This window comes from Pseudomonas sp. SCB32 (genome assembly GCF_009189165.1).
Taxonomy (GTDB): domain Bacteria; phylum Pseudomonadota; class Gammaproteobacteria; order Pseudomonadales; family Pseudomonadaceae; genus Pseudomonas.
Window position 1 is genome coordinate 1786305 of sequence record NZ_CP045118.1, and the last position, 226793, is coordinate 2013097.

The 226793-nt window shown below is 65.0% G+C and carries 215 protein-coding genes and 4 tRNA genes (2 of these 219 cut by a window edge); 150 read left to right on the plus strand and 69 right to left on the minus strand.

The window, feature by feature from the left end:
* Positions 1-902, plus strand: partial view of a polyphosphate:AMP phosphotransferase gene (gene pap / locus GA645_RS08495; protein WP_152221766.1) — the 3' portion only. The gene continues 592 nt to the left of window position 1, outside the view; only the last 902 of its 1494 coding nucleotides appear in the window; the start codon falls outside the window, past its left edge; its stop codon occupies positions 900-902.
* A 902-nt stretch (positions 903-1804) separates the two neighbouring features.
* On the opposite strand, the gene lapD is transcribed toward pap, so the two are convergent.
* The 4 genes from lapD to GA645_RS08515 form a co-directional block, all read right to left on the minus strand.
* Positions 1805-3760 (minus strand): cyclic di-GMP receptor LapD, encoded by a 1956-nt coding sequence (lapD, locus tag GA645_RS08500; protein ID WP_152221768.1) that lies wholly within the window; start codon positions 3758-3760, stop codon positions 1805-1807.
* 11 nt (positions 3761-3771) lie between these two features.
* A complete protein-coding gene (gene lapG, locus GA645_RS08505; protein ID WP_152221769.1) occupies positions 3772-4473 on the minus strand; it encodes a cysteine protease LapG in 702 nt (233 codons plus the stop codon).
* A gap of 99 nt (positions 4474-4572) precedes the next feature.
* Positions 4573-4974, minus strand: coding sequence for a YbaN family protein (locus GA645_RS08510; protein ID WP_152221771.1), 402 nt, complete (start codon positions 4972-4974; stop codon positions 4573-4575).
* A 7-nt stretch (positions 4975-4981) separates the two neighbouring features.
* On the minus strand, positions 4982-5569 hold the full coding sequence (locus GA645_RS08515) for a YecA family protein (protein ID WP_152221773.1): 588 nt from the start codon (positions 5567-5569) through the stop codon (positions 4982-4984).
* Positions 5570-5765: 196 nt separating this feature from the next.
* Between GA645_RS08515 and recQ the strand changes: the two genes are divergently transcribed.
* The 6 genes from recQ (at position 5766) to GA645_RS08545 (ending at position 14068) form a co-directional block, all read left to right on the plus strand.
* A complete protein-coding gene (gene recQ / locus GA645_RS08520; protein ID WP_152221775.1) occupies positions 5766-7910 on the plus strand; it encodes a DNA helicase RecQ in 2145 nt (714 codons plus the stop codon).
* A gap of 368 nt (positions 7911-8278) precedes the next feature.
* Positions 8279-8563: a hypothetical protein gene (locus GA645_RS08525; protein ID WP_152221777.1), complete on the plus strand. Its 285-nt coding sequence runs from the start codon at positions 8279-8281 to the stop codon at positions 8561-8563.
* Between the two features lie 77 nt (positions 8564-8640).
* Entirely contained in the window at positions 8641-9834 is a 1194-nt protein-coding gene (locus GA645_RS08530) for a diguanylate cyclase domain-containing protein (RefSeq protein WP_372239785.1), read from the plus strand.
* Between the two features lie 179 nt (positions 9835-10013).
* On the plus strand, positions 10014-11030 hold the full coding sequence (locus GA645_RS08535; RefSeq protein ID WP_152221781.1) for a DUF2804 domain-containing protein: 1017 nt from the start codon (positions 10014-10016) through the stop codon (positions 11028-11030).
* Positions 11031-11148: 118 nt separating this feature from the next.
* A complete protein-coding gene (gene slyA, locus GA645_RS08540; RefSeq protein ID WP_152221783.1) occupies positions 11149-11583 on the plus strand; it encodes a transcriptional regulator SlyA in 435 nt (144 codons plus the stop codon).
* A gap of 391 nt (positions 11584-11974) precedes the next feature.
* Positions 11975-14068, plus strand: coding sequence for a FimV/HubP family polar landmark protein (locus tag GA645_RS08545; protein WP_256676103.1), 2094 nt, complete (start codon positions 11975-11977; stop codon positions 14066-14068).
* 373 nt (positions 14069-14441) lie between these two features.
* Here GA645_RS08545 and GA645_RS08550 read toward each other — a convergent pair whose 3' ends face one another.
* Positions 14442-16628, minus strand: a complete 2187-nt coding sequence (locus GA645_RS08550; RefSeq protein ID WP_152221785.1) for a patatin-like phospholipase family protein — start codon at positions 16626-16628, stop codon at positions 14442-14444.
* A 68-nt stretch (positions 16629-16696) separates the two neighbouring features.
* Between GA645_RS08550 and GA645_RS08555 the strand changes: the two genes are divergently transcribed.
* The 3 genes from GA645_RS08555 to GA645_RS28770 all read left to right on the plus strand — a co-directional run bounded on the left by GA645_RS08555 (position 16697) and on the right by GA645_RS28770 (position 18717).
* Positions 16697-16981, plus strand: a complete 285-nt coding sequence (locus GA645_RS08555; protein WP_152221787.1) for a SelT/SelW/SelH family protein — start codon at positions 16697-16699, stop codon at positions 16979-16981.
* A gap of 123 nt (positions 16982-17104) precedes the next feature.
* A complete protein-coding gene (gene rfaD / locus GA645_RS08560; RefSeq protein WP_152221789.1) occupies positions 17105-18097 on the plus strand; it encodes an ADP-glyceromanno-heptose 6-epimerase in 993 nt (330 codons plus the stop codon).
* Positions 18098-18258: 161 nt separating this feature from the next.
* On the plus strand, positions 18259-18717 hold the full coding sequence (locus GA645_RS28770; protein WP_256676175.1) for a hypothetical protein: 459 nt from the start codon (positions 18259-18261) through the stop codon (positions 18715-18717).
* A 246-nt stretch (positions 18718-18963) separates the two neighbouring features.
* Here GA645_RS28770 and GA645_RS08570 read toward each other — a convergent pair whose 3' ends face one another.
* From GA645_RS08570 to GA645_RS08580, 3 genes are all read right to left on the minus strand, one after another.
* On the minus strand, positions 18964-19830 hold the full coding sequence (locus GA645_RS08570; RefSeq protein ID WP_152221793.1) for a DMT family transporter: 867 nt from the start codon (positions 19828-19830) through the stop codon (positions 18964-18966).
* 87 nt (positions 19831-19917) lie between these two features.
* Positions 19918-20259, minus strand: coding sequence for a tRNA-binding protein (locus GA645_RS08575; protein ID WP_152221795.1), 342 nt, complete (start codon positions 20257-20259; stop codon positions 19918-19920).
* A gap of 68 nt (positions 20260-20327) precedes the next feature.
* Positions 20328-21092, minus strand: a complete 765-nt coding sequence (locus GA645_RS08580; protein ID WP_152221797.1) for an AraC family transcriptional regulator — start codon at positions 21090-21092, stop codon at positions 20328-20330.
* A 140-nt stretch (positions 21093-21232) separates the two neighbouring features.
* Here GA645_RS08580 and GA645_RS08585 point away from each other — a divergent pair, with 140 nt between their 5' ends.
* Both GA645_RS08585 and GA645_RS08590 read left to right on the plus strand, forming a co-directional pair.
* Positions 21233-22042, plus strand: coding sequence for a UDP-2,3-diacylglucosamine diphosphatase (locus GA645_RS08585; protein ID WP_152221799.1), 810 nt, complete (start codon positions 21233-21235; stop codon positions 22040-22042).
* Positions 22039-23061 (plus strand): glycosyltransferase family 1 protein, encoded by a 1023-nt coding sequence (locus GA645_RS08590; RefSeq protein ID WP_152221801.1) that lies wholly within the window; start codon positions 22039-22041, stop codon positions 23059-23061. Before GA645_RS08585 ends, GA645_RS08590 begins: the two co-directional genes overlap by 4 nt.
* Here GA645_RS08590 and GA645_RS08595 read toward each other — a convergent pair whose 3' ends face one another.
* Entirely contained in the window at positions 23062-23310 is a 249-nt protein-coding gene (locus GA645_RS08595) for a hypothetical protein (RefSeq protein ID WP_152221803.1), read from the minus strand.
* Positions 23311-23524: 214 nt separating this feature from the next.
* Here GA645_RS08595 and GA645_RS08600 point away from each other — a divergent pair, with 214 nt between their 5' ends.
* Positions 23525-24655, plus strand: a complete 1131-nt coding sequence (locus GA645_RS08600) for a GNAT family N-acetyltransferase (RefSeq protein WP_152221806.1) — start codon at positions 23525-23527, stop codon at positions 24653-24655.
* A gap of 163 nt (positions 24656-24818) precedes the next feature.
* On the opposite strand, the gene GA645_RS08605 is transcribed toward GA645_RS08600, so the two are convergent.
* From GA645_RS08605 to GA645_RS08620, 4 genes are all read right to left on the minus strand, one after another.
* Positions 24819-25085: a DUF2790 domain-containing protein gene (locus tag GA645_RS08605; protein ID WP_152221808.1), complete on the minus strand. Its 267-nt coding sequence runs from the start codon at positions 25083-25085 to the stop codon at positions 24819-24821.
* A 255-nt stretch (positions 25086-25340) separates the two neighbouring features.
* A complete protein-coding gene (locus GA645_RS08610; protein ID WP_152221810.1) occupies positions 25341-25571 on the minus strand; it encodes a cbb3-type cytochrome c oxidase subunit 3 in 231 nt (76 codons plus the stop codon).
* 1 nt (position 25572) lies between these two features.
* Positions 25573-27000: a cytochrome-c oxidase, cbb3-type subunit I gene (gene ccoN, locus GA645_RS08615; RefSeq protein WP_152221813.1), complete on the minus strand. Its 1428-nt coding sequence runs from the start codon at positions 26998-27000 to the stop codon at positions 25573-25575.
* 149 nt (positions 27001-27149) lie between these two features.
* On the minus strand, positions 27150-27581 hold the full coding sequence (locus tag GA645_RS08620; RefSeq protein WP_152221816.1) for an NUDIX hydrolase: 432 nt from the start codon (positions 27579-27581) through the stop codon (positions 27150-27152).
* A 118-nt stretch (positions 27582-27699) separates the two neighbouring features.
* Here GA645_RS08620 and rluB point away from each other — a divergent pair, with 118 nt between their 5' ends.
* Positions 27700-29175 (plus strand): 23S rRNA pseudouridine(2605) synthase RluB, encoded by a 1476-nt coding sequence (gene rluB, locus GA645_RS08625; RefSeq protein ID WP_152221817.1) that lies wholly within the window; start codon positions 27700-27702, stop codon positions 29173-29175.
* 187 nt (positions 29176-29362) lie between these two features.
* Here the strand turns inward: rluB and GA645_RS08630 are convergent, their stop codons facing one another.
* The 5 genes from GA645_RS08630 to GA645_RS08650 all read right to left on the minus strand — a co-directional run bounded on the left by GA645_RS08630 (position 29363) and on the right by GA645_RS08650 (position 34172).
* A complete protein-coding gene (locus GA645_RS08630; RefSeq protein WP_152221819.1) occupies positions 29363-30280 on the minus strand; it encodes a GGDEF domain-containing protein in 918 nt (305 codons plus the stop codon).
* Positions 30281-30534: 254 nt separating this feature from the next.
* Entirely contained in the window at positions 30535-31278 is a 744-nt protein-coding gene (locus GA645_RS08635) for a YciK family oxidoreductase (protein ID WP_152221821.1), read from the minus strand.
* Between the two features lie 51 nt (positions 31279-31329).
* The gene (gene mupP / locus GA645_RS08640) at positions 31330-32007 is read right to left on the minus strand and encodes an N-acetylmuramic acid 6-phosphate phosphatase MupP (protein WP_152221823.1); all 678 of its coding nucleotides are present in this window, start codon (positions 32005-32007) and stop codon (positions 31330-31332) included.
* The gene (gene ubiG / locus GA645_RS08645) at positions 32004-32702 is read right to left on the minus strand and encodes a bifunctional 2-polyprenyl-6-hydroxyphenol methylase/3-demethylubiquinol 3-O-methyltransferase UbiG (protein WP_152221825.1); all 699 of its coding nucleotides are present in this window, start codon (positions 32700-32702) and stop codon (positions 32004-32006) included. Before ubiG ends, mupP begins: the two co-directional genes overlap by 4 nt.
* 144 nt (positions 32703-32846) lie before the next feature.
* Complete coding sequence (locus tag GA645_RS08650) at positions 32847-34172, minus strand: TRZ/ATZ family hydrolase (RefSeq protein WP_152221827.1); 1326 nt, start codon at positions 34170-34172, stop codon at positions 32847-32849.
* 154 nt (positions 34173-34326) lie between these two features.
* On the opposite strand from GA645_RS08650, the gene mtnA reads away from it, so the two are divergent.
* The 11 genes from mtnA (at position 34327) to rarD (ending at position 49268) form a co-directional block, all read left to right on the plus strand.
* The gene (gene mtnA / locus GA645_RS08655; protein WP_152221829.1) at positions 34327-35403 is read left to right on the plus strand and encodes an S-methyl-5-thioribose-1-phosphate isomerase; all 1077 of its coding nucleotides are present in this window, start codon (positions 34327-34329) and stop codon (positions 35401-35403) included.
* Positions 35404-35636: 233 nt separating this feature from the next.
* Positions 35637-38417 (plus strand): DNA gyrase subunit A, encoded by a 2781-nt coding sequence (gene gyrA, locus GA645_RS08660; protein ID WP_152221831.1) that lies wholly within the window; start codon positions 35637-35639, stop codon positions 38415-38417.
* Positions 38418-38431: 14 nt separating this feature from the next.
* Positions 38432-39517 (plus strand): 3-phosphoserine/phosphohydroxythreonine transaminase, encoded by a 1086-nt coding sequence (gene serC / locus GA645_RS08665; RefSeq protein ID WP_152221832.1) that lies wholly within the window; start codon positions 38432-38434, stop codon positions 39515-39517.
* Positions 39517-40614, plus strand: a complete 1098-nt coding sequence (gene pheA / locus GA645_RS08670; protein ID WP_152221834.1) for a prephenate dehydratase — start codon at positions 39517-39519, stop codon at positions 40612-40614. Before serC ends, pheA begins: the two co-directional genes overlap by 1 nt.
* Positions 40614-41219, plus strand: a complete 606-nt coding sequence (gene cysC / locus GA645_RS08675; RefSeq protein ID WP_152221836.1) for an adenylyl-sulfate kinase — start codon at positions 40614-40616, stop codon at positions 41217-41219. The genes pheA and cysC overlap by 1 nt, the downstream gene beginning before the upstream one ends.
* A 25-nt stretch (positions 41220-41244) precedes the next feature.
* Entirely contained in the window at positions 41245-42357 is a 1113-nt protein-coding gene (gene hisC, locus GA645_RS08680) for a histidinol-phosphate transaminase (protein ID WP_152221838.1), read from the plus strand.
* Positions 42350-44575 (plus strand): bifunctional prephenate dehydrogenase/3-phosphoshikimate 1-carboxyvinyltransferase, encoded by a 2226-nt coding sequence (locus tag GA645_RS08685; protein WP_152221840.1) that lies wholly within the window; start codon positions 42350-42352, stop codon positions 44573-44575. Before hisC ends, GA645_RS08685 begins: the two co-directional genes overlap by 8 nt.
* Complete coding sequence (gene cmk, locus GA645_RS08690) at positions 44575-45264, plus strand: (d)CMP kinase (protein WP_152221841.1); 690 nt, start codon at positions 44575-44577, stop codon at positions 45262-45264. The genes GA645_RS08685 and cmk overlap by 1 nt, the downstream gene beginning before the upstream one ends.
* A gap of 417 nt (positions 45265-45681) precedes the next feature.
* Positions 45682-47364: a 30S ribosomal protein S1 gene (gene rpsA, locus GA645_RS08695; protein ID WP_152221843.1), complete on the plus strand. Its 1683-nt coding sequence runs from the start codon at positions 45682-45684 to the stop codon at positions 47362-47364.
* 141 nt (positions 47365-47505) lie between these two features.
* Positions 47506-48375 carry a carboxylate/amino acid/amine transporter gene (locus GA645_RS08700; RefSeq protein WP_152221845.1) on the plus strand — a complete coding sequence of 290 codons (870 nt, stop codon included), beginning with the start codon at positions 47506-47508 and terminating at the stop codon, positions 48373-48375.
* Entirely contained in the window at positions 48372-49268 is an 897-nt protein-coding gene (gene rarD, locus GA645_RS08705) for an EamA family transporter RarD (protein WP_152221847.1), read from the plus strand. The genes GA645_RS08700 and rarD overlap by 4 nt, the downstream gene beginning before the upstream one ends.
* Positions 49269-49324: 56 nt before the next feature.
* Here the strand turns inward: rarD and GA645_RS08710 are convergent, their stop codons facing one another.
* From GA645_RS08710 to GA645_RS08725, 4 genes are all read right to left on the minus strand, one after another.
* Positions 49325-49930 carry a C40 family peptidase gene (locus GA645_RS08710; protein ID WP_152221849.1) on the minus strand — a complete coding sequence of 202 codons (606 nt, stop codon included), beginning with the start codon at positions 49928-49930 and terminating at the stop codon, positions 49325-49327.
* Positions 49931-50278: 348 nt separating this feature from the next.
* A complete protein-coding gene (locus GA645_RS08715; protein ID WP_152221851.1) occupies positions 50279-50686 on the minus strand; it encodes an NUDIX domain-containing protein in 408 nt (135 codons plus the stop codon).
* On the minus strand, positions 50683-51228 hold the full coding sequence (locus GA645_RS08720; protein WP_152221853.1) for a dihydrofolate reductase family protein: 546 nt from the start codon (positions 51226-51228) through the stop codon (positions 50683-50685). Before GA645_RS08720 ends, GA645_RS08715 begins: the two co-directional genes overlap by 4 nt.
* Before the next feature lie 97 nt (positions 51229-51325).
* Positions 51326-52708: an MFS transporter gene (locus GA645_RS08725; protein WP_152221855.1), complete on the minus strand. Its 1383-nt coding sequence runs from the start codon at positions 52706-52708 to the stop codon at positions 51326-51328.
* 157 nt (positions 52709-52865) lie between these two features.
* On the opposite strand from GA645_RS08725, the gene GA645_RS08730 reads away from it, so the two are divergent.
* Positions 52866-54203, plus strand: a complete 1338-nt coding sequence (locus GA645_RS08730; protein WP_152227988.1) for a DEAD/DEAH box helicase — start codon at positions 52866-52868, stop codon at positions 54201-54203.
* Positions 54204-54262: 59 nt separating this feature from the next.
* Here the strand turns inward: GA645_RS08730 and GA645_RS08735 are convergent, their stop codons facing one another.
* Positions 54263-55927 carry an MFS transporter gene (locus tag GA645_RS08735; RefSeq protein WP_152221857.1) on the minus strand — a complete coding sequence of 555 codons (1665 nt, stop codon included), beginning with the start codon at positions 55925-55927 and terminating at the stop codon, positions 54263-54265.
* A gap of 221 nt (positions 55928-56148) precedes the next feature.
* Here GA645_RS08735 and GA645_RS08740 point away from each other — a divergent pair, with 221 nt between their 5' ends.
* A complete protein-coding gene (locus GA645_RS08740; protein ID WP_152221859.1) occupies positions 56149-57444 on the plus strand; it encodes a phospholipase in 1296 nt (431 codons plus the stop codon).
* A 102-nt stretch (positions 57445-57546) separates the two neighbouring features.
* Here the strand turns inward: GA645_RS08740 and GA645_RS08745 are convergent, their stop codons facing one another.
* Positions 57547-57810, minus strand: coding sequence for a DUF2790 domain-containing protein (locus GA645_RS08745; RefSeq protein ID WP_152221861.1), 264 nt, complete (start codon positions 57808-57810; stop codon positions 57547-57549).
* Between the two features lie 385 nt (positions 57811-58195).
* Entirely contained in the window at positions 58196-60343 is a 2148-nt protein-coding gene (locus GA645_RS08750) for an FUSC family protein (RefSeq protein WP_152221863.1), read from the minus strand.
* Between the two features lie 346 nt (positions 60344-60689).
* On the opposite strand from GA645_RS08750, the gene GA645_RS08755 reads away from it, so the two are divergent.
* The 22 genes from GA645_RS08755 (at position 60690) to GA645_RS08860 (ending at position 84441) form a co-directional block, all read left to right on the plus strand.
* On the plus strand, positions 60690-61637 hold the full coding sequence (locus GA645_RS08755; protein ID WP_152221865.1) for a LysR family transcriptional regulator: 948 nt from the start codon (positions 60690-60692) through the stop codon (positions 61635-61637).
* Positions 61638-61786: 149 nt separating this feature from the next.
* Positions 61787-63742, plus strand: coding sequence for an acetate--CoA ligase (gene acs / locus GA645_RS08760; RefSeq protein ID WP_152221867.1), 1956 nt, complete (start codon positions 61787-61789; stop codon positions 63740-63742).
* A gap of 1111 nt (positions 63743-64853) precedes the next feature.
* Complete coding sequence (locus GA645_RS08765; protein ID WP_152221869.1) at positions 64854-65633, plus strand: ABC transporter substrate-binding protein; 780 nt, start codon at positions 64854-64856, stop codon at positions 65631-65633.
* Positions 65634-65775: 142 nt separating this feature from the next.
* Positions 65776-66465, plus strand: coding sequence for an ABC transporter permease (locus GA645_RS08770; RefSeq protein WP_152221871.1), 690 nt, complete (start codon positions 65776-65778; stop codon positions 66463-66465).
* 16 nt (positions 66466-66481) lie between these two features.
* Positions 66482-67180 (plus strand): ABC transporter permease, encoded by a 699-nt coding sequence (locus GA645_RS08775; protein ID WP_152221873.1) that lies wholly within the window; start codon positions 66482-66484, stop codon positions 67178-67180.
* A 10-nt stretch (positions 67181-67190) separates the two neighbouring features.
* Positions 67191-68303 (plus strand): succinylglutamate desuccinylase/aspartoacylase family protein, encoded by a 1113-nt coding sequence (locus tag GA645_RS08780; protein ID WP_152221875.1) that lies wholly within the window; start codon positions 67191-67193, stop codon positions 68301-68303.
* A gap of 17 nt (positions 68304-68320) precedes the next feature.
* A complete protein-coding gene (aotP, locus tag GA645_RS08785) occupies positions 68321-69085 on the plus strand; it encodes an arginine/ornithine transport ATP-binding protein AotP (RefSeq protein ID WP_152221877.1) in 765 nt (254 codons plus the stop codon).
* A gap of 35 nt (positions 69086-69120) precedes the next feature.
* Positions 69121-70104 (plus strand): transcriptional regulator ArgR, encoded by a 984-nt coding sequence (gene argR, locus GA645_RS08790; protein ID WP_152221879.1) that lies wholly within the window; start codon positions 69121-69123, stop codon positions 70102-70104.
* Positions 70105-70535: 431 nt separating this feature from the next.
* Entirely contained in the window at positions 70536-71756 is a 1221-nt protein-coding gene (locus GA645_RS08795; RefSeq protein WP_152221881.1) for an aspartate aminotransferase family protein, read from the plus strand.
* Positions 71757-71909: 153 nt separating this feature from the next.
* Positions 71910-72926 (plus strand): arginine/ornithine succinyltransferase subunit alpha, encoded by a 1017-nt coding sequence (gene aruF / locus GA645_RS08800; RefSeq protein ID WP_152221883.1) that lies wholly within the window; start codon positions 71910-71912, stop codon positions 72924-72926.
* Positions 72927-72937: 11 nt separating this feature from the next.
* The gene (astA, locus tag GA645_RS08805) at positions 72938-73957 is read left to right on the plus strand and encodes an arginine N-succinyltransferase (protein ID WP_152221886.1); all 1020 of its coding nucleotides are present in this window, start codon (positions 72938-72940) and stop codon (positions 73955-73957) included.
* 25 nt (positions 73958-73982) lie between these two features.
* The gene (gene astD / locus GA645_RS08810; protein WP_152221887.1) at positions 73983-75449 is read left to right on the plus strand and encodes a succinylglutamate-semialdehyde dehydrogenase; all 1467 of its coding nucleotides are present in this window, start codon (positions 73983-73985) and stop codon (positions 75447-75449) included.
* The gene (gene astB, locus GA645_RS08815) at positions 75449-76795 is read left to right on the plus strand and encodes an N-succinylarginine dihydrolase (protein WP_152221889.1); all 1347 of its coding nucleotides are present in this window, start codon (positions 75449-75451) and stop codon (positions 76793-76795) included. The genes astD and astB overlap by 1 nt, the downstream gene beginning before the upstream one ends.
* Before the next feature lie 9 nt (positions 76796-76804).
* A complete protein-coding gene (locus GA645_RS08820) occupies positions 76805-77086 on the plus strand; it encodes a GTPase (protein WP_152221891.1) in 282 nt (93 codons plus the stop codon).
* Positions 77087-77136: 50 nt separating this feature from the next.
* Positions 77137-78135, plus strand: coding sequence for a succinylglutamate desuccinylase (astE, locus tag GA645_RS08825; RefSeq protein ID WP_152221893.1), 999 nt, complete (start codon positions 77137-77139; stop codon positions 78133-78135).
* A gap of 335 nt (positions 78136-78470) precedes the next feature.
* Positions 78471-79475, plus strand: coding sequence for a low-specificity L-threonine aldolase (ltaE, locus tag GA645_RS08830; protein WP_152221895.1), 1005 nt, complete (start codon positions 78471-78473; stop codon positions 79473-79475).
* Between the two features lie 122 nt (positions 79476-79597).
* Complete coding sequence (gene alaS / locus GA645_RS08835) at positions 79598-82222, plus strand: alanine--tRNA ligase (protein WP_152221897.1); 2625 nt, start codon at positions 79598-79600, stop codon at positions 82220-82222.
* Positions 82223-82323: 101 nt separating this feature from the next.
* Complete coding sequence (locus tag GA645_RS08840) at positions 82324-83559, plus strand: aspartate kinase (RefSeq protein ID WP_152221899.1); 1236 nt, start codon at positions 82324-82326, stop codon at positions 83557-83559.
* A gap of 184 nt (positions 83560-83743) precedes the next feature.
* Complete coding sequence (csrA, locus tag GA645_RS08845; protein ID WP_003085981.1) at positions 83744-83929, plus strand: carbon storage regulator CsrA; 186 nt, start codon at positions 83744-83746, stop codon at positions 83927-83929.
* A gap of 60 nt (positions 83930-83989) precedes the next feature.
* Positions 83990-84080 (plus strand) — tRNA-Ser (locus tag GA645_RS08850).
* A gap of 109 nt (positions 84081-84189) precedes the next feature.
* A tRNA-Arg gene (locus GA645_RS08855) sits at positions 84190-84266 on the plus strand.
* A 98-nt stretch (positions 84267-84364) separates the two neighbouring features.
* A tRNA-Arg gene (locus GA645_RS08860) sits at positions 84365-84441 on the plus strand.
* A 68-nt stretch (positions 84442-84509) separates the two neighbouring features.
* On the opposite strand, the gene bamE is transcribed toward GA645_RS08860, so the two are convergent.
* Positions 84510-85034 (minus strand): outer membrane protein assembly factor BamE, encoded by a 525-nt coding sequence (gene bamE / locus GA645_RS08865; RefSeq protein WP_152221901.1) that lies wholly within the window; start codon positions 85032-85034, stop codon positions 84510-84512.
* A 322-nt stretch (positions 85035-85356) separates the two neighbouring features.
* On the opposite strand from bamE, the gene mgtE reads away from it, so the two are divergent.
* A complete protein-coding gene (mgtE, locus tag GA645_RS08870; protein ID WP_152221903.1) occupies positions 85357-86799 on the plus strand; it encodes a magnesium transporter in 1443 nt (480 codons plus the stop codon).
* Between the two features lie 122 nt (positions 86800-86921).
* Here mgtE and amrZ read toward each other — a convergent pair whose 3' ends face one another.
* Positions 86922-87254: a transcriptional regulator AmrZ gene (amrZ, locus tag GA645_RS08875; RefSeq protein WP_015476477.1), complete on the minus strand. Its 333-nt coding sequence runs from the start codon at positions 87252-87254 to the stop codon at positions 86922-86924.
* Between the two features lie 467 nt (positions 87255-87721).
* Between amrZ and phnN the strand changes: the two genes are divergently transcribed.
* A complete protein-coding gene (gene phnN / locus GA645_RS08880) occupies positions 87722-88285 on the plus strand; it encodes a phosphonate metabolism protein/1,5-bisphosphokinase (PRPP-forming) PhnN (RefSeq protein ID WP_152221905.1) in 564 nt (187 codons plus the stop codon).
* Between the two features lie 3 nt (positions 88286-88288).
* On the opposite strand, the gene GA645_RS08885 is transcribed toward phnN, so the two are convergent.
* Positions 88289-88774 (minus strand): GNAT family N-acetyltransferase, encoded by a 486-nt coding sequence (locus tag GA645_RS08885; RefSeq protein ID WP_152221907.1) that lies wholly within the window; start codon positions 88772-88774, stop codon positions 88289-88291.
* A 93-nt stretch (positions 88775-88867) separates the two neighbouring features.
* Here GA645_RS08885 and GA645_RS08890 point away from each other — a divergent pair.
* From GA645_RS08890 to GA645_RS08940, 11 genes are all read left to right on the plus strand, one after another.
* Positions 88868-88944, plus strand: a tRNA-Arg gene (locus GA645_RS08890).
* Positions 88945-89034: 90 nt separating this feature from the next.
* Complete coding sequence (locus tag GA645_RS08895) at positions 89035-89334, plus strand: YceK/YidQ family lipoprotein (RefSeq protein WP_152221909.1); 300 nt, start codon at positions 89035-89037, stop codon at positions 89332-89334.
* A gap of 116 nt (positions 89335-89450) precedes the next feature.
* Entirely contained in the window at positions 89451-90302 is an 852-nt protein-coding gene (locus GA645_RS08900; protein WP_152221911.1) for a LysR family transcriptional regulator, read from the plus strand.
* Between the two features lie 743 nt (positions 90303-91045).
* On the plus strand, positions 91046-92101 hold the full coding sequence (locus tag GA645_RS08905) for a putative 2-aminoethylphosphonate ABC transporter ATP-binding protein (protein WP_152221913.1): 1056 nt from the start codon (positions 91046-91048) through the stop codon (positions 92099-92101).
* 1 nt (position 92102) lies between these two features.
* The gene (locus GA645_RS08910) at positions 92103-93806 is read left to right on the plus strand and encodes a putative 2-aminoethylphosphonate ABC transporter permease subunit (protein ID WP_152221914.1); all 1704 of its coding nucleotides are present in this window, start codon (positions 92103-92105) and stop codon (positions 93804-93806) included.
* A gap of 120 nt (positions 93807-93926) precedes the next feature.
* The gene (locus tag GA645_RS08915; RefSeq protein ID WP_152221917.1) at positions 93927-94952 is read left to right on the plus strand and encodes a putative 2-aminoethylphosphonate ABC transporter substrate-binding protein; all 1026 of its coding nucleotides are present in this window, start codon (positions 93927-93929) and stop codon (positions 94950-94952) included.
* A 130-nt stretch (positions 94953-95082) separates the two neighbouring features.
* Positions 95083-96213: a TIGR03364 family FAD-dependent oxidoreductase gene (locus GA645_RS08920; protein ID WP_152221919.1), complete on the plus strand. Its 1131-nt coding sequence runs from the start codon at positions 95083-95085 to the stop codon at positions 96211-96213.
* Between the two features lie 159 nt (positions 96214-96372).
* Positions 96373-97395, plus strand: coding sequence for a transporter (locus tag GA645_RS08925; protein WP_152221922.1), 1023 nt, complete (start codon positions 96373-96375; stop codon positions 97393-97395).
* 150 nt (positions 97396-97545) lie between these two features.
* Positions 97546-98463: a polyphosphate kinase 2 gene (gene ppk2 / locus GA645_RS08930; RefSeq protein ID WP_152221924.1), complete on the plus strand. Its 918-nt coding sequence runs from the start codon at positions 97546-97548 to the stop codon at positions 98461-98463.
* Positions 98464-98897: 434 nt separating this feature from the next.
* The gene (locus GA645_RS08935) at positions 98898-100136 is read left to right on the plus strand and encodes a glutamine synthetase family protein (protein ID WP_152227990.1); all 1239 of its coding nucleotides are present in this window, start codon (positions 98898-98900) and stop codon (positions 100134-100136) included.
* Between the two features lie 253 nt (positions 100137-100389).
* Entirely contained in the window at positions 100390-101724 is a 1335-nt protein-coding gene (locus GA645_RS08940; protein ID WP_152221926.1) for an MFS transporter, read from the plus strand.
* Positions 101725-101781: 57 nt separating this feature from the next.
* On the opposite strand, the gene GA645_RS08945 is transcribed toward GA645_RS08940, so the two are convergent.
* From GA645_RS08945 to flgA, 4 genes are all read right to left on the minus strand, one after another.
* On the minus strand, positions 101782-102531 hold the full coding sequence (locus GA645_RS08945) for a flagellar brake protein (protein ID WP_152221928.1): 750 nt from the start codon (positions 102529-102531) through the stop codon (positions 101782-101784).
* Positions 102532-102630: 99 nt separating this feature from the next.
* On the minus strand, positions 102631-103092 hold the full coding sequence (locus tag GA645_RS08950) for a flagella synthesis protein FlgN (RefSeq protein WP_152221930.1): 462 nt from the start codon (positions 103090-103092) through the stop codon (positions 102631-102633).
* A gap of 59 nt (positions 103093-103151) precedes the next feature.
* On the minus strand, positions 103152-103466 hold the full coding sequence (flgM, locus tag GA645_RS08955; RefSeq protein ID WP_152221932.1) for a flagellar biosynthesis anti-sigma factor FlgM: 315 nt from the start codon (positions 103464-103466) through the stop codon (positions 103152-103154).
* Between the two features lie 132 nt (positions 103467-103598).
* The gene (gene flgA / locus GA645_RS08960) at positions 103599-104306 is read right to left on the minus strand and encodes a flagellar basal body P-ring formation chaperone FlgA (RefSeq protein ID WP_152221934.1); all 708 of its coding nucleotides are present in this window, start codon (positions 104304-104306) and stop codon (positions 103599-103601) included.
* 117 nt (positions 104307-104423) lie between these two features.
* Here flgA and GA645_RS08965 point away from each other — a divergent pair, with 117 nt between their 5' ends.
* The 30 genes from GA645_RS08965 to GA645_RS09115 all read left to right on the plus strand — a co-directional run bounded on the left by GA645_RS08965 (position 104424) and on the right by GA645_RS09115 (position 135136).
* Entirely contained in the window at positions 104424-105362 is a 939-nt protein-coding gene (locus tag GA645_RS08965; RefSeq protein ID WP_152221936.1) for a chemotaxis protein CheV, read from the plus strand.
* Between the two features lie 128 nt (positions 105363-105490).
* Positions 105491-106312 (plus strand): protein-glutamate O-methyltransferase CheR, encoded by an 822-nt coding sequence (cheR, locus tag GA645_RS08970; protein WP_152221938.1) that lies wholly within the window; start codon positions 105491-105493, stop codon positions 106310-106312.
* 1018 nt (positions 106313-107330) lie between these two features.
* Complete coding sequence (gene flgB, locus GA645_RS08980; protein ID WP_152221940.1) at positions 107331-107738, plus strand: flagellar basal body rod protein FlgB; 408 nt, start codon at positions 107331-107333, stop codon at positions 107736-107738.
* A gap of 5 nt (positions 107739-107743) precedes the next feature.
* The gene (gene flgC / locus GA645_RS08985; RefSeq protein WP_152221942.1) at positions 107744-108187 is read left to right on the plus strand and encodes a flagellar basal body rod protein FlgC; all 444 of its coding nucleotides are present in this window, start codon (positions 107744-107746) and stop codon (positions 108185-108187) included.
* Between the two features lie 16 nt (positions 108188-108203).
* Complete coding sequence (flgD, locus tag GA645_RS08990; RefSeq protein ID WP_152221944.1) at positions 108204-108917, plus strand: flagellar hook assembly protein FlgD; 714 nt, start codon at positions 108204-108206, stop codon at positions 108915-108917.
* Positions 108918-108984: 67 nt separating this feature from the next.
* Positions 108985-110490 carry a flagellar hook protein FlgE gene (locus GA645_RS08995; RefSeq protein ID WP_152221946.1) on the plus strand — a complete coding sequence of 502 codons (1506 nt, stop codon included), beginning with the start codon at positions 108985-108987 and terminating at the stop codon, positions 110488-110490.
* 278 nt (positions 110491-110768) lie between these two features.
* The gene (locus GA645_RS09000; RefSeq protein WP_152221947.1) at positions 110769-111518 is read left to right on the plus strand and encodes a flagellar basal body rod protein FlgF; all 750 of its coding nucleotides are present in this window, start codon (positions 110769-110771) and stop codon (positions 111516-111518) included.
* Positions 111519-111564: 46 nt separating this feature from the next.
* On the plus strand, positions 111565-112350 hold the full coding sequence (gene flgG / locus GA645_RS09005) for a flagellar basal-body rod protein FlgG (RefSeq protein ID WP_152221950.1): 786 nt from the start codon (positions 111565-111567) through the stop codon (positions 112348-112350).
* Between the two features lie 67 nt (positions 112351-112417).
* Positions 112418-113110, plus strand: a complete 693-nt coding sequence (gene flgH / locus GA645_RS09010) for a flagellar basal body L-ring protein FlgH (protein ID WP_152221952.1) — start codon at positions 112418-112420, stop codon at positions 113108-113110.
* A 10-nt stretch (positions 113111-113120) separates the two neighbouring features.
* Positions 113121-114266, plus strand: coding sequence for a flagellar basal body P-ring protein FlgI (locus tag GA645_RS09015; RefSeq protein ID WP_256676111.1), 1146 nt, complete (start codon positions 113121-113123; stop codon positions 114264-114266).
* Between the two features lie 10 nt (positions 114267-114276).
* Entirely contained in the window at positions 114277-115491 is a 1215-nt protein-coding gene (gene flgJ, locus GA645_RS09020) for a flagellar assembly peptidoglycan hydrolase FlgJ (RefSeq protein WP_152221954.1), read from the plus strand.
* A 12-nt stretch (positions 115492-115503) separates the two neighbouring features.
* A complete protein-coding gene (gene flgK, locus GA645_RS09025; protein ID WP_152221956.1) occupies positions 115504-117531 on the plus strand; it encodes a flagellar hook-associated protein FlgK in 2028 nt (675 codons plus the stop codon).
* A gap of 15 nt (positions 117532-117546) precedes the next feature.
* Positions 117547-118818, plus strand: a complete 1272-nt coding sequence (gene flgL / locus GA645_RS09030; RefSeq protein WP_152221958.1) for a flagellar hook-associated protein FlgL — start codon at positions 117547-117549, stop codon at positions 118816-118818.
* Between the two features lie 9 nt (positions 118819-118827).
* Positions 118828-119079 carry a hypothetical protein gene (locus tag GA645_RS09035; protein ID WP_152221960.1) on the plus strand — a complete coding sequence of 84 codons (252 nt, stop codon included), beginning with the start codon at positions 118828-118830 and terminating at the stop codon, positions 119077-119079.
* An 87-nt stretch (positions 119080-119166) separates the two neighbouring features.
* Positions 119167-120609 carry a flagellin gene (locus GA645_RS09040; protein WP_152221962.1) on the plus strand — a complete coding sequence of 481 codons (1443 nt, stop codon included), beginning with the start codon at positions 119167-119169 and terminating at the stop codon, positions 120607-120609.
* 78 nt (positions 120610-120687) lie between these two features.
* Positions 120688-121050, plus strand: coding sequence for a flagellar protein FlaG (locus GA645_RS09045; protein ID WP_306092911.1), 363 nt, complete (start codon positions 120688-120690; stop codon positions 121048-121050).
* An 83-nt stretch (positions 121051-121133) separates the two neighbouring features.
* Positions 121134-122579, plus strand: a complete 1446-nt coding sequence (gene fliD, locus GA645_RS09050) for a flagellar filament capping protein FliD (protein WP_152221965.1) — start codon at positions 121134-121136, stop codon at positions 122577-122579.
* Between the two features lie 130 nt (positions 122580-122709).
* Positions 122710-123090 carry a flagellar export chaperone FliS gene (gene fliS, locus GA645_RS09055; protein ID WP_152221967.1) on the plus strand — a complete coding sequence of 127 codons (381 nt, stop codon included), beginning with the start codon at positions 122710-122712 and terminating at the stop codon, positions 123088-123090.
* 14 nt (positions 123091-123104) lie between these two features.
* The gene (locus GA645_RS09060; RefSeq protein WP_152221969.1) at positions 123105-123401 is read left to right on the plus strand and encodes a flagellar protein FliT; all 297 of its coding nucleotides are present in this window, start codon (positions 123105-123107) and stop codon (positions 123399-123401) included.
* 259 nt (positions 123402-123660) lie between these two features.
* Positions 123661-125136 (plus strand): sigma-54 dependent transcriptional regulator, encoded by a 1476-nt coding sequence (locus GA645_RS09065; RefSeq protein WP_152221970.1) that lies wholly within the window; start codon positions 123661-123663, stop codon positions 125134-125136.
* Positions 125137-125256: 120 nt separating this feature from the next.
* On the plus strand, positions 125257-126501 hold the full coding sequence (locus tag GA645_RS09070; protein WP_256676112.1) for a PAS domain-containing sensor histidine kinase: 1245 nt from the start codon (positions 125257-125259) through the stop codon (positions 126499-126501).
* A 5-nt stretch (positions 126502-126506) separates the two neighbouring features.
* Positions 126507-127910: a sigma-54-dependent response regulator transcription factor FleR gene (gene fleR, locus GA645_RS09075; protein WP_152221973.1), complete on the plus strand. Its 1404-nt coding sequence runs from the start codon at positions 126507-126509 to the stop codon at positions 127908-127910.
* Positions 127911-128415: 505 nt separating this feature from the next.
* Positions 128416-128748 (plus strand): flagellar hook-basal body complex protein FliE, encoded by a 333-nt coding sequence (gene fliE, locus GA645_RS09080; protein ID WP_152221974.1) that lies wholly within the window; start codon positions 128416-128418, stop codon positions 128746-128748.
* Between the two features lie 17 nt (positions 128749-128765).
* Positions 128766-130556, plus strand: a complete 1791-nt coding sequence (gene fliF / locus GA645_RS09085) for a flagellar basal-body MS-ring/collar protein FliF (RefSeq protein WP_152221976.1) — start codon at positions 128766-128768, stop codon at positions 130554-130556.
* 6 nt (positions 130557-130562) lie between these two features.
* Positions 130563-131579: a flagellar motor switch protein FliG gene (fliG, locus tag GA645_RS09090; RefSeq protein WP_152221978.1), complete on the plus strand. Its 1017-nt coding sequence runs from the start codon at positions 130563-130565 to the stop codon at positions 131577-131579.
* Complete coding sequence (gene fliH / locus GA645_RS09095; protein ID WP_152221980.1) at positions 131580-132356, plus strand: flagellar assembly protein FliH; 777 nt, start codon at positions 131580-131582, stop codon at positions 132354-132356.
* Positions 132346-133701 carry a flagellar protein export ATPase FliI gene (gene fliI / locus GA645_RS09100; protein ID WP_152221982.1) on the plus strand — a complete coding sequence of 452 codons (1356 nt, stop codon included), beginning with the start codon at positions 132346-132348 and terminating at the stop codon, positions 133699-133701. The genes fliH and fliI overlap by 11 nt, the downstream gene beginning before the upstream one ends.
* Before the next feature lie 28 nt (positions 133702-133729).
* Entirely contained in the window at positions 133730-134173 is a 444-nt protein-coding gene (gene fliJ / locus GA645_RS09105; protein WP_152221984.1) for a flagellar export protein FliJ, read from the plus strand.
* 52 nt (positions 134174-134225) lie between these two features.
* On the plus strand, positions 134226-134495 hold the full coding sequence (locus GA645_RS09110; protein WP_152221986.1) for an aminoglycoside phosphotransferase family protein: 270 nt from the start codon (positions 134226-134228) through the stop codon (positions 134493-134495).
* Positions 134483-135136 carry a DUF1345 domain-containing protein gene (locus GA645_RS09115; RefSeq protein WP_152221989.1) on the plus strand — a complete coding sequence of 218 codons (654 nt, stop codon included), beginning with the start codon at positions 134483-134485 and terminating at the stop codon, positions 135134-135136. Before GA645_RS09110 ends, GA645_RS09115 begins: the two co-directional genes overlap by 13 nt.
* A gap of 6 nt (positions 135137-135142) precedes the next feature.
* Here the strand turns inward: GA645_RS09115 and GA645_RS09120 are convergent, their stop codons facing one another.
* Positions 135143-135859 carry a TorF family putative porin gene (locus GA645_RS09120; protein ID WP_152221990.1) on the minus strand — a complete coding sequence of 239 codons (717 nt, stop codon included), beginning with the start codon at positions 135857-135859 and terminating at the stop codon, positions 135143-135145.
* Positions 135860-136094: 235 nt separating this feature from the next.
* Here GA645_RS09120 and GA645_RS09125 point away from each other — a divergent pair, with 235 nt between their 5' ends.
* From GA645_RS09125 to GA645_RS09265, 28 genes are all read left to right on the plus strand, one after another.
* On the plus strand, positions 136095-136400 hold the full coding sequence (locus GA645_RS09125) for an STAS domain-containing protein (RefSeq protein ID WP_152221992.1): 306 nt from the start codon (positions 136095-136097) through the stop codon (positions 136398-136400).
* 26 nt (positions 136401-136426) lie between these two features.
* On the plus strand, positions 136427-138124 hold the full coding sequence (locus tag GA645_RS09130) for a fused response regulator/phosphatase (RefSeq protein WP_152221994.1): 1698 nt from the start codon (positions 136427-136429) through the stop codon (positions 138122-138124).
* A 56-nt stretch (positions 138125-138180) separates the two neighbouring features.
* A complete protein-coding gene (locus tag GA645_RS09135) occupies positions 138181-138522 on the plus strand; it encodes an Hpt domain-containing protein (protein WP_152221996.1) in 342 nt (113 codons plus the stop codon).
* An 86-nt stretch (positions 138523-138608) separates the two neighbouring features.
* Entirely contained in the window at positions 138609-139907 is a 1299-nt protein-coding gene (locus tag GA645_RS09140) for a flagellar hook-length control protein FliK (RefSeq protein ID WP_152221998.1), read from the plus strand.
* Between the two features lie 328 nt (positions 139908-140235).
* Positions 140236-140760, plus strand: a complete 525-nt coding sequence (gene fliL, locus GA645_RS09150; RefSeq protein ID WP_152222000.1) for a flagellar basal body-associated protein FliL — start codon at positions 140236-140238, stop codon at positions 140758-140760.
* 9 nt (positions 140761-140769) lie between these two features.
* Positions 140770-141741, plus strand: coding sequence for a flagellar motor switch protein FliM (fliM, locus tag GA645_RS09155; RefSeq protein ID WP_152222002.1), 972 nt, complete (start codon positions 140770-140772; stop codon positions 141739-141741).
* 15 nt (positions 141742-141756) lie between these two features.
* Complete coding sequence (gene fliN / locus GA645_RS09160) at positions 141757-142227, plus strand: flagellar motor switch protein FliN (RefSeq protein WP_152222004.1); 471 nt, start codon at positions 141757-141759, stop codon at positions 142225-142227.
* Position 142228: 1 nt separating this feature from the next.
* The gene (gene fliO / locus GA645_RS09165) at positions 142229-142705 is read left to right on the plus strand and encodes a flagellar biosynthetic protein FliO (RefSeq protein ID WP_152222006.1); all 477 of its coding nucleotides are present in this window, start codon (positions 142229-142231) and stop codon (positions 142703-142705) included.
* Positions 142706-142782: 77 nt separating this feature from the next.
* Positions 142783-143493 (plus strand): flagellar type III secretion system pore protein FliP, encoded by a 711-nt coding sequence (fliP, locus tag GA645_RS09170; RefSeq protein WP_256676178.1) that lies wholly within the window; start codon positions 142783-142785, stop codon positions 143491-143493.
* 235 nt (positions 143494-143728) lie between these two features.
* A complete protein-coding gene (fliQ, locus tag GA645_RS09175) occupies positions 143729-143998 on the plus strand; it encodes a flagellar biosynthesis protein FliQ (RefSeq protein ID WP_152222009.1) in 270 nt (89 codons plus the stop codon).
* Positions 143998-144774: a flagellar biosynthetic protein FliR gene (gene fliR / locus GA645_RS09180; protein ID WP_152222011.1), complete on the plus strand. Its 777-nt coding sequence runs from the start codon at positions 143998-144000 to the stop codon at positions 144772-144774. The genes fliQ and fliR overlap by 1 nt, the downstream gene beginning before the upstream one ends.
* Before the next feature lie 6 nt (positions 144775-144780).
* Positions 144781-145917, plus strand: a complete 1137-nt coding sequence (gene flhB / locus GA645_RS09185) for a flagellar biosynthesis protein FlhB (RefSeq protein WP_152222013.1) — start codon at positions 144781-144783, stop codon at positions 145915-145917.
* 78 nt (positions 145918-145995) lie between these two features.
* Positions 145996-146505, plus strand: a complete 510-nt coding sequence (locus GA645_RS29005) for a hypothetical protein (RefSeq protein WP_152222015.1) — start codon at positions 145996-145998, stop codon at positions 146503-146505.
* Positions 146400-147245: a YgcG family protein gene (locus GA645_RS28775; protein ID WP_256676179.1), complete on the plus strand. Its 846-nt coding sequence runs from the start codon at positions 146400-146402 to the stop codon at positions 147243-147245. The genes GA645_RS29005 and GA645_RS28775 overlap by 106 nt, the downstream gene beginning before the upstream one ends.
* Before the next feature lie 258 nt (positions 147246-147503).
* Entirely contained in the window at positions 147504-149627 is a 2124-nt protein-coding gene (gene flhA / locus GA645_RS09200) for a flagellar biosynthesis protein FlhA (RefSeq protein ID WP_152222018.1), read from the plus strand.
* 15 nt (positions 149628-149642) lie between these two features.
* On the plus strand, positions 149643-150953 hold the full coding sequence (gene flhF / locus GA645_RS09205) for a flagellar biosynthesis protein FlhF (RefSeq protein ID WP_152222020.1): 1311 nt from the start codon (positions 149643-149645) through the stop codon (positions 150951-150953).
* A gap of 168 nt (positions 150954-151121) precedes the next feature.
* On the plus strand, positions 151122-151952 hold the full coding sequence (fleN, locus tag GA645_RS09210) for a flagellar synthesis regulator FleN (RefSeq protein ID WP_178119508.1): 831 nt from the start codon (positions 151122-151124) through the stop codon (positions 151950-151952).
* Positions 151949-152698, plus strand: a complete 750-nt coding sequence (gene fliA / locus GA645_RS09215; protein ID WP_152222024.1) for an RNA polymerase sigma factor FliA — start codon at positions 151949-151951, stop codon at positions 152696-152698. The genes fleN and fliA overlap by 4 nt, the downstream gene beginning before the upstream one ends.
* 176 nt (positions 152699-152874) lie before the next feature.
* Positions 152875-153249, plus strand: a complete 375-nt coding sequence (locus GA645_RS09220; RefSeq protein WP_085988857.1) for a chemotaxis response regulator CheY — start codon at positions 152875-152877, stop codon at positions 153247-153249.
* A 19-nt stretch (positions 153250-153268) separates the two neighbouring features.
* Entirely contained in the window at positions 153269-154054 is a 786-nt protein-coding gene (locus GA645_RS09225) for a protein phosphatase CheZ (RefSeq protein ID WP_152222026.1), read from the plus strand.
* A 31-nt stretch (positions 154055-154085) separates the two neighbouring features.
* Complete coding sequence (locus tag GA645_RS09230) at positions 154086-156323, plus strand: chemotaxis protein CheA (protein WP_152222028.1); 2238 nt, start codon at positions 154086-154088, stop codon at positions 156321-156323.
* Positions 156324-156379: 56 nt separating this feature from the next.
* Positions 156380-157489 carry a chemotaxis response regulator protein-glutamate methylesterase gene (locus GA645_RS09235; RefSeq protein WP_152222030.1) on the plus strand — a complete coding sequence of 370 codons (1110 nt, stop codon included), beginning with the start codon at positions 156380-156382 and terminating at the stop codon, positions 157487-157489.
* Complete coding sequence (locus GA645_RS09240; protein ID WP_152222032.1) at positions 157489-158229, plus strand: flagellar motor protein; 741 nt, start codon at positions 157489-157491, stop codon at positions 158227-158229. Before GA645_RS09235 ends, GA645_RS09240 begins: the two co-directional genes overlap by 1 nt.
* 11 nt (positions 158230-158240) lie before the next feature.
* Positions 158241-159125: a flagellar motor protein MotD gene (motD, locus tag GA645_RS09245; RefSeq protein WP_152222034.1), complete on the plus strand. Its 885-nt coding sequence runs from the start codon at positions 158241-158243 to the stop codon at positions 159123-159125.
* A gap of 49 nt (positions 159126-159174) precedes the next feature.
* The gene (locus tag GA645_RS09250) at positions 159175-159966 is read left to right on the plus strand and encodes a ParA family protein (RefSeq protein ID WP_152222036.1); all 792 of its coding nucleotides are present in this window, start codon (positions 159175-159177) and stop codon (positions 159964-159966) included.
* 91 nt (positions 159967-160057) lie between these two features.
* Complete coding sequence (locus tag GA645_RS09255) at positions 160058-160978, plus strand: CheW domain-containing protein (protein ID WP_178119509.1); 921 nt, start codon at positions 160058-160060, stop codon at positions 160976-160978.
* A gap of 76 nt (positions 160979-161054) precedes the next feature.
* On the plus strand, positions 161055-161534 hold the full coding sequence (locus GA645_RS09260) for a chemotaxis protein CheW (protein ID WP_015476565.1): 480 nt from the start codon (positions 161055-161057) through the stop codon (positions 161532-161534).
* A 1-nt stretch (position 161535) separates the two neighbouring features.
* On the plus strand, positions 161536-161946 hold the full coding sequence (locus tag GA645_RS09265; RefSeq protein ID WP_152222038.1) for a DUF2802 domain-containing protein: 411 nt from the start codon (positions 161536-161538) through the stop codon (positions 161944-161946).
* Positions 161947-162065: 119 nt separating this feature from the next.
* Here the strand turns inward: GA645_RS09265 and GA645_RS09270 are convergent, their stop codons facing one another.
* The gene (locus GA645_RS09270) at positions 162066-163103 is read right to left on the minus strand and encodes a ribonuclease T(2) (RefSeq protein ID WP_152222040.1); all 1038 of its coding nucleotides are present in this window, start codon (positions 163101-163103) and stop codon (positions 162066-162068) included.
* A 437-nt stretch (positions 163104-163540) separates the two neighbouring features.
* Between GA645_RS09270 and GA645_RS09275 the strand changes: the two genes are divergently transcribed.
* Together GA645_RS09275 and GA645_RS09280 are read left to right on the plus strand one after the other, a co-directional pair.
* Entirely contained in the window at positions 163541-164425 is an 885-nt protein-coding gene (locus tag GA645_RS09275; protein WP_152222041.1) for a DMT family transporter, read from the plus strand.
* Between the two features lie 119 nt (positions 164426-164544).
* Positions 164545-165030, plus strand: a complete 486-nt coding sequence (locus GA645_RS09280; protein ID WP_256676114.1) for a hypothetical protein — start codon at positions 164545-164547, stop codon at positions 165028-165030.
* A 6-nt stretch (positions 165031-165036) separates the two neighbouring features.
* On the opposite strand, the gene GA645_RS09285 is transcribed toward GA645_RS09280, so the two are convergent.
* Both GA645_RS09285 and GA645_RS09290 read right to left on the minus strand, forming a co-directional pair.
* Entirely contained in the window at positions 165037-165372 is a 336-nt protein-coding gene (locus GA645_RS09285; RefSeq protein ID WP_152222042.1) for an EscU/YscU/HrcU family type III secretion system export apparatus switch protein, read from the minus strand.
* On the minus strand, positions 165369-166964 hold the full coding sequence (locus GA645_RS09290) for a flagellar hook-length control protein FliK (protein ID WP_152222043.1): 1596 nt from the start codon (positions 166962-166964) through the stop codon (positions 165369-165371). The genes GA645_RS09285 and GA645_RS09290 overlap by 4 nt, the downstream gene beginning before the upstream one ends.
* 258 nt (positions 166965-167222) lie before the next feature.
* Here GA645_RS09290 and ccmA point away from each other — a divergent pair, with 258 nt between their 5' ends.
* The 10 genes from ccmA to GA645_RS09340 all read left to right on the plus strand — a co-directional run bounded on the left by ccmA (position 167223) and on the right by GA645_RS09340 (position 174643).
* Positions 167223-167879, plus strand: a complete 657-nt coding sequence (gene ccmA / locus GA645_RS09295) for a cytochrome c biogenesis heme-transporting ATPase CcmA (protein ID WP_152222044.1) — start codon at positions 167223-167225, stop codon at positions 167877-167879.
* The gene (gene ccmB / locus GA645_RS09300) at positions 167876-168547 is read left to right on the plus strand and encodes a heme exporter protein CcmB (protein WP_152222045.1); all 672 of its coding nucleotides are present in this window, start codon (positions 167876-167878) and stop codon (positions 168545-168547) included. The genes ccmA and ccmB overlap by 4 nt, the downstream gene beginning before the upstream one ends.
* A gap of 65 nt (positions 168548-168612) precedes the next feature.
* The gene (locus tag GA645_RS09305; RefSeq protein ID WP_152222046.1) at positions 168613-169359 is read left to right on the plus strand and encodes a heme ABC transporter permease; all 747 of its coding nucleotides are present in this window, start codon (positions 168613-168615) and stop codon (positions 169357-169359) included.
* Positions 169356-169532: a heme exporter protein CcmD gene (gene ccmD / locus GA645_RS09310; protein WP_152222047.1), complete on the plus strand. Its 177-nt coding sequence runs from the start codon at positions 169356-169358 to the stop codon at positions 169530-169532. The genes GA645_RS09305 and ccmD overlap by 4 nt, the downstream gene beginning before the upstream one ends.
* Positions 169529-170014: a cytochrome c maturation protein CcmE gene (ccmE, locus tag GA645_RS09315; RefSeq protein WP_152222048.1), complete on the plus strand. Its 486-nt coding sequence runs from the start codon at positions 169529-169531 to the stop codon at positions 170012-170014. The genes ccmD and ccmE overlap by 4 nt, the downstream gene beginning before the upstream one ends.
* 1 nt (position 170015) lies before the next feature.
* Positions 170016-171989, plus strand: a complete 1974-nt coding sequence (locus GA645_RS09320) for a heme lyase CcmF/NrfE family subunit (RefSeq protein WP_152222049.1) — start codon at positions 170016-170018, stop codon at positions 171987-171989.
* 2 nt (positions 171990-171991) lie between these two features.
* A complete protein-coding gene (dsbE, locus tag GA645_RS09325; protein WP_152222051.1) occupies positions 171992-172534 on the plus strand; it encodes a thiol:disulfide interchange protein DsbE in 543 nt (180 codons plus the stop codon).
* The gene (gene ccmH / locus GA645_RS09330; protein WP_152222053.1) at positions 172531-173001 is read left to right on the plus strand and encodes a cytochrome c maturation protein CcmH; all 471 of its coding nucleotides are present in this window, start codon (positions 172531-172533) and stop codon (positions 172999-173001) included. The genes dsbE and ccmH overlap by 4 nt, the downstream gene beginning before the upstream one ends.
* The gene (gene ccmI / locus GA645_RS09335) at positions 172998-174209 is read left to right on the plus strand and encodes a c-type cytochrome biogenesis protein CcmI (RefSeq protein WP_152222055.1); all 1212 of its coding nucleotides are present in this window, start codon (positions 172998-173000) and stop codon (positions 174207-174209) included. Before ccmH ends, ccmI begins: the two co-directional genes overlap by 4 nt.
* Before the next feature lie 23 nt (positions 174210-174232).
* Positions 174233-174643, plus strand: a complete 411-nt coding sequence (locus GA645_RS09340) for a hypothetical protein (RefSeq protein ID WP_152222057.1) — start codon at positions 174233-174235, stop codon at positions 174641-174643.
* Between the two features lie 169 nt (positions 174644-174812).
* Here the strand turns inward: GA645_RS09340 and GA645_RS09345 are convergent, their stop codons facing one another.
* Positions 174813-176015, minus strand: a complete 1203-nt coding sequence (locus GA645_RS09345; protein ID WP_152222059.1) for a GGDEF domain-containing protein — start codon at positions 176013-176015, stop codon at positions 174813-174815.
* Between the two features lie 219 nt (positions 176016-176234).
* Here GA645_RS09345 and GA645_RS09350 point away from each other — a divergent pair, with 219 nt between their 5' ends.
* Both GA645_RS09350 and GA645_RS09355 read left to right on the plus strand, forming a co-directional pair.
* Complete coding sequence (locus GA645_RS09350) at positions 176235-176942, plus strand: lipoate--protein ligase family protein (protein ID WP_152222061.1); 708 nt, start codon at positions 176235-176237, stop codon at positions 176940-176942.
* Positions 176943-177038: 96 nt separating this feature from the next.
* Complete coding sequence (locus GA645_RS09355) at positions 177039-178853, plus strand: monovalent cation:proton antiporter-2 (CPA2) family protein (RefSeq protein WP_152222063.1); 1815 nt, start codon at positions 177039-177041, stop codon at positions 178851-178853.
* 224 nt (positions 178854-179077) lie between these two features.
* Here the strand turns inward: GA645_RS09355 and GA645_RS09360 are convergent, their stop codons facing one another.
* The 4 genes from GA645_RS09360 to GA645_RS09375 all read right to left on the minus strand — a co-directional run bounded on the left by GA645_RS09360 (position 179078) and on the right by GA645_RS09375 (position 181901).
* A complete protein-coding gene (locus GA645_RS09360) occupies positions 179078-179311 on the minus strand; it encodes a hypothetical protein (protein WP_152222065.1) in 234 nt (77 codons plus the stop codon).
* A 244-nt stretch (positions 179312-179555) separates the two neighbouring features.
* A complete protein-coding gene (locus GA645_RS09365) occupies positions 179556-180242 on the minus strand; it encodes an RNA pseudouridine synthase (protein ID WP_152222067.1) in 687 nt (228 codons plus the stop codon).
* 188 nt (positions 180243-180430) lie between these two features.
* Positions 180431-181531 carry an AI-2E family transporter gene (locus GA645_RS09370; protein WP_152222069.1) on the minus strand — a complete coding sequence of 367 codons (1101 nt, stop codon included), beginning with the start codon at positions 181529-181531 and terminating at the stop codon, positions 180431-180433.
* A gap of 169 nt (positions 181532-181700) precedes the next feature.
* Positions 181701-181901 (minus strand): hypothetical protein, encoded by a 201-nt coding sequence (locus GA645_RS09375; protein ID WP_024765957.1) that lies wholly within the window; start codon positions 181899-181901, stop codon positions 181701-181703.
* 152 nt (positions 181902-182053) lie between these two features.
* On the opposite strand from GA645_RS09375, the gene GA645_RS09380 reads away from it, so the two are divergent.
* Both GA645_RS09380 and GA645_RS09385 read left to right on the plus strand, forming a co-directional pair.
* Entirely contained in the window at positions 182054-183823 is a 1770-nt protein-coding gene (locus GA645_RS09380; protein ID WP_152222071.1) for an ABC transporter transmembrane domain-containing protein, read from the plus strand.
* A 214-nt stretch (positions 183824-184037) separates the two neighbouring features.
* Entirely contained in the window at positions 184038-184874 is an 837-nt protein-coding gene (locus tag GA645_RS09385) for a S1 RNA-binding domain-containing protein (RefSeq protein WP_152222073.1), read from the plus strand.
* Between the two features lie 5 nt (positions 184875-184879).
* Here GA645_RS09385 and GA645_RS09390 read toward each other — a convergent pair whose 3' ends face one another.
* Both GA645_RS09390 and GA645_RS09395 read right to left on the minus strand, forming a co-directional pair.
* Positions 184880-185293, minus strand: a complete 414-nt coding sequence (locus GA645_RS09390) for a DUF5064 family protein (protein ID WP_152222075.1) — start codon at positions 185291-185293, stop codon at positions 184880-184882.
* A gap of 200 nt (positions 185294-185493) precedes the next feature.
* A complete protein-coding gene (locus tag GA645_RS09395; protein WP_152222078.1) occupies positions 185494-186048 on the minus strand; it encodes a magnesium transporter in 555 nt (184 codons plus the stop codon).
* A 218-nt stretch (positions 186049-186266) separates the two neighbouring features.
* Between GA645_RS09395 and def the strand changes: the two genes are divergently transcribed.
* Positions 186267-186806, plus strand: coding sequence for a peptide deformylase (gene def / locus GA645_RS09400; protein WP_152222080.1), 540 nt, complete (start codon positions 186267-186269; stop codon positions 186804-186806).
* Between the two features lie 265 nt (positions 186807-187071).
* Here def and GA645_RS29010 read toward each other — a convergent pair whose 3' ends face one another.
* The 3 genes from GA645_RS29010 to GA645_RS09410 form a co-directional block, all read right to left on the minus strand.
* On the minus strand, positions 187072-187200 hold the full coding sequence (locus GA645_RS29010; protein WP_256676115.1) for a hypothetical protein: 129 nt from the start codon (positions 187198-187200) through the stop codon (positions 187072-187074).
* An 81-nt stretch (positions 187201-187281) separates the two neighbouring features.
* On the minus strand, positions 187282-187470 hold the full coding sequence (locus GA645_RS09405; RefSeq protein WP_152222082.1) for a hypothetical protein: 189 nt from the start codon (positions 187468-187470) through the stop codon (positions 187282-187284).
* A gap of 10 nt (positions 187471-187480) precedes the next feature.
* Positions 187481-187927, minus strand: coding sequence for a hypothetical protein (locus GA645_RS09410; RefSeq protein WP_152222084.1), 447 nt, complete (start codon positions 187925-187927; stop codon positions 187481-187483).
* A gap of 245 nt (positions 187928-188172) precedes the next feature.
* Here GA645_RS09410 and GA645_RS09415 point away from each other — a divergent pair, with 245 nt between their 5' ends.
* The gene (locus tag GA645_RS09415) at positions 188173-188607 is read left to right on the plus strand and encodes a PGDYG domain-containing protein (protein ID WP_152222086.1); all 435 of its coding nucleotides are present in this window, start codon (positions 188173-188175) and stop codon (positions 188605-188607) included.
* 173 nt (positions 188608-188780) lie between these two features.
* Positions 188781-189686 carry a YihY/virulence factor BrkB family protein gene (locus tag GA645_RS09420; RefSeq protein ID WP_152222088.1) on the plus strand — a complete coding sequence of 302 codons (906 nt, stop codon included), beginning with the start codon at positions 188781-188783 and terminating at the stop codon, positions 189684-189686.
* Here the strand turns inward: GA645_RS09420 and GA645_RS09425 are convergent.
* From GA645_RS09425 to GA645_RS09445, 4 genes are all read right to left on the minus strand, one after another.
* Entirely contained in the window at positions 189683-190234 is a 552-nt protein-coding gene (locus GA645_RS09425; RefSeq protein WP_152222090.1) for a hypothetical protein, read from the minus strand. The two genes, GA645_RS09420 and GA645_RS09425, sit on opposite strands and share 4 nt — an antisense overlap.
* A 598-nt stretch (positions 190235-190832) precedes the next feature.
* Entirely contained in the window at positions 190833-191957 is a 1125-nt protein-coding gene (locus GA645_RS09435) for a PilT/PilU family type 4a pilus ATPase (RefSeq protein WP_152222094.1), read from the minus strand.
* A gap of 365 nt (positions 191958-192322) precedes the next feature.
* Complete coding sequence (locus GA645_RS09440) at positions 192323-192604, minus strand: peptidylprolyl isomerase (RefSeq protein ID WP_152222096.1); 282 nt, start codon at positions 192602-192604, stop codon at positions 192323-192325.
* 308 nt (positions 192605-192912) lie between these two features.
* Complete coding sequence (locus tag GA645_RS09445; RefSeq protein WP_152222099.1) at positions 192913-193503, minus strand: NAD(P)H-dependent oxidoreductase; 591 nt, start codon at positions 193501-193503, stop codon at positions 192913-192915.
* 168 nt (positions 193504-193671) lie between these two features.
* On the opposite strand from GA645_RS09445, the gene GA645_RS09450 reads away from it, so the two are divergent.
* On the plus strand, positions 193672-193971 hold the full coding sequence (locus GA645_RS09450) for a putative quinol monooxygenase (protein WP_152222101.1): 300 nt from the start codon (positions 193672-193674) through the stop codon (positions 193969-193971).
* A gap of 7 nt (positions 193972-193978) precedes the next feature.
* Here GA645_RS09450 and GA645_RS09455 read toward each other — a convergent pair whose 3' ends face one another.
* On the minus strand, positions 193979-195421 hold the full coding sequence (locus GA645_RS09455) for a diguanylate cyclase (RefSeq protein ID WP_152222103.1): 1443 nt from the start codon (positions 195419-195421) through the stop codon (positions 193979-193981).
* 256 nt (positions 195422-195677) lie between these two features.
* On the opposite strand from GA645_RS09455, the gene GA645_RS09460 reads away from it, so the two are divergent.
* Positions 195678-196526, plus strand: a complete 849-nt coding sequence (locus GA645_RS09460; protein ID WP_152222105.1) for a CAP domain-containing protein — start codon at positions 195678-195680, stop codon at positions 196524-196526.
* Positions 196527-196766: 240 nt separating this feature from the next.
* On the opposite strand, the gene GA645_RS09465 is transcribed toward GA645_RS09460, so the two are convergent.
* The 4 genes from GA645_RS09465 to GA645_RS09480 all read right to left on the minus strand — a co-directional run bounded on the left by GA645_RS09465 (position 196767) and on the right by GA645_RS09480 (position 199691).
* Entirely contained in the window at positions 196767-197270 is a 504-nt protein-coding gene (locus GA645_RS09465) for a hypothetical protein (RefSeq protein ID WP_152222107.1), read from the minus strand.
* A gap of 189 nt (positions 197271-197459) precedes the next feature.
* Positions 197460-198296 (minus strand): bifunctional allantoicase/(S)-ureidoglycine aminohydrolase, encoded by an 837-nt coding sequence (locus GA645_RS09470; protein ID WP_152222109.1) that lies wholly within the window; start codon positions 198294-198296, stop codon positions 197460-197462.
* Between the two features lie 184 nt (positions 198297-198480).
* Positions 198481-199365: a LysR family transcriptional regulator gene (locus GA645_RS09475; protein WP_152222111.1), complete on the minus strand. Its 885-nt coding sequence runs from the start codon at positions 199363-199365 to the stop codon at positions 198481-198483.
* An 80-nt stretch (positions 199366-199445) separates the two neighbouring features.
* A complete protein-coding gene (locus tag GA645_RS09480; RefSeq protein WP_152222113.1) occupies positions 199446-199691 on the minus strand; it encodes a hypothetical protein in 246 nt (81 codons plus the stop codon).
* A 165-nt stretch (positions 199692-199856) separates the two neighbouring features.
* Between GA645_RS09480 and GA645_RS09485 the strand changes: the two genes are divergently transcribed.
* Positions 199857-200180 carry a hypothetical protein gene (locus tag GA645_RS09485; RefSeq protein WP_152222115.1) on the plus strand — a complete coding sequence of 108 codons (324 nt, stop codon included), beginning with the start codon at positions 199857-199859 and terminating at the stop codon, positions 200178-200180.
* A gap of 382 nt (positions 200181-200562) precedes the next feature.
* Here the strand turns inward: GA645_RS09485 and GA645_RS09490 are convergent, their stop codons facing one another.
* The 6 genes from GA645_RS09490 to GA645_RS09515 all read right to left on the minus strand — a co-directional run bounded on the left by GA645_RS09490 (position 200563) and on the right by GA645_RS09515 (position 209953).
* Positions 200563-200760 carry a hypothetical protein gene (locus GA645_RS09490; RefSeq protein ID WP_152222116.1) on the minus strand — a complete coding sequence of 66 codons (198 nt, stop codon included), beginning with the start codon at positions 200758-200760 and terminating at the stop codon, positions 200563-200565.
* A 285-nt stretch (positions 200761-201045) separates the two neighbouring features.
* A complete protein-coding gene (locus tag GA645_RS09495) occupies positions 201046-201300 on the minus strand; it encodes a hypothetical protein (protein WP_152222118.1) in 255 nt (84 codons plus the stop codon).
* 1207 nt (positions 201301-202507) lie between these two features.
* Positions 202508-202975, minus strand: coding sequence for a Bro-N domain-containing protein (locus tag GA645_RS09500; protein WP_152222120.1), 468 nt, complete (start codon positions 202973-202975; stop codon positions 202508-202510).
* 242 nt (positions 202976-203217) lie between these two features.
* Positions 203218-205218, minus strand: a complete 2001-nt coding sequence (locus GA645_RS09505) for an NACHT domain-containing NTPase (RefSeq protein WP_152222122.1) — start codon at positions 205216-205218, stop codon at positions 203218-203220.
* A gap of 249 nt (positions 205219-205467) precedes the next feature.
* Entirely contained in the window at positions 205468-206715 is a 1248-nt protein-coding gene (locus GA645_RS09510) for a ribonucleotide-diphosphate reductase subunit beta (protein WP_152222124.1), read from the minus strand.
* 346 nt (positions 206716-207061) lie between these two features.
* Entirely contained in the window at positions 207062-209953 is a 2892-nt protein-coding gene (locus GA645_RS09515; RefSeq protein WP_152222126.1) for a ribonucleoside-diphosphate reductase subunit alpha, read from the minus strand.
* 766 nt (positions 209954-210719) lie between these two features.
* On the opposite strand from GA645_RS09515, the gene GA645_RS09520 reads away from it, so the two are divergent.
* The 6 genes from GA645_RS09520 to modC all read left to right on the plus strand — a co-directional run bounded on the left by GA645_RS09520 (position 210720) and on the right by modC (position 216416).
* Positions 210720-211424 carry a response regulator gene (locus tag GA645_RS09520; RefSeq protein WP_152222128.1) on the plus strand — a complete coding sequence of 235 codons (705 nt, stop codon included), beginning with the start codon at positions 210720-210722 and terminating at the stop codon, positions 211422-211424.
* Between the two features lie 3 nt (positions 211425-211427).
* Positions 211428-211985: a GNAT family N-acetyltransferase gene (locus tag GA645_RS09525; protein ID WP_152222130.1), complete on the plus strand. Its 558-nt coding sequence runs from the start codon at positions 211428-211430 to the stop codon at positions 211983-211985.
* A complete protein-coding gene (locus tag GA645_RS09530; RefSeq protein ID WP_152222132.1) occupies positions 211982-213598 on the plus strand; it encodes an ATP-binding protein in 1617 nt (538 codons plus the stop codon). Before GA645_RS09525 ends, GA645_RS09530 begins: the two co-directional genes overlap by 4 nt.
* A gap of 256 nt (positions 213599-213854) precedes the next feature.
* Positions 213855-214610 (plus strand): molybdate ABC transporter substrate-binding protein, encoded by a 756-nt coding sequence (modA, locus tag GA645_RS09535; protein WP_152222134.1) that lies wholly within the window; start codon positions 213855-213857, stop codon positions 214608-214610.
* A gap of 14 nt (positions 214611-214624) precedes the next feature.
* On the plus strand, positions 214625-215305 hold the full coding sequence (gene modB, locus GA645_RS09540; RefSeq protein ID WP_152222136.1) for a molybdate ABC transporter permease subunit: 681 nt from the start codon (positions 214625-214627) through the stop codon (positions 215303-215305).
* Positions 215306-215330: 25 nt separating this feature from the next.
* Positions 215331-216416, plus strand: coding sequence for a molybdenum ABC transporter ATP-binding protein (gene modC, locus GA645_RS09545; RefSeq protein ID WP_152227999.1), 1086 nt, complete (start codon positions 215331-215333; stop codon positions 216414-216416).
* Between the two features lie 182 nt (positions 216417-216598).
* Here the strand turns inward: modC and GA645_RS09550 are convergent, their stop codons facing one another.
* From GA645_RS09550 to GA645_RS09560, 3 genes are all read right to left on the minus strand, one after another.
* Positions 216599-217969, minus strand: a complete 1371-nt coding sequence (locus GA645_RS09550; RefSeq protein ID WP_152222138.1) for an OprD family porin — start codon at positions 217967-217969, stop codon at positions 216599-216601.
* Between the two features lie 204 nt (positions 217970-218173).
* The gene (locus GA645_RS09555) at positions 218174-218887 is read right to left on the minus strand and encodes a 4'-phosphopantetheinyl transferase (protein WP_152222141.1); all 714 of its coding nucleotides are present in this window, start codon (positions 218885-218887) and stop codon (positions 218174-218176) included.
* Between the two features lie 258 nt (positions 218888-219145).
* The gene (locus GA645_RS09560; protein ID WP_152222143.1) at positions 219146-219937 is read right to left on the minus strand and encodes a dienelactone hydrolase family protein; all 792 of its coding nucleotides are present in this window, start codon (positions 219935-219937) and stop codon (positions 219146-219148) included.
* Between the two features lie 169 nt (positions 219938-220106).
* On the opposite strand from GA645_RS09560, the gene GA645_RS09565 reads away from it, so the two are divergent.
* Positions 220107-220781, plus strand: coding sequence for a polysaccharide lyase family 7 protein (locus GA645_RS09565; RefSeq protein ID WP_152228001.1), 675 nt, complete (start codon positions 220107-220109; stop codon positions 220779-220781).
* 11 nt (positions 220782-220792) lie between these two features.
* Positions 220793-221986: a lytic murein transglycosylase gene (locus GA645_RS09570; RefSeq protein ID WP_372239787.1), complete on the plus strand. Its 1194-nt coding sequence runs from the start codon at positions 220793-220795 to the stop codon at positions 221984-221986.
* 580 nt (positions 221987-222566) lie between these two features.
* Here the strand turns inward: GA645_RS09570 and GA645_RS09575 are convergent.
* The 5 genes in view from GA645_RS09575 to napF are tightly spaced (at most 10 nt apart) and all read right to left on the minus strand, a layout consistent with a single transcriptional unit that may run on beyond the window.
* Positions 222567-223166 (minus strand): cytochrome c3 family protein, encoded by a 600-nt coding sequence (locus GA645_RS09575; RefSeq protein WP_152222144.1) that lies wholly within the window; start codon positions 223164-223166, stop codon positions 222567-222569.
* Between the two features lie 9 nt (positions 223167-223175).
* A complete protein-coding gene (locus tag GA645_RS09580; protein WP_152222146.1) occupies positions 223176-223661 on the minus strand; it encodes a nitrate reductase cytochrome c-type subunit in 486 nt (161 codons plus the stop codon).
* A 10-nt stretch (positions 223662-223671) separates the two neighbouring features.
* Complete coding sequence (napA, locus tag GA645_RS09585) at positions 223672-226176, minus strand: nitrate reductase catalytic subunit NapA (protein ID WP_152222149.1); 2505 nt, start codon at positions 226174-226176, stop codon at positions 223672-223674.
* Positions 226173-226475 carry a chaperone NapD gene (locus GA645_RS09590; RefSeq protein WP_152228004.1) on the minus strand — a complete coding sequence of 101 codons (303 nt, stop codon included), beginning with the start codon at positions 226473-226475 and terminating at the stop codon, positions 226173-226175. The genes napA and GA645_RS09590 overlap by 4 nt, the downstream gene beginning before the upstream one ends.
* A gap of 7 nt (positions 226476-226482) precedes the next feature.
* A protein-coding gene (napF, locus tag GA645_RS09595; protein ID WP_152222150.1) for a ferredoxin-type protein NapF crosses the window boundary here: on the minus strand, positions 226483-226793 show its 3' portion. 166 nt of this gene lie beyond the right edge of the window; 311 of the gene's 477 nt are visible here — the last part of the coding sequence; the start codon falls outside the window, past its right edge; it ends in the stop codon at positions 226483-226485.

Here is a 226793-nt window from a genome sequence, read left to right on the forward strand (position 1 = left end):
TGCGTCGCACCAGCCGCGACTACGCGCCCTGGTACGTGGTCGAGGGCGCCGATGAGCGCTACCGCAGCCTGACGGTGGGGCGCACTATCCTCGAAGGCCTGCAGGCAGCGCTCAAGCTCACGGACGGCCCCGCACGGCAGCCCCATGCCGCGCCGCTGGTGTCCAGCCTGGATAACAAGGGACTGCTCGACGCACTCGACCTGACCCTGGCGCTGGACAAGGACCAGTACAAGGAACAGATGGCGAAAGAGCAGGCGCGCCTGGCCACGTTGATGCGTGACAAGCGCTTCCGCAGCCATTCGCTGGTCGCCGTGTTCGAAGGCAACGACGCTGCCGGCAAGGGCGGCGCCATCCGCCGCGTGACCGACGCGCTGGACCCGCGCCAGTACCACATCGTGCCGATCGCCGCGCCCACCGAGGAAGAGCGCGCCCAGCCGTACCTGTGGCGCTTCTGGCGGCATATGCCGGCGCGCCGGCAGTTCACCATCTTCGACCGTTCCTGGTATGGCCGGGTGCTGGTGGAGCGGGTCGAGGGATTCGCCTCGGATGCCGATTGGCTGCGGGCGTACGCAGAGATCAACGACTTCGAGGAACAGTTGGTCAACTACGGCATCGTGGTGGTGAAGTTCTGGCTGTCCATCGACCAGGACACCCAGCTGGAGCGCTTCAAGGAGCGCGAGTCGATTCCGTTCAAACGCTTCAAGATCACTGAGGAAGACTGGCGCAACCGCGACAAGTGGGACCTCTACGCGGACGCGGTGGGCGACATGGTCGATCGCACCAGCACCGAGATCGCGCCCTGGACGCTGGTGGAGGCCAATGACAAGCGCTATGCGCGGGTGAAGGTGCTCAAGACCATCAACGATGCGCTGGAGGCGGCGTACGCGAAGAAGAAGGGGTGAGGGTGCTCTGCTTTTCGTAGGGCGAATAACGGCTAAGGCGTTTTCCGCCGTTTTGGAGTTAGGTGTTTCTGCGCCGCTTCGGCGTGCCTGGGGACTTTTTGTTTCGCCCCCTCGTGCGAGTCCCTTTTGTCAAACGTCGGATAGCCGCCCTCACAAAAGGAACCAAAAGGTCTCGTCCCGACATCCGGGTCTTCGCTTCGCTCAGATTTCCCTCCTTCCGGTATCGCTCCGAGGGTCGGCGTAGAAGGGCCATCCCTGGCCCTCTACGCCTCTCGCGGCATCCATGCCGCTCGCCCCTCTACGCAATACCTCCACTCGGCCTCCTGACGGGACTCTGCGCGCGCATGAAACTCTGGCTGCTTCATGCTGAATTGCTCTTCGTAGGATGGCGTAGAGCGAAGCGAAACCCATCACGGCGGATAACGCTGCGCGTTATTCGCCCTACAGGTGTTCATCCTGCGACGCGGGTGCTGTGGCGGGCCTTCGCGGACAAAGGCTAGGCGCCCCCGTCTCTCCTACGAAAAGCGGTTTCCAGAGATACCTCCGCACACGCCGGAGCGCCCCTTCAGTAGGCCGAGTGGAATCGGAGTTTCAGGGGTTGAGCGACATGGATGTCGCGAGAGCGTCGTTGGGCCAGGGATGGCCCGTCGACGCGTGCCCCTGAAACTTCGATGGAGCGAGGGAAACGGAGCGCAGCGTAGTAACAGCCGAAGGCTGGCCCGCAGGGTGAGCGAAGCGAATCAGTCCCGCGAAGTGGGACCCGGATGCAGGGGCAAGACCTTTTGGTTCCTTTTGGGGCCCCAAAAGGGACTCGCCCGAGGGGGCGAAACAAAAAGTCCCCGCGCACACCGATGCGGCGCAGAAACACCCAAACCCCAAAGCATCGCGGACAAGGTCCGCCCCTACGCCCCATTCTTCTGCGACGGCCGCGGCGCCCCGATAAGCCGCCCCATCGCCCCGGCAATCCCCATCTCCCGCAATACCTTCAACTCGCCCTCGCTCTCCACCATCTCCGCGATCAGTGGCAGGTCGATGCTGTTGGCCGCCCGGAACACCGCCTCGATGAACAGGCGCTTGTCGTTGTCCTGGTCGATGGCGCGGATGTAGCTGCCGTCGATCTTCAGGTAGGCCAGGCCCAGGCGGGTGAGGTTGCCGATCAGGCTGAAGCGACCACCAAAGTGCTGCAGGCCGAGGCGGGCGCCGACTTCCTGCACGGACTGGCTGAGCTTCTCCAGCTCCGCCGGTGGCGGCAGGTAGCGCTCGTCCACTTCCAGGGTTATCAGGCGGGCCTCCTGCGGATGGGCGCGCAGTACGTCGAACAGTTGGCGCAGCGGCTCGGTGCCGCGTACGGTTTCCGCCGACAACGACAGGGCCAGCGGCGCCGGCTGCTGGGCCAGGTGGGCGAGGGCGTGTTCGAGCATCGCCAGGTCGAAGCGGGCGGACCAGCCGAAGCGTTCGATCCAGGGCAGGAACTGGCCGGCGGCCACCGCCTCGCCCTGCGGATCGAGCAGGCGCGCGAGGACTTTCTGGTGCAGCAGTTCGCCGTTCTCGGCGCAAGTGCGTACCGGCTGGAACCAGAGTTGCAGCTTGCCTTTCTGCAGGGCGTCGTCGAGCCAGTCGCGCCAGGCGCGGGAGTCCTGCGCGGGCTGGCTGCCGGAGCTGTCCAGGCGTTGCCAGGGACGGTCCGGCGAGGCTTGCGACTGGGCGAGCGCCTGGTCGGCACGGGACAGGACGCTGGCCGAGGATTCGCCGGGGCGGAAGGCCGACAGGCCCAGGTGAGCCACCGGGGTGCAGTCGCTGGCGCCGGTGCCGCGCAGGTTTTCCAGGGCGGCGCTGAGCGCGTCCGCCAACTGCTCGGCGCTGGCGCTGTCCAGGCCGGGGGCGAGCAGGGTGAACTCACCACCGCGGCTGCGCGCGGCCAGCCAGTCCGGCGTGCCGTGCTGCTGACGTACGCGCTCCAGCAGTTCGGCCACGTCGCGGATCAGCGCGTCAGTGCGTTGCCCACCCAGGCGCTGGTTGAGCCCGCCGAGGTCGTTCAGGCGCAGCAGCAGCAGGTAGCCGGCGGCATTCTGTTCGCTGGGGGAGAGTTGCGCGTCCAGGCGTGCATCGAACAGGCGGCGGTTGGCCAGGCCCGAGAGGCTGTCCTGGTAGGCTTCTTCGCGCAGCTTCTCGCTGCGCGTGGCTTCCTCGGCGAACAGGGCCTTGAGCTTGTCGACCATCTGGTTCATGGCCTGCACCACGCGCTTGAGTTCGGGGGTGCGCGGCTCCTTGGGCAGGGTGAGAAATTCACGGCGGGTGATGGCCTGGGCCTGCTGCACCATCTGGTCCAGCGGTTTCAGTTGGGTGCGCAGCAGCCAGCCGCCGAGGATGGCGCTGATCAGCCCGCAGAGCAGCAGCCAGGCCAGGCTGCCCAGGGCGCTGTCCCACAGCTTGGCCAGGGCGAACTGCGGGTGGCTGACCACTTCGACGCGTGCGGCCTGCTCCCAGCCGCGCATGATCAGCGCGTCGCCGCCCTGGGCCTTGAGGTTCACCAGACGGGCGAACCAGAGCGGGACCTGGTCGGACTGGGTGTTGGTGTCCCGTTGGACGATGACCTTGCCGTCGGCGATGCTGACCACGCGGATGGTGGCGAAGTAGCCGGAGTCGAAGATCGAGCTGACCATCAGCTCGATCATCGCCGGGTCGTCCACGTGCGGCGTCAGCGACAGGCCCAGCGCGGTGGCTGCGTCCTGGGCGTGGGAGCGCAACTGGCTGATCATCTGCTCGCGTGAGCTCTCCAGGCTGGTGACGAAGCTGCCAGCGAAAGCCACCACAAGGAACAGGCAGATCGCCAGGAACAGTTGCTTGAGCAATGACATGCCGGGTTCTCCTATCGCATCTCGTCGAGGTCCACGCCCTCGGCGCGCATCTTGGTCATTACGTCCTGCCAACGCGACAGCTTCTTGCTGTCGCCGGTGCGCTTGCCACCGCCGGGACCGGGCAGCCACAGCCCCTCGGCGTTGAAGGCGTAGACGGGCAGGAGGTCCTTGCGCTGGGAGGCGGGCTTGATCTGCGGGATCAGGTTGTCCAGCACCAGCGGGTCGGCAGTGGGGGTGGAGTAATAGGTGAGCACCATGTGCGCCTGGTTCTGGATCAGGGCCTTGACGTAAGTGATGCGCAGCTTGTCGCTGGCGACCCCGAGGCGACGCAGGGTGACGTACTTGGCGATGGCGTAGTCCTCGCAGTCGCCGGCACCCTTGTAGAGCGCTTCGACGGGGGTCGCCCAGTAGTCCTCCTGGTGCCAGACGGTCATGTCGTCGGTGAACACCAGGGCGCCGTTGAAGAAGGAATTCACCGCCTTGAGCTTGGCGGCTTCGTCGAGGTTTTCGCTGTCGTCGATCAGTCGGCCCCAGGACTGGATGCGTCCCTTCGCGGGGCCCAGGTCGCCGTAGCGCTGCTGGGCATTCTTGAGGATGGTGTCGAAGTTCCACGCGGCGCTGGCCGTCAGCGCGAGGAGCACGAGCAGCAGCACGCCGACCCGCAGACACAGCGGGTTGGCGAACAGCCTAAGGGCTCCTCCGGTTGGCTGCATCGCCAGCGCTCCATGTGGGATGAGAGGAGTCTAGGCGGTCCTTGGAAAGTTGCGCTGGCGTATCGCCAGCGCTCGTTGCGCGGCGGGGAAGAGGGGCGCTCAGTCCAGCTGGCGTGTCTTGGTCCGGATCAGATAGAGCGTTACCAGCGTCGCGCTGGTCAGCATGAAGCCCCAGGCCCAGGGGCGCTGCACCAGGTAGCAGGAGAGGGCGATGCTGCTCCACATCAGACCGATGGCGTACACCTTGCCCTTTAGCGGGATGCCTTCGCCGTCGAGATAGTCGCGAATCCACGGGCCGAGTTTCGGGTGGTACACCAGCCAGTCGTAGAAACGCTGGGAGCTGCGCATGAAGCAGGCGGCGGCGAGCAGGAGGAACGGCGTGGTGGGCAGCACCGGAAGGAAGATGCCGATCACGCCCAGCGCCACGCTGAGCCAGCCCACGCCGAGCAGGCAGTAACGAACCCAGGCGTGGCGGCTCTGGCGGATTTCCCGCGAAGACATCGAACGATCAGTGAGTGCGCGGCTTCAGCAGCGCGGGTTTCTCTTCCGGGGCCTGGCACAGCAGGAACAGGTTGGTCAGCAGCTCGGGGATCTGCGCAACCATGTCGTCCACCAGTTGGCGGTCGCGGGCGATTTCGTCGAACTCGGGCTGTTCGTCGAACAGGCCGGAACCGACCATGATCGGCAGCAGCAGCTCGCTGACTTCTTCCTCGGCCTGCTCGAACCACACCGCTTCACGCAGGAACACGCCTTCCATGAAGCCGATGCACCAGCCACGGATGTCGGAGTCGTCCGGCTCGTCGCCCAGGTAGGGCTCGCAGGGCAGTTCCAGTTCCTCGTCACCGGCCATCTGGCGGGTGATGTGGGCCTTGAGCTGGACCAGGGTGCCCTCGATCTCGGTGCGTTCCTCGTCACTGCGGTAGTGCGGCGGCTCGGCGAACAGGGCGTCGATCCACTCGCGGTCCGGTACTTCGTCCGGGCAGATCGCCAGGGCGGTCAGGTAGCCGTGTGCCGCCACGTAATCCAAGGCTTCCTCGTGCAGGTCATCGGCATCGAGAAAGGCTTGCAGGCGGGACAATTGGTCGGCGAAGGACATCGGGTACTACCTCGGAGGTGATCGGTCCCGAATTGTAGTCTTTCCGTGGCCTCGCGGCAAAAGCGAAATGCCCTTGCGGCCTGAGCCGACGCGGGGTTCGGACGCATGTGACGGATTTTTCCGCAGTTTCCCGGACAAGGTGCCGGTCGCGGGCGGATGGCTTGCGTATAATGCGCGGCTTCATTCGGAGTCCCCCATGCTCGACCAGGCCCTGCGCATCCTCAAAGACGTTTTCGGTTACGACGCCTTCCGTGGCAATCAGGCGCGGATCATCGAGCGCGTGGCCAGCGGCGGCGATGCCCTGGTGCTGATGCCCACCGGCGGCGGCAAGTCGCTGTGCTTCCAGGTCCCGGCGTTGCTGCGCGAGGGCCTGACGGTGGTGGTCTCGCCGCTGATCGCGCTGATGGAAGACCAGGTCGCCACGCTGGACGAACTGGGCGTGCCAGTCGCGGCGCTGAACTCCTCGCTGAGCCCTGACGCCCAGCGCGAGATCGCCGACCGCCTGCAGCGCGGCGAGATCAAGCTGCTCTACCTCGCCCCGGAACGCCTGGTGCAACCGCGCATGCTGGCCTTCCTGCAACGCCTTCAGATCGGCCTGTTCGCCATCGACGAGGCGCACTGCGTGTCGCAGTGGGGCCACGACTTCCGTCCCGAATACCTGCAGCTGGGCCAGCTCGCCGAGCTGTTCCCGGACGTGCCGCGCATCGCCCTGACCGCCACGGCGGACATGCGCACCCGCGAGGAAATAATCCAGCGCCTGCACCTGCAGGACGCCGAGCAATTCCTCTCCAGCTTCGACCGGCCGAACATCTTCTACCGCATCGTGCCCAAGGAGCAGCCGCGCAAGCAGCTGCTGGGCTTCCTCAGCGAGCGGCGCGGCGATGCCGGCATCGTCTACTGCATGTCGCGCAAGAAGGTCGAGGAGGTCGCCGAGTTCCTCTCCGCCCAGGGCTTCCCGGCGCTGCCGTACCACGCCGGGCTGTCCAACGACCTGCGCGCCTATCACCAGAAGCGCTTCCTCAACGAGGAAGGGCTGATCATGGTCGCCACCATCGCCTTCGGCATGGGCATCGACAAACCCAACGTGCGCTTCGTCGCGCACCTGGACCTGCCCAAGAGCCTGGAGGCGTACTACCAGGAAACCGGCCGCGCCGGCCGTGACAGCCTGCCCGCCGACGCCTGGATGGCCTACGGCCTGCAGGACGTGTTGCTGCTGCGACAGATGATGCAGAACTCCGAGGGCGACGAGCGCCACAAGCGCGTCGAGCGGCACAAGCTCGAAACCATGCTGGCGCTGTGCGAGGAAACCCGCTGCCGCCGCCAGGCGCTGCTGGCCTACTTTGACGAAGTGATGCCCAATCCCTGCGGCCACTGCGATATCTGCGTCGACGGCGTGGAAACCTGGGACGCCACCGAGCCGGCGCGCCAGGCCCTGTCGGCCATCTACCGCAGCGGCCAGCGCTACGGCGTCGGCCACCTGGTGGACGTGCTGCTGGGCAAGGACACCGAGAAGGTGCGCAGCGTCGGGCACCAGCACCTGGCGGTGTTCGGCATCGGCAAATCCCGTGGCGAAGACGAGTGGCGCACGCTGTTCCGCCAGCTGGTCGCCCGTGGCTTCGCTGATGTGGACGTCGACGGCTTCAATGGCCTGCGCCTGACCGAAGCCTGTCGTCCACTGCTGCGCGGCGAAGAGACGCTGGCCCTGCGCCGCGATCCGAAGCCGCAGCGCAGCAAATCCTCCTCTTCCGGCGGCGCCAGCCCGGCCAGCCAGCTGGTGCGTCAGGAGGAGCGCGAGATGTGGGAAGCCCTGCGCACCTTGCGGCGCAAGCTGGCCGAGGAGCACTCGGTGCCGCCCTACGTTATCTTCCCCGACGCCACCTTGCTGGAAATGCTGCGCAGCCAGCCGACCACGCTCACCGCCATGGCCCAGGTCAGCGGCGTCGGTGCGCGCAAGCTGGAGCGCTACGGCCAGGCCTTCCTCGATGTGCTCACCGAGTCGGACAAGGCGCCGGACACCCCGGCCCCGGTCACCGACCTGCGCCATGAACTGGTGACCCTGGCCCGCGCCGGAATGACCCCCGCGCAGATCGCTCGCCAGCTTGATTGCAGCGAGAAGAACGTCTACAGCCTGCTGGCCGAAGCCATCGGCCGCCAGCAGCTGACCCTGGAGCAGGCCCTGGACCTGCCCGAGGAACTGCTCGGCGAGGTGCAGGACGCCTTCCTCGACGAGGACGGCGAACTGCCGCCGGTGAGCGCCATCGCCGAGCTGTTCGAAGGCCGCGTGCCGCTGGGTGTTCTGCACTGCGTGCGCGCCGCATTGCAGGCCGAGCTAGAGGTCTGATCGGCTGACACCCTTGTAGGAGAGGACTTTGTCCGCGATTGACTCACAGTCCGCTCCTACGTGGACGCATGACGCCTGCGCTCACCTGGAGACACCGAGTCATTCGCGGTGGATTTCGCGGACAAGGTCCTACGTTGTTTGCTGGGTCCCCGCGTTCGCGGGGATGACGCAACGGAGCGCGAGTCTCACCCCCGTCACTCCCGCGAACGCGGGAGCCTGAAAGACAGTTGCTCCTACGGTGAGAACAAGGACGGTCGCACGCTGATCGCGCCGAAATACGGCGTTACAGATGAAATATCAATGTGCCAGCAATGGCGCCCATTTCCGCCAGTCATATCCGGCAGTACGGATCACTTGCGGAGTAGCGGATGGCGGGCTGGGTGCGGGTAGTGGCGGGGCTGCTGGTCGTGGGGCAACTCAGTGGATGTGCCTGTGGTGGCGGTCTTTCCGAAGGTGGCAAGACGGCGCTGATCGGTCTGGCGGTCGTGGCGGGGCTGGTGCTGCTGTCGAGGAACCGCGGTGACGACGATGACGAGGACCAGCAGAACTACCGCGAGTGCATCAAGCATCACAGCCGTTCCACACGCAGCTACTGCGACGACTCTTACAACGGCTATGACCGCCACCGGGATACGCGCGACCCTCGATGGTGATCGTGCCGAGCCGTGGCAGGCCGTCATATTCGTGACGGGTCAAAACGACAAACTTGTGACGCGCATCTCGAACAGCTATGGTGGCACTTAGACCTCCACGAGAAGAGGTGAACGTGCCACAACAAAACTGGCTGGACGACGTCCACTCCAACGCCTACGCGGAACAGCTCTCCCAGGGCTTTCGCCGGCTGCGCTTCGAACCCGACCTCGAAACCCAATACCGCCACTACCTGCTGGAAGACAGCTTCGATCTCAAGCGCACCGCGCTGACCATCGGCGTGCTGATCTGGCTGGCGCTGGCGGTCATCGACTTCCATCTCATCGGCGGCCCGGTGCACTGGCAGATGCTTGCCGTGCGCGTCGGCGTGCTGGTGTTGCTGGTGGCCTGTGGCGCGCTGATCCTGCAGCGCCGCCATATCCAGTTGCTGGTGCCGCTGAGCCTGGCCTGCATCCTCTGCATCGGCGTCGGTGCCGCGGCGGTAGTGGCCATCGCCCACTCGGTCGACCAGGCCTATCCCTACGAGGGATTGCTGCTGGTCAGCATGGCCGCCTACTTCCTGATCGGTCTGCGCTTTTCCGAAGCGGTGGCCTGCGCCTTCGTCATCCTGCTGGCCTACGTGGGGGGCGAGTTGTATGTCGGGCTGCCGCTGCCCAAGCTGATCAACAACGTGGTGTTCCTGCTGTTCGGCAATCTGGTCGGCGCGGTGGGCTGTTATCTGCTGGAGTACAAGTCCCGCCAGCATTTCCTGATCAGCCGCCTGCTGCGGGTGATGGCCGAGCACGACAGCCTCACTGGGCTGCACAATCGGCGCAGTTTCAATCGCCAACTCGAACGCCTGTGGCGCCAGGCACAGCGCGAGAGCGTAGGGCTGGCGCTGCTGCTCTGCGACGTCGACCACTTCAAGGCCTACAACGACCGCTACGGCCATCAGGCCGGCGATACGGTGCTGCAGCGCATCGGCGAGGTGCTCGCGGCCTGCGCCCGACGACCGCTGGACATGGCCGTGCGCCTGGGCGGCGAGGAGTTTGCCGTGTTGCTCTACGGCGCCAGCGAGCGTGAGGCCAGGGAGCGCGCCGAGGTGCTGCGCGAGTCGGTACAGCGCCTGGGCATCGCCCACGAGGGCTCGCTGACAGCGGACGAGGTGACGCTGTCCATTGGCGTCTCCTGCCTGTGGCCGGAGACAGGGCATCCGCTGCGCAGTATCTACGAGCACGCCGACCGGGCCTTGTACGAGGCCAAGGCGTTCGGGCGCAATCAGGTGGTGGCGTGAGCGAGCCGCCCTGTAGGAGCGCGCCATGCCCGCGAATCGCGCGCATGGCGCGCTCCTACAGAGATTTCGTCATCGGCCCGAGTGGCCCATTCCGTCCCCCGCACTGGCGCCGTGCGTGACTGCGGCGCGAGCAGGCCCGGTGCTAGCATGCGCCGGACCCCGCCATCGAGCCCGCGCCCATGCAGCAGCTGATCCAGCCCAACGGCCAACCGCACTACGGCATCTTTCCCACCACCCCGGCGACGATCAACCACCGCGACTTCGATTACCGCTCACCCATGGGCCGTCGTCTGGGCGCGCTGAGCAAGTGGCGCAACTTCCACCAGTTCCAGTACTTCGGCCTGATCAGCCCGACCCTGATCGGCGGCTGCGCGCTGGCCGACGTCAGCCTGCTCACCGTCGGCTTCGTCTACCTTTACCACCCGGAAAGCGGGCGGATGATCGAGCGCCAGTTCAAGTGCCCGCTGGGCATGGGCACGAACTTCTCGCAGAGCCCCAATGACGGTGTCTGCGAGCTGCGCCAGGGGCGCAACCTGCTGCGCCTGGAGAACGGTTCTGCGCCGCTGGAGAAGCGTCTTCTGGTGGAACTGGACGACGGTACCCGCATCGACGCGCGCTTCAGCGAGGAGCAACCGGCCTTCGAGCCCATGAGCCTCTGTACGCCGACAGCGGTGAATGGCTGGGTCTACGCGCGCAAGGTGGCTGGCGTGCGCTGCCACGGCGAGGTGCACAGCGCCCTGGGCAACTACGACCTGCGCGAGCTGGATGCCTATGCGCATCACGACTGGTCCGCCGGCTACATGCGTCGCGAGACCTTCTGGAACTGGGCCTGCCTGTCCGGCGAGGCGCACGGCCAGCGGGTCGGGCTCAACCTGTCGTGCGGGGTCAACGAGACCAGCTTCACCGAGAACTGCTACTGGCTGGATGGCAGGCTGGTGAAGGTGGATAGCGTGCGCTTCGAGTTCGACCGCGACCATCCGCTCAAGCCCTGGACCATCCGCTCCTACGACGGCCAGGTCGAGCTGCGCTTCGAGGCCCATGGCCTGCACCAGGAACGCCTCAACCTCGGCGTGCTGGCGAGCAACTTCAAACAGATCTTCGGTCGCTTCAGCGGCGTGCTGCGGCCGGTGGGGCAGGCCGAGGTGCGCATCGACAACCTGTGGGGCTTCGTCGAGGACCAGTACGCCAAGTGGTGAGGCGTCGTGTCACGCCCTGCGACAATCTGTCATTGTACGGGCTTGATTAGCTGGCTAATAATTAGTCAAATCAACTTCGCTGAATCATCCCGGTTCGTTACCTGAAAAACGCGACACAATGGCAGACAACGATAAGCACTACTTCGGAACCCAACTGGCCCAGGCTTCGCGTGCATGGCGGGCTGAACTCGACCGCCGGCTCAGCCACCTTGGGCTGTCCCAGGCGCGCTGGCTGGTGCTGCTGCACCTGGCACGCCACTCCGCCGCACCGACCCAGCGCGAGCTTGCGCAATCCGTCGGTGTCGAGGGGCCAACCCTGGCCCGGCTGCTCGATGGCCTCGAGTCCCAGGGACTGGTTCGCCGCCAGGCCGTGGCTGAGGACCGGCGCGCCAAGCGCATCGCCCTGACGCCCAAGGCAGACATCCTGATCGCCGACATCGAGAGCATTGCCGCTTCGGTACGCAATGAGGTGCTCAACGGCATCAGTGAGGATGAGATAGCCCTCTGCCAGCAGGTTCTTAGCCGGATTCTTGGCAACCTGGAGAAAAACTGAGCAACTCGTCACGGAAAGTTCGGTAAGATAGCCATTTTTCTGGCGGTTTCTCGCGAGGTCGCCAGTCCAACGCTCGGTTGCCTAGACCATTCGCCGGTTTTTCGACGATTTGTCTTGACCAAACCCGTTGTACCACCTAATCCCTGATATCAATCGGCCTGTACCTTTCCGGTGCAGTGGTGATACGCGTGCGGTCTGTTGTCCGGCATGGCGGTTCGAGTGTGTGGACAGGTTAAGCCTGCCGCTTTCGGGTGGTCAGGGAACGGCTAGCAGACCCGAACAATGGGATGAAGTTATGGCTCAGATAACAAATAGAATTCCGCTGACGCTCGCTGCGCTTTCGGTGTTTGTCTCCGCTCATGCGAATGCTCTTGGCCTGGGCGAAATCACATTGCACTCGTCGCTGAATCAGCCGCTGGACGCGGAGATCGCCTTGCTGCAAACGGGCGATATGACCTCCGACGAACTGATCGCTCGCCTGGCGAGTCCGGCAGCCTTCGAGCAGGCTGGCGTCGATCGCTTCATGTTCCTGCAGAACCTGCGTTTCACTCCGGTGATTCGCGGCGGGCGCAGCTACATCAAGGTGGTCTCCACCCAGCCGGTGCACGAGCCCTACCTCAACTTCCTGGTGGAAGTAGAGCGGCCCAACGGGCGCATGCTCCGCGAGTACACCGTGCTCCTCGACCCACCGAGCTACAACAGCGCGCGTACGTCGGTCGCGGCCAGTGTCCCGCTGCCCGATCGCACGGCGCCAGAGCCTTCCGGTCGACGCACTTCACCGGTTCGCAGCGCCCCCGCGGCACCGCCCATCCCGGCGGGCGAGGGACGTTACACCACCGTGCGCAGTGACACGCTGTGGGGGATCGCCTCGCGCCTGGGTGGCACCGGCGCCTCGCACCGCCAGCTGATGGACAGCCTGTTGGCGCTCAATCCACAGGCCTTCGTCAACGGTGATCCGCATCGCCTGAAGGTCGGCCAGACGCTGGTCCTGCCGCAGGGCCAGCAGTACGCCGGGCACACCAACGCTCCCGTTCCGCAGCCTGCCGCCGCGGCCCCCGCGACCAATACCGCCGCGCCGACCGCACAGGATGCCGCGCCTGCCAACGCAGCGCCCTCCGTGGCACCGGCCGCTGATGCGGCAGCAGTCGCGGCGCCCGTTGCACCTGCCACACCGACGGTCGATGGCAACCTGGCCAAGGCGGAAGCCGACCTTGCCCTGAGCAATGCCCAGCGCGACCAGTTGAATCAGCGCATGGACGCCATGCAGAAGCAGCTGGAGTCGCTGCAGAAAGCCCTGGAAAGCCGCGACCAGCAGGTGCAGAGCCTGCAGGCCGAACTGGCCCACCGCGATGCTCCTGCCACTCCTGCCACTCCTGCCGCTCCGGCAGCACCCAAGGCCGAACAGTCGGCACCTGCTCCCGCGCCGGTCGCTGCGGTTCCGGCGACGCCGGCTGTCGATGCTGCGGGCTCGTCCTTCAACGTCTGGCCGTGGCTGGGCGTGGGTGGGCTCGGTACCTTGCTGGCCGGGCTGCTGCTGATGCGCCGCAAGCGCGAGGAGCCGCCGGTCAAGGACACCCGTATCCAGCCGGCCCAATCCAAGCCCATCCCGCAGGCCAGGCCCGTTGCCGCCGCGGTAGTGCCTCCGGCGCCCGCGTCGGTCCCGCGCCCGCAGCCTGTGCTCGCTCCCGATGCCGGTGTGGCACGCTTGCCGGCGGCCAGTGCGGACAGCCTGGAGGGGGCGGATATCTACATCGCCTACGGTCGTTTCAACCAGGCGCGCGACTTGCTGCGCAAGGCCGTCGCCCAGGAGCCTGAGCGTCGCGAACTGCGCATGAAGCTGCTGCTGGTGTTCGCCGAACTGGGCGATGTGGCGGGCTTCCATGAGCAGGAACGCGAGCTGATGGCGCAAGGCGGGGATCAGAAGCAGATCGACCAGATCAAGTCGCGCTATCCGGCAATGCTCGAACGCGCGCAGGACGTCCCTTCCGCCCCAACGGGCGAGACCCTGACCGACTGGGATGACCTGTCGCTGGATGACACTCCCGCACCCGCTGCGCATGCCCACGCTGCCGAAGCGGAGCCGGATTTCGCGCTGAACCTGAACGACATGTCGCTGGATCTGGACTGGGATTCCCTCGATCCCTTCGAGACGCCGCAACGCAGCAAGAACGCGCCGGTGGCCGAACAACCGGTTCCCGCCGATTTCCGCAGCAATCTGCGCGAGCTGCCGGAAATCACCGAGCTGGACCTGGACGGTGAGCACGCCAGCATGTTCGCACAGGCCACGGAGAGCGACCTGGTGTTCGAGCTGCCGGAGACCGACGTGCACGAGCATGACGAGCTGCTGGCCAGCCTCGACGAAGCCCGCGCCTGCATCGACAAGGGTAACCTGGAGGAGGCCTACCGCATCCTCAAGCAGGTGATCGAGAACGGCGACTCCAAGGCCAAGGCCGAGGCTCGCGAACTGCTGGCACTGATTGCCTGATCCACGCGGTGAATGAAAAAAGCCCGGCCTTGTGCCGGGCTTCTTCTTGGGCGTTGCTCTGCTTATCGTAGGCGCGGACGGAGTCCGCTCCTGCTAGAGCCTGATTCAGACGCCGATGAGCCCGTCCTTGCAAGAGCGAGCTTGCTCGCGAACCCGGGCATAGCCTCCAGGGCAGATACCCCAGGAAAGTCGCTGATCCGCTTTTCGTAGGAGCGGACTTTGTCCGCGAAGGGCCAGCCTTGCAGAAGCGCATCGCGGAGAAGCTCCGCTCCTACGAGAGCAGTCCAGGCTCGGCCCCGGCACTGAAGATGGCGCGAGGTGTTACGGCATACAACCGCGAGCGGTTGTATGCCCTGCGTCAGGTGACGAGCCGTTAGAAACTCCGCCCCAGGTTGATGTACATCGCGTGCTCGCTGGCACTGTTCAGACCGTAGCTGAAGGACAGCGGACCCAGCGGCGTCTCGAAGCCCATCAGGATGCTGGCGGCGTTGATGTAGCCGGTGTCGTAGCTGTTGTCGTTGTTCCACACCCGTCCGCGCTCCAGGCTGCCGCCCAGGTAGAAGGGGAAGTCCAGCGGCAGGAAGGAACGCTCGGTCATGCGCCGGTAGTAGATGGCCCGGCCCAGGCTGTAGTTCTGACCGGCCAGGGCGTCCTGGCGGTAGCCGGAGAGCTGCCGCGCGCCGCCCAGCAGGAAGCTCGACACCACCACGTTGGCGTCGTCGATGGTTCGGCCGTAGCCGCCGCCCAGCACAAAGGTGTTCGGGCCAGTGCTCAGCGCCTTGTCCAGGTGGAGGTCCCACTGCCGATAGCGGTCGTCGTCGCCCAGCGAGGGAGTGTGCTCGCGGAAGTACGTCTGGATACTCGCGCCTTCGCGGGGGAAATCGACGCTGTCCATGGTGTCGAAGGAGTACGTGAGCTGGGCGTAGCCTTCGTTGAAGTGGTAGTTGGGCAGGTCCTGCTCGCCCACGCGCACATCGGCCTTGCCGTAGGCCTGGGCCACGCCGAGGCGGAACTCGCCGTTGTTGGCGATCTGCCGGCCGAGGTTGATGCCGTAGCCGTAGCGCTCCAGGCGGTATTCGGCGATGGGGTCGTCGTCGTTGGTGGCTTCCACGTTCTGCGCTTCGTTGAACAGGAAGGGCGCGACGAAGTAGCGCGAGCCGACGTCCAGCGGCTGGTAGAACTCGCTGTAGAGCTCCTGGTGGTCGCCGATCTGCAGGCGCGTCAGCCATTCCGCGCCGAGGCGGTTGATGCCGTTGACGCGGTAACTGGCACCGACGTTGAAGGTGCTGTCGCCGTTCAGGTCGTCGGAGAGGTTCAGGCCCAGGCGCAGGTAGTCGGTGCCGCTGCGCTTGCCGGAGGCGTGGATCACCAGTGCGTTGCCGTCCTTGCGGTGCACCACGCGGTACTGTACCTGGTCGAAGTATTCGAGGCCGTAGAGGGTGCTCATGTCCCGCTGCAGACGTTCGAGGTCGAGGTGTTCGCCCAGCGGCTGGCGGATGTAGTGGAGGATGACGTCGTCGCTGACCTTGGAGTCGTTCTCCACCTCGATGCTGTTGATCACCGGCTTGCGCTCGCCGGGCGTGCGCGCCTGGTTCAGCGCCAGGGCGTGTTCGTCTTCGCCCTCGCGCAGGCTGGCCAGGCGTGGCGCGAGGATGGTGGTGGCGCGGTAGCCGGCGTCGATCAGTTGCGGCACCTTGCCGAAATCGGCGGAGCTGTAGCCGCTGAGCGGCGGCTGGATCAGCACGTCGCTGGCGGTCAGGGTGGCCAGCTGCGCTTCGGAGTTCTTGCGGGTCATCAGGGTGACGGACTGGTTGAGCATGTCCACCACCGTGGTCAGTTGCTTGCGGTCGAGCAGCGGGTTGCCGATGTCGACCACGATGACCACGTCGACGCCCATCTGCCGCGCCACGTCCACCGGGATGTTGTCCACCATGCCGCCGTCCACCAGCAGCTTGCCGTCCACCTCCACCGGGGCGAACACCGCCGGGATGGACATGCTTGCGCGGATCGCCTGGGGCAGGTGGCCCTTGCTGAACACGACTTTCTCGCCGGTGGCGATGTCGGTGGCCACCGCGCGGAAGGGGATGGCCAGCTTGTCGAAGTCGCGGGTGTCGCTGGTGTGCACCAGCAGGCTCTCCAGCAGCATCGACAGGTTCTGGCCCTGGATCGCGCCCAGCGGCAGGCCGAGGGTGCCGTCGTCACGGAAGCTGAGTTTCTGTTTCACCAGGAAGTCGCGGTCGTCCTGCTTGCGCCGGAAGGGCATGTCGACCCGGGGCGGGGAGTCGGACAGCGCCTGCTGCCAGTCCAGGCTCAAGGCCAGCTTTTCCAGTTCCTTGGGCGTGTAGCCCGCCGCGTAGAGGCCGCCGATCACCGCGCCCATGCTGGTGCCGGCGATGGCGTCGACGTGGATGCCCTGTTCGTCCAGCGCCTTGAGCACGCCGATGTGTGCCAGACCCCGAGCCGCTCCGCCGGAGAGTACCAGTCCGATCTTCGGTGGCGTGCTGGCCGCCAGGGCACCGAGGGGCAGGAGCAGAAGCAGGGCACACAACAGGCGGCGCATAACAGAAGCATCCGGGTAGGCTTGTCGGCCGGTATTATAGGTGCGCGTCCTACAGCAGAGTCTGACTCATGTCCGAAGCCAAAGCCGAAATCGTCATCACCTATTGCACCCAGTGCCAGTGGCTGCTGCGCGCCGCCTGGCTGGCCCAGGAGCTGCTGAGCACCTTCGGCGATGACCTGGGCAAGGTCAGTCTGGTGCCCGGCACCGGCGGCGTCTTCCATATCAGCTGCGACGGCGAGCAGATCTGGGAGCGCAAGGCCGACGGCGGATTCCCCGAGGCCAAGGTGCTCAAGCAACGGGTGCGTGACCGCATCGATCCGCAGCGTGACCTGGGGCACAACGACCGCCCCTGAATCGACGGCCAGTGCTGGAAAGATCATTTCGTTAGCTGGCTATCTTCTTTGCTTCATGTCAACGGGGTACGCCCGTACCACTCGTAGTCTGAAGGCATCCATTCTCCGCAAGGGATGCCTGACATGAGCATCATCGTCACGGGCGCCGCCGGCTTCATCGGCAGCAACCTCGTCAAGGCGCTGAACGCGCGCGGCGAGACCGACATCATCGCGGTCGACGATCTGACCGATGGCGACAAGTTCGCCAACCTCGCCGACTGCGACATCAGCGATTACCTGGACAAGCGCGACTTCATCGAGCGCTATGCCCGGGGCGACTTCGGCGTGGTGCGCGCGCTGCTCCACCAGGGCGCCTGCTCCAGCACCCTGGAGCGCGACGGGCGCTACATGATGGACAACAACTACCGCTACAGCGGCCAGTTGCTGGACGCCAGCCTGTCGCTGGGCGTGCCGTTCCTCTATGCCTCGTCGGCAGCGGTGTACGGCGGCGGTCACGAGTTCCGCGAAATGCGCTCGTGCGAGCGGCCGCTGAACGTCTACGGCTATTCGAAATTCCTCTTCGACCAGCGCGTGCGCAGGGTGCTGCCGACCGCCCGCAGCCAGATTGCCGGCTTCCGCTACTTCAACGTCTACGGCCCGCGTGAGCAGCACAAGGGGCGCATGGCCTCGGTGGCCTTCCATTGCTTCAACCAATTCCGCGAGACGGGCAAGGTGAGGCTGTTCGGCGAATACGGCGACTACCCGGCCGGCGGTCACCTGCGCGATTTCGTCTCGGTGGAGGACGTGGCCAGGGTCAATCTGCATTTCCTCGACCACCCCGAACGCAGCGGCATCTTCAACCTCGGCAGTGGCCGTGCACAGCCGTTCAACGACGTGGCGCTGGCGGTGGTCAACACCCTGCGCGCGCAACAGGACCTGCAACCACTGACCCTGGACGCGGCCATCCGTGCCGGGCTGCTGGAATACACCGCGTTCCCGGACGAGCTGCGGGGCAAATACCAGTGCTACACCTGCGCCGACATCGCCTTCCTCCGCGAAGCGGGTTATCGCGAGCCGATGCTGGGTGTGGAGGAGGGCGTGGAGCGCTATTGCCGCTGGCTGCTGCAGCAAGCGTGAGGCGGCATGTATTGCCGGTTTTACCCAGTCTTTACCCAGTGCTGACACTCAGGGGAGGGTGAACACGCGATCATTGCACCCGGAGCGGCGGACATCGGTCTGCCTGAGTCGGAGGTGCAATGAACGGGTCGTCTCGCGTGGCGCTCAGGGGTATCGCCGCGATGCTGGTACTGAGCCTGAGCGCAACCGTCCTGGCGGGGCCGCCGGGCCATGGGCCGGGTCCAGGCCCGGGACCGTACCACGGCTGGGGCCCGGGACCGGGTCATGGCCACGGCCTGCCGGATTATGCGCGGGAAGTGTGGATCGGCAGCATGCTGTACTTCGTCGCCGCCGGCACCTACTACCTGTGGAACGTCGACCGCCGCCAGTACGTGGTGGTGGAGACGCCGCCAGCAGTACAGGCAGTGCCGAGCACCAGTTATGAAGTGATCGCCTATCCCGCTCGTGGCCAGGCGCCCGAGCAGCAAAGCCGCGATCGCTACGAATGCCACACCTGGGCCGTCGGCCAGAGCGGTTTCGATCCCGCCGCCGCCACCCAGGCACCGCCGCCGGGCGTCGCTGATACCTACCGGCGTGCCCTGGGGGCCTGCCTTAACGGGCGGGGCTACAGCGTCAACTGAGGCTCCTGATTAGCAGGAGCCCACACCGGACAGGCCGCTTCGCAGGCTGTCATGCGAGGAATCCTTGGCAATCCCTCCCCGGGGCAAGGGTTCGCAATCCGCATGCTGCGAAGCGGCCTTCTTTTTTCCCGTCGCAGATGGGGTCTGTCCCTTGTAGGAGCGGGCTTGCTCGCGAATCTCTTCGTAGTGGAGCGTGGGCTGTTCGCGAGCAAGCTCGCTCCTACGAACAGCGTTTCCTCGTTCGCGTCAGTGCGAGCCGCGTGCACTGAGAAATGTGGCGAAGATGATCAGCGCGCCTCCCGCCAGCATGCGCAGGCTCGGCGCCTCGCCGAACAGCACAGTGGCGAAGGCGATGCCGTAGACCGGCTCCAGGGCGAAGATCACCGCCGCCGTGCGCGCCTTGATCAGCCGCAGGCTGGCGACGAACAGGCTGTGAGCGACGCCGGTGCAGAGTACGCCCAGGGCGACCAGCCAGAGCCAGTCCATGCCACGCACCGAGGGCAGCTCGACGAACACCAGCGGCAACAGGCAGGCGATGATGGTCAGGTTCTGGCACAGCGCCGCCTGGATCGGGTCGATGCCGCGCACGCTTACCCGATTGGCCAGCGACAGCAGCGCGAACAGCAGGCCGGACACCGTGCCCCAGAGCAGTCCGGCGGTAGCGCCATCGCGCAGATCCAGTGTCGGGGTCACCATCACCAGGCCGATGCACACCAGCGCCACCACCAGGTATTCGCCCTTGTGGATGCGCTCGCGGAACAGCAGCCCCTCCAGCAGCACGGTAAAGGCCGGGAAGCTGGCGAAGCCGAGGGTAGCGACCGCGACGTTGCCGACCTTCACCGCGAGGAAGAAGGTCAGCCAGTGCGTGCACAGCAGCAGGCCGCCGCCAACCAGCATGGCGGCCTGTTTCAACGTGGGGCGCTTTTGCTCGCGCAAGTGCCCGGCGAACACAGCTGCCAGCGACAGCGAGCCGAACAGCGCGCGGCCGAAGACGATGATCAACGGGCCCGCGAGGATGAGTTTGCCGAAGATGCCGGACAGCCCGAACATCAGGGCGCCGATGTGCAGGCCGAGCAGGGCGCCGCGGGGAGTGAGTCGGGAAATGGAAATCATGCCTGCGAACCCGCCGACTGCCGTGGCGGGACCTTGCTGGAGAAGTGGGATGCGCGCCGGATCGGCCGGCTCAGGGTGAAGCGCAAATCAGGCCAGCCGCGCGCCATTGGGCAGCGGCTTGTCGAATCCGGCCAGCACCACCTTGTCGTCGCTGTCGTAGACGCCGGTGACCAGCACTTCCGAGCGCACACCGGCGATGGACTTGGGCGCGAAGTTGCACACGCAGAGCACCTGGCGACCCACCAGGTCGTCAATGGCGTAATGCGCAGTGATCTGCGCGCTGGAGGTCTTCAGCCCCAGCGAGCCGAGGTCCACCTGGAGGATGTAGGCGGGCTTGCGCGCTTTCACGTTGGGCTCGGCCTGGACGATGGTGCCCACGCGCAATTCGACGCGTTCGAAGTCCTGCCATTCGATGGTGTCTGCCGACATCGCTGTTCTCTTGTTCGGTTCGATGGTCGGCAGTCTAGGCGCTGGGTGCGCGGCTGTCTGTCGCGCGGCTAGCGGGAATTGTCGCGCGCCTCCTGGCGCAACTGGCGCGGTGTGGTGCCGAACTGGCGCACCAGAGCGGCGGTGAAGGCGCTTTGCGAGGCGTAGCCGACCTGCGCGGCAATGTCGCCCACCGGCAGGTGCGTCCCGCGCAGCAGGTCGCGGCCCTGTTGCAGCCGGCGCTGGCGCACGTAGTCCATGGGTGTCTGTCCGGTCTCGGCGAGGAAGCGGGCGTGGAAGCGCGCGGCGGACAGCCCGGCGAGACGCGCCAGGTCGGCCACCTGCAGCGGGTGCGCGGCGTGGCGGTCGATGTAACTGTCGAGGCTGGCCAGCGGCAGGTGCGCCGGCTCGTCCAGGCGCTGCTGGCCGGCGGCGAGGCTGGCGAGCAGGAGGATGGCGCCCTGGCGGGCAAGCACTGGGTCGTGCAGCGAGCTGCTGGCCAGCCAGTTCACCAGTTGTGCCTGATCGCCATTGAGCAGGCGCTGGCCGGGGGTTTCCAGCAGGCGGCGGCCGGCGTCGGCGTGCAGGCCGAGGCCGCCGAGCAGGTCGTCCTCGTCGTCCAGGTCGAGCACCAGGCAGCGGCTGCCGTCGGGGCTGGCGCAGGCGTGGTGGGTATCGCGCGGGACCACCGCGAAACACTGCCGGGTCACCAGGCTGCCGTGCCCGCCCACCTCGAAGTCCAGGCTGCCGGAAAGGCCCAGCACCAGTTGCGCATGGCTGTGGCTGTGGGCGAGGTGGTCGTGGCTGTAGGTGCGCAGGGAGAGGATCTGGCTCATCGGGGGCTGCTTCATCGGGCTTTGGCGGCTGGCCATCAGTCTAGCGCGGCGGGGGCTGTAACGGGACTGTCGCCAGTCGGTCATGTGCACTTCACTGCCGGCGCCGAAAATTGGACAAACCCCACTGGAGGTCGCCGCCGATGAGCAGCGCGCAACGCATGACGCCGACGAAGAAACAACGCGTACGGACCCTGTGGATATCCGATGTCCACCTCGGCACCCGCGATTGCCAGGCCGAGCACCTGGCCGCCTTCCTCAAGCGCTACCACGCCGACCGCGTCTACCTGGTCGGCGACATCATCGATGGCTGGAAACTGCGCAGCGGCATGTACTGGCCGCAGGCACATACCAACGTGATCCGCCGTCTGCTGACCATGAGCAAGCGCGGCACCGAGGTGATCTACGTCACCGGTAACCACGACGAATTCCTGCGTCGCTATTCCTCGCTGCTGCTGGGCAACATCCGTCTGGTGGACGAGATCGAGCACACCACCGCCGACGGCCGCCGCCTGCTGGTGATCCACGGCGACCAGTTCGACGTGATCACCCGCTACCACAAGTGGCTGGCCTTCCTCGGCGACTCCGCCTACGAGTTCACCCTGACCCTGAACCGCTGGCTGAACCACTGGCGCAGCCGCTACGGCTATGGCTACTGGTCGCTGTCGGCGTACCTCAAGCACAAGGTGAAGACCGCGGTGAACTTCATCAGCGACTTCGAGGAAGCGATCGCCCATGAGGTGCACAAGCGCGGCCTCAATGGCGTGGTCTGCGGGCACATCCACCACGCGGAGATCCGCCAGATCGGCGAGGTGGAATACCTCAACTGCGGCGACTGGGTGGAATCCTGCTCGGCGCTGATCGAACACTGGGATGGCAGTATCCAGCTCTACCGGCTGGCCGAGGAGCAGGCGCAAGTCACGGAGCTGACGGCGGTCGAGACGGCGGCATGAGGCTGCTGATCGTCACCGATGCCTGGCTGCCGCAGATCAACGGCGTGGTCACCAGCCTCAAGGCGCTGGTGGCGGAGCTGGAAGGGTTGGGCCACACGGTCGGGCTGATCACCCCGCAGGATTTCCGGCATCGCCCATGCCCCAGCTATCCGGAAATTCCCCTGGCCTGGGACCTGTGGAAGGTCGGCCGGAAGATCAGCGAGTTCGCCCCTGACTGCGTGCATCTTGCCACCGAAGGCCCACTGGGATGGGCCGCCCGGCGCTGGCTGATGCGCCGGGGCGTGAAGTTCAGCAGCGCCATTCACACGCGCTTTCCCGAATACGTGAGCACCCGCTGGCCCTGGCTGCCACTGACCTGGGGCTACGCCTTCCTGCGCCGCTTCCATGCGCCCAGCCAGGCCGTGCTAGTCAGTAGCGAGCGGATGCGTGAGGCCTTTGTCGAGCAGGGGCTCAAGCGTTTGGCGCTGTGGCGCAAGGGTGTCGACCTGTCGCGTTTCCAGCCGGGCGATGGGGCGCCTGTGGCGCAGCCGGTGTTTCTCTATGTCGGGCGCCTGGCGCGGGAGAAGAATCTCGAAGCCTTCCTGAATCTGGATCTGCCGGGGCTCATGCGCGTGGTGGGTGACGGCCCGCAGCGATCCGAGCTGCAAGCGCGTTATCCACAGGCGGAATTCCTCGGCTATCAACAGGGCGAGGCGCTGGCGACGGCCTATCGCAGCGCCAGTGTTCTGGTGTTCCCCTCGCGGACCGATACCCTCGGGCTTGTGATGTACGAGGCGCTGGCCTGCGGCACGCCCGTGGCGGCCTTCCCGGTGGCGGGGCCGCTGGATGTACTGGAGGAGGGCGTGACCGGTGCGCTGGACGACGACCTGCACAGCGCCTGTATGCGAGCGCTGGAACTGGACCGTCAGGCCTGCGCGCTCTGGGCGCGTGGCCAGTCCTGGCAGTTGTCCGCGCAGGAATTCCTTTCCCTGCAGGTACCCTTGGCGGAGCTGCCGGTCAGCGAAGCACCGGCCTGCTGATCAGAACAGCTGGCGGTCGTGATCCAGGCTCTGGTCCACCAGCCATTTGCCGTGGGCGATGGAGGCGTGCTGGGCCTTTTCCAGGTCGGCCATATAGGCGAACTCCAGCGGCAGCGTCTTGCGCTTGGTGGTCTGGCCGTCCGGGCTGGTGATGTGGCAGCCGCCTGCCCAGGGGGTGGGCAGGCCGGGGTGTTCGACGACATCGGCGGTGATGGTGTACTTGCGGTACTCGCATTGCATCAGGCTCATGGGGCGTCCTCCGGGCGAATCGCCGACGGCCCGTGTCGGGCGCGTGGCGGGGCGGAACGGGGCCGGCTGGGTGTGCCGGCAAGCCTTGCTAATCCCCACCATAGACCAGCCCCAAGGCCCGGCCGCCGGATACCGACGAACGCGAATGTCATCGTTGCCGGCTTTTACCGCGCAAATCTTCCCTTCCCCGGCGCTGCGCGCCAGACTGTCCGCCATGCCTATCCAGACCCTTGCCCGCCTCGCCGATGTGGATACCCGCCAGTGGAATGCCCTGCTGCCGGACGACCAGCCGTTCCTGCGTCACGCCTTTCTCTGCGCGCTGGAGGAAAGCGGCAGCGTAGGTGGCCGCACCGGCTGGGTGCCGGCCCATCGCGTCCTGTTCGGCGACGATGGACGCCTGCTTGCCGCCGCGCCGGCCTACCTGAAGAGCCATTCCTACGGCGAATACGTGTTCGACTGGAGCTGGGCCGATGCCTGCCAGCGGGCCGGCATCCGCTATTACCCCAAGCTACTGGTGGGCATTCCCTTCACCCCGGTGGGTGGCGCACGTCTGCTCGGCGCGCCCGAGGCGGCGCTCAGCCTGGTCGGTGCGTTGGCGGGGGAGGTGGATGAGGCGCGCTGTTCCGGGGTGCACGTGAACTTCACCGATGTCGCCGCCGATGCCCTGCTCGGCGGTGCCGACGGCTGGATGGAGCGCCTGGGCTGCCAGTACCACTGGCGCAACCGGGGCTACCGGGATTTTTCGGACTTCCTCGATGCGCTCAGTTCGCGCAAGCGCAAGCAGCTGCGCAAGGAGCGCGAGCAGGTTGCGGGGCTGGGTATCGATTTCGTCTGGATGGAGGGCCGGGAGCTTTCCGAGGCGCACTGGGATTTCGTCTATGCCTGCTACAGCAGCACCTATGAGGTGCGCGGACAGGCGCCGTACCTGACACGGGCCTTCTTCAGCCTGCTCGGCGAGCGGATGCCGGAGGCGGTTCGCGTGGTCTTCGCCCACCGTGGCGGGCGTCCTGTGGCCATGGCGTTCAGCCTGGTTGGCGGCGATACCCTGTATGGCCGCTACTGGGGCTGCCTGGCGGAGTTCGACCGCCTGCATTTCGAGACCTGCTTCTACCAGGGCATCGATTTCGCCATTGGCCACGGCCTGCAACGCTTCGATGCCGGGGCGCAGGGCGAGCACAAGCTGATTCGCGGCTTCGAGCCGGTGATCACGCGATCCTGGCATCGCCTGGGTCATCCTGGATTGCGGGAGGCGGTGGCGGAGTTTCTGGAGCAGGAGCGTGCTGGGATTCTTGCCTATGCCGAAGAAGCGTGGGCAGCGTTGCCTTATCGGCAGGATGGCGCCTGACGGCTTGAGCTGATGATTCTGTAGGAGCGCCCCATGGGCGCGATCGCGGGCATGGCCCGCTCCTACGGGTAAATCTGCGCTGCGAATCAGGATCGCCCCCCGACCGCCACCACAGGCTCGCGGGGTCTGGCCTGGACGGCCGGAGGGCGATGTTCGCTGAGGTTCAGCTGTGGCTGGTGCGACCGCCCCATTCGAGGAAGCGGACCTTGTGGGTTTCGCCCTGGTGGTCCTGGTAGACCATGTACGCCGGCACGATACCGACCTTGCTGGAGTTGTCGGTGCGGTGCAGCACCTTGTCCACGTCCAGGGCCATGCCGTAGTGGTACTCGGTGGCCGGCAGGTCGGCGCCGGGGTTCTTGATGGCGTCCTGGGCAAAAGCCATCGGGGCGAGGCTGGAGATCACGGCCGACACGACAGAGGCAAGCTTCATTCGGTATTCCTCGATAAGGGGCTCGATGAATGGGTTGAAGCCCCACCGGGGAGCGCTGGCATCAGATGTCTGCCCTGGGGTCCAGACAGGGCAGTGGACGATGCTTCAGGCGTCCATCGGTGGCGGGGCACGGGACAGATAGTTCCATCCTGGCCGCCCGCCGGGAAATTGATGTGCTTGCTAATGAAGATTGATGACGGTGATGCGACGCTCTGTCGCAGGAGTGCCCTTAAGGAGACGCGCCGAGGTGACGGGTCATGGCGTCCAGTCGCGCCAGTGCTCGCAGTCGCCCCGGCACCGGCCGGGGCAGGCGCAGCCGGTGTGGCTGCGTCCGGTGGCCTTTTCCATGCGTCGGGCCACCTCCTCGTCATCGGCGAAGGGCAGCATGCTGGCCTCCTCGATGCCACGCTCGCGGTGCGCCCTCAGGGTCCAGCCGACGCCGAAATACAGCGCCAGCAGGCCGGTCAGACCCAGCCATAGCGTCATCTCAGGCCATCCGCTCGGCAGCGAGCATGGCCTGCGGCTGCGCGCGGCGCACGGTCATCCAGGTGTTCCAGGCCATCAGCAGCATGCCGCTGAGGAACATCATCCCGCCGGTCATGCGCACCACGAAGCCGGGGTGGCTGGCCTGCAGCGCTTCGACGAAGGAGTAGGTGAGCGTGCCGTCGGCGTTGACCGCCCGCCACATCAGGCCCTGGGTGATGCCGTTGACCCACATGGAGGCGATGTACAGCACCGTGCCGATGGTGGCCAGCCAGAAGTGTGCGTTGATCAGTCCGATGCTGTGCATCTGTTCGCGACCGAAGACCTTGGGGATCAGGTGATAGAGCGAGCCGATGGAAATCATCGCTACCCAGCCCAGCGCGCCGGCATGGACGTGGCCGATGGTCCAGTCAGTGTAGTGAGACAGGGCGTTGACGGTCTTGATCGCCATCATGGGGCCCTCAAAGGTCGACATGCCGTAGAACGCCAGCGAGACCACCAGGAAGCGCAGGATCGGGTCGGTGCGCAACTTATTCCAGGCGCCGGAGAGGGTCATCATGCCGTTGATCATCCCGCCCCAGCTCGGCGCCAGCAGGATCAGCGACATCACCATGCCCAGTGACTGCGCCCAGTCGGGCAATGCGGTGTAGTGCAGGTGGTGCGGACCTGCCCAGATGTACAGGGTGATCAGCGCCCAGAAGTGCACGATAGAGAGCCGGTAGGAATACACCGGGCGCCCGGCCTGCTTGGGCACGAAGTAATACATCATCCCGAGGAAACCGGTGGTGAGGAAGAAGCCCACCGCGTTATGGCCGTACCACCACTGCACCATGGCGTCGGTGGCGCCGGAGTACACCGGGTAGGACTTGAACCAGCTCACCGGAATCGACAGGTGGTTGACGATGTGCAGCATCGCGGTGACCACGATGAAGGCGGCGAAGAACCAGTTGCCCACATAGATGTGCGCGGTCTTGCGCTTCATCAGGGTGCCGAAGAACACCACCGCGTAGGCGACCCAGACGATGGCCATCCACACCGCGCCGCTGAACTCGATTTCGGCGTATTCCTTGGTGGTGGTGTAGCCCAGGGGCAGGCTGACCAGCATCACCACGATCAGCGCCTGCCAGCCCCAGAAGGTGAAGGCAGCGAGGCTGTCGGAAAACAGTCGCGTCTGGCAGGTGCGCTGCACGGTGTAATAGCTGGTGGCGAACAGCGCGCAACCGCCGAAGGCGAAGATCACCAGGCTGGTGTGCAGCGGGCGCAGGCGCCCGAAACTGGTCCACGGCAGGTCAAGGTTCAGTTGCGGCCAGACCAGTTGGGAGGCGATCAGTACCCCCATGGCCATGCCGACGACGCCCCAGACCACCGTCATGATGGCGAACTGGCGAACCACCTTGTAGTTGTACGCCTGCTCCGTGCTTCTCGTGTTCATGCTCGATTCCCGCTTGTGTCAGAACGTCCGGGCGCGCGCAGGTGGGCTGGCGGCGTCTTCCGGTGAGCGGGCAATCTAAGGAGATGCGTCAGCGGGAAACAGATTCAGATGGGGCGGGCAAATGCATATCAGCGAGAGGTCGCACGGATTCAGTCGATCTCGAGGCGCCCTGCGAGAAAATGCCGCAGGCGTTCCTGCAGGTAATCCACCGCCTGCTCGTGGGCGAGGTATTCGCTGACGCGCATCAGGCGCCAGTACTGGCCTTCGTCGCCGAAACGGATGGCGTCGAACTCGGCCTGTTCCAGGCGTGCCACCAGGAACCAGGCCCAGGGGGCGGGACCGTGGGTGGCGCGGTAGCGGCGCTGCCACTCGATACGCTGCTCATCCAGGCGTATGGCGAACTCTTCCTCGAGCTCGCGCAGGGCGCATTGCACCGGTGTTTCGCGCCCCTCGCGGCCGCCGCCGGGGAAGTCCCAGCAGCCGGGGTAGGGGAGGCCGGGCTTCTCGTCGCGCTTGTAGACCACCAGCTGGCCGGCATGGAACAGCGCAAGTTTGGCGCCGGTGAAGTCGTCGTGATGCATGGCACCTCCCAGTAACTCTACTAGTCTTTCCCGATCGCGGACGGTGCTTTGCCGCCCGCGAGCGCGTATGATGCGCGACCTTTTTTATTCGTTGCATGCCACACCGGGAGGTGCCCAGATGACCGACACGCACGAAAACCTTGAAGAACTTACCCCAGCCCCGGCCGGCGAGAAACTGCAGAAAGTCCTCGCGCGCATGGGCGTGGGCTCGCGCCGTGACGTCGAGGCCTGGATCGAAGAAGGCCGCGTCAAGGTCAATGGCGCCGTGGCCGCCCTTGGCCAGCGCGTGGGCGACCGCGATGCCATCGCCGTCGATGACCGCCTGCTCAAGCGCGAGAAGATCGAAGAGCACGTCCGTCGCGTGCTGATCTACAACAAGCCCGAAGGCGAAGTCTGCACCCGCGACGATCCGGAAGGCCGTCCGACCGTGTTCGATCGTCTGCCGCGCCTGCGCAGCGGTCGCTGGATCAACGTCGGCCGCCTGGACATCAACACCACCGGCCTGCTGATGTTCACCACCGACGGTGAGCTGGCCAACCGCCTGATGCACCCGTCCTACGAGATGGATCGCGAGTACGCTGTGCGCGTGCGTGGCGAAGTCGACGAAGAGATGATCGAGCGCCTGAAAGCCGGCGTGATGCTCGAAGACGGCCCGGCCAAGTTCAGCGACATCCAGGAAGCGCCCGGTGGCGAAGGCTTCAACCACTGGTACCACGTGGTGGTGATGGAAGGCCGTAACCGCGAAGTCCGCCGTCTGTGGGAATCCCAGGGCGTGATCGTCAGCCGCCTGAAGCGCGTGCGCTTCGGACCGGTGTTCCTGACCTCCGAACTGACCATGGGCCGCTACCGCGAAATGGGCCAGCGCGAGCTGGACATCCTCAGCGAGGAAGTCGGCCTGACCCCGATCGCCCTGCCGGCGGTTTCCACCAAGACCAAGGAGAAGGTCGAGCGCCAGGAGCGCAAGCTCGGCAAGAAGCTGGCGCCCAGCGAGCGTCCGGGCCGCGGCTCGCGTTCGCGCAGGGAACACGGCGACGACGAGCATTCGCACCGCGCGCCGCGTCCGGCAGCAGGCGAGCGTCCGTCCCGTGCTCCGCGTGACGGCGACGAGCGTCCGGCCCGCGCCCCGCGTGATGCTGGCGGTGATCGTCCTGCTCGCGCTCCGCGCGATGCCGGTGATCGTCCGGCTCGTGGCCCGCGTAGCGACTCCGCTGACAGCCGTGCCCCGCGCAAACCGCGTGATGCTGGCAGTGATCGTCCTGCTCGCGCTCCGCGTGATGCGGGTGATCGTCCGGCCCGTGGTCCGCGTAATGAAGCTGGCGAAGGCCGCGCTCCGCGCAAGCCGCGTGACGCGGGTAGTGATCGTCCCGCCCGCGCTCCGCGCGATGGCGCCGATCGTCCGGCCCGTGGCCCGCGCAGCGATGCCGGCGAAGGCCGTGCTCCGCGCAAGGCTCCGAGCGACCGTCCGGCTCGCGCTCCCGAGCGTGACAAGGGCGCCCCGCTGGCCGAGCGTCCGGGCAAGCCGGCGCGCAAGCCGATCGCCAAGCGTCGTCCGCAGGCTGCCGGTGACGGCATGCGTCCGGGCTTCAAGCGCTAAGCGTTAGCGACAAATAAAAAAGGGCTCCTCGGAGCCCTTTTTTATTGCCTGCGATCCAGCGGTGTGACGCTTTTCGTAGGACCGAGGGGGACGCCCAGCCCTTGCTCGCGAACCCGCACAGCTCCGGCGTTGCCGGAAAGTCCTTTCGCGAGCAAGCTCGCTCCTACAGGGTTCGGTTTCCGCTGCGTTAGCTAGCGCAGGCCAACCGATTGCGCCCGTCGCGCTTGGCTTCGTACAGCGCGTTATCGGCGCGCCGCAGCAGATCGTCCACCGACTCGCCGGCGTTGAGCGAGGCGCAGCCCAGGCTGATGGAGAGCGGCAAACCTTTGCCGTCGATGGCCAGGTGCAGCTCCTCCACGGCACGCCGCAGCCGCTCGCCGACCTGGGCCGCGCTGCTGCCGGGGGTATTGGAGAGCAGCACGAGGAACTCCTCGCCACCGAAGCGGAACACCATGTCGACATTGCGCAGGCTGGCCTTGATCACCGCGGCCACGGCGTCGTCACCGATGCTGTGGCCATGCACGTCGTTGATCTGCTTGAAGTGGTCCAGGTCGAGCATCAGCACCGACAGCGGTTGCAGGTGGCGCCGGGCGACTTCGACCTCGCGGGTCAGTGCCTGGTCCATGGCGATGCGATTGCCGGTGCCGGTGAGCGCGTCGCGCAGCGCTGACTGTACCGCGGCACGGTAGAGCAGGGCATTGCGCAGGGGATAGAGGAGGGAGGCCATCAGCGATTCCAGCTGGGCCAGTTCGGCCTCGGAGAAGCGCTGCCGGCGGCGGAAGCTGAGTTCCCCCAGGTACTCGCCTTCATGGATGAGGCGATAGCCGGCGCAGTGTTGCGCTGAGTCGCCAAATTCCAGCCGCAGGTCGGCCCCGGTGTGCTGGTAGGCCAGGTAATCGACCGGCAGCAGGCGCTGAATCTCAGTGAAGAACACCGCCAGAATGCGTTCGGCTTCCAGGCTCACCTGCAGCTGCAGGTTCAGCTGCTGGCGTAGCTCCAGCAGGTCGAGCGGCCGCCCGGAGCGCTGGCGCGGCTCCTGGGCGGCCAAGCGCTGGAGCTTGGCGGCATCGAAGTCGATGGTGTTGGACTGCTTGGGGGGAACCATGGCGCGAGGCAACCTCTGACGCGTTTCATACGGCGACAGGAGGGACAGAGCGATTTCCGTGCCAGCCCTCGAAAAATCTCCAAAAGAGGGCTTTTGGACCGATAGGAGGCCGTTTGGGTTCCAACGGGAAGGAGGATTCGTCAGAAGACTGGCGAAATGATGGCACTTTGCCGGAAGGGAAGAAGGCGGGGAGCCAGAAAACCGGCGGAGTGCGGCGCTCTCGCAGCGGGGCGAGAGCGCCGTGAGTTGGGACGTCAGTCCTGGGCGTTGAAGGCCTGGCCGTTGACGCCCTTGCTGTCAGGGCCCATGAGGTACAGGTAGACCGGCATGATGTCTTCGGGCAGCGGATTGTTGAAGGCGTTCTCGCCCGGATAGGCGTGGGCGCGCATCGCGGTGCGGGTCGCGCCGGGGTTGACGCTGTTGGCGCGCACGCTGCTGATGTCCTCGCACTCGTCCGCCAGCACCTGCATCAGGCCCTCGGTGGCGAACTTGGATACCGCGTAGGCACCCCAGTAAGCGCGGCCCTTACGACCAACGCTGCTGGAGGTGAAGATCACCGAGGCGTCCTCGGAGAGCTTGAGCAGCGGCAGCAGGGTGTGGGTGAGGCTGAACATGGCGTTGACGTTCACCTGCATGACGCGGGTGAAGTTGTCGGTGGAAATCTGCTCGATGGGCGAACGCAGGCCAAGGATCGAGGCGTTGTGCAGCAGGCCGTCGAGCTTGCCGAATTCCTGCTCGATGGTGGCCGCCAGCTCGTCGTACTGGTGCGGCAGGGTGGTTTCCAGGTTCAGCGGGATCACTACCGGTTCCGGATGGCCGGCGGCGACGATCTCGTCGTAGACCTCGTTGAGGTAGTCCTCGGTCTTGCCCAGCAGCAGTACGGTGGCGCCGTGGGCGGCGAAGGCGAGCGAGGCGGCCCGGCCGATGCCGCGACCGGCCCCGGTCACCAGGATCACGCGGCCCTTGAGCAGGTCGGGGCGGGCGGAATAGTCGAACATGGTTTCTCCTTGGCGGAGCCCGTCAGCGAGACGGGCTCCTGAGGGTTCGGCTCAGCAGGAGCAGAGGGCGCGGTCGAGGATCGCCAGCAGGTCGCGGGGCTGATCGACGATGACGTCGGCGCCCCAGTGCGCGGGGTTGTCGTCCGGATGGATATAGCCGTAGCGCACGGCGGCGGTCTTGGTCCCGGCGGCGCGGCCCGACTCGATGTCGCGCAGGTCGTCGCCGATGAACAGCACTTCCGACGGATCGACCTTCAGCTGGCTGCAGGCCAGCAGGAGCATTTCCGGGTCCGGCTTGCTCTTGGTCACGTGGTCCGGGCAGACCAGCACGGCGGAGCGCTCGGCCAGGCCCAGTTGCTCCATGATCGGCGCGGCGAAGCGCACCGGCTTGTTGGTCACCACGCCCCAGATCAGGCGCGATTGCTCGATGCTCTCCAGCAGCTCGACCATGCCGTCGTACGGGCGGGTGAAGACGGCGCAATGCTCCTGGTAGCGGTCGAGGAACTCCTGGCGCAGGGTCTCGAAGCCGGGGGCTTCCGGGTCCATGTCGAAGGTCGCGGCGACCATGGCGCGGGCGCCGCCGGAGACCACGTCCTGGATGCGCTGGTCATCGATCGGTGCGCGGCCATGGGCCTTGAGCATCGCCTGGCACACGGCGATGAAGTCCGGCGCGGTATCCAGCAGCGTGCCGTCCATGTCGAAGAGAACCGCCTTGAGCATGCGATTCACTCCTCGCGCAGGGTCTGGATCATGTAGTTGACGGCGACGTCGCCCGCCAGCTTGTAGTGCTTGGTCAGTGGGTTGTAGGTCAGGCCGATGATGTCCTTGACCGCAAGGCCGGCGTCGCGCGACCAGGCGCCCAACTCGGAGGGGCGGATGAATTTCTTGAAGTCGTGGGTGCCGCGCGGCAGCAGGCGCATCAAGTACTCCGCACCAACGATGGCGAACAAGTAGGCCTTCGGGTTGCGGTTGATGGTGGAGAAGAACACCTGGCCGCCGGGCTTGACCATCTTGTGGCAGGCGCGGATGACCGACGCCGGGTCCGGCACGTGCTCGAGCATCTCCAGGCAGGTCACCACGTCGAACTGCTCGGGCATTTCCTCGGCCAGCTCCTCGGCTGTGATGCGGCGGTATTCCACCGGTACGCCGGATTCCAGCTGGTGCAGCTGGGCGACCGCCAGGGGTGCTTCGCCCATGTCGATGCCGGTGACGGTGGCGCCGCGCTGGGCCATGGCTTCGCTGAGGATGCCGCCGCCGCAACCGACGTCGAGCACCTTCTTGCCGGCGAGGCTGACGCGCTCGTCGATCCAGTTGACCCGCAGCGGGTTGATGTCGTGCAGGGGCTTGAACTCGCTTTCGCGGTCCCACCAGCGGTGGGCGAGGGCCTCGAATTTGGCGATCTCGGCGTGGTCGACGTTGCTCATGGTGTCCCTATTGATCGAAAAGCTGGAAACGAAGACTGACTATGATGCCAGCTTCGCGGAAGGGATGGGGCGCGGCATGACAGATTGTCGCAGCGGCGGCTCGCATCCGGGGCCGCGCTGCGCAAGGACGAGGATCCTGAGGGCTCAGACGCCGGCGATCTTGCGGCCCCACTCACCGGCCACGGCGATCAGGCGTTCTTCGTCCAGGCGGGTGAGCTTGCCGTTCTCCAGCAGTTGCTTGCCGCCGACCCAGACGTGGCGCACACAGTCGCGACCGCTGGCGTAGATCAGCTGGGAAACCGGCTCGTAGACCGGCTGCTGGGCCAGGCCTGAGAGGTCGAAGGCGGTCAGGTCAGCGGCCTTGCCCAGTTCCAGGCTGCCGGTTTCCTGCTCCATGCCCAGCGCGCGGGCGCCGTTCAGGGTGGCCATGCGCAGGGCGCGGTGGGCGTCCAGCGCGGTGGCCTGGCCGGCCACGGCCTTGGCCAGCAGGGCGGCGGTGCGGGTTTCGCCGAGCAGGTCCAGATCGTTGTTGCTGGCCGCACCGTCAGTGCCGATGGCGACGTTGACGCCGGCCTGCCACAGCCGCTCCACCGGGCAGAAGCCGCTGGCCAGCTTGAGGTTGGATTCCGGGCAATGCACCACCGAACTGTTGGTTTCCACTAGCATGGCCAGGTCGTCGTCATTCACCTGGGTCATGTGCACGGCCTGGAAGCGCGGGCCGAGCAGGCCCAGGCGGTGCAGGCGGGCCAGTGGGCGCTCGCCGTGCTTCTCCAGCGCCTGCTGGACCTCGAAGGCGGTCTCGTGGACGTGCATGTGGATGCCCGCGTCCAGTTCCTCGGCGAGCATCAGGATGTTTTCCAGCTTGTCGTCGCTGACCGTGTAGGGCGCGTGGGGGCCGAAGGCCACCTTGATGCGCGGGTGATGCTTGAGGTCGTCGCGCAGGGCCAGGCCCTGGCGGATCGCCTCGTCGGCGTCGCGGGCGCCGGGCACCGGGAAGTCCAGCACCGGCACGCTGATCTGCGCGCGCACGCCGGCCTTGTGCACCGCCTCGCAGGCCACCTGCGGGTGGAAGTACATGTCGGAGAAGCAGGTGATGCCGCCCTTGAGCTGCTCGGCGATGGCCAGCTCCGTACCGTCACGGACGAACTCTTCGCCGACCCACTTGGCTTCGGCCGGCCAGATGTGCTCCTGCAGCCAGGTCATCAGCGCCAGGTCGTCGGCCAGGCCGCGGAACAGGCTCATCGCCGCGTGGCCGTGGGCGTTGATCAGGCCGGGGGAGAGCAGCATGCCCGGCAGCTCACGGGTCTCCGCGGCTGGGTGGCGGATGGCTTCGGCGCGCGGGGCGAGCAGGGCGATGCGGCCGTCGCGGATGCCCAGGCCATGGTCACGCAGGACAATGCCGGCAGGTTCCACGGGGACGATCCAGGTGGGGAGCAGAAGCAGGTCGAGCGGGGCTTTGGCGGTGGGCATGAAGCGCATCCTGGGCGCGGCGGAGAGAGGGCCGGAGTATAGCCGAGCACCGCTGCCGCAGGCTCGGTATACTCGGCGCTTTTACCCGCTCTTGCGGGAAGATTTCTGGGGGCCGGGAAAGGCCCGCGATTCCATTCGAATGACGAGGTGTTCCATGCGTGAGCGACTGTTGGCGGCCGAACGGGTAACGGCCATTGATTGGCGCAAGGGGACCCTCCGCCTGCTGGACCAGCGCCTGCTGCCGCTGGAAGAAACCTGGCTGACCTACGAGACTGCCGAAGGCGTGGCCGACGCCATCCGCCAGATGGTGGTGCGTGGCGCGCCGGCCATCGGCATTGCCGCCGCCTATGGCGTGGTCCTGGGCCTGCGCGTCCGCCTGGCCGCCGGCGGCGACTGGCGCGCGGCGCTGGAAGAAGACTTCACTCTGTTGGCCGAGTCGCGCCCGACCGCGGTCAACCTGTTCTGGGCGCTGAACCGCATGCGCGACCGCCTGGAACGGCTGAAGCCGGGGGACGACCCGATGCTGCTGCTGGAGGCGGAAGCCATCGCCATCCACGAAAGCGACCGCGAAGCCAACCTGACCATGGCCCAGCTGGGCGTGGAGCTGATCCGCAAGCAGCACAGCGGCCCGCAGAAGATCCTCACCCACTGCAACACCGGCGCCCTGGCCACCGGCGGTTTCGGTACCGCGCTGGGAGTGATCCGCGCCGCGCACCTGGAAGGGCTGATCGAGCGCGTCTACGCCGACGAGACCCGCCCCTGGCTGCAGGGAGCGCGCCTGACCGCCTGGGAGTTGGCCAACGAGAACGTGCCGGTCACGCTCAATGTGGATGCCGCCGCCGCGCACCTGATGAAGACCGAAAGCATCACCTGGGTCATAGTCGGCGCCGACCGCATCACCGCCAACGGTGACGTGGCCAACAAGATCGGCACCTACCAGTTGGCGGTCAACGCGATGCACCACGGCGTGCGCTTCATGGTGGTGGCGCCCAGTTCGACCATCGACATGAGCCTGGAGAGCGGCGAAGACATCCCGATCGAGGAACGCGACGGCCGCGAGCTCCTGGAAATCGGCGGCAAGCGCATCGCCGCCGAGGTCGAGGCCTTCAATCCGGTGTTCGATGTGACTCCGGCGGACCTGATCGATGCCATCGTGACCGAGCGTGGCGTGGTCGAGCGCCCCGATACCGAGCGCATGGCCCAGCTGATGAGCCGCAAGCGCCTGCACTGACGGGCCTGCGGCAATTCATCGTGGGGGCTGGGCGAGGGTAGGTCTTCACCCTGGCTTGTGGTAAGCTCCGACGGTTCTTCGGGGGGCGTTTTCGCACCCCCTTCAGCATCGCGGATCAGCGCAATAAGTCGTTGATTTGTAGAGAGTCGGTGGCGCTTTGATGGCACACCGCGCTCCGCCGGGCTCAGGACGGGCGTGGCGGAGTCCCATTTGAAAAAGGAACCAGGCTTCTCATGGGCGAACTGGCCAAAGAAATCCTCCCGGTCAACATCGAAGACGAACTCCGACAGTCCTACCTCGATTACGCCATGAGCGTGATCGTCGGTCGTGCCCTGCCCGATGCGCGCGACGGCTTGAAGCCCGTGCATCGCCGCGTCCTGTACGCCATGAGCGAGCTGGGCAACGACTGGAACAAGGCCTACAAGAAGTCCGCCCGTGTGGTCGGCGACGTGATCGGTAAGTACCACCCGCACGGCGACACCGCGGTGTACGACACCATCGTCCGCATGGCCCAGCCCTTCTCGCTGCGCTATATGCTGGTCGACGGCCAGGGCAACTTCGGTTCGGTGGACGGCGACAACGCCGCGGCCATGCGATACACCGAAGTGCGCATGGCCAAGCTCGCCCATGAACTGCTGGCCGACCTGGACAAGGAAACCGTCGACTGGGTGCCCAACTACGACGGCACCGAGCAGATCCCGGCGGTCATGCCGACCAAGATCCCGAACCTGCTGGTCAACGGTTCCAGCGGTATCGCCGTGGGCATGGCGACCAACATCCCGCCGCACAACCTCACCGAGGTGATCGACGGCTGCCTGGCGCTGATGGACAACCCCGAGCTGTCCATCGACGACCTGATGAACTACATCCCCGGCCCGGACTTCCCGACCGCGGGCATCATCAACGGCCGTGCGGGCATCATCGAGGCCTATCGCACCGGTCGTGGCCGCATCTATATCCGTGCCCGCGCGACCATCGAGGACATGGAGAAGGGCGGCAACCGCCAGCAGATCATCATCACCGAGCTGCCCTACCAGCTGAACAAGGCCCGCCTGATCGAGAAGATCGCCGAGCTGGTGAAAGAGAAGAAGATCGAAGGCATCACCGAGCTGCGCGACGAGTCCGACAAGGACGGCATGCGCGTGGTCATCGAGCTGCGCCGTGGCGAAGTGGGCGAGGTCGTGCTGAACAACCTCTACGCCCAGACTCAGCTGCAGAGCGTCTTCGGCATCAACGTGGTGGCCCTGGTCGACGGCCAGCCGCGCACGATGAACCTCAAGGAAATGCTCGAGGTCTTCATCCGCCACCGCCGTGAAGTGGTGACCCGCCGGACCGTCTACGAGCTGCGCAAGGCCCGCGAACGCGGCCATATCCTCGAAGGCCAGGCCGTCGCCCTGTCGAACATCGACCCGGTGATCGAGCTGATCAAGTCTTCGCCGACCCCGGCCGAAGCCAAGGAACGCCTGATCGCCACCGCCTGGGAATCCAGCGCCGTGGAGGCCATGGTCGAGCGCGCCGGCGCCGATTCCTGCCGTCCGGAAGACCTGGACGAGCAGTACGGCCTGCGCGAAGGCAAGTACTACCTGTCCCCGGAGCAGGCCCAGGCCATCCTGGAACTGCGCCTGCACCGCCTGACCGGCCTGGAGCACGAGAAGCTCCTGTCCGAGTACCAGGAAATCCTCACTCTGATCGGCGAGCTGATTCGCATCCTGACCAGCCCCGAGCGCCTGATGGAAGTCATCCGCGAGGAACTGGAGAAGGTCAAGGCCGAGTTCGGCGACGCCCGCCGCACCGAAATCGTCGCGTCGCAGATGGACCTGACCATCGCCGACCTGATCACCGAAGAAGAGCGCGTGGTGACCATCTCCCACGGCGGCTACGCCAAGTCCCAGCCGCTGGCCGCCTACGAGGCCCAGCGTCGTGGTGGCAAGGGCAAGTCCGCCAGTGGCGTGAAGGACGAGGACTACATCGAACACCTGCTGGTCGCCAACAGCCACGCCACCCTGCTGCTGTTCTCCAGCAAGGGCAAGGTCTACTGGCTGCGCACCTTCGAGATCCCGGAAGCCTCGCGTACCGCCCGTGGCCGTCCGCTGGTGAACCTGCTGCCACTGGACGAAGGCGAGCGCATCACCGCGATGCTGCAGATCGACCTGGAAGCCGTGCGCGCCCAGTTCGCCGGTGAAGAAGGCGAGGACGACGACGTGGTCGCCGAGCAGGTCGCCGAAGTGGTGGAAACCGAAGAGGGTGAAGAGGGCGACGACGCTGACTTCAGCCAGGACGAGCCGACCGGCGCGTACATCTTCATGGCCACCATGAAAGGCACCGTGAAGAAGACCCCGCTGATCCAGTTCACCAAGCCGCGTTCCAACGGCCTGATCGCCCTGAAGCTGGAAGAGGGTGACTCGCTGATCGCCGCCGCCATCACCGACGGCTCGAAGGACGTGATGATGTTCTCCGACGCCGGCAAGGTGATCCGCTTCAAGGAAAGCAAGGTGCGCATAATGGGCCGTAACGCCCGTGGCGTGCGCGGCATGCGCCTGGCCGAAGGCCAGCGCATCATCTCCATGCTGATCCCCGAGTGCCGCGAAGCGCAGATCCTCAGCGCCTCCGAACGCGGTTACGGCAAGCGCACCCCGCTGGCCGACTACCCGCGTCGCGGTCGTGGTGGCCAGGGCGTGATCGCCATGGTGATCAACGAGCGTAACGGCAACCTGGTGGGGGCCGTGCAGGTGCTGGACGGCGAGGAGATCATGCTGATCTCCGACCAGGGCACCCTGGTCCGTACCCGTGTCGACGAAGTCCGCGGCGCTGGCCGTAACACCCAGGGCGTGATCCTCATCAAGCTGGCCGCCGACGAGACCGTCGTAGGCCTGGAGCGGGTGCAGGAGCCGACCGTGGTGGAAGGTGAAGACGACGTCATCGACGGCGAGATCGTCGAAGGCGAAGTGTCGGACGAGAACCAAGAAGCAGGCGAAGCTGCGGCTGAAGAAGCCCCGCAGGCCAGCGAAGACTGATAGCGAGAGTGGATGTGAGCAAGCGAGCCTTTAACTTCTGCGCCGGTCCCGCGGCGCTTCCCACCGAGGTGCTGGAGCGCGCCCGCGCCGAGCTGCTGGATTGGCAGGGCAAGGGCCTGTCGGTCATGGAAATGAGCCACCGTAGCGACGACTACGTGGCCATCGCCGAGAAGGCCGAGCAGGACCTGCGTGACCTGATGGGCGTGCCGTCGAACTACAAGGTGCTGTTCCTGCAGGGCGGCGCCAGCCAGCAGTTCGCTGAGATTCCGCTGAACCTGCTGCCCGAAGACGGCGTGGCGGACTACGTGGAAACAGGCATCTGGTCGAAGAAGGCCATCGAAGAGGCTCGCCGCTTCGGCAACGTCAACGTGGTCGCCAGTGCATCCAAATACGACTACTTCGCCATTCCCGGGCAGAACGAGTGGAACCTGTCCAAGGACGCCGCCTACCTGCACTACGCGTCCAACGAGACCATCGGCGGTCTGGAGTTCGACTGGATTCCGGAAGTCGGCGACGTTCCGCTGGTGGTGGACATGTCTTCGGACATCCTCTCCCGCCCGACCGACGTGTCGAAGTTCGGCCTGATCTACGCCGGCGCGCAGAAGAACATCGGCCCGTCCGGCCTGGTCGTTGTCATCGTTCGCGAAGACCTGCTGGGCCGCGCCCGCAGCATCTGCCCGACCATGCTCAACTACAAGGTCGCCGCCGATAACGGTTCCATGTACAACACCCCGGCTACCTACTCCTGGTACCTCTCCGGCCTGGTCTTCGAATGGCTGAAGGAGCAGGGTGGCGTCGACGCCATGGAAAAGCGCAACCGCGCGAAGAAGGACATGCTGTACGGCTTCATCGACAACAGCGACTTCTACACCAACCCGATCCAGCCCAGCGCCCGCTCCTGGATGAACGTGCCGTTCCGCCTGGCCGACGAGAAGCTCGACAAGGCCTTCCTCGAAGGCGCTGACGCGCGCGGCCTGCTCAACCTGAAAGGCCACCGTTCTGTGGGCGGCATGCGTGCCTCCATTTATAACGCCCTGGGCCTGGATGCCATCGAAGCCCTGGTCGGCTACATGGCCGAGTTCGAGAAGGAGCACGGCTGATGAGCGACGCTGACCAGCTCAAGGCTTTGCGCGTACGCATCGACAGCCTCGACGAGAAGATCCTCGAGCTGATCAGCGAACGCGCCCGCTGCGCCACCGACGTGGCGCGCGTGAAATTGGCCTCCCTGCCCGAAGGCGAGAAGCCGGTGTTCTACCGGCCCGAGCGCGAGGCGTGGGTGCTCAAGCACATCATGGAGCTGAACAAGGGCCCGCTGGACAACGAGGAAGTCGCTCGTCTGTTCCGCGAGATCATGTCCTCCTGCCTGGCCCTGGAACAGCCGCTGAAAGTGGCCTACCTCGGCCCGGAAGGCACCTTCACCCAGGCTGCGGCGCTCAAGCACTTCGGCCACGCGGTGATCAGCACCCCGATGGCGGCCATCGACGAAGTGTTCCGCGAAGTCGCCGCCGGTGCGGTGAACTTCGGCGTGGTGCCTGTGGAAAACTCCACCGAGGGCGCGGTCAACCACACCCTCGACAGCTTCCTCGAACACGACCTGGTGATCTGCGGCGAGGTGGAGCTGCGCATCCACCACCACCTGCTGGTGGGCGAGAACACCAAGACCAACAACATCACCCGTATCTACTCCCACGCCCAGTCCCTGGCCCAGTGCCGCAAGTGGCTGGACGCGCACTACCCGAACGTCGAGCGCGTGGCGGTCTCCAGCAACGCCGACGCCGCCAAGCGGGTGAAGAGCGAGTGGAACAGCGCGGCGATTGCCGGCGACATGGCGGCCAGCCTGTACGGCCTGGACAAGCTGCATGAGAAGATCGAGGACCGCCCGGACAACTCCACGCGCTTCCTCATGATCGGCAACCAGGAAGTGCCGCCCACCGGCGACGACAAGACGTCCATCATCGTCTCCATGCGCAACAAGCCGGGCGCCCTGCACGAACTGCTGGTGCCGTTCCACACCAACGGCATCGACCTGACCCGCATCGAGACCCGTCCGTCGCGCAGCGGCAAGTGGACCTACGTGTTCTTCATCGACTTCGTCGGCCACCACAAGGACCCGCTGATCAAGGACGTGTTGGAAAAGATCAGTAGCGAAGCCGTTGCCCTGAAGGTGCTGGGCTCCTACCCGAAGGCTGTACTCTGATGTCGAAAGCTCGCGACGTACGGTGGCAGGCGCTTGCAGTCGACCGTGAGGCGCGTGGTCGGAACAAGGGCCAGCGCCCTTGTCTGATCTGGCTGACTGGCTTGAGCGGTTCCGGCAAGTCGACCGTGGCAGATGCTCTGGAGCGCCGGCTGCACGAAGCGGGGCGGCACACCTACCTGCTCGATGGCGACAATCTTCGCCACGGACTGAATCGCGATCTGGGCTTCAGCGCCGAAGATCGCAGTGAGAACATCCGTCGGGTCGGCGAGGTCGGCGCGCTCATGGTGGACGCCGGGCTGATCGTGATCGCCGCGTTCATCTCCCCGTTCCGACAGGACCGGGACATGGTGCGCGCTCTGGTGCCGGATCTCTTCATCGAAGTCCATGTCTCGACGCCGCTGAATGTCTGTGAAGAGCGTGACCCCAAGGGTTTGTACCGAAAAGCGCGTGCAGGTGAGCTGAAGGAGTTCACTGGCATCGATTCGCCTTTCGAGGTCCCCCAGGCGGCTGAGTTGACCATCGATACCTCCACGCTGGCCGTCGACGAAGCCGTCGACCGCATCTGCGACTACCTGGTGGCCGCCGGTTATATCGAGTCATTTTGAGCGGCCACACTCAAGAGAGAAGTCCATGAGCTGTGATTTCCTTGCCCTGGCCCAGCCGGGCGTGCAGAAGCTTTCCCCCTATGTTCCCGGCAAGCCGGTCGATGAACTGGCCCGTGAGCTGAAGCTCGACCCCGCCGGCATCATCAAGCTGGCCAGCAACGAGAACCCGCTGGGCCCGAGCCCGAAAGCGCTCGAAGCGATCCGTGCGGAGCTGGCTGAGCTGACCCGCTATCCCGATGGCAACGGCTTCGAACTGAAGAGCCGCCTGGCCGCCCGTTGCGGCGTCGGCACCGCGCAGGTGACCCTGGGCAACGGCTCCAACGACATCCTCGACCTGGTGGCTCGTGCCTATCTGGCGCCGGGCCTGAACGCCGTGTTCAGCCAGTACGCCTTCGCCGTCTACCCGATCTCCACCCAGGCCGTCGGCGCCCAGGGCAAGGTCGTGCCGGCGAAAGACTGGGGCCATGACCTGGAAGCCATGCTGGCGGCCATCGATGGCAATACCCGCGTGGTCTTCATCGCCAACCCGAACAACCCCACCGGCACCTGGTTCGGCCCGGACGCGCTGGAGCGCTTCCTGTCGCAGGTTCCGGAGAATGTCCTGGTGGTGCTCGATGAGGCCTACATCGAGTACGCCGAAGGCGAAGAACTGCCGGACGGCCTGAAGTACCTGGCTCGCTACCCGAACCTGCTGGTCTCGCGCACCTTCTCCAAGGCCTACGGCCTGGCGTCGCTGCGCGTTGGCTACGCGATCTCCTCGGCGCAGGTCGCCGATGTGCTCAACCGCGTGCGCCAGCCGTTCAACGTCAACAGCCTGGCCCTGGCCGCCGCCTGCGCCGCGCTGGAGGATGCCGAGTACCTCGCCGAAGGCAAGCGCATCAATGACGAGGGCATGGTGCAGCTGGAAAACGGCCTGCGCGTACTCGACCTGCAGTGGATTCCGTCCAAGGGCAATTTCATCGCCGTGGACCTCAAGCGCGACGCCGGCCCGGTCTACCAGGCCCTGCTCGCCGAAGGCGTGATCGTCCGTCCGGTGGGCGGCTACGGCATGCCGCAGCACTTGCGCATCTCCATCGGCCTGCCAGCCGAGAACGCCCGCTTCCTCGAAGCGCTGGCCAAGGTGCTCGCCCGTGCCTGATGTCCAGCCGCACAAGCTGCGCCGTCTGGTGGTGGTGGGGCTCGGCCTGATCGGCGGCTCCTTCGCCAAGGGCATCCGCGAGAAGGGCCTGTTCGAGGAAGTGGTCGGTGTCGACCGTGACCCGGAAACCCGCCGCCTCGCCGTGGAGCTGGGTGTGGTCGACCGCTGCGAGGAAAGCCTCGCCGCCGGTTGCCGTGACGTCGACGTGATCCAGCTCGCCGTGCCGATCCTGGCTATGGAAAAGGTCCTCGGCGAACTCGCCACCCTCGACATCGGCAATGCCATCCTCACCGACGTAGGCAGCGCCAAGGGCAATGTGGTGCGCGCCGCCAAAGCGGTATTCGGCGGCATGCCGGCGCGCTTCGTGCCCGGCCATCCCATTGCCGGCTCCGAGCAAAGCGGGGTGGAAGCCGCCAACGCAAAACTGTTCCGCCGTCATAAGGTCATTCTCACGCCGCTGGATAATGCCGACGCGGACGCGATCCAGTGCGTCGAGAGCCTCTGGCGCGAGCTGGGTGCGGATGTCGAGCAGATGGACGTCGAGCACCACGATGAAGTCCTGGCGGCGACCAGTCACCTGCCGCACCTGCTGGCCTTCACGCTGGTCGACTCGCTGGCCAAACGCAGCGAGAATCTGGAAATCTTCCGCTACGCCGCTGGCGGCTTCCGCGACTTCACGCGGATCGCCGGCAGCGACCCAGTGATGTGGCACGACATCTTCCTCGCCAATCGCGGGGCGGTGCTGCGCATCCTCGACGTATTTCGCGATGACCTCGACGCCCTGCGCGAGGCCGTCGACAAGGGGGACGGGCAGCAATTGATGGGCGTCTTCACTCGCGCCCGGGTTGCCCGCGAGCATTTCAGCAAAATCCTGGCCCAACGGGCCTATGTGGACGCCATGCACAACAATGACCTGATTTACCTGGCCCAGCCGGGTGGCCGCCTGTCCGGACGTGTTCGCGTACCGGGCGACAAGTCCATCTCCCACCGTTCGATCATGCTCGGCTCCCTGGCCGAAGGCACGACCGAGGTGCAAGGCTTCCTCGAAGGCGAAGACGCCCTGGCCACCATTCAGGCGTTCCGTGACATGGGCGTGGTCATCGAAGGTCCGCATCACGGCCGCGTCACCGTACACGGCGTGGGTCTGCATGGCCTGAAAGCACCGCCCGGCCCGATCTACCTGGGCAACTCCGGCACCTCCATGCGCCTGCTCAGCGGCCTGCTGGCGGCCCAATCGTTCGACTCGACCCTGACTGGTGACCCCTCGCTGTCCAAGCGCCCGATGAACCGCGTAGCCAAGCCGCTGCGCGAGATGGGTGCGGTGATCGAGACCGGTCCGGAAGGCCGTCCGCCGCTGACCATCCGTGGCGGTCGCAAACTCACCGGCATGCATTACGAAATGCCGATGGCCAGCGCCCAGGTGAAGTCCTGCCTGCTGCTCGCCGGCTTGTACGCCGCTGGTGAAACCTCCACCACCGAGCCGGCGCCGACCCGCGATCACACTGAGCGCATGCTGCGCGGCTTCGGCTACCCGGTCGACGTCGAAGGCGCAACCGCCCGTGTCGAGTCCGGCCACAAGCTCACCGCCACTTCGATCGAAGTCCCGGCCGACATCTCCTCTGCCGCCTTCTTCCTGGTCGCCGCGAGCATTGCCGAAGGTTCCGACCTGACCCTGGAGCACGTCGGCATCAACCCGACCCGTACCGGCGTCATCGACATCCTCAAGCTGATGGGGGCCGACATCACCCTGGAAAACCAGCGTGAAGTAGGTGGCGAACCGGTCGCCGACATTCGCGTACGTTCGGCCAAGCTGAAAGGCATCGACATCCCCGAAGACCTGGTGCCGCTGGCCATCGACGAGTTCCCGGTGCTCTTCGTCGCTGCAGCGAATGCCGAAGGTCGCACCGTCCTGCGCGGCGCGGAAGAGCTGCGGGTGAAGGAATCCGACCGCATCCAGGTGATGGCCGACGGCCTGATCGCCCTGGGCGTGAAAGCCGAGCCGACCCCGGACGGCATCATCATCGAAGGCGGCGCCTACGGCGGCGGCGAAGTCTGGAGCCACGGCGACCACCGTATCGCCATGTCCTTCAGCGTGGCCTCCCTGCGTGCCGGCGCGCCGATCCGCATCCACGACTGCGCCAACGTCGCGACTTCCTTCCCGAACTTCCTCGGGCTGGCCTCCGGCGCGGGCATCCGCGTCGCCGAGGAGGGCAAGTGATGATGGGCGAATGGCCGGTCGTCGCCATCGACGGCCCCAGTGGCTCCGGCAAGGGCACCGTCGCCGGCCTGCTGGCCAAGCGCCTGGGCTGGAACCTGCTGGACTCCGGCGCGCTGTATCGTCTGCTGGCGTTCGCCGCCGGTAACCACGGTATCGACCTGACCAACGAGGAAGGCCTCAAGGTCCTGGCCGCGCACCTGGACGTCCAGTTCACCCACGGCAAGGGCGGGCAGGGCCAGCACATCATCCTCGAAGGCGACGACGTTACCGACGTCATCCGTACCGAACAGGTTGGTGCCGGCGCTTCCCAGGTCGCCGCGCTGCCTGCGGTGCGCGATGCCCTGCTGCAACGCCAGCGCGCCTTCCTCGAAGCCCCCGGCCTTGTAGCCGACGGTCGTGACATGGGCACCGTGGTCTTCCCCAGCGCCCCGCTGAAGATATTCCTCACTGCTTCGGCCGAGGAGCGCGCCCGTCGCCGCTACCTGCAGCTGAAGAACAAGGGCATCGAGAGCGACCAGGCGCAGCTCGCTGAGGAAATCAGCGCCCGCGACGAGCGCGACAGCCAGCGCGCCGTGGCGCCGCTCAAGCCTGCCGTAGGGGCGATCCTGGTGGACTCCACCTCGATGAGCATTGATGAGGTGGTGGACAGCATCCTCGCTGAGGTCGCTCGGCTGGGGTTGGCTGACTAGTCGATGTTGGAACGAAAATCCCCGGCATGCCGGGGATTTTTCTTTCAAGGGCGGGGCTGTTGCTCCTGAGTCGCTGCGTTGAACTGACAGGCGGTGAAGCCGGTCACCTGGCTTTACGCGAAAATGAAAGCTCCAGGCTGGAATTCGCAAGAAGCGCAAGGTGCTTTGGGAGTCGGGTCGCCCAATTGACGCGGGCTGCTTCGATTGCTACCATTCCAGACCTTATATCGGGAGGGTTTCGCCCATATTGAGCGAAGCGTTCCCTTAAAATCTGAATGTGGAGTGCCCGTTTCGGCGGGTGCAACAGGGGGCCGGCGGGATACCAGTCTTGATCCTGCTGGCTTCTTTTTCATCACTTGACCGTGTCTGCTGGTGGCGCGGAATCGGGCTTACAAGCCTTTGACTACAGGTATAGACATGAGCGAAAGCTTCGCAGAACTCTTTGAAGAAAGTCTGAAATCCCTCGACATGCAGCCGGGTGCAATCATCACCGGCATCGTGGTCGACATCGATGGTGACTGGGTCACCGTCCATGCCGGTCTGAAATCCGAGGGCGTCATCCCGGTCGAGCAGTTCTACAACGAACAGGGCGAGCTGACCATCAATGTGGGTGACGAAGTCCACGTTGCGCTGGACGCGGTAGAAGATGGCTTCGGTGAAACCAAGCTGTCCCGCGAAAAAGCCAAGCGTGCCGAGAGCTGGATCGTTCTGGAAGCTGCTTTCTCTGCCGACGAAGTGGTCAAAGGCATCATCAACGGCAAGGTCAAGGGTGGCTTCACCGTCGACGTCAACGGCATCCGCGCGTTCCTGCCGGGTTCGCTGGTCGACGTGCGTCCGGTGCGTGACACCACTCACCTGGAAGGCAAAGAGCTCGAGTTCAAGGTCATCAAGCTGGACCAGAAGCGCAACAACGTTGTCGTTTCCCGCCGCAGCGTCCTGGAAGCCGAGAACAGCGCCGAGCGCGAAGCTCTGCTGGAATCCCTGCAGGAAGGCCAGCAGGTCAAAGGTATCGTCAAGAACCTCACCGACTACGGTGCGTTCGTTGACCTGGGCGGCGTCGATGGTCTGCTGCACATCACCGACATGGCCTGGAAGCGTATCAAGCATCCGTCGGAAATCGTCAACGTTGGCGACGAGATCGATGTCAAGGTTCTGAAGTTCGACCGCGAGCGCAACCGCGTATCCCTGGGCCTGAAGCAACTGGGCGAAGACCCATGGGTTGCCATCAAGGCTCGTTACCCGGAAGGCACCCGCGTTACCGCGCGCGTCACCAACCTCACCGACTACGGCTGCTTCGCCGAGCTGGAAGAGGGCGTGGAAGGCCTGGTACACGTCTCCGAAATGGACTGGACCAACAAGAACATCCACCCGTCGAAAGTCGTTCAGGTTGGCGACGAAGTGGAAGTTCAGGTTCTGGACATCGACGAAGAGCGTCGTCGTATCTCCCTGGGCATCAAGCAGTGCAAGTCCAACCCGTGGGAAGACTTCTCTGGCCGCTTCAACAAGGGCGACAAGATCTCCGGCACCATCAAGTCGATCACTGACTTCGGTATCTTCATCGGTCTGGAAGGTGGCATCGACGGTCTGGTTCACCTGTCCGACATCTCCTGGAACGAAGTTGGCGAAGAAGCCGTTCGCCGCTTCAAGAAGGGCGACGAGCTGGAAACCGTCATCCTCTCCGTTGATCCGGAGCGTGAGCGCATCTCCCTGGGCATCAAGCAGCTGGAAGACGATCCGTTCTCCAACTACGCCTCGCTCAACGAGAAAGGCACCATCGTTCGCGGCACCGTAAAAGAAGTTGACGCCAAGGGCGCTGTCATCACCCTGGCCGGCGAAATCGAAGGCATCCTGAAAGCCTCCGAAATCAGCCGTGACCGCGTTGAAGACGCTCGCAACGTTCTGAAAGAAGGCGAAGAAGTCGAAGCCAAGATCATCAGCATCGACCGTAAGAGCCGCGTCATTTCCCTCTCCATCAAGTCCAAGGACGTTGATGACGAGAAGGATGCGATGAAAGAACTGCGTAGCAAGCAAGACGCAGAAAGCACTGGTCCGACCACCATCGGTGACCTGATCCGTGCTCAGATGGAGAACCAGGGCTAATCCCTGCTTCCTCATCCTAGGAAAAGGGCGACTTCGGTCGCCCTTTTTCGTTTCTGCCTTTCGCAGGTGGCGGGCGCGCAGTGCTTTTCTCCGCTGTGAGACAGGCGCTATGGTGCTTGCCCCGTTCCGGTCGCATCCCTCATGCCTTACCTGCTTTTCGTTACCGTCCTCTGGGCGTTCTCCTTCAGCCTGATCGGCGAGTACCTTGCCGGGCAGGTCGATAGCTATTTCGCGGTGCTGACCCGTGTGGTGCTCGCCGGTCTGGTGTTCCTGCCACTGACTCGCTGGCGCGGCGTCAATCCGCGCTTCATTGCCGGTGTGATGCTGGCGGGGGTGCTGCAGTTCGGCATTACCTATGTCTGCCTCTACCAGAGCTTCCGCGTGCTGACGGTGCCAGAAGTGCTGTTGTTCACCGTGCTGACGCCGTTGCATGTGGCGCTCATCGATGACGCGCTGAACCGCCGCTTCAATGCCTGGGCGCTGCTGGCGGCTGCGGTGGCGGTGCTGGGCGCCGGGATCATTCGTTACGACGGTGTGAGCGGCGATTACGTCCAGGGCTTCCTGCTCCTGCAGCTGGCCAACGCGACCTTCGCGGCCGGGCAGGTTTTCTACAAGCACCTGGTGCAGCGCTATCCGTCCGATATCCCGCAATTCCGCCGCTTCGGTTACTTCTTCGTCGGCGCGCTGCTGATCGCGCTGCCGGGTTGGCTGCTGTTCGGCAACCCGCAGAAGCTACCCAGCACCGAGCTGCAATGGGGCGTACTGGTGTGGATGGGACTGCTGGCCACTGCGCTGGGGCAGTTCTGGTGGAACAAGGGTGGCACCCTGGTCGATGCCGGCACCCTGGCGGTGATGAACAATCTGCATGTGCCGGTGGGGTTGCTGATCAACCTGCTGATCTGGGGCGAGCACGCCGATCTGCCACGCCTGGCATTGGGCGGTGTGGTGATCGTTGCGTCCCTGGGCGTCAACCGCTACGGCCTGCGCCGCCACAAGGAGCGTTTCGCATGAATATCTCCGGACGTGGTGTGGCGCTGTCCCTGGCGTCTTCCGTGCTGTTCGTGACCTTGCCGGCCTATATCCATGCGCTGGAGCCGCTGTCCAGCATCCAGGTGATTGCTCACCGGGTGGTCTGGTCGATTCCCATGGTCCTGCTGCTGGTGCTGTTTACCCGTCAAGGCGGCGTGCTGCGTGATGCCGGACGGCGTCTGCTGCGCGAGCCGTGGCTGCTGGCGTGCTTCCCGCTGACGGCGGCGATGATGCTGATCCAGTGGGGGGTATTCATCTGGGCGCCCATGGTCGGGCGTACGCTGGAGCTGTCGCTGGGCTACTTCCTGCTGCCGCTGACCATGGTGCTCTGCGGTCGGGTGTTCTATGGCGAGCGTCTGACCACGCTGCAAGGTATCGCCGTCGGCTTCGCGCTGGCCGGTGTCCTGCATGAGCTGTGGCTGACCCGGGCGTTTTCCTGGTTCAGCCTGATCACTGCGCTGGGGTATCCGCCGTATTTCATGCTGCGCCGCAAGATGGCGGTGGACTCGCTGTCTGGTTTCGTCTTCGAGATGATCGTGCTGCTGCCGTTCGCGCTGGCGACGCTGTGGATAACCGACAGCGCCACGGTGCTGGAGGCGGTACCGCGCCTGTGGGCATTGCTGCCGTTGCTTGGCCTGATCAGTGCGCTGGCGTTCGGCGCGATGATGGCGGCCAGCCGGCTGCTGCCGATGGGGCTGTTCGGGATTCTGAGCTACGTCGAGCCGGTGCTGCTGTTTGCCATCGCCGTGCTGTTCCTGGGCGAGGCGTTCAACCCGGCGCAGATCTGGACCTACGGGCCGATCTGGGTCGCTGTGCTGCTCACCGGTTGGGATAGCGCGCGACTGCTGCGCCGTCAGGCGCGTCGCGGCCTATAAGTGAAGGGAGAGAGGCGAGGGACAGGCACTCTCCCGCAAGGGGAGAGTGCAAGCGGTCAGTCGTAGCGACGACCGACGTCGGCCTTGGCCAGGGTTTCCGGCAGGATGCGGCGGGCGGCGGTGTAGTGCTTCTTCCAGTAGTCGCCACTGAGGTCGGAGACGCGGACCTTCTGGCCGCGGCGCGGCGCATGGACAAACTGGTTGTCGCCGACGTAGATGCCGACGTGGTCGACATTGCGGCGGTTGTGGATGCGGAAGAACACCAGGTCGCCGGGTTGCAGGTCGCCGCGGGCGACTTTCGAGTTGCCGCGCATGCTGTACATCTGCTGCGCGGTACGCGGCAGGTCGACTTCATCGACGTTCTGGAACACGTAGTTGACCAGGCCGCTGCAGTCGAAGCCGCGCTTGGGCGAGGTACCGCCCCAACGGTATGGCGTACCGATCATGCTGTAGGCACGCTGGGTGACCTGGTGCGCCTCGCTCTTGGCCGGCTTTTCGGCTTTGGGCGTCATGGTCAGCAGCGCGCTTCCCTGGACCGGGACGCGCAGGTCGACCGGGGCGGGGTGGTAGGTACGCGTGATCTTGGAGGAGGCCGTAGCCTCGGTGGCGGCCAAGAGGGTCGCCAAGCCTATGGAAAGGCATGTCAAAATGTTACGTCGCATTCGGCATGTCTTCTTGCGGGTTGATGTCACCCAGACTCCGCTGGATCGCCATTGCTTTCGGCGTGGTTTCCTTTTTGTCCGTCGAAAAATTCGGGGCATTCTGAACGAGTTTTCATGACAGTTTTTACCGTCTGTCGATTCTGAAAGTTGCCATGTGACTCACCGGAAGTTCCGTGACATGTGCTCGGACCCATCGGTCACGGTCGCGGCTTATAGCGTGAAGCCCTATGGAATGCGGGTTGCGGCAATGACGGAGGGATGCCGCGCGGCTGATGGCGCAAAGCCATGCGAGGCGTGCTGTCGCAGGTAAAAACCCGACGAAATGCAGGTTTATGCGGTGACCCGGGATCAGCCCACGTGCAGGAGAAGGGCGGGCAGTACTTGCTCGCGCACGAGAGGGGCGAGGTTGTGCAGGGCGTTGTCGGTGGGCGCGAGCCAGGCGAGCTCTTCCAGCTCCGCCGCCGGGCTTACCGGGTGGGGCAGGGCGGCGACGTAGACCTGCGCGTCGACCTGGGTATCGGGCTCGTTGGCCGCGTCGGCTTGGAAACGCCCCAGTGACGTCAGTGCGTTTTCCGTCAGGCGCAGGTTGAGCTCTTCATCCAGTTCGCGCAGCAGGGCCTGTACCGAGGTTTCGCCGGGCTCGTGCTTGCCGCCGGGCAGCATGAAGGCCTGGGTGCCGCGCTTGCGCACCAGCAGGAGGCGTCCGCTGTCGTCGAGCAGGCAGGCGGCGGCGATGCTGATGGTGGCGAGGGTCATGGCGAGCGGCTTTCCTTGAGGACCAGGTAACGCAATTGCACGATGCCGCTGGGAAAGCTGCGCTGTTCCAGCAGTTGCAGACGTTGCTCGAGCCCGATGCTGAACAGTGGGATTCCAGCGCCGAGCAGCTGCGGGATGATGCTGACGATCAACTCGTCGAGCAACCCCGCGGCAAGAAAGTTTCCCGCCAGGCTCCCGCTGCCGACCAGCCAGATGCGCTGGCAGCCCTTGGCCTGCAGGGCTTTCAGGGCTTCGCTCGGAGGGCAATGGATCAGCTCGACGCGAGGGCTGGCCAGGGGCAGGTGGTTGGCGCGGGTCAGGACGAGGGTGGGCTTGTCCGGATAGGGCCAGTCGCCCTGATCCAGGCGGTGCAGGTAGGTGACCCGTCCCATCAGCAGTCCGTCGATGCTGGCGTAGAAGGCGCCATGACCGGGGTCGTCGGTCGCGCTGTCGTAGCCCCGCAGCCAGTCCATGCTGCCATCGGGCCGGGCGATGTGCCCGTCGAGGCTGGCAGTGACGAAATAAATGAGAGTCGAGTGCACCCTGTTTCTGCGTTGCAGAGGGCTCGTTCAGAGCATTGCACGGCGGCAGCGGGGTGCTGGTACGTTCGTCCGATTCCTGCCTGCGTTGGGTAGTGCGTCAGCCAGCGAGTTCCTCCAGGGTTCGGCCGCGGGTTTCGATGCCGAAGGCCCAGACCACGCTGGCGGCGAGCAGGAAGCACAGGGCGCCGAGGGTGAACACGCCTCCCTGACCAGCCACCGGCAGGATCAGGCCGCTGACGGTGGGGCCGAGCAACGAGCCGATGCGTCCGACCGCCGAGGCGAAGCCCGAGCCCGTGGCGCGCGCCGAGGTGGGGTAGAGCTCCGGCGTGTAGGTGTAGAGCACCGCCCACATGCCGAACAGGAAGAACTGCATGGCCAGGCCGAAGCCGATCAGCAGGCCCAGGCTGCCGCCGAACACGGCCGTTTGCCCGTAGGCGTAGGCCATGGCGCCGCCACCCAGGAGCATCAGTACGCAGCTCGGCTTGCGCCCCCAGCGCTCAACCAGCCAGGCCGCGCAGAGGAAGCCGGGAATGCCGGCCAGGGAAATCAGCACCGTGTAGTACACCGACTGGGTGGCGGCGAAGCCCGATTGCTGCAACAAAGCGCTGAGCCAGGAGGTAAGGCCGTAGAAACCGAGCAGGGCGAAGAACCACAGGCTCCAGACCGTCAGGGTGCGGCGGCGGTAGGTGGGCGACCAGAGTTCGCCGAAGGCGCGGAAAAAGCCCGGTGCGCTCGGTTCCGGACGCGCCAGCGGACGTGGCTCGGGCAGGCTGGTCAGCTTGAGCGAGGCCATCACCCGCGCTTCGATGCGTTGCAAGGAGCGCTCGGCCTGCTCGAGCAGTCCGGCCTGCTCGAGCAGTCCGGCCTGCTCCAGCCAGCGCGGCGATTCCGGAATCATGAAGCGGATCGCCAGGACGAAGATCGCCGGGAACGCCAGCAGCTGGAACAGGCTGCGCCAGCCGGCTACCGGTAGCACGAAGTAGGACAGGCAGCCGGCGGCGATGAAGCCCAGTGGCCAGAAGCCGTCCATCAGCGCGATGTACTTGCCGCGCTTGTGCGCCGGGATCATTTCCGAGAGCAGCGACTGGGCGATGGGGAACTCCATGCCCATGCCGATTCCCAGTAGCACGCGGAAGAACGTCAGCTGCTGCACGTCGCCGGCAGTGGAGCAGAGGTAGCTGGCGATGCCCCAGAGCACGATGCTCCACTGGAATACCGGCTTGCGCCCGAAACGGTCGGCGAGCAACCCGGACAGTGCCGCCCCTATCACCATGCCGACGAAGCTGGAGCTGGCCAGCAGGCCGGCCTGGGCACTGGAGAGGCCGAACTCGGCTTTGATCGAGCCGAGCAGGAAGGTCATCATCGCCAGGTCCATGGAGTCGAAGAAGAACGCCAGGGCGATGATCACGAAGATCAATCGGTGGTAAGGGCTCAGCGGCAAGCGCTCCAGACGTTCGGCGGCGGTCGGGCGGTGCGTCATCGCGGCGTTCCTTGTGCGGCGTTTTTGGGCGTTGCGGCCAGTCTGGGAGCGGCTTCCGAGCCTTTCTGTCCCGCACGCGACGCATGCCGTACCGATTGCGACCGGCGAATAAAACCCGCGCATCGGTTACGCTATGCAGCTATTTGGTCTTTACGTGATATCGAGGTCTGCCTTGTTCTCCCAATTCGCCCTGCACGAACGCCTGCTCAAGGCGCTCGATTCGTTGTCCTTCTCCGAGCCGACCCCGGTCCAGGCCGCGGCCATCCCGAAGGCCCTGGAGGGACGCGACCTGCGGGTGACGGCGCAGACCGGCAGCGGCAAGACCGCCGCCTTCGTGCTGCCGCTGCTGCACCGCCTGCTGAGCGAAGAGAAGCCCAAGAGCGGCGCCCGCGCGCTGATCCTGCTGCCGACCCGCGAGCTGGCCCAGCAGACCCTCAAGGAAGTGGAGCGTTTCGCCCAGTTCACCTTCATCAAGGCCTGCCTGATCACCGGCGGCGAAGACTTCAAGGTGCAGGGCGCGCGCCTGCGCAAGAATCCGGAAATCATCATCGGCACCCCGGGCCGCCTGAACGAGCAGTTCAACGCCGGCAACCTGCCGCTGGGCGACGTGGAAGTGCTGATCCTCGATGAAGCCGACCGCATGCTCGACATGGGCTTCTCCGAGGACGTGCTCAAGCTCGCCGCGCAGTGCCCGACAGAGCGCCAGACCCTGCTGTTCTCCGCCACCAGCGGCAGCGGCCTGCATGAGATGGTCGAGAAAGTGCTGCGCGAGCCGGAGAACCTGCAGCTCAACCGCGTCAGCGAGCTGAACGAGGACGTCAGCCAGCAGGTGATCCTGACCGACGACGTCGGCCACAAGGAAGCCCTGCTGCAGTGGCTGCTGGCCAACGAGACCTATGAGAAGGCCATCGTCTTCACCAACACCCGCGTCGCCGCCGACCGCCTGACCGGTCGTCTGATCGCCGCCGGGCACAAGGTATTCGTGCTGCACGGCGAGAAGGACCAGAAGGACCGCAAGCTGGCCATCGAGCGCCTGAAGCAGGGCGCGGTGAAGATTCTGGTCGCCACCGACGTGGCCGCCCGTGGCCTGGACGTCGACGGCCTGGACCTGGTGATCAACTTCGACATTCCGCGTCGTGGCGACGAGTACGTGCACCGTATCGGCCGCACCGGCCGCGCTGGCGCCTCGGGTGCCGCGATCTCGCTGGTCGGCCATGGCGACTGGAACCTGATGTCGAGCATCGAGCGCTACCTCAAGCTGCGCTTCGAGCTGCGTGTCATCAAGGAGCTGAAGGGCACCTACAAGGGGCCGAAGAAGGTCAAGGCTTCCGGCAAGGCTGCCGGCACCAAGAAGAAAAAGGACGATGTGAAGAAGACCGGCAGCAAGGCCCCCGCGAAGAAGAAGCCCGCCGCCAAGCCCAAGACCGGCCCGTCCAAGGTTGTGAGCCAGGACGGCCTGGCGCCGCTCAAGCGCAAGAAGCCGGCAGCGGAGTAACCCTTCCGCGTCACCTGAAACGCCTCTCCTGACCGAGAGGCGTTTTTGTTTCTACGCCACTATCCCAACGTCTCCGGCGGTGCCTCGTAACTTCCCGACTCGTAGCTCACCCCGTGCCGGGTTACTGGCGGTGCATCCCCCGCATGCAGGCTGGTGACGTTGTCGATGATGGTCTTGTCCTCGAGGGTGAGGCGGTCGAGCATCCGCAGGTGGCTGATCCAGTTGTCCACCAGGAACAGCTCTTGCCAGATTTCCTGGTTGCTCACGTCGCGGTACAGCGCCCAGCGTTCCGCGCCGTTGCGCAGACGCAGGCGGCGCAGCGGCTTGGCGGCGCGGACGAAGTCGCGGGTGCGCTCGGCCGGGATGCGGTACTCGATGGATACCAGCACCGAACCTCGCTCCGGGTTGAACACGAAAGTCGGCGGGCCCGGTACGCCTCCCGGCGCGCGGGCGATATTGCTGGCGTCCAGTTCCGGCAGGCGCGAGTTGTACAGCAGCGCCACCGAGACCAGCAGCAGGCAGCCGGCGGCGACCAGTGCACCCTGCACGCCCAGGGTTTCGGCGAAGTGGCCCCAGAGGAACGAGCCTGCGGCAAGCCCGCCGTAGATCGCGGTCTGGTAGAGCGCCAGGGCGCGTGCCTTGACCCAGTCGGGCACGAGGATCTGCACGGCGGAGTTGTAGGTGGCCACGGCGGCGATCCAGCAGGCGCCGCCCAGGACCAGCGCGGGGAAGATCACCCAGAGATTGTCGACCCAGCCCAGGATGAGCATGACCAGTGCAAGCGTGGCGGCTGCGAAGCTGATCAGCCGGCTGCTGCCAAGCCACTGGCGGGCCTTGCTGACCACAGTGCTGGCGACGATGGCGCCCAGGCCCAGGGCGCCCAGCATGTAGCCGTATACCGAGGCGCTACCGTCCGGGTTGCGGTGTGCCAGCAACGGCAACAATGCCCAGATCGCGCTGGCCGACAGGCCGAAGACCGCCGAGCGCATCATCACCAGGCGGGTGACGCTGGAGTACTGGGTGAAGCGCAGTGCGGCGATCACCCCCTCGAAGATGTGCTCCGGCGGCAGGGTGCGTTTGGGCACGTCGCGGCGCCATTGCCAGATCGCCCAGATCAGCGCGGCGTAGCACAGGCAGTTGAACAGGAACACCCAGGACGGCCCGGTGGCCGACAGCAGCAGGCCGCCGATGGCCGGACCGACCGCGCGGGCGACGTTGTAGTTGACGCTGTTGAGCAGCACCGCATCGCCGAGCATGCGCGGTGGCACCTGCTCGTTCACCGCCGCCTGCCAGGCGGGAATGGTGATCGAGCTGCCCAGCGACAGCCAGAGGATCGACACGATCAGCAGCAGTGGGTCGAGGTAGCCCATGAACGCCAGGACCGTCACCAGCGCCGCGCCGGAGAGTTCCACCGTCAGGCCTACCAGCATGATCTTGCGCCGGTCGTGGTTGTCGGCCAGCACGCCGGACATGATCGACAGCAGCACCAGCGGCAACGCCGAGGCGACCTGGATCATCGCCACCATCAGCGGACTGGCATGGGCCTCGGTGACCACCCAGGCGGCCGCCACCGATTGCGCCCAGGTGCCCAGGTTGGCGAACAGGTTGCAGATCCAGATGATGCGGAACGCAGCAATGCTGAAGGGGGCGAGGGCGCCACTGCGGGGTTCGGCTGGATCGGGTTTGAGGGGGAGGTCGTGCTTGGGTGAAACGGATTGCAGCATGGGGACGCCCTTATTTCGAGTGGTCGGTACGCGCGTGGCCGCGGTGCCTTTCCATGCCGGGCAAGTGTAGTGGCTGGGGCGGTTCGCGCCATTGATGATGGTCAGCCGTGGCGTTATCCGTGACACATGCTGGCAGGCTTCGACAGTGCCGGCGTGGCTTCGGATTGTTAGGCTGCGTCGGAATTTTCCGCATTGCACTGCCAAATAAGAGCGAAAAGCCGATGAAGCGATTTTCAACCTGCCTGCTGGCCGGTCTGCTGGTTCTGCCGCAGAGCCTCTGGGCCTGGTCCAATCACACCCTGGGCAGCTACATCGCCCTCCAGCAATTGCCGGCGATCGTGCAGGCGCCGGAGGTCGAGGTCGAGCCGCTGGAAAGTTTCCTCAGCCAGCAGCGTGCGGGCCTGGTGAAGCTGCTCGACGAGCAGGAAGCCTATGCCCGCGAACACTTCCGCGAGTATCCGCCGCGTCCGGACGACCTGCGCCTGACCGAAGACGGTCGCGACGACCTGGGCAAGGCGTTCCTCATGGCGCTGCGCCTGAACCCGGAGATCAAGCTGGCCACCGCCGTGCAGCCGCCGCCGGGGGGCGAACTGCCGGGCCATGTCGCGCTCAAGCCGGCCGATGTGCTGGTGTTCCACAATCTGTCCGGCTGGAACCCGTGGCATTTCGTGCAACTGCAGTCGGGGGAGAAGATCCCGGCGCTGGACGTGCTGGCCAGCGCCGCCGACGAGCCGGACTTCGGCCACGACATCAACCTGTTCAGCGACAACCCCGGCGAGGCTGGCCAGCGCTACGGCTTCGGCACCCAGCCGTTCGGCGATCCGCGCTACGAGTTCAGCTCCCAGGCGCCGTTCCACATGGGCTTCTACCACGAGGACGCGATCATCTTCGCTGGCGCGCCGTATCTGCAGCGCAATTGGCCGGAGTGGCGCGCCTATCAGTTCTACGGCCTGGCGCGCTTCGCCTTCGAGAACGGCCATCCGTACTGGGGCTACCGCTTCCTTGGCTGGGCAATGCACTACATCCAGGACATGACCCAGCCCTATCACTCGACGCCGCTGCCGGGCGAAACCACCAGCAGCATGCTGTGGACGGCGGGCAAGTCCATGGCGGGCTTCGATGCCGACAAGCAGGCGGCGATCCAGCGCGTGGCGGACCGGCATACCGGAGTCGAGCGCTATCAGGTGGATTGGCTGCGCGAGACCTTGCGCCAGGGTGGACAGTCGCCCTTGCTGGCGGCCTACGCCGATACCAGTACCGATGGAAGTTATCAACCGTACTCGACGGAGTATCTGCGTGAGGTGGTGGCGAGCGAGTCCCATGCCCATGCGGCGGCATTTGATGCGGCCATCGGTCATTGGCTTGAGAGTGAAAAGACGCCGGCGGGGGATTTCAGCGAGGGGAACTCACTGGCGCCGTTCCGGCACGATGAGCAACTGGATGAGCAGATTCTGCAATTGATCCGGCACTTTGGAGCGCACAGTCGCAACCTTGCGAAGGCGGCTTTGCAGCCGTAAGGGCTTGGAACATTCCCGTCGGGGCGGCGTGGAGCCCCGGCGGGAATGTCTTGGAACCTGCTCCTGATCCGACGAGCTAGAGCAGGGCGGGTTCTAAGCCTGTTAGCCGCCGGAGCAGCCATTGCCCCACACCTGATATTCGACGGTGTGGCGCTGACCTTGGGAGTCTTCGTAGGTCATGCGTGCCGGCACGATGCCGCACTGAGTGGAAACGTCGGTGGTGGAGATCACGTGGGCGACGTCCAGCTTCATGTCGTAGGTGTACTGCTCCACGGCCGCGCTTTGCGCCTGGTCGCCGGCATTCGCCTGCTCGGCCAGGGCGAGCGTCGAGAAACCGGCCAGGGCCAGGATGACTACAGCTTTCATGAAATTACCTGCCTTGTTCCCGGCGTCCGGGCATGACGTGTCCGTGACGCTGAGCCGAGGGCTCCGTCGGGAAGCGTTGGGGATGATTACGGGTCTTGGGTGGTGTTGCGGCGCGCGCTGTAACAGCACGGAAATAATAGGATTTGCCTGATCTGAGTCATATATCCAGGCGCCAACAAGACTTCGTACTCAGAGACAACAATCCAGGCGTGGCACGGGTTTCAGGGCAGATTTTGCGGCGGAAGGTCGCAGGTTCGAGGGATTCGCGGCGGGGTTGCCGGCCTGCGTAGGAGCGGACTCCGTCCGCGATTGACCCGCATCGCGCCGGAAGCCATCGCGGACGGAGTCCGCTCCAACGAAATATGGCAGTGCCGTGCGCGCGATCTCAATCGCGCAACGGCGACTGCGGATCGAGCAGCGAGGTGCGGATGAAGTGCAGGTAGCTGCACACCCGGCGCAGCGGCGAGGAGTCGAAGTGCGGTGGCCGGCGATCGTCCGTGGAGCGCGTCGCGTGGATGGCATGTTCCACCGCCGCCAGCGCGCGCTGTCGATTGCCTTCGCTGGGCTGGATGAACAGCCGGATCAGCGCACGTCCCAGCGCGCGGATGGCGCGGCGCCAGGGCATGCGTTCCGCATACCAGGGCTCCTTGGGCAGCGCTTCCTGTTCGCGGCGCAGTTCGATGATCGACAGGCCGATCTCCTGCACCTGGAAGGTCCAACGCAGCAGCTGGCGCTGCACGTCCGGGCGACCTGTGGATAACCCATAGGCCTGGTTCAGCAGGTCGCGGGTGCCGCTTTCGAAGCTGGACGACAAGCCCTTCAGCGGATCGCTGATCACCCGTACCACACGCAGGCGCAACTCGGCTTCCAGGCGCTCCCACAGCCATGGTCGATTGGGCGGCAGGATGACGATCGAGGCGACCACCGCCATGCCCATCGACAGCAGCATCGCCAGGTACTCGTTGATGAAGGTGTAGGCGTCGTAGCGTGCCAGGTTCGCCGGCAGCGAGGCGATGCAGAACCACACCAGCAGGCCGACCCCGTAGCCGCTCCACTTGGGCCGGGTGATCAGGAAGGCGCCGAGGGCGAACACCGGCGCGAGTACGAAGCACAGCAGCGGGAAGCCATCGATGTGCGGCAGCACGCGGAAGGTGAGGATGAAGCCGAGGGTGGCGCCGAGCAGGGTGCCGAGGGTCAGTTGCAGCGACAGGCGCTTGGGATTGGGCGAGGCGGAGGAGAGGGCGGCGATCAGCACCGAGGTCAGCGCGAAGGTGGCGCCGCTGAGCCAGGACGTCTCGATCCAGAACACCCCGCCGACGATCACCAGCAGCGCGCAGCGGAAGCCGGCAACGGCGGCGGCGAGGGCGTTGGCTTTGGGGGTGAAGCGCTCCTTCCACTGTTCCCGCTCGTGCTTGTGCGCAGCGAGCGACGCGTGGGTCTGCGCATAATTGTGCATGTCGTCGACGAAGCGGTAGAGCAACTCGGCGGCGGTCTCGAAGTCCAGCTGGTCGGCTTCCCTCGGGCAGGTATGACCGAGGGTGGCGCGGGCCTCGCGGATTCGCGGCATCAGATGGTGCTTGCACAGCTCCAGTTGCACGCTGAGGCGCTCGGCGTCGCTTTCCGTGAGCGGGCGGCCGTGCCAGCTGGCGAGCAGTTCGCTGACGTCGATCAGGCACGGCATCAGCACTTCCAGCACATTGCTGGCCTGACGCTGGCGCAGGCGGTCGAGCAGGCGCTGCAGGGCATGGAAGCGGGTGGTCAGCTGCATGAACTCGCTGTTCAGGCGCGCCAGGCGGCCGCTGCGCAGGCGCATATGCGGGTCTTCGAAGGCGGTGACGTTGCGCAGGCTTTCCAGACCCACCACTTCGGCGGCGATACGCGCGCTGGACTGCTCGAAGCGCTCGGGGTCGAGGGTGCCGTTGAGGCCGGCGCTGGCGAGGCCGGCGAAATCGCCGAAGCGGGTGTTCAGCGCGTTGCGCAGGGCGGCGGTGCTGGTCTGTGGCAGCACCACGGCGCTGACCACGCCGGTGCAGAGGATTCCCAGGGTGATCTCGATCACCCGCCACAGCGCCTGCATGAAGGCACCTTCGGGGTGCAGGGTGGCGGGGATGCCGATCATGACCGCGGTGTAGCCGGCGAGCAGGCAGGCGTAGGCGCGAAAATCCCGGTAGCGCGCCGCACCGGCGGTGCACAGGCCGACCCAGATCGCCACGCAGAGCAGGAACAGCACGCGCTCCTGGGCGAACAGGGCAATGAAGGTGACCATCACCGTGAGGCCCGCGAGGGTGCCGAGGATGCGGTAGAAACTCTTCGCCAGCACCTGGCCGCTCTGCGGCTGCAGCACGATGAAGGCGCTCACCAGCACGGTGTTTGGCTGCGGCAGTTCCAGCCGGTAGGCCAGCCACAGCGCGGTGAAGGCGGTGATCAGCGTCTTGAGGATGAACATCCAGGTGACGCCGTCGGTATGCGCCCAGTCGGACAGGGCGAAGCGCAGCGCGGCAGCCTTGGGCAGGCGCACGGAGAGACTGCTCATCGGGCTTATCTCGTCTGGCTTTTGGTGGGGATCGGGCCTGCAGGACCCTGTAGTCGGGAGGTGGAGCGAAGGGGTGGGAGCACGTTGCACGAAAGGCGGAGCACGGCTGCTTTTCCTGGGATTTTGCGGATACCGCATTGGGGATGGCGATTCTAGAAGTGCGCCGGGGGGCAGGATAAGCTGACGGTTGGATGAATTATTGTTGTCTGAAAGAGCAATAATCCCGTCCCGGCAGGTATGCGACAATTCGCCGCCTGTCATGAATCTGTAACAAGGCGTTGCTCGGTCGAGCGCCGTTGCAGGGGCCGCCCGCCGTGGCGCGCCGACAGGCTCTTACGGAGAAATGATGGACCTGCTGCATAACATGCGTGCTTTCGTCTGTGTCGCTGAAACCGGCAGCTTCACCGCCGCCGCCCAGCGCATGGACCTCACTACCGCCTACGTCTCGCGGACGGTGGCCAAACTCGAAGCGCACCTGCGCACCCGCCTGCTGCATCGCACCACCCGCCGCATCGCCCTCACCGAAGCCGGCCAGCGCTACCTGCAGCGCTGCCAGCAGATCCTCGGCTATATCGAGGAAGCGGAAGCGGAGGCCGGCGACGCCCACGCGCGCCCTCATGGCAAGGTGAAGGTCCATGCCATGACCGGCATCGGCCAGCATTACCTCATTCGCGCGATCTCGCAGTACTGCGAGATCTACCCGGAGGTCAGCTTCGACCTGACCCTGGCCAACCGCATCACCGACATCCTTGACGAGGGCTACGACATCTCCGTGGTCATCGCTCAGGAGCTGCCGGATTCGGGGTTCGTCTCCAAGCGCATCGGCAAGACCTACAGCGTGCTCTGCGCATCCCCCGAGTACGTGGCGCGCAGCGGCATGCCGAAGAAGCTGGCCGAGCTCACCGAGCACCGCTGCCTGCGCCTGGTGAACTCGGTAATGTCCCTGGACAAGTGGCTGTTCGACGGCCCGGACGGCCAGGAGCTGGTCGGCGTCAACCATACCCATTTCCAGGTCAACACCGCCGACGCCATGACCGAGGCGGTGCGTGCCGGCATGGGTATCGGCGCGCTGCCGGTGTATTCCGCCGTGCAGGGGCTCAAGGACGGCAGCCTGGTGCGTGTACTGCCCGACTACAGCCTCTTCCACCTTAACGTCTATGCGCTGTATCCCTCGCGGCAGTACCTCGACGCGAAGATCCGCACCTGGGTGGAGTTCCTCCGTGACTGCGTGCCCGGCATGCTCGAGGAGCACGAGCGGATGATGGCGCAGCATGGGCGTACTGCTTTGGACTGACGTCACGTACAACCGCCAGAAGTCGCACTTATGGGGCCCATCAGTATGGGGCCCCGAGTGGTAATACCATGGTCGAATGGCTCGGAGGAGGGTGTCGCCGTTACAACTGACGGCAACAAAAACAACACTCTTCACCGAGGTAGAACGCCATGACTGCGGCATCCGTGTACCCCGTGCGTCCCGAAGTGGCCGCGACCACTCTGACCGACGAGGCCACCTACAAGAAGCTGTACCAGCAGTCGGTGGTCAACCCCGACGGATTCTGGCGCGAGCAGGCCCAGCGCATCGACTGGATCAAGCCGTTCACCAAGGTCAAGCAGACGTCCTTCGACGACCACCACGTGGACATCAAGTGGTTCGCCGATGGCACCCTGAACCTCTCCTATAACTGCCTCGACCGCCACCTCGCCGAACGCGGCGACCAGGTCGCCATCATCTGGGAAGGCGACGATCCGGCGGATCACAAGGAAATCACCTACCGCGAGCTGCACGAGCAGGTCTGCAAGTTCGCCAACGCCCTGCGTGGCCAGGACGTGCACCGTGGCGACGTGGTGACCATCTACATGCCGATGATCCCGGAAGCCGTGGTCGCCATGCTGGCCTGCGCCCGCATCGGTGCGATCCACTCCGTGGTATTCGGCGGCTTCTCCCCTGAAGCCCTGGCCGGCCGCATCATCGACTGCCGCTCCAAGGTGGTGATCACCGCCGACGAAGGCGTGCGCGGCGGCAAGAAGACCCCGCTGAAAGCCAATGTCGACGACGCGCTGACCAACCCCGAAACCAACAGCGTGCAGAAGATCATCGTCTGCAAGCGCACCGGTTCGGACATCAAGTGGAACCAGCACCGCGACGTGTGGTTCGAGGACCTGATGAAGGTCGCAGGCTCCACCTGCGCGCCGAAGGAGATGGGCGCCGAGGACCCGCTGTTCATCCTCTATACCTCCGGCTCCACGGGTAAGCCCAAGGGCGTGATGCACACCACCGGCGGCTATCTGGTCTACGCCTCGCTGACCCATGAGCGCGTGTTCGACTACCGTCCGGGCGAAGTCTTCTGGTGCACCGCCGACATCGGCTGGGTCACCGGCCACACCTACGTCGTCTACGGCCCGCTGGCCAACGGCGCGACCACCGTGCTGTTCGAGGGTGTACCGAACTATCCGGACATCTCCCGCGTCGCCAAGATCGTCGACAAGCACAAGGTCAACATCCTCTACACCGCGCCGACCGCCATCCGCGCCATGATGGCCGAGGGCAAGGCCGCGGTCGAAGGCGCCGACGGCTCCAGCCTGCGTCTGTTGGGTTCGGTTGGCGAACCGATCAACCCGGAAGCCTGGCAGTGGTACTACGAGACTGTCGGCCAGTCGCGCTGCCCGATCGTCGACACCTGGTGGCAGACCGAAACCGGCGCCTGCCTGATGACTCCGCTGCCGGGCGCCCATGGCCTGAAACCGGGCTCCGCCGCCAAGCCGTTCTTCGGCGTGGTGCCGGCGTTGGTGGACAACCTGGGCAACATCCTGGAAGGGGCCACCGAGGGGAACCTGGTGATCCTCGACTCCTGGCCGGGCCAGGCGCGTACCCTGTACGGCGACCACGACCGCTACGTGGACACCTACTTCAAGACCTTCAAGGGCATGTACTTCACCGGCGACGGCGCCCGTCGCGACGAGGACGGCTACTACTGGATCACCGGCCGCGTGGATGACGTGCTCAATGTCTCCGGCCACCGCATGGGCACCGCCGAGATCGAGAGCGCGCTGGTCGCCCACCCGAAAGTGGCTGAGGCGGCGGTGGTTGGCGTGCCGCACGACATCAAGGGGCAGGGCATCTATGTCTACGTCACCCTGAATGCCGGCGAGGAAAACAGCGAGCAGCTGCGCCAGGAGCTGCGTGCCTGGGTACGCAAGGAAATCGGCCCGATCGCCACCCCGGACGTGATCCAGTGGGCGCCGGGCCTGCCGAAGACCCGCTCGGGCAAGATCATGCGCCGCATCCTGCGCAAGATCGCCACGGCTGAGTACGACGCCCTGGGTGACATCTCCACCCTGGCTGATCCGGGTGTGGTGCAGCATCTGGTGGAGACGCACCAGTCCATGCGCGCTGCCTGATCCTACGCTCGATGAAAAACGCCCCGCTTGCCGGGGCGTTTTTCTTTTTGGGCTTTGGCTTTTCGTAGGAGCGAGCTTGCTCGCGAACCCTGCCTGACGCCGGCCTTGCCGGCGGATCGCGGACAGAGTCCGCTCCTACAGGCTGGGTTCGGTGCATCTTCTGTAGGAGCGGACTTTGTCCGCGATGCCTTTTGTTCTCGTTTGGATGTTCATGCGCCGCTTCAGCGTGTGCTGATGTATTTGGTTTCGCCCCCTCGGGCGACCCGCTTTGGCAAACGACGGATGGCCGCCCCACCCAAAGTGGGCAAATGTCTTGCCCCTGCATCCGGCCCCGGCTTCGCCAGGGTCCCCTCGCTCCATCGAAGTTTCAGGGGCACGCGTCGACGGGCCATCCCTGGCCCAACGACGCTCTCGCGGCATCCATGCCGCTCAACCCCTGAAACTCCGATTCCACTCGGCCTCCTGAAGGGGCGCTGGAGTGCGCGGAGATTTCTCTGGAAGTCTTCAAGAGCTGTTACAGAGCAGCTTGCTCCGCACTGCTTTGGCTCCCGTAGGAGCGGACCTTGTCCGCGAAATCCCTCGCGGATGACTTTGCTCTCACCTGGATACGCTGGGGCCTTGTGCCCGCGAGTGGCTCAATGCCGTGCGATTCGCTGACAAGGCTCGCTCCTACAGTGCGCTACCTGCTCCCCGGTAACATTTCGGCGCGACAAATTGAGGCGTCAGGAAACAATTCGCACAACCTTGGTGCGTAATTTCCGTCGACTTCGAGTGGGTCGGTTTTCCGCAACCCGCATGAATACTGAATATCTAAATTGTTGGCCTGATAACTGCAGGTAAAATTGGTTTTACTACGCACTTCTACGTCACGTATTATCCGCGCCGTCAAGCCGCAGGGGCTCTGTCTCCAGCGCTTCTATAATTACTTGTCGCATTGAAGAAATAACCGCTCAGGGGCTGTCGCTAGAATGCCGCTCACCCCGGTAGGCGTGCTTTTCACAAGAATCACGCCGGCAATGCGCAGAGAAACAATAACCTTCACTTCTGCCGGGCAGCCTGGGCCAACCCCTTCCTCCTGCCAATCGAAGTCTTACCCTCGAAGGAGTTACTGATGAAGAAGTTTGCACTTCTCGGTGCGCTGGCCCTGTCCGCGCTTTCCCTGGTTGCCCACGCTGACGACAAGCCTGTCCGCATCGGCATCGAAGCCGGTTACCCGCCGTTCTCCTTCAAGACGCCCGATGGCAAGCTCGCCGGTTTCGACGTGGATATCGGCAACGCCCTGTGCGAAGAGATGAAGGTCAAGTGCACCTGGGTCGAGCAGGAATTCGACGGCCTGATCCCGGCACTGAAGGTTCGCAAGATCGACGCCATCCTCTCGTCCATGACCATCACCGATGAGCGCAAGAAGTCCGTCGACTTCACCAACAAGTACTACCACACCCCCGCGCGTTTCGTGATGAAGGAAGGCGCGACTCTGAACGATCCGCTGGCGGACCTGAAGGGCAAGAAGGTCGGTGTGCTGCGCGCCAGCGTGCATGACCGCTACGCCACCGACGTACTGGCCCCGGCCGGCATCGAAGTGGTGCGCTACGGCTCCCAGCAGGAAGCCAACATGGACCTGGTCTCCGGCCGCATCGACGCGACCATGGCTGACTCGGTCAACCTCGACGACGGCTTCCTCAAGACCGATGCCGGCAAGGGCTACGCCTTCGTAGGCCCGGAATACAACGATCCGAAGTACTTCGGTGGTGGCGCCGGCATCGCCGTGCGCAAGGGTGATACCGCCCTGGTCGAGAAATTCAACGCGGCCATCGCCGGCATCCGTGCCAACGGCAAGTACAAGCAAGTACAGGACAAGTACTTCAAGTTCGACGTCTACGGCGGGAACTGATCAACGTCCACGAAAGTGGCGCAAACCCGGGTCCTTTCCTGAAGTTTGTGCCACTTTTTTATTGGGTGCGATCCCGCGTCGGGTGATCGCCCTGCAGCGTCCGTGCGGTTGCGGACGGCGTCCGATCCAGAGGTACGAAACTATGTTCAATGGCTACGGAGCCACCATCGTCGATGGTGCCTGGCTGACGCTTCAGCTGTCGTTGCTGTCGATGGCCCTGGCGATCGCGCTGGGACTGCTCGGTGCCGCCATCCGCCTGTCGCCGGTAAAGTGGCTGGCCTGGTGTGGCGACCTCTATGCCACCGTGATCCGTGGCGTGCCGGACCTGGTTCTGATCCTGCTGATCTTCTACGGCGGCCAGGCTGCGGTGAACTGGGTCGCGCCCATGGTCGGCTATGAGGACTACATCGACCTCAACCCCTTCGCCTCTGGCGTCGGCACCCTGGGCTTCATCTTTGGCGCCTACCTGTCCGAGACCTTCCGTGGCGCCTTCATGGCCATCCCGAAAGGGCAGGGCGAGGCCGGCTTTGCGTACGGCATGAGCCCGCTTCAGGTGTTCTTCCGCATCCAGGTGCCACAGATGATCCGCCTGGCCATCCCCGGCTTCACCAACAACTGGCTGGTGCTGGTCAAGGCCACCGCGCTGATCTCCGTGGTCGGCCTGCAGGACATGATGTTCAAGGCCAAGCAGGCCTCGGACGCGACCCGCGAACCCTTCACCTACTTCCTCGCCGTGGCGGCGCTGTACCTGGTGGTCACCACCGTCTCCCTGGTACTGCTGCGCATGCTCGAACGCCGCTATTCGGTCGGCGTGAAAGTCGCCGAGCTTTGAGACAGGGAGCCTGATCATGATTTTCGACTTCTCCGTCATCTGGGACAGCCTGCCGCTCTACTTCAACGGCCTGCTGGTGACCCTCAAGCTGCTGGCGATCTCGCTGTTCTTCGGCCTCGTGGCGGCGGTGCCGCTGGCGCTGATGCGCTGCTCGAAGAGCCCGGCGGTGAACCTGCCGGCCTGGCTTTACACTTACGTGATCCGCGGCACTCCGATGCTGGTGCAGCTGTTCCTCATCTACTACGGCCTGGCACAGTTCGAGTTCGTGCGTGAAAGCGCGATGTGGCCGCTGCTGTCCAACGCCACCTTCTGCGCCTGTGCCGCGTTCGCCATCAACACCAGCGCCTACACCGCCGAGATTCTCGCCGGCAGCATTCGCGCGACTCCGCATGGCGAGATCGAGGCGGCCAAGGCCATGGGCATGTCACGGATCAAGATGTACCGCCGCATCCTGTTGCCCTCGGCCCTGCGCCGCGCGCTGCCGCAGTACAGCAACGAAGTGATCATGATGCTGCAGACCACCAGCCTGGCCTCCATCGTCACCCTGGTGGACATCACCGGCGCCGCGCGCACCGTGTACTCGCAGTACTACCTGCCGTTCGAGGCCTTCATCACCGCTGGCATCTTCTACCTGATCATGACCTTCACCCTGGTGCGCCTGTTCAAGGCGGCCGAGCGCCGCTGGCTGGCTTATCTTGCGCCGCGCAAGCACTGAGGAGTCGACTGTGGAACGTATCGATCATCAACTGCCGTGGAGCAGCCTGGGTAGCGAGCGCCGCCTGAGCGTGTTCCGCTACGGCAAGGGCCCGCGCAAGGTCTACATCCAGTCCAGCCTGCACGCCGACGAGCTGCCGGGCATGCGCACCGCCTGGGAACTCAAGCAGCGCCTGGCCGACCTCGAGTCGCGCGGGCAGTTGAACTGCGTTGTCGAGCTGGTACCGGTGGCCAACCCCATCGGCCTGGGGCAGACCCTGCAAGCCAGCCACCTGGGCCGTTTCGAGTTCGGCAGCGGGAAGAACTTCAACCGCGATTTCGTCGAGCTCTCCGCGCTGGTGGCCGAGCGTGTCGGCGACAAACTGGGTGCCGATGAAGCCGCCAACGTCGAGCTGATTCGCCAGGTCATGCGTGACGGCCTCGATGCACTGCCGCCGGCCTCGTCCGAGCTGCAGGGCATGCAGCGCATCCTGCTGCGCCACGCCTGCGACGCCGACGTGGTGCTCGACCTGCACTGCGACTTCGACGCCGCCATCCATGTCTACGCGATCCCGCAGCACTGGCCGCGCTGGAAATCCCTGGCTGCGCGCCTGAAAGCTGGCGTCGCGCTGCTCGCCGAAGATTCCGGCGGCAGCTCTTTCGACGAATCCTGCTCGCTGCCCTGGCTGCGCCTGTCCCAGGCCTTCCCGCAGGCGGCGATTCCGCTGGCGTGCCTGGCGACCACTGTGGAGCTGGGCGGCGTGGCTGATACCCGCGTCGACCAGGCCCAGGCCAATGCCGAAGCCATCCTCGGCTTCCTCGCCGAGCAGGGCCTGATCGACGGCGACTGGCCGGCGGCCCCGGCTGAATGCTGCGAAGGCATGCCCTTCGAAGGCACCGAATACCTCCACGCGCCCCATGCGGGTGTCGTGAGCTTCCTGCGCAAGGCGGGGGAGTGGGTGGAGAAGGGCGACGCGCTGTTCGAGGTGGTCGACCCGCTGAACGACAAGGTCAGCACCGTTTGTGCCGGGACTTCCGGCGTGCTGTTCGCCATCGAGCGTGGGCGCTACGCCCAGCCAGGGCTTTGGCTGGCCAAGGTGGCCGGGCGTGAGCCGTTCCGCAAGGGCCGGCTGATCAACGACTGAATTCGAGAACCGACACCATGTACAAACTGGAAATCCAGGACCTGCACAAGCGCTATGGCAGCCACGAGGTGCTCAAGGGCGTCTCCCTGGCGGCGAAAGCGGGCGACGTGATCAGCATCATCGGCTCCTCCGGCTCGGGCAAGAGTACCTTCCTGCGCTGCATCAACCTGCTGGAGCAGCCCCACGCCGGCAAGATCCTGCTCAACGGCGAAGAGCTCAAGCTCGTGCCGAACAAGGACGGCGCACTCAAGGCCGCTGACGCCAAGCAGCTGCAGCGCATGCGCTCGCGCCTGTCGATGGTGTTCCAGCACTTCAACCTGTGGTCGCACATGAGCGCCCTGGAAAACGTCATCGAAGCGCCGGTCCACGTGCTGGGCGTGTCGAAGAAAGAGGCGCTGGAGAAGGCCGAGCACTACCTGGCGAAAGTCGGCGTGGCGCACCGCAAGGATGCCTATCCCGCGCACATGTCCGGCGGTGAGCAGCAGCGCGTGGCCATCGCCCGTGCCCTGGCGGTCGAGCCGGAAGTCATGCTGTTCGACGAGCCGACCTCGGCGCTCGACCCTGAGCTGGTCGGTGAAGTGCTGCGCGTGATGCAGGACCTGGCCCAGGAAGGCCGTACCATGGTGGTCGTGACCCACGAGATGGGCTTTGCCCGCGAGGTCTCCAACCAGCTGGTGTTCCTCCACAAGGGCCTGGTGGAAGAGGCGGGCTGCCCGAAGGAAGTCCTCGTCAATCCGCAATCGGAACGCCTCAAGCAGTTCCTTTCCGGCAGCTTGAAGTAAGCTGTCTGTCATCGTCGCCTGGGTGATCTAGCCGCATGACTGCACAACGCATCGGATTCCTCCTCTGGCCGCACACCCGTGCGCTGACTCTGGCGCTGGCCGAGGAGGCCCTGCGGGTCGCCCGCCGGCTGCATCCGGAGGCGCTCTACGATCCGGTGTTCATGAGCGCCGAAACGGTCGCCGAGGCCGACGGCTGGCGCCTGCCGGGTCAACCCTGGGCGGGGGCGCTGGAGCAGTGCCAGCGCATCTTCCTGGTCGCCGACGAGGTTCCCCAGGCGGTTTCCGCGCCGCTGGCCGCTGCGCTCAAGCAGCTGTCGCGCAGCGGCGTGAGCATCGGCGCACTGTCCGCCGGCATCTACCCGCTGGCGCAGCTCGGCCTGCTCGATGGTTACCGCGCTGCCGTGCACTGGCGCTGGCACGACGACTTTACCGAGCGTTATCCCAAGGTCATCGCTACCAATCACCTGTTCGAATGGGACCGTGATCGCCTCAGCGCCTGCGGTGGCATGGCTGTGCTTGACCTGCTGCTGGCCGTGCTGTCCCGTGACCACGGGGCAGAGCTGGCTGGCGCGGTATCCGAGGAACTGGTGGTGGAGCGCATCCGCGAAGGCTCCGAACGCCAGCGCATCCCGCTGAAGAACCGCCTCGGTTCCAGCCATCCGAAGCTCACCCAGGCGGTGCTGCTGATGGAGGCGAACATCGAGGAACCGCTGACCACCGACGAGATCGCCCAGCACGTGTGTGTCTCGCGCCGCCAGCTGGAGCGCATCTTCAAGCAGTACCTGACTCGTGTGCCCAGCCAGTACTACCTGGAGCTGCGCCTGAACCGCGCGCGGCAGATGCTCATGCAGACCAGCAAGTCGATCATCCAGATCGGCCTGTCCTGCGGCTTCTCCAGCGGTCCGCACTTCTCCAGCGCTTACCGCAACTTCTTCGGCGTGACCCCGCGCGAAGACCGCAACCAGCGCCGTGGGCAGGGCGCCGCCGAGGCCGCCCCGGTCGTCGCCGAGCGCGGCTGACGCCGCGCTTTTCGTAGGGCGAATAACCTGGAACAGGTTATCCGCCGCTGTGGTCACGGCGGATAACGCTGGCGCGTTATGCGCCCTACGGAGCTGCCCTTCGTAGGAGCGAGCTTGCTCGCGAACGATCCTGCCGGATGCGCCGGCGTAAAGCGGTTCGCGAGCAAGCTCGCTCCTGCAATGAAAGCTCTTCCCGCCTTATTCCTTTTCCCCTCGTTCGCCACGCGAACAAATTCCACTCCCCCTTGTACCCGCAGCAGGCGGCAAGCCTTACACTGCGCCTTCCCGACGCTTTCTGTCGCATTTCCGTAAAGCTCGGCAATCCGTGGGTTGGCGCTATAACAAGTTGTCGCATGGCGGCAATGCCGACCCGACAATCGTCCCTACAATCCTTCCATCGATAGCCGCCTCTACCAGGCAGGAGAACACCGATGTCCGCTCCGCACGCTCAGGTCCAACGTTCCGATTTCGACCAGGTCATGGTGCCCAACTATTCGCCGGCCGCCTTCATTCCGGTGCGTGGCGAGGGTTCCCGAGTCTGGGATCAGAGCGGCCGAGAGCTGATCGACTTCGCCGGCGGCATCGCAGTGAACTCCCTGGGCCATGCCCACCCGGCGCTGATGAAAGCGCTGACCGAACAGGCGGGCAAGATCTGGCACGTCTCCAACGTGTTCACCAACGAACCGGCCCTGCGCCTGGCCAGGAAGCTGATCGATTCGACCTTCGCCGAGCGCGTGTTCTTCGCCAACTCCGGCGCCGAGGCCAACGAGGCTGCGCTGAAGCTGGCTCGTCGTTATGCCCACGACGTCTACGGCCCCGAGAAGTACGAGATCATCTCGATGGTCAACAGCTTCCATGGCCGTACCCTGTTCACCGTCAACGTCGGTGGCCAGGCCAAGTACTCCGACGGTTTCGGCCCGAAAGTGCAGGGCATCACCCACATTCCGTTCAACGACCTGGACGCGCTGAAGGCCGCCATCTCCGACAAGACCTGCGCGGTGATCATCGAGCCGGTACAGGGCGAGAGCGGTGTGCTGCCGGCCGACCAGGCCTATCTGGAAGGTGTGCGCAAGCTGTGCGACGAGAACAACGCACTGCTGATCTTCGACGAAGTGCAGAGCGGTTTCGGCCGTATCGGCTACCTCTATGCCCACCAGTACTACGGCGTTAACCCGGACATCCTGTCCAGCGCCAAGGGCCTGGGCGGCGGCTTCCCGATCGGCGCCATGCTGACCACCGCGAAGATCGCCGAGCACCTGGTCGTCGGCACCCACGGCACCACCTATGGCGGTAACCCGCTGGCCTGCGCCGTCGCTGGCGCCGCCTTCGACGTGATCAACACCCCTGAAGTGCTCGAAGGCGTGAAAGCCAAGCACGAGCGCTTCAAGGTCCGCCTGGAGAAGATGGCCGCCGAGTACGGAATCTTCACCCAGGTGCGCGGCATGGGCATGCTGATCGGCGCCGTGCTGGCCGACGCCTGGAAGGGCAAGGCCAAGGACGTGCTGAACGCCGCCGAGAAAGAAGCCGTGATGGTCCTGCAGGCCGGCCCGGACGTGGTGCGCTTCGCGCCCAGCCTGGTGATCCCCGATGCGGACATCGACGAAGGCCTGGATCGCCTGGAACGCGCCATCGCCAAGCTGACCCGCGGCTAAACACCTGCGACTAAGCTGAATCAGCGGCGAAGCGATTTCGCCGCTCACCGGCCGGGATGCTCCGGCCGGTCTTCCGAATGCCCTGGTGAGTGCGGCACAGGCTGTGTCGCGCCCACGAATCATGAACTTTTGTCTGGTTAGAGGAGTGACGCCATGCTGGTGATGCGCCCCGCCCAAGTGGCCGACCTGCAGCAAGTGCAGCGTCTCGCCGCGGACAGCCCGGTCGGCGTCACGTCGCTGCCGGACGACGCGGAACGCCTGCGGGAAAAGATCCTTGCCTCGGAGGCCTCGTTCGCCGCCGAAGTGAGCTTCAACGGTGAAGAGAGCTATTTCTTCGTGCTGGAAGACAGCGTCAGCGGCCGCCTGGTCGGCTGCTCGGCGATTGTCGCCTCGGCCGGCTTCTCCGAGCCGTTCTACAGCTTCCGCAACGAGACCTTCGTGCACGCTTCCCGCGAGCTGAAGATCCACAACAAAATCCACGTCCTCTCGCTGTGCCATGACCTCACCGGCAACAGCCTGCTGACCAGCTTCTACGTCGAGCGCGACCTGGTGAACACGCCGGTCGCCGAGCTCAACTCCCGTGGCCGCCTGCTGTTCATGGCCAGCCATCCGGAGCGCTTCGCCGAGGCTGTGGTGGTGGAGATCGTCGGCTACAGCGACGACCAGGGCCAGTCGCCGTTCTGGAACGCCATCGGCCGCAACTTCTTCGACCTCGACTACTCCGCGGCCGAGAAACTCTCGGGCCTCAAGAGCCGTACCTTCCTCGCCGAGCTGATGCCGCACTACCCGATCTACGTGCCGCTGCTGCCGGACGAGGCGCAGGAGTCCATGGGCCAGGTGCACCCGCGAGCGCAGATCACCTTCGACATCCTGATGCGCGACGGCTTCGAGTCCGACAACTACATCGACATCTTCGACGGCGGCCCGACCCTGCACGCGCCGATCTCCAGCATCCGCTCCATCTCCCAGAGCCGGCAGGTGCCGGTGCGTATCGGTGAGGGCGGCAAGGGGAATCGCGGCTACCTGGTGACCAATGGCCAGCTGCAGGACTTCCGCGCCATCGTCGCCGAACTCGACTGGGCACCCGGCAAGCCGGTGACCCTGAACCAGGAAGCCGCCGACGCCCTGGGCGTCGGCGAAGGCGCCAGCGTGCGCCTGGTCGCGATCTGAGGGGAGAGAGCATGATCGTCCGTCCCGTAACCAGCGCCGACCTTCCGGCCCTGTTCGACCTGGCCCGCAGCACCGGCACCGGCCTGACCACTCTGCCGGCCAACGAGCAGCGCCTGCAGCACCGCGTCAACTGGGCCGAGAAGGCCTTCCGTGGCGAGGCCGAACGTGCCGACGCCGACTACCTGTTCGTCCTCGAGGATGACAACGGCAAGGTGGTAGGGATTTCCGCCGTGGCCGGCGCCGTCGGCCTGCGCGAGCCCTGGTACAACTACCGCGTCGGCCTGACCGTCAGCGCGTCCCAGGAGCTGGGCATCCACCGCGAGATTCCCACCCTGTTCCTGGCCAACGATCTCACCGGGCAGTCCGAGCTGTGCTCGCTGTTCCTGCATGCCGACCACCGCACCGGCCTCAACGGTCGCCTGCTGTCCAAGGCGCGCTTCCTGTTCATCGCCGAGTTCCGCGAACTCTTCGGTGACAAGGTGATCGCCGAGATGCGTGGCATGTCCGACAGCGAAGGCCGCTCGCCGTTCTGGGAGAGCCTGGGCCGGCACTTTTTCAAGATGGAATTCAGCCAGGCCGATTACCTGACCGGCGTGGGCAACAAGTCCTTCATCGCCGAGCTGATGCCCAAGTTCCCGCTCTACACCTGCTTCCTCTCGGAAGAGGCGCGCGCGGTGATCGGTCGCGTGCACCCGGATACCGAACCGGCGCTGGCGATGCTCAAGGCCGAGGGCTTCAGCTACCAGGGCTACGTCGACATCTTCGACGCCGGCCCGGCCATCGAGGCGCCGACGGACAAGATCCGTCCGATCGCCGACAGCCAGACCCTGGTGCTGGCCATCGGCACACCGGGCGACGACGCCGAGCCCTTCCTGATCCACAACCGCAAGCGCGAAGAAAGCCGTATCACTGCGGCCCCGGCGCGCGTTGCCGCCGGCTCGCTGGTGGTCGACGCGCTGACCGCCAAACGCCTGCGCCTGTCCGCCGGGGCTTCGGTCCGCGCGGTGCCTCTCTCCGGAAAACGCATCTGACGCCGCGAGGCGTCAGGGGAGCCTGATGATGAATACCCACTACATTGCCGGCCAGTGGCTGGCGGGCGAAGGCGAGCCGCTGGAGTCCCTCTGCCCGGTCAGCCAGGCTGTGGTCTGGAGCGGCCGCGCCGCTTCGGCCGCGCAGGTTGGCGCCGCCGTCGCTGCCGCACGCGCTGCCTTCCCGGCCTGGGCCCGTCGCCCGGTGGAAGAGCGCATCGCCGTGCTGGAGCGCTTCGGCGCCGCCCTCAAGGCGCGTGCCGAGGAACTGGCCCGCGCCATCGGCGAGGAAACCGGCAAGCCGCTGTGGGAAGCCGCGACCGAAGTGACCAGCATGGTCAACAAGGTCGCCATCTCGGTCCAGGCCTTCCGTGAGCGTACCGGCGAGAAGAGCGGCCCGCTGGCCGACGCCACCGCCGTGCTGCGTCACAAGCCCCACGGCGTGGTCGCCGTGTTCGGCCCCTACAACTTCCCCGGCCACCTGCCCAACGGCCACATCGTGCCGGCCCTGCTGGCGGGCAACGCCGTGGTGTTCAAGCCCAGCGAGCTGACCCCCAAGGTCGCCGAGCTGACCCTGCAGGCGTGGATCGAGGCCGGCATTCCCGCCGGCGTGATCAACCTGGTGCAGGGCGCTCGCGACACCGGCGTAGCGCTGGCCGGCAACGATGACATCGACGGCCTGTTCTTCACCGGCTCCAGCCGTACCGGCAACCTCCTGCACAGCCAGTTCGGCGGTCGTCCGCAGAAGATCCTGGCGCTGGAGATGGGCGGCAACAACCCGCTGGTGGTCGATGAGGTCAAAGACGTCGACGCCGCCGTCTACACCATCATCCAGTCCGCGTTCATTTCCGCCGGCCAGCGCTGCACTTGCGCCCGCCGCCTGCTGGTGCCGCAGGGCGCCTGGGGCGACGCGCTGATCGAGCGCCTGGTGGCCGTGGCGTCGGCCATCAAGGTCGGCCGCTTCGACGAACAACCGGCGCCCTTCATGGGCTCGGTGATCTCGCTCGCCGCCGCCGAGCACCTGATCAAGGCCCAGGAGCAACTGCTGGCCAAGGGCGCCAAGCCGCTGCTGGCGATGACCCAGCCAATGGCCAACGCTGCGTTGCTGACCCCGGGCATCCTCGACGTGACCGCTGTGGCCGAGCGCCCGGACGAAGAGTTCTTCGGCCCGCTGCTGCAGGTGGTCCGCTATGCCGACTTCGACGCCGCCGTGCGCGAAGCCAACGCCACCCAGTACGGCCTGGCCGCCGGCCTGCTGTCGGATTCCCGCGAGCGCTACGAGGACTTCCTCATCGAGAGCCGCGCCGGCATCGTCAACTGGAACAAGCAACTGACCGGCGCTGCCAGCAGCGCACCGTTCGGCGGCATCGGCGCCTCGGGCAACCACCGCCCGAGCGCCTACTACGCGGCCGACTACTGTGCCTATCCGGTCGCCTCGCTGGAAAGCGAAAGCCTGAGCCTGCCTGCAACCCTGACTCCGGGAGTGAGCCTGTGATGACCGCCTATGAAATGAACTTCGATGGTCTGGTCGGACCGACGCACAACTACGGCGGCCTGTCCTATGGCAACGTCGCTTCGCAGAGCAACAGCCAGGCGGCGTCCAACCCGCGCGAAGCGGCGAAGCAGGGCCTGTCGAAGATGAAGGCGCTGATGGAGATGGGCTTCAAGCAGGGCGTGTTCGCCCCGCAGGAGCGCCCGGCCGTTGCCTCGCTGCGCGCCCTGGGCTTCTCCGGCAGCGACGCCGAGGTGATCGCCAAGGCTGCCAAGGAGGCCATGCCGCTGCTGGCCGCTACCAGCTCGGCGTCCTGCATGTGGACCGCCAACGCGGCCACGGTCAGCCCCGGCGCTGACACTGCCGATGGCCGCGTGCATTTCACTGCCGCCAACCTGAACTGCAAGTTCCACCGCTCCATCGAGCATCCGCAGACCAGTCGCATCCTTGCGGCGATGTTCAACGACGAGAAACACTTCGCCCATCACGCCGCCCTGCCGGCGGTCGCCCAGTTCGGCGACGAGGGCGCGGCCAACCACACGCGCTTCTGCAAGTCCTACGGCGAAGCTGGCGTGGAGTTCTTCGTGTTCGGCCGCAGCGCCTTCGACAGCCGCTTCCCGGCGCCGCAGCGTTACCCGGCGCGGCAGACCCTGGAAGCCTGCCAGGCGGTAGCCCGTCTGCACGGCCTGAGCGATGACGGCGTGGTCTACGCCCAGCAGAACCCGGCGGTGATCGATCAGGGCGTGTTCCACAACGACGTGATCGCGGTGGGTAACGGCGAAGTGCTGTTCCACCACGAAGATGCCTTCCTCGACACCGAGCGCGTGCTGGCCGAACTGCACGACAAGCTGGGCCGCCGTGGCGGTCGCTTCCAGGCCGTGTGCGTGCCGCGCGACCAGGTCACGGTCGAGGACGCGGTGAAGTCCTACCTGTTCAACAGCCAGCTGCTGACCCGCGCCGATGGCAGCATGCTGCTGATCGTCCCGGAGGAGTGCCGCAAGAACGAGCGCGTGTGGAACTACCTGTCGCGCCTGACCGCCGAGGACGGCCCGATCCGCGAGGTGAAGGTGTTCGACCTCAAGCAGAGCATGCAGAACGGCGGTGGCCCGGCTTGCCTGCGCTTGCGCGTGGCGCTGACCGACAGCGAACTGGCGGCGGTCAACCCGGGCGTGATCATGACCCCGACCCTGCACGACACCCTGGTCACCTGGGTCGACAAGCATTACCGCGATCGCCTGGCCGAAGCCGACCTGGCCGATCCGCAATTGCTGATGGAGTGCCGGACGGCGTTGGATGAATTGAGCCAGATCCTTAAACTGGGCTCGGTTTATCCCTTCCAGCAAAACTGAGTAACTGACATGACCGAAAGCCTCCCGCTGATTCTCGAAGACAACAAGGGCGAGCGCCGCGAGACCCACACCGCGCGCCTGGCCATCCGCCTGGAAGGGCGCGAGCTGTGGCTGGAGGCCGACGGCAAGGGCGGCCTGGTGATCTACGCCGACTCCCATGAGGACGACGCCGAGATCCCGCTGCTGGTGGTGCGCCCGCAGGCAGTGAACCAATTGGGCCTGACCCTGGAGCTGGAAGCCGCCGAAGTCCACGAACATGGTCCAGACTGTGGGTGTGACCATCACCACTGATCGCGGAGTCCACGGCCCGATCCGGCCGTGGAACTGATGGAGGCGTCCGCATGCTAGCTCTGGGCAAACTGCTCGAACTGACCCTCGCCGGCCGTGAGCCGACGGAAAAGATCCAGCTCACCGCGGACGGCACCCGTCTGCACTGGCTGGCCGAAGGCGCCCTGGAAATCAATCCGTCGACCACGCGTGACCAGGGCGGCGACCTGCTGCTCTCGGCCGGTATCCACGGCAACGAGACCGCGCCCATCGAGTTGCTCGACCGTCTGGTGCAACGCATCGCCCGTGGCGAGCTCAAGCCGGCGACGCGCATTCTCATCCTGCTGGGCAACCCCGAGGCCATGCGTCGCGGCGAACGCTACCTGGAGCAGGACATCAACCGCCTGTTCTGTGGCCGCCACGAGGAGGGCAGCGGCAACGAGGCCCTGCGCGCCTCCGAACTGGAGCGCCTGGCTGCTGCCTTCTTCGTCCGCGAAGGGCGCACCCGCCTGCACTACGACCTGCATACCGCGATTCGCGGTTCGAAGATCGAGCAGTTCGCCCTCTATCCCTGGAGCGAGGGCCGCCAGCACTCCCGCGATGAGCTGGCCCGCCTGCGCAGCGCCGGCATCGACGCGGTGCTGCTGCAGAGCAAGCCGGGTATCACCTTCAGTGCCTACACCTACAGCCATCTGGGGGCAGAGGCCTTCACTCTCGAGCTGGGCAAGGCGCGGCCGTTCGGGCAGAACCAGGCAGTCAACCTCGACCGTCTGGAAGTCATGCTGCAAGGCCTGATCCGTGGTGACGCACCGGTAGCCGATGGCGCGCAGCTCAATGGTCTGAAGCTGTTCGCCGTGTCCCGCGAGGTGATCAAGCACAGCGACCATTTCCGCCTGCACCTCGACGACGCGGTGGATAACTTCACCGAGCTGGACCAGGGCTACCTGCTGGCCGAGGACATCGGCGGCACCCGCTGGATCGTGGAGGAGCGGGGCGCACGGATCATCTTCCCCAACCCTCGGGTGAAGAACGGCCTGCGCGCCGGCATCCTTGTCGTGCCCACTGAACTCTGACACCGACAGGTCGCTGGATCCCCGCATTCGCGGGGATGACGGCCATAGGGGCGGTTGGTTTTCTCCTGTCTTTCCCGCGAACGCGGGAACCCAGAAAGCGTGGCTTGTTCCCGTACCTCCCGGCGCGTAGGGCGTATAACGCTCCGCGTCATACGCCGATTGACCTTGGTGTCAGCGTGCTCTGGGCTTGACCCGGCGCCAGTGACGGGCGTGGTGTGGCGGCATACCGCTGCGATCGGTTGTACGCTCTACGAGAGCCGTGATCCCAGACCTTGTTCCGCCTGTGGCAAGCGCTTAGCATCGGGCCTTTCCGCCTGATGCCCTAGGAGCCCGCCATGTCCCTCATCGACCTTCGCAGCGATACCGTCACCCTGCCCACCGCCGGGATGCGCGAGGCCATGGCGCGCGCCGACCTGGGCGATGACGTCTATGGCGAAGACCCCACCGTCAACCGCCTGGAAGCGACCCTGGCCGAGCGCCTGGGCTTCGCCGCCGCGCTGTTCGTGCCCACCGGCACCATGAGCAACCTGCTCGGGCTGATGGCCCATTGCGGTCGGGGCGACGAGTACATCGTCGGCCAGCAGGCGCACACCTATAAATATGAGGGCGGTGGCGCCGCCGTCCTCGGCTCCATCCAGCCGCAGCCCATTGAAGGCGAGGCCGACGGTACGCTGGACCTGGCCAGGGTCGAGGCGGCAATCAAGCAGGACGACTTCCACTTCGCCCGCACCCGTCTGCTTGCGCTGGAAAACACCATGCAGGGCAAGGTGCTGCCACAGGCTTATCTCGCCGCCGCGCGGGAAATGACCCGTCGCCGAGGCCTGGCCCTGCACCTGGACGGCGCGCGCCTGTACAACGCAGCGGTGAAGCTGGGCGTCGACGCCCGCGAGATCACCCGCCACTTCGATTCCGTTTCCGTGTGCCTGTCCAAGGGGCTGGGCGCGCCGGTGGGGTCGGTGCTGTGCGGCGACGTTGAGCTGATCGGCCGGGCGCGCCGTCTGCGCAAGATGGTCGGCGGTGGCATGCGCCAGGCCGGCGGCCTGGCAGCAGCGGGGCTGTATGCGCTGGACCATCAGGTCGAGCGCCTGGCCGAAGACCATGCCAACGCTGAGGCATTGGGGCGTGGTCTGGCTGAACTGGGCTACAGCATCGAGCTGGTGCAGACCAACATGGTCTACGTCGGCATCGGCGAGCAGGCTGGTGCGCTGGCGACTCACCTTGCTGAACGCGGCATTCGTGTCAGCCCGGCGGCGCGCCTGCGGCTGGTCACGCACCTCGACGTGAAATCGGCGGACATTCCGCGTATCGTCGAAGCTTTCGCCGCCTTTCGTCGTAACTGAGCACGCGTGAGGCGCAATAGGCGCCGTCTATCGCACAAACACACTGTACCGAGCACGCGGGGCCGATCATAATGCGGCCCTTTGCCGGCGATTTGTGGCCGCATTTTTCCGTGGAAGAATCTATGAAAAGCGCTGAAATCCGTGAAGCCTTCCTCCGCTTCTTCGAAGAGAAGGGGCACACCCGCGTAGCGTCCAGTTCGCTGATCCCCGCGAACGACCCGACCCTGCTGTTCACCAACGCAGGTATGAACCAGTTCAAGGACTGCTTCCTGGGCCTGGAAAAGCGCGCCTACACCCGCGCCACCACCAGCCAGAAGTGCGTACGCGCCGGCGGCAAGCACAACGACCTGGAAAACGTCGGCTACACCGCGCGCCACCACACCTTCTTCGAAATGCTGGGCAACTTCAGCTTCGGCGACTACTTCAAGCGCGACGCAATCACCTACGCCTGGGAATTCCTGACCTCCGACAAGTGGCTGAACCTGCCCAAGGAAAAGCTCTGGGTCACCGTCTACGCCAGCGATGACGAGGCCTACGACATCTGGACCCAGGAAGTCGGCATCCCCGCCGAGCGCATGGTCCGCATCGGCGACAACAAGGGCGCTCCCTACGCGTCGGATAACTTCTGGGCGATGGGCGACACCGGTCCCTGCGGCCCGTGCACCGAGATCTTCTTCGACCACGGCGCCGACATCTGGGGCGGCCCGCCCGGTTCGCCGGAAGAAGACGGCGACCGCTACATCGAGATCTGGAACAACGTATTCATGCAGTTCAACCGCACCGCGGACGGCGTCATGCACCCGCTGCCGGCGCCGAGCGTGGATACCGGCATGGGTCTTGAGCGCATCAGCGCCGTGCTGCAGCACGTCCACTCGAACTACGAGATCGACCTGTTCCAGAGCCTGCTGCAGGCTTCCGCTGACGCCATCGGCTGCGCCAACGACAATGCACCGTCGCTGAAAGTCGTTGCCGACCACATCCGTTCCTGCGGCTTCCTGATTGCCGACGGCGTGCTGCCGTCCAACGAAGGCCGTGGCTACGTGCTGCGCCGCATCATCCGTCGCGCCTGCCGCCACGGTAACAAGCTGGGCGCCAAGGGCACCTTCTTCCACAAGATCGTCGCCGCGCTGGTGGGCGAGATGGGCGAGGCCTTCCCGGAGCTCAAGCAGCAGCAGGCGCACATCGAGCGCGTGCTGAAGACCGAGGAAGAACAGTTCGCCAAGACCCTGGAGCAGGGCCTGAAGATCCTCGAGCAGGATCTGGCCGAGCTGAAGGGCAGCGTCATCCCCGGCAACGTGGTGTTCAAGCTGTACGACACCTACGGCTTCCCGGTCGACCTGACCAACGACATCGCCCGCGAGCGCAGCCTGACCCTCGACGAGGAAGGCTTCGAGCGCGAGATGGAGGCCCAGCGTGAGCGCGCCCGCTCCGCCAGCGCCTTCGGCATGGACTACAACAGCCTGGTGAAAGTCGACGGCGACACCCGCTTCCTCGGCTACCAGGGCGTTTCCGGTGCCGGCCAGATCATCGCGCTGTTCAAGGACGGCAAGGCCGTCGAGCAGCTGGGTGAAGGCGAGGAGGGCGTTGTCGTCCTTGACCAGACCCCGTTCTACGCCGAATCCGGCGGCCAGGTCGGCGACTGCGGTTACCTCGCCGGTGCCGGCGTGCGCTTCGACGTGCGCGACACCACCAAGGCCGGCGGCGCCCATCTGCACCACGGCGTGGTTGCCCAGGGCGGCCTGAGCGTCGGTACCGCGGTGAAGGCCGAGGTCGACGCCAGCGTGCGCCAGGCCACCGCGCTGAACCACTCGGCTACCCACCTGCTGCACTCCGCGCTGCGCCAGGTACTGGGCGATCACGTCCAGCAGAAGGGCTCGCTGGTCGATAGCCAGCGCCTGCGCTTCGACTTCAGCCACTTCGAGGCGATCAAGCCCGAGCAGCTGAAGCAGCTGGAAGACATCGTCAACCGCGAAATCCGCAAGAACTCCGAGGTCGAGACCGAGGAGACCGACATCGACACCGCCAAGGCCAAGGGCGCCACGGCGCTGTTCGGTGAGAAGTACGGCGACCAGGTTCGCGTGCTGAGCATGGGCGGCGATTTCTCCGTCGAGCTGTGTGGCGGCACCCACGTGTCCCGTACCGGCGACATCGGCCTGTTCAAGATCACCAGCGAAGGCGGCGTGGCTTCCGGCGTGCGTCGTATCGAGGCGGTCACCGGTGCTGCGGCGCTGGCCTACCTCAACGGCGCGGAAGAGCAGCTCAAGGAAGCGGCCGGCCTGATCAAGGGCAGCCGTGACAACCTGCTGGACAAGCTGTCTGGCCTGATCGAGCGCAACCGCCAGCTGGAAAAGGAGCTGGAGCAGCTCAAGGCCAAGGCCGCCAGCGCGGCCGGCGACGACCTGGCTTCCTCGGCCATCGAGGTCAGCGGCGCCAAGGTCCTCGCTGCGCGTCTCGACGGCGTGGACGGCAAGGCGCTGCTGGCGCTGGTCGACCAGCTCAAGAACAAGCTTGGCAGCGGCGTGATCCTGCTCGGTGGCGTGTTCGAGGAGAAGGTTGTGCTGGTCGCCGGCGTGACCCAGGATCTGACCGCCAAGCTCAAGGCCGGCGATCTGATGAAGCAGGCCGCTGCGGCCGTGGGTGGGAAGGGCGGTGGTCGCCCGGACATGGCCCAGGGCGGTGGCGTCGATGCCGGCAAGCTGGATGAAGCTCTGGCGCTGGCGCGTAGTTTTGTCGAACAGGGCCTCTAAGGCCCTGAAATACCGGGGCCCGCAGCGCGTCCGGCGGGCCTTGGCAGCATGCGGTGATGCATGTTAAATGGGCGCCCTTCAGGAATCAGGCGGCTTTTGAAATGGCTTTGATCGTACAGAAGTTTGGAGGGACCTCCGTCGGCACCGTCGAGCGAATCGAGCAGGTGGCCGAGAAGGTGAAGAAATTCCGTGAGGCGGGCGACGACATCGTCGTAGTGGTGTCCGCCATGAGCGGCGAGACCAATCGCCTGATTGGCCTGGCGAAACAGATCATGGACCAGCCGATCCCGCGCGAGCTGGACGTCATGGTCTCCACCGGCGAGCAGGTGACCATCGCGCTGCTGAGCATGGCGCTTATCAAGCGCGGCGTGCCGGCGGTGTCCTACACCGGCAACCAGGTGCGCATCCTGACCGACAGCTCGCACACCAAGGCGCGCATCCTGAGCATCGACGATGCCAACATCCGCGCAGATCTGAAGGCCGGCCGCGTCGTCGTGGTCGCAGGCTTCCAGGGTGTGGATGAGCACGGCAACATCACCACCCTCGGCCGTGGTGGCTCCGACACCACCGGCGTGGCCCTGGCTGCGGCGCTGAAAGCCGACGAGTGCCAGATCTACACTGATGTCGATGGTGTCTACACCACCGACCCGCGCGTAGTGCCGCAGGCGCAGCGCCTGGACAAGATCACCTTCGAGGAGATGCTGGAAATGGCCAGCCTCGGCTCCAAGGTCCTGCAGATCCGTTCGGTCGAGTTCGCCGGCAAGTACAACGTCCCGCTGCGCGTGCTGCACAGCTTCCAGGAGGGTCCGGGCACCCTCATTACCCTTGATGAAGAGGAATCCATGGAACAGCCGATCATCTCCGGCATCGCCTTCAATCGCGACGAAGCCAAGCTGACCATCCGTGGCGTACCGGATACCCCCGGCGTTGCATTCAAGATCCTTGGTCCGATCAGCGCTGCAAATATCGAAGTCGACATGATCGTGCAGAACGTGGCGCACGATAACACCACCGACTTCACCTTCACCGTGCACCGCAATGACTACCAGGCCGCCCTGGAAATCCTCAAGCAGACCGCCACCAGCATCGGTGCGCGCGAAGCTACCGGAGACACCAACATCGCCAAGGTTTCCATCGTCGGTGTCGGCATGCGCTCCCACGCCGGTGTCGCCAGCCGCATGTTCGAAGCCCTGGCCAAGGAAACCATCAACATCCAGATGATCTCCACCTCGGAAATCAAGGTGTCCGTGGTCATCGAAGAGAAGTATCTCGAGTTGGCGGTCCGTGCCCTGCACACCGCGTTCGAACTCGACGCCCCTGCCCGACAGGGCGAGTAAGGCGGGATATATCGAAAGGCGCGGCTACCCCGCGCCTTTTGTCGTTTTTGACTGGCTGACAGGAACTTTCTTTCCGGCAGGACTGGTCAATACTTGGGTGAAGGATTCGCGCACTTGATCTATACGAATCTGCCACCATTTCTTTTTTGCAGACTGCTTATCCGTTACACGTAAGGAGAAAGGAATGCTGATTCTGACTCGCCGGGTCGGAGAGACCCTGATGGTCGGTGATGACGTCACCGTGACTGTGCTGGGCGTCAAAGGAAATCAGGTGCGTATCGGTGTGAATGCACCGAAGGAAGTTGCTGTGCACCGTGAGGAAATCTACCAGCGCATCCAGAAAGAGAAAGACCAAGAACCAAACCATTAATTTTTCTAAAATTTTTCTTTGCAAACGGGGAAAACATGGATATCATGCGCCCCGTGTTGCGGAGAGGTGGCCGAGTGGCCGAAGGCGCTCCCCTGCTAAGGGAGTACACCTCAAAAGGGTGTCGGGGGTTCGAATCCCCCCCTCTCCGCCATTGCATCCTCTGGTGCGATGAGTTGTCCGGTTACGTAAGTGACTGAAAAGATTGAAAAATCTTGTTGACAGGTCAGAAAAATCGCTCTAGAATTTGCGCCCTCATCAGCGCACTCATAGCTCAGCTGGATAGAGTACTCGGCTACGAACCGAGCGGTCGGAGGTTCGAATCCTCCTGAGTGCGCCATATACGAGGCAACGTGAAAGCGGGGCTTCAGTGGCGAAAGGACTGAAAGGTCATTAGCTGCAACCAGTTGGTAAATCTGGTTAAACTTTGCCAACGACGCACTCATAGCTCAGCTGGATAGAGTACTCGGCTACGAACCGAGCGGTCGGAGGTTCGAATCCTCCTGAGTGCGCCACATACAAAAGGGCCTGCAGAAATGCAGGCCCTTTTTCTTTGCCTTCGAAAAAGTATGGGGCAGCGCATTCAACGCTTCGCCTTGCCCGTCACGCAGCCGTCCTCGTCGAAGGTCACGGTACGCGCGCCATGCTTCTTGTCCGCTTCGTAGTGATAGCGCATCGTCTCATTGTGCTGGCTGACCCTGTCGGGTCTTCCCAGGGCGCTCTCCACGTCTCCACGCGTCATTCCCGTCTTCACGCGGCCCTCGATGATCGCTTTGCGCCGTGCGCTGCCTGTGACGCGATTGCCGCAGCCATTCTGCTGTTCGCCTACGACCACGACAGCCTCGTGCGCGCCTTCCTTGCCCTGGCCTTTGCTGCGCGCCTGTGGCTTTTGTGGCGCGGACTCCTTTGGGATCGCCATCGGCACCGGATCGCCGCTGCCCGGTGTGGGATTGCTCGCTTCCTGGATATCCTGCTGCCGTTCCACAGGGCAGCCATACTGACTGAACAGCACGCTGCCATCGGCCGCAGTACAGCGGAACACCAAGGCCGCCTCGCTGGTTGGTACGAGTGAAATCAGGAGTGAACAGAGCAGGGTGGGCAGGCGCATGGATTCCTCCGTGATGGCGGGTCTGCCTGCAGCCTAGGAGTAGAAATTGTCAGTCGGAGCCGGGTGTCCTGTGGGAGCTTTCGGGCGTCGAACCGGGCAGTGATTCGGCAGTGAACTTCCGCCTGCAAGCGATTGTTCTTGCCGCGATTTTGTAACGCCTATTACACCCCGGAGTGTTATCATTTCCCGCATCTGCCCTCGATGGGCGCATGGGACACCACCATGGACTTACCCAGTAGTTACTCAGAACCCCGATTGCGTACACACGACCTGATGTATTGATCCCCTCTGGCCCGTTCTGCCACTGGGGGTGGAGCGTGCTATGACCGAAGTAGAAGCCAAGAAGCCGCAGGAAAGCCTGCAGGACCGCCTCAACCAGGTGGTCGACCTGCTGCACAAGCACAAGCTGGTGGAAGACCTGACGCACCGTCAGGAAGGCCAGCACCATGATCTCGTTGAAAACCTGGTCCACCGTCAGAATCTTGCTGAACTGCAGCGCAAGCTGGACGAGCTGCACCCGGCCGACATCGCCCATATCCTCGAATCCCTGCCTCTGGATGACCGTCTGACGGTCTGGCAGTTGGTCAAGGCCGAGCGCGACGGCGACATCCTTCTCGAAGTTTCCGATGCCGTGCGGGAAACCCTGATCGCCGACATGGACGATCACGAGATCCTCGCCGCCGCCAGGGACATGGACGCCGACGAACTCGCGGACCTGGCGCCGGAGTTGCCGCGCGACGTGGTCCACGAGCTGATGGAAAGCCTCGATGCGCAGCAGCGCGAGCGCGTGCGTTCGGCGCTGTCCTACGAAGAAGACCAGGTCGGCGCGCTGATGGACTTCGAGATGGTCACCATCCGCGACGACGTCAGCCTTGAAGTCGTACTGCGCTACCTGCGTCGACTGAAGGAGCTGCCCGGCCATACCGACAAGCTCTTCGTCGTCGACTATGACGGCGTGCTCAAGGGCGTGTTGCCGATCAAACGTCTGCTGGTGAACGATCCGGAGAAGGACGTGGCCGAGGTCATGGCCACCGACCCGGTAACCTTCACTCCCGACGAGGACGGTTATGACGCCGCCCAGGCGTTCGAACGCTATGACCTGATTTCCGCCCCGGTGGTAGACAAGAACGGCAAGCTGATCGGCCGTCTGACCATCGACGAAATGGTCGACCTGATCCGTGAGGAGAGCGAGAGCGAAGTGCTGAGCATGGCCGGTCTGCGAGAAGAAGAAGACATCTTCGCCTCGGTCTGGAAATCGGTACGTAACCGTTGGGCCTGGCTGGCCACCAACCTGGTCACCGCCTTCATCGCCTCGCGGGTGATCGGCCTCTTCGAGGGCTCCATCGAGAAGCTGGTGGCATTGGCCGCGCTGATGCCCATCGTTGCCGGTATCGGCGGCAACTCCGGCAACCAGACCATCACCATGATCGTCCGCGCCATGGCGCTGGATCAGGTGCAGGTCAGCAGTGCCAATCGCCTGCTGCGCAAGGAGCTGGGCGTGGCCCTGGTCAACGGCCTGGTGTGGGGCGGGGTGATCGGCCTGGTCGCCTTCTACCTGTACGGCAACTGGCAGCTGGGCGCCGTGATGACCGGTGCCATGACCCTGAACCTGTTGTTGTCCGCGCTGATGGGCGTGCTGATCCCGATGACCCTGCTGCGCCTGGGGCGCGATCCGGCCATGGGGTCCAGCGTGATGATCACCGCCATGACCGACAGCGGTGGCTTCTTCATCTTCCTCGGGCTGGCCACACTGTTCCTCATGTAATTCCAGTCCCGCCGAAAAGGCCGCCCGCGAGGCGGCTTTTTTGTGTCCGTTTCTTGCTCCTGGTAAACGGCAGGCATGAAAAAGCCGGCTCAAGGCCGGCTGTTTTCGGTGCTGCGTACGACTCAGGCGTCGTTCTGCGCCATCTCGGCATCGTGCGCGATCAGGGCGATCAGGGCATTCTGCTGGCGATGGGTCAGCTGGCGGAAGCGCTGCAGCAGTTCACGTTCGTGCAGGCTCAGCTCCGGGCTGTCCAGGCGAATGCCGAGATTGTCCTGCAGGGCGCCCTCCTGAAGCAGGCTCTGCTCCAGGCGCGCGATGATCTCGGAGTTCATGCTGCGATGGTGGCTGCGAGCAACTTCAGCGATGCGCTCGCGCATGCCTTCCGGCAGACGTACGACGAATTTGTCAGCGGTGCGGCTGGAGTAGGTTGGGGTTGCCTGTTTCAATGGGCGCATACATTAAACCTGTAAGTCAGGGAGGCCGATGCCATGGGTCAGCGTTCGTTCAGGCCCTTTGACAGCGATTTCCGTTGGCCGTTCAGCGCGTCGTCAACGGTTTCGAAAAAAACCAATAACTTGACGTCAAATCTGCGACATATTGTGGCGCGTGTGAAGGCCAAATGCCAGCACCAATCGTCCGAAATGCGACACTCTCGGCAGACCTGCCTTTCGATCGGTATTAGGCGACTTCAGGCCCGATGTAGACAGATTAGCCGAATTGCGGGGAGCTTCGCCGGCGCTGCGACGGGGGGCGCTATGCAGGCGCGCATGATGGCACAGTGCGCTCGGCAGGTGCAGGGGCCGGCCACGGTTGGGCTCATTTCCGTAAGCAATTTTTCTCATCTCCTACGCAGCGGACGGTATCATCCGGCCAGCGGATCAGAATCGATGTAGCGCCGAGCCGCCGGCATTTCGAGAGTTCTATGACCCCAGGCAGACTCATTTACCTGATGGGCCCTTCCGGCTCCGGCAAGGACAGCCTGTTGCAGGCCGCCAGTGTTCCCCTGGCGGCGCGGGATTGCCGGATCGTCCGGCGCGTCATCACCCGATCCGCCGAGGCGCTTGGGGAAGACGCGCATTCGGTGAGCGTCGAGGAGTTCGCCAGGCTGGAGCAGTCCGGCGCCTTCGCCATGAGCTGGCGCGCCAATGGCCTGCACTACGGCATTCCCCGTGAGATCGACGACTGGCTGTCGGCTGGCCACGATGTGCTGGTCAATGGTTCGCGCAAGTACCTGCCTGACGCGCGGCGGCGCTATCCGCGGCTGATCGCGGTGCTGCTGCGGGTCGAGCCCGAGGTGCTGCGGCAGCGACTGTTGAAGCGTGGGCGCGAGACGCTCCCGGAGATCGAGGTCCGCCTGGCCCGCAACGCCCATTTCGCCGATGGCTTGCCCGGCCCCCTGGTGGAGTTGGACAACTCGGTGTCCCTCGATGTCACCGTGGGTCATCTGCTGGACCTGCTTGATCCGCCGGATGCCGAGGCGAGCTGAGCGTCACTCCAGATGCAGCGACAGGCTGACGCCGTGGGGAGCGAAGCCCATCGCCTCATAGAAGCGATGGGCCATTTCCCGGTCCTGGTGGCTGGACAGGGCCAGCTTGTAGCAGCCCCAGCCGCTGGCCCATTCCACCGAGCGCCGGATCAGCGCCTGGCCGATGCCCTGGCCACGGGCGCGGCTATCCACCACCATGTCTTCGAGGATCGCCGAGCGCGCGAAGCCGTGGGCAATGTGCTCGATCAGGTGCAGGGTGCAGGTGCCCAACAAGGTGCCGTCGCGCTCGGCCACCAGCGTGACCCGTGACGGGCGCTGGTTGCCCAGCTCCAGCGCCAGTAGCGCGACATCCGGACTGGGCTCCCGCAGGCCCAGCTGCTGGAGCAGAGGGGCGAGTTCAGCGGCGTCGTCCGGCGTGGCGACGCGCACGTCGAAAGTGGCGAAGGGCGAATCGGGCGTCGCTTCGTGGTCCGGAGAGTTGGTGTTCACGGTATTCCTCCACAGTTGGAAAAATTATGGACCCGCCCGGTGGCAGCGGCATGACAAATTCGTCATCGCTCGTTAACATGCCGACCCGACCGTGTCCCGGTAGCTCAATTGGATAGAGCGTCCCCCTCCTAAGGGGAAGGTTGGAGGTTCGACCCCTCTCCGGGACACCAGCATGCCAAGGCCCGCACTCGCGGGCCTTTTGTTTTTGCAGGGCCGACGGGAGTGTCGGCCGCCCACGGATTGCGACAGGGAGTTCGTCGATGCACCGTTGTTTCAAGTCTGTTCTGCTGGGTTTCGCCCTCGCTCTGCTCGCGGGATGTGGAACATTGATCGCCCGTATGGATGACAAGACCCACTGGACTGATGACGACTACTTCAAAAGTACCCAGGCCAACGTCAAGCTGCTGACGGGCGAGGTGGACACCGGTTACGTTCCCGCCACTGCGTACTGCTGGATGAGTATTGTCTGTCCGGTCGTATCCATCCTGACACTGCCGGTGGACGCGGTAGTGGACGTCGTGGCGTTGCCCCATGACTATTACGCGGACCATTCGCAGTGAGCACGGGGCATTGCTGGCGGTCTTGAGCGCTGTGGACACGCGGCCGGTCCTTGTTCCAGCAGCGTGGAAATGCCTGGAAACGTGCTGATGATTTTATCAACGAGCGGGTCTAGCGAATGCTGAGTGCCGAACTGAAGGCGTTCTACCGGGTGGCGAAACTGGGCAGCATCACCCAGGCGGCGAAGAAGCTCGGCCTGAGTCAGCCCACCGTTACCACGCAGGTCCGCAACCTGGAAAGCCAGTACGCGGTGGAGCTGTTCTACCGTGGCGGTCGCCGCCTGACCCTGAGCGATGAGGGCGCGCGCCTGCTGCCGATGGTCGAGGCGTTGCTGCAGCAGGAAGCCGACATCGAGTTCTACCTGCGCAATTGCGGGCAGATGCAGGGCGCGCTGCGCATCGGCGCCACCTCTCCTTATTACGTGCTCGGCCTGATCAAGACCTTCCGCGAACGTTATCCACAGATCGAGGTATCGGTGGAGATCGGCAATTCCCAGCAGGTTCTCGAAGCGCTGGTGGAATGCCGGGTCGACCTGGCGGCGTCCTCGCAGCAGGTGGACGACGCACGCCTGACTCGCGTGGTGCTCGGCAGTGACCCGCTGGTGCTGGCGGTGCACCGCAGCCACCCGCTGGCGATGCAGCAATCGGTGGCCCTGGGTGATCTGCGCAGTCACTGCCTGCTGATGCGCGAGGCGGGCTCCACCACCCGGCAGCTCACCGAGGCGATGCTGCAGGAAGCCGGGGTGACGCCGGCCTCGATGCTGGAGATCGGCAGCCGCGAATCGATCCGCGAGGCGGTGATCCGCAACCTCGGGGTGAGCATCATCGCCCGCCAGGAGGTGCCGGATAATCCGCAGTTGTGCGTGCTGGAGATCAACGGCGCGCGGCGGATCGACGAGTACCTGTATTGCCTGAAGGATCGGCGGCAGGCGCGGTTGCCGAGTGCGTTTCTGGCGCTCGCCCAGTCGTAGAGCCGACACCCTGTAGGAGCGGGCCATGCCCGCGATCAGCCGGCAGTGCTGGCGTCTGCCTTGGCTGTGCTGCTCCGGCCTGGGCATTTCTGCGCCGCTTTGGCGTGCGCGCGGACTTCTTGTTTCGCCCCCTCGGGCGACCCACTTTGGCAAACGACCCAAAGTGGGCAAAGGTCTTGCCCCTGACATCCGGTTTTTCGCTTGGGGCGAAAAATACCCTCGTTGAATCGAAGCTTCAGGGGCACGCCGCGAAGGACCATCCCTGGCCCATCGCGGCTCTCGCGGCATCCATGCCGCTCAACCCCTGAAACTCCGCTTCAACGAGGCCTCCTGAACGGGGCCGTTCGGCGTGCGCTGACGTTTCTCTGGAAGTCCTAAAGTGCCCAAAAGCGAAAGTGCCCGGTGCACGCAGGGCTGGCTTCTGTAGGAGAGACGGGGCGCCTAGCCCTTGTCTGCGAAATCCCTCGCGGATGAGTCCGCTCCTGCGGGGAAATATCTCGACCTAGCGCCCGCGTAGGAGCGGACTCCGTCCGCGATCCGCATCGCAGCCTTGCAGCGGGAATAACTGCTCACTCCCGCCTCTACGCAAATTTTTTCATCCCCATACCAAAATCTGCCTATGGATCTATCGGTGCACTTTTCGTCATCGCAATAGAGCCGTCGCATTCGCTCCCTAGCATGAGCCTCGTCAAGTCACGTCGCCGCCCACGGCGGCGTGGACCAAAAGAACACGAGGTACCGCCATGCACACGACCATCGCCGGCACGCCGCTCAGCGTGCGCCACATCCGTAAACGCTTCGGCCAGTTCGTCGCCCTCGACGGCGTATCGCTGGACGTCAAGGCGGGCGAACTGGTCTGTCTGCTCGGCCCGTCCGGTTGCGGCAAGACCACGCTGCTACGCTGCATCGCCGGCCTGGAGCGCCAGGATGAGGGCACCCTGCACCTGGGCCAGCGCGATGTCTCGCAGCTGCCGCCGCAGGCGCGCGACTACGGCATCCTGTTCCAGTCCTACGCGCTGTTCCCCAACCTGACCGTCGAGCAGAACATCGCCTACGGCCTGGCCAACGCCAGCAAGGACGAAGCCCGCCGTCGTGTCGCCGAGATGCTCGAACTGGTAGGCCTCTCCGGCAGCGAGAAGAAGTACCCCGGCCAGCTCTCCGGTGGCCAGCAGCAGCGCGTGGCCATGGCCCGCGCGCTGGCGCCGAGCCCGTCGCTGCTGCTGCTCGACGAGCCGATGTCGGCGCTTGACGCCCGCGTCCGTGAGCACCTGTGCGGCGAGCTGCGCCAGCTGCAGAAGAGCCTGGGCATCACCACCGTGATGGTCACCCACAACCAGGACGAGGCCATGCTGATGGCCGACCGCATTGCGGTGATGAACCACGGGCGCATCGAGCAGTACGGCACCGCCCAGGAGATCTACAGCAGCCCGGCTACCCCCTTCGTCGCCGAGTTCGTCGGCCAGGGCAACTGGCTGCCGTTCGAGCGTGGCAGTGATGGCCATGCCCGTGTCGGTAGCCTCAGCCTGCGCCTGCAGAACCAGGCCGCGAGCGCCTCGGGCCGGCTGTTCTGCCGCCCGGAGGCGATCAGCGTGAACCCGGCGGTGCATCAGGAAAACCTGTTCCGCGCGCAGATCCGCGAGATCACCTTCCTTGGCAACCGCTGCCGCATGAGCTTCGAGCTGGAGCAACTGCCGGGCCATCCGCTGCTGGCGGAACTGGCGCCGGAAGACATGCCGCGCCTGGGCACCCCGGATATCTGGGTGTCCCTCCCGCCGCGCAGCCTGCAGGTGTTCGCCTGAGATGGATGCCGTGGTGAATCACAATCCGGCGCTGTCCGCCGGCAAGCTCCGTGGCGATCTGGGTGATCGCCTGTTCGTGCGTGGCGGCAAGTACCTGCTGCTGGTCCTGCTCACCGTCGCGGTTCTGTTGCCGCTGCTGGCCATCTTCTGGCGCGGCTTCAGCAGTGCGGCGGGGCAGGGCGGTGGCCTTGTCGCCATGGGCGAGCTGCTGCGCAGCGACAACTTCCACTGGCTGCTGGGCAACAGCCTGAAGGTCTCGCTGAGCGTCGTCGCCATCGTGGTGCCCCTGGCCTACGCCTTCGCCTACGCCCTGCAGCGCACGCTGATTCCGGCCAAGGGCCTGTGGCGGGGGATTTCCCTGCTGCCGCTGCTGGCGCCGTCGATGCTGCCGGGTATCGCGCTGATCTACCTGTTCGGCAACCAGGGCCTGCTGCGCGGCTGGGTGCCGGACAACATCTACGGCTTCTGGGGTATCGTCCTGGGCGAAGCCATCTACACCTTCCCCCACGCGCTGATGATCCTGCTGTCGGCGCTGTCGCTGGCCGATGCGCGCCTGTTCGATGCCGCCTCGAGCATGGGCGCCAGCCCCTGGAAAGCCTTCTGCAGCATCACCTGGCCGGCCTCGCGCCAGGGCGTGTTCGCCGCCTTCTGCCTGGTGTTCACCCTGACCATCACCGACTTTGGCGTGCCGGTCGTGGTGGGCGGCGATTACCAGGTGCTGGCGCTGGAAGCCTACAAGGCGGTGGTCGGCCAGCAGCAGTTCGGCCGTGGCGCGCAGATCGGCATGATCCTGCTGTTGCCGGCAGTGCTCAGCTTCGCCGTGGATACCTGGCTGCGTCTGCGCCAGCGCGAAGCCATGAGTGGTCGCGCGCAGGTCTACCATCCCAAGCCGTCGCGCCGCCGCGATGCCGCTTTCCTCGCCATCGTGCTGCTGATCTGCGCGGTGCTGCTGGGCGTGCTGGGCATGGCCGTGTACTCCTCGCTGGTGAAGTTCTGGCCGTACAACCTGTCGCTGTCGCTGTATCACTACGATTTCGACACCACCGCCGGCGGCGGCTGGCTGGCCTACCGCAACAGCCTGACCATGGCTGCCTGCACCGCGATCACCGGCAGCGCGGTGATCTTCACCGGCGCCTACCTGATGGAGAAAACCCGCGAGCAGCAATGGCTGAACCAGCTGCTGCGCATGCTCTGCTTTGTGCCGATGGCTGTTCCCGGCCTGGTGCTGGGCCTGGGCTACGTCTTCTTCTTCAACCTGCCGAGCAACCCGCTGAATGTGTTCTACGGCAGCATGGCCCTGCTGGTGGTGTGCACCATCGCCCACTATCTGACCACCGCGCAGATGACCGCCACTGCCGCGCTGCGCCAGCTCGACGGCGAGTTCGAGGCGGCCGCGCTGTCGCTGAAGATGCCGCTGTGGCGCCACTACCTGCGCGTCACCGTGCCGATCTGCCTGCCGGCGCTGCTGGACATCATCCGCTACCTGTTCGTCTCGGCGATGACCACGGTGTCGGCGGCGATCTTCCTCTACAACCCGGACACCATCCTCGCCGCCGTCGCCGTACTGAACATGGACGACTCCGGCAACGTCGGCGGCGCGGCCGCCATGTCCACCCTGATCCTGTTCACTTCCGCCGCCGTATCGCTGCTGTTGGCCGGCGCCTCGCGCGGCCTGCTGCGCCGCTCCCAGGCCTGGAGGAAGTAATGGCCCACCGGTTTCTACGTTGCACCCAAGTAGCGCTTCACCTGCCGCACTGAACACCAACCGTCGCACTGATCGTCATCCCCGCGAACGCGGGGACCCAATGGATAAAAGGAGCTCCACATGTTCAAACGTCTTGCCCTCGCCGCTGCCGTGGTTGCCGGTTTTGCCGTTCAGGCGCACGCCGCCGACACCGAGCTGACCGTCTACACCGCCCTGGAGCCGGAACAGCTGACCGCCTACAAGCAGGCCTTCGAAGCCGAGAACCCGGACATCAAAATCAAGTGGGTGCGTGACTCCACCGGTATCGTCACCGCCAAGCTGCTGGCCGAGAAAGACCGTCCGCAGGCCGACGCCGTATGGGGCCTGGCCGCCTCCAGCCTGGCCATCCTCGACCAGCAGGGCATGCTGGAGAAGTACGCGCCCAAGCACCTGGACGCCATCGGCAAGAACTACCGCGACCCAGCCAACCCGCCGGCCTGGGTGGGCATGGACGTGTGGGCCGCCACCATCTGCTTCAACACCGTCGAAGCTCAGAAACTGGGCCTGGAAAAGCCCGTCAGCTGGCAGGACCTGACCAAGCCCGAATACAAGGGCAAGATCGTCATGCCGAACCCGGCTTCCTCCGGCACCGGCTTCCTCGACGTTTCCGCCTGGCTGCAGACCTTCGGCGAGAAGCAGGGCTGGGCCTACATGGACGCCCTGCACGAGAACATCGGCCAGTACGTCCACTCCGGCTCCAAGCCGTGCAAGCTGGCCGCCGCCGGCGAATTCCCGATCGGCATCTCCTTCGAATACCCGGCCGTGCAGCTCAAGCGCCAGGGCGCGCCGCTGGACATCGTGCTGCCGAAGGAAGGCCTGGGCTGGGAGATCGAAGCCACCGGCATCGTCAAAGGCACCCAGCATGAAGCCGCCGCGAAGAAGCTCGCCGACTTCTCCGCCAGCCCCAAAGCCATGGAGCTGTACAAGGAAAACTTTGCCGTGCTGGCGCAGCCGGGCATCGCCAAGCCGCAGACCGAACTGCCGGCCGACTACGAGCAGCGCCTGATCAAGAACGACTTCGCCTGGGCCTCGAAGAACCGCGACGAGATCCTGACCGAGTGGCGCAAGCGCTACGACGGCAAGTCGGAGAAGGTTGCGCAGAAGTAAGCGCGTGAGCCCTCTTTCCAGCGGGAAGAGGGCGCCGCCCCGCAGATGCGGCTGTCACATCGTTGAACCCTCGCGCTTGCTGCGATCTTCGCGGCAGGCGCGACGGGCACCTCGCAAGAAGGATTCTCCCATGACCCAGACCCACTGCGACGTCGCCATCGTCGGCGCCGGCATCCTCGGCCTTTCCCACGCATACGCTGCCGCCCGCCGCGGCCTGTCCGTGCGCGTCTTCGAGCGTACCGCCACGCCGCTGGGAGCCTCGGTGCGCAACTTCGGCCAGGCCCTGGTCACCGGCCAGCCGCCGGGCGTGATGTCCGACCTGGCGCGGGCCAGCCGGTCGATCTGGGCACACTGGGCCGAGCGGGCCGGGTTCTCCTTGCGTCGCAATGGCTCGCTGCTGTTCGCCCGCACCGAGGCGGAGGAGGCATTGCTGGAAGCCTTCTGCGCCGGTCGCGCGAAGGAGCAGGATTACAAGGTCGAACTGCTGCGAGGCAGCGCGCTGAACGACCTCTACGAAGGCCGCTTCCGCCATCACCGCGCGGCGCTGCACGGCTCCGACGATCAGCAGCTGTATTCCCGCGAGGCGCTGCCGGCGCTGATCGATTACCTGCACCGCGAACTGGGCGTGCAGTTCCATTTTTCCACCCTGGTCCGCGACGTCGATACGGGCGTGTTGCGTACCACGGCGGGCACCTTCACCGCCGGGCAGGTGATCGTCTGCTCCGGCCACGACTACCAGACCCTGCTGGCTGAGACCATTGCGCCGCTGCAGCCGCAGGTGTGCCGCCTGCAGATGCTGCGCGCGCGTCCGCAGGTGGATTTCGGCCTCGGCCATGCCGTGCTCACCGGGTTGAGCTGCGTGCACTACGGCGCCTTCGCCGACCTGCCGGAAGCCGCGGCGATTTGGGCGCAGATCCGCCGCGAGACGCCGGAGCTGGAAGCGCAGGGCATCCACCTGCTGATCAGCCCGACTCCTTACGGCGAGCTGATCATCGGTGACTCGCATCACTACGGCAGCGATGCCGCGCCGTTCAATGCCGAGTTCGTCGACCAGCTGATGCTGGCGCTGGCCGAGGACACCCTGGGCATGCGTGTCGAAGTGGTCGAGCGCTGGCAGGGCGTCTACGGTTCGCGCGGGCCGGGACCGTTCTCCGTGCTGCAGGCGGCGGACGGCGTCACCGCCGTGCTGATGCATACCGGCGTGGGCATGAGCGTCGGGCCGGAGCTGGGCGAGCGGACCATCGCCGGGCTGTTCGGCTGAGGGCTGTCATGGGGCTGTCATCTGCCCTTCATTGGTCTCTGTTAACACCAAGGGTGCGGGCAACTTGCTCTTCGCAGGAGCGAGCTTGCTCGCGAACCTTCGCCGCGCTGTTCGCGAGCAAGCTCGCTCCTACAATGGTTCGGCAGCCCGGAGCTCCATGTGAACCACAGCATCGTCCAGAGCCATCAGGATTCCGACCTGTTCGGCCTGCTCTATGGCTTCAGCTTCCGTCCCGGCCAACCCGGCCTGGAAATCGATTCGCCCACCGCCTTGCAGCGCCTGCGGGAACCGCGCGCGGAGGATGAGTTCCTCTGGCTGCACCTGAACCTGGCGCACGCGGCCTGCGAGCGCTGGATGAAGTCGCACCTGGAACTGCCCGACTACTTCTTCGAGACCCTGCGCGAAGGCTCGCGCTCCACTCGCATCGAGCACGTCGACGGCGCGCTGCTGGCGGTGGTCAACGACGTGGTCTTCGACTTCGGCAGCCGCATGTCTTCGGATGTCTCCACCCTGTGGGTCTGCGCCCGTGGCCGCCTGCTGGTCACCGCCCGCGCCCAGCCGTTGCGTTCGGTCGATACCCTGCGCTCCTCGGTCAAGCACGGCGAGCGCTTCCGCTCGCCGCTGGAGTTGCTGGTGCACTTGCTGCGCGACCAGGGCGACATCCTCACCCGCATCCTGCGCGAGACCAGCATAAGCGTGGACCGTATCGAGGACCAGCTGCTGTCCGCACGGCTCTCGGTCAACCGCGCCGACCTGGGTGCCATGCGCCGTGTGCTGGTGCGTCTGCAACGTCTGCTGGCGCTGGAACCGGGCTCGTTGATGCGGCTACTCAACCGCCCGCCGGAATGGCTGAAGGAAGACGACGTGCGCGTGCTGCGTGAGGCCACCGAAGAATTCTCCCTGGTGATCAATGACCTCACGGCGCTGGGCGAGCGCATCAAGCTGCTGCAGGAAGAGATCGCCGCCAAGATCAACGAGCAGAGCAACCGCACCCTGTTCACCCTCACCGTGGTCACGGTGCTGGCGCTGCCGATCAACATCATCGCCGGCTTCTTCGGCATGAACGTCGGCGGCATTCCGTTCTCCAGCGATCCGGAAGGCTTCTGGATCCTGGTGGTGCTGGTCGCCAGCTTCACCGGTCTGGCGGGGCGCTGGGCGTTTCGCAAGCGGGATGATTACTGAGGCGATCGGCCGCTTCCCCGTAGGAACGCGCCATGCGCGCGAATCGCGGGCATGGCCCGCTCCTACGGGGTCAGCCCGGCAAGATCGCTGTCACCAGCCTGACACCGCCCCGTCCTAGTCTGGCGCCAGAGAACCCAGCGAGGCTCCGCCATGTCCCTGACCGACGAATCCGTGATTCTGCGCATCCACCGCGAACTGCTCGACCAGAGCGATGAAGAGCTGGAGCTGGAATTGCTCGAAGACGTCCGCAGTCTCGATGAGCTGTTCGACGAGAGCGCCGACGTCGATGAGGCGAAGATGGCGCGCCGTCGCTACTTCAGCGAGTTGTTCCGCCTGCAGGGTGAGTTGGTGAAGCTGCAGAGCTGGGTGGTGAAGACCGGTCACAAGGTGGTGATCCTCTTCGAAGGCCGCGATGCGGCGGGGAAGGGCGGGGTGATCAAGCGCATCACCCAGCGCCTCAATCCGCGCGTCTGCCGTGTCGCCGCGCTGCCCGCGCCAAACGACCGCGAACGCACCCAGTGGTACTTCCAGCGCTACGTGTCGCACCTGCCGGCGGCAGGGGAGATCGTGCTGTTCGACCGCAGCTGGTACAACCGCGCTGGGGTCGAGCGGGTGATGGGCTTCTGCTCCGACTATCAGTACGAGGAGTTCTTCCGCAGCGTGCCTGAGTTCGAGCGCATGCTGGCGCGCTCGGGCATCCAGTTGATCAAGTACTGGTTCTCCATCTCCGACGAGGAGCAGCACCTGCGCTTCCTCAGCCGCATCCACGATCCGCTCAAGCAATGGAAGCTCAGCCCCATGGACCTGGAGTCCCGCCGGCGCTGGGAGGCCTACACCAAGGCCAAGGAAATCATGATCGAACGCACCCATATTCCCGAGGCGCCCTGGTGGGTGGTGCAGGCCGATGACAAGAAGAGGGCGCGCCTGAACTGTATCCAACACCTGCTGGGCCAGATCCCCTATGAGGACGTCGAGCATTCGGCGGTGGTCCTGCCGGAGCGCCAGCGCCACCAGGACTACTCGCGCACCCCGACACCACAGAGCATGGTGGTGCCGGAGTTCTACTGACGACCCACTGCTCCCCGTAGGAGCGGGCCATGACCGCGATTCGCGCGTATGGCGCGCTCCTACGGTTCCCTTCCAATTTCAGCCTGAAGAGCGCGATCTGGCAGGAAGGAGATTTTAAGTCTCCCGCGCCGGGTTCCTCATTTGGCGCCGTGCATCCCCTTGGGAGAGGGCCATGTCCGCAATTCACGCACATGGCGTGCTCCTACAGCCAGCTTCCGTGTTTCCTTCAGGGTGCGCTTGAAATATCGAACGAGCGGTGCGTATTTTGTACAGGCAGCGCACTTTTGCGCCGCCTCCTGTTACTAAGACAAGAAGTACAAGGATAAGAAGTCATGAGTAGCGATCTGCGCAGCCCGCTCGCCGAGCGTCTGGCTGGAGTCGAAGAGATCGAGTGCGTCACCCCCGACCTCAACGGGGTGCCGCGTGGCAAGGTGATGACCGGGGAAGGTTTCCTCACCGGCCGCCGCCTGCAACTGGCGCGCGGCGTCCTGTTGCAGTGCATCATGGGCGGCTACCCGCCCGCGCGGTTCTACGGCAGCGACGATGGCGACCTCGCCCTGGTCGCCGAACCGACCCAGATCCACCGTCTGCCCTGGAGCGACGAGCCGCGCGCCTTCGCCATCTGCGATGCGGTGGAACTCGACGGCCAGCCCTCCGGCCTGTCCACCCGTGGTCTGCTCAAGCGTGTGCTGGCGCGTTACGCCGAGCGCGGCTGGAGCCCGGTGGTGGCCACCGAGCTGGAGTTCTTCGTGTTCGCGCCCAATTCGGACGCCAACGAACCCTTCCAGGCCCCGCTCGGCCCGGACGGTCGTCGCGAGATCGGCCACTCGGCCTTCAGCGTGTCTTCCAACAACGGCCTGCGTCCGTTCTTCCAGGACGTCTACCGCTGCATGGCGGCGGTGGGGCTGGAGCGCGACACCTTCATGCACGAGATGGGCACCAGCCAGTTCGAGATCAACTTCCTGCATGGCGACCCGGTGCTGCTGGCCGACCAGACCTTCCTGTTCAAGCACCTGCTCAAGGAAGTCGCACTCAAGCACGGGCTGATCGTGGTGTGCATGGCCAAGCCGCTGGCGAAGACGCCGGGCAGCTCGATGCACATCCACCAGAGCATCGTCGACCGCGATGGCCGCAACATCTTCACCGACGCCAACGGCGATGCCACGCCGGCCTTCCGCCACTTCATCGGTGGGCAGCAGGCGTGCCTGGCGGACTTCACCCTGCTGTTCGCGCCGAACGTGAACTCCTTCCAGCGCCTCTGCCACCCCTACGCATCGCCGAACAACGCCTGCTGGTCTCACGACAACCGCGCCGCCGGCCTGCGCATTCCGGCGAGCGCGCCGGTGGCCCGTCGCGTGGAGAACCGCCTGCCGGGCGCCGACGCCAACCCCTACCTGGCCATTGCCGCCAGCTTGGCCGCCGGCCTGCATGGCATCGAACATGCGCTGGAGCCGACCGAGGCGATCCAGGGTGAGTTCGAGGTGCCCGAAGCGCTGCTGCTGCCGTGCACGATGTACGACGCCCTGCAACGCCTAAAGCACAGCCAACTGGCGCGCGAGGTGTTCGGCAACGAGTTCATCGATGGTTACACGGCGACCAAGTCGATGGAGCTTTCCAGCTTCTTCGACGAGATCACCCCGTGGGAGCGCCGCGTGCTGGCCGCCCAGGCCTGATCCGCTGCGCGTGCACGCCGATACAGCCGTGCCGGAATACCGGCTCGGCTGCGATCGGCGGGCATTTCTCCGGCATCCTCGTTCATCCCGCCGTCATCCTTCAGAATGCCTCGCAACACGCTCCGCGACCCGCTCTGTTCCAGGCCCGGCAGGCCTCTCGACGCGCCGTCTGGCAAGCTCTAAGGTGTCACGGCAAGTCCCGCTTTCCGTCACCCGGGGACCGTCCCGGGGTTGTCTTGGGCCAGGAGGTCCGATGCTCCGGATCGTCACCGCTTTTCGTGCTCTGTACTTCGCCGCTGTCATGCTCCTGACCGGTTCCGGTCTACTCAGTACCTACCTCGCTTTGCGCCTCGGCGCGGAGAAGGTCGATGGGCTGTGGATCGGCGCCATGATGGCGGCCTACTACCTCGGCCTGGTACTGGGCGGCAAGATCGGCCACCGGCTGATCGCCCGCGTCGGCCATATCCGCGCCTACGTCGCCTGCGGCGGTTTGGTGACGGCGGCGGTGCTGGGCATTGGCCTGTTGCCCTGGCTGGGTTTCTGGCTGGTACTGCGTACCGCCATCGGCCTGGGCATGATGTGCCAGTACATGGTCATCGAGAGCTGGCTCAACGAACAGGCCGAGGCGCGCCAGCGTGGCCTGGTGTTCGCCGGCTACATGGTCTCGTCCTACCTCGGCCTGGTGCTCGGCCAGCTGGTGCTGGTGGTGCACCCGGGGCTGGGGCCGGAGCTGCCGATGATGATCGCGCTGTGCTTCGCCATGTCGCTGATTCCGGTGGCGATCACCCACAAGGTTCACCCCGCGCCGCTGCGCCCGGCGCCGCTGGAACCACGCTTCTTCCTCCAGCGGGTGCCACAGTCGCTGACCACGGTGCTGGTGTCGGGCCTGGTGATCGGCGCCTTCTACGGCCTGGCGCCGCTCTACGCCTCACAGCAGGGATTGAGCACCGAGCAGATCGGCCTGTTCATGGGCGGCTGTATCTTCGCCGGCCTGCTGGTGCAATGGCCGCTGGGCTGGCTGTCGGACCGCTATGACCGCGCCGTGCTGATCCGCAACGCGGCGATCCTGATGCTGCTCTTCGCCTTGCCGCTGGCGTTTCTGCCGATGCTGCCGCTGCCGGACATGTCGCTGTCCCTGGCGCTGCTGCTGCCGATGGGCTTCCTGGTCTGCCTGGTGCAGTTCACCCTCTATCCGCTGGCGGTGGCGTTTTCCAATGACCATGTGGAGGGCGACCGCCGCGTGTCGCTGACGGCGATGCTGCTGGTGACCTTCGGCGTCGGCGCCTGTATCGGGCCGCTGGCGGCTGGCGCGCTGATGAAGCTGTTCGGCGCGAACATGCTCTATGCCTTCGTCTGCGCCTGCTCGCTGATCCTGATCTGGCGCGTACAGCCGGAGAAGGTCAGCGGCATGCACCGGGTCGACGAGGCGCCGGTCAAGCACGTGGCCACGCCGGACAGCATGGTGTCGTCGCCGCTGTCGGCGGCGCTCGATCCGCGGGTCGATGGCCGGGCGGTGGCGGAGCAGATGAAGGGCACCGACAGCTTGGTGGCGGCGCCGGAAGCGGAAGAGGAAAGCCGGCCCGCATAAGGGCCGTGGGGAAGGGCGGCAAAGACTTGCCGCCCGGTTCTGCCGTTGGGCTGGAACCTAGAACAGCTCGTCTTTCTCGAAGCGCCGGGCTTCACGCTGCAGTTGGTAGACGAAGCGCTCGATGTTGCGCTGGACCAGGCCGCTGACCTGCTGGAAGCGTAAACCGGCAAAGCTGACGCCGACCTTTTCCTCGAAGTGCACGTGGCGCAGTTCCACCTCCAGGGTGATGGCGCCGATGGGCAGGCGGGCGGTGAATCGCTCGTAGACCTGTCCTGGTTGCAGGCGATCAGTGGCGTCGCCGTCCAGGCGCACCTTGCAGCCGGTGGCGGAGATATCGATCAGGCTGCCCTTGAGCGGGGCCTTGAGCTTGTCACCGGCGATTTCCACCGCCACCGGCTGGCTCTGGCTGACGCTGGCGCGGAAGGCGTTGCGGCGCTGGTGGTAGAGCACCTCGTCCGGCACTGGCAACCAGTAGCAGCGGGCGCCGTCGATCTCGGCGAAATAGGCGTTCTGACTGGACTGCCAGGCGATGCGCACACCCTCGTGGAAGGCCTCGATGCGGAATGACTCGCCGTTCTGCAGGAAGCGCTCGCCGTCGTTGGGGATGAGCTCGTCCAGGGCGATCAGATTGCGCTCGCGGTTGACCTCGACGACGAAGCTCTGGAAGCGCTGGGTGCGCCCTTCGAAGGTGACCAGCAGCGGATCGTGGCTGTCCATGAGCGTGCGCAGGCTGGCATGGATCTCCACCGGAGCCTTGAGCATCTTCGGTGGTTGAGGGCCGTTTTCCTCGACAAACAGGTTGGCCACGGTCCGCAAGTCTCCATCTAGATTGTGTTTGTTATGGGTGTGGCACGGGGTAATGCCGATGCTGGCATTGTGCCCAAAGGCGGGCCGTCAGGCCAGTGCTCAGGCCTGGCTGAGCGGGCGCTGCCGGCTGCTCTGGGTCGAGCTGCCGCGGCGGTCGTAAAGATTGGGGGTGTCCTGCCCGCGCAGGATGTCGAGCAGTCGGCCGGTGCTGGCCTGGCCGGCGCGGATGATCCGGCCATTGCGCTGGTTGGCGTCCTGGCATTGGTCGAGCAAGGCGCCCAGTTCATCGCCACGCTCAAGCACCTCTGCGTTGCCACTGCGTTCGGCGAACTGCGCCAGGCCCTGACGATCCACGCTGCAACCTGCCTGTTGCAGTGCGGCGGCGCGGTCGCGGCCGTTGCGTTCGAGCTGCTGCATCAACGGTACCTTGCGTTCGAGCAGCTGTTGCAGCTGCGCCAGATCGCGCGCTTGCAGCGCCAGGTATTCGTCGTCGATCAGTTGCAGCAGCTGACGGGCTGCGTCGATGTCGCCATTGATCAAGGAAAGCAGGGCATCGGACATCTTGGGCTCGGCACTTTTTTGCTGGCAGGGGCTGGCGGTTCCCCGGCGCGACGCGTACGTCAGCGCTGGGATTCGAAGTCGAGCAGTTTACTGGCGACTTTCTGACTGTCGACCTGGTAGCTGCCGTCGGCGATCGCCTGCTTGATACGGGCCACTTTTTCCTTGTCGACCACGGGCTGGTCCTTCAGTTGATCGCTGACTTTCTGCAACTGCTGGGCGGTGTGGCTGAGCTGCACCGATTCGCCGCTCTTGGCCGGGGCGTTGGTGGTGGCGGACTCGGCCGGGGCTTCGCTGCGACCGCTCTGCGCAGCCCCGCTACGGCCAGTGGTAGCTGGCGTAGAGGCCGGGTTCAGCCGGTTGAAGTCGATAACCATGTTGAAAACCTCTGGAGGTATTTGGACGCTTGCCAAGCTTTTCGGCCGGCTGGCGGAAAACTTTAGGCCGATTTTTTGCGCACCCGAACACAGTTTAGTGAAGGCTGCGCCCATCATGCCAGACTCGGCGTACTACAGGCTGACTTCCACGGCTCCGGGCTCCACCACGCGTGCCTTGACGATACGCTGCGAACGCAGGTTGCGCACGCGGATCTGTTGCCCGGGCACGCCGTCGGACAGCGCTTCGCCCGGCATCACCACGTTGATGGCGCTAGTGCGCGCGCGGATCACCACCTGGTCGCCCTTGCGGATCGCTTCGGCCTGTTCGAGGAAGACCGGCGCAAGCACCTGATCGTTCACCGTGGCACGTTTGAGCTTGAGGCCGATCACCCGCTGCGGGTCAGTCAGGTAGCCCTGGGTCAGCGGGCCGACGTCGCGCTCCACCACCGAAATGTCGGCGGCATCGATGACGTGGTCGCGCTTGAGCGGCTGGGTTGTGACGACTACCTGGCGGTACAGCTTCACCGTGGCCGGCACGAACACCGTCCAGGGCGAACTGCCGTCGCAGCGCACGCGAACGGTGACGCGCCCGACCGGCTGGGCCGGGCTTTCCAGGGCTTGCGTCAAGTCCTTGTCGCACTCCGCCAGGCGCAGGCGGGGATCGATGCGCGCCACTTCGATTTCATAGCGTGCTTCAATTGCGCTGCTCTGCAGATAATCTTCCACTTTGAACTCAAGAAAGCCCTGGGTGGAGCCGATAAGGACTTCAGGCGCGGTGAAGCTTTCGGCCCTCGAAGAGCCGGCGGCGAGCGCAGCGCACGCACCGAGCAGGGCGGCCATCAGGTCGCGTGCGCTTCGGAGCTGTCGGAAAAATGTCGTTGCCTGTTTCATGCAACGGGTTAAGCAATGGTCGTGCCGCCTGACGGGTCAGGCGGCGTTGCGTGCAGGGGAGGCTCAATGGCCGGAGTCATGGATTCAGTCAACCAGCGTACTCAGCTGGTCGGCCAGAATCGTCTCGAGCTGCTGCTGTTCCGGCTGAACGGCAGCCAGTTGTACGGGATCAACGTATTCAAGGTGAAAGAGGTACTGCAGTGCCCGCGCCTGACCGTGATGCCCAAATCCAGCCAGGTGGTGCGCGGGGTGGCGAACATCCGCGGCGGCACCATCCCGATTCTCGACCTGGCGCTGGCCACAGGGCGTCACGCCCTGCGGGACATCAGCAACAGCTTCGTGATCATCACCGAGTACAACACCAAGGTGCAGGGCTTCCTGGTGCATTCGGTGGAGCGCATCGTCAACATGAACTGGGAGTCGATCCATCCGCCACCCAAGGGCACCGGCCGCGACCATTACCTGACGGCGGTCACCCGGGTCGACAACCAGTTGGTGGAAATCATCGACGTGGAGAAGATCCTCGCCGAAGTGGCGCCGACCCCGGAGGACATCTCCGAAGGCGTGCTGGATGCCGATACCCAGGCCCGCGCGGTAAGCAAGCGCGTGCTGGTGGTGGACGACTCCTCGGTGGCGCGCAAGCAGCTGGTGCGTTGCCTGGAAACCGTCGGCGTCGAGGTACTGGCGCTCAACGACGGCCGCCAGGCGCTGGACTACCTGCGGCAGATGGTGGAAGCCGGTGGGCATCCGGGCAGCGATCTGCTGATGGTGATCTCGGATATCGAGATGCCGGAAATGGACGGCTACACGCTCACGGCGGAAATCCGTCATGACCCGCGCATGCAGGATCTGCACATTCTCCTGCATACTTCGCTGTCCGGGGTGTTCAACCAGGCCATGGTGAAGAAGGTCGGCGCTGACGACTTCCTTGCCAAGTTCCGTCCCGATGACCTGGCCGCTCGCGTGGCGGACCGGATCAAGGCGGTGGATGGCACGGCGGCCTGAGTCCGCGAAATGAATCGAGCGGCGCCGGTGCCGCTCGCGGCCAAGGATTCGGCTATGGTTTTTTGAACACCGGTCAGGCGATTGCCGCCGTGTTGGCGGCAAACGTCCACGAGTAAAGAGGTCTATCTGTGACATCCACCAATACTGAATTCGAGCTGTTCCGGGATTTCCTGGAAAAGACCTGCGGCATCCTCCTGGGCGCCAACAAGCAGTACCTGGTCTCCAGCCGCTTGAACAAGTTGATGGAGCAGCAGGGCATCAAGTCCCTGGGCGAGCTGGTACAGAAGATCCAGATGCGCAGCCAGCTGCGCGAGCAGGTGGTCGACGCGATGACCACCAACGAGACCCTCTGGTTTCGCGATACCTATCCCTTCGAGGTGCTGAAGAACCGCGTGCTGCCGGAGATGATCAAGGCATCGCCGGGTCAGCGCCTGCGGATCTGGTCGGCGGCCTGTTCGTCGGGGCAGGAGCCTTACTCGCTGTCGATGTCCATCGACGAGTTCGAACGCACCAACCTCGGCCAGCTCAAGGCCGGCGTGCAGATCGTCGCCACCGACCTGTCCGGCTCCATGCTCACCGCCTGCAAGGCCGGCGAATACGACAGCCTGGCTATCGGCCGTGGCCTGTCGCAGGATCGCCTGGTCCGCTACTTCGACCAGAAGACGCCGGGGCGCTGGACGGTCAAGCCGGCGGTCAAGAGCCGCGTGGAGTTCCGCGCGCTGAACCTGCTGGATAGCTACGCCTCCCTCGGCAAGTTCGACATGGTGTTCTGCCGCAACGTGCTGATCTACTTCTCCGCCGAGGTGAAGCGCGACATCCTCCTGCGCATCCATGCCACGCTGAAGCCGGGTGGGTATCTGTTCCTCGGCGCCTCCGAGGCGCTCAACGCGCTGCCGGATCATTACCAGATGGTTCAGTGCAGTCCGGGGATCATCTACAAGGCCAAGTGATTGGTTTTTGCCGTTGCTGGACGGAGGGCACTCTCTGTTCGCGTCTTCGTAGGAGGTATAGCGTCTAACGCGTTATATGCCGTCTTGTTCGGTGTTCATGCGCCGCTGCGGCGTGTGTTGGGAGATTTTGTTTCGCCCCCTCGGGCGACCTACTTTGGCAAACGCCCCAAAGTAGGCAAAGGTCTCGTCCCGGCATCCGGCCCCGGCTTCGCCGGGGTTCCCTCCTTCCGGTATCGCTCCGAGGGTCGGCGTAGAAGGGCCATCCCTGGCCCTCTACGCCTCTCGCGGCATCCATGCCGCTCGCCCCTCTGCGCAATACCTCCACTCGGCCTCCTGACGGGACTCTGCGCGCGCCTGAGACTTTGGCTGCTCCATGCTGGATGGCTCTTCGTAGGATGGCGTAGAGCGAAGCGAAACCCATCAAGGCGGATAACGCTGCGCGTTATTCGCCCTACGGGTGTTCATCCTGCAGCGTGGATGCAGTGGTGGGCCTTCGCGGAGAAGCTCCGCTCCTACGAGAGCAGAAGCAGCGCGGAGCAAGAGGCTCTGCTTTTGCTTTCGAGGATTTCCAGAGAAATCTCCGCGCGCACCGGAGCGCCCCTGAAACTCCGATGGAGCGAGGGGAGTCCCGCGAAGCGGGACCCGGATGTAGGGGCAAGCCTTCTTGGTTACTTCTTCGGCGTTTGGAAGAAGTGACTCGCCCGAGGGGGCGAAACAAGAAACATCCAAATACACCGAAGCGGCGCAGAAACACCGAACCAGAACCAAAAGCATCGCGGACAAAGTCCGCTCCTACAGAGAGCGGCATGGCCGCAAGGTGGAAGAGGGCGGCAACGCCTAGCGGCAATCTTGCCGCCTCACCCTCAGCGGCAAGGAAACCGGTTGCCGCTTGCCGCTGTTTGCCGCCCTTTGCCGCTCTCCATTCATGCTCAAGTCATTGATTATAAAGGATATATAAATATGGCACGTACCTTGCTGAAGTGTTGGCAAGCCCACACCGGCAAACAGGTTCGCGACCATGAGCATCAGCTTCGACAAAGCCCTCGGCATCCACCAGCAAGCACTGAGCTTCCGCTCCCAGCGCGCTGAAGTCCTGGCCAACAACCTGGCCAACGCCGACACGCCGAACTACAAGGCGCGCGACCTGGACTTCGCCTCGGTGCTGGCCGCCCAGTCCGACAAGATGAAGAACGGCACCTTCAACGCTGCCCGTACCAACGAGCGCCACATCGCCGCCGAAGGCTTCGGCATGGGCGAGGATGCCCTCAAGTACCGCACGCCGTTCCATCCCTCGATGGACCAGAACACCGTGGATGAGCAGATCGAGCAGTCCAACTACGCGGAGAACTCCGTGCAGTTCCAGGCCTCGTTCACCTTCCTCAACAACAAGTTCAAAGGGCTGATGAACGCCCTGCGCGGGGAGTAATCGCCATGTCGCTCGCCAGTGTCTTCAACATTGCCGGTACCGGCATGAGTGCCCAGACCACCCGTCTGAACACCACCGCCTCGAACATCGCCAACGCCGAGACCGTTTCCTCCAGCGTCGACCAGACCTACCGCGCCCGCCATCCGGTGTTCGCCACCATGTTCGGGCAGGCCCAGGGCGGCGACCAGGGTTCGCTGTTCGGCGACACCGACAAGGCCGGTTCCGGCGTGCAGGTGCTGGGTGTGATCGAGGACAAGAGCTCGCTGATCCCGCGTTACGAGCCCAATCACCCGGCCGCCGACAAGGATGGCTACGTGTACTACCCGAACGTCAACGTGGTGGAAGAGATGGCCGACATGATCTCCGCCAGCCGCGCGTTCCAGACCAACGCGGAAATGATGAACACCGCCAAGCAGATGATGCAGAAGGTCCTGACCCTGGGTCAGTAAGCGCTGAGGAAGCACGATGAGCATCGACAACAGCAGCATCAATGGCTCCAGCTCGGTTCTGGACCAGTATGCGATCAACAAGACCAGCAGCACCGGCACGGGCGGCACGAGTGCCACGAGTGGCAACAGCAAGCTCGGCAAGGACGAGTTCCTCAAGCTGCTGGTCGCGCAGATGAACAACCAGGACCCGATGTCGCCACAGCAGAACGGCGAGTTCATCGCCCAGCTGGCGCAGTTCAGTACCGTGGAAGGCATCCAGTCGCTGAACACGAGCATGGACAGCATGCTCTCCAACTACCAGTCGTCCCAGGCGCTGCAGGCGTCCTCGCTGGTGGGGCGCAAGGTCATCGTGCCGACCGACAAGTCGATGGTCGACACCTCAGAGACCTTCAAGGGCACCTATACGATGCCGATTTCCACCGCCAACAGCTGGGTCAACGTCTACGACGACAAGGGCACCCTGGTGAACCGCGTCGAGATGGGCCAGCAGGCTGCCGGCAACGTCAGCTTCATGTGGGACGGCAAGGACTCCAGCGGCAATCTCGTGCCGCCGGGACGCTACAAGTTCGAGGCGCAGACCAACTACGAAGGCAAGACCTACGGCCTGACCACCTTCCTGCCGGCCAACGTCGACAGCGTGACCCTTGGACAGAACGGCGGCGAGTTGACGCTGAACCTGGCCGGGCTGGGCAGCATCGGGCTTTCCAAAGTGCAGATCATCGGCCAGTAACGCGCCGCTGGCGGGCTTTGGGCCCGACTGAACAGATTCGTGTCGGCGATTCCGACAAGGAGATTCCATGTCTTTCAATATCGGGCTCAGCGGTATCAAGGCCGCTTCCAGTGACCTGAATACCACCGGCAACAACATCGCCAACGCCAGCACCGTCGGCTTCAAGCAGTCGCGCTCGGAGTTCTCCGATGTGTATGCCGCTTCCGTGCTGGGTACCGGCAAGAACCCGGTGGGCAGCGGCGTGCTGCTGTCCAACGTCTCGCAGCTGTTCAACCAGGGCACCATCGATGCCACGCAGAACGCGCTGGACATGGCCATCAATGGCAACGGCTTCTTCGTCACCAGCAACAACGGTGCGGTCAGCTATACCCGCGCCGGCTACTTCGGCACCGACAAGAACGGCTATGTGGTCGATAACAACGGCTATCGCCTGCAGGGCTACGCGGTGAACGCCCAGGGCCAGCTGCAGAACGGCGTGGTCGGCGACCTGCACATCGAGACCAGCAACCAGGCGCCGAAGGCCACCAGCCAGATCGCCCAGACCTTCAACCTGAACTCCACCAACACCACGCCGACGGTCACTCCGTTCAACGCCGCCGACCCGACCACCTACAACTCCTCGACCTCGGTGAACATCTACGACAGCCAGGGCAACGCCCACGTGCTGACCCAGTACTTCACCAAGACCGGCCCCAACGACTGGACCATGAACGTGCTGGTGGATGGCCGCAACCCGGCCAATCCGACCGATGATTCCACGGCCATCAGCGCGGCGACCACCGCCGCCGGTACGGCTGGCGCGACCCCGGCCAGCGTTGCCGCCGCCGTTGCCGGTTCCGGTGCCACGCCTGCCGCCATTGCCGCCGCCAATGCCGCGGCGACGGCCACTGGCGCGACTGCGGCCAGCGTGCTGGCGGCGGTCAGCGGCATGGGCAGCAGCCCGTACCAGGTCAATCTGACCTTCAGTCCGGCTGGCCAGTTGTTGACCCAGACCCCGGTGAACAACGGCACCGGCAATGCCTTCTCGGTGAACCCTACCGACGGCACCCTGGTGATGGGCGACTGGGTCCCGGCAATCTCCGACGGCAAGACCCCGCCGACCTGGAGTGCCAACGGCGCCACCGCGAACTCGGGCGGCATTACCGTGGACATCCGCAAGTCCACCCAGTACGCCACCGCCTTCGCGGTGAACAGCGTCAACCAGGACGGCTACACCACCGGGCAGCTCTCGGGCCTGGAGATCGACGACCAGGGCAACATCTTCGCCCGCTACACCAACGGCCAGTCCAAGGTGCAGGGGCAGGTGGTGCTGGCGAACTTCGCCAACGTCCAGGGGCTGACGCCGATCGGCAAGACCTCCTGGGTGCAGTCCTCGGAGTCCGGCGAGCCGGTGATCGGCACCCCGCGCTCGGGCACCCTCGGCGCCTTGCAGTCGGGCTCGCTGGAGTCGTCCAACGTCGACCTGTCCAGCGAGCTGGTGGACCTGATCGTCGCCCAGCGCAACTACCAGGCCAACGCCAAGACCATCCAGACCGAGGATGCGGTCACCCAGACCATCATCAACCTGCGCTAACCGTCCCGTAGGGCGTACACCCGTTCGCGGTTGTACGCCGTTGCGCCTTGCGTTCAGGCGCCCTCCTATAAAGATGCGGTACAGGCGGCAAATCCCCTTTGCCGGAGGCGGCAGACCCTCGCCGCCACCGGCTTCGAAAGGCTCCTTCGGGAACCTTATCTTTTTTAAAATCCTTGTATATCAGTGTGTTGAGCCTGTTTTTCGGTTCTGGCACGCCCCTTGCTGAATAGCCTCCATGACACCCGCGACCGGCAATCGCCGCGGGCCTGGAGGATTCGATGGACAAGATGCTGTACGTCTCGATGAGCGGAGCGAGCCAGAACACCATGGCAATGCGCGCTCACGCCAACAACCTGGCGAACATCTCCACCAACGGCTTCCGCCGTGATTTCGAGCAGGCGCGCTCGATGCAGGTGTTCGGCGACAGTTTCCCGGCGCGGGTCTACGCCATGAGCGAGCGTCCGGCTACCGACTTCACCGCCGGCAGCCTGCAGGAGACCGGCCGCGACCTCGACGTCGCCGCCAAGGCTGGTGCCTGGATCGCCGTGCAGGCGCCCGATGGCGGTGAAGCCTACGTGCGTACCGGCAGCCTGGAAATCGACGCCCTCGGCCAGCTGCGCACCGGCGACGGTTTGCCGGTGATCGGCAATGGCGGGCCGATTGCCGTGCCGCCGCAGGAAAAGATCGACATCGGTGAAGACGGCACCATCAGCATTCGTGGCCTGGGCGACAACCCTAGCGTGGTGGCCGAGGTGGACCGCATCAAGCTCGTCACCCCGGACCCCAAGCAGTTGGAGAAGGGCCTCGACGGCCTGGTGCGCATCAAGCAGCAGCCGGGCCAGCCGGCACCGCAGGCCGATGCCAACGCCAAGGTCGAGTCGGGCTTCCTCGAAGCGAGCAACGTCAACGCGGTGGAGGAGATGACATCGATCCTCTCGCTGTCCCGCCAGTTCGAGCTGCACGTAAAGATGATGCGCACCGCTGAAGACGATTCGGCGGCCATGGCGCGGGTTTTGCAATTTAGCTAATCACCAGATCGAGGCGCCATGAATCCGGCGCCCGAGGAGAACGACGATGCTTCCGGCACTGTGGGTCAGCAAGACGGGTCTTTCGGCCCAGGACATGAACCTGACCACCATTTCCAACAACCTGGCGAACGTTTCGACCACGGGCTTCAAGCGCGACCGCGCGGAGTTCCAGGACCTGCTGTACCAGATCAAACGTCAGCCCGGCGCCAACTCCACCCAGGACAGCCAGCTGCCGTCGGGCCTGCAGCTGGGCACCGGTGTGCGCATCGTCGGCACCCAGAAGAACTTCACCGAAGGCAGCCTGCAGACCACCGACCAGCCGCTGGACATGGCGATCAACGGCCGCGGCTTCTTCCAGGTACTGATGCCCGACGGCACCGTCGGCTATACCCGCGACGGCAGCTTCCACCTGAACTCCAATGGCCAGATCGTTACCTCCAACGGTTACGCGCTGGAGCCGGCCGTGGTCGTGCCGAACGAGACCCAGACCTTCACCGTCGGCCAGGACGGCACCGTGTCGGTGACCACTCCGGGCAACCCGCAGCCGCAGATCATCGGCAACATCCAGACCGCCGACTTCGTCAACCCGGCCGGCCTGCAGGCGATCGGTGGCAACCTGTTCCTGGAAACCGGCTCCAGCGGCGCGCCGCAAGTCGGCACTCCAGGCCTGACCGGCCTGGGCACCGTGCAGCAGAACACCCTGGAAAACTCCAACGTCAACGTGGTCGAGGAGTTGGTGAACATGATCACCACCCAGCGCGCCTACGAGATGAACTCCAAGGTCATCTCCACCGCCGACCAGATGCTGTCGTTCGTGACCCAGAACCTTTAGTGAATGAATGACGGAGCCCACGGGCTCTGGTGAAACCGAAGTCGCTCTCCCCGAGAGGTAGCTGTAAATGAACCGTTCCCATCTTCTTCCGTTGCTGGCCATCGCCGCGCTGGCCGGGTGCGTCAGTCCTCCGCCGAAACCGGACGACCCCTACTACGCCCCGGTGCTGCCGCGCACCCCGATGCCTGCCGCGCAGAACAACGGTTCGATCTACCAGACCGGCTTCGACAACAACCTCTATGGCGACCGCAAGGCCTTCCGCGTGGGTGACATCATCACCATCACCCTCAACGAGAAGACCCAGGCCAGCAAGAAAGCCAACTCGGACATCTCCAAGGACAGCAAGACCAAGCTCGGCCTGACCTCGATGTTCGGCGGCGGCCTGACCACCAACAACCCCGTCGGCAGCGGCGACCTCAGCCTGAGCGCCGAATACGCCGGCACCCGTAACGCCAAGGGCGACAGCCAGGCAGGGCAGAGCAACAGCCTGACCGGCTCGGTCACTGTCACCGTGGCCGAGGTCATGCCCAATGGCATCCTCGCCGTGCGCGGCGAGAAGTGGATGACCCTGAACACCGGCAACGAGCTGGTGCGCATCGCCGGCCTGATCCGCGCCGACGACATCGCCACCGACAACACCGTGGCGTCCACCCGCGTGGCCGACGCGCGCATCACCTACTCGGGCACCGGTGCGTTTGCCGATGCGAGCCAGCCGGGCTGGTTCGATCGCTTCTTCCTCAACCCGCTGTTCCCGTTCTGAGGTGGTGAGCATGATTGCCTCTGGAAAAACGTGGGTAGCGTTCGCCGCCGGAGTCCGCTCCTACGCTCTGGCGGTGCTTTGTGCGTTGTTGGTGATTCCGGCTGCTCAGGCTGAGCGACTCAAGGACATCGCCACCATCCAGGGCGTGCGCAACAACCAGCTGATCGGCTACGGCCTGGTCGTGGGCCTCGATGGCAGCGGCGACCAGACCACCCAGACGCCCTTCACCCTGCAGACCTTCAACAACATGCTGGCGCAGTTCGGCATCAAGGTGCCGGCCAACGTCGGCAACGTGCAGCTCAAGAACGTCGCCGCGGTGTCCGTGCACGCCGACCTGCCGGCCTTCGCCAAGCCGGGCCAGACCATCGACATCACCGTGTCCTCCATCGGCAACGCCAAGAGCCTGCGCGGCGGCAGCCTGCTGATGACCCAGCTCAAGGGCATCGACGGCCAGACCTACGCCGTGGCCCAGGGCAACCTGGTGGTCGGCGGCTTCGACGCCGAAGGCCGCGACGGTTCGAAGATCACCGTCAACGTCCCGTCGGCCGGCCGCATTCCGGCGGGCGCCACCGTGGAACGCTCGGTGCCGAGCGGCTTCGACCAGGGCAACAGCCTGACCCTGAACCTCAATCGCCCGGACTTCACCACCGCCAAGCACGTCGTCGACCGCATCAACGAGCTGCTCGGCCCAGGCGTGGCCCAGGCCATCGACGGCGGTTCGGTACGCGTCAGCGCACCGCTGGACCCGAACCAGCGCGTGGACTACATGTCGGTGCTGGAAAACCTCGACGTGCAGGCCGGCGAAGCGGTGGCCAAGGTCATCATCAACTCGCGCACCGGCACCATCGTGATCGGCCAGAACGTGCGTGTGTCGCCGGCCGCCGTGACCCACGGCAGCCTCACCGTGACCATCACCGAAGACCCCATCGTCAGCCAGCCCGCCCCGTTCTCCAACGGACGGACTGCCGTGGTGCCGAACTCGAACGTGAGCGCCAACCAGGAAGCCAAGCCGATGTTCAAGTTCGGCCCGGGCACCACGCTGGATGAAATCGTCCGTGCCGTTAACCAGGTGGGCGCCGCGCCCAGCGACCTGATGGCAATCCTCGAAGCCCTGAAACAGGCCGGCGCGCTGCAAGCCGACCTGATCGTGATCTGAGGACGCCGTCGTGGATGCCAAACTGCTTTCCGCCGGCTCGCTTGGTAACACGAGCAGCGGCACCAACTCCGGGGCCTACACCGACCTCAACCGCCTGGCGCAACTGAAGAACGGCGCCGGGCGCGACAGCGAAGGCAACATCCGCAAGGTTGCCCAGGAATTCGAATCGCTGTTCATGAACGAAATGCTCAAGTCGATGCGCTCGGCCAACGACGTGCTCGCCGAAGGCAACTTCATGAACACCGCGACCACCAAGCAGTACCAGGAAATGTACGACCAGCAGCTGTCCGTCAGCCTGTCCACCAAGGGCCGTGGCATCGGTCTGTCGGACGTACTGACCCGTCAGCTGTCGAAGATGAGCGGCGGCAAGCGCACCGGCGCCGCGAACCCCTTCGCCAAGGCTGCCGAGACCTCCGCCTGGCCGTCCACCACTGGCGTCAACGCCAGCGGCAAGCCCTTGCCGCAACCGGCGGAAGGCCGTGACGACTCGAAGATGCTCAACGCCCGCCGCCTGTCCCTGCCGGGCAGGCTGGCCGACCGCGTGATGGCCGGTATCGTGCCGGGCGCCGCGACCTCGGAAGAGCAGGGCAAGCCGCTGGCCGGCAACGACTGGCAGACCGCCAAGTCCTACGCCAATGCCGTGGACGCCATCGACGCCGCCGCTGGAGCCCAGGATGTCAGCGGTCGCCGCTACGCCCAGCCGCCATTGGCGCCGGGCAAGTCGGCCTTCGGTTCGGCGGACGACTTCGTCGCCACCATGCTGCCGATGGCGCAGAAAGCGGCCCAGCGCATCGGTGTCGATCCGCGCTACCTGGTAGCCCAGGCAGCACTGGAAACCGGCTGGGGCAAATCCATCATTCGCGACCAGGATGGCTCCAGCAGCCACAACCTGTTCGGCATCAAGACCGGTTCCAGCTGGGACGGCGACTCCGCGCGGGCGGTGACCAGCGAATACGTGAACGGCAATAAAGTGAAGGAAGTCGCGGCGTTCCGCTCCTACGACTCCTTCGAGCAGAGCTTCAACGACTACGTGAGCTTCCTGCAGAACAACGACCGCTATTCGGGCGCACTGGACTCCACCGGGCGTCCCGAACAGTTCATGAAGGAACTGCAGCGCGCCGGCTATGCCACCGATCCGAACTACGCCCGCAAGGTCGCGCAGATTGCCAAGCAGATGCAGGTGTACCAGGCGGTTGCCGCGGCGGACACCCCGCCCCAGGGATAAGGAAATAGGAACATGAGCGATCTACTGTCCATTGGCCTGTCGGGCCTGCGTTCGAGCCAGACGTCGTTGACGGTGACCGGCCACAACATCACCAACGTCAACACCCCCGGCTATTCCCGCCAGCAATCGGTGCAGCAGACCGGCATCCCGCAGTACAGCGGTGCCGGCTATATCGGTTCGGGCAGCCAGGTGGTCGACGTGCGCCGGCTGGCCAGCGACTTCCTGTTCTCCCAGGTACGCAGCGCCACCAGCCAGACCAATGAACTGAGCGCCTTCCAGGGGCAGATCGAACAGCTCGACGCCTTGCTCTCCGACACCACCACCGGCATCAGCCCGGCGCTGCAGAAGTTCTTCGCCGCGCTGCAGACCGCCGCCGCCAACCCGTCCGCCACCGAGGGCCGCGAGGCGCTGCTGGCGGAGGCGCAGGGGGTGTCGAAGTCCTTCAATACCCTGTACGACCAGCTCGACAAGCAGAACAGCCTAATCAACCAGCAGCTCGGCTCGCTGGCCAACCAGGTCAATTCCCTGGCGACCAGCGTCGCCAGCTACAACGACGCCATCGCCAAGGCCAAGGCGTCCGGCGGCCAGCCCAACGACCTGATCGACGCGCGCGAAGAAACCATTCGCAAGCTCTCCGAGCTGATTGGCGTGCAGGCCGTTCCCCAGGACGACAGCAGCGTCAACCTGTTCATCGGCACCGGTCAGCCGCTGGTGGTGGGCACCACCACCTCGGCGCTGCAGGTGGTGCCGGGCAAGGACGATCCGACCCGCTTCCAGGTGCAACTGGTCAGCGGCAGCGCCGTGCAGACCATCACCTCGCAGGTGTCCGGCGGCCAGATGGGCGGCCTGCTGGCCTACCGCGACACCGCACTGGACGCGTCGTACAACAAGCTCGGGCAGATCGCCGTCACCTTCGCCGATACCGTCAACAAGCAGCTCGGGCAGGGCCTGGACCTGTCCGGCAATGCCGGCAGCCGGCTGTTCGGCGACATCAACGACCCGAGCATCAGCGCGCTGCGGGTCGTCGCCCAGTCCAGCAACACCGGCACCGTCAGCCCCAACCTGAACATCACCGACACCAGCAAGCTCGGTGCCAGCGACTACCGCCTGGAGTTTGACGGCAGCAACTTCACGGCGCGGCGCCTCTCCGACAACGCGTCGATCAACGTCACCGTGAGCGGCACCGGCCCCTACACCCTGAGCTTCGCCGACGGCAGCGGTGGCGACCAGGGCTTCCAGGTGACCATGAACAGCCTGCCGCCGGCCGGCGACGGCTACACCCTGCAGCCCACCCGGCGTGGCGCGTCGGACATCCAGACGGTGCTGACCAAGGGCGACCAGCTGGCCTTCGCCGGCACCGCGCGCAGCGAAGCCACCACCAACAACCGTGGCACCGGCGCCATCGGTCAGCCCAAGCTCACCAGCGGCCCGTCGCCGGTGGTGGTTGGCGAGTTGCAGAACCTGTTCGGCGCCAATGGCCTGAGCCTGAGCTTCGACGCCACCACCAATACCCTGACCGGTGCGTTGCCGGCCGGCGCCACGCTGAACTACGTGTCGCCCTCGACCACCGGACTGACCGCCGGGCAGACCAATACGATGCGCCTGGACTACACCGATCCGGGCAGCGGCAACAAGTACAGCTACGAATTCACCCTGAGCGGTGCGCCCCAGGCCGGCGACAGTTTCACCCTGGGCATGAACACCAAGGGCATCTCCGACAACAGCAACGCGCTGGCGCTTTCCGGCCTGCAGAGCAAGCCCACCGTGGGCGGCACCGGCAGCACCGGCGCCAGCTTCAACGACTCCTACGGCGGCCTGGTGGAGCGCATCGGCACCCTGACCGCGCAGGTGCGCAACAACGCCGACGCCAGCGCTACCGTGCTCAAGCAGGCGCAGGACAACCGCGACTCGCTGTCGGGCGTGAACCTCGACGAAGAGGCGGCCAACCTCATCCAGTTCCAGCAGTACTACAGTGCGTCGGCCCAGGTGATCCAGGTCGCCCGTTCCCTGTTCGACACGCTGATCGGCGCGTTCCGCTGATAGAGGAAGTTGACCATGCGTATCTCCACCATCCAGGCATACAACAACTCGGTCGGCGGCCTGCAGAAGAACTACGGCAACGTCACCCGCACCCAGGAGCAGATCAGCACCGGCAAGCGCATCCTCACCCCGGCGGACGACCCGGTGGCCTCGGTGCGCCTGCTGCAACTGAGCCAGGAGCAGTCGCTCAACGACCAGTACAAGAGCAACATCACGGCGGCGAAGAACAGCCTCAACTCGGAAGAGTCGATCCTGCAGTCGGTGGGCAACGTCATCCAGCGCGTTCGTGAAATCGCCGTGCAGGCGGGCAACGGCGCGCTGGACTCCACCGACAAGAACTCCCTCGCCACCGAGCTCTCGCAGCGCGAGGACGAGCTGATGAACCTGCTCAACAGCAAGGACGCCAGCGGCAAGTACCTGTTCTCCGGCAGCCAGGGCGATACCCAGCCCTTCGTGCGCAACCCCGACGGCACCTACACCTACCAGGGCGACGAAAGCCAGCGCCAGGTGCAGATCGCGAGTAGCACGCTGCTGGGCATCAGCGACAGCGGCAAGCTGCTGTTCGACAGCGCGGCCAACGTCAACCGTGTGACCACCGGCGCCGCCGCCACCAACACCGGCACTGGGCGGGTCTCGCTGGGGCTGGTCACCGACAAGCAGGCCTATGACGGCACCTTCCCGTCGAGCGTGCCGCCAGCGGCCACCGACGGCATTGGCATCCGCTTCCTCGACAGCAAGAACTACGAGGTCTACAACCTCAACGACCCAGCCCTGCCGGCCAGCTACACGCCCCTGAAGACCGGCGCCATCGACGACAATCCGCAGACCAACGACTTCGTCGAGTACGGCGGCGTGAAGGTGCAGATCGACGGCACGCCGGCGGCGGGCGATACCTTCAAGGTCAACCGCGACCCGTCCACCGAGAAAAAGGGCCTGCTCAACGTCGTGGCCGACCTGCGCAAGGCGCTGTCCAGCGCCACCGACGACCAGGCGGGCAACTACGCGATCCGCGACTCCACCGCGGTGGCCATCTCCAACCTCGACTCGGTGAACACCCAGGTGCTTTCGGGGCAGGGCAAGATCGGCGCGCGACTCAACGTGATCGACTCCACCGAGACCTTCATTGACGACGTGAAGCTGGTGAACACCGGGGTCATTTCCGACCTGCAGGACCTGGACTACGCCGAGGCGCTGTCGCGCCTGTCGATGCAGTCCACCATCCTCCAGGCGGCGCAGCAGAGCTACGTGAAGATCAGCGGCCTGAGCCTGTTCAACTACCTCAACTGATCAGTGCCGATGATCAAACAAGCCCACGTGCCTAAAGCCGTGGGCTTTTTTGTCGACACTGTTTCTGCATGGAGTCCAGGTTGTAGGAGCGAGCTTGCTCGCGAACCCACCCGGCTCTGGATCTGCCGGGAAATCCGTTCGCGAGCAAGCTCGCCCCTACAGGTTGGTTTGGCGAAAGCTCGCTGCAAGTACCTGATTCAAAAGCTGAAAAAATCTCTTGAATTTTTTTCTAAAGCTCACCGGATCAGCGCCGATACATAGTTCGAATGCGAATTCTTGGTGTCCCTGAGCAAGCAGGCCGAGATATCGCACGCTCAGGAACGAACAGGACCTCTGAAGGAGACCATCATGGCCCTTACCGTCAACACGAACATTGCTTCCCTCAACACCCAGCGTAACCTCAATGGCTCGTCCAACGCGCTGAGCACCTCGCTGCAGCGTCTGTCCACTGGTTACCGCATCAACAGCGCCAAGGATGACGCCGCCGGCCTGCAGATCTCCAACCGTCTGACCAACCAGATCAATGGTCTGAACGTCGCCACCCGCAACGCCAACGACGGCATCTCCCTGGCGCAGACCGCTGAAGGTGCCCTGCAGCAGTCCACCAACATCCTGTCGCGTATCCGTGACCTGTCCCTGCAGTCCGCCAACGGCTCCAACAGCGATGCCGACCGTGCCGCCCTGCAGAAAGAAGTGTCCGCCCAGCAGGCCGAACTGACCCGTATCGCCGACACCACCACCTTCGGTGGTCGCAAGCTGCTGGACGGCTCCTTCGGTTCCTCCAGCTTCCAGGTCGGTTCCAACGCCTACGAAACCATCGACGTCAGCCTGCAGAGCGCAAAAGCCAGCGCCATTGGTTCCTACCAGCTGGGTAACAACGGTGCTACTCCGGCCACTGAGGCTGGCACTCTAGTTGCTGCTCCGGCCGCTTATGGTGCCGTGAATATCACTGGCGGTGGTTCCACCGCTGCCCTGACCCTGACCTCCGACAGCGCCAAGGGCGCGGCGGCTGAGATTGATGGCGCCATTCCGGGCCTGAGCGCTACTGCGCGTACCGTATTCAAGGCCGACGTTTCGGGTGTAGCTGCTGGCGAAGGCCTGTCCTTCCAGGTGACCGTGGGGAGCGCAAGCGTTAACTTCGCTGGTGTCAACAGCACCAAGGATCTCGCTGACCAGATGAACTCCAACGGCGCCAAGCTGGGGATCACTGCCAGCGTCGACAAGACCGGAGCCCTGACCATCACTTCCGCCACTGGCGAGAACGTCACCTTCGGCGCCATCACTGAAAGTGGTAGCGGCACTGCGGGCAAGATCAACGTCAGCATTCAGGGTGCCGATGGCAAATTCGGTACTGCCGCCGCAGTCGCTGCTGGCGGCGGCAGCGTCGAAGGCTACGTTCAACTGAACTCGCCGACCGCGTACACCGTTTCTGGCGCCGGCGCAGCCAAGCTGTTCGGCGGCACCACTGCTCAGCAGTCCACCGTGGCCAACGTCGACATCTCCACCGCTTCCGGCGCTCAGAACGCCATCGCGGTGATCGATAACGCCCTGGCTGCGATCGACTCCCAGCGCGCTGACCTCGGTGCCGTGCAAAACCGCTTCAGCAACACCATCGACAACCTGACCAACATCTCGGAGAACGCCTCCGCTGCCCGTAGCCGTATCAAGGACACCGACTTCGCCGCGGAAACCGCGTCGCTGTCGAAGAACCAGGTACTGCAGCAGGCCGGTACCGCGATCCTGGCCCAGGCCAACCAGCTGCCGCAGTCGGTACTCAGCCTGCTCCGCTAATACCGGATCGGGTTCTGAGGCAGCCACAGGAGGAGGGGGAAACCCTTCCTCCTTTTTGCCTTTTCCGAGGGGATGCAGATGGACATCATGAACATCGCTTCGACTACGCTGCTGGGTGGCGGCAAGACCCAGACGGCTACCACGCCCGCCGGGAGTGCGCGCTCTGATAGCGCCGCACCGGAAGCGCAGCAGGATGCCGCCAGCCGTGCGCAGGATCAGCGCGGCCAGCTGGATACCGCGGTTGCCAGCATTCAGTCCTATGCGCAGTCGGTCACGCGAAACCTGAATTTCAGCATCGACGACTCCACCGGCGATGTGGTGGTCAAGGTCATCGATGGCGAATCCGGCAAGGTGGTGCGGCAAATTCCTTCCGAGGAAGTACTAAAGCTTGCCGCCCGGCTCGACGATATGCGCAGCTTGATGTTCGAGGCCCGCGCCTGACGCGGGTTGGTTGCATTGGCATGGTGCTTGCCTCATTGATGCGGCAAGGACTATTGCTCGCGGAATTTTGACGGAGGTGGAAGATGGCAGGTGTAACCGGGATCGCGACAGGGAATGACTACACAGCCCTGATTACGTCGATCGTCAATCTTGAGAAGTCGCCCAAGCAGACCCAGCTGGACACACTCTCCAAGAGCACCACCACCAAACTCACCTCCCTGGGGCAGCTCAAGAGTGCCATCAGTGATTTCCAGAGTGCACTGGTAGCGCTGAACAGCCCATCGTCCTTCCTGGCGCGTACCGCCAAGTCATCGGACGAAAGCATTTTCAAGGCTACTGCGACACAGAGTGCCGCCGCAGGCAGCTATCAGGTCCAGGTTCAGCAGTTGGCTGGCACCAGCAAGGTCGCCCTTCAGTCGGTTGCCAGTAGCACTGACGTCAAGTTCAACAGCGGCACGCTGAAGCTGTCGCTGGGTGACAGCGAGGTCGCTTCGATCGATATCGACCCCACCAACAACACCTTGGCTGGCGTGCGGGATGCGATCAACAAGCAATCTTCCACCTCCGGCATCACCGCCACCATTATTTCGGACGCTTCCGGTTCCCGCCTGGTGCTCAACAGTACCAAGTCCGGCGATGGCAACGACATCAAGGTCGAGGTCTCGGGGGAGGGCACCAACGGTGATACCAGCCTGAGCAAGCTGGCATTCGACCCTGCCACCGCCCAAAGCCTGGCCTCGCTGACGGATGCCGACAAGGCGGCAGGGCTTGGCGGCTATGTGACCAAGGCGCAAAGCGCGAAGCTGACAGTGGATGGTCTTTCGGTCGTCAGCGATACGAATACCGTGACCTCGGCAATCGAGGGCGTCAGCATCAATCTGACCAAGGTGACCGCCGCGGACACTCCAGTCACCCTGACCGTCGGTCGTGACGAGGATGGCGTCAAGGCGAACGTGCAGAAGTTTGTTGATGCGTACAACAAGCTCATCACCTACACCAATGCGCAAACCAAGGTCACGTCCGTTGGCGAGGACAAGGCCCCTGTCACCGGCCCGTTGGTGGGCGACGCTTCGATCCGCTCGATGCTGAGCGCAGTGCGTAACGAGATGGTTGCTCCCAACGCCAATGGCGGCAGTTTCAACAGCCTGGCCAGCCTGGGCGTGACCACGAAGAAAGACGGCACCCTGGAGATCGACAGCGACAAGCTTGCCAAGGCCGTCAGCTCCGACTTCGAAGGCGTCTCGGCCTATTTCACCGGCGATAACGGACTGGCCAGTCGCCTCGGCGGCAAGCTCAAAGCCTACACGGACGCTGATGGCATCCTCGATCAGCGTACCGACATCCTGCAGCGCACGCTGAGCAGCGTCGACAAGCAGCAGTCGGACCTCAATCTGCGTATCGCCGCCTTGCAGGACCGCCTGAACAAGCAGTTCTCGACCATGGACAACCTGGTCGCCGAGCTCACCAAGACTGGCAACAACCTCGCCAGTCAACTGGCAAGCATGCCCTTCGCCAACAAGAATGGCTAAATCCATTGCCCGCGCGACGCCCTGAACGGGCTCGCGCGACGGTCAGAAAAAAATTCCCAATTGACGATAAAGCTCCTGCACTACCGGCCGATACCTTGGTCAGTAGATGAATTCCCCGCAGGAGCCTGCCATGTACGCCATGAGAGCCATGAAGCAATACCAGCAAGTCAGCCTGGAGTCGCGCGTCGCCGAGTCGTCGCCGCACGGCCTGATCCAGATGCTGATGCAGGGTGGTCTGGAGCGCATGGCGCAAGCCCGTGGTGCCATCGAGCGTGGCCAGCTGGCCGAGCGTGGCGAGCTGATCAGCAAGGCCATCGGCATCGTCGGCGGGCTGCGCGAGGCGCTGAACCTGGAGCAGGGCGGCGAGCTGGCGTTGAACCTTGATCGACTTTACGGTTACATGACCGAGCGCCTGCTGGAGGCCAATCGCAATGGCGACGCCGCCATCCTCGACGAGCTCTCCGGCCTGCTGCGCGAAGTGAAGTCGGGCTGGGACGCAATCGCCGCCTGAAGGAAGGACGAGTCATGAATCAGGCCATGCAACAACTCAATGAAACCCGTGCCGCGCTTTGTGCCGCGATGCACAGCAAGGACTGGGACGCCATCGGCGAACTGGACCGGATGTGCCGCGAGCAGGTGGACGTGGCCATGCAGGATGCCGAGCGCGACGAGCAGGCCCTGCGCGATACCATGGAGCAGCTGTTGGCGCTCTATGCCGAGCTGGTCAAGGTCTGCACCGCCCAGCGTACCGCCATTGGCGAGGAGCTGACCGCCGTGCGCCGCTCCAGCCAGGGCGCCAAGGTCTACCAGATGTTCGGCTGATCCGTTCGGATCGGTTTCCCCGGGCGGCCCCACGGGCCGCCGTCGAGTTTGTGCGAACTGGCTCTCAGTTCGAATGCCATGACCCGGGTCAGTGCCCTTCGTCGGGCAGCATCAAAAAAAACACGCCATAAATTTGACTCTTGCCACATTTTTGACTTTACTAGTGGCCAAATGCTGGCGAACACGGGGAATTGTGCTTTCGCCAGTCTCGTCTCTGCGCCGTTCGACGGCCTCAAAGCCCCGGGATGACAAGCTAAAGATGTGGCGCGAAACCAAGATCCTCCTGATCGACGATAACCAGGACCGGTGCCGTGATCTCTCGGTCATCATCGGCTTCCTTGGCGAGGACCAGATCTCCTGCGGCAGCCAGGATTGGCGCCAGGCGGTCGACGCGCTGCCCAACGGCAGCCGCGATGTGCTCTGCGTGTTGCTCGGCAACGTGGAAAGCAAGGGCGGGGCGCTGGAGCTGCTCAAGCAGGTAGCGGCCTGGGACGAATTCCTGCCGGTGCTGCTGATCGGCGAGCCGGTGCCCGCTGACTGGCCCGATGAGCTACGTCGCCGCGTGCTGGCCAGCCTGGAAATGCCGCCCAGCTACAACAAGCTGCTCGACTCCCTGCACCGTGCCCAGGTCTACCGCGAGATGTACGACCAGGCTCGCGAGCGAGGCCGCCAGCGCGAGCCCAACCTGTTCCGCAGCCTGGTGGGCACCAGCCGTGCCATCCAGCAGGTGCGGCAGATGATGCAGCAGGTCGCCGACACCGACGCCAGCGTGCTGATCCTTGGTGAGTCCGGCACCGGCAAGGAAGTGGTCGCGCGCAACCTTCATTACCATTCCAAGCGCCGCGACGCGCCCTTCGTGCCGGTCAACTGCGGCGCGATCCCGGCGGAGCTGCTGGAAAGCGAACTGTTCGGCCACGAGAAGGGCGCTTTCACCGGCGCCATCACCAGCCGCGCCGGCCGTTTCGAGCTGGCCAACGGCGGCACCCTGTTCCTCGACGAGATCGGCGACATGCCGCTGCCGATGCAGGTCAAGCTGCTGCGCGTGCTGCAGGAGCGCACCTTCGAGCGGGTGGGCAGCAACAAGACGCAGAACGTGGACGTGCGCATCATCGCCGCCACCCACAAGAACCTCGAGAAGATGATCGAGGACGGCAGCTTCCGCGAGGACCTGTACTACCGCCTCAACGTCTTCCCCATCGAGATGGCCCCGCTGCGCGAGCGCGTGGAGGACATCCCGCTGCTGATGAACGAACTGATCTCGCGCATGGAGCACGAGAAGCGCGGGTCGATCCGCTTCAACTCCGCGGCCATCATGTCGCTCTGCCGTCACGACTGGCCGGGCAACGTGCGTGAGCTGGCGAACCTCGTCGAGCGTCTGGCGATCATGCATCCCTACGGCGTGATCGGCGTCGGCGAGCTGCCGAAGAAATTCCGTCACGTCGACGACGAGGACGAGCAACTGGCGAGCAGCCTGCGCGAGGAGCTGGAAGAGCGCGCGGCGATCACCGCCGGCCTGCCGGGCCTCGATTCACCGGCCATGCTGCCGGCCGAAGGCATCGACCTGAAGGATTACCTGGCAAATCTGGAGCAGGGCCTGATCCAGCAGGCGCTGGACGATGCCGCCGGTGTCGTTGCCCGTGCCGCCGAACGCCTGCGTATCCGCCGCACCACCCTGGTGGAGAAGATGCGCAAGTACGGCATGAGCCGTCGCGAGGAGGAAATGGCGGAGGATTGACGCCTCCGCCATTCTCTATTCTCTAACTCGTTGAAAATTAACGAGTAAATTTTCGGCACGCGGTTTGCTAAGACTCATCCGACCGACAGTTCTACGACGTCGGACGGATGAGAGAACCGCATGATGCCAGTCGCCCAACGCCAGTCCGAAACCACCTCCCTCACGCCTGTAGAGGCCCTTGCGCCCGTCGAAGAAAACAGGCCGGTGGAGGAGAGCAGCCGCGCGAATCTGGAACAGGCTTTTGCCCTGTTCAACCAGATGTCCAACCAGCTCAGCGAGTCCTACAGCCTGCTGGAGGCGCGCGTCACCGAGCTCAAGGGCCAGCTGGCCCTGGTCAGCGCCCAGCGCATGCAGGAACTGGCTGAGAAGGAGCGCCTGGCCAACCGCCTGCAGAGCCTGCTCGACGTGCTGCCCGGCGGCGTCATCGTGCTCGACGCCCAGGGTGTGGTGCGTGACGCCAATCCGGTGGCCTGCGCGCTGCTCGGCAAGCCGCTGGTGGGCATGCTCTGGCGCGAGGTGATCTCCCGCAGTTTCGCTCCCCGTGCCGACGACGGCCATGAAGTTTCCCTGCGCGATGGACGCCGCGTGTCCATCGCCATCCGCTCGCTGAACGGCGAGCCCGGCCAGCTCATCCTGCTCAACGACCTGACGGAAACCCGTCGCCTGCAGGACCAGTTGGCACGCCACGAGCGTCTTTCCGCACTGGGCCGGATGGTCGCCTCGCTGGCCCACCAGATCCGTACGCCGCTTTCCGCCGCCATGCTCTACGCCAGTCACCTGAGCGAGCAGGAGTTGCCGCTGGAGCAGCAACAGCGCTTCGCCGGACGGATCAAGGAGCGTCTGCACGAGCTGGAAAACCAGGTGCGCGACATGCTGGTGTTCGCCCGCGGCGAACTGCCACTGCCGGACCGCATGGCGCCGTCGCAGCTGTTCACCAGCCTGCGCGCTGCCGCCGAATCCCATGTTGCCGGCCTGAGCGTCCGTTGGCAGTGCGACGCCCGCGCGGGCGAGTTGCTGTGCAACCGCGACACCCTGGTCGGCACGTTGCTCAACCTGGTGGAAAACGCCATCCAGGCTGCCGGCCGCGACGTGCGCCTGAAGGTGCACCTGTATGCGCGCGGTGACAGCCTGCGTCTGTCGATCAGCGACAACGGGCCGGGTATGAGCGCCGAAACCCTGGCGCGCCTGGGCGAACCCTTCTTCACCACCAAGACCACCGGTACGGGCCTCGGCCTGGCCGTGGTCAAGGCCGTTGCCAAGGCCCACCAGGGCGAGCTGCGCCTGCGCTCGCGCGCCGGCCGTGGCACCTGCGCCACCCTGATCCTGCCGTTGATCAACGCTCAAACCATCGCTCACAAGGAATGAACACCATGGCCGCCAAAGTCCTGCTGGTCGAAGACGACCGCGCCCTGCGTGAAGCCCTGTCCGACACCCTGATGCTCGGCGGGCACGACTTCATCGCCGTCGACTGCGCCGAGGCCGCGCTGCCGGCCCTGGAGAAAGATGCCTTCAGCCTGGTGATCAGCGATGTGAACATGCCGGGCATGGACGGGCACCAGCTGCTGGGCCTGATCCGCGCGCGTTATCCACAGCTGCCGGTACTGCTGATGACCGCCTACGGCGCGGTGGACCGCGCGGTGGAGGCCATGCGCCAGGGCGCGGCGGATTACCTGGTCAAACCCTTCGAGCCCAAGGCCCTGCTGGAGCTGGTGGCGCGTCATGCGCTGGGTACGGTCGCCCGTGTCGAGGGTGACGGTCCGGTGGCGCTGGAGCCGGCCAGCCGGCAATTGCTGGAGCTGGCTGCCCGCGTCGCGCGCAGTGACTCCACCGTGCTGATCTCCGGCGAGTCCGGCACCGGCAAGGAAGTGCTGGCCCAGTACATCCACCAGCAGTCTCCGCGCGCGGCCAAGCCGTTCGTGGCGATCAACTGCGCGGCGATCCCGGACAACATGCTCGAGGCCACTCTGTTCGGCCACGAGAAGGGCGCCTTCACTGGCGCCATCGCCGCCCAGCCGGGCAAGTTCGAACTGGCCGATGGTGGCACCATCCTGCTCGACGAAATCTCCGAGATGCCATTGGGACTGCAGGCCAAGCTGCTGCGCGTGCTGCAGGAGCGCGAGGTGGAGCGCGTTGGCGCGCGCAAGCCGATCAGCCTGGACATCCGTGTGCTCGCCACCACCAACCGCGACCTGCTCGGTGAAGTGGCGGCGGGGCGTTTCCGTGAGGACCTGTACTACCGACTTTCGGTGTTCCCGCTGGCCTGGCGCCCGCTGCGCGAACGCCCGGCGGACATCCTGCCGCTGGCCGAGCGCCTGCTGGCCAAGTACTCCCGCAAGATGAACCTTGCGCCGGTCACGCTCTGCGCCGACGCCCGCGCCGCCCTGCTGGCGCACCCGTGGCCGGGCAACGTGCGTGAGCTGGACAACGCCATCCAGCGTTCGCTGATCCTGCAGCAGGGTGGCCAGGTACAGGCTGCCGACCTCTGCCTGACCGCGCCCATCGGTCATGCGCCACGTCCGGTGCTCGCCGCAGTTCCGGCGCCGGCTCCGGCCAGCGTCGAAATTCCGTCACCTGCCGTGCAGGACGCCGGTGCCCTGGGTGAAGACCTCAAGCGCCGTGAGTTCCAGATGATCATCGATACCCTGCGCAGCGAGCGCGGCCGCCGCAAGGAAGCTGCCGAGCGCCTTGGGATCAGCCCGCGTACCCTGCGCTACAAACTGGCGCAGATGCGCGACGCGGGGATGGATGTGGAGGCGTATCTGTACGCCAGCTGATGGATTGCGAGTTCCCCTCTTGGCCCGCCGTTGTGCGGGCTTTTTCTTGGTGGGGGTGGTGGGCCTTGGTCTCTGTAGGAGCGGACTTTGTCCGCGAAGTTTTTTGTTCTCGTTTGGGTGTTTATGCGCCGCTTCGGCGTGTGCCGATGCGGCGCATAAACACCGAACAGGACAGCGGATAACGCATGAGGCGTTATGCGCCCTGCGGCCCAGCAGGATGAACTCCCATAGGCAACTTGCTCGCGAACCGAAGTTGATCGCGGACGGAGTCCGCTCCTACGTAGGCGGGATACGTCGGCATTTCCCTGTCGGAACGAACTCATCCGCGACAGATTTCGCGGATAAGATCCGTTCCTACGGGAGCCGCGCCCTACGGTTTTGAACACCCGATCCCAGAGCCTCCCCATCAAAAAAACTACCCCCAAAACCTGGCACCCAAGTTGCAATCCCCAGTGCAAAGAGCCGCGTAGCGTCAAAAAACTGCGGCCAGTCGGAGGGGTAGGTAATGAGTCAGGGTGTCGAATTCAATCGTCTGCTGCTGGAGATGCGCTCCATGCAGATGGAAGCCATGGCCAAGTCGAAGGCGCAGGCCGCGCAACCGACCGAGGCGGGCGCGCCGAGCTTCTCGCAGATGCTCAACCAGGCGGTCGACAAGGTGAACGGCACCCAGCAGGTTGCCACCGATATGGCCACCGCCTTCGAAGTCGGCCAGAGCGGCGTCGATCTCACCGACGTGATGATCGCTTCGCAGAAAGCCTCTGTGTCCTTCCAGGCCATGACCCAGGTACGCAACAAGCTCGTCCAGGCGTACCAGGACATCATGCAGATGCCGGTCTGAGTCTGAGGTAGCAGGTCATGGCTGACGCCACCGTAGACAGTCAGGTTCCCGCCAAGCTCGGCGCCGACGCGCCGAAGAAGCCGCTGCTGGGCCTGACCTTCCTCGAAAACCTCGCGGACATGCCCGTGCTGCGCCAGGTCGGCCTGCTGGTCGGCCTCGCCGCGAGCATCGCCGTCGGTTTCGGCATGGTGCTCTGGTCGCAGCAGCCCGATTACAAGCCGCTGTACGGCAGCCTCAATGGCGTCGACGCCAACAAGGTGGTCGAGGCGCTGAGCGCCGCCGATATCGCCTACAAGGTCGAGCCCAACTCCGGCGCGCTGCTGGTGAAGGCGGACGACCTCGGCCGCGCTCGAATGAAAGTGGCCAGCGCCGGCGTCGCGCCGACCGACAACAACGTCGGCTTCGAGATACTCGACAAGGAACAGGCACTGGGCACCAGCCAGTTCATGGAAGCGACCAATTACCGTCGCGGCCTGGAAGGCGAGCTGGCGCGCACCATTTCCAGCCTGAACAACGTCAAGGGCGCTCGCGTGCACCTGGCGATTCCGAAGAGCTCGGTGTTCGTTCGCGACGACCGCAAGCCCAGCGCCTCGGTGCTGGTCGAGCTGTATCCGGGCCGCACCCTGGAGCCGAGCCAGGTGCTGGCGATCGTCAACCTGGTGGCGACCAGCGTGCCGGAGCTGAACAAGTCCCAGGTCACCGTAGTCGACCAGAAAGGCACCCTGTTGTCCGACCAGCAGGAGCTCTCCGAGCTGACCATGGCCGGCAAGCAGTTTGACTACACCCGCCGCATGGAAAGCAACCTCAACCAGCGCGTGCACAGCATCCTGCAGCCGGTGCTGGGCAATGGCCGTTACAAGGCCGAAGTGTCCGCCGATGTCGACTTCAGCGCGGTGGAGTCCACCTCCGAGTCCTACAACCCGGACCAGCCGGCGCTGCGCAGCGAGCAGAGCAACAGCGAGGAACGGCAGAACAGCAACGGCCCGCAGGGTGTGCCGGGCGCGCTGTCGAACCAGCCGCCGGGGCCCACCAGTGCGCCGCAGAAGGCCACCCAGAACGCGCCGTCCGAGTTTGTCGCGCCGGGCCAACCGCTGAAGGACGCCAACGGCCAGCCGATCATCGATCCGAAGACCGGCAAGCCTGAATTGGCGCCGTACCCGACCGACAAGCGCCAGCAGAACACCCGCAACTACGAGCTGGACCGCTCGGTGAGCTACACCAAGCAGCAGCAGGGTCGCCTGCGCCGGCTTTCCGTCGCGGTAGTGCTGGATGACCGGATGATCACCGACGCCAAGACCGGCGAAGTGACCCACAAGCCGTGGAGCGCCGACGAACTGTCGCGCTTCACCCGCCTGGTACAGGACGCCGTGGGCTACGACGCCAGCCGTGGCGACAGCGTCAGCGTGATCAACGCGCCGTTCGCTCCCGAGCAGGGCGATGAGATCGTCGCTCCGCCGTTCTACTCGCAGCCCTGGTTCTGGGACGTGGTCAAGCAAGTGCTGGGCATCGTCTTCATCCTGGTGCTGGTGCTGGGCGTGCTGCGTCCGGTGCTGAACAACCTCTCGGGCAGCAAGAGCAAGGCCCTGGTGGCCGGTGGCGCGGGTGCCGAGGGCGGGCTGGGCGAGCTGGGCGGCCTGGAGGGCGATCTGTCGGATGACCGCGTCAGCCTCGGCGGCCCCGCCAGTATTCTGTTGCCGAGCCCATCCGAGGGTTACGATGCGCAACTCAACGCGATCAAGAGCCTGGTCGCGCAGGACCCCGGGCGTGTGGCTCAGGTGGTGAAAGACTGGATCAATTCCGATGAGTGACCGCACATGAGCGAACCTCGGGCGAACGCCAAACTGAGCAAGGTCGACAAGGCCGCCATCCTCCTGCTGTCCCTCGGCGAGACCGACGCGGCGCAGGTGCTGCGGCACATGGGACCCAAGGAAGTACAGAAGGTCGGCGTGGCCATGGCGCAGATGCGCAATGTTCACCGTGAGCAGGTCGAGCAGGTGATGGGCGAGTTCGTCGAGATCGTCGGCGACCAGACCAGCCTGGGCGTCGGCGCTGACAGCTATATCCGCAAGATGCTCACCCAGGCCCTGGGCGAGGACAAGGCCAACAACCTGATCGACCGCATCCTGCTGGGCGGCAACACCAGTGGCCTGGACAGCCTGAAGTGGATGGAGCCGCGCGCCGTGGCCGACGTGATCCGCTACGAGCACCCGCAGATCCAGGCCATCGTGGTCGCCTACCTCGATCCGGACCAGGCCGCCGAAGTGCTCAGCCATTTCGACCACAAGGTGCGCCTGGACATCGTCCTGCGCGTGTCTTCGCTGAACACCGTGCAGCCGTCCGCGCTCAAGGAACTGAACCTGATCCTGGAGAAGCAGTTCGCCGGCAACGCCAACTCCACCCGCACCACCATGGGTGGCGTGAAGCGCGCGGCGGACATCATGAACTTCCTCGACAGTTCGGTCGAAGGCGCGCTGATGGACTCCATCCGCGAAGTGGACGAAGACCTCTCCGGGCAGATCGAAGACCTCATGTTCGTCTTCGACAACCTCGCCGACGTCGACGACCGTGGCATCCAGGCGCTGCTGCGGGAAGTGTCCTCCGACGTGCTGGTGCTGGCGCTCAAAGGTTCCGACGAGGCGATCCGCGAGAAGATCTTCCGCAACATGTCCAAGCGTGCCGCCGAACTGCTGCGCGACGACCTGGAGGCCAAGGGCCCGGTGCGCGTCAGCGAAGTGGAGAGCGCGCAGAAGGAAATCCTCACCATTGCGCGGCGCATGGCCGAGTCCGGTGAGATCGTGCTCGGCGGCAAGGGCGGCGAGGAGATGATCTAAGTGGTGCCCCCGGCCAAAGACGAACAGGAACTCAGCGAGCTGATCCGCGCACGCGATGTCTCGGGCTTCGACCGCTGGTCTCTGCCCAGCTTCGACCCGATCAAGCCGCTGCCCGAGCCTGAACCCGAGCCTGTGGCAGAAGAGCCACAGATCGAGGAAGTACCGGAGGAAGAGGTCAAGCCGCTGACGCTGGAGGAGCTCGAGGCGATCCGCCAGGACGCCTACAACGAGGGCTTCTCCGCCGGCGAGAAGGACGGCTTCCACGCCGGCCAGCTGAAGGCGCGTCAGGAAGCCGACGCGGCCCTGCAGCCGCGCCTGCAGAACCTGGAAACCCTGATGGGCCAGCTGCTGGAGCCGATCGCCGAACAGGACCAGATGCTTGAAGCGGGCATGCTCAGCCTGGTGACCCATGTGGTGCGCCAGGTGGTGCAACGCGAACTGGTCACCGACTCCAGCCAGATCCGCCAGGTGCTGCGCGAGGCACTGAAGCTGTTGCCGATGGGCGCCAGCAACATCCGCATCCAGGTCAACCCGCAGGACTTCGAACTGGTGAAGGCCCTGCGCGACCGCCACGAGGAGAGCTGGAAGATCATCGAGGACGACAGCCTGCTGCCCGGCGGCTGCCGCATCGAGACCGAACACTCGCGCATCGACGCCAGCGTCGAGACGCGGCTGGCCCAGGCGGTGAAGCAGCTCTTCGAACAGCAGCGCGACCAGGCGACCCACGCGCTGGAGCCGGATCTGCAGATCGACCTGGATGTGACCGATGCGCCTTGAGCGGGTCAGTTTCGCCCGTCGCCTGCAAGGCTACAGCGATGCGGTGAGCCTGCCGGCGCAGCCGGTTGTTGAGGGTCGTCTGCTGCGCATGGTCGGCCTGACCCTGGAGGCCGAAGGCCTGCAGGCCTCGGTCGGCAGCCGTTGCCAGGTGATCAACGATGGCGGCTATCACCCGGTGCAGGTCGAGGCCGAGGTGATGGGCTTCTCCGGCAGCAAGATCTACTTGATGCCCGTGGGCAGCCTTGCCGGCATCGCTCCCGGCGCCCGCGTGGTGCCGCTGCCGGATTCCGGCCGCCTGCCCATGGGCATGTCCATGCTCGGTCGTGTGCTCGATGGCGTCGGCCGCGCGCTGGACGGCAAGGGTGGCATGCGTGCCGAGGACTGGGTGCCGATGGAGGGGCCAATCATCAACCCCCTGGCGCGAGATCCGATCCACGAGCCCATGGACGTCGGCATCCGTTCGATCAACTCCCTGCTTACTGTCGGCCGTGGCCAACGCCTGGGTCTGTTCGCCGGCACCGGTGTGGGCAAGTCGGTGCTGCTGGGCATGATGACCCGCTTCACCAAGGCCGACATCATCGTGGTCGGGCTGATTGGCGAGCGGGGCCGCGAGGTGAAGGAGTTCATCGAGAACATCCTTGGCGAGGAAGGACTCAAGCGTTCGGTCGTCGTCGCCTCGCCAGCGGATGATGCGCCGCTGATGCGCCTGCGCGCCGCGCAGTACTGCACCCGCATCGCCGAATACTTCCGCGACAAGGGCAAGAACGTCCTGCTGCTGATGGACTCCCTGACCCGCTACGCCCAGGCCCAGCGCGAGATCGCCCTGGCCATCGGCGAGCCGCCGGCGACCAAGGGCTATCCGCCGTCGGTGTTCGCCAAGCTGCCGCGCCTGGTGGAACGTGCCGGTAACGGCGAGAAGGGCGGCGGTTCGATCACCGCCTTCTACACCGTGCTCAGCGAGGGTGACGACCAGCAGGACCCGATCGCTGACGCGGCCCGTGGCGTGCTCGACGGTCACTTCGTGCTGTCGCGCCGACTGGCGGAGGAAGGCCATTACCCGGCCATCGACATCGAAGCCTCGATCAGCCGGGTGATGCCCCAGGTCACCAGCCCCGAACACCTGCGTGACGCGCAGCGCTTCAAGCAGCTTTGGTCGCGTTATCAGCAGAGCCGCGACCTGATCAGTGTTGGTGCCTACGTGGCCGGCGGCGATGCAGAGACGGACCTGGCGATCCAGCGCTTCCCGATCATGCGCCAGTTCCTCCGCCAGGGGCTGGACGAGAGCCAGAACCTCGACGACAGCCGCCTGCTGCTGGACGCGGTGGTCAGCGGCAAGGCCGGCTGATGTCCGGCGCTTCCCGTAGGGGCCGGCCATGAACCGCCGCGCCGAACGCCTCGCGCCGGTGGTGGACATGGCCCTCAAGGCCGAACGCGAATCCGCGCGCCAGCTCGGTCTGGTGCAGAACCAGCTGGTGCAGGCACAGCGCAAGCTCGCCGAGCTGGAGCGTTATCGCCTGGACTACCAGCAGCAATGGATTCGCAATGGTCAGCAGGGCGTCACAGGGCAATGGCTGATCAACTACCAGCGCTTCCTTTCGCAGCTGGAAACCGCCGTCGAACAGCAGAACCGCGCCGTGGACTGGCACCAGGGCAGCGTCGACAAGGCCCGTGCCGCCTGGCAGGAGAAGTACACCCGCCTGGAAGGCCTGCGCAAGCTGGTGGAACGCTACCGCGAGGAGGCGCGCGCGGCAGCCGACAAGTACGAGCAGAAACAGCTCGACGAGTTCGCTCAGCGCCTGAGGCCTTCGCCGGACTGATCGTGGGTGCGTGCTAGTCTGCAGACTGACCTTCGACCGGAATGCCTGCTCCATGCCTGTCCCGCCGCCGTCCACGCCCGACTTTTCCCGCTACCTGCGCCTGTGGAACCTCACCCCGGAAGGCGAGCCCATCGTCACCCACAGCAGCCATCTGTTGCCGGTCCGCTGGCAGGGCCGTGCGGCGATGATCCAGGTCGCCTTCGAGGCGGAAGAGCAGGCCGGATCGCGGGTGATGCGCTGGTGGGACGGCGAGGGCGCGGCGCCGGTCCATTCCCATGACGGCGACGTGATGCTGATGGAGCGAGCCTCATGCTGCGCTTGAATCGGACACTTTTCAGCGCGCACCCGCGCCTGATCGCCGCCTGCACCGGCGGCCTGCTGGTGGCGCTGGCCTGTTACCGCCTGGAGCCGATGATCCGGGTGTTGGTGGGCTGGAACTGCATGGCCTGGCTGTACGTCCTGCTGATCGCCTGGCTGGCCTGGCGCGCCGACCCGCAGGAAGTGCGGCGCCTGGCCGAGATCGAGGACGAGAACGCCGAGGCGGTACTGGTGCTGATCAGCGTCGCGGCGCTGGCCAGCCTGGTGGCGATCGTCTTCGAATTGGCCGCCGCCGGTCACGCCGACGGTGGCGAAAAACTCTGGCGCTATGCCTTCACCGCCAGCACCGTGCTGGGCTCCTGGTTCCTCATCGGCATGGTGTTCACCATGCACTATGCGCGAATGTTCTACGCCTCCAGCGAAGGTGAACCGGTGCTGCGTTTTCCGGACGGGGAGAAGTGCCCGGATTACTGGGACTTCCTCTACTTCTCCTTCACCCTGAGCGTGGCGGTGCAGACCTCCGACGTGTCGGTCGCCTCGCGGGCCATGCGCAAGGTGGTGCTGGCCCACTCGGTGATCGGCTTCCTGTTCAACACGGCAATCCTGGGCCTGGCGATCAACCTGGGGGCGGGGTTGATCGGGTAGGGCGTCTCAGAACAGCGGCTTCGAAGCCTTGAGCATCACCGCCGTATCGCAATAGGCGTTGTGTCCGGAATAGGCGCTGCAATCGCTGCCGGTCAGGCTGCTGCCGCTGTAGGAGAAGTTCAGGTCGATGCCCAGCCAGGGGCGGCTGAGGTTCACCGACCAGTCGCCGAAACCGCTGACGCTGCCGCCACCGCTCAGGCTGGCCGGCGCGGCGAGGTTGTAGGTGGAGTACTTGAAGGACAGGTCGAAACCCACGTCCTGCTCCAGGCCCAGGTCGGTGAACAGCGTGGCGCTGCTGCGCCCGCCCTGGCTGCTGTAGGCCGCGCCGAGGCGGCTGCCGAATACCGAGAGGCCGCCATACAGCGCCTGGCTGTCGAAGTCCGGCTGTTCGGGGCGGGTGTAGCGCAGGGTGCCCAGTTCGTAGCCCAGCTTGCCGCTGCCCAGCGGGTGCTTGAAGCCCGCATAGGTGTCGATCTCCAGCGGTCTTTCCTGTTCCAGGTTCGAGGTCCAGCTGCCGACGTACCAGCCAGTGGGGTGGCTGATGTCCACGCCGCCCTGGGCGCTGTTCGTCTGGCCGGGCTGAACGAGCCCCTGGGCCATGCTGCGAGTGGGGGAGTTGGCGAGTTTCAGCTCGAAGTCGCCCAGTTCGCGTTGCATCACCTGGGCGGTTGCGACCGGCACCGTACAGACAGCGCAGGCCACGATGAGAATGGACTTGTACATGCTCCCTCTCCATTGCCGGGTGCGACCCGGCGCAGAGCTCTGGTGAGCCTCGGCCGGTATTGCGCACCGAAAAAGGGTAACGGCATTTGCCTTGCCGTGGGGGGCCGGTGGTCCATTTGGCAGAAATTCGAAGTGGCCCGGTGATGGCGTTCCAACAGCCGCCGAGGTTGCCGCTGTCATGACTTGCTGCTACATCTGAAATCTCGTGCGTGCCATCATCGATAAGGAGAATCCCATGGCCATTACTTCCGTTCCCTCCGCTGACGGGCAGGAACTGACCATCGTGGTCCAGGGCCGTTTCGATTTCGGTGCGCACCAGGAATTCCGCGACGCCTACGAGCGCGTCGATACCACGCCCAAGCGCTATGTGGTCGACCTCAAGGGCGCCACCTACCTGGACAGTTCGGCGCTGGGCATGCTGCTCCTGCTGCGCGACCACGCCGGCGGCGAGAACGCGCAGGTCAGCCTGGAGCACTGCAACGCGGACGTGCGCAAGATTCTCGCCATCTCCAACTTCGAACAGCTGTTCAAGATCAGCTGACGACAGTCCTTCCTCCGAGAGCGGCCATGGCGGATTTCCTCACGGTCCTGATCGCCGACGACAACGCCGCCGACCGCCTTCTGCTGTCCACCATCGTCAGCCGCCAGGGGCATCGGGTGGTCACCGCGTCCAACGGCCTGGAAGCCCTGGCGTTGTTCGCCCAGGAGCGACCGCAACTGGTGCTGATGGATGCGCTGATGCCGGTGATGGACGGCTTCGAAGCGGCGCGGCGGATTCGCCGGCAAGCCGGCGAGGAGCTGGTGCCGATCATCTTCCTCACCTCGCTGAGCGAAACCGAGGCGCTGGTGCAGAGCCTGGAGGCGGGGGGCGACGATTTCCTTTCCAAGCCCTACAACCGGGTCATCCTCGAAGCCAAGATCCGCGCCATGGGGCGCCTGCACCACCTGCAGCGGATGGTGCTGGAGCAGCGCGACCTGATCGCCCGGCACAACGAGCACCTGCTCAACGAGCAACGCGTGGCCAAGGCGGTGTTCGACAAGGTGGCGCACTCGGGCTGCCTCAACGCGGCGAACATCCGCTACCTGCAATCGCCCTTCGCGCTGTTCAACGGTGACTTGCTGCTGGCCGCGTTCAAACCCTCCGGCGGCATGCACGTGCTGCTCGGCGACTTCACCGGTCACGGCCTGCCGGCGGCCATCGGCGCCATGCCGCTGGCCGAGGTGTTCTATGGCATGACCGCCAAGGGTTACCCCATGGTGGACATCCTTCGCGAGATGAACGCCAAGCTCAAGCGCATCCTGCCGGTGGGCGTGTTCTGCTGCGCGACCATGCTCAACCTGAGCTTCCAGCGAGGCCTGGTCGAGGTGTGGAACGGCGGGTTGCCCAACGGCTACCTGCTGCGCCAGGACAAGCGCGAAGCGCTGCCGCTGGTGTCGCGCCACCTGCCGCTGGGCATCCTCGATGCGGCCTCGTTCAACGAGCATTTCGAGGTGTATGCCATGGAGGAGGGCGACCGCGTATTCCTCTTCTCCGATGGCGTGACCGAGGCGCGCAACGTCGCGGGCGAGATGTTCGGCGAGCAGCGCCTGCGCGAGGTCTACGAGAGCGAACCTGACCCGGCGCGCCTGTTCGATGGCATCCAGTCGGCGCTGGCGCGCTTCCGTGGCGAGGCGCAGGACGACGTCAGCATGCTGGAGGTCGTGCTGGTGCCGGAGCATTCGCTGCAGCGGCCGCCTCTAGCTTTTTCCGACAGTGGCCTGAGCAGCCCGCTGGACTGGTCCGCGAGCTTCGAATTCCGCGCGCCGACCCTGCGGCATTTCAACCCGCTGCCGTTCCTGCTGCAGTTGCTGATGGAAGTGCAGGACCTGCGGCCCAAGGGTGGCGCGCTCTATACCGTGCTCGCCGAGTTGTATTCCAATGCCCTGGAGCACGGCGTGATGGGCCTGGACTCCTCGCTCAAGTGCGATGCCGACGGTTTCGCCCGCTATTACCAGCAGCGCAGCCAGCGCCTGGCACAGCTGCGTGATGGCTACGTGCGCTTCCACCTTGACCTCGCGCCCCATGGCGACGGTGGACGCCTGCTGGTGCGGGTGGAGGACAGTGGCGACGGCTTCGATGTCGGCGCGGTGCTGGCGTCCCAGCGTGCCGCCGGCAGCCTCTGTGGACGCGGTCTGGCGCTGGTGCGGCAACTGACTGACCGTTGCCAGTGGTCGGCCGATGGCAAATCGGTCTGCGTGGAGTTCTTCTGGTCGGCTCAGGCATAATCCGGCCTTCGCTTGCCATCCAGCCTCGTGGCGAGCCGACCTACCGGGAGTGCCGAATGTCCGTGCCGCATCTCGATGAAGCCGTGCAGAGCAACCTGCTGTCGATCATGGAAGACGAGTACCCCTTGCTGGTGGAAACCTTCCTGAGCGACTCCGAGGAGCGCCTGCGCAGCATCCGTGCGGCCTTCGCCGCCGCCGACGGCACCGCGCTGCGCCACGCCGCGCACAGCTTCAAGGGCAGCTGCGGGAACATGGGCGCCGCCGTGCTGAGCGGCCTGTGCAAGCAGCTCGAAGAAGCCGCCCGGCACAATGACCTGGCTGCCGCCCAAGGGCTGATCGCGAAGGTCGAGCACGAGTTCTTCATTGTTCGCACCCTGCTGCAGGCCAGTCGCGCCTGACCTTTTCCGCCAGATTGGATTGAAAGGCGAATTGGCCCGCCCCTTGCTATCTCCGAGATGGATATTCACATCAACGGAGCACTCCGATGGCTGTCGCCCCGGATATTTTATTGACGCCTACGCCTGATCCCAGGCCCAAAGCGGCGGTCTCCAAGCCTGCACAGAATTCGCCCGACGCCGCCAACGACAAGGGTTCCAGCTTTGCCGACGTCTATGCCCAGGAGCAGCGTCCGGCGGCCAGCGAGCGCCCGGACAAGGCGGCAAAACCCAAGACCGAGAAGGCCAAGGACGCTTCCGACAAGGATGCCAAGGCCGGCGACGCCAAGGACGCCGCTGCCACCGACAAGCCAGCGGTTGCCGAAGACGGCAAGGCCTTGCCGGCCGACGGCGAGGCCAAGGTGGCCGAGGGCGACGAGAAGCCCGAGGCGACCCTTGATCCGCTGCTGATGCTGGGCATGACCGGACAGCTGCCGGCGCCGGCCAGCGAGGCGCCGCCGCTGGTGATCAGCAGCGGCATTGGCCAGAAGACCGCCGCCAGCACGGACGGCGATCTGGAAAAACTCAACGCGCTGCCGGGCGTGAACATGGCCCTCGGTCAGGGCGCCCAGGACCAGGCCCAGCAGGTCCAGCAGACCCAGGTGGCCGGTGACGTGGCGGCCAAGGCCGGTGACAAGCCGGTGGACGGCAGCGCCAAGGCCGACCTGTCGGCGATGCTCTCGGCGCTGACTCCGGATGCGGCGGCCAAGACGGCCGAGGGCAAGCTGGCCGAAGGTGCCCTGCAGGCCAGCACGGACCTGAGCCAGCAGTTGCCGGAGCTTCAGGCCGAGGCCAAGCCCGAGGCGCCGCGCAACGAGTCCTTCGCCGCACGGCTGGAGTCGCTGACCCAGGCGCTCAACACGCCGCAGGCCCTGACCAGCCGCCCGGTCAATCCGCTGGTACCGGGGCAGCCGGTATCGGTGCAGCAGAACGGCTGGACCGACCAGGTGGTTGACCGGGTGATGTGGATGTCCTCGCAGAACCTGAAGAGCGCCGAGATCCAGATGGACCCGGCTGACCTCGGTCGGTTGGAGGTTCGCATCCACATGAGCGCCGACCAGACCCAGGTGAATTTCATCAGCGCCAACGCCGGCGTGCGTGAAGCGCTCGACAGCCAGCAGCACCGCCTGCGCGAGATGTTCAGCCAGCAGGGCATGGGCCAGTTGAACGTCAACGTCTCCGACCAGTCCCCCCGTGGCTGGCAGCAACAGGGCGGTGACGAGCGCGGCGGCTCCCGGCGCGCCGGGCGTTCCGAGGGGGCAGAGGACGAGCCAATGGTTAGCGGAGTCTCCGAGATCCGTCCGCAGACGGCGGCGCAGGGCAGGGGACTGGTGGATTACTACGCCTGAGCCAAGCGCTTTTTTGTAGGAGCGCGCTTGCTCGCGAACGGACTTCCCCGGCTGCCTCGGTACCGGGTGGTTCGCGAGCAAGCTCGCTCCTACAGGTCATGCTCACCTGGTGTCGGTCCGAGGAGACATTGGGTCGTTGTCTGCGGGGCATCGCCGAACCTCCTGATCGGTCCCCGTGCCTCGGAAATTTCTCTCCCCGCCCCGTGACATCCGCCGTCCAGCCTGTAATATCCGCGGCGGCGCCAGTTCGACAATTGCAAACTGGCACAGCCCTTGCTCCTACCCCCGGTATCTGCGCATCGCGCCGGAAAAGTGACGGATATTTGGCATGGCCAAGAAAGATCAGACGCCTCCCTTCCCAGATGGACAGGCCCCAGGCAAGGGCAAACTGAAGCTCATCATTCTCATCGCCCTGGCATTCCTGCTGGCGGTGGGACTGTCGGTCGGCGGTACCTGGTTCTTCCTCAGCAAGAATGCCAAGCCCGCCGCCGAGGCTGCGGCGAAGCCCGAGGAGGGCGCTGCGCCGACCAAGAAACAGGCGATCTACGAAATCCTCGCGCCGTCCTTCGTGGTCAACTTCAATCAGAACGGTCGCCAGCGTTACCTTCAGGTAGCGGTGGCGCTGATGGGCCGCGACCAGGCACAGATGGATGCGCTGCGCGAGCAGATGCCGCTGGTGCGCAACCAGCTGGTGATGCTGTTCTCCAGCCAGAATTTCGACACGCTGGTGACCCCGGTGGGCAAGGAAATGCTGCGCCAGCAGGCGACCTCCAGCCTTCAGGAACTGGCGAAGAAGGCCACCGGTCAGTTGACCGTAGAGCAAGTGCTTTTCACCAACTTCGTATTGCAGTAGGTACCCGCCATGGCCATGCAGGATCTACTTTCCCAGGACGAAATCGACGCGTTGCTGCACGGCGTCGACGACGGCCTCGTGGAAACCGAGTCCGACGTCGAGCCGGGGGCGATCAAGTCCTACGACCTGACCAGCCAGGACCGCATCGTTCGGGGGCGCATGCCGACCCTGGAGATGATCAACGAGCGCTTCGCCCGTTACACCCGCATCAGCATGTTCAACCTGCTGCGCCGCTCGGCGGATGTCGCCGTGGGTGGCGTGCAGGTGATGAAGTTCGGCGAGTACGTGCACTCGCTGTACGTACCCACCAGCCTCAACCTGGTGAAGATGAAACCGCTGCGCGGCACCGGCCTGTTCATCCTCGACGCCAAGCTGGTGTTCAAGCTGGTGGACAACTTCTTCGGTGGCGACGGTCGTCACGCCAAGATCGAGGGCCGCGAGTTCACCCCCACCGAGCTGCGGGTGGTGCGCATGGTCATCGAGCAGGCCTTCGTCGACCTCGCCGAAGCCTGGCACGCGGTGATGCCGATCACCTTCGAGTACGTGAACTCCGAAGTGAACCCGGCGATGGCCAACATCGTCAGCCCCAGCGAAGTGGTGGTGGTTTCCACCTTCCACATCGAGCTCGACGGCGGCGGCGGCGACCTGCACATCACCCTGCCGTATTCGATGATCGAGCCGATCCGCGAGATGCTCGATGCCGGCTTCCAGTCCGACGTGGACGACCAGGACGAGCGCTGGATCAACGCCCTGCGCGAAGACATCCTCGACGTCAGCGTGCCGCTGGGCGCCACCGTCGTGCGCCGCCAGCTCAAGCTGCGGGACATCCTGCACATGCAGCCGGGCGACGTGATCCCGGTGGAGCTGCCCGAACACATGATCATGCGCGCCAATGGCGTGCCTTCCTTCAAGGTCAAGCTGGGTTCGCACAAGGGCAACCTGGCCTTGCAGATTCTCGATCCGCTCGAGCGCCCGCGCTGAGCAAGAGGACCCACCATGGCAGACGAAGATAACGTGACTCCCGAAGAACAGGCCCTGGCCGATGAATGGGCCGCCGCACTCTCAGAGTCGGGCGACGCCAACCAGGACGACATCGACGCACTGATGGCCCAGGGCGGCGCCACTCCGGTGGCACCGGCCGCGCCGCGCGCACCGATGGAGGAGTTCGGCATGGCGCCCAAGGCGCCGACTATCGCCGGCCTCGAAGGGCCGAACCTGGACGTGATCCTGGATATCCCGGTGACCATTTCCATGGAGGTGGGCAACACCGACATCAGCATCCGCAACCTGCTGCAGCTCAACCAGGGCTCGGTGATCGAGCTCGATCGCCTGGCCGGCGAGCCGCTGGACGTGCTGGTCAACGGCACGCTGATCGCTCACGGCGAAGTGGTGGTGGTGAACGAAAAGTTCGGCATCCGCCTCACCGACGTGATCAGTCCCAGCGAACGCATCAAGAAGCTGCGCTGACATGGGCCGCCTGTCCGCGATCCTCAATGCACTGCCTCTGGCGGGATTGTCCGCGCTGGCCTTCGGCGAGGACGGCGTGGCGCCGGTGTCCACGCCCGCCATTGTCCACGCCAGCTCCGCGCCCAGCATGATCACCGGCAGCGCCGGCGCGCAGTTGCTGCAACTGCTGCTGGGCCTGGTGCTGGTGGTCGGCCTGATCTTCCTGCTCGCCTGGCTGGTGCGCCGCGTGCAGCAGGTCGGCCCGCGCAGCAACCAGGCGATCCGCCTGGTGTCCAGCCAGGCCCTCGGCCCGCGTGATCGGCTGGTGCTGGTGCAGGTGGGCGAGGAGCAGATCCTGCTCGGCTTGACCCCTGGCCGCATCACCCCGCTGCACGTCATGCGCCAGCCGGTGCATGCCGCCGAATCGGAGCCGGCGCAGCCGGAATTCGCCCAGCGCCTGCTGGAGTTGCTGAACAAGGACAAGGGCCGCCCGCAGTGACCCGTTCGCCAAATCTTTCCGCTCTGCTCGGCGCACTCAAGCGTTGTGCGCCGTGGCTTCTGGGCCTTCTGGCACTGATGGTGCCGCAGGCCTTCGCCGCCGATCCGACGCAGATCTCGGCGATCACCGTGACCACCAACGCGCAGGGTCAGCAGGAGTACTCGGTCAGCCTGCAGATCCTGCTGATCATGACCGCGCTGAGCTTCATCCCGGCGTTCGTCATGCTGATGACCAGCTTCACCCGGATCATCATCGTCTTCTCCATCCTGCGCCAGGCGCTGGGCCTGCAGAGCACGCCGTCGAACCAGGTGCTGATCGGCTTGGCGCTGTTCCTGACGATGTTCGTCATGGCGCCGGTGTTCGACAAGATCAACGCCAATGCGCTGCAGCCCTATCTCAACGAGCAGATTCCGGCGCAGGAGGCGCTCAGCCGCGCCGAGGTGCCGCTGAAAGCCTTCATGCTGGCGCAGACCCGGCAGTCGGACCTGGAGCTGTTCGTGCGCCTGTCCAAGCGCACCGACATCCAGAGCGCCGACGCCACGCCCCTGACCATCCTGGTCCCGGCATTCGTCACCTCGGAGTTGAAGACGGCGTTCCAGATCGGTTTCATGATCTTCATCCCGTTCCTGATCATCGACCTGGTGGTCTCCAGCGTACTGATGGCGATGGGCATGATGATGCTGTCGCCGCTGATCATCTCCTTGCCGTTCAAGATCATGCTGTTCGTGCTGGTGGATGGCTGGGCGTTGATCATCGGCACCCTGGCCGGCAGTTTCGGGACGGTGTAGCGATGCCTCACTCGCTAGTGGTTTCCCGCGTTCGCGGGAATGACGGTGGGGGAGTCCGCACTCTCTCCGGTGTCGCCCTCGCGTATGCGGGGGCCGAGAAACAACGCAGCGTAGGATGGGTGGAGCTTGCGATACCCATCGGCGTTGCTTGCCTGGACAGCGATGGGTATCGCTTCGCTCCACGCCATCCTACGAAGAGCCGGCTCCTGCGGGCGGCAGCGAAAGAGGACCGACCATGACTCCCGAAGTCGCAGTAGACCTGTTTCGTGAAGCGCTCTGGCTGACGGCGATGATCGTCGCCATCCTGATCCTGCCCAGTCTGCTGGTGGGCCTGGTGGTGGCGATGTTCCAGGCTGCCACCCAGATCAACGAGCAGACCCTGAGCTTCCTGCCGCGCCTGCTGGTGGTGCTGCTCACCCTGATCGTGCTGGGGCCCTGGCTGATACGGCAGCTGATGGAGTACACCCAGACGCTGATCAGCAGCATCCCGACGCTGATCGGCTGATGCTGGAGCTCACCAACGCGCAGATCGGCGGCTGGATCGGGTCCTTCCTGTTCCCGCTGTTCCGCATCGCCGCGCTGCTGATGGTGATGCCGATCTTCGGCACCCAGCTGGTGCCGACCCGCGTGCGCCTGTACCTGGCCGTGGCGATCGCCGTGGTGCTGGTGCCCAGCCTGCCGCCCATGCCGCAGGTGGACGCGTTGAGCGCGAAGGCCATGCTGCTGATTGGCGAGCAGATCCTCATCGGCGCCATGCTCGGCTTCACCCTGCAGCTGATGTTCCATGCCTTCGTCATCGCCGGGCAGATCATCTCCATGCAGATGGGCCTGGGCTTCGCCTCGATGGTCGACCCCACCAACGGCATCTCGGTGCCGGTGCTCGGGCAATTCTTCACCCTGCTGGTGACCCTGCTGTTCCTGGCCATGAACGGCCACCTGGTGGTGTTCGAGGTATTGGCCGAGAGCTTCGTCACCCTACCGGTGGGCGAGGGGCTGTCGGGTAACCATATGATCACCGTCGCCGGTAAGCTCGGCTGGGTGATCGGCGCGGGGCTGTTGCTGGCGCTGCCGGCGGTCACCGCGCTGCTGGTGGTCAACCTGGCCTTCGGCGCCATGACCCGCGCCGCGCCGCAGCTGAATATCTTCTCCATCGGCTTCCCGCTGACCCTGATCATGGGCTTTATCATCGTCTGGATCGGCAGCGCCGACATTCTGTCGCAGTATCAGTCCCTTGCCAGCGAAGGCCTGCAACTGCTGCGTGACCTGGTTCGAGCGAGGTAGCCTGCGATGGCGGAAAGCGAGAGCGGTCAGGACAAGACAGAGGAACCCACAGAGAAACGGCGCCGGGAGGCGCGCGAGAAAGGGCAGCTGCCGCGTTCGCGGGAGCTGAACACCCTTGCCGTGCTCGTCGCCGGCTCCGGCGGCCTGCTGATCTACGGCGCGGGCCTGGCGGATGCGCTGATGCGCCTGATGCGCGGCAGCTTCGAGCTGTCCCGCGAGACGGTGATGAACAGCGACAACATGCTGCGGCTGCTGGCCAGCGCGGCGCAGATCGCTGGCGAAGGGCTCTGGCCGATCCTCGCGCTGCTGCTGGTCGCGGCCCTGCTGGGGCCGATAGCGCTCGGCGGCTGGCTGTTCTCCAGCGAGGCGCTGGCGCCCAAGTTCAGCCGCCTGAACCCGCTGGAAGGGCTCAAGCGGATGTTCTCGGCCAAGTCCCTGCTGGAGCTGTTCAAGGCGCTGATCAAGTTCACCGTGGTGCTCGCCGTGGCGATCATGGTGTTGCAGTCGGACAAGGACGACCTGTTGGCGATGGCCCACGAGCCCACCGAGCAGGCGCTGGTGCATTGCGCCAGGGTGGTCGGCTGGAGTGCCTTCTGGCTGGCCTGCAGCCTGATGCTGATCGCCGCGGTGGACGTGCCGTACCAGCTCTGGGACAACCGCCAGAAGCTGATGATGACCAAGCAGGAAGTGCGCGACGAGTACAAGGACTCCGAGGGCAAGCCGGAGGTCAAGGCCAAGGTCCGCCAGATGCAGCGCGAGATGGCGCAGCGGCGGATGATGCAGGCGGTGCCGGACGCCGACGTGGTGATCACCAACCCGACGCACTTCGCCGTCGCCCTCAAGTACGATCCGGGCGCAACCGGCGCGCCCAGGCTGCTGGCCAAGGGCAACGACTTCATGGCGCTGAAGATCCGCGAGGTGGCCCAGGAGCACAAGATCACGGTGCTGGAGTCACCGGCGCTGGCGCGGGCGGTGTACTACTCCACCGAACTGGATCACGAGATTCCCGCCGGCCTTTACCTCGCCGTCGCCCAGGTACTGGCCTACGTCTACCAGCTCAAGCAGTTCCGCGCCGGCAAGGGCAAGCGCCCGGGGCCGATGCCGGACCTGCCGATTCCACCGGATTTGCGGCGAGACGAGTGACCGGGTCGGCTGTGCATGGGGGCTGCGTTGTACTAGCATCCGGGCTCCCATCCCTGCCAGGAGGCACTGAGGAAAGCCATGGAAAGCACCGTCCGCGATCATCGCATTGCCGCTCTCATTCCCATTGCCGTGCTGGCGGTGAGCGTGGCTACCTTGTGGTCCCTGCCGTTTCTGATGCTGGCGTATCTCGTATTGCGCCCCGTGATGCCTCTTTTCGTGCGGGCCGTGTTTCTCTGCACGCTGGATCTGGTCCTTTCTCTGCTTCTCCTCGCCGTTGCCGTCTGGGTTCTCGCCTGGGCGCTGGTGTCTGTCGTGGGCGTCGGTGGCGGCCATTGGCTGTCGCAGTTCAGTCTTCCGTTGGTATTGGTTCTTACATTTTTCATCTGCGTCTATGGCGTCCTCCACCTGGTCTTAGCCGCCTATGGGGCCTGGTGCTGGTGGCCAAGGATGACCGGACGATGCGTATCGAGGTCGGCTATGGGCTGGAAGGCGCCATTCCTGATGTCACGGCCGGTCGCATCATCCGCGACGAGATGGCCCCGGCGTTTCGCCAGGGTGACTTCTCCGGTGGCATCGAACGTGCTGTAGGTGTTCTGGAGCACCTGATCGACGGCGAAGCGCTGCCCGAATGGGGGCGTGGCGGTAGCCTGACTCATGCAGGCTGGGTGCTGCTGATCGCCCTGGTCTGTGGCGCGGTGGCGGGCGTGGCGCTGCGTCGTAACCTGCTCGCTGTCCGTTGGGTCCTGGGTGTGTCGGCGGGGCTGATGGTGCTGCTGGCGTTCGGCGACGGTCTCAAGAGCGTGCCGTTACTTTTCATGGCCGTGTCCATCAGCATGGCGCTGGGCTGCGCTGTCGGCGCCATTGCGGCGGGGGCGCGCAAGTCAGCCTGGATCGTCGCCGCCATCGTCGGCTACATCGTCGCCCTGTCAGCGGCGGCCAGCCGATATGGCGTCGAGGTGCTGCTCTACGGTCTGGCCGGCCCCATCGCCCTGGCCCTGGGGCTGGCGCTGCTCTGCCTGCCGTTCATCCTCGCCCATGCCGCCTGGAAGCGCAGCCGGCTGGAGTTCTTCATTCGCCTGGCGCTGGCCTCGGCCATCTGCGCGTTCGTCATGACCCTCACTGGCATCGTCGAACATCTTGGCGAGTTTCCGGAATCGCTGGCGCTGCTGCCGATGATTTACTTCCCGCTGCTGCTCGCATTCATGAGGGGCTGGGCGGCCAGTTCGGGCTCAGGTTCCAGCGGCGGCAGCTCGTCTTCCGGTGGCAGCAGCGGCTATTCCGGTGGCGGAGGCTCCAGCGGCGGTGGTGGCGCATCAGGGGGATGGTAGACGAACGCTCCGCGTTATACGCCGCTTGGCCTTGGTTGCAGATAGCTCCGGGCTCGGCCAGGGCGCTGCTCACAGGCACGCTGTAGCGGCGTACAACCGCGCACGGTAGTACGCCCTGCGGGCTGCTCTGGATCGGGTATTTCCGTCGATTCGAAAAAGTTGGAACGCTTCCTGCTAAAGCTCCTGCAAACGCCCATTGGGGCGTCAAAAGTTTGATAGGGCGGGCGCAAGATCCGTCGCAGGGCAGGGGAGTCAAGGGTGGACCGCACGCAACTGATCAGCAACGTTCGCAGCAATCTGGCGGGCCTGGGCCGGGGCAATCTCGGTGTGCCGCTGCTGCTGCTGGCCATGCTGGGCATGATGACCCTGCCGATCCCGCCGTTCCTGCTGGACGTGCTGTTCACCTTCAACATCGCCCTGTCCATCGTGGTCCTGCTGGTCTGCGTGTACGCGCTGCGTCCGCTGGACTTCGCCGTGTTCCCGACCATCCTGCTGGTCGCGACCCTGCTGCGCCTGGCGCTGAACGTCGCCTCCACCCGCGTGGTACTGCTCCACGGCCATGACGGCCACGCCGCCGCGGGCAAGGTGATCCAGGCCTTCGGCGAGGTGGTGATCGGCGGTAACTACGTGGTCGGCATCGTGGTCTTCGCGATCCTCATGATCATCAACTTCGTGGTGGTCACCAAGGGCGCCGGGCGTATCTCCGAAGTGAGCGCACGTTTCACCCTCGACGCCATGCCCGGCAAGCAGATGGCCATCGACGCCGACCTCAACGCCGGCCTGATCGAGCAGGCTGAAGCCAAGAAGCGCCGTGCCGAGGTAGCCCAGGAAGCCGACTTCTACGGCTCCATGGACGGTGCCAGCAAGTTCGTCCGTGGTGACGCCGTCGCCGGTCTGCTGATCCTCTTCATCAACCTCATCGGTGGCGTCGCCATCGGCATGCTGCAGCACTCGATGGGCTTCGGCGATGCCGGCAAGGTCTACGCCCTGCTGACCATCGGTGACGGCCTGGTGGCGCAACTGCCGTCGCTGCTGCTGTCCACCGCCGCGGCGATCATGGTGACCCGCGTGTCCAGCGCCGAGGACATGGGCCAGCAGGTCAACCGGCAGATGTTCGCTTCGCCCAAGGCGCTGGCCATCTCCGCCGCGATCCTGATCGCCATGGGCCTGGTGCCGGGCATGCCGCACATTTCCTTCGTTGGCCTGGGAGCCCTGGCCGCCGGCGGCGCCTGGCTGATCTGGCAACGCCAGCGCCAGGCGGCGCAGCAGGCCGAACAGGAAACCCAGCGCCAGCAGGAGCTGCTGCCGGCCCAGCGCGCCCAGGAAACCAAGGAGCTGGGCTGGGACGATGTGACCCCGGTGGACCTGGTCGGCCTGGAAGTCGGCTACCGCCTGATCCCGCTGGTGGACCGCAACCAGGGTGGCCAGCTGCTGGCGCGGATCAAGGGCGTGCGCAAGAAGCTGTCCCAGGACCTGGGCTTCCTGATGCCCTCGGTGCACATCCGCGACAACCTCGACCTGCTGCCCAACGCTTATCGCCTGACGCTCATGGGCGTCAGCGTGGCCGAGGCCGAGATCTATCCGGACCGCGAGCTGGCGATCAACCCCGGCCAGGTGTTCGGCACCCTCAACGGCATCGCCGGCAAGGACCCGGCCTTCGGCCTGGAGGCGGTGTGGATCGAGGCCTCGCAGCGCGACCAGGCGCAGTCCCTGGGCTACACCGTGGTCGACGCCAGCACCGTGGTCGCCACCCACCTGAACCAGGTGCTGCACAAGCACGCCCATGAGCTGCTCGGCCACGAGGAAGTTCAGCAACTGATGCAGCTGCTGGCCAAGACCTCGCCCAAGCTCGCGGAAGAACTGGTGCCGGGGATGATCTCCCTGTCGACCCTGCTCAAGGTCCTGCAGGCGCTGCTGCAGGAGCAGGTGCCGGTGCGCGACATCCGCACCATTGCCGAGGCCATCGCCAACGTCGCCGCCAAGAGTCAAGATCCCGCCGCCATGGTGGCGGCAGTTCGCGTCTCGCTGTCCCGCGCAATCGTGCAAACCATTGTGGGACTAGAGCCGGAGCTGCCCGTGATCACTCTGGAACCCAGGTTGGAACAGATATTGCTCAATAGTCTTCAGAAGGCCGGACAGGGCTCCGAAGACGGCATGTTGCTGGAGCCCGGAATGGCGGAAAAGCTGCAACGCTCGATGGTCGAGTCGGCGCAGCGCCAGGAAATGCTCGGCAAGCCGGCGATCCTGCTGGTGGCTGGTCCCGTTCGCGCGATGATGTCCCGATTCGCGCGGATGGCGGTCCCCACCATGCACGTGCTGGCTTACCAGGAAATCCCGGATAACAAACAAGTGACGATCGTCGCCACCGTTGGGCAGAACTGATTGAGGTCCCAGGCCATGCAGGTAAAACGCTTCTTCGCCGCCGATATGCGTCAGGCCATGAAACTGGTCCGTGACGAGCTGGGCCCGGATGCCGCGATCATCGGCAACCGCCGTGTCGCCGGCGGCGTCGAGCTGACCGCGGCGCTGGACTACCAGGCCCCGGCGGCGGCCAGCAAGCCGAACCCGGCGCTGGAAGCCGAGCTGCGCAAGACCCAGGCACGGATCGCCCAGGCCAAGGCCGAGCTGAGCGAGCCGACCCGCATGAGCGAGGCCGTGCGCAAGGACCGTCAAATGTACGGCGCAGAGGTGCCGCGCCGCAGCGCCGCCGAGACCCTGGCCGAAGCCATGGCCGCGCCGGTCGCACCGGCTGCCGCCAACGTCGGCCAGCAGGCCCTGGAAGCCATGCGCTTCGAGCTCAACGGCCTGCGTGAACTGATCGAAGTGCAGCTGGGCTCCATCGCCTGGAACCAGTTGCAGAGCCAGCGTCCGAGGCAGGCCAACCTGTGGCGCCGCCTGCAGCGCATGGGGCTGCCGGCTGACCTGTCGCGCAGCCTGCTGGAAAAAGTCGCCTCCATCGCTGAGCCGAAGCAGGCCTGGCGCATGCTGCTGGCACACCTGGCGCGCTCCATCAACGCCCCGGAAATCGACCTGCTGGAGCAGGGCGGGGTGGTTGCGCTGGTCGGCCCGGCCGGCATGGGCAAAACGACGACCCTGGCCAAGCTTGCCGCCCGCTACGTGCTGAAGTACGGCGCGCAGAGCATCGCCCTGGTCTCGATGGACAGCTTCCGCATCGGTGCGCAGGAGCAGATCAAGACCCTCGGTCGCATCCTCAACGTGCCGGTAACCCTGGTCGATCCGGGCCAGTCGCTGATTCAGGCCATGGCGCCGCTGGCGCGCAAGCGCCTGGTGCTGATCGATACCGCCGGCCTGCCGGCCAACGATCCGGCGCTGCGCATGCAGCTCGAAGCCCTGGCGGCGCAGAGCCTGAACGTGAAGAACTATCTGGTGCTGGCCGCGACCAGCCAGAGCCAGGTGCTCAAGGCCGCCTGGCAGAACTATCGTGTGTGCGGTCTGGCCGGGTGCATCCTGACCAAGCTGGACGAAGCCGGCAGCCTCGGCGAGGCGCTTGCTCTGGCAATTGGCCAGCGTCTCCCGGTAGCCTATCTGGCGGACGGTCCGAAGATTCCGGATGATCTGCAGATTGCGCGCAGCCACCAACTGGTCAGCCGCGCGGTGAGTCTGCAGTCGCCGGAAGAGCCGAGCGAGGACGCCATGGCCGACCTGTTCGCCGGTCTGTACCAGCAGCCGGTGCGTCGCGCCGGCTGAACGAATTGAACGGCCCCGTGGTGGGGTGACGGGCGGCCAGGTGGGCTGCCCGGCGAGGCGGATGCTCTGGGAGACGATCCGCGAACGCCGGAAGCGGTAGAGCACCGCGGCCGGCAGGGCCGCAGCGCCAGGGGGCGCGGCGGCTGAATGACGAGACAAGGTATTGATATGGGCATGCATCCTGTACAGGTAATCGCAGTCACCGGTGGCAAGGGTGGTGTCGGCAAGACCAACGTGTCGGTGAACCTGTCGCTGGCGTTGGCCGACCTCGGCCGCCGCGTCATGCTGCTGGACGCCGACCTGGGCCTGGCCAACGTCGACGTGCTGCTGGGCCTGACGCCCAAGCGCACGCTGGCCGATGTGATTGAAGGCGAGTGCGATCTGCGCGACGTGATCCTCCAAGGGCCCGGCGGTGTTCGCATCGTTCCGGCGGCCTCCGGCACGCAGAGCATGGTGCACCTCACGCCGATGCAGCACGCCGGTCTGATCCAGGCGTTCAGCGACATCAGCGAGAACATCGACGTGCTGGTGGTGGATACCGCCGCCGGCATCGGCGACTCGGTGGTGAGCTTCGTGCGTGCCGCGCAGGAAGTGCTGTTGGTCGTCTGCGACGAACCCACCTCGATCACCGACGCCTACGCGTTGATCAAGTTGCTCAACCGCGACTACGGCATGACCCGCTTCCGCGTACTGGCGAACATGGCGCACAGCCCCCAGGAGGGCCGCAACCTGTTCGCCAAGCTGACCAAGGTCACTGACCGCTTCCTCGACGTGGCGCTGCAGTACGTCGGCGCCGTTCCGTACGACGAGTCGGTGCGCAAGGCGGTGCAGAAGCAGCGTTCGGTGTATGAGGCGTTCCCGCGCAGCAAGGCGTCCCTGGCCTTCCGTGCGATTGCGCAGAAAGTCGACAGCTGGCCGCTGCCGGCCAACCCACGTGGGCACCTGGAGTTCTTCGTCGAGCGCCTGGTGCAGCATCCGTCCACGGGTTCGGCCGTATGATGATGGCCTCCGGAGCGCGTATGTACAGCAAGGCACAGGCGCAGAACTCCCAGGACCAACTGATCCAGCGGTACGCGCCGCTGGTCAAGCGCATTGCCTACCACCTGCTGGGCCGCCTGCCGGCCAGCGTGCAGGTGGAGGACCTGATGCAGGCCGGCATGATCGGCCTGCTGGAAGCGGCGAAGAAATACGACGCCGGCAAGGGCGCGAGCTTCGAGACCTACGCCGGCATTCGCATCCGTGGCGCCATGCTCGACGAGGTGCGCAAGGGCGACTGGGCCCCGCGTTCGGTGCACCGTAACTCGCGCATGGTCAGCGACGCGATTCGCGCCGTCGAGGCCAGAACCGGTCGTGACGCTAAAGATCAGGAGGTTGCTGCCGAACTCAATATGAGTCTCGAAGAATATTACGGCATCCTCAGCGACACCCAGGGCAGCCGCCTGTACAGCTTCGACGACCTGCTGCAGGACGGCGAGCAGGGCAGTGGCCTGGCCGAAGACGCTTCGCACCAGGGAAACGAGCCCTCCCACGGCCTGGAAGACGAACGCTTCCAGGCGGCGCTCGCCGAAGCCATCACCAAGCTGCCCGAGCGCGAGCGGCTGGTGCTGGCCCTGTACTACGACGAGGAACTCAACCTCAAGGAGATCGGCGAAGTGCTGGGGGTCAGCGAATCCCGGGTCAGTCAGCTGCACAGCCAATGCGCCGCGCGCCTGCGGGCACGTCTGGCGGAGTGGCGCGCGCACTGAGGTTCGGGTAGTTTCGCGTCGGCTTTTTCGTAGGCTTCAGATTTAGATTTCAGAATTCTTCAGGGCGACGTCCCTTTGACGCCGCCCACACGGGATGAGCGCACGCCGCTCGATGAATTGACGGCACGCCCGCCAGGACGTGCCTGGTATCGATGGAGGTCGGTTTGGACAAGAATATGAAAATTCTCATCGTGGACGACTTTTCCACGATGAGGCGCATCATCAAGAACCTCCTGCGTGACCTGGGGTTCACCAACACCGCAGAGGCCGACGACGGCACCACTGCGCTGCCGATGCTGCACAGCGGCAACTTCGACTTCCTCGTCACCGACTGGAACATGCCCGGCATGACCGGCATCGACCTGCTGCGCGCGGTCCGCGCCGACGAGCGCCTGAAGCACCTGCCGGTACTGATGGTCACCGCCGAGGCCAAGCGCGACCAGATCATTGAAGCCGCCCAGGCCGGGGTCAACGGCTATGTGGTCAAGCCTTTCACCGCTCAGGTGCTGAAAGAAAAGATCGAGAAGATTTTCGAGCGGGTCGGCAGCTGAGGCTGACTGAGAGGGCGTCATGGATCTCGTCAACGAATCCGCGGGTGACTTCGAGTCGACCCTGAAAAAACACGCGCGCGAATTGGTCGACTGCCTCGAACGCGGCGACGTCCAGACCGCCGTGCAGCTGATCTCCGAGCTCAACCAGGCGCGCGATCGCGGGCTCTACCAGGAAGTGGGCAAGCTCACCCGTGAGCTGCACAACGCCATCGTCAACTTCCAGATCGATCCCAATTCCCGCCACGCCGAGGAAATGTCGCAGATCGCCGACGCCACCGATCGTCTCTCCTACGTGGTGAAGATGACCGAGAAGGCGGCGAACCGCACCATGGACCTGGTGGAAGAGTGCACTCCGGTGGTCATGCACATCGAGACCCAGGCCAAGGAACTGCAGGAAGACTGGGGACGCTTCATGCGCCGCGAGCTGGGCCCCGACGCCTTCCGTGAGCTGGCCAAGCGCGTCGAGCAGTTCCTCTACATCAGCGCCCAGGACAGCCGGAAGCTTTCCGCGCACCTCAACGACATCCTCCTGGCGCAGGACTTCCAGGACCTCACCGGACAGGTGATCAAGCGCGTCACCAAACTGGTCACCGAGGTCGAGTCGAACCTGGTCAAGCTGGTCTGGATGGCCGGCCAGGTGGACCGTTACGCGGGCATCGAGCACGACTACGACGGCATGCGCGACGCCGTCGAAAAAGAAAGATCGTCCAAGGGTGAAGGTCCGCAGATTGCTGCCGATACAAGAAAAGACGTCGTATCCGGTCAGGACGATGTCGACGACCTGTTGTCCAGCCTTGGTTTTTAAGCGTCCGCTGACGCTGTAGAGGGAGCACCGAATGAGCTTCGACGCCGATGACGAGATCCTCCAGGACTTCCTGGTGGAGGCCGGCGAGATCCTCGAGCAGCTGTCCGAACAACTGGTCGAGCTGGAAAGCCGACCCGATGACATGGACCTGCTCAATGCGATTTTCCGTGGGTTCCACACCGTCAAGGGCGGAGCGGGCTTCCTCCAGCTGAACGCGCTGGTGGAGTGCTGCCACATCGCCGAGAACGTGTTCGACATCCTGCGCAAGGGCGAACGCCGCGTGGACGCCGAGCTCATGGACGTGGTCCTGCAGGCGCTGGATACCGTCAATGTGATGTTCCAGCAGGTGCGCGATGCGGAGGAGCCGACCCCGGCGACTCCCGAACTGCTGGCCGCGCTGTCGCGCCTCGCCGAGCCGGGCGGCAACGAACCGGTCGAAGCGCCGGTGATTGCCGAGCCCGAGCCCGCAGCGGAGGCTCCCGCGACCTACGGTGACATCACCGACGCTGAATTCGAGCAACTGATGGATGCCCTGGAGCCCGCCGCCGACGCTCCGGCTGCAGCGGTCGGCAACGGTGGCGACGACATCACCGATGACGAGTTCGAGGCGCTGCTCGACCAGTTGCACGGCAAGGGCCAGTTCGGTGGCACCCAGTCGCCGGCCAGCGTAGCTCCCGTCGTGAGCGAAGCGGCCCCGGCCGCCAGCGGTGGCGACGACATCACCGACGACGAGTTCGAAGCGCTGCTCGACCAGCTGCATGGCAAGGGCCAGTTCACCGGCGCCAAGGACGAGCCGTCTGCTGCTCCCACCGAGAGTGCTGCTGCGGCCGAGAAAGCCGAGCCCAGCGAGAAAGCCGCCGAGGCGACCGCTGGCGACGACAACATCACCGACGACGAATTCGAGAAGCTGCTCGACGAGCTGCACGGCAAGGGACAGTTCACCGGCGCGAAGGAAGAACCGCTCGCCGCCGCCAAGCCCGCCGCCAAACCGGCCGCCGCGCCGCAACCGGCCAAGCCCGCTGCCGTCCCGGCGCCAGCAAAGGCAGCCGCCAAGCCCGCAGAGGCGCCGCGTGCCGCTGCCGCCGAGAAGCCGGCGAGCGAGGCGGAAACCACGGTGCGCGTGGACACCGCGCGCCTCGACGAAATCATGAACATGGTCGGCGAACTGGTGCTGGTGCGTAACCGCCTGGTGCGCCTGGGCGCCAACAGCGGCGACGAGGCCATGGCCAAGGCCGTGTCGAACCTCGACGTGGTCACCGCGGACCTGCAGTCGGCGGTCATGAAAACCCGCATGCAGCCGATCAAGAAAGTCTTCGGCCGCTTCCCGCGTCAGGTGCGCGATCTCGCGCGCAATCTGAAGAAAGAGATCAACCTTGAGCTGATCGGCGAAGAGACCGACCTCGACAAGAACCTGGTCGAGGCCCTGGCCGACCCGCTGGTGCACCTGGTGCGCAACGCGGTGGACCACGGCATCGAAGGCCCGGACGAGCGCGAGGCCGCCGGCAAGGCGCGTTCCGGCCGGGTGGTGCTGTCCGCCGAACAGGAAGGCGACCACATCCTGCTGTCGATCTCCGATGACGGCAAGGGCATGGACCCGGACGTGCTGCGCGCCAAGGCCGTGGAGAAGGGCCTGCTGGACAAGGACGCCGCCGATCGCCTGTCCGAGTCCGAGTGCTACAACCTGATCTTCGCCCCGGGCTTCTCGACCAAGACCGAGATTTCCGACGTCTCCGGCCGCGGTGTCGGCATGGACGTGGTGAAGACCAAGATTTCGCAGCTCAACGGCATCATCAACATCTACTCCACCAAGGGCCAGGGCTCGAAGATCGTCATCAAGGTCCCGCTGACCCTGGCGATCATGCCGACCCTGATGGTGATGCTGGGCAACCAGGCCTTCGCCTTCCCGCTGGTGAACGTCAACGAGATCTTCCACCTCGACCTGTCGAACACCAATGTGGTCGACGGCCAGGAAGTGGTGATCGTCCGCGACAAGGCGCTGCCGCTGTTCTACCTCAAGCGCTGGCTGGTGCCGGGCGCCGAGTATGAAGAGCAGGGCGAGGGCCACGTGGTGATCCTCTCCGTGGGCACCCAGCGCATCGGCTTCGTGGTCGACCAGTTGGTGGGCCAGGAAGAGGTGGTGATCAAGCCGCTGGGCAAGATGCTGCAGGGCACGCCAGGCATGGCCGGAGCGACCATCACCGGTGACGGGCGGATCGCCCTGATCCTCGATGTGCCGAGCATGCTCAAGCGTTACGCGCGGCGTATCTGATACTTCCGTGCGCGGGGACGCCCGCGCGCGTGGCAAGGCTTTATTCAGGAGTGTCTATGGCTGTCAAAGTCCTGGTGGTGGACGATTCGGGATTCTTCCGCCGCCGTGTCTCGGAGATTCTCTCCGCCGATCCGCAGATCCAGGTGGTCGGCACGGCGACCAACGGCCGCGAGGCGATCGACCAGGCGCTGGCGCTCAAGCCCGACGTGATCACCATGGACTACGAGATGCCGCTGATGGACGGCATCACTGCCGTGCGGACCATCATGCAGCGTTGTCCGACCCCGGTCCTGATGTTCTCCTCGCTGACCCACGAAGGCGCGCGGGTGACCCTGGACGCGCTGGACGCTGGCGCGGTGGACTACCTGCCGAAGAACTTCGAGGATATCTCGCGCCATCCGGACAAGGTGCGCCAGCTGTTGTGCGAGAAGGTCCACACCATCGCCAAGAGCAACCGCCGCTTCGCCGCCTACACCAGCTATTCCAGCAGTGCCCCGGCTGTCGCTCCGGCGCCGGCCGGCAGTGCTGCGCGCCATGCGGCACCCGCGAGCCCCAGTGGCCATGCCGCGCCCGCGGCGGCGACCTCCGCTGCCCCAAAGCGTAAGCCCTACCGGCTGGTGGCCATCGGTACTTCCACCGGTGGGCCGGTGGCGCTGCAGCGGGTCCTGACCCAGCTGCCTGCCAACTTCCCCGCGCCGCTGGTGCTGATCCAGCACATGCCGGCGGCGTTCACCAAGGCCTTCGCCGAGCGCCTGGACAAGCTGTGCAGGATCACCGTCAAGGAAGCCGAAGACGGCGACCTGCTGCGCCCGGGCGTGGCCCTGCTGGCGCCGGGCGGCAAGCAGATGATGATCGATGGCCGTGGCGCCGTGCGCATCCTGCCCGGCGATGAGCGACTGAACTACAAGCCCTGCGTCGACGTGACCTTTGGTTCCGCGTCCAAGGCCTACGGTGACAAGGTGCTGGCGGTGGTCCTCACCGGCATGGGCGCCGACGGCCGCGAAGGCGCGCGCATGCTCAAGCAGGGCGGTAGCCAGGTGTGGGCGCAGGATGAAGCCAGCTGCGTGATCTACGGCATGCCCATGGCGATCGCCAAGGCGGGCCTGGCCGATGCGGTGTACAGCCTGGACGACATCGGCCGTCACCTCACCGAGGCCTGCGGCTGATGGATGTGCTCAGCCTGGTCGGCCTGATCCTCGCGCTGGTTGCCATCATTGGTGGCAACTTCCTCGAGGGCGGGCACGTCGGCGCGCTGGCCAATGGCCCGGCCGCGCTGATCGTGGTCGGCGGCACCCTGGCCGCGGCGTTGCTGCAGACGCCGGTGGCGGTGCTCAAGCGATCGATGCAGATGCTGCGCTGGATCATGCTGCCGCCCAAGGTGGACCTGGTCGGCGGCATTGGCCACGTGGTCGGCTGGAGCATGACTGCGCGCAAGGAAGGCCTGCTGGGCCTGGAAAGCGTCGCTGACGCCGAGCGCGATCCCTATGCGCGCAAGGGCCTGCAATTGCTGGTGGACGGCGCCGAGCCGGAAGCCATCCGCAGCATCCTCGAAGTCGACCTGTACAACCAGGAAACCCGCGACCTGGCGGCGGCCAAGGTGTTCGAAGCCATGGGGGGCTACTCGCCGACCATCGGTATCATCGGCGCCGTGATGGGCCTGATCCACGTGATGGGCAATCTTGCCGATCCCAGCCAGCTGGGTAGCGGCATCGCCGTCGCCTTCGTCGCTACCATCTATGGCGTGGGCCTGGCCAACCTGCTGCTGTTGCCGGTGGGCAACAAGCTGAAAAGCATCGTGCATCGCCAGTCCTGCTACCGCGAGATGCTGATGGAGGGCCTGCTGTCCATCGCCGAGGGCGAGAACCCGCGCTCCATCGAACTGAAGCTGCAAGGCTTCGTCGGCTGAGGAGAACGCGAATGCCTCGCCGCAGACGTCACGAGGAACACGAGAATCACGAACGCTGGCTGGTGTCCTACGCGGACTTCATCACCCTGCTGTTCGCCTTTTTCGTGGTGATGTACTCGATCTCCTCGATCAACCAGGGCAAGTACAAGATCCTTTCGGAAACCCTGACCGGCGTGTTCAACCAGCCGGACCGCGCGGTGCGGCCGATCCCCATCGGCGAAGAGCGGCCGCGCACCCAGCAACCGGACCAGTCGCTGAACGAGCCGATGGACGAGGGCCAGGCCCAGGGCAACCCGGATACCCTGGAGCAGATCGCCAGCAACATGCGCGAGGCGTTCGGCGAGCTGATCAAGAGCGATCAGGTGAGCGTGCGCGGCAACGAGTTCTGGATCGAGATCACCCTCAATTCCAGCCTGCTGTTCCCCAGCGGCGATGCGATTCCCAACGACACCGCCTTCACCATCATCGAGAAGGTCGCCAGGATTCTGGCGCCTTATCGCAACCCGGTGCACGTCGAGGGCTTCACCGACAACGTGCCGATCCATAATTCGCAGTACCCGACCAACTGGGAGCTGTCGGCGGCCCGCGCCGCGAGCATCGTCCGCATGCTCGCCCAGGACGGGCTGGATGCCGGCCGGTTGGCGGCGGTGGGCTATGGTGAATTCCAACCGGTAGCGGACAATGCGACGGCGGAAGGCCGCGCCCGCAACCGCCGGGTGGTGCTGGTGATCTCCCGCAACCTGGAAGTGCGTCGCGCCGTCAGCGGCGTGGGCAGCGGCAAGGCGCAGCCGGACCCGGCGTTGCGACATGCTGGCACGCAACCTGCACCAGTGGTTGCCAGCGAGGCGCCCGGCGGTGGCGCCGTCAAATCTTCGTCATCGACGGCAGGGGAGTGAGCAGCATGATGACCCTGAACCGATCCTGTGCCAGCGGGGAGCCAGCACTATGAAAGTCTGGGCGGTAGCCAACCAGAAAGGTGGCGTCGGCAAGACCACATCCTCCATCGCCCTCGCGGGTCTGTTGGCCGACGCCGGCAAGCGCGTGCTGATCGTCGACCTCGACCCGCACGGCTCGATGACCAGTTATTTCGGCCACGATCCGGACACCCTGGAACACAGCGTGTTCGACCTGTTCCTGCACCAGGGCAACGTGCCCGAGGGCTTGCCGGAATCGCTGCTGCTGCCCACCAGCCACGAGAACGTGCGCCTGTTGCCGTCGAGCACCGCGCTGGCCACCCTGGAGCGCCAATCGCCCGGGCAGAACGGCCTGGGCCTGGTGATCGCCAAGAGCCTGGCGCAGCTGTGGAACCAGTTCGACCACGCGATCATCGACAGCCCGCCGCTGCTGGGCGTGCTGATGGTCAACGCAATGGCGGCCAGTCAGCACCTGGTGATCCCTGTGCAGACCGAATTCCTCGCCCTGAAGGGCCTGGAGCGCATGGTCAACACCCTGAAGATGGTCAACCGCTCGCGCAAGCAGGCGTTGCCCTTCACCATCGTACCGACCCTGTTCGACCGCCGTACCCAGGCGTCCCTCGGCGCCCTGCGGGTGCTGCGCGATACCTATCCCGACACGCTCTGGCAGGCCTTCGTGCCGGTGGACACCAAGCTGCGCGATGCCAGCCGTCACGGCCTGGTGCCGTCGCGCAACGACGCCAACAGCCGTGGCGTGATTGCCTACCGCGCGCTGCTCAAGCATCTGCTGGCGCAGCTGCCGGCGGCGCAGCAGGTGGCCTGAGCATGGCGAGCATGAATTTCCGACGGGAGCGTTCAAGTCCCGTCACCCTGCTGCCGATAGGCTGGCATGTCCCTTTGCGCGGTCATCAACCATGAGTCGTTCCGCTACCGCCACCCGTCCTCAGCTTGCGCTGCAGTCCTACCTGGACGCGCTGCTGCAGGATGCTTTCGAAGAGCTCGCCGTGGAGCCTGCGGCGGCGCCTGTTGTCATTGCGCCCGAAGCGCCGGCACCGGTACCGGCACCGATGGCCCTGGTCCAGCCCGAGCCCGAGGCGCCGAGCGTCGTCGAGCCCCAGCCGAGCCTGGTGGAACCGCAACGCGACAGCGTCAGCCTGGACGAATTCGAAGCGGCGGTGTTCGAAGAGCAGGTGCGCGATGCTCGCCTGAGCTTCGCCCGCGAGCCTGTTGCCCGGCTTGTCGAGCCCGAGCCGGTGGTGGCGCCGCCCAGCGAGGATGAGCCGCCGGTACAGAGCGCGCAGGTCATCGAATTGCGCCAGCCGGGCAGCGCTGAGCTTCCGGCAGCGCCCCTGGCGCTGCTGGACGATGGCCGTCCGGTATGGGCCGCCGAGCCCTTCGAGTGCCTGCTGTTCGACGTTGCCGGGCTGACTCTGGCGGTACCGCTGGTCTGCCTGGGCTCGATCTACCCGCTGGCCGGCCATGATCTGACTCCGCTGTTCGGGCAGCCGGACTGGTTCCTCGGTATCCTGCCGGGGCAGACCGGCAACCTGAAGGTGCTGGACACCGCGCGCTGGGTGATGCCCGAGCGCTACCGCGACGACTATCGCGAAGGCTTGCAGTACGTGATTTCCGTGCAGGGCTACGAGTGGGGGCTGGCGGTGCACCAGGTCAGTCGCTCGATCCGCCTGGACCCGTCCGAGGTGAAGTGGCGCACCCAGCGCCAGCAGCGCCCCTGGCTGGCCGGCACGGTGATCGAACAGATGTGCGCGTTGCTGGACGTCTCGGCCCTGGCCGAACTGATCGCCAGCGGCGCAACGCGGCGTCCTCAGCACTGAGTGCGCGCAGACTTATTGAATTTAATGAGAGCCACCATGCCGCCAGCGGCGTGGTTCGACGAAGAGGCGAGGGGATATGAAGAAAACGTCAGCGCAGGGTGCCGAAGATCCGATTCTGCAGTGGGTCACCTTCCGCCTGGACAACGAGACCTATGGCATCAACGTGATGCAGGTCCAGGAAGTGCTGCGCTACACCGAGATCGCGCCGGTGCCCGGTGCCCCGAGCTACGTGCTGGGCATCATCAACCTGCGCGGCAACGTGGTTACCGTGATCGACACCCGCCAGCGCTTCGGTCTGGACCCGGCGCCGGTTTCCGACAACACCCGCATCGTCATCATCGAGGCGGACAAGCAGGTGGTGGGCATCCTGGTCGATAGCGTCGCCGAGGTGGTCTACCTGCGCCAGTCCGAGATCGAGACCGCGCCGAACGTCGGCAACGAGGAATCGGCCAAGTTCATCCAGGGCGTCTGCAACAAGAACGGCGAGCTGCTGATCCTGGTCGAGCTGGACAAGATGATGACCGAGGAAGAGTGGTCGGAGCTGGAGAGCATCTGACGTGCTGTTGATCGCACTGGTGATCCTCGCCGTGGCCTGTGTGGGCCTTGCGGGGACTTGCGTCTGGCTGGCGGGGCGTCAGCGCGCCCAGCAGGCGCAGGCGGTAGCGCAGGCCAAGCAGGTTGACGCGCTCGAACAGCGCCTGAGGGAGCTGGGCAAGCGCATCGAGTCGTACCAGCTGATCAATGTCCGCATGGGCGAGGAGCTGCGCGACCTGGGCAAGCAGCTCGCGCCGCTGCCCGAGCGCGTGACGCGCATGGAGCAGCGCGATCCCGCCACCTTGTCCTTCAGCCAGGCGGCACGCCTGGTTGGCATGGGCGCCTCGGCGTCCGACCTGACCCAGAGCTGCGGGTTGTCCCAGGCCGAGGCCGAACTGGTCGCGCGCATGCACCAGGGCAAGTCGCGCGAATAGATTGCTGTGGGCCGCCAGCGATCGTACGGCTCATGCCGCCGTTGCGCGTTCGACTGGCGGCACGACAACATGGTTCATCTGCTCGCAAGTGCAGAAAAAGGGGCCTTGGCCTCAGGCGGTCAGCGCCCACTTCCACTGGATTCGATGCGAATTTCATCGCTCCGGCATTCCTTTGGGTCCTCGGCACGCTGCGCGACAAAGTTGCCGTGAATGATATCCCTGACCGTTCGTGGCCCCTTGATGTCCTGCGGCAGTGCGATCCGTACCTCTTGTAGAAAGCCGCCTCTGCAGACCAGCAGGAAGTTGTTGGCGGCGTTGGCACTGCTGTATTCCTGGTTCAGCGTGGAGTAGAACGCATCCTTCGAGATGGCGCCGCCGATATGCTCGCGGATATAGCGGCCCGCCGCCGAGTCATTGAAGGATTTCGTCAGGTCGACTGCGAGCCGGAAATAGTCGTCGTCGCTCATCGCTGTCTGGCAGACGCCATGCTTCTTCCATTCGTAGGCTCCGAACTGGGTGCCGTAGTAGAAGTTGGGCATCCAGGGCTTGATGTAGTCCACGGTAGCGCTGCTCAGGTCCAGTTTTGCGCCATTGCAGTTGCCGTAGTCGTCGCGGCATTGCGCCTTGTTCGGCCAGAGTCCGTGCAGGGTGAAGTGGGAAATGTCCAATTGCCCCTTCTGCATCGCCTGGCATTCGGGCTTTTTGCCGGCATTGGGGTTGTGCAGGCAGAACCCGGGTTGCCAGGTGAGCGCCAGTACATAGCTGTCGTAAGTGTCGGCGATCCGGCACAGGGGTTGGGATTGAGTTTGGGTTTGGGTTTGGGTTTGGGTTTGGGTTTGGGGTTGACCTGGGCGGGCTATCGCCAGGTCCTTGACCGAGCCGCAGGTCGCCGAAACCCAGCGCAGACCATTTCTCTCCGGGGAAACCTGCAGTCTCACCCACTCATACTGCTCCTTGTTGACTTCGAGGATTCGGTAGCTTTCTCCGGGCCGCACCTGGAGTGAGCCAGGGTTGGTTTCTTTCTTGAATGATTGATAGGCCTCGCATCGGGTCGATACCTCGAACGTGCCTTGGCTGGCCTCCATGGCGAAGGTCTCGATACTGGGAACCAGCACAAGGGGTGCGAACAGCCAGATGGCGGCAGAGACTCGGTGCATTTGCTGATCCTGTTGCGACGTGGAGGGGCTTCGAGCATTCAGGGGGAGTCTTTCACTCCGTTGCCCTGCGCATTTCAGCGATGGGGAGGGTGATTCTTTTCGGCTTCCACAAAACAGTAAAGCCCGAGGGGGGAGGCTTTACGTACCGAGGGGGATGGCTGGAGTGTCCTGGCGCTGGAGCAGTGTCGAATTTCCGGGTGATTTGGAGCTAAAGAGAGTGCAGGTTCATCTTTCGGGTCATTCGGCCATGCGGCAGTCGTGCCCTGCACGTGCCGCTCGACAAGCGCCCCCGGCGCGGGCAGATTGGGCTCCCTTCGCCCGCGCCGATACCGACGAGCCCCATTCCAACGTCTCCGGCGTGCCGCCTTGTCCATGGCGGCAGAGCGGTGCGGCTTCCGATTGTCGTTGACCCGTTCAGATAAAGGGCACTGACCCGCATGCACCGCCCGCACCTTGATTCGCGTCTTCCCGGTATCGCCTGCCTGCTGGTCACCGCCACGGGTTGGGCCATCAACTGGCCCACCATGAAACTGCTCCTGCAGGTCTGGCCGCCGCTGTTCTCCCGAGGGCTGGCGGGCGTGATCGCCGCTGCCATACTGGCCGCCGTCGCCGCGCTGCAGGGGCAGCGGCTGATTCCGGAGCGCCAGGCGTTGCCCCGGCTCACGGCTGCCGCCTTTACCAACGTCTTTGCCTGGATGGGCTTTTCCACGCTGGCCATGAAATGGATCAACGTCAGCGAAGGGGTGCTGCTGGTCTATACGATGCCGATCTGGGTCACGCTGCTGGCATGGCCGCTGCGCGGCCTGCGCCCCACGGCGAGCGGGTTCGCAGCGTTGCTGCTGGGCCTGGCCGGCGTCACGGTGCTGCTGAGCGCCCACGGTCTCTCCATTGCCCCGGGCCAGGCACTCGGCGTTGGCTTTGCGCTGTCCGCCGCCGTGCTGTTCGCGCTGGGCACGGAGCTCAATGGTAGGCCATTCCCGCTGGCGCCGATCGTCTCGACGGCCTGGCAGGTCGGGCTGGGTTGCCTGCCGATGCTGATATTCGGCATCGCCTTCGAGCATCCCCAGCTGGATGCCCTGGGGCCATCGCAGCTTGCCTGCATGGTCTACATGACGCTGGTGCCCATGGGTGTCTGCTACCTGACCTGGTTCGCCGCGCTACAGCGCCTCCCCGCGTCCGTCGCGGCAACCGGCATGCTGCTGGTGCCCCTGCTGGGCGTGCTGTCTGCCGCGATCATGCTGGGTGACCCGATCGGCTCGCGGGAAATCCTGGCCATGGCCCTGACCTTGAGCGGCGTGGCACTGGTATTGAAACGGCGCTGAGGATCGGCGGCCCGCTCGTTGTAGTCCATTTGCTACGCGCGTTTCGGACTTGTCTGATAAGAAAGCGTTCAGAACGCCGTTAGATTGGCCCTGTCGAAACTTCCGAGAGGGCCAACGATATGGCCGCCATTTCGCGTCGGGCCATGGTGCTGTGTTCGCATCCGGGCCGCTTGCTGGACTACAGCGTGCTGTTCAATCGCCTGGAGTTCTACCACCTGAGCCTGTGCCAGGACATGGATGAGGTGCGCAAGGCGCTGTCCAGCCAGCAGCGCTACAGCCTCTTGGTCCTTGACGACTTCGTGCCCGGCGCCGGCGAGCTGATGAGCCTGAAAACCCTCAGCCAGAGCAACGCCTTCCGCCAGTTCGTGCTGGCCGGGAACTACAGCGCCGAGGAGAAGACCGGGCTGTACCAGTGGGCGTGGAGAAATCGCGTGCCGCTGCTGCAGGTACTGGACAAGCCGCTGTCCCTGGCGCAACTGCGCGAAGTCACCAGCAGCATGGTGCTCTACCACAGCGAAGACGCGCAGCTGATTCGTGCGTCCGTGGCCGAGATCCGTGATTACCAGGTGTCGGGCGAGCAGCGTCGCGACTCCGCCTGCTGCTGAGCCGAATCAGTCGGCCCGGGTGTCGGGCCCGTCCAGCAGCAGGGGAGCCTCATTCATTGGCGCGGCCCCGTTCAGCGGGCTCTTGCCCTTCAGGTACCAGGCGAAGGCGATGATCTCGGCGATGGTGCGATAGAGCGCCTCGGGAATCGCCTCGCCCAGCTCCAGGCGTGCCAGCAGGCGCACCAGGTCGGCGTTCTCGTAGATCGGCACTTCATGGTGGCGGGCGATGGCGAGGATGGTCTCGGCCAGTTCGTCGTCGCCCTTGGCGGTGAGGGTCGGCGCGGTCTGTCCGTCGTAGTTGAGGGCGATGACCTGGCGCGGGGCTTTCTTCGGTTTGTTCATGCGGTTTCATCCACCCAGCGCTGTTCCACGGCGGTGCGCTTGCCCTGGGGAGGCTTGCCCTGGCTGCAGGACAGTTCGCCCACGGTAAGGCCGGCGTCGTTCAGGCGCTGGCGCAGGGTGCCCAGTTCGCGGTCGATCAGGCTGGCGGTGCTGGCCTGTTCCGCCCACAGCTGGCTGGCGATGCTGCCGTGGGCGAGGGTGGCCTGGACCTGCAGCGGGCCGAGCGGGTCGAGGTCGAAGGCCAGCTCCACGCGCCAGAGCGTGTCGCGCTGCTGCTCGCGCTCGCTGCCCTGGCGGTCTTCCTGCTGAATGAGCACCTGCAACGGCACCAGGTGGTGCTGCTGGCGCAGCGGGATTTCCATCTGCCAGGTGTTGAGCACGGTGCCGTCGGGCAGGACTTCGTTCTGCGACAGGCTGGACAGCTGGTGCGTCTGCAGGCGTGCCACGGCGGCCGCGGCCAGCTTGAGCAGGGATTCCAGGTCGCCATCCTCTTCCAGTTGGTGCGCCAAGCGGCTGGGCAGCGGGAAGCTGACCGCCGGCGGCGTGCGTCCACCGGTCTGGCCAAGCACGCCGAGGGCGTTGCGCACGAAGGCCGGCAGCGACTGCGCCAGGTTGCTGGCGCCGGCCAGGGCATTGCCCGGGAGGTTGCCCAGTACCGAGGCGGCGGTGCCGTTCTGCGTCGGAAGCAACTGGGAGATCAGGCGCAGCAGATTGGCCTTGAGGTCCTGCGGCAGGCCTTCGGCGCCGCGCAGCAATTGGGCTTCGAGGAATACGCCGCTGTGCTGGATGGCCTGGGCCACGCCCTTGGCGCTGCCGAGCTGGTGGGCATCGGGGAGGGCGGTGAGCAACTTGTCCACAGCCTGGCGCAGCTCGGGGCTGAGCGACTGGCCGCGTCCGGCGCCCTGCAAGGCGCTGAACAGACCTTCCAGCGATCCCTGGCGGCCCTGCTGTGCGGACAGCTGGCGGGTGAGTTCGAGTTGGTCGAGGCGACTGTCCAGCGGCAGGAACTGCAGGGCGTGCTGATCCTGCACCCGCGCGCTGAGCAGGCTGTTGAGGGGCATCGGCTTGGGCGATTCGATGCTCATCTGGCGCCCGGCCAACGGCGTATTGAGCAGCGTCACCAGCACCTTGTAGATGACCTGCTCGGCTTTGTTCTGGGGGAGCGGCTGGCTGGAGTCGACCTTGCCCTGAAGCAGCGTGCCCACCGGAAGCAGGTTGAGGTCCAGGCTGCCCAGTGTCGGCTGACGGCCGCCCAGGCCCAGCTGGGTGAGGTTCGGCTGGCTGATCAGGGTGGCGGCGAGATTGGTCTGGGTCAGCGACGAGAGCTCCAGGGTGCTGCCCTTGGGCACGGCCTGCGGGCTGTCGGCAACCACCAGGGCCTGCTGGCCGCTGGCCATGGTCAGGCGCAGCAGCAGTTGGAAGTTCACCGGGGTCTCACGCACCGCGAGGACTTCGGCGTTAGCCTTTTCCCCGGGCGGCAGCAGGTCACCCAGGCTCTGCGCGAGCTTGAGCGTCAGCTCCGCCGAGCTTTGCGCGCTGCGCAGTGTAGGCATGGGCGGTAGCGGGCGGGAAGCGCCAATTTCGCTCGGCATCGGGGACCTGGCTGGACAGCGGGACGGGTTGACGCCCAGTGTATCGGCGCGCGCTGCGGGCACTTTAGACCGTCCGGCGGCGCGGGGCAGCCCAGGCAGGAGCCGGGTGCGCTGTTTTGACGTTACACCCTGTCGAAAAACCTGACGTCGGGCGTAGGAACGCCTGTGTATAATGCGCCGCCCGTGGCCGCGCTTGGCGGTCCGGGCGGTATGGCCGCTTTTTTGCACCACTGACTGTTTTCTGCCCGACGGTTGCCGATGCCCTTGACCCATCCACTTCTCGAAACCGTGGCGCTCGCCTGCGAGCGGGACTGGCGCATGCTATTCGACCGTCTCGATTTGCGACTGGGTGCGGGCGAAATGCTACAGATCGTCGGCCCCAACGGCAGCGGCAAGACCAGCCTGCTACGCCTGCTCAGCGGCCTGATGCAGCCCACCGCCGGCGACGTGCTGCTCAACGGCAAGCCACTGGGCGAGCAGCGCGGCGAACTGGCCCGCCTGCTACTGTGGATCGGCCACGCCGCCGGCATCAAGGGGTTGCTGACCGCCGAGGAGAATCTCGCCTGGCTCTGCGCCCTGCACCAGCCGGCCAGCCACGACGCCATCTGGCAGGCCCTGGCCGCCGTCGGCCTGCGTGGTTTCGAGGACGTTCCCTGCCACACCCTGTCCGCCGGCCAGCAGCGCCGCGTGGCACTGGCGCGCCTGTACCTGGACGCGCCGCCGTTGTGGATACTCGACGAACCCTTCACCGCACTGGACAAGCAGGGTGTGGCGCAGCTTGAAGAACACCTTGCCGGCCATTGCGAACGGGGCGGTCTGGTCGTGCTGACCACCCACCACAGCCTGGAGCGCATGCCCGCCGGTTACCGGGCGCTCGACCTCGGCCAGCACGCGCGGGAGGTGGCGACGCGATGAGCAACGTCTTCACCCTGCTGCTCGCCCGCGAGACCCGCCTGCTGTTCCGCCGTCCGGCGGAGCTGGCTAATCCCTTGGTGTTCTTCGCCATCGTCATCGCGTTGTTCCCGCTGGCGGTCGGCCCCGAATCGGAAATGCTCAAGAACCTTTCGCCGGGCCTGGTGTGGGTCGCGGCGCTGCTGGCGGTGCTGCTGTCGCTGGACGGCCTGTTCCGTAGCGATTTCGAGGATGGTTCCTTGGAACAGTGGGTCCTTTCGCCGCACCCTCTGCCCCTTCTGGTACTGGCCAAGGTGCTGGCACACTGGCTGATTTCCGGGCTGGCGCTTGTGCTGCTGTCCCCGCTGTTCGCCCTCATGCTGGGTCTGCCGGCGCGCTGCCTGCCGGACCTGCTGCTGTCACTGCTGCTGGGCACGCCAGTATTGAGCCTGTTGGGCGCGGTGGGCGCGGCATTGACCGTGGGACTGAAGCGTGGCGGCCTGCTGCTGGCGTTGCTGATCCTGCCGTTGTACATACCGGTACTGATCCTCGGCAGCGGCGCGTTGCAATCTTCCCTGCAGGGCCTCCCGACCGCCGGGCACCTGCTGTGGTTGGCCAGCCTGACGGCGTTAGCATTGACGCTGACGCCCTTTGCCATCGCCGCCGGGCTGAAAATCAGCGTCGGCGAGTGAACGAACGATCGCCGGCCTGGGAAGCAGGATCGGCGACAGACTAGAGTCCTGAATTACAGAGCCTGATGATGAACTGGACTTGGTTTCACAAGCTTGGGTCGCCCAAGTGGTTCTACGAGATCAGCGGACGCTGGATGCCCTGGTTCGCCCTCGCCGCAGCGTTGCTGCTGAGCGTCGGCATCGTCTGGGGTCTGGCCTTCGCGCCGCCGGACTACCAGCAGGGCAACAGCTTCCGCATCATCTATATCCATGTTCCGGCGGCGTTCCTTGCGCAGTCCTGCTACGTGATGCTGGCGGTGGCCGGCGCCATCGGCCTGGTCTGGAAGATGAAGATCGCCGACGTCGCCGTGCAGTGCGCCGCGCCCATCGGCGCCTGGATGACCTTCATCGCGCTGGTCACCGGCGCCATCTGGGGCAAGCCGACCTGGGGCGCCTGGTGGGTGTGGGACGCACGCCTGACCTCGATGCTGATCCTGCTGTTCCTCTATTTCGGCATCATCGCTCTCGGCCAGGCGATCACCAACCGCGACAGCGCGGCCAAGGCCTGCGCGGTGCTGGCCATCGTCGGTTCGGTCAACATCCCGATCATCAAGTACTCGGTGGACCTGTGGAATACCCTGCACCAGCCAGCCACCTTCACCCTGACCGAGAAGCCACCGATGCCGCCGGAGATGTGGATTCCGCTGCTGCTGATGGTCGCCGGCTTCTACTGCTTCTTCGCCGTGGTGCTGCTGATGCGCATGCGCCTGGAAGTGCTCAAGCGTGAAGCCCGTTCGAGCTGGGTCAAGGCTGAGGTGGAGAGCGCACTATGAGTTTCCAGTCCTTCGGTGAATTCCTCGCCATGGGTCACCATGGCCCTTATGTGTGGTCGGCTTACGCCATCAGCCTGGCAGTGCTGGCGATCAACGTCGCTTCGCCGCTGCTGGCGCGCCGACGGTACCTGCAAGAAGAGGCGCGTCGTCTGCGCCGGGAGGCCAACAAGTGAATCCGGTTCGCAAGAAGCGCCTGTACATCGTTCTCGCCATCGTCGCCGGCGTGGGCGTGGCCGTCACCCTCGCGTTGTCGGCCCTGCAGCAGAACATCAACCTGTTCTACACCCCGACCCAGATCGCCAACGGCGAGGCGCCGCATGACACGCGCATCCGCGCCGGCGGCATGGTGGAGAAGGGCTCGCTCAAGCGTTCGGCGGACTCGCTGGACGTCGAGTTCGTGGTCACCGACTTCGCCAAGGAAGTCACGGTGAAGTACCGCGGCATCCTCCCGGACCTGTTCCGCGAAGGGCAGGGCATCGTCGCCCTGGGCAAGATCGACGGGAACGGGGTGCTGACCGCCGACGAAGTGCTGGCCAAGCACGACGAGAAGTACATGCCGCCGGAAGTCACCAAGGCGCTCAAGGACAGCGGCAAGCTGGAGCACTACGAAGCCAGCCAGGGCGCCAACGGCGCGGCACAGCAGGGGAGCAACTGACATGGTTCCCGAACTCGGCCACCTCTCGCTGATCCTGGCGCTGTGCATGGCGCTGGTGATGTCTTTCTTCCCCCTGGTCGGCGCCTGGCGTGGCGATCGCCAGTGGATGAGCCTGGCGCGCCCAGCCGCCTGGGGACAGTTCGCCTTCCTGGCGTTCTCCTTCGGCTGCCTGACCTGGGCCTTCCTCCACGATGATTTCTCGGTGGCCTACGTCGCCAGCAACTCCAACAGCGCGCTGCCCTGGTACTACAAGTTCAGCGCCGTGTGGGGTGCCCACGAAGGCTCGCTGCTGCTCTGGGCGCTGATCCTCGGCGGCTGGACTTTCGCCGTTTCAATCTTCTCCCGCCAGTTGCCGGAAGTGATGCTGGCCCGCGTGCTGGCGGTGATGGGGATGATCAGCACCGGCTTCCTGCTGTTCCTGATCATCACCTCCAACCCCTTCAGCCGCCTGCTGCCGCAGATGCCGGCCGACGGCAACGACCTCAACCCGCTGCTGCAGGACCCCGGCCTGATCATCCACCCGCCGATGCTCTACATGGGCTACGTGGGCTTCTCGGTGGCCTTCGCCTTCGCCATCGCCGCGCTGCTCGGCGGCCGCCTCGACGCGGCCTGGGCGCGCTGGTCGCGGCCCTGGACCCTGGTGGCCTGGACCTTCCTCGGCATCGGCATCGTGCTTGGCTCCTGGTGGGCCTACTACGAGCTCGGCTGGGGCGGCTGGTGGTTCTGGGACCCGGTGGAAAACGCCTCCTTCATGCCCTGGCTGGTCGGCACCGCGCTGATCCACTCGCTGGCGGTCACCGAGAAACGCGGCGTCTTCAAGAGCTGGACCGTGCTGCTGGCCATCGCGGCCTTCTCGCTGAGCCTGCTGGGCACCTTCCTGGTCCGTTCCGGCGTGCTGACCTCGGTACATGCCTTCGCCTCCGACCCTGAGCGCGGCGTGTTCATCCTCGCCTTCCTGCTGCTGGTGGTCGGTGGTTCGCTGACCCTGTTCGCCCTGCGCGCGCCGGTGGTCAAGAGCCAGGTCGGTTTTGCCCTGTGGTCCCGCGAGACCCTGCTGCTGCTCAATAACCTTGTGCTGGTGGTGACCGCCTCGATGATCCTGCTCGGCACCCTCTACCCGCTGGTGCTCGACGCCATCAGCGGCGCCAAGCTGTCGGTCGGCCCGCCGTACTTCAACGCGCTGTTCGTGCCGCTGATGAGCATCGTGATGCTGGCCCTGGCAATCGGCGTGCTGGTGCGCTGGAAGGACACCCCGACCCGCTGGCTGCGCGGCATGCTGACGCCGGTGCTGATCGGTACCCTGGTGCTGGGCGCGCTGGGCAGCTTCCTCTACGGCGAGCTGCACTGGGAAGTGCTGGGCGTGTTCCTGCTGGCCGCCTGGGTAGTGCTGGCTGGTGTGCGCGACTTCTTCGACAAGGTTCGCCACAAGGGCGTGATTGCCGGTGCCGCGGGCCTGAACCGCAGCTACTGGGGCATGCAGCTGGCGCACCTGGGGATCGCCGTCTGCGCCATCGGCGTGGTGCTCACCAGCCAGTTCAGCGCCCAGCGCGACCTGCGCATGGCGCCGGGCGAGTCGGTGGAGCTGGCCGGCTATCAGTTCCGCTTCGAGGGCACCCACCACGTCGAAGGCCCGAACTTCACCTCCGACAAAGGCACCATCCGCGTGATCCACGATGGTTCCGAAGTCACCGTGCTGCATCCGGAGAAGCGCCTGTACCGCGTGCAGAATTCGATGATGACCGAGGCCGGCATCCACGGCAGCCTGACCCGCGACCTCTACGTCGCCCTGGGTGAGCCGCTGGACAACGGCGCCTGGGCGGTGCGGGTGCACATCAAGCCGTTCGTGCGCTTCATCTGGCTGGGCGGCCTGCTGATGGCCCTGGGCGGCGTGCTGGCGGCGCTCGATCGCCGTTACCGCCTGAAAGTCAAAATGCGTGTACGCGAGGCCCTGGGCCTCGTCGGACAGGGAGCCTGAGTGTGAAGCGTGCAATTCTGCTGTTGCCCCTGGCGATCTTCCTGGTCGTCGCGGTATTCCTCTTCCGTGGCCTGTGGCTGGACCCCAGCGAACTGCCGTCGGCGCTGATCGGCAAGCCGTTCCCGGCGTTCTCCCTGCCCAGCGTCACCGAGCCGGGCAAGACCTACACCGAGGCTGACCTCAAGGGTAAGCCGGCGCTGGTCAACGTCTGGGGCACCTGGTGCCCGACCTGCCGCTTCGAGCACCCGGTGCTGACCGACCTCGCCGCCAAGGGCGTGGTGATCTACGGCATCAACTACAAGGACGATGCCGTCGCCGCGCAGAAGTGGCTGAACGAGCTGCACAACCCCTACCTGCTGAACATCGCCGATGCCACCGGCACCCTGGGCGTGGACCTGGGCGTGTACGGCGCGCCGGAGACCTACATCATCGATAAGGACGGCATCATCCGGCACAAGCTGGTCGGCGCCGTCGACGAGAAGGTCTGGCGCGAACAGCTGGCGCCGATCTACCAGGGGCTGGTGGACGAGGCGAAGGGCAAATGAAGCGTTATCTCGCCATTGCGGCCCTGGGCCTGGCGCTCACCGGCGTTGCCCGTGCGGCCATCGATACCTACGAGTTCGCAAGCGACGCCGAGCGCGAGCGCTTCCGCGACCTGACCACCGAGCTGCGCTGCCCCAAGTGTCAGAACCAGGACATCGCCGACTCCAACGCGCCGATTGCCGCCGACCTGCGCAAGCAGATCTACGCACAGCTGCAGCAGGGCAAGAGCAACCAGCAGATCGTCGACTACATGGTCGACCGCTACGGCGATTTCGTGCGCTACAAGCCCGCAGTCAACGAGCGAACCTGGCTGCTCTGGTTCGGCCCCGCGGCCTTCCTGCTGCTGGGCGTGGGCGTGATCGGCGTCATCGTCGCCCGCCGCCGTCGCCCGGCTGCCGCGACTTCCACCACGCTGTCCGCCGAGGAGCAGGCGCGTCTCGACCAATTGCTGGATAACCAAGACAAATGATCGACTTCTGGCTCGCCGCTGGCCTGCTGTTGCTGGTGGCCCTGGCATTCCTGCTGATCCCTCTGCTGCGTGGCCGTCGCGCCCAGGCCGAGGAAGACCGCACCGCTCTCAACGTCGCCCTGTATCAGGAGCGCCTGGCTGAACTGACCGCTCAGCGTGATGCTGGCACCCTTGACGACGCCCAGCTGGAAGCCGGTCGCGCCGAGGCCGCCCGCGAGCTGCTGGCCGATACCGAAGGCGCCGCCGAGGACCGTCGTTCCCGTCTCGGCCGTGCTGCGCCGCTGCTGGTGGCGCTGGTCCTGCCGTTCCTCGCCCTCGGCCTGTACCTGCACTGGGGCGCCAGCGACAAGGTGGCCCTGGCCCGCGAGTTCGCCACTGCGCCGCACTCCATGGAAGAAATGACCGCCCGCCTGGAGCGCGCGGTGAAGGCGCAGCCGGACTCCGCCGAAGGCTGGTACTTCCTCGGTCGCACCTACATGACCCAGAACCGCGGTGCCGATGCCGCCAAGGCCTTCGAGCAGGCCGCGCGCCTCTCCGGCCGCCAGCCGGAAGTCCTCGGACAGTGGGCCCAGGCGCTGTATTTCTCCGGCAACAAGTCGCTGAGCCCGGAAGTCCGCGCCCTGGCGGACGAAGCGCTGAAGAAGGACCCGCAGGAAGTCACGACCCTCGGCCTGCTCGGCATCGCCGCCTTCGAGGACGAGAAGTATGCCGACGCGGTCAACTACTGGGGCCGCCTGGTCGCCGTGTTGCCGCAGGACGACCCGTCCCGCCAGGCCATCGCCAGTGGCATCGAGCGTGCCCGCCAGCGCATGATCGAGAAGGGCGAGACCCCGCCGGAAGCGCCTGCCGCCGCGGCTACCGCCGGTGTGACCCTGACGGTGAAGGTGGACCTCTCCGCCGCCGTGAAGGGCCAGGTCAAGCCGGATGACAGCGTGTTCGTCTTCGCCCGTGCCGTGAGCGGCCCGCCGATGCCCCTGGCGGTGAAGCGCCTGAAGGTCTCCGATCTGCCCAGCGAAGTGGCGCTCAGCGACGCCGATGCGATGATGCCGCAGCTCAAGCTCTCTGCCTTCCCGCAGGTGCAACTGGTGGCGCGGATTTCCCGTGCTGGCAATGCGACTGCCGGGGAATGGATCGGACGCACTGAACCGTTGTCTACTGCCCAGGCTGGCGAGCAGGCAGTGACCATCGACAGCCCGGACCAGCGCTGAAACGAATAGGAGAGGGTAGGGTGATGAAGGTTAGATTGCTGGCGCTGAGCGCCTTGCTGGTACTGGGTGGCTGCGTGGTGCAACCGCAGCAGCCGGAGCAGCCCTCGGGGCCCGCGACGGCTCCGACGCAGCCGGGCGCCACCAAGCCGCCGGTCAAGTCGTCGTCCTCGCCGATCACCCCGCAGCCGAGCAAGCAGCAGTCCACCTCCAAGCATCCGCCCCAGTTCGCCCCGCCGCCCGGCGGCAATGGCCGCTGGGATGGCAGCCTGGGCGTCTACGTGATGCAGGGGCAGAAGGACACCTATTACCGCCAGCGCACCTACTACCACTGGGATAACGGCTGGTACTGGAGCGTCGGCCCGCAGGGGCCCTGGACCCAGACCGACAGCACCGGCGTGCCGCCGGGGCTGACGCGCAAGTACAGCGCGCCGTAACCGGCCTTCGTCGCTGCAGGACGGCATTCTGCCGATGTTGCAGCGTGGCCTGAAACAATGATCGCGGGCATGGCCCGCTCCTACAGGTTGAGCCCAGCGCGGCTCTTGTAGGAGCGGGCCATGCCCGCGATGCATTTGCTCCTCGCAGGGCGGAGCGTCCGCTCCGTCGTCAATCGTAGGTTCCCGCCGGCGCCCCCACCTCGATCAGCTCCACCCGATTGCGCCCGCTGGACTTGGCGCGGTACAGCGCCTTGTCCGCCGCCGCGTAGAGCAGCTCGTAGGTGCCGGGTACGCCGGCCTCCAGGCTGGCGATGCCGAAGCTGGCGGTAAGGTAGAGCAGTCCGTCCTTCATCGGCAGCGGGGTTTCCTCCAGCAGCTTGCGGACCTTTTCGGCGATGCTGCGTGCCTGCGCCTGGCCGGTGTCGGGCAACAGCAGCAGGAATTCTTCCCCACCCAGCCGCGCCACGCTGTCGCCGCTGCGCGTGTAGTTGCGCAGCAGGCTGGCGGTGTGGCGGATCACATCGTCGCCCTGCGGGTGGCCGTAGCGGTCGTTGATGAATTTGAAATGATCCAGGTCCACCATGAGCAGGCTGACCGGCGCCGGTTGGCGGGACACCCGGGCCAGCTCCATGGTCACCAGCTGGTCGAACTGCCGGCGATTGAACAGCCCGGTCAAGGGATCATGGCCGGCGAGGTACTCCAATTGGCGGTTCTTTTCCTCCAGCTCCAGCCGCTGCTGACGGAGGAACTCGCGCTGGCGCAGGTTGCGTATGTGCCCATGCCAGAGGATCAGCGACAGGATCAGGCCGATGCCACAGATGGTCAGTCCGCCCATCTGGTTGGACAGGCGCAGTTCCGGCGTTGGCTGGGCCCACATCATCGTCAGCTCGAAGAGACCGAGGGCGACGATGTAGAGCGTGATGGCATGGCGCGGGCGCATCAGGATGATCAGGGCGGCGCCCACCGAGCCCATCAGGAACGGCGTGATGCTGCTGGTGACCTGCTGGTCCGCACCGGTGATGGCGATGCCGAAGCCGAGCAGGATGGCGCTGGCCACGGCGCACAGGAAATTCATGAACCACAGTGGCGCCTCGCGCTGGGGGCGCAGGGCGAACCAGGCGAGCAGGCCCAGGCCGCTGAACAGTATCGCGATGGTGGCGTGGATGCGGATGATATCCAGGCGCCAGCCGTCGTGCTCAGGGCTTGAGCCCTGCAGGTTGAGCCAGAACACCAGGATGTGGATGAGATCGAAGACCACGGCGAGCGTCGCGGCGAAATACAGCCGCCGCAGGTTTTCACGGGCAACCGGAAGCGCCAGCGCGTCATTGACCGCAATGGAATGTTGCAGGCGCTGGAGCCAAGTCCTGGCCACGATTGCTGCTCCTCCCTAGCCCGTCCGGGCAGTTGGAGCATAGACAGCAGTGATGGCACTGTCGCGGCATGGGGAAAAGAAGTGTTCAAGTTGTGAGCAGTAGCCCACTGAGGCTACCTTCGAGAAATCGCTATGGCCGGCAACTATCCGTCTCTGATCATTGTCGGATTCGCCTGTCGCGGGCATAGTCCGCCCCCCTGGATGCTGAAGGAATCGGTCATGAACAGAGTGCGACGCTTGCCGGTGGAAGATGGGCTGGATGCCGAGCGGGCCCTGCTGGACGAAGCCTTCAGCGGCGGCCGGGACAGCGGGCTGCTGTTCTGGCGCCCGCTCCAGCAGGCCCTGGTGATGCCGCGCCGGCTCAGTCGGCTGGACGGTTTCAGCGCGGCGGAGCAGGTTTGCGCCGGGCAGGGCTGGCCCATCGCGCTGCGCGATACCGGTGGCGAGCCGGTGCCGCAGTCGCCCGCCGTGCTCAACGTCGCCCTGGTCTACGCGATTCCGACCACCGACAACGAACAGACGCGCATCGAAACCGCCTACCAGCGCCTCTGCCAGCCGCTCTGCGACTGGCTCGCCGGGCTCGGCCTGGACCCCGGTCTGGGCGAAGTGGAGGGCGCCTTCTGCGACGGTCGCTACAACGTCAACCTGACGGGGCGAAAGCTGGTCGGCACTGCCCAGCGCTGGCGCCGCCGCCCCAGTGATGGCCGCTACGTGGTGCTGGCCCACGGCGCGATCCTGATGGAAAACCAGCGTGAGCCGATGGTCGAGGTGGTGAATGCCTTCTACCAGCATTGCGGGTTGGAGGCGCGTTGTCGTGCCACCAGTCACGTGGCGCTGGACGAGCGTCACGCCCAGCCGTGGGAGCAGGTCGAGGCGCTGGCCGCACAGTTCCAGCGCTACCTGCTGGCCGAGGGCGTGGCCCTCTAGACTTGATTCGACCGTAATTGGATTTGCAAGAGAACTGATTTGAACGACCTGGGTGGATCTTCGCTTCGCCCCAACCCTTCCAAGGAGTCTTGATACATGGAACATGGGACGAATTACCTGCAGTCGGCAGTGGTGTTCCTGCTCGCGGCTGTCTTCATGGTGCCGCTGGCCAAGCGCATGCAGCTGGGGGCCGTGCTTGGCTACCTGCTGGCCGGCGTGTTCATCGGTCCCTCGCTGCTGGGCCTGATCGACAACCCTGAAAGCGTCGCCAGCCTGTCCGAACTGGGCGTGGTACTGCTGCTGTTCATCATCGGCCTGGAGCTTTCGCCCAAGCGCCTGTGGGTGATGCGCAAGCAGGTGTTCGGCGTGGGCCTGGCCCAGGTGCTGCTCACCGCGCTGGCGCTCGGCAGCCTCGGCGTGCTGGCTTTCGACCTGCCGGTGAATGCCGCGGTAGTAATCGGTGGCGGTCTGGCACTGTCGTCCACCGCGTTCGGCCTGCAGATCCTCGCTGAGCGCAAGGAGCTGACCAGCCCCTACGGCCGCCTGGCGTTCGCCATCCTGCTGTTCCAGGACATCGCCGCCATCCCACTGATCGCCATGATCCCGCTGCTGGGCGCGCGCGCCGATTCGGCGGCGGCCGGCGGCGACCTCGCCCATGTCATGGAAGTGGTCGGCAGCATCGCCGTGGTGGTGATCGGCGGGCGCTTCCTGCTGCGCCCGGTGTTCCGCTCGGTGGCACGCACCGGCCAGGCCGACCTGTCCACCGCCACCGCGCTGCTGGTGGTGGTGGGCACCGCCTGGCTGATGGAAGAGGCCGGGGTCTCCATGGGGCTGGGCGCCTTCCTCGCCGGCCTGCTGCTGGCCGACTCGGAGTACCGACACGAGCTGGAAGCGCAGATCGAACCCTTCAAGGGCCTGCTGCTCGGGCTGTTCTTCATCAGCGTGGGCATGAGTGCCGACCTCGGCCTGCTCAAGAGCGAGCCGCTGCAGGTGATCGGCCTGACCCTGCTGCTGGTGGGCATCAAGCTGCCGCTGCTGTTCGTCATCGGTCGCCTGGCCGGTGGGCTGGACAAGGTCTCCGCGATACGTCTGGGCGTGTTGCTGGGCGCCGGCGGTGAGTTCGCCTTCGTGGTGTTCAAGCTGGCGAAGGCCCAGGGCCTGATGGACGGCCACCTGCATTCGCTGCTGGTGCTGTGCATCACCCTGTCGATGGCGATGACCCCGCTGCTGGTTCTGGCCCTGGCGCGCAGCATCAAGCCCAAGCCGGCCGCGCTGCGCGAGCCGCCGGCGGAGTACCGCCAGCTGCCCGACGACGCGCCGCGCGTGGTGATCGCCGGCATGGGCCGGATGGGCCAGGTGGTCGCCCGTATCATGCGCGCCCAGGGCGTACCCTTCGTGGCGCTGGATACCTCGGTGGACACCATCGAGCTGACCCGCAGCTACGGCAACATCCCGATCTTCTACGGCGACCCGCTGCGCCCGGAAATCCTCCGTGCCGCGCAAGTGGAGAAGGCCGAGTTCTTCGTGGTCGCCACCGACGATCCGCAGACCAACATCGAAACCGCGCGGCTGGTGCACAAGCTCTATCCGCACATCAAGGTCATTGGCCGGGCGCGCAACCGCCAGCACGTCTACCACCTGCTGGACGCCGACGCGACGCCGGTACGCGAGACCTTCCATTCCAGCCTGGAGATGAGCCGGCTGTTGCTCACCGGCCTTGGGCTGAACGAGGAGCAGGTGGCCGCGCGCATCCGTCGCTTCAAGCGTCACGACGAAGCGGTGCTGATGGCCCAATACCGCGTCTACGACGACGAGAAGGCGGTGATCCAGACTGCCCGCGAGGCGCGCAAGGAACTGGAGACCCTGTTCGAGGCCGACCACCTGGAAGACCAGGGCATCGGTCACCACTGAGGCGCTGTTCCGCGCATCGGCGGTTTCCGGGTGGTGGGTGTTGTCCCTGCGTGCATGTCGCGGCGGAGGATTCAGCCGCGTGGGTGGGGGAGTCGCAACGCTTCGTGGCGGATATGAATGTCGGGGGGAAACCCTGATAGCCAACGGCGGCCAGCAGGACAGAACCTTCGAGTGCGGGCTGGGCGCCGCGTTGGGGCGCTACCGGCCAAGCCTCGAAGGCTGACTCAGGCGGCTTCCGCCAGCACGGGCTTGAGTTCGGCGACCACGGCGCGCGGCTTGCGGACGATCGGCCGGCGACGTTCGGGAATGGTGATCGGCTGGCCCGGCGAGCGCAGGGTCAGCACGGCAATGACGCTGAGCAGCACGACGGTAGCCAGGACCACGCTGGCCAGGGCGACGTAGAGCAGCAGTTCCACCAGGGAGCCAACCAGCAGCAGGAAGTCCAGTACGATTTGCATGATCCAATCCTCGTTCGAACCGTGGGCGAGTGTCGCGGGTTTCTGGTTCGCCCCTGCGGCCTGGAAGGGGCCGGCGAAACGGGTTCCTGCGAGCTGATGGGTCGAAGATGCCGCGTGGGCGCGGCCATGAGAACTGAAAGAGCCTGCTGTTCACTATCGATGCCATCGATAGCGGCGCGAAGCGGCGTGCCAGAGCGGCTCCCGGCGTTGCGCGGGGAGCCTTGGACCTTGGTCGGATTGCCCCTTAGAAGCGCTCGCCCGGTTGCAGGTAGCGCCAATGGCCGACCGGCAACTTGGCCATGGCCACGCCGCCCAGGCGGATGCGGCGAATCGCCTCGACACGCAACCCGGCTTCCCGGCACAGCTTGCCGATCAGCCCCGGACGCACCTGCTTGCCGGCGATGCGCAGGCGGTTCTCGCTCTGCCAGCTGGCCTTCAATGGCAGGCCCTGGGCCAGCTGTTTCAGGCCGTGGGCGTCCAGTTCGCCGCTGACCTCGATCACGTACTCATGCTCGACACGTGCGGCATCGTCCACCAGCTTGCGGATGACGCCGAAGTTCTGGGTGAACACCAGCAGGCCGCTGGCGCCGTCTTCCAGCGGAGTGGTCGGGCGTTGCTGGCGGAAATGCTTGCGCAGCAGGCGTTGCACGGTGGGGTCTTCGCTCCAGCGCTGGTCCGCCCGCAGCAGCGCCACGGCGTCCTCGACGCTGTAGCCGGCGGGCTTGTGCAGCAGCAGGGTGACCGGCGGCAAGGGCTCGGGTACGGCACCAGGCAGCAGCTCGATGCGCTGGCTGTCGACCTTGAGTTGCGGCTCTTCCACCGTCACGCCATCTACCGTCACCCAGCCGCCCTCGATGTACAGCTCGGCTTCGCGGCGCGAGCAGGACAGCAGCTCGGTGAGGCGCTTGGACAGGCGGATGGGTTCGGACATGACGGAAGACCGGGGCAGGAAAGGGGGCACCATTGTAACCGCAAGCAGCCGGAATGATCCGTATCCCCGCCGCTCAGGCCTGAAAACGGATGGGGAGCCATGCGATGCGGATAGCCCACCCTGGTCGACGGGCTTTGCATCAGAAAGAGACCGAGGCGCCCGTGGCCTCGGCCACGGGCGAGGGGGCTTCAGGGGGATGGAGTGGCGGGCGGCTCCACCGGGGTTTCGCGCTCGCGCACCCACGACATGAACAGCTCGTAGCCCAGGGCCAGGACCACCGGGCCGACGAACAGGCCGATGATGCCATTGCTGAGCATGCCGCCCAGGGCGCCGAACAGGATCACCGCCATCGGCACCTTGCTGCCACGACCGAACAGCAGCGGCTTGAGCACGTTGTCGCTGAGGCCGCCGATTACGGTCCAGATGGTGAACAGGATGCTCACCAGCAGCGAGTCGCCGGTCATGAAAACATAGACGATCGCCGGCAGGGTGATCAGCACGACCGGCAGCTGGGTGATACCGAGCAGCAGTACGCCCAGGGACAGCAGGCCGGCGCCGGGGATGCCCATGACGATGAAGCCCAGGCCGAGGATCATCGTCTGGATGAACGCCACGCCCACCACGCCCTGGGCCACCGCGCGGATGGTCCCGGTGCACAGCTCGGCCAGCCCCGGACCGCGTTCCGGGCCGGAGATGCGAATGGCGATATCGCAGGCGGTGGTGCTGCCCAGCTTGCCGTAGGCCATGATGATGCCGGCGATGACGAAGGCGGCGAGGAACTGCATCAGACCCATGCCGACGCCCGCCGCCTGGCCGGCGATCTTCTTCGCCACGCCTTGCAGGTGCGGGGCCAGTTGTTGCGCAACGCCCATGAAGTCGGTGGCGACGCGTTGCCAGAACGGATAGACGTACTGCCCGATCAGCGGCCATTTCTGCACCGAGTCCGGTGGCAGCGGAACATGCAGGGTGCGGTTCTGGATCGCCTGCACCAGGTCGCGCACGGACTCGGCCATGGACAGGCCGATCACCACCACCGGCACCAGCAGGATCACCAGGCCCAGCAGCACGATCAGCGTTGCCGCGCTGTTCGGCCGTTCGCCGAGGGCGCGGCTGAACATCTGGTGCAGCGGGTAGAGGGTGATGGCGAGGATCACCGACCACAGCATGAGATCGAGGAAGGGGTGGAAGATCCGGAAGCAGAAGAGGGCCAGCAGCAGTATCAGGCCGGCGCGGATGAGCACGTCGAGCAGATTGCGGGACAGCAGCTTTTCCGGGGGCGGGGGCAACATCGAGAGCTCCTTGCAACGGTGACCGGGGCGGCCAAGTCCTGACTATTGGCGGACTCTGCCCGAGAGCAAGGCGTGGAAGCAATAAAAGATGCGGGGGAATTACGCGGGGCTGTGCGGAAGTGCAAAACGGGCAGCCCGCCGGAGGCCGGCGGGCTTGCCGAAAAGGGGGTTACTTCTTGCCGAGGCTGATGTGGCGGCTCGGTGCGCCGTAGTTCTGACCGGTGACACCCTTGGCGATCTGCTGGATCTCGCCACCGGAGTTCAGGAAGGCGGCAATCTGGGCTTCCAGAGCTTCGCTGGTAGCGGTCGCTGCGGGAGCTTTGGGGGCGGCCTTCTGGCGGGTGGAGGGCTTGGTGGTCATATCTGCCATACCTGTCTGCGCAAATTGGCCGGCCATTGTACACGAAATGAGCATCCTTCGGGGCGGTAATGGCATGAATGGTTCTACGCCGCGCCCGTCGTCGCCTGCGCGCGGTCCACGGTGCTACGCTCGTGGGCCCTGATGCGCGCATCGAGTCGTCCATGCCCCTGCTGTCGTCCCGCCAGCGCAATGCCCTGCGCCTGGCCCGTTCGTTCCTCGCTCCGTATCGCTGGCGCGCCCTGGGGGCGCTGGTCGCCCTGCTGTTCACCGCGGGGATCACCCTGTCGCTGGGGCAGGGCATCCGCATGCTGGTTGACCAGGGCTTCGTCACCCAGTCCGAGCCGCTGCTCAACCGCGCCATCGGGATCTTCTTCGTGCTGGTGGCCGGGCTCGCGGTGGGCACCTTCGTGCGCTTCTACCTGGTGTCGTGGATCGGCGAGCGCTTCGTCGCCGACATCCGCCGACGGGTGTTCGACCACCTGATCGAGCTGCATCCGGGCTTCTACGAGAACAACCGCGCCTCGGAAATCCAGTCGCGCCTCACCGCCGACACCACGCTGCTGCAGACGGTGATCGGCTCGTCGCTGTCGATGGCGTTGCGCAACACGCTGATGCTGATCGGCGGCGTGGCGCTGATGTTCATCACCAACGCCAAGCTGACCAGCATCGTGGTCGCCTCGCTGCCGCTGGTGATCGCGCCGATCCTGTTGTTCGGTCGCCGTGTCCGCAGCCTGTCGCGGTTGAGCCAGGACCGCGTTGCCGATGTCGGCAGCTATGTCGGCGAGACCCTCGGGCAGATCAAGACGGTGCAGGCCTACAACCACCAGGCGCAGGATCGCCAGCGCTTCGGCGCCACCGTCGAGCAGGCCTTCGATACTGCGCGCCGGCGCATCATGCAGCGCTCCTGGCTGGTCAGCGTGGTGATCCTGCTGGTGCTCGGGGCGGTGGGTGTGATGCTCTGGGTCGGAGGTATGGATGTGATTGCCGGCCGGATCACCGCCGGCGAGCTGGCGGCCTTCGTGTTCTACAGCCTGCTCGTCGGCATGGCCTTCGGCACCCTGAGCGAGGTGATCGGCGAGTTGCAGCGTGCCGCCGGCGCCGCCGAGCGCATCGCCGAGCTGCTGCGGGCGCGCAGTGACATCCACACCCCGGCCAGCGGCCTGCTGCATCTGCCGCAGCGGGTTGGCGGCAGCCTCTCGCTGGAAGGGGTGCGATTCGCCTATCCCTCGCGCCTGCAGCAATGGGCCATCGATGGCATTGACCTGCGGGTCGAGGCGGGGGAAACCCTGGCCCTGGTCGGGCCCTCCGGCGCCGGCAAGTCCACGTTGTTCGACCTGCTGTTGCGCTTCTATGACCCGCAGGAAGGGCGCATCCGCATCGACGGCCAGCCCATCGCCCAGCTCGACCCCGCTGACCTGCGCCGCAGCTTTGCCCTGGTATCGCAGAATCCGGCGCTGTTCTTCGGCAGCGTGGAGGAGAACATCCGCTATGGACGGCCCGGCGCCACCGACGCCGAAGTCGAGGCTGCCGCCCGCGCCGCCCATGCCCACGAATTCATCCTGCGCCTGCCGCAGGGCTATCAGACTCACCTGGGCGAGAGCGGCCAGGGGCTTTCCGGCGGCCAGCGCCAGCGCCTGGCGATCGCCCGTGCGCTGCTGGTGGATGCACCGATCCTGCTGCTGGACGAAGCCACCAGCGCCCTCGACGCGGAGAGCGAGCACCTGATCCAGCAGGCTCTGCCGGGGCTGATGAGCGGCCGCACCACCCTGGTGATCGCGCACCGGCTGGCTACGGTGCTGAATGCCGACCGCATCGCGGTGATCGATCATGGCCGGCTGGTAGCACTGGGGCGGCATGCCGAACTGGTGACCAGCAGTCCGCTGTATGCGCGCCTGGCCGAGCTACAGTTCGGGCAGGCGGAGAACCTGTAGGGCGTATAACCGTTCGCATCGTTGGCGCCCTGGCCAGGATCGGAGTGTCCTAGGTGCGGGCAGGCACAGGATGCCTTGTAGGAGCGGGCCATGCCCGCGAATCGCGCGCATGGCGCGCTCCTACAAGTTCAGGCCCGGCGTAATCCAGTAACCGGCGGCAGCCAATGTGCACCAATGCGCGTAGAATGCTCGCCCCGTTCACGAGGTAAGCGTCATGGCAGTCATAGGTCGGTTCAATTCGTTGCAGGTGGCCAAGCACACCGATTTCGGTCTCTACCTGGATGGCGAGAGCCACGGCGAAATCCTGCTGCCCAAGCGTTATGTGCCGAAGAACGAACCCACCGAAGTGGGCGACTGGCTCAACGTGTTCATCTACCTGGACAGCGAAGACCGCCTGATCGCCACCACCCAGAAACCCAAGGTGCAGGTCGGTGGCTTCGCCAGCCTCAAGGTGGTCGAAGTCAACCGCGTCGGCCTGTTCCTCGACTGGGGCCTGCCCAAGGACCTGCTGCTGCCGCACTCGGAAGAGAAGCGCCCGCTGCAGGTCGGCGACTACTGCGTGGTCTACGTCTACCTCGACGAGCGCACCCGCCGCATCACCGCCACCGCGCGCCTGGATCGCTACCTGGACAACACCCCGGCCAACTACAAGGCTGGCCAGCAGGTGGATCTGCTGGTGGTGGAGCGCACCGACCTTGGCTACAAGGCCATCATCGACGGCAAACACTGGGGCCTGATCCACAAGAACGAAGTCTTCAAGTTCATGCGCAACGGCCTGCGCGAGACCGGCTACATCAAGGAAATGCGCGCCGACGGCAAGATCAGCCTGAGCCTGCAACCGGCCGGCGCCGGCCTTTCCGATGCGCTCAGCGAGCAGATTCTCCAGGCCCTGCGCGAAGCCGGCGGCCGGCTGGCGCTGAGTGACAAGAGCCCGCCGGATCTAATCGCGCAGCAGTTCGGTGTCAGCAAGGGCAACTTCAAGAAGGCTATCGGCGGCCTGTACAAGCAGGGCCTGATCACCATCCTCGACGACGGCATCGAGCTGGTCTGAACCGCTCAGCCGCGCCCGCGCACGATGGATTCGGCAACCGCGCAACGCGGTTGCACCGGCGCCAGTGAGGCCATGCGCTGCAGGTCCACCGGCTTGCCGGGTTCTGCCCTGAGCTGGCGGCGCAGGTCGTCGAAGACCTGATCGTGCTCCTTGCGAAAGCGCACCACCGGCCCTGGGCACAGGCGCAGGCCGTGGCGGCGCAGCAGGCGGGTGGCGCTGCTGGCGAAGTTGAAGGCGATGTCGCCGGGCAGTTCGAAGCGCTCATCGAACGGCTGGCCATCGATCTCGCCAGTCAGTTGGAATCTGACCCGCGCATCGCGGCTGGCCGGGTTCTCCACCTGGTAGTTCAGGCGGATGAGGTACTGCTGTCGGTCGATGCCCTGGCTGGAGTGAATGATGACCTGGGCAGGCTGGCTCATGGGGACCTCCTTGAGAATGCCGGCGTCGCGGGCCGCTGCGAACGCCACGGCCGGGATTGACGCTCGAAACCGGGTTTGCAAACCCAGTTTCGAGCCTGGCGGCTCTCATCGGTCTGATGTGCATCAAGGAGGGGGAGTTTCCAGCCGCAGGTTGCCGCTCCGCGACGCATGAGCTGCGCGGAACGAGAGGCACCGCTACGTCACATCATGTGGCGGAAGCGGTTCCAGGCCTGTTCGACGGACAGCAGCCAGTTCGGCGTCGCCGCGCCGAATCCGGCGATTTCCAGGCGCGGGTGATGACGCACTACCATGTCCAGCAGCGGCTCCTGCTCGGGCTTCACGTCGACGAAGAACACATGCCGGCCGGAATGCAGGCTGGGTTCGAAGCGGCGTACGTCACCGCTGGGACGTTGCAGGCCGACGAAGCTGCCTTCCCACAGGCTGAAGCCCATCAGCACCGCGGCGAGGAACAGCACCGGAATCCAGCCGGCGGCGGTTTGCGTCCAACCGCTGAAGTAGCCCACCAGCAGTACCAGAACCGCCAGCGAGGCGCCGATCAGCAGGCCGATCTTGCCCCAGTGCACGACATCCTTCTTCATCACCGAGGGCACTTCATGCAACCGATGCTCGTCCAGTGCGGCATCCTGGTCGCTCAGCACGTGCATCTGCTCCATGCTGATGCCGCTTTCCTGCAATTCGTGTTCGACCTTGTCCAGATCGTCCAGGTTGTCACTGATGTAGTAATGCCTGTTCATGACGAACCTCCGACCCCCGGCCATACCCCCTTGGGTTTGACTTCGATTTGCCGGGGTTTGCCGGCAAATCGCCGCCATTTGATGAATTTCGTCAGATTTGAGTCTAGCACCGGCAGGAGGGCCTCCACGGGGCGGGAGCCCAATGGTCGCATGGCTTGCGCGCTGCCCCTACATGGCCGAGGATGCCGCTTTCCAGACAGTCCGGGGGCGAGAGCGAGATGATCCGCGAGATTCTCAAGATGGGTGACGAACGCCTGCTGCGCGTGGCGCCGCCGGTGCCGGCGTCGATGTTCGGCAGCGCCGAGTTGCAGGCGCTGATCGACGACATGTTCGAGACCATGCATCAAGTCGGCGGCGTTGGCCTTGCCGCTCCGCAGATCGGTGTCGACCTGCAGCTGGTGATCTTCGGTTTCGAGCGCAGCGAGCGCTACCCGGATGCCCCGGCGGTGCCGCCGACCATCCTCCTCAACCCGGTGATCACGCCGCTCGGAGAGGAACTGGAGGAGGGCTGGGAGGGCTGCCTGTCGGTGCCCGGCCTGCGCGGCGCGGTGAATCGCTACCGGTCCATCCGCTACCAGGGTGTCGACCCGCAGGGGCAACCCATCGACCGCAGCGTCGAGGGCTTTCACGCCCGCGTGGTGCAGCACGAGTGCGATCACCTGATCGGCCGGCTGTATCCGTCGCGGATCACTGATTTCAGCAAGTTCGGATTTACCGAGGTGCTGTTCCCGGGGCTCGATCCGGAGGCGGATGACTGAGACCGGCCTGCGGGATTGTGATCGGGCAGGAGCAGGTTCGGCGTGGGGCGATTCCGCAGGGGACAACGGTTCGCGGGAGCGCCATTGGGCGCTTTTGGCAGGCATGGCCCGCTCCTACAGGAACCTGCCGAATCGCTCCGTAGGAGCAGGCCATGCCCACGACCCGCCGGATGCCAGCGTTGCCAGGAGGCACCTGGGTTACGGGACTGAATTCGATAAGCGGATAGCCTCTCCCAAGGCTACCCGCGTGATGAGGGATGGACCCTCAGGACGGTTGCTGCGGGGTGCCCAGCAGCGTCTTGCCGGATTTCTTCTGCCGCTTGGCCATGCGCTTTTCGTGCGCGGTTTTCAGCGGCTTCTTCTTGCTTTGCTTCTTCGCGTCGAGACCTTTCATGGCTTGTCCTCCGACGGGACGCCCTCGATCCGAGAGCGGACAGCTACAGCATAGCCCTCGGACGCCGCGCCGCTTCGCCGTTCAGCCGGTGGCGAGGCGTTCCAGCTCGCGGCGCACCATCGCGGCGTAGTGGGGCGGCGTCAGGCGGTACAGCTCGGTGGCCACCCAGGGCAGCCAGCGCGCGCCCATGGCTTCGCGCTCGGCCAGCAGGCGCCGGGCTTCGGCCTCGGCGCGCTGGGCGTGTTCCTGGTGATAGTCGGCACGGCTCATGGGGCGGGGTTCAGCTCTTGGCGCAATCCAGGGTCTGCGGGTCGATGGTGATGCTGGCCAGCGGCTTGCCGTCGCTGCCGGTGTATTCGTGGGTGACGCTCAGGTGGTGTTCGCGGAAGCGCTGCAGCAGCTCGGTCTGCTGGCAGGTTGTGCTCTCCAGTTGCGATCTCAGGCCGTTCTCGAACTTGGCGCGGGCCCCCAGATCCATCCGGTCCAGACGCAGGCTGGAAATCCCGTAGCGGTAATACAGGATCTTCTTCACCGGGTCGAGCTGCACGCTGTTCAGGGTGGTGACCTTGTCCACCTGGTGCGGCAGGTTGGTGCGGGTGACCTGGTCGAAGTACTCCACCGAGTCCTTGAGGAACTTGGCTTCCTCGGCGGTATCGTCGGCCTGTACGGCAAGGCTGCTCAGCAGCAGGAGGGGCAAGGCGAGGCGGGGCATCAGGCGGATCGGCATGCGGTTGTCCTGTACGGCGATAGGAATATGACGCGAAAGCGCCAGGGAGTTTATAGGCCATGGCGCGGCGTTCCGCCCGGCGCAGGCGCGCCTTATGTGCCCAGGGCGCCGAATGCCAGGCGTCGCACCGTGGGGCCGCTCGCGGCGCGTTTCTTTTCCGGTTAATCTTGCGCACCGCATGCGGTGGGCGCTGGCCCGGTTTTCATCCTCCCCCCTTTTCTGGAAGCAGGCTCGCTGCCATTGCCATGATCGAACTCACTCACCTCGACCTCTCCACCGATTCCGCCGCGCAACGCGTGGTCAAGGACGAAACCGTCACCGTCGAATTCGCCGCAGCGCCGGGCGAGTTGATGAGCCTCGAAGGGCCGAACCGCTACGCACCCGGTGATGCGATCATCAGCGGCGCGACCGGGGAGCGCTGGGTCGTCTCCCGCGAGCGCTTCGATCCGAAGTACCTGCCTGCCGATGCAGCGCTCGCCCACGGCGAGCCAGGTGCCTATCGCAACCGCCCGAGCGTGGTGCTCGCAAGGCGCATGGACGAGCCGTTCACCCTCCTGCGTTCGGCGGGCGGCGACCGTCTCAACGGCGAGGCCGGCGACTGGGTCATGCAGTACGCGCCCGGCGACTACGGTGTGGTGAAGGCGGCGCGTTTCGCCAAGGTCTATCGACTGGCCGACTGAGCCGTTCCCCACGCACCTTACGCACGTCCTTCTGGCACTGGAGAGCGCCCAGCGGCTATGGTCTGTCCTGGCGGCGCTCTGCGCCGCGCTTTTCATTGCAACTTTTCCCGCGCCGCGCAGGTCCACCCTGCAGACGTCGGTCGGCGGGGCGGCCAGCAGAAGGACGGAGCGGGATGCGATTCATGGACATGCGGGGGCTGGGCCTTGGGCCCTGGAAACTGATCAGCCTGACGGTGAAGGAGTTTCTCGAGGACGAGATGCCCACCTATGCCGCCGCGCTGGCCTACCAGGGGCTGTTCTCGCTGTTTCCCTTCCTGCTGTTCCTTATCGCCCTGCTGGGCTTCCTGCACCTGCCGGAGTTCTTCGACTGGCTGCGCGGGCAGGCTGACTACGTGCTGCCGGCGCAGGCGCTGGAACAGGTCAATCCGGTCATCGACCAGCTGCAACAGCGCCAGGGCGGCCTGCTGTCGATCGGTATCATCGTTGCGCTGTGGTCGTCCTCGGCGGCGGTGCGCTCGCTGATGACCGCGCTGAACGCCGCCTATGACGTGCGCGAAGCGCGCCCGGCGTGGAAGCGCATCCCGCTGTCGGTGCTCTACACCTTCGGCATCGTCGGCATGCTGCTGGTCATCGCCACGCTGATGATTCTCGGCCCGCAGGTCATGGGCTGGATTGCCGCGCGGGTGGGGCTGGAGGACTACGTGGTGCTCCTCTGGAGCGTGCTGCGCTGGCCGGTCATCGTCCTGCTGATGATGATGGCCGTGGCGGTGATCTACTACGTCACCCCCAACGTGAAGCAGAGGTTCCGCTTCATTACCCCCGGCTCGGTGCTCGCGGTGGTGCTGTGGATCTCCGCGTCCCTGGGTTTTGGCTTCTACGTGAAGAACTTCGCCGACTACAACGCCATGTACGGCAGCGTCGGCGCCATCATCGTCCTGCTGCTGTACTTCTACATTTCCGCGGCGGTGTTGCTGCTGGGGGCGGAGCTCAACGCCGTGATCGAGCACCATCTGCCCCACGGCAGGAACCCCGGCGAGCGGAGCTTCGAGCAGGCCGCTGCGCTACCGGACGAGAGCTAGCGGCGGACCTGCTGGCTGGCGAGCACGGGCGGCGGGGCCAGCAGGTTGTCGACCAGCGCCAGGGACTGCTCGAACGAGGGGTAGCCGCTGCGGGCAACGTCCAGGCCGGTGTAGGCCCGCTGGTAGCGCAGGGCCTTGCCCGGATTGGCCTTGTCCACCAGATAGGGTTCGGACCAGACCTTGTACAGCAGCGCCACGGCATAGGGCTGGCCCGCGTCGGCGGCATGCTCCAGCAGTGGCAGCACCTGGTCCACCTGTTGGCCTTCCTTGATCTTCAACAGCGCCTTGTAAAAGCTCACCTCGCCGCGCCGATCAAAGGGCTGGGCGCGATCGAGCAGGGCACCGGCCAGCTCGTAGTTGTCCAGGTCGCCGGAGGCGATCAGCATCCTGGCCTGCAGCATGTCGTTCTGGTAGAGCAGCCGTTCGGCGTGGCAGCGCTGGCCGCTCATGCGCGCCTCGCAAGGTGCGGTGGCGGAGCTGGAACAGCCGGCCAGCAGCAACGAAAGGCTCAGAACGGCCGACAGATAAGGCGGTTGAGGCTTGCCCATATGAATCCCCCAGAAGCGAATGGCAGAGATCGACCGGTCTGTGTGTGCCGCCGGTTCCATCTATTGGCCAACAGCATAGTCGCTGCCTCCTCACCGGGTGTCGAAACCGGGGACGCGTCGTGGGGAATTCAAGCTGCGCGGGCTGGCGTGCAGATGGCGGCTGGAAGGGTAGTGCAGGCTCGCTTCCTGGGGCGGTCCGTGCGACGGCCGCTGCGCCTGATGACGGCCGAGAGCGTGGACCTGGATGAGTTGCTCCAGGCACTGTGAGGAATACACGCTTTCGTAGGAGCAACTGTCTTCTGGGCTATTCGCTGCGCTCACCCTTTGGGCCGCACTGAAGTGCGTTCAGCGCAAGCGCTGTCCCGCGTTCGCGGGAGTGACGGTATCGTGCATCGCCCCCTGCACACGTCATCCCCGCGAACGCGGGACGCGGCTCCATCGCGAACAGCGCTAGCGCTGACCCGAAGGGGGTATCACCCAGAAAAATGTAAGCGGACCTTGTCCGCGAAAGCCTCACCCGGACGCTACGGCGTCAGGCGAATCGCGGACGGAGTCCGCTCCTGCGAATGGCTCAGGCCGGGGCTGAATTCGGCGCGCCCTACGCCCCGAACACCGATCCCATGCTGTCGTCGTCCATCCCGCGTTCCAGCTTGATCTTCAGCGCCAGGTCCGTGCGCGAGTCGGCGAACTTGAGGGCGTCGGCGACACTGATGCGGCCTTCCTCCAGCAGCTTGTAGAGGCTCTGGTCGAAGCTCTGCATGCCGCTTTCCAGGGCGCGCTCCACCGCACCCTTGAGCTCCGGCAGTTCGTCACGCTGGATGATGCCGCGAATGTGCGATGTGCCCAGCATCAGCTCCACCGCGACCGCGCGGTGCTGGCGCGTGCCGGGGACCAGGCGCTGGCCGATCAGTGCGAGCAGGTTCTGCGACAGGTCGGCAAGCACTTGCGGGCGGGCTTCATCGGGGAAGAACCGGGTGATGCGCTCGATGGCGTGGCGGCAGCTGGTGCCGTGCAGGGTGGCGACGCACAGGTGGCCGGTCTCGGCGTAGTGCAATGCGTTCTGCATGGTCGGCGCATCGCGGATTTCGCCGAGCATGATCACGTCCGGCGCCTCGCGCAGCACGTTGCGCAGGGCATCAGCGTAGCTGTGGGTATCCAGGCCGACCTCGCGCTGGTCGATGATCGACTTCTGGTGCGAATGGAGGAACTCGATCGGGTCTTCGATGCAGACGATGTGCCCGGAACGGTGGCGGTTGCGGAAGTCCAGCATGCTCGCCAGGGTGGTGGACTTGCCCGAGCCGGCCGCGCCGATCACCAGGATCAGCCCGCGATCCTGCATCGCCAGCTTGTCGAGGATCGGCGGCAGGCCGAGGGTCGCCACGTCCGGGATCACCTGCTTGATCAGCCGCACCACCATCGCCACTTCGCCACGCTGGAAGTAGATGTTGACGCGGAAGCGACCGAGCTCTGGCACGCTGATCGCCAGGTTCATCTCCAGGTCGCGCTCGAACTCCGTCACCTGCTCGGGCGTCATCAGCTGCCACGCCAGGGTTTTCACCTCGCCATTGGCCAGCGCGCGCTCGCCCACCGGCCGGCTGTGCCCTTCGATCTTGATGTGCGGCGGAGCGCCGACGCTGAAGAACATGTCGGAGCCGGCGTACTGCGGCAGTTGGGCCAGATAGGTGAAGACATCGGGCAGGTCGGTGGCGCTGGCAGTGCTCATGGGAACGTCCTTGGTTCGGTGGTGGACCCGTGCAGGAAGGGCGCATCTGTATTCAGACTAGCCGGGATGCAGGTTGTAGGGCGAGAGCGTAGGAAGGGTACGAGGCTCGCGCCTTGACGCACCGCAGGAGTGATGCCGGAAGGTACTCGCTGGAGTGCGGGCGGGTGAACTGGTCGACAGGCTCGATCGCTAGCGTCCGGTCCAGAGCGTTGCGGGGGCTGCTTCGAAGCCAATGTGCCCGTCGTGCGAAGGGTGCGGTGAGCGCCTGAGGTTGTGGGGCGATTCAGGTGGGGCGGGGGGCACGGACGGGCCGCTGGGAGGGGAGGCGCCGCGCCCATCGACGGGCACGGCGCGGGCGGAGCGGATCAGTCTTCGCGGCTGGTCACTTCAACCAGGTGGTAGCCGAACTGGGTCTTCACCGGACCCTGGACGACGTTCAGCGGGGCGCTGAACACGACCTGGTCGAATTCGCGGACCATCTGGCCCGGACGGAAGCTGCCCAGGTCGCCGCCGCTGCGGCCGGACGGGCAGGTGGAGTTGTCGCGGGCCACCTGGGCGAAATCGGCGCCGCCTTCGATGGCAGCTTTGAGTTCATTGCACTTGGCTTCGCTGGAAACCAGGATGTGACGGGCGGATGCACGGGCCATGGGATAACTCCTGAACAGGCAGTAGGAAAGGGCGAAGCCTAGCTGATTCGCGGCTGGAACCCAATGCCGGGTGCCCCGTGGTGCGGCTGAGTTGTTCGCGCAGGGGCGGGCCTTGTCCGCGGCTTGCCCAATTCCGGCGCTGCCGGGGATTCCTTTCGCGGCCATGGCCCGCTCCTACAGGTATACGAACGGCAGGTTGTCACGGGGGAATGGGCTTTTGTAGAAGCGGGCCATGCCCGCGATCAGCCCGGCACCGGAGCCGCCGGAAAATCCAATCGCGGATGCAGTCCGCTCCTGCGGGAAGACCATCACGCCTCGACGCCGAACACCTCGGCCAGGTGCCGCTGGTAACGCGCCACATCACCCTCGATGTCCGGACGCTTCATCACATCCACGCACAGGAAGGTCGGCAGCGGGCTCATGCCCAGGAACTGGTTGGCCTTGTGGAAGGGGAAATACACCGCGTCCACGCCCTTGCCCTCGAAGAAGTCAGTCGGGTCGTCGAAGGCCTGCTGCGGCGCGTTCCAGGTGGCCGAGATCATGTACTGCTTGCCTTGCACCAGGCCGCCGCTGCCGTACTTCTGCGAGGCATCGGAGCGGGTGCGGCCGTCGTTGGCGTAAAGGCTGCCGTGGCCGGCGGTGAACACCTCGTCGATGTACTGCTTTACCGTCCAGGGCGCGCCCATCCACCAGCCGGGCATCTGGTAGATCACCACGTCGGCCCAGAGCATCTTCTGCACTTCCTCGGCAACGTCGTAGCCACCGTCCACGAAAGTCTCCTTCACGTCGCAGCCGGCGCGGTCGAGGTACGCGATGGCGGCCTCGTGCAGGGTTGCGTTGTAACGGCCGTCGGAATGGGCGAACTGCTTGCCGCCATTGATCAGCAGGATCTTTTTCATGGGTGGGCTCTCGAAGTGACAGATTCAGAACGGCGGCAGGATATCGACTCGGTCGCGCGGGAATAACCTGTTTCCAGACAAATGATACGTGCGTGATACTCACGAATGTCGCCAATTGATTTGCGTGAGGATAGGGCAATCTTTCCCGCCTCCCCGGAGCCCACACCCATGTACGCCTTCATCCTCCAGGCCCATACCCGTCAGGAAAAGTCCGACGCCTTCGAGAGCCTGTTCCGTGCCTATCTCGCACCGAGCCGGGCCGAGGGTGGCTGCGTCCAGTACCACATGCTGCGTGATGCCAGCGATCCGACCCTGTTCACTTTCTTCGAGGTCTGGCAGAGCCGCGAGCACCTGGCCGTGCACACGGCGCTGCCGCACATGCGCGAATTCTACGAGCAGCGCATGGACTACCTGCTTCGTGATTTCGACATCCAGGAAGTCGAGGTGATGGAGCCGCTGGCGCGCTGATCCGCGCTCACGCCACCACCTTGTTGCGTCCCCCCGCCTTGGCCTTGTAGAGGTTCGCGTCGGCCGCCGCGATCAGCGCTTCGATGCTGTCCGCTGGGGTCTCCGAGGTGCTCGCCACGCCGACGCTGACGGTGACCACGCCGCGCTCGCCCTTGGCGTGGGGCAGGGCGGTTTCCTCCACGGCGCGGCGGATCGATTCGGCCACACGCTCGGCTGCCGCGCTGTCGCAGCCGGGGAGGATGACCACGAACTCTTCACCGCCGTAGCGGGCCGCGCCGTCGTCCGCGCGGCGGCAGCCCTGGCGGACCAGAAGCGCCACGTTGATCAGCGCCAGGTCGCCGCTTGGGTGGCCGTAATGGTCGTTGTAGGCCTTGAACTGGTCGATATCGAGCATCAATACCGCCAGCTCGCCGTCGCCGCTGCGGCGACGCTCCCATTCGAGCGCCGCCTTCTTGTCGAACCAGCGTCGGTTGCGCAGGCCGGTCAACGGATCGGTGTCGGCTTCGGTGCGCAGGCGGTTCTCCTTGGTCTTGCGGCGGCGCAGATGGCGGCTCAGGCGGAAGGCGAAGAACAGGGTCGTGCCGTTGATGGCCAGCAACAGGCCGCTGGTGATCCAGGTGCGGCCGGTCCAGGTGTGGAAGATCGCGTCCCGGCACAGCTCCACCGACGCCACCGCCGGATACGCACCGATGCGCCGATAGCCGCGCCAGTAAGCGTCCGAGCCGCTGTTCTGGCGCTGGATGGACTCCGCCTGGCCGCTTGCGACGAAGCGCAGGAATGCCTGCTGCTCATCGTCGCTGGAGCGCTGCGGGGTTTCGGGCCACTGTGCCAGCAGCGTGCCGTCGAGCAGCCGGATCGACACCACCCCGCGCTTGCCCAGGTCGAGCCCGCGAATGAAGGACTGCATGTACTGCAACTCCTTGATCGCCGCCGCCACGCCGAGGAAGCGCCCATGGTCGTCGCGTACCGCGCGGCTCAGTGCGGTGCTGGGGGATGAGTTCGGGTAGGACGGCATGAACGGATGGCTCAGGAGCAGGCCCGTCGGATTGTCCCGTGGCGCCTGGAAGTACTCGCGCCCGGACAGATCGCCGCTGGATTCACCGGCGTGGTTCAGCTCCGCCAACAGATGCCCCTCGGCATCGGTCAGCACCAGCGTGCCCGACTGCGCCACGCCGGCGGAATGGCCCTCCACCAGCTCCTGCAGCACCTGCTGCGTGAGCTGCGGTGTTGCCGGGCCGGTGATCACATTGGCCAGTGTCTGCAGGGTCTGCGCGTGCACGTCCAGGTCGCGGTGGAACTCGCGCTCCACCAGCAGCAGGGTGTTGCGGCCGCTGGCGTTGGCGTAGGCCAGCGCATCCTGCTTCATCTCCAGCATGTGCCAGCCGGCCAGCAGCGTCGCACCGATGGCCAGGAGAAAGGTGAAGCCGAATACGCGGGCCGGACTGAACACCGGACCACCTCCCACTGCCGTGCGGAAAGTTCAGATTGCTCAATTGTCCGAGTTGGCCGGGGGGCAAGCAATCACGGTTCGGGGGCTCCTTTGCTTCAGGTCAGGCAGTGCCGGGAAATACCGGGGGCGGTGGGGCACAAGCGTTTCCGGAAGTGTCCGGCGGGCTTCCGTGCTGCCGCCTCAATGCAACGCTGCCCGCAGCCAAACGCCGCAGAATCACGCATCATGTACGCCATTTCGCCAAGGGGAATCCTGCATGGGTGCCACGTCCTTCATCCCGCGTAGCCTGCTGCTGTCGCTGGGACTTTTGTCCGCCACCTTCGCTGTTGCCGCCGACCAGGAGCAACTGGTCGAAGCCATCAACGCCTATCGTGGCGAGGTGCAGTCCTGCGCCGGCAGCGCCTCGCAGGTCCTCCCGCCGCTGGCGGTGGAGCAGCGGCTGGCAATTCCCGCGGGCGTCGGCGACTGGAAGAGCGCGCTGAGCCAGACCGGCTACCCCATGAGCAGCGTGCGCATGCTCAGCCTCACCGGCCCGCGTGACGTGAGCTCGGCAATGAAGGCCCTGCAGGAAAGCTTCTGCCAGGTGCTGCTCGACCCGCAGTTCGTCGATGTCGGCGTGAACCGCGAGGGTGACGACTGGCGCATCCTCCTCGGCCGTCCGCTATTGCAAGGCAAGCTCGGCACCTGGGAGGCCGAAGGTCAGCAACTGCTGCAGGCCATCAACGCCGCGCGCGGCCAGGCCCGCCAGTGCGGCGGACAGAACTTCGGCAACGCCCCGGCGCTGACCTGGAGCACCACCCTCGGCAGCATTGCCGAAGCCCACAGCCGTGACATGGCCAACAACAACTACTTCGACCACAAGGGCCGCGATGGCAGCACGCCGGGCGACCGCGCCGAACTGGGCGGCTACGGCTTCCAGCAGATCGGCGAGAACATCGCCGCCGGCCAGGGCAACGCACGCAAGGTGGTGGACAGCTGGCTGTCCAGCCCCGGCCATTGCGCCAACCTGATGAATCCGCAATTCCGCGAACTGGGCGCAGCCTACGCGGCCGACCCGAAGAGCGATGCGGGCATCTACTGGACGGCGATGTTCGGCACGCCCTGACCCTTTAGGAGCGAGCTTGCTCGCGAACCCGCCGAATGACGGTCGGCCCACGCCGACCATCGCGCAGAGGCTCCGCTCGTGCGAGCTGCAACGAGGCTTGGCGTAGGGCGTGTAAGGCTCTGCCTTATACGCCGACACACCTTGGCCTGAGGGCACTCCAAACCCGACGTGGCACCGACGAGGGCCCACGGTGAATCGGCGTGCGACGGCGAACGGTTGTACGGCCTACGGTGCCGACCTTCAGTGCTGGCCGCCGGCTGCGCCCTTCATCTTCGCCGCCAGAATCGCCGCCTCGACCGCCTTCAGCGTGCCCGCGCCGGCCGGGAATTCCAGCACGCCGCTCTCGGCGAGGGTGGCGACGCGCTCGCCGTCATTCAGCGTGAACTCCAGAAACGCCAGATGCTCCGACCAGGAGCGATAGCGCCGCACCATGAACAGGCTGCGCCGGGTGCGTACCGATTGAATGTTCCTCAGCGGAATCTGCCGATGGCTCTGGAGGCCGCAGAGCACCAGCTCGTCGTTGTCGATGAAGGCCGGCTGGCAGCCGGCGAGCCTGCGCCACTCCACGACGAAGCGGCCTCCGAGGGCCAGCAGCACGAGCGGGACGGGCGAGAAGAGGGGCATGACACCGGCCGTCAGCCGGGTCAGGGTGAGGGCGCCGAGGACGAGCAGGATGAGGAGCGTGAAGGTCCGGAAGAAATGGACGTTGTCGAACTCGGACTGGGGCAGTAAGCGGGCATCCATGCGTCTATCTCCTGGGTTGCAGCGCATCGTCTTTGCGCCGTGCTTTTAGCAGACAGCGCGGTAGCGATGGTGCGAGACGCTATCATAGTGATGTGCGGCCAATATGCCCGCAATAGAAAAACCGGCGCCTGGGCGCCGGTTTTTTTGTCACTGCGTTAGTCCGAGAGACTTCCCGCCCGTACCTTTCGCTTAGTGCGCCTGGTTCAGGGTCAGGCGCATATGACGGTTCACATCCTTGTACAGCAAGTAGCGGAAGCGACCCGGGCCACCGGAGTAGCAAGCCTGCGGGCAGAAGGCGCGTAGCCACATGAAGTCGCCGGCTTCCACCTCGACCCAGTCCTGGTTCAGACGGTAGACCGCCTTGCCTTCCAGCACGTACAGGCCGTGTTCCATGACGTGGGTCTCGGCGAACGGAATCACGCCGCCCGGCTCGAAGTTCACGATGTTGACGTGCATGTCATGACGCATGTCGCTCATGTCCACGAAGCGGGTGGTGCTCCAGCGGCCTTCGGTATCCGGCATCACCTTCGGCTCGATGTCCTGCTCGTTGGTGACGAAGGCTTCGGGCAGCGGTACGCCGTCGACTTTCTGGTAGTGCTTGCGGATCCAGTGGAAGCGGGTGTGCTGACCGGAGGTGTTGCGCACCTTGTAGTCCGCGCCCGGCGGAATGAAGGCGTAGCCACCCGGCTGCATGTTGTGCACCTGGCCCTGCAGGGTCAGGGTCAGCTCGCCTTCGACGATGAACAGCACCGCCTCGGCGTTGACGTCCTGCTCCGGCTTGTCGCTGCCGCCGTTGGGGGCCAGCTCGACGATGTACTGGGAGAAGGTCTCGGCAAAGCCGGACAGCGGGCGGGCGATGACCCACATGCGCATGTTGTCCCAGAAGGGCAGGTGGCTGGTGACGATGTCACGCATCACGCCCTTGGGGATCACGGCATAGGCTTCGGTGAACATCGCGCGGTCGGTGAGCAGCTCGGTCTGTGCCGGGTGCCCGCCGTGCGGCGCGTAATAGCTGGTTTTGGCCATGGGATGATTCCTCATTGTTGTCTTGCTGCCCGGCGCCTGGCGCCGGGTCGAACAATTCGTGCGGAGCGGTGCGCCACTGGGGCGTTGTCCGTCGCTGAGAGCCACCATATCCAGCAGCGTGTTCATGCACAAATTAAATGTTGGAATCCGCCGTATTCATTTTCCAAATGTGTGAGCGCGCCGCTCAGCCCTGCGTATCCTGGGCCAGAACCCGCGACAGCACGCGGGCGAGTTCCTTCACCTTGGGGTCCGCCGCCGGGCGATGCAGCAGTGCCACCTCGAACACATCCACCGACGGCAGGCCGGTGTTCTTCGGCAGCACCGCATGCTCCGCCGTCACCGCCCGCTGCGGCAGCAGGCCGATGCCCATGCCATCGGCGATGGCCGACTGGATGCCGGAGAGGCTCGAACTGGTGAAGCTGATGTGCCAGCGCCGGCCCACGGCCTCCAGCGCGGCGATCATCTCGTCGCGGTACACCCCGCGTGGCGGAAAGGTGACGATGGGCAGCGGGTCCAGCTCGATACAGGGGTTGCGGGCGCTGTCCACCCAGCGCGTCTTCTCCGGCCAGCAGGCCACCGCCTCGCGGGCGTTCTGCCGCTGCTTGAGCAGCACCAGGTCCAGCTCGCCGCGGTCGTAGCTGGCAGAAATATCGCGGCTCAGGCCGCTGGTGACCTCCAGCTTCACCTGTGGGTAGCGCCGGTTGAAGGCGGCCAGCTGCTCGGTGGTGCGGCCGCTGGCGAAGTCATCCGGCACGCCGATGCGCACCGTCAGCGCTACCGTGGCGCCGGACAGCGCCTCGACCATCTCGTCGTTCAGCGCCAGCAGGCGCCGCGCATACCCCAGCAGCGTCGCGCCGGCATCGGTGGGCAGCACGTCGCGGTTGCCGCGCTCCAGCAGGCGATGCCCGGCCATTTCTTCCAGGCGACGGATCTTCTGGCTGATGGTGGACTGGGTGGAGTGCAGGCGCGTGGCGGCCGTGGTGAAGCTGCCGCAGTCGGCCACCGTGACGATGGCGCGGAGCAGGTCGAGGTCGAACAGGCGGGTATTCGATTTTTCACTTTCGCTCATGGCGGAATCGATATTCTGAATGTCGATTCCGCTTTTAGCAGCTCACCTGCAACCCGGCAATCATCCCTTGCGGGCGTTGCTCAGTTGTCGGTGAACTTCGTCGACCAGGCGTCTTTCGACCCCGCACGCCGGTCGCCCTTTCGACGATCCGCCTCGAAACGGATGCTCTGCCGACGGTCAGTGCCGCTGCGCCGTTCCTTGCTGTGACGGGTATCGACCAGGAACTTCGGCTTGTCCGGCGCAGCAGACGCGGCCGGCGCCGCTTCGTCCGGCTCCATGGGAACCAGGCTGAGTTCGTCGAGGTTCAGTTTGTCATCGGTGCTCATCGCATTACTCCCGGGCGTCGCACAGCAATGAGCGTAGATCAGCGTGGAGCATTTGTAGGCGAGAGTGCGCGAACAAGTGCCACTAGGCGTCCAGCCGCTTCTCCGATCGCCATCTAGACTTTTTCTGCTGACCATTTCCGGGGGAATCACACGGAGAGCGTCATCATGAAATGTCTACCGATGATCCTGCCGGTGCTGGCTGCGGTTGCCGCGTTGTCCGGCTGCATGAACGACCAGGAGTTTCTCGCTTCCAACCAGCAGGCCGCGATCAATGCCACCGAGGCGCGGGCGAAGTTCGAGTTGAATTGCGAGGCGGTGACCAGCAGCGTGCTGTCGAGCAAGGTCACCAATGTGCGCCGGACCATGTCGCGCACCGAGTACACCATCGGTGTGCGTGGCTGTAACAAGCAGGTGACCTACATCACCTACTGCCTCAACCCCACCACCTGCAACGCCATCAGCGACACCGCCCGGCTTGGCGCGCCCTGAGTTTTTCTCGGGATGGGACGTGCGTAGTCCATCCTGATCAAGCTACGCCCGCTGCAAGCGCGGCCACCCGACACTGAATCGGCGCAAGCGCTCGATGGCGATTGTCCGGCGACATTTGCGTGGCCTGACAACAGAACGATGCCGAAGCAGACGCCCAAGCTCTGCCGGCCCAGGACACACCCCGTGGAATCACAAGGAGCGTCACCATGAAAGGTCTTTCCAAACTTCTCCCGCGCGCGCATGGCGCGCTCCTACAGTGAGCACCCAGTTCGTAGAACGCAGTGAAACCCATGCGGGCCGTTGGAGCGGCGCTGGCAGCGCCGACGGGCATACTTGCGAAGGCAAAAGCGCAGGCCCCTGACTGTCAGGGGCCGGTGTTTCGTCAGGCGGCGGAGAGAACCCGGATCGGGCTCGGCTGGGGTTTCTTGAGCGTTTGCAGTAGCAGCGGGTCATCGTCGAGCCAGCCGAGTGCGGCCAGGTTCAATCGCTCATCGAGCAGTGCGCAGATGGCCAGTGCGGCAAGGGCACGGTCTTCCTTGGCTTCGCGGATTGCGTTCTCAATCTCTTTTCGCAGTTTCATTTCGTCATTCCTAAGCGCCGGGGTGGATGGCATGGCCCCGCGTTGTGCGTGGGGCAACTCACGGTTCGTTTCGCATAGGTACGTGGAACGGGATATCGGCCCTTCTTGCAGCCGTGCATCCGTTCGGTCGACACATGGAACTCGCCTGGAATCCCTCGGCCGGCGCGTGGCGTGAGGGGAGAGCGGGCGTTTTCCAGGGCCAGACGATCTGCTTGCCGGATTAACGGTGTCTTAAGTGGGCGGGCCGGTCCGTGGCTTCGGAAAAGTCCTATCGGCGTTATGCGTTCAAGCGGATCGACCGACCCGCCGACGCGGCGCTCGGGGCGACCTGTTTGGCAGGGGGGGGCAGCCTTGGGCCTTTAGGCGCCCGGAGGCTTTGAGGAGGTTGATCTCGTTCTGCAGCAGCGGGTCGTCGTCGAACCAACCCTGTTCGGACAGCCCGAGCTTGGATTCGAGCAGCAGACAGATCGCCAGTGCGGCATTGGCGCGGTCTTCGTTGGCTTCGCGAATCGTGTTCTCGATTTCCTTGCGTAGTTTCATCGTCTCGTGCCTGTGGGCGTTGCCCTAGGTTGGGCGGGGGCGGCAGGGGTGCGCGCTTCCCGCAGGGATTTGGAACAGTGGTGGCAAGCCGGCCACTGTCGCTGACGGCCTCTTTTATATTCCTATTTGCGTGGCGGAACTTTCCTATGTGGCTGCTCAATAGACTGAGTGGTGGTCTTGTGCGCAATGTCGCGGATAGGGCGTCCTACACCGGGCAGCCGTTCGGCAAACTGGACATTTACGGCCTGCCTGTAGGGGCGAGCTTGCTCGCGAACTGCACTCTGCTGTTGTCGGGCTTGGGTGTTCATGCGCCGCTTTGGCGTGAGTGGATGTCTTTTGTTTCGCCCCCTCGGGCGAGTCACTTTGCCAAACGACGCAAAGTAACCAAAGGTCTTGCCCCTGCATCCGGATCCCGCTTCGCGGGACTTCCCTCGCTCCATCGAAGTTTCAGGGGCACGCGTCGACGGGCCATCCATGGCCCGACGACGCTCTCGCGGCATCCATGCCGCTCAACCCCTGAAACTCCGATTCCACTCGGCCTCCTGAAGGGGCGCTCCGGTGCGTGCAGATATTTCTCTGGAAGTCCTCAAGAGCAACAGCAGAGCCTCTTGCTCCGAGGCGGCGTTGCTCCCGTAGGAGCGGACCTTGTCCGCGAAGGCTCACCATTGCACCCACGTTGCAGGATGAACACCTGTAGGGCGAATAACGCGTAGCGTTATCCGCCTTTGTAGGAGCGAGCTTGCTCGCGAACCGCCCAACCCCGATGTCGCCGAGTAATTCTGTTCGCGAGCAAGCTCGCTCCTACGAAAAGCAATCCAGCACGAAGCAGCCAAAGTCCCAGGCGCGCGCAGAGTCCCGTCAGGAGGCCGAGTGGAGGTATTGCGCAGAGGGGCGAGCGACATGGATGTCGCGAGAGGCGTAAAGGGCCAGGGACGGCCCTTGTACGCCGACCCTCGGAGCGATACCGGAAGGAGGGAAGTCTGAGCGAAGCGAAGACCCGGATGCCGGGACGAGCCCTTTGGTTACTTTTCTGGGGGGCGGCCATCCGTCGTTTGAGAAAGTAACTCGCCCGAGGGGGCGAAACAAAAAGTCCCCGCGCACACCGAAGCGGCGCATACACACCCACCCCGAAGCAAACAGAATCGCGGGCATGGCCCGCGACCCGTCACCACACGAAACGATGGGTTTCGCTCCGCTCTACGCCATCCTACGAAGACCCATCCGGCCCCGGACTCAACACCGGCCACTGCGGGTAGGGCACCCAGACCACCCCCTGCCACTTCAACACCGACAACGCCGTCGGCCCCTGCAGTATTTCCCGGCGCGGCTCGCCGAGGTCGGTGCGGTGCTGGTCGCGCAAGGCGGGAATGACGTGCAGCGAGAGCCACTGGCGGATGCTGCGGTTTTCCGGGTGGAAGTAGTGGATCAGCGAGGCGTACACCGCCGATTCGCTGAGCAGCAGTTCATCGATGTACTCGCCGCTGCCGTCGAGCATCCAGGCGTGTCGGCACTGGTCCTCGTCCAGGTTGCGCTCCACGCGCTCGACCAGATAGGGATAGCCGATAAGCCGACCCAGGTCGTGGGCGCAGAACCAGCACTGGTCTTCCAGCAGCACGGCGCGCAACTGGCGCTTGTGGCGGGTGAAGACGGTGGGGATCAGGACCTCTTCAGACATGGTGCACCTCCGGGTAGGAGGGAGAAGCGGTTGGGTACAGCGAAGCGCCTTCGGGGCGAAGGCTGGGAGGGAAAGGCATATCCATTTCCTCAATGGGTACACCGCTGCTTTCGGGAGCAGTATTGCCGCTACGTGAGGCGTTTCTTAGGCGCGAGTATTAAAGTAGCGAGAGTTGGTTTGGTTTTCAATATTAAATTGCGGAAGAGTTTATTTCTCTTCCGCAAAGGGGTTTAGGCTTCTTTTTAGTTTGTTGCTTGAGGGGAGTAAGAGGAGTTTATAAAGCTTATTGTTGGTTCTATGATTTTCGTTACAATAGCAGAGTTTCTAGATGTTGAGTAACTTTCAAGTGTTGCGCGAACTTCGTTGGGGTGCGTTCTTGCAAGAGGTGTTACTAGATTTATTAGAAGTGCATCTTTTAGCATTTGGTTGTTGGTTTGAAGTTTGTTGTCAAGCTCTGGAATTATTGTCAGGACTGCTTCAGGGTATCCTGGTAGTACTGTTTTTAGTATTTCGTTTGTTAATTGCCTAAATGGTTTTAGGGCGCTAGATAGGCTCGGGCGTCTATTGGTCCAGTAGAATGGATGACGAATTCCATCCTCCATTAGTTGTGACATAGGGAATACGCCGCCTTCCCCATATATTCTTGCTATTTCTATTTGCGAGTAAATAATATGATTTATCGCTTCCTCTCTAACTTCTCGAGATAAGAAAGGCCCAGATATCATGCAGCGATAAAGTAGGTAGAGCCAAGTGGTTCTCTTGGCCATGGGGGGGTAGTTTGATAGTCCGGACAAATTGCTCTTCTGAATAAGGAATTGAATCATTTCGGATGGGTCTTCTGCCATCGCGACAATGAATTCAATTATTGGGTACCAGTCTTCGGAGTCAAAGTTTTGTTGAACTATTTTTAGACCAAGGCCTTTTGCGGCGATAGATCTAGCTGAAAAATATTCTTGGAAAGACGTGTGGCTGAAACCATAGTGGTCTTGAGAGAACTGCTCAAGTATTCCGTGGTGCTGGTCTATTTCGGTAAGAATTGGAAGTGCATCATTTTCATCTAGCCCCAGTTTTGAGCAAAATTCGGAAACCAATGATACGACTTTAGGCTTGGGGAATGTGAAGGTGAAATTTTCTGCTGTGAAGTGGTATGCGATTGTTTCAAAGAGTCTCTCTTTTGATTGGTCTGTTAGTGTTTCATATGTTGAGTCTCTCCTGAATCCTCGCGTAGTGTCCCAGTCTCTAAGTAAGGCTTCGGAGCAGCGTTTGAATAATTCCACCTTGCGCTTAGGAAGAGAAAGGTCATGTTTGAATTGAATACAGAGAAGGCTGAGCAATAATGGGGTTTCAGTAAGCGAGGAAATCGCTTTGTCATTATCAATTACGCTGCAAAGGTCTCTTGACTTATTTGGCTCGCCAGAGAACCATGCTTTTACAATTTTATGAACGGCAGCCCTGTTTAGCTTTGATATTTCTACTTCGTGGAAGCTTTCTAGGTTGTCAATGTAATCTGCAGTTCGGCAGGATATGACAATTTTTACATGGGGGAAGTGACTGCAGAAATCTCTTACTTTTTGCAGTGTTTCTACTCGGGCAGATTTCTTTGTCTCATCTAGTGAGTCAAGAAGTAATATACATTGTCCTTTTTTAAATAGGCGCTCCAAGAAATTCTTAGAATACTCGTCGGTTTTGCTTTTTATTGGTTTTAGGAGGAATTCAAATAGTGATTCTTGAGCTTTTGAGAAGTCCGGTAGATATACGAAAAATGGCAGTTTTGTATGTTTTAGATTGCTTTTTTCGAAAGCTGTTTTATCTATGTAACAAAGTGCTAGATATTTTAATAGGGTTGTTTTTCCTGCGCCGGGGCCGCCAAGGACCACAGTTCGGCTATTGTTTTCAATATAGTTGTCCCCGTCTATTAAGTCTTTATCTTTCGAGGCTTTGCTTTTCTGCGGGGCGCTAGATGCTTCAATCCACTCCTCAGTGTACAATCTTCGCTGAATCGTTGTTGACACGCGAGCGGGATTGTAAATATCGGTTAGCTTGGCAGGAATGGACATTCCTAAGAGTTTGATGTGCTGAACTTCTTGTCTTAATGCATCAGTGTGAGCTGCGTGATATTTTTTGAAAAGGTCCAGAGACTCTACGCTTGCATTCAGGCCCTTGAATACAGAGCTTATTGATTGCTTGATTGGATCTTCGAACCAATCAAGAATTGGTAAATCCAGACCCTCGTCGCTTGACATCTTATTTTCCTTATTAAAAAGCCCCGCACAAGGCAGGGCTCGCTCAAGCGCATCCCCTCCATCCTTTGCGGGTCCACACTGGAATTTACATAGATGTCATTTTGATGGCAAGTTTGGTTGGTTTGGTGCTCACAGAAAAAAGCCCCGCACTAGGCGGGGCTTTTCGTCTTTCTAATCACTGCCCCAAAAATCCATTTCGGTCTACAGCGTTTCTAATGGTCTTGACTTGCGGTCTTGCTACTACTTCCGTCAGTCCCAGCTCAGCGCGCCGCCGGTCTGGTACTCGATCACGCGGGTCTCGAAGAAGTTCTTTTCCTTCTTCAAGTCCATGATTTCGCTCATCCACGGGAACGGGTTGCTGGTGCCCGGGTATTCCTCTTTGAGGCCGATCTGGGTCAGGCGGCGGTTGGCGATGAACTTGAGGTAGTCCTCCATCATCGCCGCGTTCATGCCCAGTACGCCGCGCGGCATGGTGTCGCGTGCGTATTCGATCTCCAGCTGGGTGCCCTGGAGGATCATCTGGGTGGCCTCGTCCTTCATCTGGGCATCCCACAGGTGCGGGTTTTCGATCTTGATCTGGTTGATCACGTCGATGCCGAAGTTCAGGTGCATGGATTCGTCGCGCAGGATGTACTGGAACTGCTCGGCGGTGCCGGTCATCTTGTTGCGGCGGCCCATGGAGAGGATCTGGGTGAAGCCGCAGTAGAAGAAGATGCCTTCCAGGACGCAGTAGTAGGCGATCAGGTTGCGCAGGAACTGGCGGTCGGTCTCCGGGGTGCCGGTTTCGAACTTGGGATCGGAGATCGAGCGGGTGTACTTCAGGCCCCAGGAGGCTTTCTTCGCGACCGAAGGAATCTCGTGGTACATGTTGAAGATTTCGCCCTCATCCATGCCCAGCGACTCGATGCAGTACTGGTAGGCGTGGGTGTGGATCGCTTCTTCGAAGGCCTGGCGCAGGATGTACTGGCGGCACTCGGGGTTGGTGATCAGGCGGTACACGGCCAGCACCAGGTTGTTGGCAACCAGGGAGTCGGCGGTGGAGAAGAAGCCGAGGTTGCGCATGACGATGCGGCGCTCGTCTTCGCTGAGGCCGTCCTTGCTCTTCCACAGGGCAATGTCGGCGTTCATGTTCACTTCCTGGGGCATCCAGTGGTTGGCGCAACCATCCAGATACTTCTGCCAGGCCCAGTCGTACTTGAAGGGTACGAGCTGGTTGAGGTCGGCGCGGGCGTTGATCATCTGCTTGTCGCCGACTTGTACGCGGGCGGCGGAGCCTTCCAGATCGTCCAGGCCTTCCTGGATGTCCAGGGCGTCGAGGGCCTGCTTGGCGCGGGCGACGGCGTCGGAGTCGGCGGCGGAAACGGCGCGCGCTTCTTCGACGGAGCCTGCGGCGTCGGCGTCGAGTTTGTCAGCGTTCTGCGCGGCGGCCTGGGCGACTGCCGGGGCGGCCTTGGTTTCGGTGGCGTCTTCTTTGTCGAATTCGTCCCAGCTCAGCATGGGTCCTCTCCTGTTCTGGATGGCCGTTCTGTGGCGGCCTGATGTCTGGTGGCGTGTGTGAGTGCACGCTGAAGCGTTGGCTTTTCCCGTTTCTTAGGTCCCCGCGTTCGCGGGGATGACGGGAGGAGCGGTATTCGGGGTTGGGAGTGGGGCCATGAAGAGCCCCTCACCCTAACCCTCTCCCAGGGGAGAGGGGACTTTGAAACTCCGTGGTTTCGGCGGTGCCTCGGAGCGAGGCCGCGCTAGGCGCCCGGTAGGTCGGAGCCCCTGAGCGTACGACTGTACGTGATGGGGGCCGACCTGCCGGGCAACGACGCGCGGACCGTTCCGAGGGCCGCTTACACCCTTACTGGCAGGCTTCGCAGTCGGGGTTGTCGATCGAGCAGGCCTTCGGCACCGGAGCCGGCTGCGGCGCGGCGGCCGGAGCGGCTTGCAGGCCTTCATCGCCACCGGCCGACACGGCGTTGAGCTTGCCGGTGTTGATGGTGGACTTCTCGGTGCTGGTGGCGGCCAGGGCACGGAGGTAGTAGGTGGTTTTCAGGCCACGGTACCAGGCCATGCGGTAGGTCACGTCCAGCTTCTTGCCCGAGGCGCCGGCGATGTAGAGGTTCAGGGACTGGGCCTGATCGATCCACTTCTGGCGGCGGCTGGCGGCGTCGACGATCCACTTGGTCTCGACTTCGAAGGCGGTGGCGTACAGGTCTTTCAGGTCTTGCGGGATGCGCTCGATCTGCTGCACGGAGCCGTCGTAGTACTTCAGGTCGTTGACCATGACCGGGTCCCACAGGCCACGGGCCTTGAGGTCGTGTACCAGGTAGGGGTTGATCACGGTGAACTCGCCGGAGAGGTTCGATTTCACGTAGAGGTTCTGGTAGGTCGGCTCGATGGACTGCGATACGCCGGTGATGTTGGCGATGGTCGCGGTCGGCGCGATGGCCATGATGTTCGAGTTACGAATACCTTTCTGTACGCGGGCACGTACCGGGGCCCAGTCCAGGGACTCGGTCAGGTCGACGTCGATGTACTTCTGGCCACGGGCTTCGATCAGGATCTGCTGGGAGTCCAGCGGCAGGATGCCCTTGGACCACAGGGAGCCATTGAAGGTCTCGTAGGCGCCACGCTCGTCGGCCAGGTCACAGGAGGCCTGGATGGCGAAGTAGCTGACCGCTTCCATGGACTTGTCGGCGAACTCGATGGCCGCGTCCGAGCCGTACGGGATGTGCTGCAGGTACAGCGCGTCCTGGAAGCCCATGATGCCGAGGCCGACCGGACGGTGCTTGAGGTTCGAGTTGCGAGCCTGCGGGACCGAGTAGTAGTTGATGTCGATAACGTTATCGAGCATGCGCACGGCGGTCTTCACGGTCTTCTCGAGCTTGGCGGTGTCCAGCTTGCCGTCGACGATGTGGTTGACCAGGTTGATCGAGCCCAGGTTGCAGACAGCGATCTCGTCGGCATTGGTGTTCAGGGTGATCTCGGTGCACAGGTTCGAGCTGTGGACCACGCCCACGTGCTGCTGCGGGCTGCGCAGGTTGCACGGGTCCTTGAAGGTCAGCCACGGGTGGCCGGTCTCGAAGAGCATGGAGAGCATCTTGCGCCACAGGTCTTTGGCCTGGATGGTCTTGAACAGCTTGATCTTGCCGTACTGGGTCAGGGCTTCGTAGTACTCGTAGCGCTCTTCGAAGGCCTTGCCGGTCAGGTCGTGCAGGTCCGGTACTTCGGACGGGGAGAACAGGGTCCACTGGCCGTCGTCGAACACGCGCTTCATGAACAGGTCGGGAATCCAGTTCGCGGTGTTCATGTCGTGGGTACGGCGACGGTCGTCACCGGTGTTCTTGCGCAGCTCGATGAACTCTTCGATGTCCATGTGCCAGGTTTCGAGGTACGCGCAGACGGCGCCCTTGCGCTTGCCACCCTGGTTCACGGCTACAGCGGTGTCGTTCACCACTTTCAGGAACGGGACAACGCCCTGGGACTTGCCGTTGGTGCCCTTGATGTAGGAGCCCAGCGCGCGCACCGGAGTCCAGTCGTTGCCCAGGCCGCCTGCGAATTTGGACAGCATGGCGTTGTCGTGGATGGCGTTGTAGATGCCCGACAGGTCGTCCGGAACGGTGGTCAGGTAGCAGCTGGAGAGCTGCGGACGCAGGGTGCCGGCGTTGAACAGGGTCGGGGTCGACGACATGTAGTCGAACGAGGAGAGCAGGTTGTAGAACTCGATGGCGCGAGCTTCACGGTTCTTCTCTTCGATGGCCAGGCCCATGGCCACGCGCATGAAGAAGACCTGCGGCAGTTCGAAACGGATGCCGTCCTTGTGGATGAAGTAGCGGTCGTACAGGGTCTGCAGGCCGAGGTAGGTGAACTGCTGGTCACGCTCGTGGTTCAGCGCGGCGCCCAGTTTGGCCAGGTCGAACTCTTTGAGCTTGCTGTCGATCAGCTCGAACTCGGCGCCTTTCTCGACGTAGGCGGCCAGGGCCTTGGTGTAGAGGTCGGCCATCTCGTGGTGAGTGGCGCTCTCGGCCACGCCCAGGAAGCCCAGGGCTTCTGCGCGCAGGGTGTCCATCAGCAGGCGGGCGGTGACGTAGGAGTAGTTCGGCTCGCGCTCGACCAGGGTACGGGCGGTCATCACCAGGGCGGTGTTGACGTCCTTCTCGGCGACGCCGTCGTACAGGTTCTTCAGGGTCTCGCGTTCGATCAGCTCGCCGTTGACTTCGGCCAGGCCTTCGCAGGCTTCGCGGATGATGGTCTGCAGGCGGCCCATGTCCAGCGGCTGGGTGCTGCCGTCGGCCTTGGTGATGCGGATGCTCGGGTGCGGCTGGGCGATGTCGCTGGCGGCGCCGGCGTTCTTGCGCTCGTTGGCACGGGCTTCGCGGTAGATCACGTAGTCGCGGGCGACTTTCTGTTCGCCAGCGCGCATCAGGGACAGTTCGACCTGGTCCTGGATTTCTTCGATGTGGATGGTGCCACCAGAAGGCATGCGGCGCTTGAAGGTCGCGGTGACCTGTTCGGTCAGGCGGCGCACGGTTTCATGGATGCGCGACGAGGCGGCAGCGGTGCCGCCTTCCACGGCGAGGAACGCCTTGGTGATGGCTACGGTGATCTTGTCATCGGTGTAGGGAACTACGGTGCCGTTGCGCTTGATCACGCGCAGCTGGCCCGGCGCGGTGGCGGCCAGATCCTGGGCGGATTCGGCGGCCGTGGGCGCTGCGGCCTGCGGGTTCTCGCGAGTGGTGTCGATTTGCATGGGTGGTTGTCTCCACGTTCTCGTAATTGGTGTGTTACTGGCACCTTGGGTGCCGTCCCGAAAATAAAGAGCGAAAAGAGCAGTGGCCCGCGGCAGGACCGCGAGCTGAAAATTCTCTGAGCAGGGGGATTGAGACCCGAAGCGCCTCCCTGGCCCAAGTCGGGTGCCGGCTTTACGGGCCGGGACCACAATACCTAGTGGTGTTGAACGTATCGTTGCAACACTCGTACCGCGTTTCCATCGACATGAATCGCTCCTTGCGGGTCGGCCCGCCTGGTCCATCAGTACGGCTGGAATACGTTGTGGGTGAACCGGAGGAGCCATGGAAAAGGCTCGCGACTTCGACTTTCTTCTTGTGTCCGGCTCACTGTGGCAAACCCAAGATGTAGGGGTATGCCGCAACGGGGATACAAGATAATGCGCTAATGGGGGGTTTGCAAGGCGAGAGGCTTGGGAAAAGCTGTGGATAAAATGTGGGTGAAATGTGGGTGAAGCGGGGTAACTCGCGCCAGCCCGCGTGCTGAGGGGCTTTCACCGTTCGTCGTGCTTGATGACAGATTTTTCGCTCAGCACGGTGGCGCCGCGAGGGGGTGAACACTACCACAATATGTAGTGTTTTTGCCTCGGCAGGCCTTGACCTTTTCGGACATTGTCTGCCCATGCCGTTGGCGTGCGACGGCGCGGGCAATCTGGCTACAATGCCGGCCGCTTTCGCGGGCTTTCTGCTTCAGTCATGGATAGGGCCCGCCGTGCATCAGGAGGCAAGGTGGAACAAGAAGCGCGCATTCTCATCGTCGAGGACGACCAGCGACTGGCCGAGCTGACCCAGGATTACCTGGAGAGCAACGGCCTGGCGGTCGCCATCGAGTCCAACGGTGCGGCCGCGGTGGAGCGGGTGCTGGCCGAGCGGCCGGACCTGGTGGTGCTCGACCTGATGCTGCCGGGCGAGGATGGCCTGTCGATCTGCAAGCGCCTGCGCCCGGACTATGACGGGCCGATCCTGATGCTTACCGCGCGCACCGACGACATGGATCAGGTGCAGGGCCTGGAGATGGGCGCCGACGACTATGTGTGCAAGCCGGTGCGTCCGCGCCTGCTGCTGGCGCGCATCCGCGCCCTGCTGCGGCGCAGCGAGCCAGCCGAGGCCGCTCCGGCGGCGGGCGGCAAGCGCCTGAGCTTCGGCAAGCTGGTGATCGACAACGGCATGCGCGAGGCCTGGCTGGACGAGCAGACCATCGAGCTGACCAGCGCCGAGTTCGACCTGCTCTGGCTGCTGGCGTCGAACGCCGGGCGCATTCTCTCCCGCGAGGAAATCTTCAACCTGCTGCGCGGCATCGAGTACGACGGCCAGGACCGCTCCATCGACGTGCGCATCTCGCGCATCCGCCCGAAGATCGGCGACGACCCGATGCACCCGCGCCTGATCAAGACGGTGCGCAGCAAGGGCTATCTGTTCGTCGGGGAGCTTTGAGGCATGGCCGGACAGGGATTTCCGGAATTGAGCAGCGCGCAGTTCCTTCTGCGCGCCTTCGTCGATGCGGACCAGCCGGCGGTATTCCGTGCGCTGTCGCATCCCGAGGTCATCCGTTATTACGGGATTTCCTACACAACGCTTGAGGCCACCCGCGAGCAGATGGAGTGGTTCGTCCGCATCCATGCCGAGGGCACGGGGCGCTGGTGGGCGATCTGCCGGCCCGAGTCGCCCTCGGAGGTGATCGGCGGCTGCGGCTTCAATAACTGGCTGCCTGAGCACCGCCGTGTCGAACTGGGCTACTGGCTGATGCCGGAGTACTGGGGGCGGGGCGTGCTGAGCGAGTGCCTGCCGCTGATCCTGCGGCATGCCTTTACCGATATGCGGGTGCACCGCATCGAGGCCGAGGTGGAAACCGAGAACCAGGCCAGCAGCCGGTTGCTGCTGCGCCATGGGTTTGCTTTCGAGGGGCGGCGGCGCGAGTGCGAGGTGAAGGGCGGGGCCTTCATCAGCCTGGATAACTACGGGTTGCTCGATCCGGCGGCTGAATCCCACCCATGAAATCCATCTTCCTGCGCATCTACGGCGGCATGCTGCTGACCCTGGTGCTGGTGGCCGTCCTTGGCGTGCTGACCCTGCACCTGGTCAACGACGTGCGCGGCGAACGTTATCGCGAGGACCTGGCGCGCGGCACCTTCCGCCTGATGGCCGATGAGCTGTTGCCGATGACCGAGGTGGACCGCAAGCGTGCGCTGATCCAGTGGAGCCGCCTTTTGGGCATTCCACTGAAGCTGACCAGCCTGGATGGACTGGGCATGGAAGGGCGCAACCGGGCGCGGCTGATGAACGATCAGGTGCTGGTGCAAGCCGACGAGCCGCACCGGGCGCGGGTGCTCACCCAGGTCAGCGCGGCGGAGGGGCTGATTCTCGCCGGGGAGGTGGAGCAGGTCAGCGAGCAGCTGGCGCGGGCCACCATCTTCCTGTTGATGGACGAGCTCAAGCGCTACCCCGCCAGCGAGCAGCCCTATCACCTGGCGCGCATCGTCCGCGACAAGCGCTTCGGTTACGAGGTGCACCTCCTGCAGTTGAAGGAGATCGACCTGGACGATGACCAGAGCCGACGCGTGGAGGAGGGCGACACGGTGATGGCGCTCGGCAAGGACGGCGATTCCATCCGCGTGCTGTCGGGCATCATCGATACGCCCTGGGTGCTGGAGCTAGGCCCGATCTACCAGATGAACTCCTATCCGCCGCAACTGCTGTCGATCATCGTGATCGTCGCCCTGAGCCTGATCGGCCTGACCCTCTACCTGCTGATCAGCGGCCTGGAGCAGCGCCTGCGCAGCCTGGAGTCCGCCGCCACGCGCATTGCCCGTGGCAGCCTGGATACCCGCGTGGAGGCGCGTGGCGCTGACTCGGTGGGGCGTCTGGCAGGGGCGTTCAACCACATGGCCGAGCAGTTGCAACTGTTGCTGGCAATGCAGCGCGAGCTGGTCCGGGCGGTGTCCCACGAGCTGCGTACGCCGGTGGCGCGCCTGCGCTTCGGCCTGGAGATGATCGAGTCGGCGGAGACCGATGCGTCGCGGCGCAAGTACATGGAGGGCATGGATGGCGACATCCAGGACCTCGACCAGTTGGTGGACGAGATGCTCACCTACGCGCGCCTGGAGCAGGGCTCGCCGGCGCTGACCTACCAGCGCCTGGAGCTGGCGGCCCTGGTGGAGCAGGTGGTATCGGAAATCGCGCCGTTGCGGCGGGAGATCAGCGTCAGCATCGAGCCGGGGCCGCTGGTGCCGTTCGACCAGGGCAGCTGGGTGGAGGCCGAGCCGCGCTATCTGCACCGTGCACTGCAGAACCTGCTGACCAATGCCCTGCGCTATGCCGAGGGCCGCGTGCGGGTCAGCTTCCGGGTCAGCGTGGACCGTTGCCAGGTGGACGTCGAAGACGATGGTCCGGGGGTGCCGGAGTCGCAATGGCCGCGCCTGTTCCAGCCGTTCTTTCGGGCCGACGACAGCCGTGCGCGGGTCACCGGCGGGCACGGGCTGGGGCTGTCGATCGTGCGGCGGATCATCCATTGGCACGGCGGGCGGGCGTTGATCGCGCGCAGCGAGAGCCTGGGCGGTGCCTGCTTCACGCTGGTGTGGCCGCGCCGGCAGGCGCCCAAGGTCGAATGAGGCGGGCGCCCAGGGGCGGCTGAGTTTCCGCCGGCGCGCTCGCAATATTTGACCTTGAAGTCAAAAAATGCAGAATGCTGCCGGTGGCCATTCCGGTCTGCGCTGCTTTCTCCCTTTCGCTTGAGTTATCCCATGAGGGGTATTGCAGCTTCACGGCTATCGTTATGTAATTTTAGTTATAGCGTTGGCCTGCCGCCGTCGGCATGCCTGTCAGATCTCGAAGCCTAGATAACAACAACCCCACTGGAGCATCACGATGAAACACCGCTTCGCTCGTCTTTCCCTGCTGGTCGCTTCCTGCTTCGCCCTGCACTCGGCGCTGGCCGATGAGGTGCAGGTCGCCGTCGCCGCCAACTTCACCGCGCCGATCCAGGCGATCGCCAAGGACTTCGAGAAGGACACCGGGCACAAGCTGGTCGCCGCCTACGGCGCCACCGGGCAGTTCTATACCCAGATCAAGAACGGCGCCCCCTTCGAGGTGTTCCTCTCCGCTGACGACAGCACGCCGAAGAAGCTGGAAGCGGAGAAGGAGACCGTTCCGGGCTCGCGCTTCACCTACGCCATCGGCACCCTGGCGCTGTGGTCGCCGAAGGACGGCTACGTCGACGCCAAGGGCGAGGTGCTGAAGAAGGACGAGTTCAAACACCTGTCCATCGCCAACCCGAAAGCCGCGCCCTACGGCCTGGCCGCCACCCAGGTGCTGGACAAGATGGGTCTTGCGGACAAGGTTGCCGGCAAGATCGTCGAAGGCCAGAACATCACCCAGGCCTTCCAGTTCGTCTCCACCGGCAATGCCGAGCTGGGCTTCGTGGCGTTGTCGCAGATCTACAAGGATGGCAAGGTGACGGGTGGTTCCGCGTGGATCGTGCCGGCCAACCTGCATGACCCGATCCGCCAGGATGCGGTGATCCTCAACAAGGGCAAGGACAGTGCCGCCGCCAAGGCGCTGGTCGAGTACCTGAAGGGCCCGAAAGCCGCCGCGGTGATCAAGTCCTACGGCTACGAAATCTGATCTAAGGAAGAGCGATGCCCCTCACGCAGGAGGATTTCCAGGCCATCCGGCTCACCATCGAGCTGGCGGCCCTGAGTACGGCGATTCTCCTGCTGATCGGCACGCCCATCGCCTGGTGGCTGGCGCGCACCCGCTCCTGGCTGAAAGGTCCGTTGGGGGCCGTGGTGGCGTTGCCGCTGGTGCTGCCGCCGACGGTGATCGGCTTCTACCTGCTGATCACCCTGGGCCCGCATGGGGCCATCGGGCAGCTCACCGAGAGCCTGGGGCTGGGGCGGCTGCCCTTCACCTTCGCCGGGCTGGTGGTGGGCTCGGTGTTCTATTCGCTGCCCTTCGTGGTGCAGCCGTTGCAGAACGCCTTCGAGGCGATCGGCGACAAACCGCTTGAGGCCGCCGCGACCCTGCGGGCGAGCCCCCTGGATACCTTCTTCTCGGTGGTCCTGCCGCTGGCGCGGCCGGGCTTCATCACTGCCAGCATCCTTGGCTTCGCCCACACGGTCGGCGAGTTCGGCGTGGTGCTGATGATCGGCGGCAATATCCCCGGCAAGACCCGCGTGGTGTCGGTGCAGATCTTCGACCACGTGGAGGCCATGGAGTACGCCCAGGCGCACTGGCTGGCCGGTGGCATGGTGGTGTTCTCCTTCCTCGTCCTGCTGGCGCTCTATGCAAGCCGTCGCAGCCGTTCGGCCTGGGCGTGAGGTGGGCATGAACGGAGCCGTCAACATGCGCGCCATCGAAGCGCGTTTCCAGATCGCCTACTCCGGCTTTGGCCTGGATGTGGACCTGCAATTGCCGGGGCGCGGCGTCACCGCGCTGTTTGGCCATTCCGGCTCCGGCAAGACCACCTGCCTGCGCTGCGTGGCGGGGCTCGAGCGCGCGCCGCTGGGTCGCCTGGTGGTGAACGGGGAGGTCTGGCAGGACAGCGCGACGGGCGTGTTCCTGCCGCCGCACAAGCGTGCGCTGGGCTATGTGTTCCAGGACGCCAACCTGTTCGAGCACCTGTCGGTGCGGCGCAATCTCACCTATGGCATGAAGCGCGTGCCGCGCGACCAGCATCGGGTGGCGCTGGAGCAGGCCACCGAGCTGCTGGGTATCGGCCACCTGCTGGAGCGCATGCCGGCGAACCTTTCCGGTGGCGAGCGGCAGCGCGTCGGCATGGCCCGCGCCCTGTTGACCAGTCCGCGCCTGCTGCTGATGGACGAGCCGCTGGCGGCGCTGGACCTCAAGCGCAAGGCGGAAATCCTGCCGTACCTGGAGCGCCTGCACGACGAGCTGGATATCCCGATCCTGTACGTCAGCCATTCGCCGGACGAAGTGGCGCGGCTGGCCGATCACCTGGTGCTGCTCGACCAGGGCAAGGCGATTGCCAGCGGGCCGGTGGCCCAGACCCTGGCGCGCACCGACCTGCCGATCTCACACCTGGAAGATGCCGGCGTGGTGATCGACGGGCAGGTGCTGGGGCACAACGCCGAATACGGTTTGCTGAGCGTGGCGCTGCCGCACTGCGAGCAGCGCATCCGCCTGGCCCATGCGCCGATGGAAAAGGGCCGGGCGCTGCGCATCAAGGTGCAGGCGCGGGACGTCAGCCTGAGCCTGGAACCGGCGGCGCACAGCAGCATTCTCAACGTGCTGCCGGCGACGGTGGTGGAGATGGTGCCCACGGACAATCCCGCGCACCTGCTGGTGAAGCTGGACGTGGCCGGCACACCGCTGCTGGCGCGGATCACCCGCTATTCCTTCGACCAGCTCGGCCTGCACGCCGGGCAGGCGGTGTGGGCGCAGATCAAGTCGGTGGCGTTGCTGGCGTGATCCAGGCACCTCACCCGCTTACGTAGGATGGTGTGGAGCGAAGCGATACCCATCGGTCACGTGCACCGGCAGCATGGGTTTCGCTTCGTTCTACCCATCCTACGGGGGCCGGATATCTCCGCTCACGGGACAAAGAAAAGGGCGGCCAACCAGGGCCGCCCTTTTTTCCTTCAGGTGACGCCTTACAGCAGCGGAATGGTGTAGCTGACGATCAGGCGGTTCTCGTCCTGGTCGCGCTGGCTGGCGGAGCCGGGGGTGCTGGCGGCGGACAGGCCGCTGCGCATGGTGGCGTTCTTCCAGGCCAGGCCCAGGCCCTTGAGGGCGCCTTCGGGGATCACGTAGCCCAGCGCGATGTCGCGCTCCCATTCACCCTGGTCGCCTTGCTTGGTCTTGATGTCGTCGGCGTTCAGGTAGAGCACGCTGAAGGTCAGGCCGGGCACGCCGATGTCGGCGAAGTCGTAGGCGTAGCGGCCGATCCAGGTGCGCTCGCCAGCGCGGTTGAACTTCAGCAGCTGGGCGTCGGAGATCAGGTAGGTGCTGGTGCCTTCGCCGTCGCCACGGTTGAGGTAGGGGAAGTCGCTGTCGCCGGTCAGCACCTGGTAGCCGGCGCCGATGCTGTGGCCGCCCAGGGCGTAGCTGAACATGCCGCTGTAGACGTTGTTGTCCACTTCGCCCTTGACCTGGTTGCCGCCGTAGTAGCCGCTGCTGACGTAGCCGTCGGCGCGGCCGGAGGCGCTGCTGTTCTTGCCGTCGGAGTCGCTATAGAAGACCCGGATGTCCGACTTCAGGGTGCCCGGGCCGATGCCCCAGTTATGCACCAGGCCGAGGTAGTTCTGCTTGTAGAAGTTCTCGAGCTCGCCGTAGTAGTACGACAGGGTCAGGTTCTTGGTGGCCTTGTAGTCGCCGCCGGCGAAGTAGAACTTGTTGCTGTCGCGCGAGTTGGGGCCGCTGCCGTTGGCGCCGGCGATGGACATGCTGCGCCAGTCGGTGGAGTTGCGGCCCTTGGTGTGGGTCAGCTGGCCGCCGGTCAGGGTCAGGTTGTCGATGTCGGTGGAGGTGGCCTGGCCGCCCTCGTAGGTCATCGGCAGCAGGCGGGCGTCGTTGTAGACCACCACCGGCAGCTTGGGCTGCAGGGTGCCGTAGCGGAACTCGGTCTTGGAGACCTTGGCCTTGGCGGTCAGCCCCAGGCTGCTGAATTCGTCCGCCGCGTGGCCATCGTCCAGTGGGAAGATGGTCCCCGGCTGGCGGTCGATGCCCGGCTTGCCGGCCTTGCCGCCGCCGTCCAGGCGCACGCCGAGCAGGCCCAGGGCGTCGACGCCGAAGCCCACGGTGCCGGCGGTGAAGCCCGAGGCGTAGTTGAGCATGAAGCCCTGGCCCCATTCTTCCTGCTTACTGGGCGAGGCGGAGCCGTTGCGGTTGTCGGTGTTGATGTAGAAGTTGCGCAGGGTGAGGTTGGCCTTGCTGTCCTCGATGAAGCCGCCTGCGTTCGCCGATTGCGTGATGATGCCGAGCGAGCTGGCTGCAATGGCGAGCGCCAGGGTGTTTCTGGTCATTCCGTTTGCTCCGAAGTGCGATGTTTTTCTTGTGGGTACCCAGTTGCCAAGGCTTTCCGGCTTGGGTGTATAGAATTCTATATAGCGATGAGCGTGCTGACGATTCCCCGGCAGGCAAAACCTGAGGTTCAAAAGGGGTAGGGGAACGTCTGGGCGGCGTGCATGACGCCAAATTCTGACTTTTAAGTCAAGACTTTATGGCGGTCAGATGTCAGCGGGAATCGCCACCAGGCTGAGCAGGCGATCACCGAGCAGGCTGAATTGCCCGTCTATTTCCTTGCCGTGGTGCCAATCCGCCGACAGGTCGGTGAGCAATCGCAGGCGGGCGTGGCCGTCGGCCGACCAGTGGATCAGCTCGGCGTGCTGGAAGTAGAAGCGCTGGCGCACCAGAGGGAAGAGTGCCTTGAACAGGCTCTCCTTGAGCGAGAAGGTGAGGGTGACCAGCAGCGCCGCCTGCTCGGGGGCGAGCCGGGCCAACTCGCCCGGGGTGAGGATTTCGCCGGCCAGGCGCTGCGCGCGGGCGTCGTCGAGACGGCTTTCCACATCCAGTCCCAGCCCGCGCCAGGCGCTGGTGCGGGCGACCACGGCGGCGGCCCAGCCATCGCCGTGGGTGATCGAGCCGCAGAAGTCCTGGGGCCAGACCGGCGCGCGTTCTTCATCGGTACCGGGCACCACGGCGCCGCCACCGCAGGCCTTGAGCGCCGCGCGGGCGCAGAGGCGGCCGGCGAGGTATTCGGCCTGGCGCTTGGCGACGGCGCGCTGGATGTTCGCCGGGGCCTGCACCTGGCTGGCCTGGAAATCATCGGGCAGCAGGAGGCTGCGATCGAAGTGGGTGCTGCGCAACTGGCAGCCGGCCAGCGGGGTGGGCAGCGGCCAGTCGGCGGAGAGCGGGGTGCAGAAGGCAGGTAGGGTGGTCATGGGGAGCATTCTGCCGCGCCAGAACGTGGCTCACCAGTCACGCGGCGATTACATTCCTTTGCAAACCTTCACCAAAGGCGTACGGACTCATCGGCCCGGCTTTGCCAAACTGCCGGTCGCGTTTCCCAATGGGGACGCAGGTGAGGTTGTTGTCGGGGCGCCGCCAAGGCGGGCTCCGGCCTTTACACTTGATTGAGTGCGGGAGCCCCCAGGGGCTCCCGTTTTTTTTGTGCCGCGCTTTTGTAGGCAGAGAAAGGCTCAGGACTTCTCGTCGAAGAGGCTCTTGAAGAACGCCTGCAGGTCAGCCCAGGACTTCTGGTCAGCGGTCTTGTCGTAGCCGACGTCGAGGCCGTGGCCCTTGTGCTTGTCGGCGTCCGGGTTGGTGAAGCTGTGCTTGGCGCCCGGCTGTACCACCAGTTTGTAGTCAACCTTGGCGTTGTCCATTTCGGTCTTGAAGGCGGCCACGCTTTCGGGCGGCACCAGCGTATCGGCGCCGCCGTGCTCGACCAGTATCCTGGCCTTCACCGTGCCCGGTTGCGCGGGCGTGTCGGTGGCCAGCACGCCGTGGAAGCTCGCCACGCCCGCCAGCGGCAGGCCGGCGCGAGCCATGTTCAGGACCACTCCACCACCGAAGCAGTAGCCGATCGCGGCGATCTTGCCCGGGTCGGTCTGCGGCTGTTTCTTCAGCAGATCGAGACCGGCCTGGAAGCGCGCCTTGGCAGCGTCGGCATTCTTCGTCGCTTCGGCCATGAAGGCCTTGGCGTCGTTGGGGTGCTCGGTGTGCTTGCCGCCGCCGTACATGTCGATCGCCAGCGCGCTGTAGCCCAGTGCGGCAAGATCGCGGGCGCGGCGTTTGGCGTAGTCGTTGAGTCCCCACCATTCGTGTACCACCAGCACGCCGGGGCGGATACCGGACTTGGCGTCGTCGTAGGCGAAGTAGCCGATCATCCTGGTGCCGTCGGCGGACTGGTAGGGGATTTCCTGTGTCTTGATCGCGGCGCCGGCGCTGGCGGCGAAGGTGAACAGCAGCAATGCGGTGAACAGGCGCATGGGATGTCTCCGTGGCGGTGGCCAAAGGCAACCCTGAGAAGATAGCCGCTTCTGCGACAAGCGCCCGCTGATGTGGCCGCAACCGCTCAAGCGCGCGGCGGTGGGTGAAAGACGAGGCGCCCTCGACTACCCTTTGCGCCATTCCCCCGCCCCGGAAAGCGATTGGCTGATGCTCGACCTGAGTACCTGGAACCTGACCATTCCCCAGCGCGGCCCGGCCGCGACCATTTCCACCGCGACGTTGAACCGCGATTACCAGAGTCCTTATTTCCAGCGCAGTGCCAATGGCGTGGAGTTCTGGGTGCCGGTCAATGGTGCGCATACCCACGGCAGCGAGTACCCGCGCACCGAGCTGCGCGAAACCGCGGCCAACGGTGCGCTGTCGTTCTGGCGCTATCCGAAGGCCGACAATAACCTGCTGGTCGCTACCCTGCGGGTCGATGCGGTACCGTCCAGCCGGCGCATGGTGATCGGGCAGATCCACAGCAACGGCAGCGGCAGTGCCGAAGCGCTGCCGCTGGTGAAACTGGTCTACCAGCAGCGCCTGAACCTGGGCCGTGTGCAGGCGCTGGTGCGTGAGCATCCCGATGATGTCTCCACCCGCACCTACACCGTGTATGAAGGCATCGCGCTGGGTGAGGCGTTCAGTTACCGGCTGGGCATATCGCGCAGTGGCCTGTTGAGCATCCAGGTCAAGGACGGCCAAGTGACCCAGCAACTGGACCCGCAGTGGGCCTTCCAGGGGCTGTACTTCAAAGCCGGGCTCTATTTGCAGGACAATCGTGGGCCTGCGAGCGAAGGTGGTCGGGCCATCTTCAGCAATCTCACCGTTTATCACCAATGAGGATGTATTCCATGGCGTTGCGCAATTCCCTGGCCCTTTTCCTGCTGTTGCCGGCCGTGCTGGCGCAGGCGGCGCCGGGCGACGACTTCGGTGGCTGCCTGGATCGCCTGCGGGGCCCGGCGCAGGCCAGCGGCGTCAGTGCTGCCAGCTACGCGCGCTATACCCAGGGGCTGCAGGCGGACATGAGCGTGCTGCCGCTGCTCGACGCGCAACCGGAGTTCACCACGCCGATCTGGGATTACCTGGCCGGGCTGGTGGACGAGCAGCGCGTCGCTGACGGCAAGGCCAGAATGGCAGAGCACGCCGAGCTGCTGCGCAAGGTCGCCGCGCGCTACCAGGTCGACCCGGCCGCCGTGGTCGCGGTGTGGGGTGTGGAGAGTGATTACGGGCGTATCACCGGCAAGCGGCCGCTACTGGTCTCGCTGTCCACCTTGTCGTGCTATGGCCGTCGCCAGTCGTTCTTCCAGGGCGAGTTCTTCGCCACGCTCAAGTTGCTGCAGCAGGGCGACATCCGTGACAGCGGCATCACCGGCTCCTGGGCCGGCGCCTTCGGCCAGACGCAGTTCATGCCGTCCACTTATGCCCGCATCGCCGAGGATTTCGACGGCGATGGCCATCGCGACCTGGTGGGCAGCACCGCCGATGCCCTGGCATCCACTGCCAACTACCTGCGCAAGGCGGGCTGGCGCGAAGGCCAACCCTGGGGCTACGAGGTGAAACTGCCGGCGGGCTTCGACCCGGCGCTGGCCGGGCGCACCAAACGCCGGGCGATTTCCGATTGGACCGCACGCGGCGTTAAACGCATCGATGGCAAGCCGATCCCGAACATCGACTCGAAGGCCGCCATCCTGTTGCCAGCCGGGGCGCAGGGACCGGCGTTCATGGTGTTGCGCAACTACGATGCCATCTATTCCTACAACGCGGCAGAGAGCTATGCGCTGGCCATCTCCCTGCTGTCCGACCGCCTGCGCGGCGAACCGGGCCTGCGCACGCCCTGGCCGACCGATGATCCCGGCCTGAGCCGGGCGCAGCGCAAGGAATTGCAGGAGTTGCTGATCAAGCACGGTTACGACATCGGCAACGCCGACGGCATGATCGGCGACGTATCGCGCCGGGCGATCCAGGAAGAGCAGCGCAAGCGCGGCATCAGCCCGGCTGACGGGCGTGCGGGGCAGAAGATTCTCAAGGCGCTGCAGGGCGAGTAAAAGACGCCGTCTCCACGTCCCCGGACTACTGAGGCCCCGGTATATGCCGGGGCCTCTGCTTTTGTAAGCGCGGATGATGCCCTGCCGTTGCGGGAGCGCCTATGGGCGCAATCGCGGGCATGGCCCGCTCCTACGAAAGCATATGCACCGCATGGCTCTGGCACAGGCTCTGGATTTAAGGATTTCCAGAGAAACTTCCGTACGCACCGGAGCGCCCCTTCAGGAGGCCGAGTGGAATCGAAGTTTCAGGGGTTGAGCGGCATGGATGCCGCGAGAGCCGCGATGGGCCAGGGATGGCCCTTCGACGGGGGGACGCCTAGTTCGTGCCCCTGAAACTTCGATGGAACGAGGGAATTCTTCGCCTAAGCGAAAAACCGGATGTAGGGGCAAGACTTTTGGTTACTTTGCGTGGGGCGGCCATCCGTCGTTTGGCAAAGTAACGCGCCCGAGGGGGCGAAACAAAATCTCCCAGCGCACGCCGAAGCGGCGCAGAAACGCCGAACCAGACGGCGTATAACGCCTGAGGCGTTATACGCCCTACGTCGTGCCACCGAATGCCGTTGTGTGCCTCCCGGTAGCCTCACTCCCACCCCTTCACCCCACTCATGTCCGGCAGGTGGTGGGCGATGCCCTTGTGGCAGTCGATGCAGGTGGCCCCTCCGGAGGCCAGCGCCGTGGAGTGCATCTGCCGGGCGCGCTGGCTCTGGCGGGTGAAGTCCATGGACTCGAAGTTGTGGCAGTTGCGGCACTCCAGCGAGTCGTTGGCTTTCAGCCGCGCCCATTCGTGTTCGGCCAGTTCGCGGCGGTGGTCGAGGAATTTCTCCCGCGTGTTGATGGTGCCGAAGATCTTGCCCCAGACCTCCTTGGATGCCTGCATCTTGCGCGCGATCTTGTCGGTCCACTTGTGCGGCACGTGGCAGTCCGGGCAGGTGGCGCGTACGCCGGAGCGGTTGCTGTAGTGGATGGTGTCCTTGAGCTCTACGAAGACGTTGTCGCGCATCTCGTGGCAGGAGGTGCAGAAGGCTTCGGTGTTGGTCGCCTCCAGTGCGGTGTTGAAGCCGCCCCAGAAGATGATCCCGGCGATGAACCCGGCCAGGGTCAGGAAGCCCAGGCTGTAGTGCACGCTGGGCCGGCGCAGGATGGTCCAGTAACCCGTGAGCCAGGCGAACAATGCTTTCATGGCGCCTCCTCAGGGTTTGCCGTTCGCAGCGGCGTCGCGCTGGAGGATGGTGTCGATGTCTTCGAAGGTGTTGCCCACCAGCGGCTTCGCGTCCGTCTGCGGGACGTGGCACTGCACGCAGAAGTAGCGGCGTGGCGCCACCGCAGCCAGCGGCTGGCCGTCGCGGTCCATGTAGTGGGTGATGCTGATCATCGGCGCCTGCACCCGCGCGCTGTTGGAGCGGCTGTGGCAGGACAGGCACTTGTTGCTGTTGGTGTCGATACGGTAGCCGGTGATGGTGTGCGGGATGGTCGGCGGCTGCTCGGGGTAGTTGCGCTCGCGGCGCACGTCCTTGTTCTCGTCGTTGGCCAGCGGCGGCGCGGGGCGGTCCTGGGTGATGGTGCCGCCGGGGCGGCGGCCATCCGGGGCCGGGGCGTCCAGCGGGTAGTTCACGTCGGCGGCCAGCGCGGGCAGGCCAATCAGCAGCAGGAGCAGGGCGGTCAGAGTCGTTTTCATCGCGCGTTCCTCAGGCCAGGCTGACCAGTTCGATGCGCACCGCGCATTTCTTGTAGTCGGTCTGCTTGGAGATCGGGTCGGTGGCGTCCAGCGTGACCTTGTTGATCAGCTTGTTGGCATCGAAGAAGGGCACGAACACCAGCCCCTGCGGCGGCTTGTTGCGCCCGCGCGTTTCGATGCGCGCGCGGATTTCGCCGCGCCGGCTGATCACCTTCACCTCGCTGCCGCGGCGCATCTTCAGGTCGCGCGCATCGTCGGGGTGCATGTACACCACGGCGTCGGGCACCGCCTTGTACAGTTCCGGCACGCGCTGGGTCATGGAGCCGGTGTGCCAGTGTTCGAGCACGCGGCCGGTGGCGAGCCAGAACGGGTATTCCTTGTCCGGCGCCTCCGCTGGAGGTTCGTAGGGCAGGGCGAAGATGATCGCCTTCTTGTCCGGGTAACCGTAGAACTGCAGGCCGCTGCCCTTGGCCACGTAGGGGTCGAGGCCCTCGCGGTAGCGCCAGAGGGTTTCCTTGCCGTCCACCACCGGCCAGCGCAGGCCGCGGGCCTCGTGGTAAGCGTCGAAGGGCGCGAGGTCGTGGCCGTGGCCTCGGCCGAACTGGGCGTATTCCTCGAACAGGCCCTTCTGGATGTAGAAGCCGAAGGCCTTGGCCTCGTCGTTGTCGAAGCCCTTGGCGATCTGCTCGGTGCCGAAGGCGTCCACCTGGCCGTTCTTGTAGAGCACCTCATAGAGCGTCTTGCCCTTGAGCTCCGGCGCCTTGGCCAGCAGCTCGGCGGGCCAGACCTCATCGGTGGTGAAGCGCTTGGAGAATTCCACCAGTTGCCACAGGTCGGACTTCGCCTCGCCCGGTGCCGCCACCAACTGATGCCAGAACTGCGTGCGGCGCTCGGCGTTGCCGAAGGCGCCTTCCTTTTCCACCCACATGGCGCTGGGCAGGATGAGATCGGCGGCCTGGGCCGAGACGGTGGGGTAGACGTCGGAGACGATCACGAAGTTTTCCGGGTTGCGCCAGCCCGGCAGGATCTCCTGCATGATGTTCGGCCCGGCGTGCATGTTGTTGCAGACCTGGGTCCAGTACACGTTGAGCACGCCGTCCTTGAGCATCCGGCTCTGCTGCACGGCGTGGAAGCCGACCTTTTCCTGGATGGTGCCGGCGGGCACCTTCCAGATCTTCTCGGCGGTCTCGCGGTGCTTGGGATTGGTCACCACCATGTCGGCCGGCAGGCGGTGGGCGAAGGTGCCCACCTCGCGCGCGGTGCCGCAGGCCGAGGGCTGGCCGGTGAGGGAGAAGGGGCTGTTGCCCGGCTCGCTGATCTTCCCGGTGAGCAGGTGGATGTTGTAGATCAGGTTGTTCGCCCAGACCCCACGGGTGTGCTGGTTGAAGCCCATGGTCCAGAAGGACATCACCTTGCGCTTGGGGTCGGCGTACATCTCGGCCAGGGCTTTCAGGCGTTCGGCCGGCACGCCGGTTTCCTTGGCGGTACGGTCGAGGGTGTAGGGTTTGACGAAGGCGGCGAACTCCTCGAAGCCGATGTCGCTCCAGGTGTTGGCCTTGTCCGCGTTCTTCGCCTTCTTCTCCAGCGGGTCGGTGGGCCGCAGGCCGTAGCCGATGTCTTCGGCGCCATGGGCGAAGCGGGTGTGCTTGTCGACGAAGTCGCGGTTCACCGCGCCGCTTTCAATGATGTAGTTGGCAATGTAGTTGAGGATGTAGAGGTCGGTCTGCGGCTTGAACACCATGGGGATGTCGGCCAGGTCGAAGCTGCGGTGCTCGAAGGTGGACAGCACCGCGACCTTCACCTGCGGGGCGCTCAGGCGCCGGTCGGTGACCCGCGACCAGAGCACCGGGTGCATCTCGGCCATGTTCGAGCCCCAGAGCACGAAGGTGTCGGTGGCCTCGATGTCGTCGTAGCAGCCCATCGGTTCGTCCATGCCGAAGGTGCGCATGAAGCCCATCACTGCCGAGGCCATGCAGTGCCGCGCGTTGGGGTCGATGTTGTTGCTGCGCAGGCCGGCCTTGAACAGCTTGTTGGCGGCGTAGCCTTCCCACACCGTCCACTGCCCGGAGCCGAACATGCCCACCGAGCCCGGCCCCTTGGCCTTGAGCGCGGCCTTGAACTTCTCGGCCATGATGTCGAAGGCGGCGTCCCAGCTGATCGGCTGGAACTCGCCCTGCTTGTCGAACTTGCCGTCCTTCATGCGCAGCAGCGGGCGGGTCAGGCGATCGCTGCCGTACATGATCTTCGACAGGAAGTAGCCCTTCACGCAGTTGATGCCGCGGTTGACCTCGGCCTTGATGTCACCGTGGGTGGCGACCACCTTGCCCTCGCGGGTGGCGACCATCACGCTGCAGCCGGTGCCGCAGAAGCGGCAAGGCGCCTTGTTCCAGTCCAGCCGGGTCATGTCCGCGTCGGTGACAAGGTTGCTGGCGGAGCTCAGTATCGGCAGGCCGGCGGCGGCCGCGGCGATGGCGGCTGCGTTGGCCTTGGCGAACTGGCGGCGAGTCAGGTTCATCGGGCACCTCCGGCCTGGGCGGGAACGGGTTCGGGGTCGATCTGCGGGTGTTCGGGCGACTCGACGATCTCGTGGTAGATCAGCACCGCGTTGAGTACGCCGGGCAGGTTCTGGATGGCATTGAGGTTGTCGAGGATGCTCTGCTCATGCTCGGCTTCGAGTACCACCACCAGCTTGCCCTGGGGGCTCTGTTGATGGACTTCCAGGTGCGGCAGGCGCAGCAGGTTGGCCTTCACCGCTTCCAGCAGTTCGGGGTGCGTATGCACGATCAGGCTGGCGATCTGGATGCACTCGGGCATCGTGTTTTCAGGCATGGGTGGCCTCACGGGTCAAGTGAATGGCGTTGCCGGGGCAGGGGGCGAGACAGGCGCCGCAGCCGGTGCAGCGTTCGCTATCGAGGCTGGGCAGGGCGGGGCCGCCGAGCTGCGGCTGGAAGTGGATGGCGCGCGGTTCGCAGCTGTCATCGCAGCTGCGGCAGTGGATGCCGGCCCGGGCCAGGCAGTGCTCGTCGATCTGTGCGCGCCAGGGGAATGCCGCGCGGCTCAGGTCGAATACAGCGGCTTCGCACATCTGCGCGCAGTCGCCGCACAGGCTGCAACCGGTAAGGCTCAGGTCAA

Bases quoted from the DNA above. Each gene is read 5' to 3' on its own strand.
- lapD (WP_152221768.1), bottom strand. From the start codon at position 3,760: ATGTCATTGCTCAAGCAACTGTTCCTGGCGATCTGCCTGTTCCTTGTG.
- lapG (WP_152221769.1), bottom strand. From the start codon at position 4,473: ATGCAGCCAACCGGAGGAGCCCTTAGGCTGTTCGCCAACCCGCTGTGT.
- GA645_RS08510 (WP_152221771.1), bottom strand. From the start codon at position 4,974: ATGTCTTCGCGGGAAATCCGCCAGAGCCGCCACGCCTGGGTTCGTTAC.
- GA645_RS08515 (WP_152221773.1), bottom strand. From the start codon at position 5,569: ATGTCCTTCGCCGACCAATTGTCCCGCCTGCAAGCCTTTCTCGATGCC.
- recQ (WP_152221775.1), top strand. From the start codon at position 5,766: ATGCTCGACCAGGCCCTGCGCATCCTCAAAGACGTTTTCGGTTACGAC.
- GA645_RS08525 (WP_152221777.1), top strand. From the start codon at position 8,279: ATGGCGGGCTGGGTGCGGGTAGTGGCGGGGCTGCTGGTCGTGGGGCAA.
- GA645_RS08530 (WP_372239785.1), top strand. From the start codon at position 8,641: ATGGTGGCACTTAGACCTCCACGAGAAGAGGTGAACGTGCCACAACAA.
- GA645_RS08535 (WP_152221781.1), top strand. From the start codon at position 10,014: ATGCAGCAGCTGATCCAGCCCAACGGCCAACCGCACTACGGCATCTTT.
- slyA (WP_152221783.1), top strand. From the start codon at position 11,149: ATGGCAGACAACGATAAGCACTACTTCGGAACCCAACTGGCCCAGGCT.
- GA645_RS08550 (WP_152221785.1), bottom strand. From the start codon at position 16,628: ATGCGCCGCCTGTTGTGTGCCCTGCTTCTGCTCCTGCCCCTCGGTGCC.
- GA645_RS08555 (WP_152221787.1), top strand. From the start codon at position 16,697: ATGTCCGAAGCCAAAGCCGAAATCGTCATCACCTATTGCACCCAGTGC.
- rfaD (WP_152221789.1), top strand. From the start codon at position 17,105: ATGAGCATCATCGTCACGGGCGCCGCCGGCTTCATCGGCAGCAACCTC.
- GA645_RS28770 (WP_256676175.1), top strand. From the start codon at position 18,259: ATGCTGGTACTGAGCCTGAGCGCAACCGTCCTGGCGGGGCCGCCGGGC.
- GA645_RS08570 (WP_152221793.1), bottom strand. From the start codon at position 19,830: ATGATTTCCATTTCCCGACTCACTCCCCGCGGCGCCCTGCTCGGCCTG.
- GA645_RS08575 (WP_152221795.1), bottom strand. From the start codon at position 20,259: ATGTCGGCAGACACCATCGAATGGCAGGACTTCGAACGCGTCGAATTG.
- GA645_RS08580 (WP_152221797.1), bottom strand. From the start codon at position 21,092: ATGAGCCAGATCCTCTCCCTGCGCACCTACAGCCACGACCACCTCGCC.
- GA645_RS08585 (WP_152221799.1), top strand. From the start codon at position 21,233: ATGAGCAGCGCGCAACGCATGACGCCGACGAAGAAACAACGCGTACGG.
- GA645_RS08590 (WP_152221801.1), top strand. From the start codon at position 22,039: ATGAGGCTGCTGATCGTCACCGATGCCTGGCTGCCGCAGATCAACGGC.
- GA645_RS08595 (WP_152221803.1), bottom strand. From the start codon at position 23,310: ATGAGCCTGATGCAATGCGAGTACCGCAAGTACACCATCACCGCCGAT.
- GA645_RS08600 (WP_152221806.1), top strand. From the start codon at position 23,525: ATGCCTATCCAGACCCTTGCCCGCCTCGCCGATGTGGATACCCGCCAG.
- GA645_RS08605 (WP_152221808.1), bottom strand. From the start codon at position 25,085: ATGAAGCTTGCCTCTGTCGTGTCGGCCGTGATCTCCAGCCTCGCCCCG.
- GA645_RS08610 (WP_152221810.1), bottom strand. From the start codon at position 25,571: ATGACGCTATGGCTGGGTCTGACCGGCCTGCTGGCGCTGTATTTCGGC.
- ccoN (WP_152221813.1), bottom strand. From the start codon at position 27,000: ATGAACACGAGAAGCACGGAGCAGGCGTACAACTACAAGGTGGTTCGC.
- GA645_RS08620 (WP_152221816.1), bottom strand. From the start codon at position 27,581: ATGCATCACGACGACTTCACCGGCGCCAAACTTGCGCTGTTCCATGCC.
- rluB (WP_152221817.1), top strand. From the start codon at position 27,700: ATGACCGACACGCACGAAAACCTTGAAGAACTTACCCCAGCCCCGGCC.
- GA645_RS08630 (WP_152221819.1), bottom strand. From the start codon at position 30,280: ATGGTTCCCCCCAAGCAGTCCAACACCATCGACTTCGATGCCGCCAAG.
- GA645_RS08635 (WP_152221821.1), bottom strand. From the start codon at position 31,278: ATGTTCGACTATTCCGCCCGCCCCGACCTGCTCAAGGGCCGCGTGATC.
- ubiG (WP_152221825.1), bottom strand. From the start codon at position 32,702: ATGAGCAACGTCGACCACGCCGAGATCGCCAAATTCGAGGCCCTCGCC.
- GA645_RS08650 (WP_152221827.1), bottom strand. From the start codon at position 34,172: ATGCCCACCGCCAAAGCCCCGCTCGACCTGCTTCTGCTCCCCACCTGG.
- mtnA (WP_152221829.1), top strand. From the start codon at position 34,327: ATGCGTGAGCGACTGTTGGCGGCCGAACGGGTAACGGCCATTGATTGG.
- gyrA (WP_152221831.1), top strand. From the start codon at position 35,637: ATGGGCGAACTGGCCAAAGAAATCCTCCCGGTCAACATCGAAGACGAA.
- pheA (WP_152221834.1), top strand. From the start codon at position 39,517: ATGAGCGACGCTGACCAGCTCAAGGCTTTGCGCGTACGCATCGACAGC.
- cysC (WP_152221836.1), top strand. From the start codon at position 40,614: ATGTCGAAAGCTCGCGACGTACGGTGGCAGGCGCTTGCAGTCGACCGT.
- hisC (WP_152221838.1), top strand. From the start codon at position 41,245: ATGAGCTGTGATTTCCTTGCCCTGGCCCAGCCGGGCGTGCAGAAGCTT.
- cmk (WP_152221841.1), top strand. From the start codon at position 44,575: ATGATGGGCGAATGGCCGGTCGTCGCCATCGACGGCCCCAGTGGCTCC.
- rpsA (WP_152221843.1), top strand. From the start codon at position 45,682: ATGAGCGAAAGCTTCGCAGAACTCTTTGAAGAAAGTCTGAAATCCCTC.
- GA645_RS08700 (WP_152221845.1), top strand. From the start codon at position 47,506: ATGCCTTACCTGCTTTTCGTTACCGTCCTCTGGGCGTTCTCCTTCAGC.
- rarD (WP_152221847.1), top strand. From the start codon at position 48,372: ATGAATATCTCCGGACGTGGTGTGGCGCTGTCCCTGGCGTCTTCCGTG.
- GA645_RS08710 (WP_152221849.1), bottom strand. From the start codon at position 49,930: ATGCGACGTAACATTTTGACATGCCTTTCCATAGGCTTGGCGACCCTC.
- GA645_RS08715 (WP_152221851.1), bottom strand. From the start codon at position 50,686: ATGACCCTCGCCACCATCAGCATCGCCGCCGCCTGCCTGCTCGACGAC.
- GA645_RS08725 (WP_152221855.1), bottom strand. From the start codon at position 52,708: ATGACGCACCGCCCGACCGCCGCCGAACGTCTGGAGCGCTTGCCGCTG.
- GA645_RS08735 (WP_152221857.1), bottom strand. From the start codon at position 55,927: ATGCTGCAATCCGTTTCACCCAAGCACGACCTCCCCCTCAAACCCGAT.
- GA645_RS08740 (WP_152221859.1), top strand. From the start codon at position 56,149: ATGAAGCGATTTTCAACCTGCCTGCTGGCCGGTCTGCTGGTTCTGCCG.
- GA645_RS08745 (WP_152221861.1), bottom strand. From the start codon at position 57,810: ATGAAAGCTGTAGTCATCCTGGCCCTGGCCGGTTTCTCGACGCTCGCC.
- GA645_RS08750 (WP_152221863.1), bottom strand. From the start codon at position 60,343: ATGAGCAGTCTCTCCGTGCGCCTGCCCAAGGCTGCCGCGCTGCGCTTC.
- GA645_RS08755 (WP_152221865.1), top strand. From the start codon at position 60,690: ATGGACCTGCTGCATAACATGCGTGCTTTCGTCTGTGTCGCTGAAACC.
- acs (WP_152221867.1), top strand. From the start codon at position 61,787: ATGACTGCGGCATCCGTGTACCCCGTGCGTCCCGAAGTGGCCGCGACC.
- GA645_RS08765 (WP_152221869.1), top strand. From the start codon at position 64,854: ATGAAGAAGTTTGCACTTCTCGGTGCGCTGGCCCTGTCCGCGCTTTCC.
- GA645_RS08770 (WP_152221871.1), top strand. From the start codon at position 65,776: ATGTTCAATGGCTACGGAGCCACCATCGTCGATGGTGCCTGGCTGACG.
- GA645_RS08775 (WP_152221873.1), top strand. From the start codon at position 66,482: ATGATTTTCGACTTCTCCGTCATCTGGGACAGCCTGCCGCTCTACTTC.
- aotP (WP_152221877.1), top strand. From the start codon at position 68,321: ATGTACAAACTGGAAATCCAGGACCTGCACAAGCGCTATGGCAGCCAC.
- argR (WP_152221879.1), top strand. From the start codon at position 69,121: ATGACTGCACAACGCATCGGATTCCTCCTCTGGCCGCACACCCGTGCG.
- GA645_RS08795 (WP_152221881.1), top strand. From the start codon at position 70,536: ATGTCCGCTCCGCACGCTCAGGTCCAACGTTCCGATTTCGACCAGGTC.
- aruF (WP_152221883.1), top strand. From the start codon at position 71,910: ATGCTGGTGATGCGCCCCGCCCAAGTGGCCGACCTGCAGCAAGTGCAG.
- astA (WP_152221886.1), top strand. From the start codon at position 72,938: ATGATCGTCCGTCCCGTAACCAGCGCCGACCTTCCGGCCCTGTTCGAC.
- astD (WP_152221887.1), top strand. From the start codon at position 73,983: ATGATGAATACCCACTACATTGCCGGCCAGTGGCTGGCGGGCGAAGGC.
- astB (WP_152221889.1), top strand. From the start codon at position 75,449: ATGACCGCCTATGAAATGAACTTCGATGGTCTGGTCGGACCGACGCAC.
- GA645_RS08820 (WP_152221891.1), top strand. From the start codon at position 76,805: ATGACCGAAAGCCTCCCGCTGATTCTCGAAGACAACAAGGGCGAGCGC.
- astE (WP_152221893.1), top strand. From the start codon at position 77,137: ATGCTAGCTCTGGGCAAACTGCTCGAACTGACCCTCGCCGGCCGTGAG.
- ltaE (WP_152221895.1), top strand. From the start codon at position 78,471: ATGTCCCTCATCGACCTTCGCAGCGATACCGTCACCCTGCCCACCGCC.
- alaS (WP_152221897.1), top strand. From the start codon at position 79,598: ATGAAAAGCGCTGAAATCCGTGAAGCCTTCCTCCGCTTCTTCGAAGAG.
- GA645_RS08840 (WP_152221899.1), top strand. From the start codon at position 82,324: ATGGCTTTGATCGTACAGAAGTTTGGAGGGACCTCCGTCGGCACCGTC.
- csrA (WP_003085981.1), top strand. From the start codon at position 83,744: ATGCTGATTCTGACTCGCCGGGTCGGAGAGACCCTGATGGTCGGTGAT.
- bamE (WP_152221901.1), bottom strand. From the start codon at position 85,034: ATGCGCCTGCCCACCCTGCTCTGTTCACTCCTGATTTCACTCGTACCA.
- mgtE (WP_152221903.1), top strand. From the start codon at position 85,357: ATGACCGAAGTAGAAGCCAAGAAGCCGCAGGAAAGCCTGCAGGACCGC.
- amrZ (WP_015476477.1), bottom strand. From the start codon at position 87,254: ATGCGCCCATTGAAACAGGCAACCCCAACCTACTCCAGCCGCACCGCT.
- phnN (WP_152221905.1), top strand. From the start codon at position 87,722: ATGACCCCAGGCAGACTCATTTACCTGATGGGCCCTTCCGGCTCCGGC.
- GA645_RS08895 (WP_152221909.1), top strand. From the start codon at position 89,035: ATGCACCGTTGTTTCAAGTCTGTTCTGCTGGGTTTCGCCCTCGCTCTG.
- GA645_RS08900 (WP_152221911.1), top strand. From the start codon at position 89,451: ATGCTGAGTGCCGAACTGAAGGCGTTCTACCGGGTGGCGAAACTGGGC.
- GA645_RS08905 (WP_152221913.1), top strand. From the start codon at position 91,046: ATGCACACGACCATCGCCGGCACGCCGCTCAGCGTGCGCCACATCCGT.
- GA645_RS08910 (WP_152221914.1), top strand. From the start codon at position 92,103: ATGGATGCCGTGGTGAATCACAATCCGGCGCTGTCCGCCGGCAAGCTC.
- GA645_RS08915 (WP_152221917.1), top strand. From the start codon at position 93,927: ATGTTCAAACGTCTTGCCCTCGCCGCTGCCGTGGTTGCCGGTTTTGCC.
- GA645_RS08920 (WP_152221919.1), top strand. From the start codon at position 95,083: ATGACCCAGACCCACTGCGACGTCGCCATCGTCGGCGCCGGCATCCTC.
- ppk2 (WP_152221924.1), top strand. From the start codon at position 97,546: ATGTCCCTGACCGACGAATCCGTGATTCTGCGCATCCACCGCGAACTG.
- GA645_RS08935 (WP_152227990.1), top strand. From the start codon at position 98,898: ATGACCGGGGAAGGTTTCCTCACCGGCCGCCGCCTGCAACTGGCGCGC.
- GA645_RS08940 (WP_152221926.1), top strand. From the start codon at position 100,390: ATGCTCCGGATCGTCACCGCTTTTCGTGCTCTGTACTTCGCCGCTGTC.
- GA645_RS08950 (WP_152221930.1), bottom strand. From the start codon at position 103,092: ATGTCCGATGCCCTGCTTTCCTTGATCAATGGCGACATCGACGCAGCC.
- flgM (WP_152221932.1), bottom strand. From the start codon at position 103,466: ATGGTTATCGACTTCAACCGGCTGAACCCGGCCTCTACGCCAGCTACC.
- flgA (WP_152221934.1), bottom strand. From the start codon at position 104,306: ATGGCCGCCCTGCTCGGTGCGTGCGCTGCGCTCGCCGCCGGCTCTTCG.
- GA645_RS08965 (WP_152221936.1), top strand. From the start codon at position 104,424: ATGGCCGGAGTCATGGATTCAGTCAACCAGCGTACTCAGCTGGTCGGC.
- flgB (WP_152221940.1), top strand. From the start codon at position 107,331: ATGAGCATCAGCTTCGACAAAGCCCTCGGCATCCACCAGCAAGCACTG.
- flgC (WP_152221942.1), top strand. From the start codon at position 107,744: ATGTCGCTCGCCAGTGTCTTCAACATTGCCGGTACCGGCATGAGTGCC.
- flgD (WP_152221944.1), top strand. From the start codon at position 108,204: ATGAGCATCGACAACAGCAGCATCAATGGCTCCAGCTCGGTTCTGGAC.
- GA645_RS08995 (WP_152221946.1), top strand. From the start codon at position 108,985: ATGTCTTTCAATATCGGGCTCAGCGGTATCAAGGCCGCTTCCAGTGAC.
- GA645_RS09000 (WP_152221947.1), top strand. From the start codon at position 110,769: ATGGACAAGATGCTGTACGTCTCGATGAGCGGAGCGAGCCAGAACACC.
- flgG (WP_152221950.1), top strand. From the start codon at position 111,565: ATGCTTCCGGCACTGTGGGTCAGCAAGACGGGTCTTTCGGCCCAGGAC.
- flgH (WP_152221952.1), top strand. From the start codon at position 112,418: ATGAACCGTTCCCATCTTCTTCCGTTGCTGGCCATCGCCGCGCTGGCC.
- GA645_RS09015 (WP_256676111.1), top strand. From the start codon at position 113,121: ATGATTGCCTCTGGAAAAACGTGGGTAGCGTTCGCCGCCGGAGTCCGC.
- flgK (WP_152221956.1), top strand. From the start codon at position 115,504: ATGAGCGATCTACTGTCCATTGGCCTGTCGGGCCTGCGTTCGAGCCAG.
- flgL (WP_152221958.1), top strand. From the start codon at position 117,547: ATGCGTATCTCCACCATCCAGGCATACAACAACTCGGTCGGCGGCCTG.
- GA645_RS09035 (WP_152221960.1), top strand. From the start codon at position 118,828: ATGATCAAACAAGCCCACGTGCCTAAAGCCGTGGGCTTTTTTGTCGAC.
- GA645_RS09040 (WP_152221962.1), top strand. From the start codon at position 119,167: ATGGCCCTTACCGTCAACACGAACATTGCTTCCCTCAACACCCAGCGT.
- GA645_RS09045 (WP_306092911.1), top strand. From the start codon at position 120,688: ATGGACATCATGAACATCGCTTCGACTACGCTGCTGGGTGGCGGCAAG.
- fliD (WP_152221965.1), top strand. From the start codon at position 121,134: ATGGCAGGTGTAACCGGGATCGCGACAGGGAATGACTACACAGCCCTG.
- fliS (WP_152221967.1), top strand. From the start codon at position 122,710: ATGTACGCCATGAGAGCCATGAAGCAATACCAGCAAGTCAGCCTGGAG.
- GA645_RS09060 (WP_152221969.1), top strand. From the start codon at position 123,105: ATGAATCAGGCCATGCAACAACTCAATGAAACCCGTGCCGCGCTTTGT.
- GA645_RS09065 (WP_152221970.1), top strand. From the start codon at position 123,661: ATGTGGCGCGAAACCAAGATCCTCCTGATCGACGATAACCAGGACCGG.
- GA645_RS09070 (WP_256676112.1), top strand. From the start codon at position 125,257: ATGATGCCAGTCGCCCAACGCCAGTCCGAAACCACCTCCCTCACGCCT.
- fleR (WP_152221973.1), top strand. From the start codon at position 126,507: ATGGCCGCCAAAGTCCTGCTGGTCGAAGACGACCGCGCCCTGCGTGAA.
- fliE (WP_152221974.1), top strand. From the start codon at position 128,416: ATGAGTCAGGGTGTCGAATTCAATCGTCTGCTGCTGGAGATGCGCTCC.
- fliF (WP_152221976.1), top strand. From the start codon at position 128,766: ATGGCTGACGCCACCGTAGACAGTCAGGTTCCCGCCAAGCTCGGCGCC.
- fliG (WP_152221978.1), top strand. From the start codon at position 130,563: ATGAGCGAACCTCGGGCGAACGCCAAACTGAGCAAGGTCGACAAGGCC.
- fliI (WP_152221982.1), top strand. From the start codon at position 132,346: ATGCGCCTTGAGCGGGTCAGTTTCGCCCGTCGCCTGCAAGGCTACAGC.
- fliJ (WP_152221984.1), top strand. From the start codon at position 133,730: ATGAACCGCCGCGCCGAACGCCTCGCGCCGGTGGTGGACATGGCCCTC.
- GA645_RS09110 (WP_152221986.1), top strand. From the start codon at position 134,226: ATGCCTGTCCCGCCGCCGTCCACGCCCGACTTTTCCCGCTACCTGCGC.
- GA645_RS09115 (WP_152221989.1), top strand. From the start codon at position 134,483: ATGCTGCGCTTGAATCGGACACTTTTCAGCGCGCACCCGCGCCTGATC.
- GA645_RS09120 (WP_152221990.1), bottom strand. From the start codon at position 135,859: ATGTACAAGTCCATTCTCATCGTGGCCTGCGCTGTCTGTACGGTGCCG.
- GA645_RS09125 (WP_152221992.1), top strand. From the start codon at position 136,095: ATGGCCATTACTTCCGTTCCCTCCGCTGACGGGCAGGAACTGACCATC.
- GA645_RS09130 (WP_152221994.1), top strand. From the start codon at position 136,427: ATGGCGGATTTCCTCACGGTCCTGATCGCCGACGACAACGCCGCCGAC.
- GA645_RS09135 (WP_152221996.1), top strand. From the start codon at position 138,181: ATGTCCGTGCCGCATCTCGATGAAGCCGTGCAGAGCAACCTGCTGTCG.
- GA645_RS09140 (WP_152221998.1), top strand. From the start codon at position 138,609: ATGGCTGTCGCCCCGGATATTTTATTGACGCCTACGCCTGATCCCAGG.
- fliL (WP_152222000.1), top strand. From the start codon at position 140,236: ATGGCCAAGAAAGATCAGACGCCTCCCTTCCCAGATGGACAGGCCCCA.
- fliM (WP_152222002.1), top strand. From the start codon at position 140,770: ATGGCCATGCAGGATCTACTTTCCCAGGACGAAATCGACGCGTTGCTG.
- fliN (WP_152222004.1), top strand. From the start codon at position 141,757: ATGGCAGACGAAGATAACGTGACTCCCGAAGAACAGGCCCTGGCCGAT.
- fliO (WP_152222006.1), top strand. From the start codon at position 142,229: ATGGGCCGCCTGTCCGCGATCCTCAATGCACTGCCTCTGGCGGGATTG.
- fliP (WP_256676178.1), top strand. From the start codon at position 142,783: ATGGTGCCGCAGGCCTTCGCCGCCGATCCGACGCAGATCTCGGCGATC.
- fliQ (WP_152222009.1), top strand. From the start codon at position 143,729: ATGACTCCCGAAGTCGCAGTAGACCTGTTTCGTGAAGCGCTCTGGCTG.
- fliR (WP_152222011.1), top strand. From the start codon at position 143,998: ATGCTGGAGCTCACCAACGCGCAGATCGGCGGCTGGATCGGGTCCTTC.
- flhB (WP_152222013.1), top strand. From the start codon at position 144,781: ATGGCGGAAAGCGAGAGCGGTCAGGACAAGACAGAGGAACCCACAGAG.
- GA645_RS29005 (WP_152222015.1), top strand. From the start codon at position 145,996: ATGGAAAGCACCGTCCGCGATCATCGCATTGCCGCTCTCATTCCCATT.
- flhF (WP_152222020.1), top strand. From the start codon at position 149,643: ATGCAGGTAAAACGCTTCTTCGCCGCCGATATGCGTCAGGCCATGAAA.
- fleN (WP_178119508.1), top strand. From the start codon at position 151,122: ATGGGCATGCATCCTGTACAGGTAATCGCAGTCACCGGTGGCAAGGGT.
- fliA (WP_152222024.1), top strand. From the start codon at position 151,949: ATGATGATGGCCTCCGGAGCGCGTATGTACAGCAAGGCACAGGCGCAG.
- GA645_RS09220 (WP_085988857.1), top strand. From the start codon at position 152,875: ATGAAAATTCTCATCGTGGACGACTTTTCCACGATGAGGCGCATCATC.
- GA645_RS09225 (WP_152222026.1), top strand. From the start codon at position 153,269: ATGGATCTCGTCAACGAATCCGCGGGTGACTTCGAGTCGACCCTGAAA.
- GA645_RS09230 (WP_152222028.1), top strand. From the start codon at position 154,086: ATGAGCTTCGACGCCGATGACGAGATCCTCCAGGACTTCCTGGTGGAG.
- GA645_RS09235 (WP_152222030.1), top strand. From the start codon at position 156,380: ATGGCTGTCAAAGTCCTGGTGGTGGACGATTCGGGATTCTTCCGCCGC.
- GA645_RS09240 (WP_152222032.1), top strand. From the start codon at position 157,489: ATGGATGTGCTCAGCCTGGTCGGCCTGATCCTCGCGCTGGTTGCCATC.
- motD (WP_152222034.1), top strand. From the start codon at position 158,241: ATGCCTCGCCGCAGACGTCACGAGGAACACGAGAATCACGAACGCTGG.
- GA645_RS09250 (WP_152222036.1), top strand. From the start codon at position 159,175: ATGAAAGTCTGGGCGGTAGCCAACCAGAAAGGTGGCGTCGGCAAGACC.
- GA645_RS09255 (WP_178119509.1), top strand. From the start codon at position 160,058: ATGAGTCGTTCCGCTACCGCCACCCGTCCTCAGCTTGCGCTGCAGTCC.
- GA645_RS09260 (WP_015476565.1), top strand. From the start codon at position 161,055: ATGAAGAAAACGTCAGCGCAGGGTGCCGAAGATCCGATTCTGCAGTGG.
- GA645_RS09270 (WP_152222040.1), bottom strand. From the start codon at position 163,103: ATGCACCGAGTCTCTGCCGCCATCTGGCTGTTCGCACCCCTTGTGCTG.
- GA645_RS09275 (WP_152222041.1), top strand. From the start codon at position 163,541: ATGCACCGCCCGCACCTTGATTCGCGTCTTCCCGGTATCGCCTGCCTG.
- GA645_RS09280 (WP_256676114.1), top strand. From the start codon at position 164,545: ATGGCCGCCATTTCGCGTCGGGCCATGGTGCTGTGTTCGCATCCGGGC.
- GA645_RS09285 (WP_152222042.1), bottom strand. From the start codon at position 165,372: ATGAACAAACCGAAGAAAGCCCCGCGCCAGGTCATCGCCCTCAACTAC.
- GA645_RS09290 (WP_152222043.1), bottom strand. From the start codon at position 166,964: ATGCCGAGCGAAATTGGCGCTTCCCGCCCGCTACCGCCCATGCCTACA.
- ccmA (WP_152222044.1), top strand. From the start codon at position 167,223: ATGCCCTTGACCCATCCACTTCTCGAAACCGTGGCGCTCGCCTGCGAG.
- ccmB (WP_152222045.1), top strand. From the start codon at position 167,876: ATGAGCAACGTCTTCACCCTGCTGCTCGCCCGCGAGACCCGCCTGCTG.
- GA645_RS09305 (WP_152222046.1), top strand. From the start codon at position 168,613: ATGATGAACTGGACTTGGTTTCACAAGCTTGGGTCGCCCAAGTGGTTC.
- ccmD (WP_152222047.1), top strand. From the start codon at position 169,356: ATGAGTTTCCAGTCCTTCGGTGAATTCCTCGCCATGGGTCACCATGGC.
- GA645_RS09320 (WP_152222049.1), top strand. From the start codon at position 170,016: ATGGTTCCCGAACTCGGCCACCTCTCGCTGATCCTGGCGCTGTGCATG.
- ccmH (WP_152222053.1), top strand. From the start codon at position 172,531: ATGAAGCGTTATCTCGCCATTGCGGCCCTGGGCCTGGCGCTCACCGGC.
- ccmI (WP_152222055.1), top strand. From the start codon at position 172,998: ATGATCGACTTCTGGCTCGCCGCTGGCCTGCTGTTGCTGGTGGCCCTG.
- GA645_RS09340 (WP_152222057.1), top strand. From the start codon at position 174,233: ATGAAGGTTAGATTGCTGGCGCTGAGCGCCTTGCTGGTACTGGGTGGC.
- GA645_RS09350 (WP_152222061.1), top strand. From the start codon at position 176,235: ATGAACAGAGTGCGACGCTTGCCGGTGGAAGATGGGCTGGATGCCGAG.
- GA645_RS09355 (WP_152222063.1), top strand. From the start codon at position 177,039: ATGGAACATGGGACGAATTACCTGCAGTCGGCAGTGGTGTTCCTGCTC.
- GA645_RS09360 (WP_152222065.1), bottom strand. From the start codon at position 179,311: ATGCAAATCGTACTGGACTTCCTGCTGCTGGTTGGCTCCCTGGTGGAA.
- GA645_RS09365 (WP_152222067.1), bottom strand. From the start codon at position 180,242: ATGTCCGAACCCATCCGCCTGTCCAAGCGCCTCACCGAGCTGCTGTCC.
- GA645_RS09370 (WP_152222069.1), bottom strand. From the start codon at position 181,531: ATGTTGCCCCCGCCCCCGGAAAAGCTGCTGTCCCGCAATCTGCTCGAC.
- GA645_RS09375 (WP_024765957.1), bottom strand. From the start codon at position 181,901: ATGGCAGATATGACCACCAAGCCCTCCACCCGCCAGAAGGCCGCCCCC.
- GA645_RS09380 (WP_152222071.1), top strand. From the start codon at position 182,054: ATGCCCCTGCTGTCGTCCCGCCAGCGCAATGCCCTGCGCCTGGCCCGT.
- GA645_RS09385 (WP_152222073.1), top strand. From the start codon at position 184,038: ATGGCAGTCATAGGTCGGTTCAATTCGTTGCAGGTGGCCAAGCACACC.
- GA645_RS09390 (WP_152222075.1), bottom strand. From the start codon at position 185,293: ATGAGCCAGCCTGCCCAGGTCATCATTCACTCCAGCCAGGGCATCGAC.
- GA645_RS09395 (WP_152222078.1), bottom strand. From the start codon at position 186,048: ATGAACAGGCATTACTACATCAGTGACAACCTGGACGATCTGGACAAG.
- def (WP_152222080.1), top strand. From the start codon at position 186,267: ATGATCCGCGAGATTCTCAAGATGGGTGACGAACGCCTGCTGCGCGTG.
- GA645_RS29010 (WP_256676115.1), bottom strand. From the start codon at position 187,200: ATGAAAGGTCTCGACGCGAAGAAGCAAAGCAAGAAGAAGCCGCTGAAA.
- GA645_RS09405 (WP_152222082.1), bottom strand. From the start codon at position 187,470: ATGAGCCGTGCCGACTATCACCAGGAACACGCCCAGCGCGCCGAGGCC.
- GA645_RS09410 (WP_152222084.1), bottom strand. From the start codon at position 187,927: ATGCCGATCCGCCTGATGCCCCGCCTCGCCTTGCCCCTCCTGCTGCTG.
- GA645_RS09415 (WP_152222086.1), top strand. From the start codon at position 188,173: ATGATCGAACTCACTCACCTCGACCTCTCCACCGATTCCGCCGCGCAA.
- GA645_RS09420 (WP_152222088.1), top strand. From the start codon at position 188,781: ATGCGATTCATGGACATGCGGGGGCTGGGCCTTGGGCCCTGGAAACTG.
- GA645_RS09425 (WP_152222090.1), bottom strand. From the start codon at position 190,234: ATGGGCAAGCCTCAACCGCCTTATCTGTCGGCCGTTCTGAGCCTTTCG.
- GA645_RS09435 (WP_152222094.1), bottom strand. From the start codon at position 191,957: ATGAGCACTGCCAGCGCCACCGACCTGCCCGATGTCTTCACCTATCTG.
- GA645_RS09440 (WP_152222096.1), bottom strand. From the start codon at position 192,604: ATGGCCCGTGCATCCGCCCGTCACATCCTGGTTTCCAGCGAAGCCAAG.
- GA645_RS09445 (WP_152222099.1), bottom strand. From the start codon at position 193,503: ATGAAAAAGATCCTGCTGATCAATGGCGGCAAGCAGTTCGCCCATTCC.
- GA645_RS09450 (WP_152222101.1), top strand. From the start codon at position 193,672: ATGTACGCCTTCATCCTCCAGGCCCATACCCGTCAGGAAAAGTCCGAC.
- GA645_RS09460 (WP_152222105.1), top strand. From the start codon at position 195,678: ATGGGTGCCACGTCCTTCATCCCGCGTAGCCTGCTGCTGTCGCTGGGA.
- GA645_RS09465 (WP_152222107.1), bottom strand. From the start codon at position 197,270: ATGGATGCCCGCTTACTGCCCCAGTCCGAGTTCGACAACGTCCATTTC.
- GA645_RS09470 (WP_152222109.1), bottom strand. From the start codon at position 198,296: ATGGCCAAAACCAGCTATTACGCGCCGCACGGCGGGCACCCGGCACAG.
- GA645_RS09475 (WP_152222111.1), bottom strand. From the start codon at position 199,365: ATGAGCGAAAGTGAAAAATCGAATACCCGCCTGTTCGACCTCGACCTG.
- GA645_RS09480 (WP_152222113.1), bottom strand. From the start codon at position 199,691: ATGAGCACCGATGACAAACTGAACCTCGACGAACTCAGCCTGGTTCCC.
- GA645_RS09485 (WP_152222115.1), top strand. From the start codon at position 199,857: ATGAAATGTCTACCGATGATCCTGCCGGTGCTGGCTGCGGTTGCCGCG.
- GA645_RS09490 (WP_152222116.1), bottom strand. From the start codon at position 200,760: ATGAAACTGCGAAAAGAGATTGAGAACGCAATCCGCGAAGCCAAGGAA.
- GA645_RS09495 (WP_152222118.1), bottom strand. From the start codon at position 201,300: ATGAAACTACGCAAGGAAATCGAGAACACGATTCGCGAAGCCAACGAA.
- GA645_RS09500 (WP_152222120.1), bottom strand. From the start codon at position 202,975: ATGTCTGAAGAGGTCCTGATCCCCACCGTCTTCACCCGCCACAAGCGC.
- GA645_RS09505 (WP_152222122.1), bottom strand. From the start codon at position 205,218: ATGTCAAGCGACGAGGGTCTGGATTTACCAATTCTTGATTGGTTCGAA.
- GA645_RS09510 (WP_152222124.1), bottom strand. From the start codon at position 206,715: ATGCTGAGCTGGGACGAATTCGACAAAGAAGACGCCACCGAAACCAAG.
- GA645_RS09515 (WP_152222126.1), bottom strand. From the start codon at position 209,953: ATGCAAATCGACACCACTCGCGAGAACCCGCAGGCCGCAGCGCCCACG.
- GA645_RS09525 (WP_152222130.1), top strand. From the start codon at position 211,428: ATGGCCGGACAGGGATTTCCGGAATTGAGCAGCGCGCAGTTCCTTCTG.
- GA645_RS09530 (WP_152222132.1), top strand. From the start codon at position 211,982: ATGAAATCCATCTTCCTGCGCATCTACGGCGGCATGCTGCTGACCCTG.
- modA (WP_152222134.1), top strand. From the start codon at position 213,855: ATGAAACACCGCTTCGCTCGTCTTTCCCTGCTGGTCGCTTCCTGCTTC.
- modB (WP_152222136.1), top strand. From the start codon at position 214,625: ATGCCCCTCACGCAGGAGGATTTCCAGGCCATCCGGCTCACCATCGAG.
- modC (WP_152227999.1), top strand. From the start codon at position 215,331: ATGCGCGCCATCGAAGCGCGTTTCCAGATCGCCTACTCCGGCTTTGGC.
- GA645_RS09550 (WP_152222138.1), bottom strand. From the start codon at position 217,969: ATGACCAGAAACACCCTGGCGCTCGCCATTGCAGCCAGCTCGCTCGGC.
- GA645_RS09555 (WP_152222141.1), bottom strand. From the start codon at position 218,887: ATGACCACCCTACCTGCCTTCTGCACCCCGCTCTCCGCCGACTGGCCG.
- GA645_RS09560 (WP_152222143.1), bottom strand. From the start codon at position 219,937: ATGCGCCTGTTCACCGCATTGCTGCTGTTCACCTTCGCCGCCAGCGCC.
- GA645_RS09565 (WP_152228001.1), top strand. From the start codon at position 220,107: ATGCTCGACCTGAGTACCTGGAACCTGACCATTCCCCAGCGCGGCCCG.
- GA645_RS09570 (WP_372239787.1), top strand. From the start codon at position 220,793: ATGGCGTTGCGCAATTCCCTGGCCCTTTTCCTGCTGTTGCCGGCCGTG.
- GA645_RS09575 (WP_152222144.1), bottom strand. From the start codon at position 223,166: ATGAAAGCATTGTTCGCCTGGCTCACGGGTTACTGGACCATCCTGCGC.
- GA645_RS09580 (WP_152222146.1), bottom strand. From the start codon at position 223,661: ATGAAAACGACTCTGACCGCCCTGCTCCTGCTGCTGATTGGCCTGCCC.
- napA (WP_152222149.1), bottom strand. From the start codon at position 226,176: ATGAACCTGACTCGCCGCCAGTTCGCCAAGGCCAACGCAGCCGCCATC.
- GA645_RS09590 (WP_152228004.1), bottom strand. From the start codon at position 226,475: ATGCCCGAGTGCATCCAGATCGCCAGCCTGATCGTGCATACGCACCCC.